This is a genomic window from Glaciihabitans arcticus, assembly GCF_004310685.1.
GTDB lineage: Bacteria > Actinomycetota > Actinomycetes > Actinomycetales > Microbacteriaceae > Conyzicola > Conyzicola arctica.
In genome coordinates this window covers 738,060-962,494 of sequence record NZ_SISG01000001.1, presented here as the reverse complement: position 1 = coordinate 962,494, position 224,435 = coordinate 738,060, and the positions used below count along the sequence as shown (strand labels likewise).

Annotated in this window: 231 protein-coding genes and 2 tRNA genes (2 of these 233 cut by a window edge); 117 read left to right on the top strand and 116 right to left on the bottom strand. The window is 66.9% G+C overall.

All coding sequences use genetic code 11. From position 1 onward, the window contains the following. The 4 genes from EYE40_RS04525 to EYE40_RS04510 form a co-directional block, all read right to left on the bottom strand. Positions 1 to 94, bottom strand: the beginning of a protein-coding gene (locus EYE40_RS04525) for a hypothetical protein (RefSeq protein ID WP_130980833.1). It extends 434 nt beyond the left edge of the window; 94 of the gene's 528 nt are visible here — the first part of the coding sequence; it begins with the start codon at positions 92 to 94; the stop codon falls past the left edge of the window. Further along, positions 91 to 648 (bottom strand): RNA polymerase sigma factor, encoded by a 558-nt coding sequence (locus EYE40_RS04520; protein WP_130980832.1) that lies wholly within the window; start codon positions 646 to 648, stop codon positions 91 to 93. The genes EYE40_RS04525 and EYE40_RS04520 overlap by 4 nt, the downstream gene beginning before the upstream one ends. Positions 649 to 697: 49 nt before the next feature. After that, positions 698 to 1,249, bottom strand: coding sequence for a hypothetical protein (locus EYE40_RS04515; RefSeq protein WP_130980831.1), 552 nt, complete (start codon positions 1,247 to 1,249; stop codon positions 698 to 700). A 228-nt stretch (positions 1,250 to 1,477) separates the two neighbouring features. Continuing rightward, positions 1,478 to 1,561 (bottom strand) — tRNA-Leu (locus EYE40_RS04510). Positions 1,562 to 1,598: 37 nt separating this feature from the next. Here EYE40_RS04510 and EYE40_RS04505 point away from each other — a divergent pair. The 3 genes from EYE40_RS04505 (at position 1,599) to EYE40_RS04500 (ending at position 3,845) form a co-directional block, all read left to right on the top strand. Continuing rightward, entirely contained in the window at positions 1,599 to 2,204 is a 606-nt protein-coding gene (locus EYE40_RS04505) for an ANTAR domain-containing response regulator (RefSeq protein WP_130980830.1), read from the top strand. A 5-nt stretch (positions 2,205 to 2,209) separates the two neighbouring features. Beyond that, positions 2,210 to 2,620 (top strand): hypothetical protein, encoded by a 411-nt coding sequence (locus EYE40_RS15430; RefSeq protein ID WP_161972349.1) that lies wholly within the window; start codon positions 2,210 to 2,212, stop codon positions 2,618 to 2,620. Between the two features lie 76 nt (positions 2,621 to 2,696). Further along, positions 2,697 to 3,845 carry an HNH endonuclease signature motif containing protein gene (locus tag EYE40_RS04500; protein WP_161972348.1) on the top strand — a complete coding sequence of 383 codons (1,149 nt, stop codon included), beginning with the start codon at positions 2,697 to 2,699 and terminating at the stop codon, positions 3,843 to 3,845. Here the strand turns inward: EYE40_RS04500 and EYE40_RS04495 are convergent. Further along, positions 3,832 to 4,548, bottom strand: coding sequence for a tyrosine-protein phosphatase (locus EYE40_RS04495; RefSeq protein ID WP_130980828.1), 717 nt, complete (start codon positions 4,546 to 4,548; stop codon positions 3,832 to 3,834). The genes EYE40_RS04500 and EYE40_RS04495 overlap by 14 nt on opposite strands. Before the next feature lie 6 nt (positions 4,549 to 4,554). Next, positions 4,555 to 4,980 carry a PaaI family thioesterase gene (locus EYE40_RS04490; protein WP_240034713.1) on the bottom strand — a complete coding sequence of 142 codons (426 nt, stop codon included), beginning with the start codon at positions 4,978 to 4,980 and terminating at the stop codon, positions 4,555 to 4,557. A gap of 73 nt (positions 4,981 to 5,053) precedes the next feature. Here EYE40_RS04490 and polA point away from each other — a divergent pair, with 73 nt between their 5' ends. The 10 genes from polA (at position 5,054) to rpsA (ending at position 16,318) form a co-directional block, all read left to right on the top strand. Then, on the top strand, positions 5,054 to 7,717 hold the full coding sequence (gene polA, locus EYE40_RS04485; protein ID WP_130980826.1) for a DNA polymerase I: 2,664 nt from the start codon (positions 5,054 to 5,056) through the stop codon (positions 7,715 to 7,717). Positions 7,718 to 7,838: 121 nt separating this feature from the next. Further along, the gene (locus tag EYE40_RS04480; RefSeq protein WP_130980825.1) at positions 7,839 to 8,600 is read left to right on the top strand and encodes a DeoR/GlpR family DNA-binding transcription regulator; all 762 of its coding nucleotides are present in this window, start codon (positions 7,839 to 7,841) and stop codon (positions 8,598 to 8,600) included. Beyond that, positions 8,597 to 9,550 carry a 1-phosphofructokinase gene (gene pfkB / locus EYE40_RS04475; protein ID WP_130980824.1) on the top strand — a complete coding sequence of 318 codons (954 nt, stop codon included), beginning with the start codon at positions 8,597 to 8,599 and terminating at the stop codon, positions 9,548 to 9,550. Before EYE40_RS04480 ends, pfkB begins: the two co-directional genes overlap by 4 nt. A 51-nt stretch (positions 9,551 to 9,601) precedes the next feature. Next, positions 9,602 to 10,819: a PTS transporter subunit EIIC gene (locus EYE40_RS04470; protein WP_130980823.1), complete on the top strand. Its 1,218-nt coding sequence runs from the start codon at positions 9,602 to 9,604 to the stop codon at positions 10,817 to 10,819. Positions 10,820 to 10,860: 41 nt separating this feature from the next. Further along, on the top strand, positions 10,861 to 11,169 hold the full coding sequence (locus tag EYE40_RS04465) for a PTS sugar transporter subunit IIBC family protein (RefSeq protein WP_130980822.1): 309 nt from the start codon (positions 10,861 to 10,863) through the stop codon (positions 11,167 to 11,169). A 5-nt stretch (positions 11,170 to 11,174) separates the two neighbouring features. After that, complete coding sequence (locus EYE40_RS04460) at positions 11,175 to 11,636, top strand: PTS mannitol transporter subunit IIA (protein ID WP_130980821.1); 462 nt, start codon at positions 11,175 to 11,177, stop codon at positions 11,634 to 11,636. Positions 11,637 to 11,643: 7 nt separating this feature from the next. Further along, positions 11,644 to 12,684: a zinc-dependent dehydrogenase gene (locus EYE40_RS04455; protein WP_130980820.1), complete on the top strand. Its 1,041-nt coding sequence runs from the start codon at positions 11,644 to 11,646 to the stop codon at positions 12,682 to 12,684. Positions 12,685 to 12,707: 23 nt separating this feature from the next. Continuing rightward, entirely contained in the window at positions 12,708 to 12,977 is a 270-nt protein-coding gene (locus EYE40_RS04450; protein ID WP_130980819.1) for an HPr family phosphocarrier protein, read from the top strand. 85 nt (positions 12,978 to 13,062) lie between these two features. Then, entirely contained in the window at positions 13,063 to 14,739 is a 1,677-nt protein-coding gene (locus EYE40_RS04445) for a DUF885 domain-containing protein (RefSeq protein WP_130980818.1), read from the top strand. A 121-nt stretch (positions 14,740 to 14,860) separates the two neighbouring features. Then, positions 14,861 to 16,318 (top strand): 30S ribosomal protein S1, encoded by a 1,458-nt coding sequence (rpsA, locus tag EYE40_RS04440; protein ID WP_130980817.1) that lies wholly within the window; start codon positions 14,861 to 14,863, stop codon positions 16,316 to 16,318. Between the two features lie 58 nt (positions 16,319 to 16,376). On the opposite strand, the gene EYE40_RS04435 is transcribed toward rpsA, so the two are convergent. Further along, the gene (locus EYE40_RS04435) at positions 16,377 to 16,991 is read right to left on the bottom strand and encodes a DUF4126 domain-containing protein (RefSeq protein ID WP_130980816.1); all 615 of its coding nucleotides are present in this window, start codon (positions 16,989 to 16,991) and stop codon (positions 16,377 to 16,379) included. A 51-nt stretch (positions 16,992 to 17,042) separates the two neighbouring features. Here EYE40_RS04435 and coaE point away from each other — a divergent pair, with 51 nt between their 5' ends. The 12 genes from coaE (at position 17,043) to EYE40_RS04375 (ending at position 31,353) form a co-directional block, all read left to right on the top strand. Further along, a complete protein-coding gene (gene coaE / locus EYE40_RS04430; protein WP_130980815.1) occupies positions 17,043 to 17,684 on the top strand; it encodes a dephospho-CoA kinase in 642 nt (213 codons plus the stop codon). Continuing rightward, positions 17,684 to 19,747, top strand: coding sequence for an excinuclease ABC subunit UvrB (gene uvrB / locus EYE40_RS04425; RefSeq protein WP_130980814.1), 2,064 nt, complete (start codon positions 17,684 to 17,686; stop codon positions 19,745 to 19,747). Before coaE ends, uvrB begins: the two co-directional genes overlap by 1 nt. Positions 19,748 to 19,804: 57 nt before the next feature. After that, positions 19,805 to 22,708 carry an excinuclease ABC subunit UvrA gene (gene uvrA / locus EYE40_RS04420; RefSeq protein ID WP_130980813.1) on the top strand — a complete coding sequence of 968 codons (2,904 nt, stop codon included), beginning with the start codon at positions 19,805 to 19,807 and terminating at the stop codon, positions 22,706 to 22,708. 9 nt (positions 22,709 to 22,717) lie between these two features. Beyond that, positions 22,718 to 24,610: an excinuclease ABC subunit UvrC gene (gene uvrC, locus EYE40_RS04415; protein ID WP_130980812.1), complete on the top strand. Its 1,893-nt coding sequence runs from the start codon at positions 22,718 to 22,720 to the stop codon at positions 24,608 to 24,610. Positions 24,611 to 24,705: 95 nt separating this feature from the next. Beyond that, positions 24,706 to 25,581 carry an RNase adapter RapZ gene (gene rapZ / locus EYE40_RS04410; protein WP_130980811.1) on the top strand — a complete coding sequence of 292 codons (876 nt, stop codon included), beginning with the start codon at positions 24,706 to 24,708 and terminating at the stop codon, positions 25,579 to 25,581. A gap of 52 nt (positions 25,582 to 25,633) precedes the next feature. Beyond that, positions 25,634 to 26,614: a DNA-binding protein WhiA gene (whiA, locus tag EYE40_RS04405; protein WP_130980810.1), complete on the top strand. Its 981-nt coding sequence runs from the start codon at positions 25,634 to 25,636 to the stop codon at positions 26,612 to 26,614. Positions 26,615 to 26,737: 123 nt separating this feature from the next. Continuing rightward, the gene (locus tag EYE40_RS04400) at positions 26,738 to 27,364 is read left to right on the top strand and encodes a superoxide dismutase (protein WP_130980809.1); all 627 of its coding nucleotides are present in this window, start codon (positions 26,738 to 26,740) and stop codon (positions 27,362 to 27,364) included. A 104-nt stretch (positions 27,365 to 27,468) separates the two neighbouring features. Further along, positions 27,469 to 28,476, top strand: coding sequence for a type I glyceraldehyde-3-phosphate dehydrogenase (gene gap, locus EYE40_RS04395; protein ID WP_130980808.1), 1,008 nt, complete (start codon positions 27,469 to 27,471; stop codon positions 28,474 to 28,476). A gap of 12 nt (positions 28,477 to 28,488) precedes the next feature. Next, entirely contained in the window at positions 28,489 to 29,703 is a 1,215-nt protein-coding gene (locus tag EYE40_RS04390) for a phosphoglycerate kinase (protein ID WP_130980807.1), read from the top strand. Further along, a complete protein-coding gene (tpiA, locus tag EYE40_RS04385; protein ID WP_130980806.1) occupies positions 29,694 to 30,485 on the top strand; it encodes a triose-phosphate isomerase in 792 nt (263 codons plus the stop codon). Before EYE40_RS04390 ends, tpiA begins: the two co-directional genes overlap by 10 nt. A gap of 79 nt (positions 30,486 to 30,564) precedes the next feature. Then, positions 30,565 to 30,816: a preprotein translocase subunit SecG gene (gene secG / locus EYE40_RS04380; RefSeq protein ID WP_130980805.1), complete on the top strand. Its 252-nt coding sequence runs from the start codon at positions 30,565 to 30,567 to the stop codon at positions 30,814 to 30,816. A 171-nt stretch (positions 30,817 to 30,987) separates the two neighbouring features. Beyond that, positions 30,988 to 31,353, top strand: coding sequence for an RNA polymerase-binding protein RbpA (locus tag EYE40_RS04375; RefSeq protein ID WP_130980804.1), 366 nt, complete (start codon positions 30,988 to 30,990; stop codon positions 31,351 to 31,353). Positions 31,354 to 31,405: 52 nt separating this feature from the next. Here the strand turns inward: EYE40_RS04375 and pgl are convergent, their stop codons facing one another. From pgl to tkt, 6 genes are read right to left on the bottom strand one after another with little or no spacing between them, the layout of a single operon-like run. Further along, the gene (gene pgl, locus EYE40_RS04370; RefSeq protein WP_130980803.1) at positions 31,406 to 32,209 is read right to left on the bottom strand and encodes a 6-phosphogluconolactonase; all 804 of its coding nucleotides are present in this window, start codon (positions 32,207 to 32,209) and stop codon (positions 31,406 to 31,408) included. Continuing rightward, on the bottom strand, positions 32,206 to 33,240 hold the full coding sequence (locus EYE40_RS04365) for a glucose-6-phosphate dehydrogenase assembly protein OpcA (RefSeq protein WP_130980802.1): 1,035 nt from the start codon (positions 33,238 to 33,240) through the stop codon (positions 32,206 to 32,208). The genes pgl and EYE40_RS04365 overlap by 4 nt, the downstream gene beginning before the upstream one ends. Further along, positions 33,237 to 34,778, bottom strand: coding sequence for a glucose-6-phosphate dehydrogenase (gene zwf, locus EYE40_RS04360; protein ID WP_130980801.1), 1,542 nt, complete (start codon positions 34,776 to 34,778; stop codon positions 33,237 to 33,239). Before zwf ends, EYE40_RS04365 begins: the two co-directional genes overlap by 4 nt. Positions 34,779 to 34,813: 35 nt before the next feature. Continuing rightward, positions 34,814 to 36,415 carry a glucose-6-phosphate isomerase gene (locus EYE40_RS04355; protein WP_130980800.1) on the bottom strand — a complete coding sequence of 534 codons (1,602 nt, stop codon included), beginning with the start codon at positions 36,413 to 36,415 and terminating at the stop codon, positions 34,814 to 34,816. After that, positions 36,412 to 37,521, bottom strand: coding sequence for a transaldolase (gene tal / locus EYE40_RS04350; RefSeq protein WP_130980799.1), 1,110 nt, complete (start codon positions 37,519 to 37,521; stop codon positions 36,412 to 36,414). Before tal ends, EYE40_RS04355 begins: the two co-directional genes overlap by 4 nt. 30 nt (positions 37,522 to 37,551) lie before the next feature. Further along, positions 37,552 to 39,645: a transketolase gene (tkt, locus tag EYE40_RS04345; RefSeq protein WP_130980798.1), complete on the bottom strand. Its 2,094-nt coding sequence runs from the start codon at positions 39,643 to 39,645 to the stop codon at positions 37,552 to 37,554. A gap of 288 nt (positions 39,646 to 39,933) precedes the next feature. On the opposite strand from tkt, the gene EYE40_RS04340 reads away from it, so the two are divergent. Continuing rightward, positions 39,934 to 40,860: a heme o synthase gene (locus EYE40_RS04340; protein ID WP_130980797.1), complete on the top strand. Its 927-nt coding sequence runs from the start codon at positions 39,934 to 39,936 to the stop codon at positions 40,858 to 40,860. Positions 40,861 to 40,932: 72 nt separating this feature from the next. On the opposite strand, the gene EYE40_RS04335 is transcribed toward EYE40_RS04340, so the two are convergent. Next, positions 40,933 to 41,883 (bottom strand): COX15/CtaA family protein, encoded by a 951-nt coding sequence (locus EYE40_RS04335; RefSeq protein ID WP_130980796.1) that lies wholly within the window; start codon positions 41,881 to 41,883, stop codon positions 40,933 to 40,935. A 286-nt stretch (positions 41,884 to 42,169) separates the two neighbouring features. Between EYE40_RS04335 and sufB the strand changes: the two genes are divergently transcribed. From sufB to EYE40_RS04305, 6 genes are all read left to right on the top strand, one after another. After that, the gene (gene sufB, locus EYE40_RS04330) at positions 42,170 to 43,588 is read left to right on the top strand and encodes a Fe-S cluster assembly protein SufB (protein WP_130980795.1); all 1,419 of its coding nucleotides are present in this window, start codon (positions 42,170 to 42,172) and stop codon (positions 43,586 to 43,588) included. Next, positions 43,589 to 44,824 carry a Fe-S cluster assembly protein SufD gene (sufD, locus tag EYE40_RS04325; protein ID WP_130980794.1) on the top strand — a complete coding sequence of 412 codons (1,236 nt, stop codon included), beginning with the start codon at positions 43,589 to 43,591 and terminating at the stop codon, positions 44,822 to 44,824. It abuts the gene before it with no gap. Beyond that, complete coding sequence (locus EYE40_RS04320; RefSeq protein WP_130980793.1) at positions 44,824 to 45,153, top strand: non-heme iron oxygenase ferredoxin subunit; 330 nt, start codon at positions 44,824 to 44,826, stop codon at positions 45,151 to 45,153. The genes sufD and EYE40_RS04320 overlap by 1 nt, the downstream gene beginning before the upstream one ends. Before the next feature lie 2 nt (positions 45,154 to 45,155). Beyond that, on the top strand, positions 45,156 to 45,935 hold the full coding sequence (sufC, locus tag EYE40_RS04315; RefSeq protein WP_130980792.1) for a Fe-S cluster assembly ATPase SufC: 780 nt from the start codon (positions 45,156 to 45,158) through the stop codon (positions 45,933 to 45,935). A 4-nt stretch (positions 45,936 to 45,939) separates the two neighbouring features. Continuing rightward, positions 45,940 to 46,269, top strand: a complete 330-nt coding sequence (locus EYE40_RS04310; RefSeq protein WP_130980791.1) for a metal-sulfur cluster assembly factor — start codon at positions 45,940 to 45,942, stop codon at positions 46,267 to 46,269. 68 nt (positions 46,270 to 46,337) lie between these two features. Further along, on the top strand, positions 46,338 to 47,936 hold the full coding sequence (locus EYE40_RS04305) for an ABC-F family ATP-binding cassette domain-containing protein (protein ID WP_130980790.1): 1,599 nt from the start codon (positions 46,338 to 46,340) through the stop codon (positions 47,934 to 47,936). On the opposite strand, the gene EYE40_RS04300 is transcribed toward EYE40_RS04305, so the two are convergent. The 3 genes from EYE40_RS04300 to EYE40_RS04290 are packed head-to-tail and all read right to left on the bottom strand — an operon-like array spanning position 47,933 to position 49,376. Next, complete coding sequence (locus tag EYE40_RS04300) at positions 47,933 to 48,814, bottom strand: SURF1 family cytochrome oxidase biogenesis protein (RefSeq protein WP_130980789.1); 882 nt, start codon at positions 48,812 to 48,814, stop codon at positions 47,933 to 47,935. The two genes, EYE40_RS04305 and EYE40_RS04300, sit on opposite strands and share 4 nt — an antisense overlap. Continuing rightward, entirely contained in the window at positions 48,811 to 49,047 is a 237-nt protein-coding gene (locus EYE40_RS04295) for a hypothetical protein (protein WP_240034711.1), read from the bottom strand. The genes EYE40_RS04300 and EYE40_RS04295 overlap by 4 nt, the downstream gene beginning before the upstream one ends. Then, positions 49,044 to 49,376, bottom strand: coding sequence for a DUF3099 domain-containing protein (locus EYE40_RS04290; protein WP_130980788.1), 333 nt, complete (start codon positions 49,374 to 49,376; stop codon positions 49,044 to 49,046). The genes EYE40_RS04295 and EYE40_RS04290 overlap by 4 nt, the downstream gene beginning before the upstream one ends. Before the next feature lie 79 nt (positions 49,377 to 49,455). On the opposite strand from EYE40_RS04290, the gene fabG reads away from it, so the two are divergent. Next, entirely contained in the window at positions 49,456 to 50,166 is a 711-nt protein-coding gene (gene fabG / locus EYE40_RS04285; protein WP_130980787.1) for a 3-oxoacyl-ACP reductase FabG, read from the top strand. Here the strand turns inward: fabG and serB are convergent. Further along, a complete protein-coding gene (serB, locus tag EYE40_RS04280) occupies positions 50,163 to 50,801 on the bottom strand; it encodes a phosphoserine phosphatase SerB (protein WP_130980786.1) in 639 nt (212 codons plus the stop codon). The genes fabG and serB overlap by 4 nt on opposite strands. A 39-nt stretch (positions 50,802 to 50,840) precedes the next feature. Then, a complete protein-coding gene (locus EYE40_RS04275; protein WP_130980785.1) occupies positions 50,841 to 52,082 on the bottom strand; it encodes a glucose-1-phosphate adenylyltransferase in 1,242 nt (413 codons plus the stop codon). Positions 52,083 to 52,127: 45 nt separating this feature from the next. Between EYE40_RS04275 and glgA the strand changes: the two genes are divergently transcribed. The 3 genes from glgA to EYE40_RS04260 all read left to right on the top strand — a co-directional run bounded on the left by glgA (position 52,128) and on the right by EYE40_RS04260 (position 54,504). Continuing rightward, positions 52,128 to 53,309, top strand: coding sequence for a glycogen synthase (gene glgA, locus EYE40_RS04270; protein ID WP_130980784.1), 1,182 nt, complete (start codon positions 52,128 to 52,130; stop codon positions 53,307 to 53,309). 32 nt (positions 53,310 to 53,341) lie between these two features. Next, positions 53,342 to 54,124 (top strand): ABC transporter ATP-binding protein, encoded by a 783-nt coding sequence (locus EYE40_RS04265; protein WP_130980783.1) that lies wholly within the window; start codon positions 53,342 to 53,344, stop codon positions 54,122 to 54,124. 131 nt (positions 54,125 to 54,255) lie between these two features. Continuing rightward, a complete protein-coding gene (locus EYE40_RS04260) occupies positions 54,256 to 54,504 on the top strand; it encodes a type B 50S ribosomal protein L31 (protein ID WP_130980782.1) in 249 nt (82 codons plus the stop codon). Positions 54,505 to 54,562: 58 nt separating this feature from the next. Here the strand turns inward: EYE40_RS04260 and EYE40_RS04255 are convergent, their stop codons facing one another. Together EYE40_RS04255 and treS are read right to left on the bottom strand one after the other, a co-directional pair. Then, complete coding sequence (locus tag EYE40_RS04255) at positions 54,563 to 55,252, bottom strand: exonuclease domain-containing protein (RefSeq protein ID WP_130980781.1); 690 nt, start codon at positions 55,250 to 55,252, stop codon at positions 54,563 to 54,565. Positions 55,253 to 55,285: 33 nt separating this feature from the next. Continuing rightward, the gene (gene treS, locus EYE40_RS04250; protein ID WP_130980780.1) at positions 55,286 to 57,010 is read right to left on the bottom strand and encodes a maltose alpha-D-glucosyltransferase; all 1,725 of its coding nucleotides are present in this window, start codon (positions 57,008 to 57,010) and stop codon (positions 55,286 to 55,288) included. A 119-nt stretch (positions 57,011 to 57,129) separates the two neighbouring features. Between treS and EYE40_RS04245 the strand changes: the two genes are divergently transcribed. Beyond that, a complete protein-coding gene (locus EYE40_RS04245) occupies positions 57,130 to 58,053 on the top strand; it encodes an alpha/beta fold hydrolase (protein ID WP_130980779.1) in 924 nt (307 codons plus the stop codon). Positions 58,054 to 58,057: 4 nt separating this feature from the next. Here EYE40_RS04245 and EYE40_RS04240 read toward each other — a convergent pair whose 3' ends face one another. Continuing rightward, complete coding sequence (locus EYE40_RS04240) at positions 58,058 to 58,696, bottom strand: histidine phosphatase family protein (RefSeq protein WP_130980778.1); 639 nt, start codon at positions 58,694 to 58,696, stop codon at positions 58,058 to 58,060. 31 nt (positions 58,697 to 58,727) lie between these two features. Beyond that, positions 58,728 to 59,576 carry a Sir2 family NAD-dependent protein deacetylase gene (locus EYE40_RS04235; RefSeq protein ID WP_130980777.1) on the bottom strand — a complete coding sequence of 283 codons (849 nt, stop codon included), beginning with the start codon at positions 59,574 to 59,576 and terminating at the stop codon, positions 58,728 to 58,730. A gap of 138 nt (positions 59,577 to 59,714) precedes the next feature. On the opposite strand from EYE40_RS04235, the gene EYE40_RS04230 reads away from it, so the two are divergent. Beyond that, positions 59,715 to 60,554, top strand: coding sequence for a TrmH family RNA methyltransferase (locus EYE40_RS04230; RefSeq protein WP_130980776.1), 840 nt, complete (start codon positions 59,715 to 59,717; stop codon positions 60,552 to 60,554). On the opposite strand, the gene EYE40_RS04225 is transcribed toward EYE40_RS04230, so the two are convergent. Further along, positions 60,534 to 61,415, bottom strand: a complete 882-nt coding sequence (locus EYE40_RS04225) for an aminoglycoside phosphotransferase family protein (RefSeq protein ID WP_161972347.1) — start codon at positions 61,413 to 61,415, stop codon at positions 60,534 to 60,536. The two genes, EYE40_RS04230 and EYE40_RS04225, sit on opposite strands and share 21 nt — an antisense overlap. Before the next feature lie 66 nt (positions 61,416 to 61,481). Between EYE40_RS04225 and EYE40_RS04220 the strand changes: the two genes are divergently transcribed. The 3 genes from EYE40_RS04220 (at position 61,482) to EYE40_RS04210 (ending at position 65,527) form a co-directional block, all read left to right on the top strand. Then, positions 61,482 to 63,035, top strand: coding sequence for an APC family permease (locus EYE40_RS04220; RefSeq protein ID WP_130980774.1), 1,554 nt, complete (start codon positions 61,482 to 61,484; stop codon positions 63,033 to 63,035). Positions 63,036 to 63,070: 35 nt separating this feature from the next. After that, the gene (locus EYE40_RS04215; protein WP_130980773.1) at positions 63,071 to 64,297 is read left to right on the top strand and encodes a D-alanyl-D-alanine carboxypeptidase family protein; all 1,227 of its coding nucleotides are present in this window, start codon (positions 63,071 to 63,073) and stop codon (positions 64,295 to 64,297) included. A gap of 102 nt (positions 64,298 to 64,399) precedes the next feature. Then, positions 64,400 to 65,527, top strand: a complete 1,128-nt coding sequence (locus EYE40_RS04210) for a fatty acid desaturase family protein (RefSeq protein WP_240034710.1) — start codon at positions 64,400 to 64,402, stop codon at positions 65,525 to 65,527. Positions 65,528 to 65,530: 3 nt separating this feature from the next. Here the strand turns inward: EYE40_RS04210 and EYE40_RS04205 are convergent, their stop codons facing one another. Continuing rightward, positions 65,531 to 66,310, bottom strand: a complete 780-nt coding sequence (locus EYE40_RS04205; RefSeq protein ID WP_130980772.1) for an SGNH/GDSL hydrolase family protein — start codon at positions 66,308 to 66,310, stop codon at positions 65,531 to 65,533. A gap of 232 nt (positions 66,311 to 66,542) precedes the next feature. Here EYE40_RS04205 and EYE40_RS04200 point away from each other — a divergent pair, with 232 nt between their 5' ends. The 3 genes from EYE40_RS04200 (at position 66,543) to EYE40_RS04190 (ending at position 70,054) form a co-directional block, all read left to right on the top strand. Continuing rightward, positions 66,543 to 66,809 (top strand): GlsB/YeaQ/YmgE family stress response membrane protein, encoded by a 267-nt coding sequence (locus EYE40_RS04200; protein ID WP_130982775.1) that lies wholly within the window; start codon positions 66,543 to 66,545, stop codon positions 66,807 to 66,809. Positions 66,810 to 66,928: 119 nt separating this feature from the next. Further along, the gene (dinB, locus tag EYE40_RS04195) at positions 66,929 to 68,209 is read left to right on the top strand and encodes a DNA polymerase IV (RefSeq protein WP_130980771.1); all 1,281 of its coding nucleotides are present in this window, start codon (positions 66,929 to 66,931) and stop codon (positions 68,207 to 68,209) included. A gap of 60 nt (positions 68,210 to 68,269) precedes the next feature. After that, entirely contained in the window at positions 68,270 to 70,054 is a 1,785-nt protein-coding gene (locus EYE40_RS04190; protein ID WP_130980770.1) for a DEAD/DEAH box helicase, read from the top strand. A gap of 179 nt (positions 70,055 to 70,233) precedes the next feature. Here EYE40_RS04190 and EYE40_RS04185 read toward each other — a convergent pair whose 3' ends face one another. The 6 genes from EYE40_RS04185 to EYE40_RS04160 form a co-directional block, all read right to left on the bottom strand. Beyond that, positions 70,234 to 70,437, bottom strand: coding sequence for a cold-shock protein (locus EYE40_RS04185; protein WP_130980769.1), 204 nt, complete (start codon positions 70,435 to 70,437; stop codon positions 70,234 to 70,236). Between the two features lie 167 nt (positions 70,438 to 70,604). Then, positions 70,605 to 74,105, bottom strand: coding sequence for an error-prone DNA polymerase (locus EYE40_RS04180; protein WP_130980768.1), 3,501 nt, complete (start codon positions 74,103 to 74,105; stop codon positions 70,605 to 70,607). A gap of 15 nt (positions 74,106 to 74,120) precedes the next feature. Next, complete coding sequence (locus EYE40_RS04175; RefSeq protein WP_130980767.1) at positions 74,121 to 75,713, bottom strand: DNA polymerase Y family protein; 1,593 nt, start codon at positions 75,711 to 75,713, stop codon at positions 74,121 to 74,123. Further along, positions 75,710 to 76,501 carry a hypothetical protein gene (locus EYE40_RS04170; protein WP_240034709.1) on the bottom strand — a complete coding sequence of 264 codons (792 nt, stop codon included), beginning with the start codon at positions 76,499 to 76,501 and terminating at the stop codon, positions 75,710 to 75,712. Before EYE40_RS04170 ends, EYE40_RS04175 begins: the two co-directional genes overlap by 4 nt. 74 nt (positions 76,502 to 76,575) lie before the next feature. Beyond that, positions 76,576 to 77,463, bottom strand: a complete 888-nt coding sequence (locus tag EYE40_RS04165; protein ID WP_193554481.1) for a Cof-type HAD-IIB family hydrolase — start codon at positions 77,461 to 77,463, stop codon at positions 76,576 to 76,578. Beyond that, on the bottom strand, positions 77,463 to 78,209 hold the full coding sequence (locus EYE40_RS04160) for a LysR substrate-binding domain-containing protein (protein ID WP_161972346.1): 747 nt from the start codon (positions 78,207 to 78,209) through the stop codon (positions 77,463 to 77,465). Before EYE40_RS04160 ends, EYE40_RS04165 begins: the two co-directional genes overlap by 1 nt. Before the next feature lie 22 nt (positions 78,210 to 78,231). On the opposite strand from EYE40_RS04160, the gene EYE40_RS04155 reads away from it, so the two are divergent. Beyond that, positions 78,232 to 78,678 (top strand): DUF5997 family protein, encoded by a 447-nt coding sequence (locus tag EYE40_RS04155; protein ID WP_130980764.1) that lies wholly within the window; start codon positions 78,232 to 78,234, stop codon positions 78,676 to 78,678. Here the strand turns inward: EYE40_RS04155 and EYE40_RS04150 are convergent. From EYE40_RS04150 to EYE40_RS04135, 4 genes are read right to left on the bottom strand one after another with little or no spacing between them, the layout of a single operon-like run. Further along, complete coding sequence (locus EYE40_RS04150; RefSeq protein ID WP_130980763.1) at positions 78,675 to 79,271, bottom strand: nucleoside deaminase; 597 nt, start codon at positions 79,269 to 79,271, stop codon at positions 78,675 to 78,677. The two genes, EYE40_RS04155 and EYE40_RS04150, sit on opposite strands and share 4 nt — an antisense overlap. A 16-nt stretch (positions 79,272 to 79,287) precedes the next feature. Next, on the bottom strand, positions 79,288 to 79,563 hold the full coding sequence (locus EYE40_RS04145; RefSeq protein WP_204742212.1) for a toxin-antitoxin system YwqK family antitoxin: 276 nt from the start codon (positions 79,561 to 79,563) through the stop codon (positions 79,288 to 79,290). A 13-nt stretch (positions 79,564 to 79,576) separates the two neighbouring features. After that, positions 79,577 to 80,011 carry a YdeI/OmpD-associated family protein gene (locus EYE40_RS04140; RefSeq protein ID WP_130980762.1) on the bottom strand — a complete coding sequence of 145 codons (435 nt, stop codon included), beginning with the start codon at positions 80,009 to 80,011 and terminating at the stop codon, positions 79,577 to 79,579. Positions 80,012 to 80,020: 9 nt separating this feature from the next. Continuing rightward, positions 80,021 to 80,338 carry a tryptophan synthase subunit alpha gene (locus EYE40_RS04135; RefSeq protein ID WP_130980761.1) on the bottom strand — a complete coding sequence of 106 codons (318 nt, stop codon included), beginning with the start codon at positions 80,336 to 80,338 and terminating at the stop codon, positions 80,021 to 80,023. A 64-nt stretch (positions 80,339 to 80,402) separates the two neighbouring features. Between EYE40_RS04135 and EYE40_RS04130 the strand changes: the two genes are divergently transcribed. The 13 genes from EYE40_RS04130 (at position 80,403) to EYE40_RS04070 (ending at position 90,144) form a co-directional block, all read left to right on the top strand. Then, a complete protein-coding gene (locus EYE40_RS04130) occupies positions 80,403 to 80,804 on the top strand; it encodes a hypothetical protein (protein WP_130980760.1) in 402 nt (133 codons plus the stop codon). A gap of 50 nt (positions 80,805 to 80,854) precedes the next feature. Beyond that, entirely contained in the window at positions 80,855 to 82,615 is a 1,761-nt protein-coding gene (locus EYE40_RS04125) for a DUF2207 domain-containing protein (RefSeq protein WP_130980759.1), read from the top strand. After that, a complete protein-coding gene (locus EYE40_RS04120; protein WP_130980758.1) occupies positions 82,612 to 83,550 on the top strand; it encodes a J domain-containing protein in 939 nt (312 codons plus the stop codon). Before EYE40_RS04125 ends, EYE40_RS04120 begins: the two co-directional genes overlap by 4 nt. Beyond that, positions 83,547 to 84,029 carry a hypothetical protein gene (locus EYE40_RS04115; RefSeq protein WP_130980757.1) on the top strand — a complete coding sequence of 161 codons (483 nt, stop codon included), beginning with the start codon at positions 83,547 to 83,549 and terminating at the stop codon, positions 84,027 to 84,029. The genes EYE40_RS04120 and EYE40_RS04115 overlap by 4 nt, the downstream gene beginning before the upstream one ends. Before the next feature lie 135 nt (positions 84,030 to 84,164). Beyond that, positions 84,165 to 84,350, top strand: a complete 186-nt coding sequence (locus tag EYE40_RS04110; protein WP_130980756.1) for a hypothetical protein — start codon at positions 84,165 to 84,167, stop codon at positions 84,348 to 84,350. Then, the gene (locus EYE40_RS04105) at positions 84,347 to 84,550 is read left to right on the top strand and encodes a hypothetical protein (RefSeq protein WP_130980755.1); all 204 of its coding nucleotides are present in this window, start codon (positions 84,347 to 84,349) and stop codon (positions 84,548 to 84,550) included. Before EYE40_RS04110 ends, EYE40_RS04105 begins: the two co-directional genes overlap by 4 nt. A gap of 7 nt (positions 84,551 to 84,557) precedes the next feature. Continuing rightward, positions 84,558 to 84,875 carry a hypothetical protein gene (locus tag EYE40_RS04100; RefSeq protein WP_130980754.1) on the top strand — a complete coding sequence of 106 codons (318 nt, stop codon included), beginning with the start codon at positions 84,558 to 84,560 and terminating at the stop codon, positions 84,873 to 84,875. Between the two features lie 26 nt (positions 84,876 to 84,901). Continuing rightward, the gene (locus EYE40_RS15385) at positions 84,902 to 86,749 is read left to right on the top strand and encodes a DUF2207 domain-containing protein (protein ID WP_154071847.1); all 1,848 of its coding nucleotides are present in this window, start codon (positions 84,902 to 84,904) and stop codon (positions 86,747 to 86,749) included. A 122-nt stretch (positions 86,750 to 86,871) separates the two neighbouring features. Further along, positions 86,872 to 87,672, top strand: a complete 801-nt coding sequence (locus EYE40_RS04090; protein ID WP_130980753.1) for a DarT ssDNA thymidine ADP-ribosyltransferase family protein — start codon at positions 86,872 to 86,874, stop codon at positions 87,670 to 87,672. A 9-nt stretch (positions 87,673 to 87,681) separates the two neighbouring features. Next, positions 87,682 to 88,092 (top strand): GNAT family N-acetyltransferase, encoded by a 411-nt coding sequence (locus EYE40_RS04085; protein WP_130980752.1) that lies wholly within the window; start codon positions 87,682 to 87,684, stop codon positions 88,090 to 88,092. Between the two features lie 9 nt (positions 88,093 to 88,101). Next, positions 88,102 to 88,671 (top strand): DUF5655 domain-containing protein, encoded by a 570-nt coding sequence (locus EYE40_RS04080; RefSeq protein WP_130980751.1) that lies wholly within the window; start codon positions 88,102 to 88,104, stop codon positions 88,669 to 88,671. A gap of 3 nt (positions 88,672 to 88,674) precedes the next feature. After that, positions 88,675 to 89,235 (top strand): GNAT family N-acetyltransferase, encoded by a 561-nt coding sequence (locus EYE40_RS04075; RefSeq protein WP_240034708.1) that lies wholly within the window; start codon positions 88,675 to 88,677, stop codon positions 89,233 to 89,235. Between the two features lie 60 nt (positions 89,236 to 89,295). Beyond that, a complete protein-coding gene (locus tag EYE40_RS04070; protein WP_130980750.1) occupies positions 89,296 to 90,144 on the top strand; it encodes an SDR family oxidoreductase in 849 nt (282 codons plus the stop codon). A gap of 76 nt (positions 90,145 to 90,220) precedes the next feature. On the opposite strand, the gene EYE40_RS04065 is transcribed toward EYE40_RS04070, so the two are convergent. Continuing rightward, positions 90,221 to 91,636 carry an HNH endonuclease signature motif containing protein gene (locus tag EYE40_RS04065; protein ID WP_130980749.1) on the bottom strand — a complete coding sequence of 472 codons (1,416 nt, stop codon included), beginning with the start codon at positions 91,634 to 91,636 and terminating at the stop codon, positions 90,221 to 90,223. Between the two features lie 59 nt (positions 91,637 to 91,695). Further along, on the bottom strand, positions 91,696 to 91,956 hold the full coding sequence (locus EYE40_RS04060) for an acylphosphatase (protein WP_130980748.1): 261 nt from the start codon (positions 91,954 to 91,956) through the stop codon (positions 91,696 to 91,698). A gap of 46 nt (positions 91,957 to 92,002) precedes the next feature. Between EYE40_RS04060 and EYE40_RS04055 the strand changes: the two genes are divergently transcribed. The 3 genes from EYE40_RS04055 (at position 92,003) to EYE40_RS04045 (ending at position 93,931) form a co-directional block, all read left to right on the top strand. Continuing rightward, positions 92,003 to 93,277, top strand: a complete 1,275-nt coding sequence (locus tag EYE40_RS04055) for a GNAT family N-acetyltransferase (RefSeq protein WP_130980747.1) — start codon at positions 92,003 to 92,005, stop codon at positions 93,275 to 93,277. Positions 93,278 to 93,349: 72 nt separating this feature from the next. Further along, positions 93,350 to 93,520, top strand: coding sequence for a CsbD family protein (locus EYE40_RS04050; RefSeq protein ID WP_130980746.1), 171 nt, complete (start codon positions 93,350 to 93,352; stop codon positions 93,518 to 93,520). Positions 93,521 to 93,589: 69 nt separating this feature from the next. Further along, on the top strand, positions 93,590 to 93,931 hold the full coding sequence (locus tag EYE40_RS04045) for an MmcQ/YjbR family DNA-binding protein (RefSeq protein ID WP_130980745.1): 342 nt from the start codon (positions 93,590 to 93,592) through the stop codon (positions 93,929 to 93,931). On the opposite strand, the gene EYE40_RS04040 is transcribed toward EYE40_RS04045, so the two are convergent. Beyond that, a complete protein-coding gene (locus tag EYE40_RS04040) occupies positions 93,928 to 94,185 on the bottom strand; it encodes a glutaredoxin family protein (RefSeq protein WP_130980744.1) in 258 nt (85 codons plus the stop codon). The genes EYE40_RS04045 and EYE40_RS04040 overlap by 4 nt on opposite strands. Positions 94,186 to 94,292: 107 nt before the next feature. Between EYE40_RS04040 and EYE40_RS04035 the strand changes: the two genes are divergently transcribed. The 6 genes from EYE40_RS04035 (at position 94,293) to EYE40_RS04010 (ending at position 103,765) form a co-directional block, all read left to right on the top strand. Then, positions 94,293 to 95,432 carry an exonuclease SbcCD subunit D gene (locus tag EYE40_RS04035; RefSeq protein WP_130980743.1) on the top strand — a complete coding sequence of 380 codons (1,140 nt, stop codon included), beginning with the start codon at positions 94,293 to 94,295 and terminating at the stop codon, positions 95,430 to 95,432. Beyond that, positions 95,429 to 98,338 (top strand): AAA family ATPase, encoded by a 2,910-nt coding sequence (locus tag EYE40_RS04030; protein WP_130980742.1) that lies wholly within the window; start codon positions 95,429 to 95,431, stop codon positions 98,336 to 98,338. Before EYE40_RS04035 ends, EYE40_RS04030 begins: the two co-directional genes overlap by 4 nt. Before the next feature lie 39 nt (positions 98,339 to 98,377). Then, on the top strand, positions 98,378 to 99,190 hold the full coding sequence (locus tag EYE40_RS04025) for an endonuclease/exonuclease/phosphatase family protein (protein WP_130980741.1): 813 nt from the start codon (positions 98,378 to 98,380) through the stop codon (positions 99,188 to 99,190). Between the two features lie 9 nt (positions 99,191 to 99,199). Then, positions 99,200 to 102,607 carry a TM0106 family RecB-like putative nuclease gene (locus tag EYE40_RS04020; RefSeq protein ID WP_130980740.1) on the top strand — a complete coding sequence of 1,136 codons (3,408 nt, stop codon included), beginning with the start codon at positions 99,200 to 99,202 and terminating at the stop codon, positions 102,605 to 102,607. A gap of 10 nt (positions 102,608 to 102,617) precedes the next feature. Continuing rightward, positions 102,618 to 103,229 carry a hypothetical protein gene (locus tag EYE40_RS04015; protein WP_130980739.1) on the top strand — a complete coding sequence of 204 codons (612 nt, stop codon included), beginning with the start codon at positions 102,618 to 102,620 and terminating at the stop codon, positions 103,227 to 103,229. A 77-nt stretch (positions 103,230 to 103,306) separates the two neighbouring features. Further along, a complete protein-coding gene (locus tag EYE40_RS04010) occupies positions 103,307 to 103,765 on the top strand; it encodes a hypothetical protein (protein WP_130980738.1) in 459 nt (152 codons plus the stop codon). Here the strand turns inward: EYE40_RS04010 and EYE40_RS04005 are convergent. Further along, positions 103,731 to 104,408, bottom strand: a complete 678-nt coding sequence (locus EYE40_RS04005; RefSeq protein WP_130980737.1) for an RNase H family protein — start codon at positions 104,406 to 104,408, stop codon at positions 103,731 to 103,733. The genes EYE40_RS04010 and EYE40_RS04005 overlap by 35 nt on opposite strands. Before the next feature lie 4 nt (positions 104,409 to 104,412). Beyond that, entirely contained in the window at positions 104,413 to 105,060 is a 648-nt protein-coding gene (locus EYE40_RS04000; RefSeq protein ID WP_240034707.1) for a M50 family metallopeptidase, read from the bottom strand. Between the two features lie 83 nt (positions 105,061 to 105,143). Between EYE40_RS04000 and EYE40_RS03995 the strand changes: the two genes are divergently transcribed. From EYE40_RS03995 to rsgA, 5 genes are all read left to right on the top strand, one after another. After that, the gene (locus EYE40_RS03995; protein ID WP_130980735.1) at positions 105,144 to 105,425 is read left to right on the top strand and encodes a hypothetical protein; all 282 of its coding nucleotides are present in this window, start codon (positions 105,144 to 105,146) and stop codon (positions 105,423 to 105,425) included. After that, positions 105,416 to 105,880: a hypothetical protein gene (locus EYE40_RS15540; RefSeq protein ID WP_204742211.1), complete on the top strand. Its 465-nt coding sequence runs from the start codon at positions 105,416 to 105,418 to the stop codon at positions 105,878 to 105,880. Before EYE40_RS03995 ends, EYE40_RS15540 begins: the two co-directional genes overlap by 10 nt. Next, positions 105,877 to 106,449, top strand: a complete 573-nt coding sequence (locus tag EYE40_RS03990) for a GNAT family N-acetyltransferase (protein WP_204742210.1) — start codon at positions 105,877 to 105,879, stop codon at positions 106,447 to 106,449. Before EYE40_RS15540 ends, EYE40_RS03990 begins: the two co-directional genes overlap by 4 nt. Positions 106,450 to 106,515: 66 nt before the next feature. Then, on the top strand, positions 106,516 to 106,926 hold the full coding sequence (locus EYE40_RS03985) for a hypothetical protein (protein ID WP_130980733.1): 411 nt from the start codon (positions 106,516 to 106,518) through the stop codon (positions 106,924 to 106,926). A 178-nt stretch (positions 106,927 to 107,104) separates the two neighbouring features. After that, positions 107,105 to 108,139 (top strand): ribosome small subunit-dependent GTPase A, encoded by a 1,035-nt coding sequence (gene rsgA, locus EYE40_RS03980; protein ID WP_161972345.1) that lies wholly within the window; start codon positions 107,105 to 107,107, stop codon positions 108,137 to 108,139. On the opposite strand, the gene EYE40_RS03975 is transcribed toward rsgA, so the two are convergent. Both EYE40_RS03975 and EYE40_RS03970 read right to left on the bottom strand, forming a co-directional pair. Further along, the gene (locus EYE40_RS03975) at positions 108,136 to 108,342 is read right to left on the bottom strand and encodes a DUF4177 domain-containing protein (protein ID WP_130980731.1); all 207 of its coding nucleotides are present in this window, start codon (positions 108,340 to 108,342) and stop codon (positions 108,136 to 108,138) included. The genes rsgA and EYE40_RS03975 overlap by 4 nt on opposite strands. Positions 108,343 to 108,433: 91 nt before the next feature. Continuing rightward, positions 108,434 to 109,054 (bottom strand): YdeI/OmpD-associated family protein, encoded by a 621-nt coding sequence (locus tag EYE40_RS03970; RefSeq protein ID WP_130980730.1) that lies wholly within the window; start codon positions 109,052 to 109,054, stop codon positions 108,434 to 108,436. 71 nt (positions 109,055 to 109,125) lie between these two features. Between EYE40_RS03970 and EYE40_RS03965 the strand changes: the two genes are divergently transcribed. Then, entirely contained in the window at positions 109,126 to 110,163 is a 1,038-nt protein-coding gene (locus EYE40_RS03965; protein ID WP_130980729.1) for an LLM class flavin-dependent oxidoreductase, read from the top strand. On the opposite strand, the gene EYE40_RS03960 is transcribed toward EYE40_RS03965, so the two are convergent. Further along, positions 110,164 to 110,649 carry a GNAT family N-acetyltransferase gene (locus EYE40_RS03960; RefSeq protein ID WP_130980728.1) on the bottom strand — a complete coding sequence of 162 codons (486 nt, stop codon included), beginning with the start codon at positions 110,647 to 110,649 and terminating at the stop codon, positions 110,164 to 110,166. It abuts the gene before it with no gap. Positions 110,650 to 110,690: 41 nt separating this feature from the next. Here EYE40_RS03960 and EYE40_RS03955 point away from each other — a divergent pair, with 41 nt between their 5' ends. Beyond that, positions 110,691 to 111,935: a hypothetical protein gene (locus EYE40_RS03955; RefSeq protein ID WP_130980727.1), complete on the top strand. Its 1,245-nt coding sequence runs from the start codon at positions 110,691 to 110,693 to the stop codon at positions 111,933 to 111,935. Here EYE40_RS03955 and EYE40_RS03950 read toward each other — a convergent pair. The 7 genes from EYE40_RS03950 to EYE40_RS03920 all read right to left on the bottom strand — a co-directional run bounded on the left by EYE40_RS03950 (position 111,886) and on the right by EYE40_RS03920 (position 118,021). Then, positions 111,886 to 112,431: a hypothetical protein gene (locus tag EYE40_RS03950; protein WP_130980726.1), complete on the bottom strand. Its 546-nt coding sequence runs from the start codon at positions 112,429 to 112,431 to the stop codon at positions 111,886 to 111,888. The two genes, EYE40_RS03955 and EYE40_RS03950, sit on opposite strands and share 50 nt — an antisense overlap. Next, on the bottom strand, positions 112,428 to 113,024 hold the full coding sequence (locus EYE40_RS03945) for a hypothetical protein (protein WP_130980725.1): 597 nt from the start codon (positions 113,022 to 113,024) through the stop codon (positions 112,428 to 112,430). Before EYE40_RS03945 ends, EYE40_RS03950 begins: the two co-directional genes overlap by 4 nt. After that, complete coding sequence (locus EYE40_RS03940; protein WP_130980724.1) at positions 113,021 to 113,650, bottom strand: hypothetical protein; 630 nt, start codon at positions 113,648 to 113,650, stop codon at positions 113,021 to 113,023. Before EYE40_RS03940 ends, EYE40_RS03945 begins: the two co-directional genes overlap by 4 nt. Positions 113,651 to 113,672: 22 nt before the next feature. After that, positions 113,673 to 113,945: a GNAT family N-acetyltransferase gene (locus EYE40_RS03935; RefSeq protein WP_240034706.1), complete on the bottom strand. Its 273-nt coding sequence runs from the start codon at positions 113,943 to 113,945 to the stop codon at positions 113,673 to 113,675. Between the two features lie 4 nt (positions 113,946 to 113,949). Continuing rightward, positions 113,950 to 114,813 carry an aldo/keto reductase gene (locus EYE40_RS03930; RefSeq protein ID WP_130980722.1) on the bottom strand — a complete coding sequence of 288 codons (864 nt, stop codon included), beginning with the start codon at positions 114,811 to 114,813 and terminating at the stop codon, positions 113,950 to 113,952. A gap of 77 nt (positions 114,814 to 114,890) precedes the next feature. Continuing rightward, positions 114,891 to 116,063 (bottom strand): RtcB family protein, encoded by a 1,173-nt coding sequence (locus tag EYE40_RS03925; RefSeq protein ID WP_130980721.1) that lies wholly within the window; start codon positions 116,061 to 116,063, stop codon positions 114,891 to 114,893. A gap of 422 nt (positions 116,064 to 116,485) precedes the next feature. Beyond that, complete coding sequence (locus tag EYE40_RS03920) at positions 116,486 to 118,021, bottom strand: DUF2510 domain-containing protein (RefSeq protein WP_161972344.1); 1,536 nt, start codon at positions 118,019 to 118,021, stop codon at positions 116,486 to 116,488. A gap of 204 nt (positions 118,022 to 118,225) precedes the next feature. Here EYE40_RS03920 and EYE40_RS03915 point away from each other — a divergent pair, with 204 nt between their 5' ends. Further along, positions 118,226 to 118,918 carry an endonuclease/exonuclease/phosphatase family protein gene (locus tag EYE40_RS03915; RefSeq protein WP_130982769.1) on the top strand — a complete coding sequence of 231 codons (693 nt, stop codon included), beginning with the start codon at positions 118,226 to 118,228 and terminating at the stop codon, positions 118,916 to 118,918. A 112-nt stretch (positions 118,919 to 119,030) separates the two neighbouring features. Here EYE40_RS03915 and EYE40_RS03910 read toward each other — a convergent pair. Continuing rightward, positions 119,031 to 119,114 (bottom strand) — tRNA-Leu (locus EYE40_RS03910). 107 nt (positions 119,115 to 119,221) lie between these two features. Between EYE40_RS03910 and EYE40_RS03905 the strand changes: the two genes are divergently transcribed. Next, the gene (locus EYE40_RS03905; RefSeq protein WP_130980719.1) at positions 119,222 to 120,526 is read left to right on the top strand and encodes a M20/M25/M40 family metallo-hydrolase; all 1,305 of its coding nucleotides are present in this window, start codon (positions 119,222 to 119,224) and stop codon (positions 120,524 to 120,526) included. A 19-nt stretch (positions 120,527 to 120,545) separates the two neighbouring features. Continuing rightward, positions 120,546 to 121,391, top strand: a complete 846-nt coding sequence (locus tag EYE40_RS03900) for an undecaprenyl-diphosphate phosphatase (protein ID WP_130980718.1) — start codon at positions 120,546 to 120,548, stop codon at positions 121,389 to 121,391. Between the two features lie 334 nt (positions 121,392 to 121,725). Here EYE40_RS03900 and EYE40_RS03895 read toward each other — a convergent pair whose 3' ends face one another. Further along, positions 121,726 to 122,652, bottom strand: coding sequence for a proteasome assembly chaperone family protein (locus tag EYE40_RS03895; RefSeq protein WP_240034705.1), 927 nt, complete (start codon positions 122,650 to 122,652; stop codon positions 121,726 to 121,728). A gap of 113 nt (positions 122,653 to 122,765) precedes the next feature. Between EYE40_RS03895 and EYE40_RS03890 the strand changes: the two genes are divergently transcribed. The 10 genes from EYE40_RS03890 to lnt all read left to right on the top strand — a co-directional run bounded on the left by EYE40_RS03890 (position 122,766) and on the right by lnt (position 132,920). Beyond that, a complete protein-coding gene (locus EYE40_RS03890) occupies positions 122,766 to 123,446 on the top strand; it encodes an HAD family hydrolase (RefSeq protein WP_240034704.1) in 681 nt (226 codons plus the stop codon). Beyond that, positions 123,443 to 124,462 (top strand): tRNA (adenine-N1)-methyltransferase, encoded by a 1,020-nt coding sequence (locus EYE40_RS03885; RefSeq protein ID WP_130980716.1) that lies wholly within the window; start codon positions 123,443 to 123,445, stop codon positions 124,460 to 124,462. The genes EYE40_RS03890 and EYE40_RS03885 overlap by 4 nt, the downstream gene beginning before the upstream one ends. Before the next feature lie 47 nt (positions 124,463 to 124,509). Next, positions 124,510 to 125,463, top strand: a complete 954-nt coding sequence (locus EYE40_RS03880; protein ID WP_130980715.1) for an FKBP-type peptidyl-prolyl cis-trans isomerase — start codon at positions 124,510 to 124,512, stop codon at positions 125,461 to 125,463. 64 nt (positions 125,464 to 125,527) lie between these two features. Further along, complete coding sequence (locus EYE40_RS03875; RefSeq protein WP_240034703.1) at positions 125,528 to 126,514, top strand: helix-turn-helix transcriptional regulator; 987 nt, start codon at positions 125,528 to 125,530, stop codon at positions 126,512 to 126,514. Next, a complete protein-coding gene (locus tag EYE40_RS03870) occupies positions 126,507 to 127,493 on the top strand; it encodes a helix-turn-helix transcriptional regulator (protein ID WP_240034702.1) in 987 nt (328 codons plus the stop codon). The genes EYE40_RS03875 and EYE40_RS03870 overlap by 8 nt, the downstream gene beginning before the upstream one ends. After that, a complete protein-coding gene (locus EYE40_RS03865; RefSeq protein ID WP_130980713.1) occupies positions 127,490 to 127,831 on the top strand; it encodes a hypothetical protein in 342 nt (113 codons plus the stop codon). Before EYE40_RS03870 ends, EYE40_RS03865 begins: the two co-directional genes overlap by 4 nt. Before the next feature lie 35 nt (positions 127,832 to 127,866). Further along, positions 127,867 to 128,088 carry a twin-arginine translocase TatA/TatE family subunit gene (gene tatA / locus EYE40_RS03860; protein ID WP_130980712.1) on the top strand — a complete coding sequence of 74 codons (222 nt, stop codon included), beginning with the start codon at positions 127,867 to 127,869 and terminating at the stop codon, positions 128,086 to 128,088. A gap of 47 nt (positions 128,089 to 128,135) precedes the next feature. Beyond that, on the top strand, positions 128,136 to 128,885 hold the full coding sequence (tatC, locus tag EYE40_RS03855) for a twin-arginine translocase subunit TatC (protein ID WP_130980711.1): 750 nt from the start codon (positions 128,136 to 128,138) through the stop codon (positions 128,883 to 128,885). After that, positions 128,882 to 131,326, top strand: a complete 2,445-nt coding sequence (locus tag EYE40_RS03850; protein WP_130980710.1) for a DEAD/DEAH box helicase — start codon at positions 128,882 to 128,884, stop codon at positions 131,324 to 131,326. Before tatC ends, EYE40_RS03850 begins: the two co-directional genes overlap by 4 nt. Positions 131,327 to 131,363: 37 nt before the next feature. Beyond that, positions 131,364 to 132,920: an apolipoprotein N-acyltransferase gene (gene lnt, locus EYE40_RS03845; protein ID WP_130980709.1), complete on the top strand. Its 1,557-nt coding sequence runs from the start codon at positions 131,364 to 131,366 to the stop codon at positions 132,918 to 132,920. A 102-nt stretch (positions 132,921 to 133,022) separates the two neighbouring features. Here lnt and EYE40_RS03840 read toward each other — a convergent pair whose 3' ends face one another. The 4 genes from EYE40_RS03840 to EYE40_RS03825 form a co-directional block, all read right to left on the bottom strand. Further along, positions 133,023 to 133,388, bottom strand: coding sequence for an RNA polymerase-binding protein RbpA (locus tag EYE40_RS03840; RefSeq protein ID WP_130980708.1), 366 nt, complete (start codon positions 133,386 to 133,388; stop codon positions 133,023 to 133,025). 144 nt (positions 133,389 to 133,532) lie between these two features. After that, entirely contained in the window at positions 133,533 to 134,291 is a 759-nt protein-coding gene (locus tag EYE40_RS03835; RefSeq protein WP_130980707.1) for a glycerophosphodiester phosphodiesterase family protein, read from the bottom strand. Further along, positions 134,292 to 135,182 carry an SPFH domain-containing protein gene (locus EYE40_RS03830; protein ID WP_420810062.1) on the bottom strand — a complete coding sequence of 297 codons (891 nt, stop codon included), beginning with the start codon at positions 135,180 to 135,182 and terminating at the stop codon, positions 134,292 to 134,294. 26 nt (positions 135,183 to 135,208) lie between these two features. Next, positions 135,209 to 135,685 carry an NfeD family protein gene (locus EYE40_RS03825; protein ID WP_130980706.1) on the bottom strand — a complete coding sequence of 159 codons (477 nt, stop codon included), beginning with the start codon at positions 135,683 to 135,685 and terminating at the stop codon, positions 135,209 to 135,211. Positions 135,686 to 135,773: 88 nt separating this feature from the next. On the opposite strand from EYE40_RS03825, the gene EYE40_RS03820 reads away from it, so the two are divergent. Genes EYE40_RS03820 through EYE40_RS03795 form a run of 6 tightly spaced genes read left to right on the top strand, consistent with a single transcriptional unit; the run spans position 135,774 to position 141,672 of the window. Next, positions 135,774 to 136,541 (top strand): SDR family oxidoreductase, encoded by a 768-nt coding sequence (locus EYE40_RS03820; RefSeq protein ID WP_130980705.1) that lies wholly within the window; start codon positions 135,774 to 135,776, stop codon positions 136,539 to 136,541. A 6-nt stretch (positions 136,542 to 136,547) separates the two neighbouring features. Beyond that, entirely contained in the window at positions 136,548 to 138,518 is a 1,971-nt protein-coding gene (locus tag EYE40_RS03815; RefSeq protein ID WP_130980704.1) for a S9 family peptidase, read from the top strand. Positions 138,519 to 138,527: 9 nt separating this feature from the next. After that, positions 138,528 to 139,511: a hypothetical protein gene (locus EYE40_RS03810; protein WP_130980703.1), complete on the top strand. Its 984-nt coding sequence runs from the start codon at positions 138,528 to 138,530 to the stop codon at positions 139,509 to 139,511. Then, complete coding sequence (locus EYE40_RS03805; RefSeq protein ID WP_130980702.1) at positions 139,508 to 140,704, top strand: hypothetical protein; 1,197 nt, start codon at positions 139,508 to 139,510, stop codon at positions 140,702 to 140,704. The genes EYE40_RS03810 and EYE40_RS03805 overlap by 4 nt, the downstream gene beginning before the upstream one ends. A gap of 41 nt (positions 140,705 to 140,745) precedes the next feature. Next, a complete protein-coding gene (locus EYE40_RS03800) occupies positions 140,746 to 141,180 on the top strand; it encodes an NUDIX hydrolase (protein WP_240034701.1) in 435 nt (144 codons plus the stop codon). Between the two features lie 18 nt (positions 141,181 to 141,198). Then, complete coding sequence (locus EYE40_RS03795) at positions 141,199 to 141,672, top strand: heme-degrading domain-containing protein (RefSeq protein WP_130980701.1); 474 nt, start codon at positions 141,199 to 141,201, stop codon at positions 141,670 to 141,672. 47 nt (positions 141,673 to 141,719) lie between these two features. On the opposite strand, the gene EYE40_RS03790 is transcribed toward EYE40_RS03795, so the two are convergent. Further along, a complete protein-coding gene (locus EYE40_RS03790) occupies positions 141,720 to 142,751 on the bottom strand; it encodes a hypothetical protein (protein ID WP_130980700.1) in 1,032 nt (343 codons plus the stop codon). 155 nt (positions 142,752 to 142,906) lie between these two features. Between EYE40_RS03790 and EYE40_RS03785 the strand changes: the two genes are divergently transcribed. After that, entirely contained in the window at positions 142,907 to 143,389 is a 483-nt protein-coding gene (locus EYE40_RS03785) for a DUF2975 domain-containing protein (protein WP_130980699.1), read from the top strand. Beyond that, entirely contained in the window at positions 143,389 to 143,595 is a 207-nt protein-coding gene (locus EYE40_RS03780; RefSeq protein WP_130980698.1) for a helix-turn-helix domain-containing protein, read from the top strand. Before EYE40_RS03785 ends, EYE40_RS03780 begins: the two co-directional genes overlap by 1 nt. Here the strand turns inward: EYE40_RS03780 and EYE40_RS03775 are convergent. Then, on the bottom strand, positions 143,592 to 144,152 hold the full coding sequence (locus EYE40_RS03775; RefSeq protein WP_130980697.1) for a dihydrofolate reductase family protein: 561 nt from the start codon (positions 144,150 to 144,152) through the stop codon (positions 143,592 to 143,594). The genes EYE40_RS03780 and EYE40_RS03775 overlap by 4 nt on opposite strands. A gap of 101 nt (positions 144,153 to 144,253) precedes the next feature. Here EYE40_RS03775 and EYE40_RS03770 point away from each other — a divergent pair, with 101 nt between their 5' ends. Then, positions 144,254 to 144,664 carry an iron chaperone gene (locus EYE40_RS03770; protein ID WP_130980696.1) on the top strand — a complete coding sequence of 137 codons (411 nt, stop codon included), beginning with the start codon at positions 144,254 to 144,256 and terminating at the stop codon, positions 144,662 to 144,664. On the opposite strand, the gene EYE40_RS03765 is transcribed toward EYE40_RS03770, so the two are convergent. Both EYE40_RS03765 and EYE40_RS03760 read right to left on the bottom strand, forming a co-directional pair. Next, positions 144,645 to 145,343 (bottom strand): alpha/beta fold hydrolase, encoded by a 699-nt coding sequence (locus tag EYE40_RS03765; protein ID WP_130980695.1) that lies wholly within the window; start codon positions 145,341 to 145,343, stop codon positions 144,645 to 144,647. The two genes, EYE40_RS03770 and EYE40_RS03765, sit on opposite strands and share 20 nt — an antisense overlap. A 33-nt stretch (positions 145,344 to 145,376) precedes the next feature. After that, positions 145,377 to 146,273, bottom strand: a complete 897-nt coding sequence (locus tag EYE40_RS03760) for an Imm61 family immunity protein (RefSeq protein WP_130980694.1) — start codon at positions 146,271 to 146,273, stop codon at positions 145,377 to 145,379. A 72-nt stretch (positions 146,274 to 146,345) separates the two neighbouring features. Between EYE40_RS03760 and EYE40_RS03755 the strand changes: the two genes are divergently transcribed. After that, a complete protein-coding gene (locus tag EYE40_RS03755) occupies positions 146,346 to 147,869 on the top strand; it encodes a glycoside hydrolase family 36 protein (protein ID WP_130980693.1) in 1,524 nt (507 codons plus the stop codon). Here the strand turns inward: EYE40_RS03755 and EYE40_RS03750 are convergent. From EYE40_RS03750 to EYE40_RS03735, 4 genes are read right to left on the bottom strand one after another with little or no spacing between them, the layout of a single operon-like run. Further along, positions 147,805 to 149,127, bottom strand: a complete 1,323-nt coding sequence (locus EYE40_RS03750; RefSeq protein WP_130980692.1) for an MFS transporter — start codon at positions 149,125 to 149,127, stop codon at positions 147,805 to 147,807. The two genes, EYE40_RS03755 and EYE40_RS03750, sit on opposite strands and share 65 nt — an antisense overlap. Further along, positions 149,127 to 152,042 (bottom strand): alpha-mannosidase, encoded by a 2,916-nt coding sequence (locus EYE40_RS03745; RefSeq protein ID WP_130980691.1) that lies wholly within the window; start codon positions 152,040 to 152,042, stop codon positions 149,127 to 149,129. The genes EYE40_RS03750 and EYE40_RS03745 overlap by 1 nt, the downstream gene beginning before the upstream one ends. A gap of 48 nt (positions 152,043 to 152,090) precedes the next feature. Further along, positions 152,091 to 152,642: a cysteine hydrolase family protein gene (locus EYE40_RS03740; protein ID WP_130980690.1), complete on the bottom strand. Its 552-nt coding sequence runs from the start codon at positions 152,640 to 152,642 to the stop codon at positions 152,091 to 152,093. Continuing rightward, a complete protein-coding gene (locus tag EYE40_RS03735) occupies positions 152,639 to 152,869 on the bottom strand; it encodes a hypothetical protein (RefSeq protein ID WP_130980689.1) in 231 nt (76 codons plus the stop codon). Before EYE40_RS03735 ends, EYE40_RS03740 begins: the two co-directional genes overlap by 4 nt. 132 nt (positions 152,870 to 153,001) lie before the next feature. Between EYE40_RS03735 and EYE40_RS03730 the strand changes: the two genes are divergently transcribed. Together EYE40_RS03730 and EYE40_RS03725 are read left to right on the top strand one after the other, a co-directional pair. Then, complete coding sequence (locus EYE40_RS03730) at positions 153,002 to 153,484, top strand: glutathione peroxidase (RefSeq protein WP_130980688.1); 483 nt, start codon at positions 153,002 to 153,004, stop codon at positions 153,482 to 153,484. Further along, the gene (locus EYE40_RS03725) at positions 153,481 to 153,870 is read left to right on the top strand and encodes a YchJ family protein (protein WP_193554480.1); all 390 of its coding nucleotides are present in this window, start codon (positions 153,481 to 153,483) and stop codon (positions 153,868 to 153,870) included. Before EYE40_RS03730 ends, EYE40_RS03725 begins: the two co-directional genes overlap by 4 nt. Here the strand turns inward: EYE40_RS03725 and trpD are convergent. Next, entirely contained in the window at positions 153,867 to 154,937 is a 1,071-nt protein-coding gene (gene trpD, locus EYE40_RS03720; RefSeq protein ID WP_130980686.1) for an anthranilate phosphoribosyltransferase, read from the bottom strand. The two genes, EYE40_RS03725 and trpD, sit on opposite strands and share 4 nt — an antisense overlap. Before the next feature lie 79 nt (positions 154,938 to 155,016). On the opposite strand from trpD, the gene ctaE reads away from it, so the two are divergent. The 5 genes from ctaE to EYE40_RS03695 are packed head-to-tail and all read left to right on the top strand — an operon-like array spanning position 155,017 to position 160,061. After that, positions 155,017 to 155,646 (top strand): aa3-type cytochrome oxidase subunit III, encoded by a 630-nt coding sequence (gene ctaE, locus EYE40_RS03715; protein WP_130980685.1) that lies wholly within the window; start codon positions 155,017 to 155,019, stop codon positions 155,644 to 155,646. A gap of 21 nt (positions 155,647 to 155,667) precedes the next feature. Continuing rightward, complete coding sequence (gene qcrC, locus EYE40_RS03710) at positions 155,668 to 156,477, top strand: cytochrome bc1 complex diheme cytochrome c subunit (RefSeq protein ID WP_130980684.1); 810 nt, start codon at positions 155,668 to 155,670, stop codon at positions 156,475 to 156,477. Positions 156,478 to 156,527: 50 nt separating this feature from the next. Further along, positions 156,528 to 157,592: a cytochrome bc1 complex Rieske iron-sulfur subunit gene (gene qcrA / locus EYE40_RS03705; protein WP_130980683.1), complete on the top strand. Its 1,065-nt coding sequence runs from the start codon at positions 156,528 to 156,530 to the stop codon at positions 157,590 to 157,592. Next, the gene (gene qcrB, locus EYE40_RS03700; RefSeq protein ID WP_130980682.1) at positions 157,589 to 159,229 is read left to right on the top strand and encodes a cytochrome bc1 complex cytochrome b subunit; all 1,641 of its coding nucleotides are present in this window, start codon (positions 157,589 to 157,591) and stop codon (positions 159,227 to 159,229) included. The genes qcrA and qcrB overlap by 4 nt, the downstream gene beginning before the upstream one ends. A 22-nt stretch (positions 159,230 to 159,251) precedes the next feature. Continuing rightward, positions 159,252 to 160,061 carry a methyltransferase domain-containing protein gene (locus EYE40_RS03695; protein ID WP_161972343.1) on the top strand — a complete coding sequence of 270 codons (810 nt, stop codon included), beginning with the start codon at positions 159,252 to 159,254 and terminating at the stop codon, positions 160,059 to 160,061. On the opposite strand, the gene EYE40_RS03690 is transcribed toward EYE40_RS03695, so the two are convergent. The 6 genes from EYE40_RS03690 to EYE40_RS03665 all read right to left on the bottom strand — a co-directional run bounded on the left by EYE40_RS03690 (position 160,058) and on the right by EYE40_RS03665 (position 165,438). Beyond that, positions 160,058 to 160,480 carry a GNAT family N-acetyltransferase gene (locus tag EYE40_RS03690; RefSeq protein ID WP_130980680.1) on the bottom strand — a complete coding sequence of 141 codons (423 nt, stop codon included), beginning with the start codon at positions 160,478 to 160,480 and terminating at the stop codon, positions 160,058 to 160,060. The genes EYE40_RS03695 and EYE40_RS03690 overlap by 4 nt on opposite strands. A gap of 3 nt (positions 160,481 to 160,483) precedes the next feature. Beyond that, positions 160,484 to 160,921: a cytochrome c oxidase subunit 4 gene (locus tag EYE40_RS03685; RefSeq protein WP_130980679.1), complete on the bottom strand. Its 438-nt coding sequence runs from the start codon at positions 160,919 to 160,921 to the stop codon at positions 160,484 to 160,486. A gap of 2 nt (positions 160,922 to 160,923) precedes the next feature. After that, positions 160,924 to 162,633 carry an aa3-type cytochrome oxidase subunit I gene (gene ctaD / locus EYE40_RS03680; RefSeq protein WP_130980678.1) on the bottom strand — a complete coding sequence of 570 codons (1,710 nt, stop codon included), beginning with the start codon at positions 162,631 to 162,633 and terminating at the stop codon, positions 160,924 to 160,926. Between the two features lie 6 nt (positions 162,634 to 162,639). Next, on the bottom strand, positions 162,640 to 163,518 hold the full coding sequence (gene ctaC, locus EYE40_RS03675) for an aa3-type cytochrome oxidase subunit II (protein WP_130980677.1): 879 nt from the start codon (positions 163,516 to 163,518) through the stop codon (positions 162,640 to 162,642). Positions 163,519 to 163,644: 126 nt separating this feature from the next. After that, on the bottom strand, positions 163,645 to 164,016 hold the full coding sequence (locus EYE40_RS03670; protein ID WP_130980676.1) for a HesB/IscA family protein: 372 nt from the start codon (positions 164,014 to 164,016) through the stop codon (positions 163,645 to 163,647). Positions 164,017 to 164,025: 9 nt separating this feature from the next. Next, positions 164,026 to 165,438, bottom strand: a complete 1,413-nt coding sequence (locus EYE40_RS03665) for a dipeptidase (RefSeq protein WP_130980675.1) — start codon at positions 165,436 to 165,438, stop codon at positions 164,026 to 164,028. A gap of 41 nt (positions 165,439 to 165,479) precedes the next feature. On the opposite strand from EYE40_RS03665, the gene EYE40_RS03660 reads away from it, so the two are divergent. Continuing rightward, complete coding sequence (locus EYE40_RS03660; protein ID WP_130980674.1) at positions 165,480 to 166,061, top strand: DUF3043 domain-containing protein; 582 nt, start codon at positions 165,480 to 165,482, stop codon at positions 166,059 to 166,061. Here EYE40_RS03660 and EYE40_RS03655 read toward each other — a convergent pair. From EYE40_RS03655 to hisD, 3 genes are read right to left on the bottom strand one after another with little or no spacing between them, the layout of a single operon-like run. Next, entirely contained in the window at positions 166,058 to 167,080 is a 1,023-nt protein-coding gene (locus EYE40_RS03655; protein ID WP_130980673.1) for a quinone-dependent dihydroorotate dehydrogenase, read from the bottom strand. The genes EYE40_RS03660 and EYE40_RS03655 overlap by 4 nt on opposite strands. A 2-nt stretch (positions 167,081 to 167,082) precedes the next feature. After that, a complete protein-coding gene (gene nrdR / locus EYE40_RS03650; protein WP_130980672.1) occupies positions 167,083 to 167,562 on the bottom strand; it encodes a transcriptional regulator NrdR in 480 nt (159 codons plus the stop codon). 26 nt (positions 167,563 to 167,588) lie between these two features. Next, complete coding sequence (gene hisD / locus EYE40_RS03645; RefSeq protein ID WP_130980671.1) at positions 167,589 to 168,899, bottom strand: histidinol dehydrogenase; 1,311 nt, start codon at positions 168,897 to 168,899, stop codon at positions 167,589 to 167,591. 86 nt (positions 168,900 to 168,985) lie between these two features. On the opposite strand from hisD, the gene EYE40_RS03640 reads away from it, so the two are divergent. Beyond that, the gene (locus EYE40_RS03640; protein WP_130980670.1) at positions 168,986 to 169,492 is read left to right on the top strand and encodes a flavin reductase family protein; all 507 of its coding nucleotides are present in this window, start codon (positions 168,986 to 168,988) and stop codon (positions 169,490 to 169,492) included. A 165-nt stretch (positions 169,493 to 169,657) separates the two neighbouring features. Here the strand turns inward: EYE40_RS03640 and dnaE are convergent, their stop codons facing one another. The 21 genes from dnaE to EYE40_RS03535 form a co-directional block, all read right to left on the bottom strand. Then, a complete protein-coding gene (dnaE, locus tag EYE40_RS03635) occupies positions 169,658 to 173,176 on the bottom strand; it encodes a DNA polymerase III subunit alpha (protein ID WP_420810035.1) in 3,519 nt (1,172 codons plus the stop codon). 93 nt (positions 173,177 to 173,269) lie between these two features. Further along, a complete protein-coding gene (locus tag EYE40_RS03630; protein WP_130980668.1) occupies positions 173,270 to 174,190 on the bottom strand; it encodes an RluA family pseudouridine synthase in 921 nt (306 codons plus the stop codon). A gap of 2 nt (positions 174,191 to 174,192) precedes the next feature. Beyond that, positions 174,193 to 174,771, bottom strand: a complete 579-nt coding sequence (lspA, locus tag EYE40_RS03625) for a signal peptidase II (protein ID WP_193554479.1) — start codon at positions 174,769 to 174,771, stop codon at positions 174,193 to 174,195. Continuing rightward, positions 174,755 to 175,537: a DivIVA domain-containing protein gene (locus EYE40_RS03620; RefSeq protein ID WP_130980667.1), complete on the bottom strand. Its 783-nt coding sequence runs from the start codon at positions 175,535 to 175,537 to the stop codon at positions 174,755 to 174,757. The genes lspA and EYE40_RS03620 overlap by 17 nt, the downstream gene beginning before the upstream one ends. 119 nt (positions 175,538 to 175,656) lie before the next feature. Then, complete coding sequence (locus tag EYE40_RS03615; RefSeq protein ID WP_130980666.1) at positions 175,657 to 175,956, bottom strand: YggT family protein; 300 nt, start codon at positions 175,954 to 175,956, stop codon at positions 175,657 to 175,659. Between the two features lie 9 nt (positions 175,957 to 175,965). Continuing rightward, positions 175,966 to 176,454 (bottom strand): cell division protein SepF, encoded by a 489-nt coding sequence (locus tag EYE40_RS03610; protein WP_130980665.1) that lies wholly within the window; start codon positions 176,452 to 176,454, stop codon positions 175,966 to 175,968. 35 nt (positions 176,455 to 176,489) lie between these two features. Continuing rightward, positions 176,490 to 177,164, bottom strand: a complete 675-nt coding sequence (locus EYE40_RS03605; RefSeq protein ID WP_240034699.1) for a YggS family pyridoxal phosphate-dependent enzyme — start codon at positions 177,162 to 177,164, stop codon at positions 176,490 to 176,492. Next, on the bottom strand, positions 177,161 to 178,315 hold the full coding sequence (ftsZ, locus tag EYE40_RS03600) for a cell division protein FtsZ (protein ID WP_130980664.1): 1,155 nt from the start codon (positions 178,313 to 178,315) through the stop codon (positions 177,161 to 177,163). Before ftsZ ends, EYE40_RS03605 begins: the two co-directional genes overlap by 4 nt. A gap of 156 nt (positions 178,316 to 178,471) precedes the next feature. Beyond that, the gene (locus tag EYE40_RS03595) at positions 178,472 to 179,491 is read right to left on the bottom strand and encodes a cell division protein FtsQ/DivIB (RefSeq protein WP_240034698.1); all 1,020 of its coding nucleotides are present in this window, start codon (positions 179,489 to 179,491) and stop codon (positions 178,472 to 178,474) included. A gap of 6 nt (positions 179,492 to 179,497) precedes the next feature. Then, entirely contained in the window at positions 179,498 to 180,901 is a 1,404-nt protein-coding gene (gene murC / locus EYE40_RS03590) for a UDP-N-acetylmuramate--L-alanine ligase (RefSeq protein ID WP_130980663.1), read from the bottom strand. A gap of 11 nt (positions 180,902 to 180,912) precedes the next feature. After that, positions 180,913 to 182,004, bottom strand: a complete 1,092-nt coding sequence (locus EYE40_RS03585) for a UDP-N-acetylglucosamine--N-acetylmuramyl-(pentapeptide) pyrophosphoryl-undecaprenol N-acetylglucosamine transferase (RefSeq protein ID WP_130980662.1) — start codon at positions 182,002 to 182,004, stop codon at positions 180,913 to 180,915. After that, positions 182,001 to 183,269, bottom strand: a complete 1,269-nt coding sequence (gene ftsW / locus EYE40_RS03580; RefSeq protein WP_204742262.1) for a putative lipid II flippase FtsW — start codon at positions 183,267 to 183,269, stop codon at positions 182,001 to 182,003. Before ftsW ends, EYE40_RS03585 begins: the two co-directional genes overlap by 4 nt. Then, positions 183,223 to 184,767 (bottom strand): UDP-N-acetylmuramoyl-L-alanine--D-glutamate ligase, encoded by a 1,545-nt coding sequence (gene murD / locus EYE40_RS03575; protein WP_130980660.1) that lies wholly within the window; start codon positions 184,765 to 184,767, stop codon positions 183,223 to 183,225. Before murD ends, ftsW begins: the two co-directional genes overlap by 47 nt. Continuing rightward, positions 184,746 to 185,849, bottom strand: coding sequence for a phospho-N-acetylmuramoyl-pentapeptide-transferase (mraY, locus tag EYE40_RS03570; RefSeq protein ID WP_130980659.1), 1,104 nt, complete (start codon positions 185,847 to 185,849; stop codon positions 184,746 to 184,748). Before mraY ends, murD begins: the two co-directional genes overlap by 22 nt. Then, positions 185,843 to 186,502 (bottom strand): glutamate ligase domain-containing protein, encoded by a 660-nt coding sequence (locus tag EYE40_RS03565; protein ID WP_130980658.1) that lies wholly within the window; start codon positions 186,500 to 186,502, stop codon positions 185,843 to 185,845. Before EYE40_RS03565 ends, mraY begins: the two co-directional genes overlap by 7 nt. Then, positions 186,499 to 188,058, bottom strand: a complete 1,560-nt coding sequence (locus EYE40_RS03560) for a Mur ligase family protein (protein WP_130980657.1) — start codon at positions 188,056 to 188,058, stop codon at positions 186,499 to 186,501. Before EYE40_RS03560 ends, EYE40_RS03565 begins: the two co-directional genes overlap by 4 nt. A gap of 27 nt (positions 188,059 to 188,085) precedes the next feature. After that, positions 188,086 to 189,858, bottom strand: coding sequence for a peptidoglycan D,D-transpeptidase FtsI family protein (locus tag EYE40_RS03555; protein ID WP_240034696.1), 1,773 nt, complete (start codon positions 189,856 to 189,858; stop codon positions 188,086 to 188,088). Positions 189,859 to 189,898: 40 nt separating this feature from the next. Next, positions 189,899 to 190,513, bottom strand: coding sequence for a cell division protein FtsL (gene ftsL, locus EYE40_RS03550; protein WP_130980656.1), 615 nt, complete (start codon positions 190,511 to 190,513; stop codon positions 189,899 to 189,901). Continuing rightward, positions 190,510 to 191,463, bottom strand: a complete 954-nt coding sequence (gene rsmH / locus EYE40_RS03545; protein WP_130980655.1) for a 16S rRNA (cytosine(1402)-N(4))-methyltransferase RsmH — start codon at positions 191,461 to 191,463, stop codon at positions 190,510 to 190,512. The genes ftsL and rsmH overlap by 4 nt, the downstream gene beginning before the upstream one ends. A gap of 105 nt (positions 191,464 to 191,568) precedes the next feature. Continuing rightward, a complete protein-coding gene (mraZ, locus tag EYE40_RS03540; RefSeq protein WP_130980654.1) occupies positions 191,569 to 192,000 on the bottom strand; it encodes a division/cell wall cluster transcriptional repressor MraZ in 432 nt (143 codons plus the stop codon). Positions 192,001 to 192,244: 244 nt separating this feature from the next. Then, complete coding sequence (locus EYE40_RS03535) at positions 192,245 to 192,634, bottom strand: DUF3040 domain-containing protein (protein WP_130980653.1); 390 nt, start codon at positions 192,632 to 192,634, stop codon at positions 192,245 to 192,247. A gap of 82 nt (positions 192,635 to 192,716) precedes the next feature. Here EYE40_RS03535 and EYE40_RS03530 point away from each other — a divergent pair, with 82 nt between their 5' ends. Further along, complete coding sequence (locus EYE40_RS03530) at positions 192,717 to 193,838, top strand: polyprenyl synthetase family protein (protein ID WP_130980652.1); 1,122 nt, start codon at positions 192,717 to 192,719, stop codon at positions 193,836 to 193,838. A 3-nt stretch (positions 193,839 to 193,841) separates the two neighbouring features. Here the strand turns inward: EYE40_RS03530 and EYE40_RS03525 are convergent, their stop codons facing one another. Next, positions 193,842 to 194,183 (bottom strand): Rv2175c family DNA-binding protein, encoded by a 342-nt coding sequence (locus EYE40_RS03525; RefSeq protein ID WP_130980651.1) that lies wholly within the window; start codon positions 194,181 to 194,183, stop codon positions 193,842 to 193,844. A gap of 186 nt (positions 194,184 to 194,369) precedes the next feature. Here EYE40_RS03525 and EYE40_RS03520 point away from each other — a divergent pair, with 186 nt between their 5' ends. Both EYE40_RS03520 and pknB read left to right on the top strand, forming a co-directional pair. After that, entirely contained in the window at positions 194,370 to 195,776 is a 1,407-nt protein-coding gene (locus EYE40_RS03520; protein ID WP_240034695.1) for a muramidase family protein, read from the top strand. Between the two features lie 83 nt (positions 195,777 to 195,859). After that, positions 195,860 to 197,824: a Stk1 family PASTA domain-containing Ser/Thr kinase gene (gene pknB, locus EYE40_RS03515; RefSeq protein ID WP_130980650.1), complete on the top strand. Its 1,965-nt coding sequence runs from the start codon at positions 195,860 to 195,862 to the stop codon at positions 197,822 to 197,824. A 19-nt stretch (positions 197,825 to 197,843) separates the two neighbouring features. Here the strand turns inward: pknB and EYE40_RS03510 are convergent, their stop codons facing one another. The 3 genes from EYE40_RS03510 to EYE40_RS03500 form a co-directional block, all read right to left on the bottom strand. After that, a complete protein-coding gene (locus EYE40_RS03510) occupies positions 197,844 to 199,214 on the bottom strand; it encodes a class II 3-deoxy-7-phosphoheptulonate synthase (RefSeq protein WP_130980649.1) in 1,371 nt (456 codons plus the stop codon). A 102-nt stretch (positions 199,215 to 199,316) separates the two neighbouring features. Next, positions 199,317 to 200,006 (bottom strand): lysophospholipid acyltransferase family protein, encoded by a 690-nt coding sequence (locus EYE40_RS03505; protein WP_130980648.1) that lies wholly within the window; start codon positions 200,004 to 200,006, stop codon positions 199,317 to 199,319. Between the two features lie 28 nt (positions 200,007 to 200,034). Beyond that, a complete protein-coding gene (locus EYE40_RS03500; RefSeq protein WP_130980647.1) occupies positions 200,035 to 200,982 on the bottom strand; it encodes an ROK family glucokinase in 948 nt (315 codons plus the stop codon). Between the two features lie 115 nt (positions 200,983 to 201,097). On the opposite strand from EYE40_RS03500, the gene EYE40_RS03495 reads away from it, so the two are divergent. Further along, positions 201,098 to 202,924: an AMP-dependent synthetase/ligase gene (locus EYE40_RS03495; protein WP_240034694.1), complete on the top strand. Its 1,827-nt coding sequence runs from the start codon at positions 201,098 to 201,100 to the stop codon at positions 202,922 to 202,924. Between the two features lie 73 nt (positions 202,925 to 202,997). Here EYE40_RS03495 and def read toward each other — a convergent pair whose 3' ends face one another. The 3 genes from def to EYE40_RS03480 all read right to left on the bottom strand — a co-directional run bounded on the left by def (position 202,998) and on the right by EYE40_RS03480 (position 208,421). Beyond that, complete coding sequence (gene def / locus EYE40_RS03490; RefSeq protein ID WP_130980645.1) at positions 202,998 to 203,498, bottom strand: peptide deformylase; 501 nt, start codon at positions 203,496 to 203,498, stop codon at positions 202,998 to 203,000. Between the two features lie 32 nt (positions 203,499 to 203,530). Beyond that, the gene (locus EYE40_RS03485) at positions 203,531 to 204,928 is read right to left on the bottom strand and encodes a MinD/ParA family ATP-binding protein (RefSeq protein WP_240034693.1); all 1,398 of its coding nucleotides are present in this window, start codon (positions 204,926 to 204,928) and stop codon (positions 203,531 to 203,533) included. Positions 204,929 to 205,016: 88 nt separating this feature from the next. Continuing rightward, the gene (locus EYE40_RS03480; protein ID WP_130980644.1) at positions 205,017 to 208,421 is read right to left on the bottom strand and encodes a pyruvate carboxylase; all 3,405 of its coding nucleotides are present in this window, start codon (positions 208,419 to 208,421) and stop codon (positions 205,017 to 205,019) included. A 120-nt stretch (positions 208,422 to 208,541) separates the two neighbouring features. On the opposite strand from EYE40_RS03480, the gene EYE40_RS03475 reads away from it, so the two are divergent. Then, positions 208,542 to 209,348, top strand: coding sequence for a ParA family protein (locus EYE40_RS03475; RefSeq protein ID WP_130980643.1), 807 nt, complete (start codon positions 208,542 to 208,544; stop codon positions 209,346 to 209,348). Positions 209,349 to 209,461: 113 nt separating this feature from the next. On the opposite strand, the gene EYE40_RS03470 is transcribed toward EYE40_RS03475, so the two are convergent. The 4 genes from EYE40_RS03470 to EYE40_RS03455 form a co-directional block, all read right to left on the bottom strand. After that, positions 209,462 to 210,010: a MerR family transcriptional regulator gene (locus tag EYE40_RS03470; protein ID WP_130980642.1), complete on the bottom strand. Its 549-nt coding sequence runs from the start codon at positions 210,008 to 210,010 to the stop codon at positions 209,462 to 209,464. A 196-nt stretch (positions 210,011 to 210,206) separates the two neighbouring features. Continuing rightward, positions 210,207 to 210,902, bottom strand: a complete 696-nt coding sequence (gene ftsR / locus EYE40_RS03465) for a transcriptional regulator FtsR (protein ID WP_130980641.1) — start codon at positions 210,900 to 210,902, stop codon at positions 210,207 to 210,209. Continuing rightward, complete coding sequence (locus tag EYE40_RS03460) at positions 210,902 to 211,378, bottom strand: FHA domain-containing protein (protein WP_130980640.1); 477 nt, start codon at positions 211,376 to 211,378, stop codon at positions 210,902 to 210,904. The genes ftsR and EYE40_RS03460 overlap by 1 nt, the downstream gene beginning before the upstream one ends. 19 nt (positions 211,379 to 211,397) lie before the next feature. Further along, the gene (locus tag EYE40_RS03455) at positions 211,398 to 212,015 is read right to left on the bottom strand and encodes a CDP-alcohol phosphatidyltransferase family protein (protein ID WP_130980639.1); all 618 of its coding nucleotides are present in this window, start codon (positions 212,013 to 212,015) and stop codon (positions 211,398 to 211,400) included. A gap of 44 nt (positions 212,016 to 212,059) precedes the next feature. Here EYE40_RS03455 and EYE40_RS03450 point away from each other — a divergent pair, with 44 nt between their 5' ends. After that, complete coding sequence (locus EYE40_RS03450) at positions 212,060 to 212,869, top strand: DUF1295 domain-containing protein (RefSeq protein WP_130980638.1); 810 nt, start codon at positions 212,060 to 212,062, stop codon at positions 212,867 to 212,869. 21 nt (positions 212,870 to 212,890) lie between these two features. Next, positions 212,891 to 213,349, top strand: a complete 459-nt coding sequence (locus EYE40_RS03445; protein WP_130980637.1) for a hypothetical protein — start codon at positions 212,891 to 212,893, stop codon at positions 213,347 to 213,349. Here the strand turns inward: EYE40_RS03445 and EYE40_RS03440 are convergent. Then, the gene (locus EYE40_RS03440; protein WP_130980636.1) at positions 213,346 to 214,182 is read right to left on the bottom strand and encodes a CPBP family intramembrane glutamic endopeptidase; all 837 of its coding nucleotides are present in this window, start codon (positions 214,180 to 214,182) and stop codon (positions 213,346 to 213,348) included. The genes EYE40_RS03445 and EYE40_RS03440 overlap by 4 nt on opposite strands. Before the next feature lie 41 nt (positions 214,183 to 214,223). Here EYE40_RS03440 and EYE40_RS03435 point away from each other — a divergent pair, with 41 nt between their 5' ends. Beyond that, complete coding sequence (locus EYE40_RS03435) at positions 214,224 to 215,000, top strand: lysophospholipid acyltransferase family protein (RefSeq protein WP_130980635.1); 777 nt, start codon at positions 214,224 to 214,226, stop codon at positions 214,998 to 215,000. Here the strand turns inward: EYE40_RS03435 and EYE40_RS03430 are convergent. Beyond that, on the bottom strand, positions 214,997 to 215,395 hold the full coding sequence (locus tag EYE40_RS03430; RefSeq protein WP_130980634.1) for a VOC family protein: 399 nt from the start codon (positions 215,393 to 215,395) through the stop codon (positions 214,997 to 214,999). The genes EYE40_RS03435 and EYE40_RS03430 overlap by 4 nt on opposite strands. A gap of 40 nt (positions 215,396 to 215,435) precedes the next feature. Beyond that, complete coding sequence (locus EYE40_RS03425; RefSeq protein WP_130980633.1) at positions 215,436 to 216,407, bottom strand: helix-turn-helix transcriptional regulator; 972 nt, start codon at positions 216,405 to 216,407, stop codon at positions 215,436 to 215,438. A 77-nt stretch (positions 216,408 to 216,484) separates the two neighbouring features. Here EYE40_RS03425 and EYE40_RS03420 point away from each other — a divergent pair, with 77 nt between their 5' ends. Both EYE40_RS03420 and EYE40_RS03415 read left to right on the top strand, forming a co-directional pair. Then, positions 216,485 to 216,895 (top strand): VOC family protein, encoded by a 411-nt coding sequence (locus EYE40_RS03420; protein ID WP_130980632.1) that lies wholly within the window; start codon positions 216,485 to 216,487, stop codon positions 216,893 to 216,895. Positions 216,896 to 216,908: 13 nt separating this feature from the next. Beyond that, positions 216,909 to 217,301, top strand: a complete 393-nt coding sequence (locus EYE40_RS03415; protein WP_130980631.1) for an RNA-binding S4 domain-containing protein — start codon at positions 216,909 to 216,911, stop codon at positions 217,299 to 217,301. Here EYE40_RS03415 and EYE40_RS03410 read toward each other — a convergent pair. Then, positions 217,285 to 218,814: an SPFH domain-containing protein gene (locus EYE40_RS03410; RefSeq protein WP_130980630.1), complete on the bottom strand. Its 1,530-nt coding sequence runs from the start codon at positions 218,812 to 218,814 to the stop codon at positions 217,285 to 217,287. The genes EYE40_RS03415 and EYE40_RS03410 overlap by 17 nt on opposite strands. A 108-nt stretch (positions 218,815 to 218,922) precedes the next feature. Between EYE40_RS03410 and EYE40_RS03405 the strand changes: the two genes are divergently transcribed. After that, the gene (locus EYE40_RS03405; RefSeq protein ID WP_130980629.1) at positions 218,923 to 219,948 is read left to right on the top strand and encodes a Rossmann-fold NAD(P)-binding domain-containing protein; all 1,026 of its coding nucleotides are present in this window, start codon (positions 218,923 to 218,925) and stop codon (positions 219,946 to 219,948) included. Here EYE40_RS03405 and EYE40_RS03400 read toward each other — a convergent pair. The 6 genes from EYE40_RS03400 to EYE40_RS03375 form a co-directional block, all read right to left on the bottom strand. Beyond that, positions 219,933 to 220,496 (bottom strand): dihydrofolate reductase family protein, encoded by a 564-nt coding sequence (locus EYE40_RS03400; RefSeq protein ID WP_130980628.1) that lies wholly within the window; start codon positions 220,494 to 220,496, stop codon positions 219,933 to 219,935. The genes EYE40_RS03405 and EYE40_RS03400 overlap by 16 nt on opposite strands. 3 nt (positions 220,497 to 220,499) lie before the next feature. Continuing rightward, positions 220,500 to 220,973 (bottom strand): VOC family protein, encoded by a 474-nt coding sequence (locus tag EYE40_RS03395; protein ID WP_130980627.1) that lies wholly within the window; start codon positions 220,971 to 220,973, stop codon positions 220,500 to 220,502. Positions 220,974 to 221,220: 247 nt separating this feature from the next. Then, entirely contained in the window at positions 221,221 to 222,909 is a 1,689-nt protein-coding gene (locus tag EYE40_RS03390; RefSeq protein WP_130980626.1) for a carbohydrate-binding domain-containing protein, read from the bottom strand. Further along, entirely contained in the window at positions 222,906 to 223,694 is a 789-nt protein-coding gene (locus EYE40_RS03385) for a polyphosphate polymerase domain-containing protein (protein ID WP_240034692.1), read from the bottom strand. Before EYE40_RS03385 ends, EYE40_RS03390 begins: the two co-directional genes overlap by 4 nt. Next, positions 223,691 to 224,266 carry a DUF4956 domain-containing protein gene (locus EYE40_RS03380; protein ID WP_130980625.1) on the bottom strand — a complete coding sequence of 192 codons (576 nt, stop codon included), beginning with the start codon at positions 224,264 to 224,266 and terminating at the stop codon, positions 223,691 to 223,693. Before EYE40_RS03380 ends, EYE40_RS03385 begins: the two co-directional genes overlap by 4 nt. Before the next feature lie 54 nt (positions 224,267 to 224,320). Continuing rightward, positions 224,321 to 224,435 carry the end of an LLM class flavin-dependent oxidoreductase gene (locus EYE40_RS03375; protein WP_130980624.1) on the bottom strand. The gene runs 2,135 nt beyond the window's last position, so 115 of the gene's 2,250 nt are visible here — the last part of the coding sequence; its start codon lies off the right edge, out of view; it ends in the stop codon at positions 224,321 to 224,323.

Here is a 224,435-nt window from a genome sequence, read left to right as displayed (position 1 = left end):
GTGGGCTGCGCACACGTTTGATCTCGGTGAGCACGTCGTGCCGCACCTCGCTCAACTGCGACTCGACGTCGCTGTTGCGGGGAAGGTAGTTCACAGCATGGCCTCGGATTCCTTGAAGCGGGAGAGCAGCACGCGCGCCCTGCCCCGGGTTCTCTCGACGATCGTGGTGAGGGTGCTCGGCACCAGCCCCAGCAGCACAGCCGCCTCGGCGTAGGAACGCCCCTCGTACAGGCAGAGCTCCACCAGACGGCGGTCGGTCTCGCCGAGACGCTCGATTGCGGCGTAGGCCCATTCGACCTCGGGGCCGCGGGCGAACTGCTCGTTGGCGAGTGGGTTGGCGAGTTCGGCGTTGATCCACTCGAGCGGCAGGCTAGACGATTCGGGAGCGGACCGCCGGAGCGCGAAAGCATGATCCCGGCAGGCGGCGATCAGCCAGGGCAGAAGGGACTCTCCGACGAGCGAGATGTCGGCGAGTCTCTTCCACGCGGTGACGAAGGTGTCGTGCACGAGCTTCTGGCTGTCCTCCGCGTCGCGGGTGAGGCGGAAGGCGTAGCGGTAGATCGCCGTCGAATGCCGGTCGAAGAGCTCGCTGAAGGCACGATCGTCCCGATCCATGCTTCGCTGGATCAGCTCGGTATCCGAGATCATCGTGCCTCCTTCCTTTCTCAGTTCGTGACAGAGCTAGCCGCAGATGGTCCTAGCCGGTGATGAAGTACGACGACGCCTTGTCACCCAGGTAGCCGAGGGTCGGGCCGAGCTTGACCGGACCGTAGGACGAGCCCGTCCAGTTGGCGTTCTCCGAAAGCTTTGTCTTGCAGGTTCCATACGACTTGAACGAGCCGATCTGGTCGTTCCAGCCGCCCACGATGTCGTCCTTGTAGGAGTAGGTCGAGCAGAGCGACGCGTATCCGGAGGTGATCACCCAGGTGGAGCCGGTGTAGTTGGCGGACCAGTAGAAGGTGGCGAGCACGTACGTCGCCGCCACTGCAGCCCGCGCGTTCGTGGTGGACTTCGCCGCCTTGTTGGTCTCGGCTCCCGACTTGAGCTCGGTGCCCGTCTGGTCCTCGATGGCGGCGTCGCGAGTCGCGTCATCCTCGAAGCACTGCTGCTCGCCGGTGTCGGCGTCTGACCAGCAGGACAGGGGAGCTGCGGACTCGGCCGCCTGGGCGGGAACCGCGAGCGAAACAGTGGCGACAAAGGCGAGAACGAGGGATGCGGCGATCCGCTTATAGGGGGTCGTGCTGGTCAATGGGTCCTCTTTCAGATGGGGGATGGGTCCCCACAGTCTCTCGTGAATCTAGGGCCCCGGAGAACACTCTGTCTATAGGTGCGCAGAACGGGTATTCACGCGTGTCATTTTTATGCGTCTGAATGGTTTGTTCTGAATGGATTCGCGCGGGGCGCAGCGGCGACGGGGAAGGAGCGCCGGGCATCCCGAAGCAGTCATCGACCGGGACTGGTCGAGAGCGAGGGGTCGTGGTGCCGGATGAGGGACTCGAACCCTCACGTCGTTAGACAAAGCATTTTGAGTGCTCCGCGTCTGCCATTCCGCCAATCCGGCGCATCACAACGTTTTGACAATACCGTAGGCTCGACGTGTGACTGATCAGGAAGCACCCTCAATAGCGCCTCGGCGTGTAGTCGTCGCTGAAGACGAATCGCTTATCCGCATGGACATCGTGGAGATCCTCCGCGATAACGGATTCGAGGTAGTCGGCGAAGCCGGTGACGGCGAGACGGCTGTCGCCCTCGCGACAGAACTGCGCCCCGACCTCGTCATCATGGACGTCAAGATGCCCCAGCTCGACGGCATCTCGGCGGCCGAACGTCTTACCAAGAACCACATTGCACCGGTCGTACTGCTGACCGCGTTCAGCCAGAAGGAACTCGTCGAGCGGGCATCCGAAGCGGGCGCCCTCGCGTACGTCGTGAAGCCGTTCACACCGAGCGACCTGCTTCCGGCGATCGAGATCGCCCTCAGCCGCTACACCCAGATCATCACGCTCGAGGCCGAGGTCGCCGACCTGGTCGAGCGCTTCGAGACGCGCAAGCTCGTCGATCGCGCTAAGGGCCTGCTCAACGAGAAGATGGGGCTCACCGAGCCCGAGGCGTTCCGCTGGATCCAGAAGGCGTCCATGGACCGCCGCCTGACCATGCACGACGTGGCGCAGGCCATCATCGAGCAGCTGTCGGCCAAGAAGTAGTCGTCATGGCGGAACTTCGCCTCGCTCTCGCGCACCCGCTCGACGCGGAGAATGCGCCACTCTTCGCTGCCGACCTCGTCGCTGAGGCGGCCCGACAGGGAATCACCATCGACTACTCCGTCGACAGCATCGGCTATTGGGACTCGGTGCTCGACAGCCTTCGAGCGTCCGGCGTGCAGGTCGAGCAGGTCGCCGAGGTCCTCTTCGGCATCGGCACCTACCTCGGCGAAGTCATCCTGCGCAGCAAGGGCGGCTCCTGGGTCTCATCGGCGGGTACGCCGCTCGCTGCCTCGGCGCCATTGCCGATCGTGGTCTCGCTGCCTTCGGGCTTCGTGGATGCCGCGTCCCAGCCGTTTGCCGCGCTCCGGGACGGCACGTCGCTCGCTGCCTTTTACGAGTCGGTCGTCGGCGCTTAGGTTCTTCTTCTCCTCCACAGGTCACCGTCACTGGCCTGCCTCTCGTGGTGTCGGCGGTGCTGTGTTCAGTGTCCGCATGGAGAACAGATTCGACGCACTCGTCGCCCTCGATCGGGAGATAGCGGGGCTGCACGCACGCCGCGCGGCGTTGATCGAGGCGGCACGCGTCGAGATACTCGAGCAGCCACGCCCGGGGTCCACGTGGGACCCGGTGGTGATCGCGCGCCGCGAGCTCAGTTCCGAGCTGGCCTGCGCGCTGCGCATCCCCGAGCGCTCGGCGGAGCGGCTCATCGCCGAGAGTCGGGCGCTCTGCACACAACTGCCGGCAACCCTCGAGGCGCTGGCCTCCGGACGCATCAGCTACCGGCATGCGCAGGTCGTGGTCGACCAGGCGTCCACCCTGCCGGCGTCAGCTCTTCCCGATTTCGAGGGCGACGTCCTTCCGCTGGCCGAGGTGCTCACCGCCGCGCAGTTCGAGCGGCGCGCCCGCGTGCGGCGGGAGCTGGTGCATCCCGAGTCGCGGCAGGTGCGCCACGAGAGGGCGGTCGGCGAGCGGTCGGTGACCATAGATCCCGGCAAGGACGGCATGTGCTGGCTCACCGCGCACCTGCCCGCCGTCGATGCCCTGGCCATCTACAACCGCATCACCGATGCCGCACGCGGCCTGCAGGGTGCCGCCGAGCCGCGCACACTCACCCAACTTCGTGCCGACGTTTTCTGTGAGCTGATGTTCGGTGGCAAAGGAATCGTGCCGAGGGTCTTCGTGACTGTGCCGGCGCTCACCCTTCTCGGTACGGACGGCGGGCCGGCCATGCTCGACGGGTTCGGCCCGATCGACGACGAGACGGCGCGCCGACTGTGCGCTCTCGCTCCCTCGTTCACGCGGCTGCTCACGCATCCCGAGACCGGTGCCGTGCTGTCCGTCGGGCGCGACCGCTACGCGGTTCCCGCCGACCTGCGCAAGTGGCTTCAGGTGCGGGATGGGACCTGCAGGTATCCCGGCTGCAGCCGCGCGGCTCCCGGCTGCGAAATCGACCACACCCTCGAGTGGGCGAACCGCGGACCCACCGACCACGACAACCTCGCCCACCTCTGCCCGATGCACCACGCCCTGCGGCACAACACCGCGTGGCGCGTGAAGCAGACAGGTGGCGGAGGGCTCGCCTGGACCTCACCGAGCGGAGCGGTCTATCGCACCAGCCCGGCGACGGTCATGAGACGGTGAGGCGGTCCTGCAGGGCGTCGAGCTCGGTGTCGTCGAGGCCGGCGGCCCGCAGGTAGGCGGTCACATCGAAATCGGCGAGCCACCGGTCGAACGCATCGCGTCGATCGGCGACCCACTCGTCGAGAGCCTCGGGGGTCTCGGCGAAGTGGCGGGCCAGGTGCGGGTGCTCGGCCAGGTGCGTGTTGGCCGCGCGGAATGCTGCCTCGTAGTCGTCGAGAATTGCTGCGCGTTCGACACCAGCGAGAATCAGGAGCAGTGCAGAAACGAGGCCGGTGCGGTCCTTCCCCCCTGAACAGTGCACGAGCACGACGCCGGGCGATCCTGCAATCGCACGGAATACAGCGGCGAACCTGGCCGGATAAAAGCGGAGGTTGTCGGCATAGGAGCGCGGGTGGTCGAGCCAGGGGCCGCACACCGCCATGAACTCGTCGTCGGCAGGGTCTTCGGTGGGAGTGCTGATCACGGTGAACGGATCCCGCGCCGACTCGGAAATCTCGGGGTGGTAGGGCCGCCGACCGACCTCGTCGGCGTTGCGCAGGTCGACGATCGTCCTGAGACCCGCAGCGGCCGCCTGCTGCCAGCCGAGCGTCGTCATCCACTCCGGCGCGCCCGAACGGAAAACCCGCCCCGGTGCCGACGCGCCGCCCGCGACCAGCGGAAGCCCGCCGAGGTCCCGCAGGTTCAGCGCGCCGTCCCAGTGCATCGGGACCTACTGGTCCCTCAGCATGTTCGTCATGCGGATGGTCGACAAGCGTCGCCCATCCTCATCGCGGACAACGATCTCGTGGGTGGCGAGCGTACGGCCGAGCACCAGCGCGGTGCAGGTCGCGGTGACGATTCCCGACGTGACCGACCGGCTGTGCGTGGCATTGATCTCGATGCCGACGGCGTAGCGTCCGGCACCGGCGTGAATCGCGGACGACACCGATCCGAGCGATTCGCCGAGCACCACATGGGCGCCACCGTGCAGCAGGCCGATGACCTGCGTGTTGCCCTCGACGGGCATCGAGGCGACCGAGTGTTCGGCCGACAGCTCGAGGAATTCGATGTTCATCTTGCGCGCCAGCTCGCCGCCGCCGCTCGTGACGAGGCGTTCGACGAGCTCGGGCGGCAGGTTCTCGGGAAAGGTCGTCATCGTATCCATTTCGAGGGGAGCCCGGAGAATTTCGGGAGGAACCGGTGTCGGCGCACGCGGCTAGGCTTGCACCGTGTCGGACTCAGAAAAGCCTACCCTTCTCGTCATCGACGGCCATTCGCTGGCCTTCAGGGCGTTCTACGCCCTGCCCGTCGACAGCTTCCAGAACCGGGAGGGCCAGCACACCAACGCCATCCACGGCTTCATCTCGATGATGCTCAACCTGCTCAAGGCAGAGAAGCCCACGCACCTCGCCGTGGCCTTCGACATCTCCCGCTACTCGTTCCGCACCCGCGAATACCCCGAGTACAAGGGCACCCGCGGCGAGACCCCGCCTGAGTTCGTCGGCCAGGTGCCGCTGCTCGAGGAGGCCCTCAAGGCGATGGGCATCACCACCATCTCCAAGGAGGACTACGAGGCCGACGACATCCTCGCCACTCTCGCCTTCCGCGGCTCCCGCGAAGGCTTCACGGTCTACGTTTGCTCGGGCGACCGCGACGCGATCCAGATGATCAACGATGACGTCACCCTGCTGTACCCGAACGCGCGCGGCGTCTCCGAGCTCAAGCGCTACGACCGCGACTCGGTCTTCGAGCGCTACGGCATCGAACCGCACCAGTATCCGGATGTTGCGGCTCTCGTCGGCGAGACGAGTGACAACCTCATCGGCATCGACAAGGTCGGCGAGAAGACCGCCGTGAAGTGGATCAACCAGTACGGCAGCCTGTCCGGCGTGCTCGAGCACGCGGACGAGATCAAGGGCGTGGTCGGCGAGAAACTGCGCGAGCAGAGTGATCGGGCCATCCGGAACCGCAAGCTCAACCACCTGCTCACCGACGTCGACCTGCCGTTCGGACCCGCCGACCTGCTGCGCCGCCCGATCGATGTGGCGGCCGTACGCGAGGTGTTCGACAAGCTGCAGTTCCGCACCCTGCTCGAGCGCGTGCTGAAGATCGCGCAGGAGGAGAGCGGCGACACCGAGACCGTCGAGGCGATCGCCGCGCCCGCCGGCCCGGTCGCGCCGCCGGTACGCACCATGGTCGACGAGGAGCTCGCCAAGTGGCTGGGCACCGTCTCCGCCAACGGCACTGCGCCGCTCGCCGTGCGTGTCGAGAGCCTGAACGGCAAGATCGAGGGCTTCGGCATCTCGAGTCTCACCGAGTCGGCCTACGTGCCGTGGGGCGCACACCGCCCCGACTATGCGGCGCTCGAGGCATGGCTGGAGAGCGACGCTCCCAAGTACCTGCACACCGCGAAGAACCAGCTGAAGCTCCTCGCGTCCGAGAACATAGCGCTCGGCGGCATCGCCTTCGACACGACCCTCGCCGCGTGGCTGCTCAAGCCCAGCAGCAAGGGCGACGACCTCGCGAGCCAGGTATACGACTTCCTCGGCGACACCCTTCCGCAGCCCGACCCCAACCAGCTGCTGCAGGAGGCCGAGGCCCTGAGCCCCGCTACCGAGGCGTGGTACATCCTGCGTGTGAGCGAGTATCTGGCCGAGAAGCTCGAGCCCGGCACGCGCAGCGTGCTCGACGACATCGAGATCCCGCTCGTCCCGGTTCTCGCGAACATGGAGCTCACCGGCACCTACATCAACCGCGACATCCTCGGCCGCCTATCAACCGAGCTGGGGGAGTCCTCCACCGACCTCGCCGCCCGCGCCTACGCCGAAATCGGCCGCGAAGTGAACCTCGGGTCACCCAAACAGCTGCAGCAGGTGCTGTTCGAAGAGCTGAACATGCCGAAGACCCGGGCCAACAAGACTGGCTATTCGACGGATGCCGCGGCTCTCGCCGACCTGCAGGAACAGGCTCCGCACCCCTTCCTCGACCTGCTGCTCAAGCACCGGGATGCCACGAAGCTCAAGCAGATCATCGACACCGTCGACAAGGCCGCCGACTCCTCGAGCCGTGTTCACACCACGTACGACCAGACCGGCAGCAGCACGGGTCGCATCTCGTCCAACGATCCGAATCTGCAGAACATCCCAATCCGCACGGAGGTAGGACGCGAGATCCGTACGGCCTTCGAGCCGAGCCCGGGCTTCGAGACCATGCTGACCGCCGACTACTCGCAGATCGAGATGCGCATCATGGCGCACCTCTCCGGCGACGAGGGCCTCATCGAGGCGTTCCACTCGGGGGAAGACCTGCACCGCTTCGTCGGCGCGCGCATCTTCCATGTGGACACCGCCGATGTCACGCCGCTGATGCGCACCAAGGTCAAGGCGATGTCCTACGGCCTGGCCTACGGCCTGAGCGCATTCGGCCTGTCCAAGCAGCTGCGCATCGACACCGCCGAGGCGAAGCAGCTGATGACCGACTACTTCGAGCGTTTTGGCGCGGTGCGCGAGTACTTGCGCAGCGTTGTCGTGCAGGCGAAGGAAGACGGCTACACGACGACCATCTTCGGCCGGCGCCGACCGTTCGGCGACTTGAACTCCTCGAACCGAGTGCTGCGCGAGAACGCCGAACGTCAGGCGCTGAACGCGCCCATCCAGGGTTCCGCAGCCGACATCCTGAAGCGCGCCATGCTCGGCGTCGCGGCGGACCTCGAACCCCTGAACTCGCGCATGTTGCTGCAGGTGCACGACGAGCTGGTGCTCGAGGTCGCGACCGGCGAACTCGATGCCGTGTCCGAGATCGTGCGAAAGAGGATGACGGGTGCCGCCGAGCTCGCGGTGCCGCTTGAGGTGCAGGTCGGCACCGGTCCCAATTGGGATGCTGCCGCCCACTAAATAGTCGTTTTCCGACACGCCGGGCTGAACGCCGCCTGTGAATTGACAAGCGGACACAAACGGACTTATATAAACCCAGAACAACATTCGGGTTGTTTGTTTGATCAGCAGGCTGAGGTCGATGTACGCACCGGAGCGTCACCAGCAGATACTGGACACTGCGCGCGCCCACGGCCGTGTTGAAGTCGCAGGACTCGCTCGCGACCTCGCCGTCACACCCGAAACGGTTCGCCGTGACCTGACCGCCCTCGAACGCCGAGGCGTCGTGCGTCGCGTGCACGGTGGAGCCATCCCGGTCGAGCGTTTCGGCATCGAGCCCGGCGTCGCCGATCGCGAAGCCAAGGCTGCCGGTCAGAAGGAGCGCATCGCGCGCGCCGCCCTCGACGAACTTCCCGACGGCGGATCGATCATCCTCGACGCCGGCACCACAACGGTGCGCCTCGCCGAGATGCTGCCGACCGACCGCGAGTTCACGGTCGTCACGCACTCCATTCCCGTCGCGAGCGTGCTCATCTCGCGCCCCAACATCACCCTTCACCTGCTCGGTGGTGTCGTTCGCGGACGCACCCTCGCCGCCGTCGGCGAGTGGACGCAGACCCAGATCGTCGACGTCTTCGCTGACATCGCCTTTATGGGCACCAACGGCCTGAGCGTCGAGCGCGGCCTGACTACTCCCGACCTCGCCGAGGCAAGCGTCAAGCGCGCCCTCATCAACGCCGCCCGCCGCACGGTCGTGCTCGCCGACCACACCAAGTTCGGCCGCGAGGACTTCGCGCGGGTCGCACCGCTGTCGGCCATCGACACGATCATCACCGACGCTGGTCTCGATTCCGAGTTCGCCGAAGACGTCGAGAACGCGGGCCCCAGGGTGGTGGTCGTGTGATCATCACTGTCACCCTCAACCCGAGCCTCGACCGCACGCTGCACGTCGAGCGTCTCGAGCGCGGCACAGTGCTGCGCACCACCGAACCCACTCTCGAGCCCGGCGGTAAGGGCGTCAACGTGACGCGCGCGCTCACGGCGAACGGCATCCCGAGCATTGCGGTACTGCCCGTGGGTGGGGGAGAGGGCGCCGAACTCAGCCGCCTGCTCGAGATCGCCGGCGTGCACTCGCACTTCGTGCCGGTCGCGGCGCGCACCCGCTCAAACATCACCGTCGCCGAGACCGACGGCACCATCACCAAACTCAACGAACCCGGATTCGCCCTTACCGACGACGATGTCGAGACCCTCACTCGCGTGCTGCGCACGATCGTCACGGCCGGCGACTGGGTCGTTCTGAGCGGAAGCGTGCCGCCCGGCTTCACCCCCAGCCAGCTGCGCTCCCTCATCGAGAGCCTCACGGCCAGCGAGGCAAGCCTCGCCATAGACACGAGCGGCGATGCGCTAGTTGCCTCGCTCGCCGCTCGTCCCCGCCTCATCAAGCCCAACCGCACCGAGCTCGCCGAGCTCGTCGGTCGCCCGCTGGACTCCATTGCGGAGGTCATCGCGGCTGCCGAGGAAGTGCGGGAGGGCGGGGTCGAGCTCGTACTCGTCAGCCTCGGCGCTGACGGCGCGGTGCTCGTGAGCCCCGGAGGCGTGCTCGTCGGCGAATCACGTGTCGACACACCCCGCAGCACCGTCGGCGCAGGAGACAGTTTCCTCGCCGGTTTCCTCGTCAGGTTCTCGCACAACGAGAATGATGTCGAGGGCGCACTCGTCGAAGCGCTCGCCTGGGGAGCGGCGGCCACATCCCTACCGGGAAGTGCCGTGCCCGGGCCAACCGAGATCGACCACACAAACGTCCAGCTGGTGTTGCGGCCAGACCTGGATCGGCCACTCGTGGCCAACTAACCATCCATCACATCCGAAAACCGTACATTCGTACAAAGGAGTACCCACCTCATGTCTGATTACACACCAGCGGCTACCGGAACAGGTATCCGCGCCCGCGTCCAGAGGGGCGGTGCATTCCTCGCCGGAATGATCATGCCGAACCTCGGAGCATTCATTGCCTGGGGCCTCATCACGGCACTCGTGATCCCGACCGGTTGGATCAACCAGATCGCCCTCGGCCCGGACCGGATCGCCGATGGCGAATCCGTACCGTTCGCCGCAGCGGTGCTGACCCTGGTCGACCCGATCATCAAGTACCTGCTGCCGATCCTCATCGGTTACACCGGTGGACGTCTCGTCCACGGCCAGCGCGGTGCTGTCGTCGGTGCCGTCGCGACGATGGGTGTCATCCTCTCGCCGTACGCGCTCAACCTCGACCTCGAGGGTGGCGCCATGGGCGTCGGCGTGTCGTTCCTCGGCGCGATGATCATCGGTCCGGTTACTGCACTCGTTCTCAAGTGGATCGACCGCGCACTCGAGGGTCGCCTCAAGTCCGGATTCGAGATGCTCGTCGACAACTTCACCGCCGGCATCATCGGCGCCGTGTTCGCCGTCGTCGGTATCTACGTTCTGGGCCCGATCGTCAACGCGATCACCAACGCCCTGGGTACCGCTGTCGGCTTCCTCGTAGAGACCGGCCTCCTGCCGCTCGCCTCGATCATCATCGAGCCCGCGAAGGTGCTGTTCCTCAACAACGCCCTCAACCACGGTGTGCTCACGCCCATCGGTGCGGACCAGGCTGCCGAGACCGGCAAGTCGATCATGTTCATGCTCGAGTCGAACCCCGGCCCCGGCCTCGGTATCCTGACTGCAATGCTTCTCTTCGGCCCGCGCGCAATCCGCCCGACGGTTCCCGCAGCGATCGTTGTGCAGTTCCTCGGTGGAATCCACGAGATCTACTTCCCCTACGTGCTCATGAAGCCGATCCTCCTCATCGCCGCCATCGCCGGTGGCGCGTCGGGTGTGCTCGTCTTCCTGCTCGCAGGCGTCGGCCTCGTTGCTCCCGCCTCACCGGGCAGCATCTTCGCGTACATCCTCGTGGCGAGCCCCGGTGATCTTCCGATGATTCTGGTCGGCATCCTGCTCTCCGCTGCTGTCGCATTCGCAGTCGGCGCGCTCCTGCTCGGCTTCGGCAAGAAGGAGACCGCGCTTGACCTCGACGAGGCCAAGGCGCAGAGTGCAAAGAACAAGAACAAGCCCGCAGCGGCAACCGCCGACGCGAGCTAAGACGCACCACCAATAAAGCACCACAACAAGGAGATAGACAGATGGCAACCATCGACGGATCGAGCGTAAAGAAGCTCATCGTTGCTTGTGACGCAGGAATGGGCAGCAGCGTTATGCTCGCCTCCCAGCTGAAGAAGCAGCTCGCCAAGAGCGGTGTGACGGTGGAACATTCCCCCGTTGCCAGCATCCCAAGCGACGCCGATGTCGTGGTCACCCAGGCTGGGCTCGCGGATCGTGCACGGGGTGTTGTACCCGGCGTCCCCGTCATCCCGTTCCAGCTCTTCCTGGGTGACCCCTCTGTCGCGGCGCTGGTCAAGGCCATCCAAAACGGCGACTCGATCGAGGTCTGATCACCATGAGCGACGAAACGATTCCCCTGACCGAGCTGCTGGCCGAGTCATCCATCAACCTGACGGCTTCGGCCACGGGCCGGGATGACGCTATCCGCCAGGCCGGCGCCGCGCTGCTCGCGACGGGGGCCATCGAGCCCGCGTACATCGACGCGATGCTCGAGCGCGAGAATTCCGTCTCCACCTTCGTCGGGGAGGGTGTCGCGATTCCTCACGGCACCCTCGCCGGCAAGGATGCGGTCAAGGGCGACGCCCTCGTACTGCTCCGCTTCCCGGATGGCGTGGACTGGGACGGCAACGACGTCTCCGTCGCCATTGGTATCGCCGCGAAGGGCAACGGCCACATCGCCCTGCTCTCGCAGCTGGCCACCATCCTTCTCGAACCGGAGAAGGCTGCCGCCCTCCGCTCGGCAACCACCAAGGAGCAGGTCTACGAGCTTCTGGCTGCTGAAGACGAGGAAGACTAAGGCCTGAGTGAAAGTCGCAAGATTCTACGCCCCGGGCGATATTCGCCTGGAGGAGTCGCCTGAACCCGAGGTGTCGTCCGGCGAGGTCAAGATCCGCGTACGCAACTGTTCGACGTGCGGCACCGACGTGAAGATCTCACGTTCGGGCCACCCGAACATGACGCCACCGCAGATCATGGGCCACGAGATCGCCGGCGAAATCACGGAGGTCGGCGACGGCGTTGACGGGTGGTCCGTGGGGGATCGTGTGCAGGTCATCGCAGCGATCCCCGACGGCACCTGCGTCGAGTGCCTTGCGGGGCATCCGGCGGTCTGCGAGAACCAGCTCTCCATGGGTTACCAGTTTCCCGGCGGGTTCGCCGAATACCTCGTAGTACCCAACGAGGTCATCCGCGTGAACGGTCTCAACCGCATTCCCGACTCGCTCGGGTTCGCGGAGGCGTCGCTCGCCGAGCCGCTCGCGTGCGTTCTCAACGGCCAGGAGCTCGCGCGGGTCGGCGAGGGCGACACGGTCGTCATCATCGGCTCGGGCCCGATCGGCTGCCTGCACGTGCGACTCGCGCGGGCGCGGGGCGCGAGCCGCGTCATCCTCATCGATACGAATGCGGAGCGCCTGGCTGCCGCGGCAGACATCGTGAAGCCGGATGTCTCGATCGCCTCGTCGGACATCGATCCGGTCGAGGCGGTACTCGCCGCGACCGGCGGCCGGGGCGCCGACGTCGTCATCACGGCGGCGGCGAGCGGTACGGCGCAGGAGCAGGGTCTTCGGATGCTGGCTCGCCGTGGCCGTCTGAGCCTTTTCGGCGGACTCGCCAAGGACGCGCCCAACATCACCGTCGACGCCAACCTCGTGCACTACCGCGAGTTGACCATCGTCGGGGTGAACGGGTCGAGCCCCGAGCACAACCGCCAGGCACTCGAGCTGATCGCCTCCGGGCGGGTTCCCGTCTCCGACCTGATCACCCACCGCCTGCCGCTCGACCAGGTTCTCGAAGCCCTCGAGATCGTGGCCCGCGGCGAGGCGATCAAAGTCACCATCGAACCGTAACCACCACACAACTAGGAGTTCCCATGCCAGAACGCACAGTCACCGTAGCCTCGAGCGTCGGCCTGCACGCACGTCCCGCCTCGCTCTTCGCGCAGGCCGCATCGAAGACCGGCGTCGCCGTCACGCTGACCTCGGCCAAGGGCAAGAGCGTCAACGCCGCCAGCATCCTCGGTGTGCTCTCCCTCGGCATCGGCCACGCCGAAGAGGTCACGCTCTCCGCCGACGGTGACGGTGCCGACGCGGCCCTCGACACCCTGAGCGAACTCCTCGCGACGGATCTCGACAAGGTGTAGGTTCTCTCGCGTCCCGCGGGGGTGGCTTTCGCTCCCTGCGGGGGTGGTCCTCGCCTCGCGTGGGGGTGTGTTCTAGGCTCGACGTATGACCAACGACGCCCAGCACACCCCCGCCGCGCGGGAAGCAACCCCCATCGATGCCATCGCCGAGGCGTGGGTCGATACGGAGCTCGACCTCTTCCCCGAGTATCGGGTCTACCTGGGTCGACCCGGGCGCGATGGCGAATACGCCGACTACTCGCCCGCGGGAGCCGAGCAGGCGCTCAGTGAGACCAAGAAGGTGCTCGCCGCTATCACCGCCGCGACACCCGTCGACTCGATCGACGAGGTCACCAAGCTCGACCTCGCCCGCGAGCTGCAGCTCGAGATCGACAAGCACGACGCGGGCTTCCAGGAGCGCGACCTCAACGTCATCGCCTCCCCACCGCAGGACCTCCGCCAGATCTTCGACCTCGTTCCGACCGAGACCGAGACGGACTGGGCGAACATCGCCAAGCGCATGCACAACCTGCCCGGCGCGATCGACGGCTACATCGAGACGCTGCGCGCCGGTGTCTCCCACGGAAACGTTCCCGCCGTGCGCCAGGTGCGCGAGGTGCTCGAGCAGGTGAAGAAGTATGCGTCCCGAGACGGCTTCTTCCACGAGTTCGCCGGATCCGCCGAGAACATCCCCGACTCACTCGCGAAAGAACTCGAGTCGGGCGCCAATGCTTCAGCCGCCGCCTATGCGGGCCTCGCCGAGTTCTTCAGCGACGAACTGCACGGGAAGGCCACCGAGAAGGACGCGGTCGGCCGCGAGATCTACTCGCTCGCCTCGCGCTACTTCCTGGGCGCGACCGTCGACCTCGACGAGACCTATGAGTGGGGCATCGAGGAACTCGCCCGCATGACTTCCGAGCAGGAGTCGATTGCGAACGAGATCAAGGCGGGTGCTTCGGTCGAGGAGGCGATTGCATTCCTCGATGGTGATGCATCGCGCAAGCTCCATGGCACGGATGCCCTCCAGAAGTGGATGCAGGAGACGAGTGACCGTGCTGTGGAGGAGTTGTCGCGCACGCATTTTGATATCCCGGACGAAGTGAAGCGCCTGGAGTGCATGATCGCTCCCACCCAGGAGGGCGGCATCTACTACACCGGCCCGACCGACGATTTCTCCCGTGCCGGCCGCATGTGGTGGAGCGTGCCCGAGGGCGTCACCGAGTTCGACACCTGGCGCGAGCTCACCACCGTGTACCACGAGGGCGTTCCCGGCCATCACCTGCAGATCGGGCAGGCCACCTACAACAAGGCGCAGCTGAACACCTGGCGTCGCAATGCCGGCACAAGCGGCCACGCCGAGGGCTGGGCGCTGTACGCGGAGCGCCTTATGGAGCAGCTCGGCTACCTCGACGACCCGGCCGACCGCCTGGGAATGCTCGACGGACAGCGCATGCGCGCGGCCCGCGTTGTGCTCGACATCGGGGTGCACCTCGAGAAGCAGCTTCCCGACGGCTCCGGTCCGTGGACGGGGGAGTACGCCTTCGGCTTCATGGGCAGGAACGTGAACATGAGCCCAGAGTTCGTTCGCTTCGAGGTCAACCGCTACCTCGGCTGGCCGGGCCAGGCACCGTCGTACAAGATCGGGCAGCGCATCTGGGAGCAGCTTCGGGATGACGCAGCCGCCCGTGCGGGCGCCGACTTCGACATCAAGGACTTCCACAAGCGCGCGCTCGACATCGGGGGAGTCGGTCTCGACACCCTGAGGACCGCGCTCGCCAACTGACAACAGCCCCTGCTAAGCTGGAACGTCGCATTCGTGACGTCCTATCCGCCTGCCATCGGCGAAACATCCAAGCAGCATCTCGCAGATGGCCCAAGTATGTCCATATCGGAGTAACAACTACATGACACTCGTAACGCCCGCTAAGGCGCCCAAGCAGGTCGCAATCAATGACATCGGATCTGCTGAAGACTTTCTCGCCGCGGTCGAAAAGACGCTGAAGTTTTTCAACGACGGAGACCTCATCGAGGGCACCGTCGTCAAGATCGATCGTGACGAGGTCCTCCTCGACGTCGGTTACAAGACCGAGGGTGTAATCCCCTCCCGCGAACTCTCCATCAAGCACGACGTGGACCCCACCGAGGTCGTCCAGGTCGGCGACACGGTCGAGGCTCTTGTTCTCCAGAAGGAGGACAAGGAAGGTCGCCTCATCCTGTCCAAGAAGCGCGCACAGTACGAGCGTGCATGGGGCGACGTCGAGAAGATCAAGGATGACGACGGAATCGTCACCGGTTCGGTCATCGAGGTCGTCAAGGGTGGACTCATCGTCGACATCGGCCTCCGTGGATTCCTCCCGGCCTCGCTCATCGAGCTGCGCCGCGTTCGCGACCTCACGCCGTACCTCGGCCAGGAGATCGAAGCGAAGATCCTCGAGCTCGACAAGAACCGCAACAACGTTGTGCTGTCGCGCCGCGCCCTCCTCGAGCAGACGCAGAGCGAGTCCCGCACCACGTTCCTCGCCAACCTCGCCAAGGGCCAGGTCCGCAAGGGTGTCGTGTCGTCGATCGTCAACTTCGGTGCGTTCGTCGACCTCGGCGGCGTCGACGGTCTCGTTCACGTTTCCGAGCTTTCCTGGAAGCACATCGAGCACGCCTCAGAGGTTGTCGAGGTTGGCCAGGAGGTCACCGTCGAGATCCTCGAGGTCGACCTCGAGCGCGAGCGCGTGTCGCTGTCCCTCAAGGCAACGCAGGAAGACCCGTGGCAGGTATTCGCCCGCACGCACGCAATCGGCCAGGTTGCACCCGGAAAGGTCACGAAGCTCGTTCCCTTCGGCGCGTTCGTTCGCGTCGCTGAGGGCATCGAGGGCCTCGTGCACATCTCCGAGCTGTCGGGCAAGCACGTCGAGCTCGCCGAGCAGGTTGTCTCGGTCGGCGACGAGGTGTTCGTCAAGGTCATCGACATCGACCTCGAGCGTCGCCGCATCTCGCTGAGCCTCAAGCAGGCCAACGAGGGCGTGGACCCCGAGGGCACCGAGTTCGACCCGGCACTCTACGGAATGCTCACCGAGTACGACGACCAGGGCAACTACAAGTACCCCGAGGGCTTCGACTCCGACACCAACGAGTGGCGCGAGGGCTTCGAGACCCAGCGCGAGAAGTGGGAGCAGGACTACGCTGCCGCCCAGGCTCGTTGGGAATCGCACAAGAAGCAGGTCGCTGCAGCAGCACTCGAGGTCGACGCACCGTCGACCGGCGTGCCCGCCGGCGCTTCGACGTTCTCGAGCGAGTCGGCTTCCGCCGGAACGCTTGCCGACGACGAGTCGCTCGCCGCGCTTCGCGAGAAGCTGAGCAACAACTCCTAATCCGAGTAAACAGAACGGCCGGTCCCTTCGGGGGCCGGCCGTTCTGTCGTTAGAACGCCTAGGGCTGCGGGATGGGCGGCGCTGTCGCCGCCGTGCGCCGCCGGCTGGCCGCCTTGCGGAAGATCGCCACGAAGAACCAGACGATTCCTACGAGGGCGAGGATGACGAACACCGGCAGCAGGATCGCGAGCACGGTGAGCGCCACGCTGCCGAAGTCCTCGACCACGCTGATCACGGGCGCCGCAACGCCGAGCGTCAGGGCGTTCGCGACGGGACGGGCGGCCATCTTGGTGAGGTGCACGGCGAGCGATATCCCGACACCGAGAAGCACGGGCACCCAGTTGTGGTCGGTGAAGAACTGGGCGGGGTCGCTGATCGCGCTCGTCTCGGTCGCCGCCCCGGTGCCGAACACGATGCCGCCGGCCGCGGGACGGATGACGGTCTGGATCCAGTCGTTGATGGAATCGACGACGGGAATCTTGTCGGCGATGAGCTCGATCACGAGCAGCACGCCAAGCCCGAGCAGCACCCACTCGTTGCTCAGCCATGACCAGCCGGCCGGCAGGGTGACGAAATCGAGGAACCGGCCCGCGAGCCCCAGGGCGATCAACGGGATGTAGGCGTTGAGCCCGGCCGCGGCGGACAACCCCAGGCCACTCAGAATCTCCAGCATCGAACCTCCAGCATCACAGTCCTGTCGTCACGCCGAGGCTAGCATTAGCCCATGTACCTGATCGGTCTCACGGGCGGCATCGCCTCGGGCAAGTCCGTCGTCGCGAGGCACCTCGTCGAGCTGGGGGCCGTGCACGTCGATGCCGACCAGTTGGCACGCGAGGTCGTCGAACCGGGAACGCCCGGCCTCGCCGCGATCGCGAGCGCGTTCGGCGACGGGGTGCTCGCCGAAGATGGCAGCCTCAACCGCCCCGCCCTCGGCGCCATCGTGTTCTCCGACCCGGAGAAGAGACTCGCGCTCAACGCGATCACCCACCCCGCCATCTGGAGCCGCGCGCGCGAATTGTTCGCCGAAGCGGAGGAGGCGCATCCCGACGCCGTCATCGTCTACGACGTGCCGCTACTCGTCGAGTCCGCCGGATCGCGCCCCATGCGATTCGACCTCGTGGTCGTCGTCAACGCGTCGAAGGCGACACGCCTGCAGCGCATGGTCGAACTGCGCGGGATGTCCCGGGAAGAAGCCACGCACCGCCTCAACTCGCAGGCGACGGACACCGAGCGGCTCGCGATCGCCGACGTCGTGATCGACAGCAACGGCACCCTCGACGAGACACTCGCGCAGGTCGATCAGCTGTGGGCGAAGGTGTCTGCGCGTGCCAGCGCCATGTCGGACGCTGTGCCTAAGCTGGAGTAATGGAACCCACCCGCTCCGTCCGGCCCTTCGAGGTCATCAGCGACTACACGCCGAGCGGCGACCAGCCCCAGGCGATCAAAGAACTGGCACAGCGGGTCAACGCGGGCGAGACCGATGTGGTGCTGCTCGGAGCGACCGGTACCGGCAAGTCGGCGACCACCGCCTGGCTCATCGAGCAGGTCCAGCGCCCGACGCTCGTGCTCGCGCACAACAAGACGCTCGCAGCCCAGCTGGCCAACGAGTTCCGCTCGCTGCTGCCCAACAACGCCGTCGAATACTTCGTCTCGTACTACGACTACTACCAGCCTGAGGCGTACGTGCCGCAGACCGACACCTTCATCGAGAAGGACAGCTCGGTCAACGCCGAGGTCGAACGGCTGCGGCACTCCACGACGAACTCGCTGCTGAGCCGTCGTGATGTGGTGGTGGTCTCCACCGTGTCGTGCATCTACGGCCTCGGCTCCTCCGAGTCGTACCTCGAAGCGATGATCGCGCTGCAGGTCGGCATGCGCATCGATCGCGAGGCACTCATCCGCCGCTTCGTCTCCATGCAGTACCAGCGCAACGACATCGACTTCTCCCGCGGCAATTTCCGGGTGCGGGGCGACACGATCGAGATCATTCCGATGTACGAAGAGCTCGCGATCCGCATCGAGATGTTCGGTGACGAGATCGAGGCGATCTACTCGTTGCACCCCCTCACCGGCGATGTCGTCAAGAAGATGGATTCCGTGTCCGTCTTCCCGGGCTCCCACTACACGGCCGGCACCGAGACGATCCACAAGGCCATCGTCACCATCAAAGAAGAGCTCGCGCTGCGCCTCGGCGAGCTCGAGCGCCAGGGCAAGCTGCTCGAGGCCCAGCGCCTGCGCATGCGAACCACCTTCGACATCGAGATGATGGAGCAGATCGGTTTCTGCAACGGCATCGAGAACTATTCGCGGCACATCGACGGCCGTCTCCCCGGCGAGGCGCCGCACTGCCTCATCGACTACTTCCCCGACGACTTCCTCGTCGTCATCGACGAATCTCACGTCACCGTGCCGCAGATCGGTGCAATGTACGAGGGAGATGCATCGCGCAAGCGCACCCTGGTCGAGCACGGGTTCCGGCTGCCGAGCGCGCTCGACAACCGCCCGCTCAAGTGGCCCGAGTTCCTCGATCGCGTCGGACAGCGGGTCTACCTGTCCGCGACACCCGGCAAGTACGAGATGGGCATCACCGACTCGGTCGTCGAACAGATCATCCGCCCGACCGGCCTGATCGACCCCGAGATCGTCGTCAAGCCCTCCAAGGGCCAGATCGACGACCTGCTCGAGCAGATCCGCATCCGCGTGGAGAAGAACGAGCGTGTGCTCGTCACGACCCTCACCAAGAAGATGTCCGAAGAGCTCACCGAGTTCCTCACCGAGTCGGGCGTGCGCGTGCGCTACCTGCACTCCGACGTCGACACCCTGCGCCGGGTCGAACTGCTGACTGAGCTGCGCCAGGGCGTCTACGACGTGCTCGTTGGCATCAATCTGCTCCGTGAGGGCCTGGATCTTCCCGAGGTCTCGCTCGTCGCCATTCTGGATGCCGACAAGGAGGGCTTCCTGCGGAGCTCGACCTCGCTCATCCAGACCATCGGTCGTGCAGCGCGAAACGTGTCCGGCGAGGTGCACATGTACGCCGACGTGCTCACCGACTCGATGAAGCGCGCTATCGACGAGACCAACCGCCGTCGCGAGAAGCAGGTGGCCTACAACCTCGAACGCGGTGTCGATCCGCAGCCCCTGCGCAAGAAGATCGCCGACATCACCGAGGGTCTCGCCCGCGAGGGCGCCGACACCGCCGCGCTCCTCGCGAGCCGTGGCGGCAAGAAGCGCTCGCCCACACCGAACCTGCGCCGCGAGGGTCGTGCGGCGACCGGCGCGAACGAACTCGAGACGATCATTGCCGATCTCAACGACCAGATGCTCTCCGCCGCGGGGGAGCTCAAGTTCGAGCTCGCCGGCCGGTTGCGCGACGAGGTCTCCGAGTTGAAGAAGGAGCTGCGGCAGATGGAAGCGGCTGGGCACATTTGACCTTATTTGCGGCCTGAAGGGGCGTGCCGCCCTGCGAGCGGCTTGCGTGTCAGCGCCATGTCGTACCCCGCCCGTACAATTGATGGAGTGTCGATTTCATCTGTAGAGAGCTCTTCGAAGCTCAGCGTCCGCGGTGCCCGAGTCCATAACCTCAAGAACGTCGATCTTGAGATCCCGCGCGATTCCCTCGTCGTTTTCACCGGTCTTTCCGGGTCCGGCAAGTCGAGCCTCGCGTTCGACACGATCTTCGCGGAGGGCCAGCGCCGCTACGTCGAGTCGCTGAGCGCCTATGCGCGCCAGTTCCTCGGGCAGGTGGACCGCCCCGATGTCGACTTCATCGAGGGCCTGAGCCCCGCCGTGTCGATCGACCAGAAGTCGACCAACCGCAACCCGCGCTCGACCGTCGGAACGATCACCGAGATCTACGACTACATGCGCCTGCTCTGGGCGCGCATCGGCATCCCGCACTGTGCCATCTGCGGCGAGATCATCCAGCGCCAGACGGTACAGCAGATCGCCGACCAGCTCATGGAACTCGAGGCCGGCACCCGGTACCAGATCCTCAGCCCGATGATCTCGCAGAAGAAGGGCGAGTTCGTCGACCTCTTCAAGGAACTCGCGGCGACCGGGTACTCCCGCGCCATGGTCGACGGCGAGATGATCCAGCTCAGCGAACCGCCGACACTCAAGAAGCAGATCAAGCACGACATCTCGGTCGTCATCGACCGTCTCGTCGCATCCGACGACCTGCTCACCCGCCTCACCGACTCGCTCGAGACCGCCCTGCGTCTCACCAGCGGCCTGGTGTCGATCAACTTCGTCGACCTGGAGGGTGACGAGGCGTGGCGCACCTTCTCCGAGAAGCTGTCCTGCCCGAACAACCACCCCGTGCAGCTCACCGAGATCGAGCCGCGCACCTTCTCCTTCAACGCGCCCTTCGGTGCCTGCCCCGAGTGCTCCGGCCTCGGCACGCGCATGTCGGTCGACACCGACCTCGTCATCGGCGACCCCGACCTGAGCCTCGCGGAAGGGGTCATCCTGCCCTGGGCGAACGCGGGCAAGGGCATCTCGAACTACTTCGAGCGACTGCTCGAGGGTCTCGCCCGTGATCTGGACTTCTCGCTCAAGACGCCGTGGGGCAAGCTGCCCGAGGCGGCGCAGGAGGCGATCCTGCGCGGCAACAACTTCGAGGTCACCGTTCGCTGGAAGAACCGCTTCGGACGCGAGATGAAGTACTCCACCGGCTTCGAGGGCGTGCTGCCCTACATTGAGCGCAAATTCCTCGAGGCGGAGAGCGACGCGAGCCGCCAGCGCTACGCGTCCTACCTGCGCGAGATCCCGTGCCCCGTCTGCGACGGCAAGCGCCTCAAGCCCGAGGTACTCGCCGTGACGGTGAACGGGATGAGCATCTCGGACGCCTGCGAGCTCAGCCTCGCCGACTCGCACACGTTCATGGCCGAGCTCACGCTCACCGATCGCGAGGCGCACATCGCCGCGGCCGTGCTGCGCGAGATCCGCCTGCGTCTCGAGTTCCTCATCGAAGTCGGGCTGACCTACCTCAACCTCGCCCGCGCGGCGGCGACGCTCTCCGGCGGTGAGGCACAGCGCATCCGCCTCGCCACCCAGATCGGCTCGGGCCTCACGGGCGTGCTCTACGTGCTCGACGAGCCCAGCATCGGCCTGCACCAGCGCGACAACCGCCGCCTCATCGAGACGCTCGTGAAGCTCAAGAACCTCGGCAACACCCTCATCGTCGTCGAGCACGACGAGGACACCATCCGCACCGCGGACTGGGTGGTCGACATCGGACCGGGCGCGGGGGAGCACGGCGGAACCGTGGTGCACTCCGGCTCCTACGAAGACCTGCTGACGAATACCGATTCCTACACCGGTGACTACCTGGCCGGCCGCCGATCGATCGAGACCCCGAAGAAGCGCCGCAAGGTCGACAAGAAGCGTCAGATCACCGTGGAGGGCGCGAAGGCGAACAACCTGCGCGACGTCACGGTCAGCTTCCCGCTCGGCACGCTGACCGCGGTCACGGGCGTGAGCGGTTCGGGCAAGTCGAGCCTGGTCAACGACATCCTCTACAAGGTGCTTGCCAACGAGTTGAATGGTGCACGCCAGATTCCCGGCAAGCACAAGCGCGTCACCGGGCTCGAGAACCTCGACAAGGTCGTGCACGTCGACCAGAACCCGATCGGCCGCACCCCGCGCTCCAACCCGGCCACCTACACGGGTGTGTTCGACAAGATCCGCACGCTGTTCTCGGAGACCGCAGACTCGAAGGCGCGCGGTTACCTGCAGGGGCGCTTCAGCTTCAACGTCAAGGGCGGCCGCTGCGAGAACTGCTCGGGCGACGGCACCATCAAGATCGAGATGAACTTCCTGCCCGACGTCTACGTCGCGTGCGAGGTGTGCCACGGCGCGCGCTACAACCGCGACACCCTGGCCGTGCGCTACAAGGGCAAGAACATCGCTGAAGTGCTGGATATGCCCATCAGCGAGGCTGCCGACTTCTTCGAGGCGATCAGCTCGATCCACCGCTTCCTCAAGACGCTCGAAGACGTCGGGCTCGGCTACGTGCGTCTCGGCCAGAGCGCCACGACGCTCTCGGGCGGCGAGGCGCAGCGCGTCAAGCTCGCCACCGAGCTGCAGAAGCGCTCCAACGGTCGCAGCATCTACGTGCTCGATGAGCCCACGACCGGCCTGCACTTCGAAGACGTGCGCAAGCTGCTGCTCGTGCTCAACGGTCTCGTCGACAAGGGCAACACCGTCATCGTGATCGAGCACAACCTCGACGTCATCAAGAGCGCCGACTGGCTCATCGATCTCGGCCCCGAGGGTGGCGCCGGCGGTGGCGAGGTGCTCGCAATCGGTACACCCGAGCAGCTCGCGAAGGTGGAGAACAGCCACACGGGGATCTTTCTGCGGGAGACCCTCGAGGGAATCCGCGCGTAGCGTCGAACCATGGCAGAGACAGTCAGCTGGCGCCCGAAGGCGGGTGAGATCCCGACCTCACCCGGGGTCTACCGTTTTCGTGACGACAAGGGGCGCGTGCTCTACGTCGGCAAGGCGAAGAACCTCCGTTCGCGGCTGAGCAACTACTTCCAGCCGCTGCGCAGCCTGCACGAGCGTACTCGGCGCATGGTCCTCAGCGGCGCCTCCGTCGAGTGGACGGTCGTCGCGACCGAGTTCGAGGCCCTGCAGCTCGAGTTCACCTGGATCAAAGAGTTCAACCCGCCGTTCAACGTGCAGTTCCGGGATGACAAGTCCTACCCGTACCTCGCGATCACACTGGGCGATCCGGTGCCGAAGGTCATGGTGACCCGCAACCGGAACATCAAGGGAGCGCGCTACTTCGGGCCGTACACGAAGGTCTGGGCAATCCGCGAGACGGTGGACCTGATGCTCAAGGCCTTCCCGATGCGCTCCTGCACGGAGGCCACCTACAAGCGTGCCGAGCAGACCGGTCGCCCCTGCCTCCTCGGCGACATCGGCAAGTGCGCGGCACCCTGCGTGGGTCGCGTGACGAAGGAGCAGCACAAGTCGATCGCCCTCGACTTCGCGTCCTTCATGGGCGGCAACGATTCGCGCTACACGGGCGAACTGGCGAAGAGGATGACGTCTGCTTCCGCCGAGATGGATTACGAATCAGCCGCGCGCTACCGCGACCAGCTCGCCGCGCTCGAGACGGCGCTGTCCAAGAGCAGCGTGGTGCTCTCCGACGGTGTGGACGCCGACTTCTTCGGAATCGCCCACGACGAACTCGCCGCGGCGGTGCAGCAGTTCATCGTGCGCGGAGGCCGCATCCGGGGCGTTCGCAGCTGGGTCGTCGACAAGGAGCTCGACGTCGAACTGCCCGAGCTCGTTGAGACCGTGGTGCAGAACGCGTACGACGACTCCGAACCGCCGCGCGAGATCTTCGTGCCGGTGCTGCCGGAGGATTCCCGCGAACTCGAGCTGTGGCTCGGGGGAGTGCGCACGGCCCCCGGCAAGGTCGCGCTGCGGGTCGCCCAACGCGGCGACAAGGCGGCCCTCGCCCTGACCGTCGAGACCAATGCCCGCAACTCGCTGATCCTCTACAAGACCCGCCGCAGCGGCGACTTCGTTGCCCGCTCTCAGGCGCTGGCGGACATCCAGGAGGCGCTCGGCATGGACGACGCGCCGCTGCGGATGGAGTGCTACGACGTCTCCCACCTCAGCGGCACCAACATCGTCGCCTCAATGGTGGTCTTCGAAGACGGCCTGCCCCGCAAAGACCAGTACCGCCGCTTCAGCATCGAGGACTCGACCGATGACACCGAGTCGATCTACCAGACGTTGATGCGCCGGCTCGCGTACCTGAAGGACGACCCGGAGCCCGGCACAGGGAATCCCGGCACAGAAGAGCCCGAGGGCAAGAAGCGCTTCGCCTACCGGCCGAACCTGCTCATCGTCGACGGCGGGCAGCCCCAGGTTGCGGCCGCGCAGCGTGCACTCGACGATTCGGGAGTCACGGGCATCCAGCTCGCAGGAATCGCGAAGCGCCTCGAGGAGATCTGGCTGCCGGATTCGGATTACCCGGTCATCCTGCCCCGCAACAGCGACGCGCTGTTCCTGTTCCAGCGCATCCGCGACGAGGCGCACCGCTTCGCGATCACCTACCAGCGCACCAAGCGGCGCCGCGACATCGGGTCGTTCCTGGCCGAGATCCCTGGCCTCGGCCCGTCGCGAGTCGCCGAGCTGCTCAAGCACTTCGGGTCGGTCGCACGCCTCAAGGCAGCGGACGCGGACGCCATCACCGAGGTCAGCGGAATCGGCCCGACGCTCGCCCGTACCATCGTTGCGGCACTGCAGAACCCGTCACCCACAGATTCCTAGGGGCGTTCCGGGATCGCCCGCGGCGCGTATCCTTGGGAAGTGCGAAGCGGACCCGACCCGACGCCAGGCAGGCGACACCCGAGATCTGAGAGATCATGACCACGCACGAAGAACGCCAGGAGATCCTCATCGTCACCGGAATGTCCGGTGCGGGCCGGTCGACGGTAGGAAACGCCCTCGAGGACCTCGGCTGGTACGTCGTCGACAACCTCCCGCCGCAGATGCTCCGGCCGCTCGCCGAGCTCGCGCAGCACGCCGGTAACGCCCTGCCCAAGATCGCGGCCGTCGTCGACGTACGTGGCGGCAAGCTGTTCGCCGACGTGCGCGAGGCCGTGAACGCGCTGCGCGAGAGCACCAACGTTCGCATGCTCTATCTCGAGGCGACGGATGCCGTTCTCGTGCGCAGGTTCGAGCAGGTGCGACGCCCGCACCCCCTGCAGGAGGACGGCACTCTCCTCGACGGCATCAACGCCGAGCGCACCCGCATGGAGGAACTGCGCGCCTCGAGCGACATCATCATCGACACCTCCGAGCTGAACATCCACCAGCTCGCTACGGCCGTGCAGGAGCGGTTCGCCCAGGCGGACGCGGCCGGGGTTCAGGTCACCGTCATGAGCTTCGGCTTCAAGTACGGACTGCCGGCCGACGCCGACTCCGTGGCCGATGCGCGGTTCATCCCGAACCCGTTCTGGATTCCCGAACTGCGCGCCCACACCGGCCTCGAAGAGGTGGTGAGCGACTATGTGCTCAGCCAGGAGGGCGTCGCCGAGTTCGTGGCCGCCTACGGCGCTGCGCTCACCCCCGTGCTGGCCGGCTATCAACGCGAGAACAAGAGACACGCTACTATCGCCATTGGCTGTACCGGCGGAAAGCACCGCTCGGTCGCCGTCGCCGAAGAGCTCTCCACGCTGTTGCGAGGACTGCCCGGCGTGGCCGTACGCGTGAAGCACCGCGACCTCGGTCGCGAGTAGCCTTCCGTACGCTCACCCATCCCACACACTGCACAACGTTAGGAACCAAACCGTGGCCCTCACCGCCGACGTCAAGGACGAACTCGCCAAACTCGAGGTCAGCAAGACGACGGTGCGGGCGGCGGAGCTCGCCACGATCCTGCGCTTCTCGGGCGGACTGCACATGATCTCCGGACGCATCGCGGTCGAGTCCGAGCTCGACTCCGTGACTCTCGCCCGACGGGTGCGCAAGGATCTGGCCGAGCTCTACGGTGTGCGCAGCGAAGCCGCCGTGCTGCCCGCATCGGGAAACCGCAAGACCGCGCAGTACCTCGTGCGCGTCGTCGACGGGGGAGAGACCCTCGCCCGCCAGACCGGCCTGCTCGACGCCCGCCGCCGCCCGATCCGCGGACTGCCTAACAAGCTGACCACCGGTTCGCGCGAAGACCTCGCCGCTGTCTGGCGCGGTGCGTTCCTCGCCGCCGGCTCACTCACCGATCCGGGACGCTCAGCAGCCCTCGAGATCACCTGCCCCGGCAATGAGGCCGCCATGGCCCTCGTGGGTGCCGCCGGACGCCTCAGCGTCTCCGCCAAGAGCAAGGAGGTGCGCGGTGTGCACCGCGTCGTCATCCGTGACGGGGAGGCCATCGGCGCCATGCTCGTGCTCATGGGTGCGAGCGAGAGCCTGGCCGCGTGGGAGGAGATGCGCCAGCGCCGCGAGGTGCGCGCGACGGCCAACCGCCTCGTGAACTTCGACGATGCCAACCTGCGCCGATCGGCCCAGGCCGCCGTCGCGGCGTGCTCGCGGGTCGAGCGCTCGCTCGAGATCCTCGCCGACACCGTGCCCGACCACCTGCGCTACGCGGGGGAGCTGCGCCTGCGCTTCCGCGACTCCAGCCTCGATGAGCTCGGTCACCACGCCGACCCGCCCATGACGAAGGATGCCGTAGCCGGGCGCATCCGTCGCCTACTGGCTATGGCCGACAAGCGCGCCCAGGACCTCGGCATCCCCGGCACCGACGCCAATCTCCCTCCCGAGTTGATCGACCTATAGCCCTGCCTTTTTCCTCAACGTGGGAAGCTTCTGGGAGCGCGCTGGGTTCAACTCGGTAGACTGAAGAAGTCGATCGGAGAGCTGCCGTATGGCGCTCCGAGACCAAAATGCTAGGAGATATCGATGGCTGACTACACCCTTCCGGAACTCGCGTACGACTATTCTGCCCTCGCGCCGAGCATCAGCGGCGCGATCATGGAGCTGCACCACAGCAAGCACCACCAGGCCTACGTCACGGGAGCGAACACCGCCCTCGCCCAGCTCGCAGAAGCGCGCGACTCCGGCGACCTGACCTACGTCAACAAGCTCGAGAAGGACCTCGCCTTCAACCTCGGCGGCCACATCAACCACTCGATCTTCTGGACCAACCTCTCCCCGGACGGCGGTGACAAGCCCACCGGTGACCTCGCGTCGGCGATCGACGACCAGTTCGGCTCCTTCGACAAGTTCACCGCACACTTCACCGCAACGGCCATGGGTGTGCAGGGTTCGGGATGGGCTGTGCTGGCCTACGACTCCATCGGACAGCGTCTGATCATCGTGCAGTTCTTCGACCAGCAGGGCAACCTCCCCGCCGGCATCGTCCCCATCCTCATGCTGGATGTCTGGGAGCACGCCTACTACCTCGACTACAAGAACGTGCGCGCCGACTACGTCAAGGCGTTCTGGAACATCGCCAACTGGGAGAACGCGCAGCAGCGCTTCACCGTGGCTCGCGAGAAGACCGAAGGCCTGCTGCTACTCTCGTAGCGGCATAGTGGCCGGGGCGCTTGCGCACCCGGCCACTGTATTGTTTAACCCGCACAACAACCACCACTAGTGCGCCGTTCGGCGCCCGAAAACCTGGAGTTCCATTGAGCGTCAAGATCGGTATCAACGGCTTCGGTCGCATTGGCCGTAACTTCTTCCGTGCCGCAGTCGCGAAGGGAAGTGACCTCGAGATCGTGGCGGTCAACGACCTCGACGACGCAGCAGCCCTCGCGCACCTCCTCAAGTACGACACCGTCAGCGGGCGCCTGGGTGCCACCGTCACCGTCGACGGCGACACGATCTATGTTGACGGCAAGCCGATCAAGGTTCTCGCCGAGCGCGACCCCTCGCTTCTTCCGTGGGGCGAGCTGGGTGTCGACATCGTCATCGAGTCCACCGGTCGCTTCACCAAGTCGGCTGATGCGCGCAAGCACATCGAGGCCGGCGCCAAGAAGGTCATCGTCTCCGCTCCCGCGACCGGCGATGACGTCGCAACGCTCGTGCTCGGTGTGAACGAAGGCACCTACGACGCAGCCATCCACGACATCATCTCGAACGCCTCCTGCACCACGAACTGCCTCGCGCCGCTCGCCAAGGTGTTCATGGACAACTTCGGCATCGAGCGTGGCCTCATGACCACGGTTCACGCCTACACCGCCGACCAGAACCTGCAGGACGGACCGCACAGCGACCTCCGCCGTGCTCGCGCTGCCGCCGGCAACATCATCCCGACGTCCACCGGTGCCGCCAAGGCACTCGGTCTCGTCATCCCCGAGCTCGTCGGCAAGCTCGACGGCTACGCGCTCCGCGTTCCCGTGATCACCGGCTCGATCACCGACCTCACGCTGACCGCTTCGCGCCCCGTCACGGTCGAAGAGATCAACGCTGTGTACAAGGCTGCGGCCGAGGGTCCCCTCAAGGGCATCCTCAGTTACACCGAAGACGAGATCGTCTCGAGCGACATCCAGGGCGACCCGCACTCCTCGATCTTCGACGCCGGCCTCACCAAGGTCATCGGCGACCAGGTCAAGGTCGCCTCGTGGTACGACAACGAGTGGGGCTACTCCAACCGCCTCGTCGACGTCACCGAGTACGTCGCCGACAAACTGTAGGCACCCGCCCTTATGACTCTGCGAACCATCGAGAGCCTGGGCGTTCTGACGGGTAAGACCGTACTCGTCCGTTGCGACCTGAACGTGCCGTTGAAAGACGGCGCGATCACCGACGACGGACGGGTGCGGGCTTCCCTGCCGACGCTCAACCTGCTCATCAACGCCGGCGCCCGCGTCGTCATCGTCTCCCACCTCGGTCGCCCCGAGGGTGCACCCGAAGCCCAGTACAGCCTCGCCCCGGTCGCCCAGCGACTCAGTGAGCTGCTCGGCAAGGGCGTCACCTTCGCGAGCGACACGGTCGGTCCTGCTGCTGAAGCAGCGGTCGCTGCCCTGAAGGATGGCGATGTCGCCCTGCTCGAGAACCTGCGTTTCAACGCGGGCGAAGCGAGCAAGGATGCGGCCGAGCGCCAGGCGTTCGCGCAGCAGCTCGCCGATCTCGGCGACGCTTTTGTGTCGGACGGTTTCGGAGTCGTTCACCGTAAGCAGGCGAGCGTGTTCGAGCTCGCCGGCCTGCTGCCCAGCGCGGCGGGCACGCTCATCGCGACCGAGCTCGAGGTTCTCGACAAGCTGACCGAGAACCCCGAGCGGCCGTACGCGGTTGTGCTCGGCGGTTCGAAGGTCAGCGACAAGCTCGGAGTCATCGGGCACCTACTGCCCAAGGTCGACACGCTGCTCATCGGCGGCGGCATGCTCTTCACCTTCCTCGCGGCCCAGGGCCACAAAGTCGGTGCGAGTCTGCTCGAGGCCGACCAGATCGACACGGTCAAGGGCTATCTCGCCAAGGCGGACGAGCTCGGGGTGCGCATCGTGCTTCCCACCGATGTCGTCGTCGCCTCGAAGTTCGGTGCGGATGCCGAGGTGGTCGTCACGGCCGCCGACAGCATCGAAGAGACCCCGTTCGGCGCCTCCGGCCTCGGACTCGACATCGGAACTGCGACCGCCGCCAACTTCGCGTCGATCATCGCCGAGTCGAAGACGGTGTTCTGGAACGGCCCCATGGGCGTATTCGAGCTCGCACCGTTTGCGGCCGGCACGAAGACCGTCGCACAGGCGCTCACCGAGGTCGACGGCCTCGGAGTAGTAGGGGGCGGTGACTCGGCCTCGGCCGTCCGCGCCCTCGGTTTCACTGATGACCAGTTCGGTCACATTTCTACGGGTGGCGGTGCGAGCCTCGAGTTCCTCGAGGGCAAGCGTCTCCCCGGACTGGAGGTCCTCGGATGGCAGTAACAACACGCACGCCCTTGCTGGCGGGCAACTGGAAGATGAACCTCGACCACCTGCAGTCGATCGCCTTCGTGCAGAAGCTGGCCTGGAGCCTTAAGGACGCGAACCACGACTTCGACGGTGCCGAGGTCGCGATCTTCCCGCCGTTCACCGACCTGCGCTCCGTGCAGACCCTGATCTCGGCCGACAAGCTCCCCATCCATTTCGGTGCTCAGGATGTCTCGGCGCACGATTCCGGTGCATACACGGGTGAGATCTCCGGAGCCTTCCTCAAGGCCCTCGACTGCCAGTACGTGATCATCGGACACTCCGAGCGTCGTACGCTGCACAACGAGACCGACGAGGTAGTGAACACGAAGGTGCTCGCCGCGCTCAAGCACGGGCTCGTTCCCGTGATCTGCGTCGGCGAGACCGCCGAGGATCTCGAGAAGCACGGCCCGAGCGCGGTTCCGGTCGCCCAGCTGAAGGCGGCACTCGCCTCGGTCACTGGCGCAGTCGACATCGTCGTCGCCTATGAGCCCGTGTGGGCCATCGGCTCCGGCCAGGCCGCAACCCCCGAGCAGGCCGAGCAGGTCGCCGCGCAGCTGCGCGTCACCCTACGCGAACTCCTCGGTGACGAGGTGGCCGAGGCCACCCGCGTGCTCTACGGCGGATCCGTCAAGTCGGGCAACATTGCCGGATTCATGCGTGAGCCCAACGTCGACGGCGCGCTCATCGGCGGTGCGAGCCTCGACCTCAACGAGTTCGCAAGCATCGTACGCTTCCAGAAGCACGTCGGGACATAAGCTCAACAATTGATTCCCGTCGCGCTACGGCGCGGTTATACTATGTGAGGCTATTCAGCCGCTTCGAAAGGTTTCGCGCGTGGAAATTGTCCAGGTCATTCTGCAGGTCATTCTCGGCATCACGAGTCTGCTCCTGACCCTGCTCATCCTGCTGCACCGCGGTCGCGGTGGCGGCCTCTCCGACATGTTCGGCGGTGGCGTCACGTCGAACCTCGGTTCCTCGGGTGTCGCAGAGCGCAACCTCAATCGTTTCACCGTCATTCTCGGCATCGTCTGGATCACGAGCATCGTGTTCCTCGGTCTCATCACCAAGTTCGACGCGGGTCTGTAGTAGTTCAACAGCGGTAGTAGTTCAACAGCGGTAGTAGTTCAACAGCGGTAGTAGTTCAACAGCGGTAGTAGTTCCATAGCGGTAGTAGTTCCACAGCGTTCCGGTGTTCCGTCGAGGTGGCGGGGCACTTCACAGCAGCCGGAGACGGCACACTTCAAGGGGATAGTTCCGATGGCTTCCGGTGGCAGTGCAATTAGGGGTTCACGCGTAGGCGCAGGGCCCATGGGCGAGCAGGACCGCGGTTACCACGCGGAGCGCATCCAGGTCTCCTACTGGGACGAGCTCGGCAACGAGACGGTGCGCAGCTTCGCGGCGAACCTGCCCGAAGACGAGATCCCCGTCACCATCGACTCCCCGCAGAGCGGTCTTCCCGCCGGTCGCGACAAGGCCAACCCGCCGTCAGTCGCGAAGCTCGAGCCGTACAAGACCCACCTCGCGTACGTGAAGGAACGACGCACCGAAGAAGAGGCCGCCGGCCTGCTCGAGGAGGCGCTTCTCGCCCTTCGCCAGCGTCGCGGCAGCGCGCCGGTCGCATAACCAGACATACAAAAAAGGGCACCCTTGCGGGTGCCCTTTTTTATGTCCGACGTCAGTAGGCGTCGGGGCTGTCCGAACCGGTCCAGAACAGCTCGGTGGCCGTGAGGCTCTCGGGAACTTCTGCCGTGGCATCCGCATCGACAAAGAACAGCGTCGAGCGACGTCCCTCGACACCGGCCGCCGGAACCTCGTTCACGCTCGCACCCGCGAGCGTCAGACCGAGTGCTGATGCCTTGTCGGCGCCCGCGAGCACGAGCCAGACCCGCTCTGAGGAGTTGATGACCGGCAGCGTGAGGCTGAGGCGCTCGGGGGGCGGCTTCGGCGAGTTGCGCACCGAGATGACCGTGAGGTCCTTCTCACGAACACCGCCGCGCTCGGGGAACAGCGAGGCCACGTGGCCATCCGGTCCGACGCCGAGGAAGGTGATGTCGAAGCGCGGGTAGAGCGCGCCGTCCGTGGCGTGGTCGGCGAGTTCCTTCGCGTAGACGGAGGCCGCGGCATCCAGTTCGATGCCCTCATCAGAGGCGGGCAGTGAGTGGATGTTACCGCTCGCGATCTCGAGGCTGTCGAGCAGCGCGGCGCGAGCCTGCGTCTCGTTGCGCTCGGCGTCACCGCGGGGGAGCCACCGCTCGTCGCCCCACCAGAAGTGCACGCGCGTCCAGTCGACGCTTGTGCTGGCCGGGTTGTTCGCGACGTGCTCGAGCACGGCGGAGCCCATCGAGCCACCGGTGAGCACCACGTGGGCGAGGGGCTGCGCGGCCAGAAGGTCGACGAGCTTGGTCACGAACCTCGACGCCACTGCGGCGCCCAGGGCGGTTTTGTCTGGATGTACCAGCACTCGTCGTTCATTCGTCACGCTTTGGCTGCCCTGGTCTTTCGGGTGGGTACGGTCTTCGGCTTCGCAGCCGGACGAGTGCGCTTCACGCTCTTGCCCAACTGTGCCACACCAGTCTGGATCACGTCGCCGAAAAGGTCGTCAGGGTCGAGTCGGCGAAGCTCCTCGGCGAGGCAGTCTCGCAGGCTCCTGCGCGGCAGCGAGATGTCGTGCGTGGGCTGGCCGGGCTGAACCAGCGTCGCGACGTTGGCGAGCGTGCGCTCGAGTTCGATGGATCCGGAGGCGCGGTGCAGCACAACGCCCTGGATACCGCTCGAGCCGTGCGACTTGGTGGTGACCTCGAGCTTGACGTCCACCTGCAGCTGGAGCTGCAGCCAGGCGGCCAGCAGGACGGTCGAGGGGGAGTTGGCCGCGCCGTGCACCTCAACGCCCGTCACGGGCTCGTACGGCGGCTGGTCGAGCACGGCGGCGAGCTGCGCGCGCCAGAGGGTGAGACGGGTCCAGGCGAAGTCTGTGTCGCCGGGCTTGTAGGTCTTCGCGAGGTTCTCGAGGGCCGCGAGCGGGTTCGAGCTCGACGCGGCATCGGTGATGCGACGCTGGGCGATACCGCCGAGGGCTGATTCGGACGCGACGGCGGGCGCTGCGCCCGGCCACCAGACGACGACCGGCGCATCCGGCAGCAGGAGACCCGTGACGAGCCCCTCGCGGTCACTAGCGGCGTCGCCGTAGGCGCGGAGCACGATGACCTCACTCGCGCCGGCGTCGCCGCCCACGCGGATCTGCGCGTCGATACGGGACTCGTCGGCCGCGGCCTTCGCGCTCTTCTTCGTCGGCTTGGCTTCTTCGGGCTCGGTCGAGATCACGAGAACGCGCATGGGGTGCTCGCGCGAGGCATCGTTGGCGGCCTCGATGGCCTCCTCCTCCTCGCCCAGCTTCGTGGCAATGACGAGGGTCAGCACGCGACCGAGCGCTACGGCGCCGCCCTCCTCGCGGATCTTGACGAGCGTCTTCGAGATCTTGCTCGTGGTGGTATCGGGCAGTTCGACGATCATGGTCGCCTCCAGGTGCGGCCGTCGCGGGCCATGAGTTCGTCAGCGGAATCGGGACCCCAGGTTCCGGGGCGGTACTGGTCGGGCGGGCCCTGGGTCTCCCAGTACTCCTCGATCGGGTCGAGGATCTTCCAGCTGAGCTCGACCTCCTCGTGGCGGGGGAACAGCGGCGGGTCGCCAAGCAGCACGTCGAGAATGAGTCGCTCGTAGGCCTCGGGGCTCGCCTCGGTGAAGGCGTGGCCGTACCCGAAGTCCATCGTGACGTCGCGCACCTGCATCCCGGCGCCGGGCACCTTGGAGCCGAAGCGGATGGTCACGCCCTCATCGGGCTGCACGCGGATCACCAGGGCGTTCTGCCCGAGGTTTCCGGTCTGGCTCTGCGCGAAGAGGGCCTGCGGTGCACGTTTGAAGACCACCGCGATCTCGGTGACGCGACGGCCGAGGCGCTTGCCGGCACGCAGGTAGAACGGCACACCGGCCCAGCGACGCGTACCGATGTCGAGGCGAATGGCCGCGAACGTCTCGGTCAGCGACTTGGGGTTCATTCCATCTTCGTCGAGGAAGCCGATGACCTTCTCTCCGCCCTGCCAGCCACCCGAGTACTGTCCGCGGGCGGTCGCGGTGCTGAGGTCCTTCGGCAGGCGCACAGCCGAGAGCACCTTCTCCTTCTCGGCACGCAGGTCTGCGGCGTCGAACGAGATGGGCTCCTCCATGGCGGTCAGGGCGAGCAGCTGCAGCAGGTGATTCTGGATGACGTCGCGCGCCGCCCCGATCCCGTCGTAGTAGCCTGCACGCCCGCCGACCCCGATGTCCTCGGCCATCGTGATCTGCACGTGGTCGACATAGTTGGAGTTCCAGATGGGTTCGTACAGCTGGTTGGCGAAGCGCAGCGCCAGGATGTTCTGCACCGTCTCCTTGCCCAGGTAGTGGTCGATGCGGAAGACGCTGTCGGGCGGGAAGACCGACTCGACGACCGCATTCAGCTCGCGCGCGGTCTTGAGGTCGCTGCCGAACGGCTTCTCGATGACCACGCGACGCCACTGGCCGTCCTTCTGCTCCGCGAGGCCGGAGCTGCGCAGGCGCTCGGTGACGAGGGGGAAGGACTTCGGCGGGATGGACAGGTAGAAGGCGTGGTTGCCCATCGTGCCGCGGTCACGGTCGAGTTCCTCGATCGTCTCCTTGAGACGGTCGAAGGCGGCCTCGTCGTCGAACTCGCCCTGCACGAAGCGGATGCCCTGCGCCAGCTGGCGCCAGACGTCCTCGTCGAACGGGGTGCGCGCGTACTGCTTCACGGCCTCGTAGACGACCTTCTCGAAGTCCTGGTCCTCCCAGTCGCGACGGGCGAACCCTACGAGGGAGAAGCCGGGCGGGAGGAGTCCACGGTTGGCCAGGTCGTACACGGCCGGCATCAGCTTCTTGCGCGACAGGTCACCCGTCACCCCGAAGATGACCAAGCCACTCGGGCCGGCGATGCGGTTGAGACGACGATCCGAGGGCAACCGCAGGGGGTTGAACTCGGGCGTGATATCCACGGGGGACATGCAGCTCCTTGGTGCTTGGTTCAGTACGTGAGGTGTTACTTGCGCAGGGCGGCGAGCAGCGTCGGGAGCTGGGACGCAGCGTCGCTGAGGGTGAGGGTCACCACGGGGCGACCGTGCTCGGCGAGAACACTCGCGTCACCCGCCGCCTGTGCCTGGATGAGCTGCCCGAAGGTGAACGGGCGATCCGGGATGGACAGGTCGGCCTCGGTGGTCTCCGTGATCTGCAGGAAGACTCCGACCGGTGCGCCACCCTTGTGGAACTGGCCGGTCGAGTGCAGGAAGCGCGGACCCCAGCCGAATGTGACGGGGCGCCCCGCGCGCTCGGCGAGAACGCTCCGCAGGCTCGCAAGCTCGGGGTGGGCGACGCGGTCGACGTAGGCCTGGATCGCGACGTAGCCGTCATCCTCAAGGTAGGAGAGCAGGCTCGAGACGGCGCCGGCCAGGTCGGACGTACCCTCGAGAACGGTGCCGGTGCCGCGCACCTCGATGCCGTTGTCGACGAACGCTGCGGCAACCGGCTCGGGGCGGGAGTCGAGCAGGCCGCGGGTGGCGATCTTGGCGGACTCGACGTCGGGCTGGTCGAAGGGGTTGATGCCCAGCAGGCGACCGGCAACGGCCGTCGCGTACTCCCAGGTCAGCATCTGGGCACCGAGGGTGCCGGTGATCTCGATGTCACCCTCGTTCACCTCGCGGGTGGCCTCGTAGTCGCCGACGAGACGCACGACCTGGAGGTCGGCGATGTTCTCGGTGAGCTCCGGTGCGTCGACGTCGAGGACCACGGGCAGCAGTCCCTTGCCGTCCTTGCCCGTCGACTCGGCGATGAGCTGCTCGACCCAGTCGCCAAAGCCCACGATGTGGGTGCCGTCAGCGACGATGGCGAGCTTGTCCTTGAGCGGCTTCGTGCCGGCGATGGCCGCGCCGAGGATGAGTCCGGGGTTGTCCTCGGAGTCGACGGCGAGTTCGATGGACATGGCTTCGGCATCGTGGAGCAGTGCCTCGATGTCCACACCGGCGAGGCCGGAGGGCACCAGGCCGAAGGCGGTCAGGGCCGAGTAGCGGCCGCCCACGTTGGGGTCGGCGTTGAAGACGCGGTAGCCGGCTTCGCGGGCAGACACGTCGAGCGGCGAGCCCGGGTCGGTCACGATGACGATGCGCTCGAGCGGGTCGATGCCGGCGGCCGTGAAGGCGTGCTCGTAGGCTCGCTTCTGGCTGTCGGTCTCGACCGTCCCACCCGACTTCGAGGAGATGACGACGGCGGTCGTCTCGAGGCGGTCGGCGAGGGCTGCGAGCACCTGACCGGGAGCCGTCGAGTCGAGCACGGTCAGCTCGACGCCGTTGGTCTTCGTGATGACCTCGGGGGCGAGCGAGGAGCCGCCCATGCCGCCGAGCACGATGTGGTTCACGCCATCGGCGCGCAGCTTGTCACGCAGGGCGAGGATGTCGGGCACGAGTGGGGAGGAGACGGCTACAGACTCGGTCCAGCCGAGACGCTTGTTCGACTCATCCTCGGCCTCGGGACCCCAGAGGGATCCGTCCTGGCCGGTGATGCGGCTCGCGACGATGTCGCTCACCAGCTGGGGCACGATGCGCTCTACAGCAGCGGCCGCCGCACCGGATACCGCGATGCGGATGCTCACTTGGCGGCCTGGAGGGCTGCGGTGACGGTGTCGAGCAGTTCGTTCCAGGAGACGATGAACTTCTCCACGCCCTCCTTCTCGAGCAGCGCGGTGACGTCATCCACATCGACACCGACCGTGGCGAGTGCGGCGATCGTCTCGCGGGCCGCGGCGTACGACGGTGTGATCGAGTCACCGGCGATGACGCCGTGGTCGAAGGTCGCCTCAAGGGTCTTCTCGGGCATCGTGTTGACGACATCAGCGGCGACAAGCTCGACCACGTAGGTGGTGTCGAGCACGGCCGGGTCCTTGACCCCGGTCGAGGCCCAGAGCGGACGCTGCTTGTTGGCGCCGCCCGCGAGCAGTGTCGCAGCACGCTCGGTAGCGAAGGCCTCGGTGAAAACCTCGTAGGCGAGCTGTGCGTTGGCGACGCCGGCCTTGCCCTTGAGCGCGAGCGCCTCGTCAGAGCCGATCGCGTCGAGGCGCTTGTCGATCTCGGTGTCGACGCGCGACACGAAGAACGAGGCGACCGAGTGCAGGGTCGAGAGGTCGTGGCCGTTGGCCTTCGCCTTCTCGAGACCCGTCAGGTACGCGTCGATGACGGCACGGTAGCGCTCGAGGCTGAAGATCAGGGTGACGTTGACGCTGATGCCCGCCGCGATGGTCTCGGTGATCGCCTCGAGGCCCTCGAGGGTCGCGGGGATCTTGATGAGGGCGTTGGGGCGGTCGACCTTGGTCCACAGCTGCTGGGCCTGCTGGATCGTCGCTGCGGCGTCGTGGGCGAAGCCGGGCTCGACCTCGATCGACACCCGGCCGTCAAAGCCGCCGGTCGCGTCGTAGATCGGGCGGAAGATGTCGCTCGCTGCGGCGACGTCGTCGGTCGTGATCTCGAAGACGGCGTCGGTGACGCTCGTGTTCGCCGCCGCGAGGACCGCGACCTGCTCGTCGTACGCCTCGCCCTTGGCGAGTGCGCCGGCGAAGATCGTCGGGTTGGTCGTGACGCCGACGACGTTGCGCTCGGCGATCAGCTTCTCGAGGCCGCCCGAGGCGATGCGCTCGCGCGACAGGTCATCCAGCCAGATGCTGACGCCGGCGGCGGAGAGTTCTGCGGTGGGGGAGTTGCTCATTGTTTTCTTCCTTCGTGAATTCTTGGGGGATCAGACGGCGGCGATGGAGTCGTGTGCCGCGGCGACCGCGGCCTCCGTCGTGATGCCGAACTCGCGGAACAGGGTCTTGTAGTCAGCGGATGCGCCGAAGTGCTCGATCGACACGCTGCGACCGGCGTCGCCGACGTACTCCCGCCAGGTGAGGGCGAGTCCGGCCTCGATCGAGACGCGGGCCTTGACGGATGCGGGCAGCACCGACTCGCGGTACTCGGCGCTCTGCTCGGCGAACCACTCGAGGCTCGGCGCCGAGACGACGCGGGCGTGGATTCCCTCGCCCTTGAGCACCTCGCGGGCCTCCACGGCGATCTGCACCTCGGAGCCCGTCGCGATGAAGATCACGTCGGGGGTTCCGTTGGAGGCCTCTGCGAGCACGTACGCACCCTTGGCCACGTTCTTCGCCGAAGCGAAGACGTCACCGGAGGCGTCGCCGTCACCACGCTCGAAGACGGGGATGTTCTGGCGGGTCAGCGCGATGCCGGCCGGACCCTCGCGACGCGAGAGGATCTCCTTCCAGGCCCAGGCGACCTCGTTGGCGTCACCGGGGCGAACGACGGCGAGGTTCGGGATGGCGCGCAGCGTCGCAAGCTGCTCGATCGGCTGGTGGGTCGGGCCGTCTTCGCCGAGCGCGACCGAGTCGTGAGTCCAGACGAAGATCGACGGCACGTTCATCAGCGCCGCAAGACGGACGGCGGGACGCATGTAGTCGCTGAAGATCAGGAAGGTTCCGCCGAAGGCGCGGGTCGGGCCGTGCAGCACGATTCCGTTGAGGATCGCGGCCATGGCGTGCTCGCGGATACCGAAGTGCAGCACACGGCCGTACTTGTCTGCGGTCCACTCGTGGGTCGACCACTCCGGCGGGCCGAAGGACTTCGCGCCGGCGATCGTGGTGTTGTTGGACTCGGCGAGGTCGGCCGAGCCTCCCCACAGCTCGGGGACGACGGCGCCGAGGGCGTCGAGCACCTTGCCGGAAGCGGCGCGGGTCGAGACCTCCTTGCCGGGCTCGAAGACGGGAAGAGCGTCATCCACACCTTCGGGCAGTTCACCCGTGAGGAGGCGGTCGAGGAGCTTCTTGTTGTCGGGGTTCGCGGTGGCCCAGGCGTCGAAGCCCTTCTGCCACTCGGCGCGATCTTCGGCACCGCGCTCGAGGGCCTTGCGCGTGTGGGTGATGACCTCATCGGAGACCTCGAAGGTCTGCTCGGGGTCGAACCCGAGCACCTCCTTGAGGCCGGCCAGCTCCTCGGTGCCGAGGGCGGAGCCGTGGATCTTTCCGGTGTTCTGCTTCTTCGGCGACGGCCATCCGATGATCGTGCGCAGGATGATGAGCGAGGGCTTGGACTGCTCGCCCTTGGCCGACTCGATTGCCGCGTGCAGTTCGGCGATGTCTTCGTGGTACTCGCCGGTCTTCTTCCAGTCGACGACCTGCACGTGCCAGCCATAGGCCTCGTAGCGAGCGTGCACGTCTTCGGTGAAGGCGATGTTGGTGTCGTCCTCGATCGAGATCTGGTTCGAGTCGTAGATCGCGATCAGGTTGCCGAGCTGCTGGTGGCCGGCCAGCGAGGATGCCTCGCTCGTGATGCCCTCCTGCAGGTCGCCGTCGCCTGCGATCACGTACACGTTGTGGTCGAACGGGCTCGTGCCTGCCTCGGCGGACGGGTCGAACAGACCGCGCTCGAAGCGCGCGGCGTAGGCGAAGCCCACGGCGGAGGCGAGACCCTGGCCGAGCGGGCCGGTCGTGATCTCCACGCCGTCGGTGTGACCGAACTCGGGGTGACCGGGGGTCAGTGAACCCCAGGTGCGCAGCGCCTTGAGGTCGTCGAGCTCGAGCCCGTAGCCGCCCAGGTAGAGCTGCACGTACTGGGTGAGCGAGGAGTGGCCGACCGAGAGAATGAAGCGGTCACGGCCGAGCCAGTGCTGGTCGGCCGGGTCGCGGCGCATGACCTTCTGGAAGAGCAGGTACGCGGCGGGCGCGAGGCTCATGGCGGTTCCGGGGTGACCGTTGCCCACCTTTTCCACGGCATCCGCGGCGAGGATGCGCGCGGTGTCTACTGCCTTGTTGTCGATGGGATCCCACTGGAGAGCTGCCACGAGATAGATGACCCTTCATTCATGCACCCTGCGCGAAAACGGCAGCGTGAGCGGAGCGATTTCGCCTGCCGTGACTACGTCGGCATACCTGCGGGCACTGCGGACTGGCTCCGGGGGAGTGAGTCGATGGGTGGCCGTCAGATGGCAAGCACACACAAGTATAGAGAAGGCTGAACGCACTCGCTGGCGTGTGACGCTCAGCTTCGGGATAGCTGGGAGCGCACAAACGTATCCACAGCGACGGGCACGTACTATTGAGAGTCACGCATCACAGTCGTAAGAGGAGTCATGGACGTTGCCGTAGAGAACCGCCAGTTGAGCGGTCGTATCGGTTTCGCCCGTAAAGCCCGGGCTTACGTCGCGCTCACCAAGCCGCGCGTCATCGAACTGCTGCTGGTGACCACTGCGCCGGTCATGATCCTCGCAGCGAACGGCATCCCGAATCTCTGGACCGTTCTCGCCACGCTCGTCGGCGGCTCGCTCAGCGCCGGCTCGGCCGGGGCCTTCAACTGCTACATCGACCGCGACATCGACCGCATCATGAAGCGCACGCAGAAGCGTCCGCTCGTGACGGGGGAGCTCACCGACCGCGAGGCGCTCGTCTTCGCCTGGATCATCGGTGTGGCCTCGATCGTCTGGCTCGCGGTCTTCACCACGGTGCTGGCCGCCGTGCTGTCGGGCGTCGCGATCCTGTTCTATGTCTTCGTCTACACGCTCTGGCTCAAGCGCCGCACCCCGCAGAACATCGTCTGGGGCGGGATAGCCGGCTGCATGCCCGTTCTCATCGGCTGGGCGGCAGTCACGGGTTCACTCGCCTGGGCTCCCGTCATCCTGTTCGGCGTCGTCTTCCTCTGGACCCCGCCGCACTACTGGCCGCTCTCCATGAAGTACCGCGCCGACTACCAGTCGGCGAGTGTGCCGATGCTCGCCGTCGTACGCGGACGCAGCCAGGTCGGCCTGCAGGTCATCCTCTACGCGTGGGCAACCGTCGCGTGCTCGCTGCTGCTCATCCCCGTCGCCGACATGGGACTCATCTACACGGCCGTCGCAGTGCTCTCGGGCGGCTGGTTCCTCTACGAGTCGCACCGTCTCTACAACGAGGCGATCCGCCACTCCGAGGTCAAGCCGATGCGGGTCTTCCACTCGTCGATCAGCTACCTCACCCTCGTCTTCATCGCGGTGGGCGTCGACCCGCTGGTGCACCTGACGCTCTAGCGCGGTGGAGCCTGGGCAATCGCGCCATCGATTGCGCGACCCCAGCGCCGAGGGAGCCTGAGGCCGGGCGGGCTACTCGGTCAGTTCCTTGCGCGACGCCCGCAGCGACAGCACCACCGCGGTCATCGCCGCGACGAGCAGGCCCGCGAGCACCATGTGCACCCCGACCAGAACCTCGGGCAGCCCGAGCCGGGCCTGCGTGATCCCGACGGCGGTCTGCACGAGCTCGATCCCGAGCAGCACGAACACCCAGCTGCGCGAGCCGCGCACGGCGACGAGCGCACCGAGAAGGAGCAGCAGGGTCAGCCCGAGCGTCACGTAGGCGGGCCACGAGTGCACGTGCTGTAGCAGCTCGGGGTCGAGCCCGTTGCGGGGAGCCGGCTTATCCGGGTTGGAGTTGTCGCCGGCGTGCGGGCCGGATCCCGTCGTCAGAATGCCAACGGTCACCGTGACGGCGACGGCAAGGGAGGTCAGATGAGCAAGAGCGAGGAACCAGGTCGGGGCAAGTCGCTCGCCGCGCCGCCCCCGATAGACACGCCAGACCAGCACGGTGGTGAGAGACACGAGCACGATCGACACCGCGAAGTGGGCTCCCACGACGTAGGGGTTGAGGCCGGTGAGCACGGTGATGCCGCCGAGAACGGCCTGGAACGGAATGCTGAGCCCCTGGAACAGGGTGAGCAGGAACAGGTCGCGACGCTCACGGCGGTACTTCGCGACGGCGAGGAACACGGCGATCGTGATGAAGGCGAGAACGAAGGTGAGCAGGCGGTTGCCGAATTCGATGACGCCGTGGATGCCCATCTCGGGTGTGTTGACGAAAGAGCCGTCCGTGCACTGGGGCCAGGTCGGGCAGCCGAGGCCGGATGCGGTGAGTCGCACGGCCCCGCCGGTTCCGATCAGCACCAGCTGGAAGGCGAAGGAGAGCCAGGCGAATACCCGCACGCGGCGGTCGACACCGTCGGGCAACCAGTTCCAGAATCGGGTGATGGTGGCGCTCAGCCGATCCCGTAGTCGCGACATGGCGGCACTCACAGCACATCCTCCTGTTTTTATCGACGACTCCCTGTAGAATCAATGGGTTCAGGAACACAGCCCAAACCGGGGAGTCGATGGAGACTACGGGGTTCTGCTGTCACAGCAACACCCTCGAGTCCTGCTTCAGTCTAGGCACGCGAAACCCGTCGTTTTACCCAGAACGGTGCGGCGCTACGCGAGTCCTCTTATCCAAGCAAAGCCCCGGTTATCACTGTGCGAGGGAATGTCGTCCGAGCCACCGAGGTTGGGACGACTAAGGAAAGAGGTAACTATGTCTGACGTGCTGATCGACCGCCCCGAGCTGAATGGTCTTGGGCAATACGAATTCGGCTGGTCTGACTCCGATGCGGCTGGAGCTTCCGCTCGCCGCGGGGTCAACGAAGAAGTAGTCCGCGACATCTCCGCGCTCAAAAACGAGCCCGAATCCATGCTTAAACTCCGCCTCAAGGGCCTCAAGCTCTTCGGGATGAAGCCCATGCCGACGTGGGGTGCCGACCTGTCGGGCATCGATTTCGACAACATCAAGTACTTCGTGCGCTCCACCGAGAAGCAGGCGCAGACCTGGGAAGACCTCCCCGACGACATCAAGGACACCTACGAGAAGCTGGGTATCCCCGAGGCCGAGCGCCAGCGCCTCGTCTCCGGCGTCGCCGCGCAGTACGAGTCCGAGGTCGTTTACCACACGATCAACGAGGAGCTCGAGGCGCAGGGCGTCATCTTCATGGACACCGACACGGCCCTGAAGGAGCACCCCGAGTTCTTCGAGGAGTACTTCGGCACCGTCATCCCCGCCGGCGACAACAAGTTCGCGGCTCTCAACACGGCCGTCTGGTCGGGCGGATCCTTCGTCTACGTGCCGCCCGGCGTGCACGTCGAGATCCCACTGCAGGCCTACTTCCGCATCAACACCGAGAACATGGGCCAGTTCGAACGCACTCTGATCATTGCGGACGAGGGCTCGTACGTGCACTACATCGAGGGCTGCACGGCCCCGATCTACAAGTCGGACTCGCTGCACTCGGCCGTCGTCGAGATCGTGGTGAAGAAGAACGCGCGCGTTCGCTACACGACGATCCAGAACTGGTCGAACAACGTCTACAACCTGGTCACCAAGCGCGCGATCGCGCACGAGGGCGCCACCATGGAGTGGATCGACGGCAACATCGGCTCCAAGGTCACCATGAAGTACCCGTCGATCTACCTCGTCGGCGAGCACGCCAAGGGTGAGACGCTCTCCGTCGCCTTCGCGGGCCCGGGCCAGCACCAGGACGCCGGCGCGAAGATGATCCACATGGCGCCGTACACGACGTCGTCCATCGTCTCGAAGTCCATCGCCCGTGGCGGCGGTCGGGCGGGCTACCGCGGTGAGGTGCGAGTGGATGCCAATGCGCACCATTCCGCGAACACCGTGCGTTGCGACGCGCTCCTGGTCGACACGATCTCGCGCTCCGACACCTACCCGGCGATCGACATCCGGGTGGATGACGTGCAGCTCGGTCACGAGGCGACCGTGTCACGCGTGAGCGCCGAGCAGCTCTTCTACCTGCAGTCCCGCGGTATGCCCGAAGACGAGGCCATGGCGATGATCGTCCGTGGCTTCATCGAGCCCATCGCCCGCGAACTCCCGATGGAGTACGCCCTCGAACTCAACAAGCTCATCGAGATGAGCATGGAAGGCAGTGTCGGCTAGATGACCGTCGCAACACCCGAAACTGAAGTACAGCACGGCGCCAAGGCGCACTCCGACGGAGGCTGGGGCAACGCAGACCGCGTTGTCCCCGTGCAGACCCGTTCGAAGCGATTCGCCTCGAACAAGCATTCCGAGTACCCGGCCGTCACCGGTCGCGAGCTCGAGTGGAAGCACAGCCCGGTCGACCTGATCCGCCCGCTCATCGACGGCGAGCTGGACGGTTCGCCGTACGAGTACCTGTCGATGGAGTCCGCCGGCGTGCGCGCCGAGTGGGTGGCTCCGGATGACGCCCGCGTCGGCTCCGCCGCGACCGCCGAGGAGAAGTCCTCGGCCAACGCGTGGGGGAGCGTTGAGAACGTTCTCGCCGTCACCGTGACCGCGAACACCGATCGCGGCGACGAGCCGGCCGAACTCACGATCACCCGCTCCGCATTCGGGCCCACGGCCCGCGCGGCGCACACCGTCATCACCGCGGAGCCCGGCAGCACCGGTCTCGTCATCCTGCAGAACACGGGCAAGGCCCTTCTCAGCGAGAACATCGAGATCGTGGTCGGTGACAACGCGAACCTGACAGTGGTCTCCGTTCAGGAGTGGGCGGATGACGCCATCCACCTCGCGACCCACGTGGCGACCGTCGGTCGTGCTGCGGTGTTCCGCCACATCATCGTCTCGACGGGTGGCAAGGTCGTGCGCATCAACCCGACCATGCACCTGAACGGCGAGGGCGCCGACGGCGAGCTGTACGGCGTCTACTTCGCCGACGCCGGACAGCACCTCGAGCAGCGCGTGTACATGCACCACTCGGGTGCGAATACCCGCGGCCGGGTCAACTACAAGGGCGCGCTCCAGGGCGAGGGCGCGCACACCGTCTGGATCGGCGACGTGCTCATCGGCCAGCAGGCTGCCGGAACCGACAGCTACGAGCAGAACCGCAACCTCGTGCTCAGCGAGGGAACGCGCGCCGACAGCATCCCGAACCTCGAGATCGAGACCGGCGACATCGCCGGTGCGGGTCACGCGAGCGCCACGGGCCGCTTCGACGACGAGCAGCTGTTCTACCTGCAGGCACGCGGTATCACCGAAGACGAGGCCCGTCGTCTTGTGGTGCTCGGGTTCCTGTCCGAAATCATCCAGAAGATCGGCAAGCCCGACCTCGAAGCGCGACTGCAGAAGTCGATCGAGACCGAACTGAGCCTGACCTCCGTTGGCCCGAGTTCGGCAGGAGTCTCCGCGTAATGTCCGCCACCCGTGTCTGTTCGCAGGCGGAGCTCACCCCGAGCGCTGCGCTGCGTGTCGTCGTCGACGGCAAACCGATCGCCGTGGTGATCGACTCGCTCGGCACCGTGCACGCGCTCGGTGACACCTGCACGCATGGCGACATCTCGCTCTCAGAGGGTTTCGTCGAAGACGACACCCTCGAATGCTGGGCGCACGGCTCGAAGTTCGAGCTGACGACCGGCAAGCCCCTCACCCTTCCCGCGTACGAGCCCGTACCGGTATACCCCGTGACCATCGTGGACGGCGACGTGTTCGTCGAAGCCACTCCGATAAGCCAGGAAGCCTAGAAATGTCAGTACTCGAAGTCAAGGATCTCCGCGTCAGCGTCGAGACCGAACAGGGCACCAAGGAGATCCTCAAGGGGGTCGACCTCGTCATCAACGAGGGCGAGATCCACGCGATCATGGGCCCGAACGGCTCCGGCAAGTCCACGCTCGCGTACACGATCGCCGGACACCCGAAGTATCACGTCGAAGGCGGCTCGGTGAAGCTCGACGGTGTCGAGATGCTCGAGCTCAGTGTCGACGAGCGCGCCCGCGCCGGACTCTTCCTCGCCATGCAGTACCCGGTCGAGATCCCCGGCGTCACCGTCTCCAACTTCCTCCGCACCGCGAAGACCGCCCTCGACGGTGAGGCGCCCGCGCTTCGCCCGTGGATCAAGGAGATCCGCGAGTCGATGGAGGCCCTGCGCATGGACAAGACGTTCGCCGAGCGCAACGTCAACGAGGGCTTCTCCGGTGGGGAGAAGAAGCGCCACGAGATACTGCAGCTCGAGCTGCTCAAGCCGAAGTTCGCGATCCTCGATGAGACCGACTCCGGTCTCGACGTCGACGCGCTCAAGATCGTCTCCGAGGGCGTCAACCGCGCCAAGGAGAACACCGGTCTCGGCCTCCTGCTCATCACGCACTACACGCGCATCCTCCGCTACATCAAGCCGGACTTCGTGCACGTGTTCGTCGACGGCAAGGTTGCAGAAGAAGGCGGCCCCGAGCTCGCCGATCGTCTTGAAGACGAGGGCTACGACCGTTTCCTGCGCTTGTCAGAAGCACCCGGCGCTGGCGTAGCCTAGAACCATGGCCACCGCTCTCGCACCGGCACTCTTCGACCAGGTCGAGGAGGCGCTCAAGGACGTTATGGACCCCGAGCTCGGGGTCAACATCGTCGACCTCGGTCTCATCTACGACCTGACCTGGGACGACGAGAACAACGCACTCATCATCAGCATGACCCTGACGAGTGCGGGATGCCCTCTCACCGACGTGCTCGAGGAGCAGACGGCTCAGGCACTCGATAATGTAGTTGACGCGTTCCGCATCAACTGGGTCTGGATGCCGCCGTGGGGCCCGGAAAAGATCACCGATGACGGACGCGACATGATGCGTGCGCTCGGCTTCTCCATGTAGCCCTGCTTTCTCGGCCCTCTTCTTTTTTCTTCGCCCGATGACCGGGCTTCAACCATTGGACTCTGCCTGTGCTCGTCGTACATGACCTCGAGATTCGAGTGGGCGCACGGATGCTGATGTCCGGTGTCTCATTCCAGGTCTCCCGAGGCGACAAGATCGGCCTCGTCGGCCGAAACGGCGCCGGCAAGACCACGCTCACCAAAACGCTCGCGGGGGAGACCCTGCCCACCGACGGCAAGATCGAGCGCACCGGCGAGATCGGCTACCTGCCGCAGGACCCGCGCTCGGGCGACCCAGAGATGCTGGCGCGCACCCGCATCCTCGACGCCCGCGGTCTCGGCTCGATCATGCTCGGCATGGAGCAGGCGATGATGGACATGGCCTCGCCCGATGCGGCGGTCAGCGCCAAGGCGATGAAGTCCTACGGCAACCTCGAGGAGCGCTTTACGACCCTCGGCGGTTATTCGGCCGAGGCGGAGGCCGCCGTCATCTCGAGCAACCTCAAGCTGCCCGACCGCATCCTCGACCAGCCGCTCAAGACGCTCTCGGGTGGCCAGCGACGGCGCATCGAACTGGCCCGCATTCTCTTCTCAGCTGCCGACACGATGATTCTGGATGAGCCCACCAACCACCTCGACGCCGACTCGGTGCTGTGGCTGCGCGAGTACCTCAAGGGCTTCCAGGGCGGTCTGATCGTGATCAGTCACGACATCGACATCGTCGAGGAGACCGTCAACAAGGTCTTCTACCTGGACGCGAACCGCCAGGTCATCGACGTCTACAACATGGGCTGGAAGAACTACCTGCGCCAGCGCGCCGACGACGAAGAGCGCCGCAAGAAGGAGCGCGTCAACGCTGAGAAGAAGGCGGGCGTGCTGCAGGCGCAGGCCGCCAAGTTCGGCGCGAAGGCGTCGAAGGCGGCATCCGCCCACCAGATGGTGGCGCGTGCCGAGAAGCTGCTCTCCGGGCTCGAAGAGGTGCGCGCGGTCGACCGCGTCGCCAAACTGCGCTTCCCGGAGCCCGCTCCCTGCGGCAAGACCCCGCTGATGGCCGAGAACCTGTCGAAGAGCTACGGCTCGCTCGAGATCTTCACCGCCGTCGACGTCGCCATCGACCGCGGCGACAAGGTGGTTGTGCTCGGCCTGAACGGTGCGGGCAAGACGACACTGCTGAGGATGCTCGCCGGCGTCGACATCCCCGATACCGGTTCCATCAAGCCGGGCCACGGCCTGCGCGTCGGGTATTACGCCCAGGAGCACGAGACGATCGACATCAAGCGATCGGTACTGCAGAACATGGTCTCCTCGTCACCCAACATCAACGAGATGGAGGCCCGTCGGGTGCTCGGATCGTTCCTGTTCACGGGTGATGACGCCGACAAGCCCGCCGGAGTGCTCTCCGGTGGTGAGAAGACCCGTCTCGCTCTCGCGATGATCGTGGTCTCCGGCGCCAACGTGCTGCTGCTCGATGAGCCCACCAACAACCTGGACCCCGCCTCGCGCGAGGAGATCCTCGGAGCCCTCGCCAACTACTCGGGCGCCGTTGTGCTCGTGTCGCACGATGAAGGTGCCGTCGAGGCGCTCAACCCCGACCGGGTGCTCATCCTGCCTGATGGCACGGAAGACCACTACAACGCGGGCTACCTCGAGCTGATCTCGCTGGCCTAGCGACCGACTTCGTCGAGACTGCGTTCTCCGTCGAGACTGCGTTCTCCATCGAGAATGGCGTCCTCGATCTCGGCGTCGGTTCGGGCACGTGCGCGGTCCTTGCGGAGACGCTCGGCAGCACGCTCGCGTTCCTCGGGATCCTCGGCGTTGACCACGCGGTACTCCTGGCGCAGGCCGTAGCCGAGCCCGAAGAATCCGAAGATCGCGAAGACGAACCACTGCAGGGCATAGGAGAGGTGCGGACCCTCATCCCGCTCCGGCTTCTGCGCGGCGAGCGGACGACCGGCGGGTGCCGGGTCTTCGTCGACAAGCAGCCCGTACGCGCCCGTGAAGGTCGGCCGGTCCAGGCGCTCCGCGACATCCTCGAGGTGAACCGTCGCGATCTGGCCCGCGGGAGCGGAACGGCCCGGGATGACCGGCTCGCCGGCCTTGACGCGCGCGGTCACCGTGACCTCGCCGGACGGTGCCGCGGGAACATTGTCGGGAGTGTCCTGCTTTTCACCGGGGGACACCCAGCCGCGGTCCACGACGAAGACGGTGCCGTCATCCAGCAGCAGGGGAGTGAGCACCTCGAAACCGGGGCTCTGGTTGTAGGGGCGGTTGCGCACCAGCAGCTGCTCGTCGAGCAGGTAACGACCGGTCACCTCGACCGGCGTCCACTTCTGCGACTCCTCGAAGGCGTCGAGGCTGCCGAGCACATCCGCGATCGGTCGCGGGTCGCTCGAGTAGTTGTTGTCGAGGCGGTTGATCTCAGCGCGGGCGTCCGCGCGACGGCTCAGTTGCCAGAAGCCGAGGAAGCAGCAGACGATGGCGAAGACGATGGCGACCGCGAGATAGCCGAACCAGCGGCGCGAGAGCGCGAAGCTCCAGCCGCTCACGAGGGTACGCTCTCGACGGTTTCGCCCAGCGGCGCGAGAAGCACGGGGAAACCCCGAGTGGAGAGGTAGTCCCTCAGGTATTCCTCGTGCTCGGGGCACGCCAGCCAGACCTTGACCCGGTCTTCGGAATGGATACGCGGGTTGCGCCAGTTGACGGTCGATGACGCGAGCTCGCGGCATCCCGCCCTCGAACAGCGCGGAGCCGCGTTCTCGTCGAAGACCTCCCCGATCACTGCTGGTCCCGATCGAACGGCGCTGGGCTTTCGAACGGCGCTGGTTTATCGAACGACGCGGGGCGTTCGATGGCGAGCGGCACGGAGACGCCCGGACGCTCGACGCGCCCGCCGCCCCGTGGCGCGATGTTGTTGGCGAGCACCACGGCGAAGTAGGGCAGGATCATCGCCGCGAGCACGAAGACGAGCAGCCACCAACCCTGCATGAAGATGCCGATGATCACGCAGATCGTGCGGATCGACATAGCGATCGAATAGTTGATCATGCGACGCCTGCGGTCCTCGGCCGGGGACGCGGGAAGCGAGGTGATCGACTGCGGGTTGTTCATGGAAGGCTGCTCACCGGGTCCGTTCGGACCGCTCTGTATCAAGCTTAAGACCTTCCGGGCTGACAGTAGGCTGGTGCACATGTCTACGCAGCGCACTGTACTAATCACCGGCGGAAACCGCGGAATCGGCAGGGCCATCGCCGAGGAATTCGTTGCCCTCGGGCACCGTGTCGCGGTCACGGCTCGCTCCGGTGAGGGACCTGAGGGCACGCTGACAGTTCACGCCGACGTGACCGACGCCGCCAGCCTCGACGCCGCCTTCACCGCCGTCGAGGAGCAGTATGGCCCGGTCGAGGTCGTGGTCGCCAATGCGGGCATCACCCGTGACCTGCTGCTGCTCCGGATGACCGAAGCCGACTTCACGGACGTCATCGACACCAACCTCACGGGGGCGTTCCGCCTCGTCAAGCGCGCCTCAAAGGGAATGATCAAGGCCCGCTTCGGTCGGATCATCCTGGTCTCGAGTGTCGTCGGCTTGCTGGGCAGCGCCGGCCAGATCAATTACTCGGCGTCCAAGAGCGGACTCATCGGACTCGCCCGCTCGGTCACCCGCGAGCTCGGATCACGCGGCATCACGGCGAACGTCATCGCCCCGGGCTTCATCGAGACCGACATGACCGCCGAACTGCCCGAGCAGACTCAGGCCGACTACAAGAAGTCGATCCCGGCCGGGCGTTTTGCCACGCCGACCGAGGTCGCGAAAGTCATCACCTGGCTCGCGAGTGACGACGCGGCGTACATCTCCGGTGCCGTCATCCCCGTGGACGGCGGACTCGGCATGGGGCACTAGCCCCGCAACCCCAACAGCGGCAGCAGCTGCGACATGTCCCGAACGTCGAGCAGCACGTGAGCCTCATCCCGAACCGGCGCCTTGGCGTCGAAGCCGACGGCCAGTCCGCAGATCGCCATCATCTCGAGGTCGTTCGCCCCGTCGCCGACGGCGATCGTCTGGCGCAGCGGAAGGCCGCACTCGGCAGCCCACTCGCGCAGGGTGTCCGCCTTCGCCGCGGCGTCGATGATCGGACCGGTGAGACCTCCGGTGAGCACCCCATCGGCCACCTCGAGCCGGTTCGCGCGCCAGAAGTTGAGGCCGAGCGCTTCCGCGACCGGGTCGAGCACCTCGTGGAAGCCGCCGGACACCACCGCGACGCGACCGTCGGCGGCCTGCACCGCGGCGACCATCTCGGGAACGCCTGGGGTGACGACGATGGCGGGCGCGACATCCTCAAAAACGGAGGCGGGAAGGCCCTCGAGCGTCGCGACCCGAGAGCGCAGCGAGGCCTCGAAATCGAGCTCGCCGTTCATCGCGTCGAGCGTGATGCGGGCCACCTCGTCGAGTGTGCCGGCGCGCTCGGCCAGCAGTTCGATCACCTCGTTCTCGATGAGTGTCGAGTCGACGTCGAGGATTACGAGAAAACGCGCCATGCGGGGGAGACCTGTCGGTGGGAGGAACAGTGACGCCGCCTACGGGGCGACGTGGACTCCCTTGCCGACAATGGTGATGCCGGATTCGGTGACGGTGAGGCCGCGCGCCCTGTCCGCATCCGGGTCGACGCCGACGGAGGCGCCCGCTTCGATCACCACGTCCTTGTCCAGAATAGCGCGACGCACCACGGCGTTCGGCCCGACCCTCGCGCGCTCGAACACGATGCAGTCGACGAGCATCGCGCCTGACTCCACGGTGGTCCACGGCCCGAGGATGCTGCGCTCGATGTGCGCGCCCGAGAGCAGCGAACCGAGGGACACGATCGAGTCGATCGTCGTTCCGAGGTAGCCACGCGCATCCCGAACGAACTTGGCGGGCGGCGAGTTGAGCTGCTGGCTGAAGATCGGCCAGTCGCGGTTGTACAGGTTGAAGATCGGCAGCGCCGAGATCAGGTCCTGGTGGGCCTCGAAGAAGGAGTCGATCGAACCGACGTCGCGCCAGTAGAACTTGTCGCGCTCGGTGGAACCGGGCACGTCGTTGTTGTTGAGGTCGTAGACGCCGGCCGCTCCACGGGATACGAAGTCGGGCACGATGTCGCCACCCATGTCGTGGTTCGAGTCGGAGCGTTCGCCATCGCGCAGCACCGCGTCGATGAGGATGTCGGCATCGAAGACGTAGTTGCCCATCGACGCGAGCACCTCGTTCGGTGAATCGGCAAGGCCAACGGCATCAGTCGGCTTCTCGCGGAACGCCTTGATCAGGCCCGGGTCCTTCTCGTCGAGTTCGATGACACCGAACTGGTCGGCGAGGGAGATCGGCTGGCGGATCGCCGCGACGGTGAGTCCGCGACCGGAGGCGATGTGGGCCTCGATCATCTGACTGAAGTCCATGCGGTAGACGTGGTCGGCACCGACCACAACAACGATGTCGGGCTTCTCGTCGCGCAGCAGGTTGAGGCTCTGCAGGATCGCATCGGCCGAACCCGAGAACCAGCGCTTGCCGAGGCGCTGTTGAGCGGGCACCGAGGCAACGTACGCGTCGAGCAGACCGGAGAGGCGCCAGGTCTGCGACACGTGTCGGTCGAGGCTGTGCGACTTGTATTGGGTCAGCACAACGATCTTCGTGAGACCGGAGTTGATGAGGTTGCTGAGCGCGAAGTCGATGAGGCGGTATCCGCCGCCGAAGGGCACTGCCGGCTTGGCGCGATCCGCGGTGAGCGGCATCAACCGCTTGCCCTCTCCACCTGCGAGAACAATTCCGAATATCTTCTTCGACGCCATGGCTACAGAGTATGCGAGCGAGCGAGGCTGTACTAGCGTCTGACTATGCGAGTCGACCTAATTACCCGAGAGTATCCACCCGAGGTCTACGGGGGAGCCGGAGTGCACGTTGCCGAGCTCGTCCGCGCGTTGCGCGATGACGTCGACGTGCGCGTGCGCGCGTTCGGTTTGCAACGGGATGAGGAGAACGTCACCTCGTATCTCGTACCCCCGAGCCTCACGGCGGCGAACCCCGCACTCGCCACCCTCGGCGTAGACCTCGAGATCGCGCAGGACACCGTGGGTGCCGACCTCGTGCACTCGCACACCTGGTACGCCAACGCCGCCGGCCACCTGGCCTCACTCCTGCACGGAATTCCGCACGTTGTCACGGCGCACAGCCTCGAACCTCTGCGCCCGTGGAAGGCCGAGCAGTTGGGCGGCGGCTATCGCGTCTCCAGCTGGATCGAGGCCTCGGCGTTTGCCGGAGCCGCTGCTGTCATCGCGGTGAGCCACGGCATGCGCCGCGACATCCTCCGCTCGTATCCTTTCCTCGACGAACAGCGCGTTGTGGTTGTGCACAACGGCATCGACCTCGAGCGCTGGAAGCCGGTCGACGATGCCGACCTCGTGCGGGAACTGGGAATCGACCCAGAACGTCCGTCCGTTGTGTTCGTCGGGCGTATCACGCGGCAGAAGGGGCTCGTCTACCTGCTTGAGGCAGCCAAACTGTTGCCGCCCGAGGTGCAGCTGATTCTGTGCGCCGGCGCCCCCGACACCCCCGAGATCCTCGCCGAGGTACAGGCCGGAGTCGAGGCCCTGCAGCAGGAGCGCACCGGAGTCGTCTGGATCGACCGCCTGCTCAGCCAGCACGAGCTCTCCGCCGTGCTCACCCAGGCGACCACGTTCGTGTGCCCGAGTGTCTACGAGCCGCTCGGCATCGTGAACCTCGAAGCCATGGCGTGCGGCGCCCCGGTCGTCGGTACGGCTACGGGGGGCATCCCGGAGGTCGTCGACGACGGCGTGACCGGACGACTGGTTCCGATCGAGCAGCTCGAGGACGGCACCGGCACCCCGGTCGACCCGAAGAAATTCATCAAGGACCTCGCCGATACCCTCACTGAGGTCGTCTCCGACCCCGAGAACGCGAAGCGCATGGGCGAGGCGGGCCGCAAGCGCGCCGAGGCCGAGTTCGGCTGGGACCGTATCGCGAAGCGCACCCGGGAGATCTACGCGTCGCTCCTGTGAAACGCGTAACCCGCAACTAAGCTGGACTCATCATGGCAAGTGTTTTAGAGCTCAACGATGTCTCGGTCGTGCGCGACGGCAACAGGATTCTCGACTCCATCACCTGGACCGTCGACAGCGATGAACGCTGGGTGATCCTCGGGCCGAACGGTGCGGGCAAGACCACGCTGCTCTCGATCGCGTCGGCGTCGATTCACCCGAGCTCGGGCACTGCCCTGGTGTTGGGGGAGAAGCTCGGCAAGGTAGACGTCTTCGAACTGCGCCCGCGCATCGGCTTCGCCTCGACCGCCCTCGCCAAGCGCATCCCCGCAGACGAGCGCGTCGTGAACGTTGTGCTGACCGCCGCCTATTCGGTCACCGGCCGTTGGAACGAGACCTACGAAGAGCTCGACGTGAAGCGCGCCCGCCGCGTTCTCGCCGAGTGGAAGCTCGCCCACCTCGAGAACCGTCGTTTCGGCGACCTGAGCGACGGTGAGCAGAAGCGGGTGCAGATCGCGCGTGCCGTGATGACCGACCCCGAGATGCTACTGCTGGATGAACCGGCCGCAAGTCTTGACCTCGGCGCCCGTGAGGAGCTCCTGCAGCTGCTGAGCGGATACGCGAGTGCCCCGTCGGCGCCCGGCATGGTCATGGTTACCCACCATGTCGAGGAGATCCCCTCGGCGTTCACCCATGCGCTGCTGCTGGCGAACGGCCGGGTGACCGCATCCGGTCGCATCTCCGACGTCATCACGGCGGAGAACCTGGGTTCGACGTTCGGCCTCGACCTCGAGGTCACGGAGAATGACGGCCGCTACACGGCGCGCGCACGGTAACACCCGCGTGTAGATACCGGCACAGCCTCCGATTCTGGTAGGCTTGACCCTTGGCTTCCCGCTTCTGCGCGCGCAGGCCTCCTGATTTTCTAGAAGTCCCCTCCATTTCCGTAAGAAGCCAAGGAATCACCATGAAGACCGACATCCACCCCGAGTACACCGCGGTTGTCTTCCGCGATCTCGCATCGGGCGAAACCTTCCTGACCCGTTCGACGGTCAAGAGCGACAAGACGATCGACCTCGACGGCGTGACCTACCCGGTCATCGACGTGGAGATCTCCTCTGCATCGCACCCGTTCTACACGGGCAAGCAGCGCATCATGGACTCCGCGGGACGCGTCGAGAAGTTCAACTCGCGCTACAAGGGCTTCGGACAGTAGTAGTTCTCTAAAAAAGGCGCCCGGCGAAAGCCGGGCGCCTTTTTTGTTGAAAACGTACCTATCTGACCGGCCAGCCGCCGTGGGCGGTGAAGGACGGATCCTTCACACGGCGCATGTACTCCTGGAAGCTCCCGGACTGGTCGGCGCACCAGCCCACCTGCAGTCCGTGCAGGTCGGCCACGTCGATATCGAGCTGCTCGGGGTAGCGACGCACGAGCGCCTGCGCGAGGCGGCCGGCCGCGAGGGCATCGGCCCCGGCGTCGTGCGCCTCGGTGAGCGTCACGCCGTAGAACTCGGCGGCAGCCTCGAGGGTGCGCTTGCCCTTGCGGAAGCGGTCCACGGCCTTGTCGAGCACCAGCGGGTCGATGACCGGCAGCGGACCGTCGAGCGGCGTTATGCCGTACCGAAGGGCTTCACGGTGCAGCAGGGTCAGGTCGTAGGGCGCGTTGTAGATGGTGACCGGGATGCCCCGCGCGAACAGCTCCCGCAGCGACTCGACGATCTCGGCCACGACCTCCGCCGCCGCACGCCCCTCTGCCCTCGCGCGCTCCGTGGTGATGCCGTGCACAGCGCTCGCCTGGAAGGGGATCTCGATGCCGGGATCGGCGAGCCAATCGGTCTGCTCGACGACCTCGCCAAGTCCGTTGATCACGCCGACATGGGCCGAGACGATGCGACTCGTCTCCACATCGATTCCCGTCGTCTCGAGATCGAAAACGCCAAGACTCTCAAACCACGGGGTGCTCATGAGGCAACCCTAGAGTGCACTACGGACACCCGGTCACACACGTCCACCGGCGAAGTGTGCCTCGCCGACGTGCAGCCAGTAGAAGCTCTGCGTTCCGAGGGTCAGGGTGATCGTGCCGTCCTCAGCCACATCAGGGAACTGCCCGCCGCCGAAGAGGTCGTACAGCGCCTGGCCCGTGTACTCGGACGCATCGATCGTGACCGAGACCGGGTTGTGGGCGAAGCTGAATACACACAGCACGCGCTCGGGCATGTCGCCGAACTGGCTACCCGAACCCTCGTACTCGCGCACGAAGGCGAGCACCGACTCGTGATTGGTCTTCAGTACCCGCAGCGACCCGAGTCCGAAGGTTGGGTGCCCCTTGCGCACGTGGATGACATTGCGGATCCAGTGCAGCAGCGAACGGGACTGCGCGAGCTGCGATTCCACGTTGATGTGCTGGTAGTTGTAGACGAGCGACTGCACAACCGGCAGGTAGAGCTTGCCCGGGTCAGCGGTCGAGAACCCGGCGTTGCGGTCGGGCGTCCACTGCATGGGCGTACGGGACGAGTCGCGGTCGGGCAGCCAGATGTTGTCGCCCATGCCGATCTCGTCGCCGTAGTAGAGGAACGGCGAACCCTGCAGCGAGAACAGCAGCGCGTGGGCGAGTTCGAGCTCGGCGCGCGAGTTGTCGAGCAGGGGAGCGAGGCGCCTGCGGATACCGATGTTGGCGCGCATACGCGGGTCATAGGCGTACCAGCCGTACATCGCCTGCCGGTACTCCTCGTTGACCATCTCGAGGGTCAGCTCGTCGTGGTTGCGCAGGAACACTCCCCAGCCCGCCCCCTCGGGGATGTGGGTGTGCTCGGAGAGCACCCGCTCGAGCTCGCCGGCCTGCTGCGAACGGAGCGAGTAGAAGATGCGCGGCATGGTCGGGAAGTCAAAGGCCATATGGCACTCCGGCTCCTCGTCGGTGCCGTAGAACTGGGCGACCTCGGCCGGCCACTGGTTGGCCTCGGCGATGAGCACCTTGCCCGGGTACTCGGTATCGACCATCTTGCGCAGGCGCTTGATGAATTCGTGGGTCTTGGGCTCACCCTCGCCGTTGCCCTCCTCCGATTCGAACAGGTACGGGATGGCGTCGAGGCGAAGACCGTCGACCCCCATGTCGAACCAGTACCGAACGGTATCGAAGACCTCCTGCTGCACGGCGGGGTTCTCGAAGTTGAGGTCGGGCTGGTGCGAGAAGAAGCGGTGGAAGAAGAACTGGCGGCGCTCGGTGTCGAAGGTCCAGTTGGATTCCTCGGTGTCGACGAAGATGACACGGATGTCCTTGTACATCTCGTCGGTGTCGCTCCAGACGTAATAGTCGCCGTAGGGACCCTCCGGATCGCTGCGGGACTGCTGGAACCAGTCATGCGCGTCTGAGGTGTGGTTGAGCGGATAGTCCATCACGATGCGCATATTGCGCTCGTGCGCCTTGGTCACGAGGTCGCGGAACTCGTCGAGGGTTCCGAACTCGGGCAGGATCGTCTTGAAGTCGGAGACGTCGTAGCCACCGTCACGCAGCGGCGAGTTGAAGAACGGCGGCAGCCAGAGCGCGTCGATACCGAGCCACTGCAGGTAGTCGAGCTTGGAGACCAGGCCCTGCAGGTCTCCCGCGCCGTCGCCGTTGCTGTCGACGAACGACCGCACCATGACCTCGTAGAACACCGCACGTCGATACCACTGGGGATCGAGGGCCAATCCGGGGAGTTGGATGGGGGCGGTGAAGGTCACGGTGCTCCTTTCGGTGAGCGACTCGCTGCCGGGAGGGGCGCCAGTCGAGTCTGCTTATTCGAGCTTAGGGGCGACTGTGCAAACGCTTGTAGCGCAACGCGAGCCTAGACTTGCAAACGATGACTGTTCACTCGCCTTTTGCCTCCCTGCTCGACGAACTCGAGATCACCACCGACGTCGTTACTGTGCTCGGCAGCGAGACCCACTACTGGGTCTACGGGCCCGAAGACGCCGAGGTCACCATCGTCGTCGCGCACGGCTACCGCGGCGAACACCACGGCCTCGAGCCGGTCATCGCGCAGTTCCGGGGCGTGCGGATCATCGGTCCCGACATGCCGGGCTTCGGGGATTCGACGCCGCTCACCGAGGTGGGCCACGACATCCCGGGCTATGCGGCCTGGCTCGGCCAGTTCATCGAGGCACTCGGCCTGACCGGAAGGTCGATCATTCTCGGGCACTCCTTCGGCTCGATCATCTCGACCTGGGGCGTCGCGAACGGACTGCTCTCGACCGAGAAGCTCGTGCTGGTCAACCCGATCGCGGCCTCCGCGCTCGAGGGCCCGAACGCCTTCCTCACCCGTCTGACCATGGCTTTCTACGCGTTCTCGATGAAACTGCCCCGTCGCACGGGGGAGTGGATGCTGCGCCACTGGGTGATCGTGCAGTTCATGAGCTCGGCGCTCACCCGCACGCGCGACCGCGAGCTGCGCCGCTGGATCCACGACCAGCACCACACCTACTTCGGCAACTTCGCCGACCGCGAGACCGTCGTGGACGCCTTCAACGCCTCGGTCAGCATGGACATCAGCACCGTCGGCGCGAACATCGATGTGCCCACCCTGCTCATTGGCGCGGAGCACGACTCGATCACGTCGGTCGCCCAGCTCGAGGAACTGCAGGCAATGATGCCGAACGCGACACTGCACGTGATTCCGGATGTCGGTCACCTCATCCACTACGAAAAGGCACACGTCGCCGCGCGCTACATCGTCGACTTCCTCGGCCAGGGAAGCGTCGTCGACGAGCCCCCAATCAAAGCCTGAGGATCTACCGAGCCTCGCGCGATTCGAGCGCGTTCTGGTCGACGAGATCGTCGGTCGCGCAGTCGAGGGACTCGATCTCGATCGGGTCATCGAACATGATCAGGTCGAGGGTGCCGTCGGTGTGCGCGAAGCTGTGGATCGAACCGTTGCGGATGCGGCCGTCGCGCGCCTGGTAGTCGTCGGGGGCGATCTCGGACAGAACCGAACGGATCACTCCGCCGTGGCTCACCACGATGATGGCCTTGTCCGGGTGCGCTTCGGCGAGGGCGACGATCGCGGGCAGCACCCGGTCGGTGACCTCCTCGCGCGTCTCCCGCCCGGGCACCTCGGTGTCGCCCGGGAACAGCGCGTCGATCTGCGTGTAGTCGAGCCCTTCCGCGGCGCCGTACTGGCGCTCGGCGAGAGCAGGCACCAGTTCCGGCTCACCGAGCCCGACCTCGGCGGCGATGATCTGCGCGGTCTCCCGGGCGCGGGAGAGCGGGCTCGAGACGATGGCGTCCCAGTCGCGGCGGGCGAGCAGGCGCCCCGTGGCGAGGGCCTGCGCGCGACCGGTGTCGTTCAGGTCGATGTCGGTCGAGCCCTGGATGCGACGCGCGAGATTCCAGTCGGTCTCGCCGTGGCGCACGAGGTAGATCAGGGTCATCGTGTTCCTCCGGTAGGGGAACGCGGCGGTGCTAGTGGACCAGTCGCTCCACAAAGGCGGCGAGGGTCTCCGACGTTCCGGCTTCGATCTTAACGGCAGCGCGGCTGTCGCCCTTGGTGATGCCGCGGTTGATGATGATGACCGGAACCTTGCGACGGGTGGCCTTCTCGAGCAGGCGGATGCCCGAGTTCACGACGAGCGAGGAACCGGCGATCACGAGCGCCTCGGCGCGCTGCACGAGAGCCGTGGCCTCACTGAAGCGTTCGAGCGGCACGAACTCGCCGAAGAACACGACATCGGGCTTGAGCACCCCGCCGCACACGCTGCAGTCCGGCACCACGAAATCGTCGTAGCTCTCGATCTGCACGTCGCCGTCGGGATTGAGGGCGAGATCGTCACCGCGCTCGAGCCACGGGTTGGCCGCGGTCAGTCGAGCCGCGATGTCGGCGCGCGCGTACATCTGGCTGCACTGCAGGCAGGTGACGCGATCCATCGAGCCGTGCAGGTCGACAACACGCTGGGATCCGGCGCGCAGGTGCAGGCCGTCCACGTTCTGGGTGATGACGCCGTTGATCACGCCGCCGTTCTCCAGCTCGGCGAGGGCGAGGTGGCCGGCGTTCGGGGCGGAGCCCGCGAAACGCTTCCAGCCCAGATGGCTGCCCGCCCAGTATCGCTTGCGGTACTCGACGTCGGAAAGGTACTGCGAGAAGGTCATCGGGTTGCGCACGGGCGCACCCTCGCCGCGATAGTCGGGGATTCCCGAATCCGTGCTGAGGCCCGCCCCGGTGAGAACCGCGACCTCACGCCCGTCCAGGAGTTCGATGGCGGCATCGAGAGCCGCAGTGTGCGGGGTTGCTGCGGGAATGGTCTGCTGCGTCATCCCGTTCCCCCGTTTCTGACCACGAATTCTGGTCAAGCCTGTGTCTCTAGACTAAACACCAGAGTTTTCCAGTTTGTTTCCGATTGCTGGCAGTGCGCGCGGCTTTCCCCTTTTCTTTTCCAGCCGAACGGACCCCGCATGAGAATCCAGCGCATCGAGAGCCTCGACGAGTCGCCCTCCGAAGGCCCCGGACTTGAGGACTACCGCTCCCTCACCGATGTCGCGCTGCGCCGGGTCAGCGAGCCGGCCGGCGGGCTGTACATCGCCGAGTCGACCAAGGTCATCGCGCGCGCCCTCGCCGCCGGTCACGTCCCCCGCTCGGCCTTGATTCTTGAGCAGTGGCTGCCCGAGGTCGAGACGCTTCTGCGCGACTTCGACGTGCCGGTGTTCGTGGGCAGTTCCGCACTGCTCGAAAAGCTCACCGGCTTCGAGATGCACCGTGGCGCGATCGCGTCGATGCACCGACCGCCACTCGCCCCCGTTGCAGAGCTGCTCGCGAACGCGCGGCGCGTGGTGATCCTCGAGGACATCGTCGACCACACCAACGTGGGCGCGATCTTCCGGTCGGTCGCGGGGCTCGGCGCCGACGCCGTGCTCATCACGCCGCGCTGCGCCGACCCGCTGTACCGCCGCTCGGTGCGCGTGAGCATGGGCACGGTGCTGCAGGTGCCGTGGACGCGGCTGCCGGAGTGGCCGGAGGCGTCAGCCCTGTTTCGGGATGCCGGATTCCACGTGGCGGCGCTCGCCCTCGCCGACGACGCGGTCTCGCTCGATGTGTTCGAGCACACTGTGCGTGAACAGGACGGCCCGGAGAAGATCGCCATCCTGATGGGCTCGGAGGGTGACGGCCTGAGCCGCGCCGCCCTCGACCACGCCGACATGGTCGTCACCATCCCGATGCTGCACGGGGTGGATTCGCTGAACGTCGCTTCGGCGAGCGCGGTGGCTTTGTATGCCCTACGATTGCGTCAGGGCTGACCACTCGCGCAGCGACGCGGCCTGCGCCTCGGCGTCGAGGCCGTCCTCGAGCGCCCAGGACACGTCGAGCGCCGTACGGACGAGTCCCCAGGCCACGATGCGCTCGGCAGACAGCCCGGTCAGTTCCGCCATGCGGCCGACGCGGTAGCGGAGCGTCTCTCCCGGCAACTGCGCGACGAGCGGCCACAGGTCGTACGCGGGATCGCCGACCAGCGGCTTCGGGTCGATGACCCGCCAGCCGTCTCCCGAGCGCAGCACGTTGTTCGGGTTGAAGTCGCCGTGCAGCAGCACGGGCGGCACGTCGTCCGCGGCGAGGCTGCCGAGCTGCGCGATGCCCGCGCGCACGAGCTCGGCGACTCCGAGGGACTCGAGCGCAGGCAGCTGTGCGGGGAGCCTGCTCACCGCTCCACGCGAGTAGTGGGACATCGCGCTCGCGAGCGTCGGGATGCCGCCAGGCGCGCGGCGCGCTGTGAGACGCGTGTGCAGGGCGGCCGCTGCGGCGAGCGCGTCATCCATAGCCAGCTCGGGATCGAGCAGCGATGTTCCCGGCATGACCGATTCGAGCAGCAACGCCCAGGTCCAGGCGTCCTGACGCAGCACCCGGGGCGCCAGCTCCGGGCCGAAGGCCTCGAGGCCCAGCGCCTCGCCGATCGCCTCGACGTGCGGGAAGCCGAGCTTGAGCACGGCGGGGGAGCCGTTGGCCTGCGTGACCTCGAGCACCAACGCCGAGACCCCGCCGGTGAGCGTCTGGCCCGGGGTGAGCTGCCACCGCTCGAGCGTGGTGGCCAGCAGTTCGAGACTCGTCGCGTCCCAGTCTGTTCGGGATGCCCCGCTCCCCATCTCGAAACTCACCGCAGCCATCCCCATAGCCTGTCACGCGCGGGCCGCACAGTTGTAGGCTGCGAAGGTAACCCGAGGAGGACAACGATGTCTGAGCCAAATCGCACCAGCCCCGCATCCGCAGCCCCCACCGGCAAGGGGCTGGCCACGGGCACCCTGGGCCTGGTCGGCTCCACGGTCATCGGTCTCGCCTCGACGGCTCCCGTCTACTCGCTGGCCGCTACCCTCGGCTTCGTGGTGCTCGCAGTAGGAGCGCAGGCGCCCATCGCGTTCATCATCGCCTTCATCCCGATGTTCCTCATCGCTTTCGCCTATCGCGAGCTCAACCGGGCCATTCCGGACTGCGGCACTACCTTCACCTGGGCGACGAAGGCCTTCGGGCCCTGGGTGGGCTGGATGGGCGGCTGGGGTGTCGCCGTCGCCGGCATGGTCGTGCTCGCGAACCTCGCCCAGATCGGCGGCAAGTACTTCTGGCTGCTCGTGAACCCCGAGATCGCGAAGAACGACGTCATCGTCACCGCGACCGGTGTGGTCTTCATCGCGCTGATGACGTACATCAGCTACCGCGGCACCGAGATCGGCGAGAAGCTGCAGAACGTGCTGCTCGGCATCCAGTACCTCGCGCTCCTGATCTTCGTGGTCGCCGCGATCGTCGCGGTCGCGACCGGCACTGCGCCGGAAGGTGCGACCATGCCGGACGCGAGTTGGTTCAACCCGTTCGCGTTCGAGTCATTCTCTGGGTTCATCGAGGCGATCCTGCTCGCCCTCTTCATCTACTGGGGCTGGGACACCTGTCTCGCGCTCAACGAGGAGACCAAGGACCCGGAGCGCACCCCCGGCCGGGCCGCGATCCTCTCCACGGTCATCCTGCTCGTGACCTACGTCGGGGTGACCGTCGCCGCGATGGCCTACGCGGGACTCGGCTCGGGCGCGCTGGGCCTCGGCAACGAGGACAACGCCGAAGACGTCTTCTTCGCTCTCAAGGACGTGCTGTTCGGCCCGTGGGCATGGCTGCTGGTCGTCGCGGTCATGGTCTCGGCAATCTCCTCCACCCAGACGACGATCCTGCCCACCGCGCGCGGCACGCTCGCCATGGCGGCCTACAAGGCGCTGCCCGCACGATTCGGCAAGGTGCACCCGAAGTACCGCACTCCGGCCTTCTCCACGTTCGTGATGGGCGTCGTCTCCACGGTCTTCTATGTCGGGATGACGATCATCAGCGAGGACTTCCTCTCCGACACGATCCTCTCGCTCGGCCTCGCCATCGCCTTCTACTACGCGATCACCGGGTTCGCGTGCGTCTGGTACTTTCGGCGCGAGCTCTTCGACAACGCCCACAACGTCGTCTTCACATTCCTCTTCCCGCTCGTCGGAGCGCTGATGCTCACGGCCGCGTTCGTGTTCTCGGCGATCGACATGTTCGACCCGGACTACGGCTACACGGTGCTGTTCGGCGTCGGGGGAGTGTTCGTCGTCGGCATCGGATCCCTCGCCATCGGCATTGTGCTCATGGTCATCTGGTTCTTCTTCGCGGGTTCGAAGCCCTTCTTCCGAGGAGAGAGCCTCAATCGCGATACCGAGGTGCTTGTGCCCGAGAGTGATCATCCCGTGCTGCGTTCCGTCGACGGCGGTCGCGCCTAGGTCGTCACCCAGCCCACTGCACTTAAGCTGGGGTAATGCCCCTCTCGCGTCGCCAGATCCTACGACGGCGCCGAATCACCGTATTCGGCGGGCTCGCCGCACTTCTGGTCGGCACCATCTACCTGCCGCTCACGCTGCTTGCACCCGTCTCGCCGGTCGCCGCCGAGGTCGCCCCGTACACCTCACCCACCCAGGCCGCGAGCGAACTGCCGTTCCCCGATTACGGTGCAACCGGAGTCGGCGCCATCGGCTTTCCGGGAACCCTCGCGACCAGCGGCAACTCCAAGCCGGTCTCGATCGCGTCGATCACCAAGGTGATCACCGTGCTCGTGGTGCTCGAGAAGAAGCCTCTGAAACTCGGCGACGCAGGCCCCAACATCACCACCACGTCCGCGGACGTCGCGCTCTGGAACAAGCAGGTAGCGCAGAACGGCAGCGTCGCGCCCGTGCGCTCCGGCATCTCGCTCACCGAGCGCGAGGTCATCGACCTGATCCTCGTGAAGTCGGCCAACAACTACGCGGAGACCCTCGTCAACTGGGCTTTCGGCTCCGAGGCCGCGTACCTCGTCGTCGCCCGCGAATGGCTCAGTACGCACCGGCTCACCAGCACAACACTCGCCGACTCAACCGGCTTCGCGCCCGGTAATCGCAGCACCACCACGGACCTGGTCGAACTCGGCAAACTCGCGTTGTCGCATCCTCTCCTCTCATCCATCGTGGGCACGAAGACCGAGTCGATCTCGCACATCGGTCCGATCAAGAACACCAACGAACTGCTCGGTGTCGACGGGGTGCGCGGCATCAAGACCGGAACGACGGATGACGCTGGCGCGTGCCTGCTGTTCGCCGCCGACTACACGATCGGCGGGCAGACCGTCACCGTGGTCGGGGTCATGCTCGGCGGCAAGACGCATCCGCGCCTCAACGAGAGCATCCGTGCGCTGTTGGGCGGGGTGGTGAAGTCCTTCCACGAGGTGCCCCTCGTGGGCAAGGGCGACAGTTTTGCCAGCTACTCGACGGCGTGGGGGGACACGACCGACCTCGTCGCCACCGAGGACAGCTCCGTTCTGGTCTGGGCCGACACTCCGATCACGCTGCTCGTACAGACCGAGAAACTCGGCGTGGCGGCGGCGGGCTCGGATGCCGGCGAACTCATCTTCGCGGTCGGAAACACGCGGATAACGGTGCCCCTCGAGACGAAGAAGGCCCTCGAGGATCCGGGCGCGTGGTGGCGGCTCACGCATCCCGCAGAATTGTTCTGACGACCTGCATCGGATTCTCAGCCCGTCCATTTAGACTGAGGTTCATCTAGAGCACCCGCTCACTTATCGCGACTGAGAAGTCAGCCCCACCTTCGAGGTAACGTGACGAGCTCTTCTTCCGCCACACCCACTTCCGACTCTGCAGCTGTTGCCTCACCGCGCATCGTGCGAACCGGCCAGCGCGGCCTCACGAACCCGGTCTCCGAGTTCGCCGCCCTCATGGCCACCATCCGCGAGGCAGGCCTCCTGCGCCGTCGCCGCGGCTTCTACATCGTGACCTTCGCCGTCATCACGCTCGTGATGGCCGCCGCCTGGGTCGGGGTCGTTATGCTCGCCGGTACCTGGTACACCCTGATCCTCGCCGCGGCGATGGGCATCCTCTTCACGCAGTACGCCTTCCTGGCCCACGAAGCCTCGCACCGCCAGGTCTTCGAGTCGGGCAAGGCCAACGACCTCGCCGGTCGCGTACTCGCCGACCTCTTTGTCGGCATCAGCTACTCGTGGTGGATGAACAAGCACTCCAAGCACCACGCGAACCCCAACACCCAGGGCAAGGACCCCGACATCGAGCCCGACTTCATCGTGTTCCAGAAGGAGCACGCGGCAGAGGTCACCGGGCGTTTCGGCAAGTTCTTCACCCGTCGCCAGGGCTGGCTGTTCTTCCCCGCGCTCCTGCTCGAGGGACTCAACCTGCACGCCCAGGCGTTCAAGACGGTCTTCTCGCCCGGCAAGGTCGACAAGCGCGCGCTCGAGATCGTGCTGCTGCTCGTGCGCAACATCGGCTACCTCGTCGCCGTGTTCTCGATCATGCCCCTCGGCATCGCCTTCGCGTTCCTCGGAGTGCAGCTCGGCGTCTTCGGCCTCTACATGGGCGCCTCCTTCGCCCCCAACCACAAGGGGATGCCGATCCTCCCGAAGGACTCGCGCGTCGACTTTTTGCGCCGCCAGGTGCTGACGAGCCGCAACATCCGCCACACCTGGTACATGAACACCTTTATGGGTGGACTGAACTTCCAGGTCGAGCACCACCTCTTCCCGAGCATGCCGCGCCCGAGCCTCAAGCGCGCGCAGGAGATCGTCAAGGAGTACTGCGCGGCACGGGACATCCAGTACACCGAGGTGCGTCTCACTGAGTCGTACCGCATCGTCGTGGCGTACCTGAACCGCGTTGGGCTCAGTGCCGGCGGGGATCCGTTCGATTGCCCTGCCGCCATGCGTTACGGCCGCTAAGAGCTAGTTCTTTTCTTCCGACAGCCAGTTCGGGCGCTTCGCCGTCACGTTGTCACCTGACGACTGGTGGCGGATGCGCCTCAACACCCACGGCACAAAGTGCTCGCGCGCCCAGCCGACATCCTCGGCGCGAGCCTGGCGCCAGGTCACGGCGGGCAGGGGCTCGGGAGAGTACGGCTCGAGGTCGTTGTCCACGTTGAGCGCGTCGAGCACCATACGCGCGATCGTGTGATGGCCCACCGCTGAGAAGTGCAGCCGGTCGGGCGCCCACATGCGCGGATCCTTGAGTTCCGTCATAGGCCACATGTCAGCGACGATCGCATCGTGGCGGTGGGCGACGGTGCGCAGGTTCTCGTTGTAGATCGCGACCTTTCCGCGGGCTCGGCCCAACACCGGCGTCATTCCGATATCGGGGCCATTGAACATGACGACCGTCGCACCATCGGCGCGGAGGCGACCGATCGCCGAGTCGAAGCGGGCGGCGATCTCGTCGGGGTCGGAGCCGGGGCGCAGGATGTCGTTGCCGCCGCCGGAGATCGTGATGAGGTCGGGGCGCAGCTGGAGAGCGGGCTCGATTTGCTCGTCCGTGATCTGCTGCAGGAGCTTTCCGCGGATGGCGAGGTTGGCGTAGGCGAAGTCGTCCGTGCCGGCAGCGAGTACTTCAGCGACGCGATCCGCCCAGCCGCGGTAACCTCCGGGACTCTCCGGCTCGGGGTCGCCGATCCCCTCTGTAAAAGAGTCACCGATCGCTACGTACCGCGTCCAGGGGTGTTGCTGGTCCATACAGACAAGGATGCCTCAACGAACGCGGCGCTGTCATGAGACCACGGTATGACTTTGCGTAGTGTGCGGCAGACAAGTCGATTCAGCCGCCATTCTGCGGGGGAATTGCGCCCTGTTCCCAGCTTTGTCCCAGATAACACGCAGACAACTTGACACCCCGATGGGGGTCAGGCTTAGCTGTTTATCGGTTCCGAGACCCGGAACTGGAAGTGTGATCGACTGGGAGGTCGTCATGAGCTGGTTGTCATTCATCATTCTTGGCCTGATTGCGGGAGCTATTGCAAAGCTGATTCTGCCCGGGCGCCAGGGCGGTGGCTGGATCGCAACTCTCATCATCGGAGTCATCGGTGCGCTGCTCGGCGGATGGCTGGGAGGCTTGCTGTTCGGTATCGGATACGAGGAGTTCTGGTCGATCCAGTCCTGGCTCATCGCGATCATCGGAGCTCTTCTCGCGCTGGTCATCTGGGGTTTCGTTACCCGTCGCAGCGCACGGGCGTAATACAGCCCTACTAGACACAGGAGCCCGGCTTCCTCCTCGGAGGGAGCCGGGCTCTTCTGCATTCATCAGACCACTAGAAGCTGCGTCCGGGTGTCATCCGTCGATGACATCATGGGGGGATGAGCAAGCAGGACGGCAGCGGTCGCCAGACCACCGCCAGCGGGGTGGACGATTCCACCGCCACGATCCTGCATGTCGACATGGACGCCTTCTTCGCGTCCGTCGAGCTGCTCGAGAGGCCCGACCTGCGCGGGCGTCCCGTCATCGTCGCGCACGACTCGCCGAGATCCGTGGTCACGGCCGCCACCTACGAGGCCCGCAGGTTCGGCGTCAACTCGGCCATGCCGCTTGCGATCGCGAAGCGGCGGTGTCCGCAGGCCGTCATCCTCGAACCGCATTTCGACCGGTACGTGCACTACTCGCGCATCGTGATGGGCCTGTGCGACGGTGTGACACCAACGGTCGAGCGGCTCGGCATAGATGAGGCGTTCCTCGACGTCTCCGGGGCGGGCAAGCTCATCGGCGGGCCGGTCGCCGTTGCGACCCTGCTGCGGGAGCGGGTGCTCGCCGAGACGGGGCTGGTCTGCAGCGTGGGCGCCGCCTCCACCAAGTTCGTCGCCAAGCTCGCGTCGAGCCGGGCCAAGCCCGACGGGCTGCTCGTGATCCCCGCCGAAGGCACCCTCGACTTCCTGCACCCGCTTCCGATCGGGCAGCTCTGGGGAGTGGGTGGCAAGACCGAGGAGTCGCTGGTCAACCGCGGTATCCGTACGATCGGCGACCTCGCGCAGACGCCCGTGGACACGCTCGAGCAGTTTCTCGGCCCGGCCGCCGCGACTCGCATGCACGACCTGTCCTGGGGCATCGACCCGCGCACCGTGCAGACCCGCGCCGAGGAGAAGAGCGTCGGCCACGAATTGACTTTCGAAGTGGATGTCACGGACCCCGCCGTCATCCGCCGCGAGCTGCTGCGGCTCTCCGGCATGGTCGCCGCGCGCCTGCGCCGCGCGGGGCTGCTCGGCCGCACGGTTGTACTCAAGCTCCGCTTCGGCGACTTCACCACCATCACCCGGTCCCGCACGCTGAACGAGCCCACTGACCTCGGGCGGCGCATCTTCGAGGAGGTCAGTGCGATCCACGCCGCCCTCGGGCGTGACACCGCCGCGATCCGGCTCGTCGGTGTGCGCGCCGAGCAGCTCGTCGACGAGGCGAGCGCCCAGCTCGGGCTCTGGGACACCGACGAGTCCTGGCGCGAAGCCGAAGACGTGATGGACTCGGTGAGCGCGCGGTTCGGATCAGGCAGCGTGACACCCGCGGCGCTCATCGGCAAGCACCGTGGGCGCGAGAGCGCACCCCGTGGCGAGAGCCCCAAGCGGGACCCGCGCCAGCTGCCGATCGATTGATGTTCAGGCGACTGGCGGGCGACCGATCGACGTCGGCCGCTTCGGGTAGTGTCTTCTGAAGTGAGCACCCCATCGTTTCCGACCCCCACCGTCGGCACGTTTGCGGCTGAACACCTCTCACCGGCCTATCCCGAGCGCGCCGCGCGCGGAACCGCCGACAAGCTCCGTGCCTGGCAGGCCGAGGCCCTCGACCTCTACTTCGAGAAGGAACCGCGCGACTTCCTCGCCGCCGCAACTCCCGGCGCCGGCAAGACGACGTTCGCACTGCGGCTCGCGACCGAGCTCATCGCGCGCCGGGTCGTCGACCGCATCACGGTCGTCGCCCCCACCGAGCACCTCAAGCGCCAGTGGGCCGAGGCGGCGCACCGGGTCGGTATTCGCCTCAACCCGGGGTATCGCAACGGCGATGCCTTCGGGGGCCGACGTTTTCACGGGATCGCCGTCACCTACGCGCAGGTCGCGGTACGGGCGTCCCTGCACCGTGAGATCACCGAGTCGGCGCGCACGCTCGTCATCCTCGACGAGGTGCACCACGGCGGCGACGCGCTCAGCTGGGGCGACGCCATCCGCGACGCGTTCGAGCCCGCCACGCGCAGGCTCTCGCTCACCGGAACGCCATTCCGCAGCGACACAGCGCCGATCCCGTTCGTGAGCTACGCGCCCGATGCGACCGGCATCCGCACCTCGATCACCGACTATAGCTACGGCTATGGCCGCGCCCTCGCCGACGGCGTCGTTCGCCCCGTGATCTTTATGGCCTACTCCGGCAAGATGCGCTGGCGCACGCGCATTGGCGACGAGATGGAGGCGCGGCTCGGAGCAGGAGACACGAAGGATGTCACGGCGCAGGCCTGGCGCACCGCCCTCGACCCCGGCGGCGAGTGGATCCCCGCTGTGTTGCGTGCGGCGAACGTACGCCTCACCGAGGTGCGGCACCTCGTGCCCGATGCCGGCGGACTCGTCATCGCGACCGACCAGGACTCCGCGCGCGCGTACGCCGCCGTGCTCAAGGGCATCACGGGGGAGTCCCCGACGCTCGTGCTCTCTGACGAGAAGGCATCGAGCGAGCGCATCGAGCAGTTCTCGCAGGGATCCGATCGCTGGATCGTGGCCGTGCGCATGGTGTCGGAGGGCGTGGACGTTCCCCGCCTCGCCGTCGGCGTGTACGCGACATCCGCTTCGACCGCGCTGTATTTCGCCCAGGCCGTCGGCCGCTTCGTGCGCACCCGCCGCCGTGGCGAGGTCGCCTCGATCTTCCTGCCCAGTGTGCCCAGCCTGATGAACCTCGCCAAGTCGCTCGAGGTGGAGCGCGACCACGCCCTCGACCGCGACATCGAGCCGCAACTGCTCGAGGATGCGCTTCTCGCTGCCGAGGAGAAGGGCGAGTCGGCCTCGGACGGGCTCATGGACGAGTTCGAGTGGAAGGCCATCGAGTCCGACGCGAACTTCGACAAGGCACTCTTTGCCGACGGTGAATTCGGCTTCGCTGCCGAGGTCGGCAGCGATGAAGAGATGGAGTTCATCGGCCTGCCCGGCATCCTCGAGCCCGAACAGGTGCGCGAACTGCTGCAGCAGCGGCAGATGCGTCAGTCCCGCAGGTCGGCAGAGCGCCAGCGGCGCCTACCGCCCGAGGAGCGCGACGCTCCCGCCCTGTACCGCACGCTCAAGGAACAGCGCACGCTCTTGAACAGCCTCGTGGGCATGCGCTCGAAGCTGTCGGGGGAGCCGCACGGCATCATCCACGCAGAATTGCGTCGGGTCTGCGGCGGGCCAGCCGTCGCGCAGGCGAGTGTGCACCAACTGCAGTCGCGCATCGACCTGCTGCGCAAGCGGCTGCACGCCTGAGTTACCCGGTCGGTTGACCCAAAAAGGCCGGTTGCATGTGTCAGGCCAGGCCTGTCAACCAAGAAAGGCCCCTGTTAACCAAGAAAGGCCCCGGCCGAAGCCGGGACCTTCCTGTTACCAGTTTTGCTGTATTCAGCGCGGCTGGCTAAGCAGTCTTGCTGTATTCAGTAATGCAAAGACTAGAGGGGACGGATGTTCTCCGCCTGGGGACCCTTGGGGCCCTGTGTGATCTCGAATTCAACCTTCTGGTTCTCATCGAGTGAGCGGTATCCACCGCTCGCGATTGCTGAGTAGTGTGCGAACACGTCCGGGCTGCCATCCTCCGGTGCGATGAAGCCGAAGCCCTTTTCCGCGTTGAACCACTTAACGGTACCAATTGCCATGTAAAACTCCTCCAGGAGCGTTCTTCTTGGTCCCGACAGTCGGGACCCTACCGAACAGGCTCATAGAGCCCATCCAGTTCACGCTAAGGCTATAGCACTAACCGCATGAATTCGCTATTTGTCTCTAAAACGAAATGAAAAAGACATTTACTCGTAATCAATGGTCATCACTGGAAGTCGCGGGATGTCACCTTCGGGGCGATAAAAAGTGCCTCCAGCCGGTCAGCGACAAGGTTGATGACGCCTTCGGGCGACCGCTCGAGCACCCCGCGGACGATCATCGCCGGGGCCTCCCGCGCGACACGCCGGTAGCGGTTCCAGACACCGACCGAGCAGATCACGTTGACGAGACCGGTCTCATCCTCGAGGTTCACGAAGGTGATGCCGCTCGCCGTCGCCGGACGTTGGCGGTGGGTGACGACTCCGCCGACCTCGACACGGCGTCCGGACTCCGCCGAAGCCAGGTCCGTCGCGGAGAGCACACCCCGGCTGCGCAGCGCTGGCCGCACGTGACGGATCGCGTGGTCGGCGGGGGAGATGCCCGTCGCCCACAGGTCGGACACCAGCTGTTCCTGCTCCGACGGCATCGAGAACAGCGGAGGCTGCACGGCCACCATCGAGTGCGGCAGGAACTCTGCACGGTCCTGGGCGGCGCTGCCGGCGTTCCAGAGCGCCTCCCGCCGGGTGAGGCCGAGCGAGTCGAAGGCACCCGCGGCCGCGAGCACCTCGAGCTGGGCGGTCGTGAGCCCCACCCGGCGCACGAGGTCGCCCATGTCGACGAAGTCGCCGGCCGCCTCCCGTTCGAGCACGATGCGCTCGGCGAGGTCCTCGCCGATGCCGTTCACCTCGGCGAGCCCGAGGCGCACCGCGTGGTTGCCGTCGCGGCGGTGGGCGCGATCGGAGGCCGGGATGCTGCGGTCGAAGAGGGGGACCGGGGGCTGCTCGCGGTGGAGGCACTGGTCGAGGCCGGTGGGCGCGGTGGAGCTATGAGGATCGCGCCAGCGATCCCGCGACCCCAGCGCCGACTGAGCCTGCGAGGGAGGATCAGAAGTCAGATCACCGAGCGCCTCCAACCCCGAAGCCACACCGGAGCGCAGGATGTCGGGCTGGAGCACCTCAACCCCGTGGCGCCGGGCGTCCGCGACGAGGGACTGCCGGGAGTAGAACCCCATGGGCTGGGCTCGGAGCAGCGCGGCGAGGAAGGCTGCGGGGTAGTGGAGGCGCATCCACGCACTGGCATAAACAAGCAGGGCGAAGCTGAGGCTGTGGCTCTCGGCGAAACCGAAGTTCGCGAAGGCCTGGATCTTGGAGTAGATCTCGTCGGCGACATCGGGCTCGATGCCGTTCGCCGCCATGCCCTCATAGAGGGTCTCGCGTAGCGACTCGATGCGCTCGATGCCCCGTTTGGAGCCCATGGCGCGGCGGAGCAGGTCGGCATCCTCACCGGTGCAGCCACCGACCGCCATCGCGACCTGCATCAGCTGCTCCTGGAACACCGGGATGCCGAGGGTGCGCTCAAGCGGCTCCACCACCTTGGGGTGCAGGTAGGTGATCGGCTCCTGCCCGAGCTTGCGGCGCACAAACGGGTGCACCGCCCCGCCCTGGATCGGCCCCGGCCGCACGAGCGCGATCTCGACGACGAGGTCGTAGAACTTGCGGGGCTGCAGCCGGGGCAGCAAGCCCATCTGCGCGCGGCTCTCGACCTGGAACACGCCCACCGAATCGGCCCGGCAGAGCTGGTCGTAGACGCCGGCCTCCTCGCGCGGAAGGGTGCCGAGATCCCAGTCCTCGCCGAGGTGGTCGCGCACGAGGTCGAACGAGTACTGCAGCGCCGAGAGCATGCCGAGGCCCAGCAGGTCGAACTTGACGAGGCCCATCCAGGCGCAGTCGTCTTTATCCCACTGCACAACCGTGCGGCCGTCCTTGCGTCCGTGCTCGATCGGCACCACCTCGCCGACGGGGCGATCGGTGAGCACCATGCCGCCCGAGTGGATGCCGAGGTGTCGCGGGAACTTCATGACCTCGAGCGCGAGATCGACCACCGGGGCCGGGATGTCGTGGTCCTCACTCGAGAGCAGCGCACCGTGGCGCTCCACCTGCTTCGACCACGCGTCCTGCTGGCCGGGACTGTGCCCCATCGCCTTGGCCATGTCGCGCACCGCGAACTTGGGGCGATAGCTGATCACGTTCGCGACCTGCGCGGCGTTCAGCCTGCCGTACTTGTTGTAGACGTACTGGATGACCTCCTCGCGCCGATCGGAGTCGAAATCGACATCGATGTCGGGCTCCTCGTCGCGCATGCTGGAGAGGAACCGCTCGAAGGGCAGCTTGTAGAAGATCGGGTCGACGGCCGTGATCATCAGCAGGTAGCAGACCGCAGAGTTCGCGGCGGAACCCCGACCCTGGCAGAGGATGCGCCGCTCCCGCGCGAAGCGCACGATGTCGTGCACGATGAGGAAGTAGCCCGGGAAATCCTTCTGCTCGATCACGGCCAGCTCGCGCTCGATGCGCTCCCTGTTGGCGTCGTTCAGCTCGAGCCCGCGCTCGGCCACCCCGCGCCAGACCAGTTCGCGCAGCCAGCTCATCGGGGTGTGCCCCTCCGGCACCTCCTGCTTCGGGAGCCCGGGCTTGGCGCGCCGCAGCTCGAACGCGAGGTCGGCGGCCACCTCGACGGTGCGCTCGACGGCTCCGGGGTAGCGCGCGAAGCGCGCAGTCATCTCGGCCCCGCTGCGCAGGTGTGCCTGCCCCGCGGCCGGAAGCCAGCCGTCGAGCTCATCCAGGCTGCGCCGGGCCCGCACGGCGGCGAGAGCCGTCGCGAGGTGATGCTGCTTCGGGGTCGCGTAGTGCACGTTGCCGGTCGCCACGACACCGAGCCCCTGCCGCTCGGCGAGGCCCGCGAGCAGGTCGTTGGTGCTGCTGTCGAGGGGGTTGCCGTGGTCGTAGAGCTCGACGAGCACGTTGCTCCGGCCGAACAGAGCCACGAGGCGGTCGAGCTCTCGCGCTGCCGCGGCCTCGGCGACGGAACGCGAGGATCCCGACGCGAGGGCTGCGCGCACCGTGCCCTTGCGACATCCCGTGAGAATCTGCCACTCGCCGCCGGACTGCTCGGCCAGCTGCTCGAGGTCGTACACGGGACGTCCCTTCTCGCCACCCGCGAGCTGCCCGCCAGTGAGTGCGCCGGCGAGCCGGTGGTAGCCGCCCTGACCACGAGCGAGCACAAGCAGGTGCTCGCCCTCGGGGTCGGCCTCGCCGTTCTGCGGCTTGCGCAGCCCCAGGGACAGCTCCGCCCCGAACACCGTTGCCACGGGGTCGGGGCCGCGCTGGGCTGCTGCGGCCTCCGCGAGCCGCACCACGCCGTAGAAGCCGTCGTGGTCGGTAAGGGCGAGGCCGGTGAGCCCGAGGCGTGCGGCCTCCTCGATGAGGTCTTCGGGGCGGGAGGCGCCGTCGAGGAAACTGAAGTTCGAGTGCGCGTGCAGCTCCGCGTACGGCACGGTCGCACCGGTGCGCTTCGGGATGGCGTCCGGCGGCAACTGATACGGGTTGCGCTTCGCCGACCACGCGGGGCTGTCACCGCCATCGGCGCCGACCGGGGGCGCGCCTGGGCGCCGGGAGTCCGACAGCTTGCGCTCGAACTCCGACCAGGGGATGGGCGGGTTGTTCCAGCCCATGTTTATTCACTGCTCCTAGTCATACCGGGCCTCCGCGACCCAGTGCTCGCCGTCGAGCACGAGCAGCCAGGCCGAGCCCTCGGAGTCGACCACCTGGAAACGGTGGGCACGCCGGGCGGTCGCGGGATCCCACCAGCGCTCGTCGAGCGACCACGGACCCGCCCAGGCCGTGACCTCGCGCCACTGCGCACCGGCGCCCGTGGCCGAGAACCGCGTCGGGGGAGTCGAGAGCGTGCCGCGGTCGTCGAGGAACACGGGTTCGCCGCCGGATCCCAGAACGTGTACAGGGTGCGCGACGGCGAACACCGTGGCCGGGGCCGGGGTGGGGAGCTGCCCGGGCCAGGGCTGGCGGGCGACGACGGCCGTTGCATCCGCCGCACGATCACCCCACGCAACAAGATTCTGCCGGTCGGCGAGGGTGCGACCGCCGCCGATGACCGCCGTGAGCACCCCCTCGTGCCCGAGCATGCTCTGCACGCGGCTGAGGGCGTGGTGGATGCGCTCGTCGGGTCCGCCACCCCACAGCCCCTGCTCGTGGTTGCCGATCGCGTCGAGGGACTCCGGGGTGATGCGCACACGCGTGATGCCGCTCGAGAGCCCCGAATCGGTGGTGCCGCCCTGCAGCTGCCAGCGCACCCGGTCGACGACCTCGCTCGCGGTGAACGACCGCGGGTGCAGCCAGCTGCGGCCGGAGACCTCGCCCGAGTCCGACTCGACCTCGATGCGGATCGCCGTGCAGACCAGCCGCTCGGCGGTGAGCCCCGCGAGAAACTCCTCCGAGGCGGCGAGCACCCCGAAGGTGACCTGGTCGACCCGGTCGAGCGCTGGCTCGAAATCGACGACCCTCTCCAGCTCTTTGGGCGGGATGCGCGAGAACACGGGCCGCCCGTCGAGACCGCGCGCCAGGAAGTGCAGGCGCGCACCGATCTCGCCGAACCGCTCGCGCACGTCGGTGACCTCGAGCGCGGCGAACTCGCCGAGGGTACGGATGCCCAGCCGCCGTAGCAGCGTCGCGAGGGAGTCGTCGCCGAGCAGGCTCACCGGCAGGGGATCCAGGAACTCGGGGGAGCGCCCGGCGGGAACCAGCCGCACCGAGGGCGTGTGCCGCGCGGCCTGCTCCGCCGTGAACGGGCCGTCGGCGACCCCGACGCGACCACCCGGGATACCGAGGTCGGCGAGCCCGCCGATCACGGCGAGGGCGGCGGGCTTCTCGCCGCCGTAGTAGCGGGCGGGGCCGCGCGAGCGGATCGCAAGGGTTCCGGGGCGCAGCACCTGCACGCCCGCGGTCATGCCCTCGATCGCCTGCACGACCGGGTCGAAGGCGCGGTTGTCGGTGATCAGCTCGTAGGGCAGCACGATCAGCCCCGGGCAGCGGGACTGGGCCTCGCGCACCCGCAGTCCACGCTTGACGCCCTCGGCGCGTGCCTCGACCGAGCAGGCGAAGACGAGTCCCTTGTGCAGCAGCGCGACGGGTGCGCCGGCGGGCAGACTGTGCTCGCGGCGCACCGCGGTGATCGGCCAGTCGGGGCTCCAGAGCACCATGGTGCGCATCGGCTCGCGAGCGACGGTTGCTGCAGCGTGGGCTGCGCTGGGCGTGCGCCGGGTCATCCCGCAGCCACGATTCTGTCGGGCATGATTCTGTCGGGCGCAGCGGGCGCGGTCCGTGCTGGTGTTGCGATGCCGGGCGTCGCGATGCCGGGCGTCACACGGCGGAACTCCTCGGCCCGGTCGGGCAGCCACAGCCGCGCACTGCGGGGTCGCCCACCGAGCCGCGAGGTCACCGTGACGGTCGCCTGCCGTGACTCGAGGTGCCCGTGGCCCTCGCCGATGCCGCTCCAGTCGCTCTCGCTGAGGGTGAGCATCGCCTCGCTCTGCGGCCAGGTGCCGAGCACGATGAGGGTCGACCCGCGCTGCCGCAGCCGGGCCGCCAGCCGGGTGATCGCGCCGTCACTCGCCCGCTTCGGCGGACGCATCACGACGACGCTGAGCGCGTCGGCGACGGCTGCGGTGACGGCGATCCACTGGTCTCCGGGATGCGGCACCAGTACGAGCCGCTCGAGTTCGATGCCGAAGCGCTGGGCGGCTTCGAGGCCGAACTCGGGCACCCCCACCACACCGCACCAGGATCCCGCGGCGGAGGGTGCGGCGAGCAGCGCCATGAGCAGGGTGCCCGAGCCCGCGACCGAGTACACCGACCCCTGCTGCAGGCCGCCACCGGGCAGCAGCGCGGCGATCGCGGGGTGGGTGGGGATGGTGCGGGCGTCGAGCTTGGTCGCCTGCATCTGGCGGATGCGGGACTGGAGGTGCGCAACGGTATCGCCTGCTGCACGATCGGACGCCGCGGAAACGGGCGCGCCGACGACCTCTACGGGGGAGGCTGACGCAACCGAAGGCATCTCCTCATATTCGAACATACGTTCGAATATGTCAATTGCCGCCGACATTGAGCGGCGTGTCGGCTGGGAGTGCTCTACAGCTCCAGCTTCTCCACCCAGTACGAGAGGAACGCGGCACCCGCGAAGTCATGGATCAGGTCGCCTTCGACAATGATCTTGTACGGCCGTTCGAGCACACCGTCGGAGGGCCGCACGTCCACGTGGGCGACGTCGTAGCCGGCCGCGTGCAGGTGATCGGCCATGAGGTAGTCGCTGCGCGAGTCACCCACCGTGCGCCACAGCGTCGGCACCTCGCCGAGCCCCGCGAAGTACTCGATGGCGCGCTCTGCGCCGCGATCCTTGTCGAGCAGAACCGACTCGATGTCGGTGGAGATGATGGTCGGGTCGAGCCGGAACGGCACCTCACCCAAGGCGTCCGGCACCTCACGGTCGCGGTAGCGCACGCCGAGGCCGAGCGAGACGAGCGCTGCAAAGGCGTCATCCTCGAATCGCGGCTGCGCCTCCTGGTACACGCCGTGCGGCACATCGGTGCGCTGCTCGACCGAGATCATGGCGCGCTTCGTCTCGTCGAAGAACATCGAGTCGCTGAAACGGGATGCCACGATGCCACGAATCGCGTCGATTGCGGGCTGCGGCAGCGCAACCTTCTCGTCCACCGTGAGCGGGCCGAGGCCGGAGCCGTCGATCACCGACCAGGCGGCGCCCTTCTCGAAGACCCCGAACATGCGAGCCTTGCCCGCGACGAACGCGTTGGCGAGACCGTTCGCGAGCAGCGGCTTCACCACCTCGTCCGCGATGAACGCGTCGGAGCGACCGGTGATGAACGCGATCGGTACACCCGCGCGGGCCAGCTTCACGAGGTCGGTGAGGATGCTCGGGATCGCGACCGAACGCGAGACGGGGGAGGCGAGTGGGCCGTCCACGTCGAACAGGAGGCCGAGGTTCGGGTCGATCGGTGCCACTAGCGTCCTTTGCGTTTTCGGGCGTTGCGCGCCTTGGGGGAGTTCGGCGAGCCGGAGCGGTTCTTCGCGTCGGCACCGCCTGAGGTCGCGTACGGCTTGCGCTTCGCGACGGCCTTGCCGCCCGCGTTCGCCTTGCCCGAGGCCGTCTGCTTGCCGCCGGGCGCGGCAGCCTTGCCCGGAGCCCGCTTCTCGGTCGGCGGGGTCGGCACGAGCCGCGAGCTGTTCGCGGAACGGCCGCGCACGATGCCTACGAATTCCTCGATGTCGCTCGTAGTCTGCTCGGCGAGCCAGGCGATCGCGATCTCCGTCTCGGGCGCATCCGTCACCGGGCGCGCCACGAGGTCCTTGCGGGAGTGCGCACGGGCGATGGCATGCGGCAGGATCACGCCGCCCACGCCGGCCGCGATCAGGGCGATGGTGTCGGCAACGGGAGCGCTCGGGTCGTGGAGGGTGAGGGTCGCGAGTTCGGCCAGGGTGAGCGTTTCGCTGTCGGCGAGGGGATCATCCACAGAGAGGACGACGACGGCGACCTCGCCGTACAGGCGGATGACGCTCAACCCCTCGCTGTCGACCGGCAGGCGCACGAAGCTGACGTCTGCGGTGTCTGCGTGGAGCACGGCGGACTGCTCGTCCACCTCGACCGGCACGAAGGACAGGGCAGTGTCGCGGCGCCTCTCCTCCCAGGTGCGGCTCCACTTGGTGATCGTCACACCGGGGACGAAGGCTATGCGGAGGGAAGGGCTCACGGTCAAAGGCTACGCTGTAGGCATGAGTACGGAGCACACACCCCAGTCCATGAAGCCCGCAACGGCGGCGCAGAAGCTTGGTGTGTACCTGCCAGCCACGCCCGAAGACTTCCAGTCGAAGCCGCACACGCGCGCCGAACTGGACGAACTGAACGCCAACCCGCCCGAGTGGCTCGTCGAGCTGCGCAAGAACGGACCGCACCCGCGCGGGGTCATCGCCGGCAAGCTCGGTGTCTCGATCGCCGGCCTCGCCCGCGGTGGAGCGGACGACCCGCTCACGAGCGCCGAGATCCTCGCGCTGCTGCAGGCACCGCCGCAGTGGCTCGTGCAGGAGCGTGCAACGCAGGCCGAGGTGCGCGACGAGAAGCAGCGCGTCAAGGAGCGCGACGCCTGGCGTCGTGAGCAGGCCGCGCTGGCCGAGAAGACCGGTCGCGACCCCAGCAACGGCGGCGGAGCCCGCGGGCGCTAGTCGTTCCGTGAACCCGTTCCGCGCGCGTTGTACACAACAGCGCCGGACCGGCCGTACTCGGCGAACACCGCAACCGCTTCGTCGCGCTGCACCCCGATCGTCACGCTGATGCCGCGAGTCTCGAGTTCGCCGACCCAGTCGGGGGGCATCGGACCCTCGTCGAATCCGGTGAGCTCCTCGCACTCCGGGCCGTCGCCCGCGATCACGAGGTGCTTCACACCCGACCAGACGAGCGCGCCGTAACACATCGTGCACGGTCGCCAGTTGACGACCAGTTCGAGATACTGCTCGGGGGATGCGCCGAGATCCCAGCTGCCGGACGCCTCCTGGGCGAGCGAGAGAGCCATCACCTCGGCGTGCACGCTCGACTTGTTGGTCGAGAGCACCACGTTCACCCCGACGGAGACCAGCTCGCCGGTCGTTCGATCGACGACGATCGCAGCGAACGGCCCGCCGTTGCCCTCGCGATGGTTGCGGGCGGCCAGCTCGTTGGTGAGCGCGACACGGTCGTCGTGCGTGGCGAGGGTGCTGGGGAAGTCGCGCTCGACGACCCAGGCGGGCAGCGAGGCGGTGAAGGACGTGGAGAGAGTCATGAGTCGAACGTAGCGGCTAGAACGTAGTGGTCTTGTAGGGGGCACCCGTGCGGTCGTACGTTATCCAGTCGCCGGTCTGCGCACCCTTGTCGAAGGAACCGGAGCGCATGCGCGAGCCGTCCTCGCGGAACCACTCCCACGGCCCGTCCTGCACGCCGTCGACGAACGTACCAATGCCCTTGACCGAGCCGCTGCGGTAGAAGAATTGCCAGCGGCCCTGGCGCACACCGTCGACGCTCGGTCCGACTCCGGAGAGGGTGCCGTCGCTGAACGCCTCCGCGTTCATGCTCATCAGAAACTACCCATCATGCGAGGCTCGCGAGCAGCTTGGCGACGCGCTTGTCGCGGGTCTCATCGGTCTTCGCGGCCGCGACGAGGTCGGCTTCGGCGCGCTGCTTGCTGTTCGACAGCTTGGTGAACGCCGCTGCGGCTTCGGGGTTCTCGTTGAAGGCCTGTTGCAGCGCGGCCGGGATGACGACCTCGCGCGGCTCGGTGTCCAGCTCGAGGCTGATCTCGACCTCGTCGCCCCCGGAATACCCCGACGCGGCGCGGCGCGCGGCGCTCAGACTGAGCAGGGACTTACCTCCCATGATGCCGACCGTGTTGCGGTAGGTGTAGTCGCCGTTGATCGTGACGATGACAGCGGGCTTCTTGCCCGAACCGAGTTCTTCGATCACGGACTGCGGCACCTCGATGCCGACGTTGTTGCCGAGCTGCAGGAGAGTCGTCTGGAACTTCATGCTGCGATTCTAAGCAGCCCGAAGCCGATCCGAGCCGAGCAGTCGCCAGACGGTTGTGGTCAGGGCCGGGTGCTCGAGTGCGATCTGCCGCAGCACGCGGTACTCGCGCGTCGGCGACGGCGCCTGTCCGCCGTTGGCGGCGATCGCGTCGGCCCGCAACAGGTAGACGACGAGCTCGTCGACGCTGAGCAGTTCGTCCATGAACTCCAACGGGTCTTCCCCGGCCAGGCAGCGCTCGTGGATCACCGTATCGAGCTCATCGCGAGCCTCTGCCCGCAGCACCTCGAGACTCGCCCGGCCGCGCGTGATGTGGTCGTGCGACGTCATCCTTCGACCCTATAACGCACGCCCGACTCAGCCTGTGTGGATGCACAGGCCGCATACTTCCCCCATGATCTCGAGAGAACTCGCCCGCAACCTCGCCAGCGCCGGAGTGCGCTGGACGCCCGCCTCCGGTGACGCCTTCTGCATCGACGGCCCCGAATTCGACGGTGACGTGTTCACCCTGAGCGACATGACGATCGAGGCGCACGAGTTCGATACCGGCACGATCCTCGGCTTCAACGGCACCACCGAGTGGGCGCTCGACTCGGTCGCGCTCGAGGCGGCGCTCTGGCTGCCGCGCGAGGACCAGCTGCGGGAGCTGCTCGGCGGCACCTTCCGATCGCTGACTCTCACCGATGGCGTGTACCAGGTCGACATTGTGCTTCCGGATGCCACGAGCTCGAGCCTCGCCGCCGACGCCGCCGAGGCGTACGGGCTCGCGCTGCTGCGCCTCGTTCGGGGCGACTGACTCACGAGCCGCACTCAGGTGGCGTGCCGGCGAATCGGTAGGCTGACCGCGTGAAGAAATCCCTCGCGATAGTCGCGCTCGCCCTCGCCGGTGTCTTCGCCGCAGCCGCTCCCGCGAGCGCGGACGTGCAGGACTTCGAGTTCGCGAGCTTCGACGCGACCTACACGCTGAGCCTCGATGAGGACGGCCGCTCGCAGCTGACGACCGTCGAGACGATCGTCGCCGTGTTCCCCGACTTCGACCAGAACCACGGAATCGCGCGCGCCCTCGTGGACAACTACGACGGGCATCCCGTCGACATCGAGATCGACTCGGTCACCGACGGCGATGGCGAGCCGCTCGACTACGAGACCGATTCAGAGGATGAGTTCACCATCGTCACCGTCGCCGACGAGGACTTCGTTTACGGCGAGCAGACCTATGTGCTCACCTACACGCAGCACAACGTCACCCGGTTCTTCGCGGACACGGGCGCGGACGAGTTCTACTGGGACACCAACGGCACCGGTTCCGCGCAGCCCTTCGGCAGCGTCACGGCGACCGTGGTGCTCGAGGACGGCCTGGCCGACCGGGTCACCGAGTTCGCCGCCTACTCCGGCGCCGAGAACTCGGACACGCCGGCCGACGGCACGTACAACGGCGACGGGTCGTACACCTTCACGGCCACCGACCTCGGTCCGGGCGAGAACCTGAGCTTCGCGATCGGCTTCGAGCCGGACACCTTCATTCCGCGGGACAGTTCCTTCCTCGGAGCGCCCTGGCCGTTCCTGTCCCTGCTCGGCGGACTCGGCTCGCTCATCGTCGCCGGCGTCGCCGCCGTGCTGCGCCGCACGAGACTTGCAGACGCTCCCGGTCGCGGCACCATCATCGCCGAATACATGCCGCCGAAGGGGGCGAGCCTGCCGCTTTCCGCGCTCATCTCGGGCACCGTGAGCAAGTCGACCCCCGCGCACATCGTGAAGCTCGCCGTCGCGGGCAACCTGCGCATTCTCGAGCTGCCCGGCAAGAAGGCCAGCTACCAGCTCGAGTTCCTCGGCACCGACGGCGCCGACGCCGACGACCTCGAGTTCCTGCACGCGCTGTTCGGCAAGGAGCTCACGCCCGGTGAGGATCGCAGCCTCGAGAAGGTCGACGACAGGGCCGCCAAGCGCATCACCGCGTTGCGCACCCGTGTCGCGAAGGACTCGGTCGCTTCCGGTCACCGCCGCACGCTCCCTGCCGGGCTGCTCGGCTGGCTGTTCGCCGCCTCGTTCGTGACCGCCGCCGCGGGCGTCATCTTCGCGCTGGTCTCCCTCGCCACGGCGTTCGGCGGTGCCGTGCCGATCGCATTCCTCGGCGTGGCGGTCGCCGGACTCATTGCGACCATCGCCCTCGCGGCCCGCTCGCCGCTCGACCCCGCGGGCGTTGAACTGCGCGACTACCTCAAGGGACTGAAGCTCTACATCACCCTCGCCGAGGCCGACCGCCTGCGCTACCTGCAGTCGCCCGAGGGCGCAGAGAAGACACCCATTGCGGCGGATGACACGGCGCAGCTCGTGAAGCTGAACGAGCGCCTGCTGCCGTACGCCATCCTCTTCGGCGAAGAGAAGGAGTGGACGAAGCAACTCGGCCGCTACTACGAGGACCTGGGCGAGGAACCCGGCTGGTACTCGGGCACCACCGCGTTCAACGCCGGCGTCTTCGTCGGCAGCATCAGCGCGCTCTCCACGAGCGCAGCGACCGCGTACACCGGCAGCAGCTCGTCGGGAGGGTCCTCCGGCGGAGGCTTCTCCGGCGGCGGCGGTGGCGGCGGCGGAATCGGCGGGGTGTGATGGCGTCACCGCTCTCCGCGTCGCCCTACGAGATCCTCGGGGTGACGCCCTCAGCCACGAACGACGAGCTGCGTCGTGCTTATCGCGCGCGCCTGCGTGCCTCGCACCCCGATACCGGGGGAGAGGCGAGCGAGTTCCACGCCGTACAGGCCGCGTGGGAACTCGTCGGCACGCCCGAGGCTCGCGCGTCCTACGACCGCCAGGGCGGCACGTCGCCCGGTGAGACATTCGCTGCCCGACCCGCGCGGGCATCAACCACCTCGCGGCCGCAGGCGCGGTCATACGGTCATCCCGGAGGCTGGCGGCGCGAGAAGTACCTCGGCCTGATGCGGGAGTGGGTGGGCCGAGGTGTCGACCTGCCCGACCCCTACGACCCGTCGCTCGTGCGGTCGGCACCGCGGGACATCCGCCACGTGCTGTCCGACGCCCTCGCAGAAGAGGCCACGGCCCGCTCGCTCTCCGATCTCGGCATCGCGTATACGATCTGGCACGACGTCGCCACGGCGGAGGGCAGTACGAGCTACGCACCCGGCGACGACGCCAGCAAGCTCGACCACATCGTGCTCGGCCCGACCGGCCTGTTCGGGGTGCTCTCCGAGGACTGGGCCGCTCCGGTGCGCATCAAGCGCGGCGAGCTGATCGGTGAAGGTCTGCTCGACGGCGAGCGCCCATTCCACTCGCTAGCCACCCGCGCCAAGGTGATCGCGCGGGCCGCGAAGGTGCGGTTCACCGCGCTGGTCATCGTGATTCCGGATGACGCGTTCCCCGATTCCCTCACCGAGGTGGGCAAGGTCCGCGGCTATCCGGCTGTTCTCGTGCACCGCTCCCGGCTCGCGGGGCTGATGCGCTCCGGAATCGACAACGACGACCCTGTCGGCGGCAACGAGCTGTTCGACGCCCGCACGCGGCTGCAGTCGACCGTTCGGTTCGTATGACTGACGCACTGCCGAACTGGATCCAGGCCGCAGCGACCATCCTCGCTCTCGTGGTCGCGGCGATCGCCGTGTTCCCCGCGTGGAAGGCGTACCTGAACGACCGGCACCGCGACGAGCGCGCCCACGCGATCGGTGTCTCGGCGTGGTGGGGCAAGTACGACGACAAGGTCGGCGTGATGATCTCCAACAGCCAGGCGTCCCTCATCCGTCGCGTCGTGATGAAGGTGGTCGCCAACGACTACACCACCACCCACGAGCTCGCCTTCCTGCCCCAGGGCGATTTCTTCCTCGAGTCCCGCCGCGGCACCTCGCGACCCACGTGGGAGTTCCCCGAGCGGGTGAGCTCGGGCGACCCGCTGCCGACCCCACTGTCGAAGTCCAAGCATCGGCACCGCATCATCTCCCTCCACTTCGTCGACGCCGACAATGCGACCTGGAACTGGAGCCCCGAAGACGGGCTCGTCCGCGAGAAGCCCTAGTACCTTTTTACGCTGCCCGCTTCTGCGTGCCGCCTGAGAGTGCTGGGCGAGTGGCGACATCCCGAGCTGCGGTTCGTAGGGTTGAAACACGGTCGAGGCCGATCGACGGCTTTGGCGTGACGAAGGAGAACAGCCATGAGCGAGACCCACAACAACCCCGACGCAGGCGCCTACACCGACGAGCACGGTAGCGAAGAGCAGGCCTCACACGAGACCACCACCAGCCACATGCACGAGACCAAGGTCGAGGGCGAGTACACGGACGAGCACGGCCCCGAGGTCACCACCGAGCACACCGAGACCGAGAACGGCCACGCGTGAGCGACCCCGCTCAGAACACCGAGAACACCGAGATGCCCGCGAGCGAGCGGGACACCGAGGCGCTCCAGCTCAATGACGTGAGCGAGAGCGCCGCTGTCGAGGATGACATCGACGAGGACGCCATCAACAACCTCCCCGGAACCGGTGGACCGGATGACGGCGGCGACGTCGAGGTCGACCCCGGCGAGCTCAATCTCTAGTAGTCCCATGACCGATCCGACGAAGATCCGCAACCAGCCGGCCCTCACGAGTTCTTCGGGGGCCGTCTGGTTGATCGTCGGCGGACTGTTCGCGGTCATCAGCATCGTCGTGCTGATCCCCTTGGTGATGCGCCAGCCGGCAGGGCTCGCGATGGGCGGTATCGTCGCCGTGGTCGTGCTCTACCTGGCGATGGTCGTCATCCGCCTGCGCGTGCGGCCCCTGCGCCGCCGGCTCGGCCTGCTCGCCATCTGCATGCTGACGATGGCCGCGATCGGGCTGGCCTGCACCCTGATCGTCAGTGCCGTCGAGTGGAACCTGGTCTAGGCGGCGCCTGCCCGTAGGCTCGGGGCATGCGCCTACTCCTCGCGGTCCTTGTCGGTGTCGGTCTCGCGGTCCTTCCGCTGGGAGCGGCCCACGCCGACACCTCCGACTTCGAGTTCGAGTCGTACCACGCCGATTACACGCTCACCCGCGCGGAGGACGGCACCTCCCGGCTCGCGGTCGTCGAGACTCTTGTCGCGCTCTTCCCGAACTTCGACCAGAACCGGGGCATCATCCGGGCGATCCCGCAGTACTCGCAAGGCATGGACCTCGAGACCTCGGTGTCGTCGGTTCAGGATGAAACGGGCACGGCGGTCCCGTTCGAGGCGAACGACACGGGGGAGTTCCTCGAACTTGCCCTCGGCGACGACGACTTCGTGCAGGGCCGCACCACCTATGTCATCAGTTACACGCAGAGCAACGTCGTGAGCTTCTTCGAGAACACCAACGACGACGAGTTCTACTGGGACCTCAACGGCACGGGCAGCGACCAGCCCTACGACACTGTCTCGGCCGACCTGCACGTCGATCCCGCGCTCGTCGACGCGCTCACCGGGGAGAGTGCCTGCTATTACGGGGCATTCGAGTCGGATGCCACCTGCACCGTATCCTCGGCCGCGCCGGGTGAGTTCTCCGTCTCGCAGTCGGATCTCGGACCGCGCGAGAACGTCTCCATCGTTATCGTGTTCCAGCCGCGGACCTTCGTGATGGTGGAGAAGACCGCCCCCGACTTCGACGCCGGCCCGGCGCCCGTGGTGTTCACCGATCCGCCGTGGTGGTCGAACCTGTTCTCGGGCGGCGGGATCCTCGGCGCCATCGCCCTCGCGGCGGGCGCGATCGTGTCGCGGGTGCGCGGCGGCCGCGATGCCGCGAGCAGGTTCACCGTCATCCCGCAGTATTCGGTGCCGAAGGGGCTCAACGTCATGATGGCGGCGCACCTCGTGGGCAAGCCGGAGACGGCGATACCCGCGCAACTGATCAGTCTGGCGGTGCGCAAGAAGATCCGGATCCTCGACTATGCCGTGACGGACAGCGCCGCCGAGTACACGCTGCAGTTCCTCGACTCGTCGGACGTCGACGCCCTCGAGGCCGAGCTTCTCGACGCCCTGTTCGGTGCCGAGCACACCCCCGGCGAGACCCGCGAGTTGGCGCCCGCCGATGCCGCGCTCGGAGCCGCGGTGAACGCCGTCTCGGCCTCGGCGAAGAGCCAGGTCAGCTCGAGCGGGCTGCGCGGCCCGCTGCCGAAGGCGCCGATCCTGTTCATCGGGCTCGGTTTCCTGCTGTTCTTCGGTGCGGTGGGCAACATCATCCTCACCATCGGCAGCAACGCGATCTCGGTCTGGCCGTTCGTCGCGGCCGGCGTGAGCTTCGTGTCGATCTTCATCGGCTTCCTCGCGATTCGCCCGGTCGGCCCGCTCACCGCGCAGGGTGCCGAGCTGAACAACTACCTGCTCGGCATGAAGATGTATCTCGAGCTCGCCGAGAAGGACCGCTTCCGCATGCTGCAAAGCCCCGACGGTGCAGAGCGCGTGGACGTGGGCGACACGAAGCAGGTCATCAAGCTGTACGAGAAGCTGCTGCCGTTCGCGGTCATCTGGAATGTCGAAGACCAGTGGATGCACGAACTCGCCGTCCACACCGCAGCCGAGGGCACCGAACCCGACTGGCTGGTCAGCAGCAACGGGTTCGACGGATTTGTGCTGTCCAACGCACTGCGATCGGTGACGACCGCGGCCACCTACACCCCGCCCGCATCGACGAGCTCCTGGTCGGGAAGCGGCTCCGGAAGCAGCTCTTTCGGCAGCTCCTTCGGCGGCTCAGGCGGAGGCGGATTCTCGGGCGGCGGGGGCGGCGGAGGCGGCGCGGGCGGAAGATAACCGGCACGCGTCGCACGCATTACCCCTCCGAAGCGCGTAACGTTGGAACGCGGCATCCACTTTCACACGCTCCCGATCTCTGTCCGGGCGTTGGATGGTCCGCCGCTACGAAAGGTTTTCGCTTGAGCGACGAATGCATCCACGGTTTTGAGGCGGGCATGTGCGCCTCGTGCAACCCGAAGCCGGTGGCCGAGATCGACAAGCCCGTTCGCGTGACACGCACCCGCGAGGCAGCCCGCCCGCCGCTGCGTTCCTCGCCGAACCGGTCGGCGCCCGCCACCGCCAAGCAGAAGTCGGTGGATGTCGGCGAGCTCCGCATCTATCACGTGACCCACCTGAGCAACCTTCCCGCGATCCTCGCGAGCGGTGTGCTGCTCGCGGACTCCAGTTCCTCGTGGACCGAGCGCCCGGCCGTCGACATCTCGACGCCCGAACTGCGCGAGGCCCGTCGAGCCGCGTCCGCTTCTGCCACAGGAGTTGTCGCCGACTACGTGCCCTTCTTTGTGAGCCCCAACTCGACGCTGTGGACGTCGATGCGCTCCGACTCGGCGGATCCTCGCCTGGCTTCAGCCGCACGCGACCTTCCGGCAACGGAGTTCGTGGTGCTCGTGAGCACCGTCAACACCGCCGGCCGCGACAAGGTCGTTGTGACCAACGGCGACGCGACCGGTGTCGTCACGCGTTTCACCGCGACGCCGGAGGGCGCCGAGGCCCAGCTGCGCAAGCTGCAGGGCGACGACGAGGCGCTGGCCGAGGCGGAGTTGCTCGTGCACGAGTCGTTCCCGTTCGAGTCGGTCACCCTGATCGGTGTCGGCAACGACAAGGCCCGCAACGAGGTGCGCGACCTGCTCGCCGCCACACCGCACAGCCCGAAGCTGTCGATCTACCCGCCCTGGTTCACACGCCCGGTGGTCGCGGAGTAGTTTCGCTGGATGGAACCCATCCACGCGCTCAGCCATCGTCTTCCCACCGCTGCGGAGCACCTGGCGCTGGCGGCGTCGGTGGGCTGGTTGGATCACTTCGACGCCCCCACCCTCGCCGATTCGCTCGCGGGATCGCTGCACGGGGTGGTGATCGAGTCGTCGGGCTCTGTCGTTGCGATGGGCAGGGTCGTCGGCGACGGTTCGCATTATTTCTACCTGCAGGATGTGATCGTGCACCCGGCGCACTCGGATGACGGTCTGGGCTCCCGGGTGGTGTCCGAGTTGCTCGACTGGATCCGCTCGGCCGCCGCACCACGCGCGTTCGTCGGGCTCTTCTCGAGTCCGGAGGCGACCGACCTCTACTCCGAGTTCGGCTTCGAGGAGCCTTCGGATATGACGGGCATGCGCCTGCGGGACTAGATTCTCTCCATGAGCTTCCAGGCGTACATCGACACCATCAAGGCGAAGACGGGTCTCGACCCCGCTGACTTTCGGAAGCTGGCGATCTCGCGCGGCCTGATCGACGAGGCCGGGCTTGTGAGGGGTGTCACCACCACGGATGTCGTGAATTGGCTCGCCGCCGACTTCGACCTCGGGCGCGGCCACGCGATGGCGCTCATCACGACGTTCAAGCCGACGGCCGGCGCGCAGTTCCCGATCGAGGACATGCTCGGCAAGCACTTCGGCGGCGCGAAGGAGCACTGGCGGGCCACCTTCGACGGGCTGCTGTCGACCCTGTCGGAGCACGGGCCGGTGTCGGTGGCTGCGACCCAGTCGTACGTCAGCCTGCTGAAGGGCAAGGCAAAGTTCGCGATCGTCGCCGCGACCGCCGACCGGCTGGATGTCGGCATCAAGCTCCGCAGCGAGGCCCCCACCAATCGCTTTGAGGCTTCCGGCAGCTGGAATTCCATGGTCACTCACCGGGTGCGCGTGACGGATGCCGCGCAGCTGGATGCCGAGCTGCTCGACTGGCTCCGCCGAGCCTACGACGCCGCCTGAGCCGTGGCTCTCACCCCGTTCGACTTCTCCGCGCCGATCCGCACCGAGCGGCTCGTGCTGCGGCCGATGACCCTCGAGGATGTCGACGCCGTGCACTCGTACCAGTCCCTGCCCGAGGTGGCCGAGTACCAGCTGTTCGAGCCGCGTTCGCGGGAGGCGGTGCTCGAGAAGGTCACCGGGTTCGCGAGCGCCCTGCGGCTGGAGTCGGACGGGGACTACCTGCAGGTCGCCGTCGAGGAGTCGGGGCGGCTCATCGGGGACGTGTACTTCGCGATCAAGAGCGTGGACAATCTCTGCGGGGAGATCGGCTGGACCTTCCACCCGGACGCGCAGGGCCGCGGGTTCGCGACCGAGGCCGCCCGTGCGATGCTCGAGCTCGGGTTCGGCCTGGGCCTGCATCGGGTCGTCGCCGAGTTGGACCCGCGGAACGCGGCATCCGTCGCCCTCTGCCTGCGACTCGGGATGCGTCACGAGGCGCACTTCGTCGAGGACATGATGTTCAAGGGCTCCTGGGCCGACACGGGTGTGTACGCGCTGCTCGCCCGAGAGTGGGCCGCCCGGTAGTCAGGTGTGAATCGCGCAGGGCCGACGATGCGGAGGCGGTCGCTGCCTAGCGTGGAAGTCATGACGGATTACAGCAGCGACGATTACAGCAGCACCGATTACATCAGCACCAAGGACTTCGCCCCGAGATTTGCGATCGTGACCGGCTCGGACTCGGGCATCGGCCGGGCGACGGCCGTGGCTCTCGCCGAGGCCGGCATGGATGTGGGCATCACGTGGCACTCGGATGAAGCCGGCGCCGAACAGACGGCTACCCTCGTGCGTGAGGCCGGGCAGCGCGCGCTGGTCGCGCAACTGGACACCACGGTCATCCCGGACTGCGGGGACGTGATCGACACCCTGGCCGAGCAGCTCGGAGGTCTGGATGTTTTTGTGAACAATGCGGGAGCGGGCACCGCTCGACCGTTTCTCGAGACCAGCTGGGATGACTGGAACGGCATCATCCTCGCGGATCTCAGCGGCGCATTCGTCTGCATCCAGCGCGCCGCCCAGCGGATGGTGCAGCAACGACGGGGCGGCAGACTCATCGCGGTGTCGAGTGTGCACGAGCACCAGCCGCGGGTCGGTTCGGCGTCCTACGATGCGGCCAAGCACGGTCTCGGTGGGCTGATGAAGTCCATCGCCCTTGAACTCGGTCATCTCGCGATCACCTCGAATACCGTCGCCCCGGGGGAGATCGCGACTCCGATGAACGACGCCGAGGGTGTCGACCCGCATTCGGTCGCTCGTCCGGGCATCCCGATCGGACGTCCGGGTGGGCCGGAGGAGATCGCGTCCGTGATCGCTTTTCTGGCCTCGCCTGCGTCCAGCTACGTCACGGGTGCTTCCTTCGTCGCGGATGGCGGCATGCTGCAGATGGGGCCGCAGGCCGGATCCCATCTCAGCTCCGATGACTGGCGCACGGTATGAGCCGCACAAGTGTGGTGGTGATCGGCGGAGGGATTCTGCTCGCGCGCGCGGCGCGCAAGAGTTCATCGTAGATCCGTCACAGGCCGACACCTGCGCGCATGAGCGACAGGTACGCCCGACTACGGCTCGGCATGTTGCGCGGCTGGCGATCCGGGTCGACGGTGGTCGGCGGAATGAGCCAGTAGCGTGAGCCGCTGCGCCGGATCTCCCAGCCGAAGTTGTGCAGGAGTAGGTGATGATGTCGGCAGAAGAGTATTCCGTCGGCGATGTCGGTGGAACCGTTATCCCGTTTCCAGAATTGCACGTGGTGGGCTTCGGTCCAGGACGCCGGTCTGTCGCAGCCCGGCCAGCGGCATCCGCCGTCCCGGGCGGCGAGAGCCCGCCGCTGCGCCCGGTTGAAGAGCCGTTTCTCGCGGCCCAGGTCGAGTGGGTGGCCTTCGGGGGAGAACACGAGCTCGGAGCTGGCACCCGAGCAGGCGAGACGCTCGGCGGTGGCGACGGACACGGCCTCGGACTGGCCATCCAGAAAGGCGCGACCGCGACGGTTGCGGGCATCTGCTTCACTGACCAGCACGCGCACCACGGCGCCACCTGACCCGAGGAGCTGGCCGTCGTCGACGGTGGAGCCGGCCTGCAGCAGCTGCGCGAAGGTGTCGGATGCGATCTGCTCGGTGCTGCGCTCGTCCGCTTCGATCCGGCGCGCAAGCTCGGCGTTACGGCCGGCCCTTCCTGGGGCTGAGACGAACCGCGGTCCGCCTCGGCGCGGCGAGTTCGCCCGGTCGAGCAGGTCGCAGACCACGGCCGCGGTCTCGGTGTCCATGAGCCAAACCAGTCGCACCATGCCGTCTGGCTGCCGATACACGGTGAGTGAGCGACGTTGCCGCCGTTGCTCCTCTCGCTCGGCGACGCCTTCGTCGTCGAGTTCGTCGCGGGCATCGCGAGCAAGGCGCCACAGCCGGTCGGGCTCGAGGTCGGCCGCGGCCTCGACGAGACGCGCGACGATCGCACCCAGTGCCTCAGCGGAGACCACCTCGCTGGGGGAGCCGACACCGCTGCTGACGGCCTCCGCGGCCTGGACCGAGAGACGCCCTGCGGCAACGGCGAGTCCGATGGCGGCGAGCCAGGGACGCGGGTCGGGCGGGACCACGCCGCTCGCGAGATCCGCAATCTTCGCCGCATCGTGCACCGTGCGACCGACCCGCACTGCGGTGCTCGCGTCGCGAGCGGTCAGACCCGACGCCCGGATCATCGCCTCGGGTGTGCGGTGCCCGGCCTGCTGCGCGAGACCCGCACTGCCGAGTTCGGGCCGGGATCGCCACGCGACCTCGCCCGCCACCACGGCATGGCGGGTCTGCGCGGCCCGCACGATGCGCCCGGACAGCGCCACAACTCGTTCGAACGAAGCCGGATCGAGAGCCCGCAGTGCACGCGGATCGCTCGGCACCGACTCGAGCGAGGCGAGTGCCGCAGCGAGGGCGGGTTCGAGATCCATGCATCAATTCTCGACCTTCGAACATATGTTCGGTTCACGAAAGCTGAATCTGTGGATAACTAACCGACCCGGAAACCGTCCTCACCCAAAGCCGGCAGCGCCGACACAGCGACCGATGAGACCCACGCATACGCCGGCCCGTCATGCAACCAGGCGAGCAGCTCGTCGGCACGAACTCCCTCGATCTCGACGCGCACTGTGCCGTCGGGTTCGTTGCGCACGCTTCCGCTCAGCCCGAGAGCTTCGGCCTTCTCGAGGGTAGCCCAGCGGAAGCCGACGCCCTGGACGCGGCCGCTGACGATAGCGAGGATGCGTTCCATCCCTCCACCATGCCGGAGCGACGCCGCCGAGCGCTACCGTTGGAGTATGGAAATCGACGCAACGTCAGCAGCCAACATCGCCGAGAAGGGTCTCCGTTTCGAACTCGTCGACACCGCAGACACCGAGAAGTTCGGCCTCTGGCTGCAGGCCGACGGGCGTGGCTTCCACTCGCCCCGCTTCACTCCGGAGACCGCGGCTGAGTACCTCGCGGGCACGGCCGATCGCCGCACCAGTGCGGTCTATGACGATTCATCCGCAGAACCCGGTATGCCCGTGGCCACCGTCAATTCATGGGCGACTCCGTTGACCGTGCCGGGGGAGCACACGATCGAGGGCTGGGCGATCAGCTCGGTGACCGTGGCATCCACTCATCGCAGGAAGGGCATAGCCCGCAACCTGCTGGAGGCGGAGCTGCGCGCGGCCAAGGCGCAGAACCTGCCGCTCGCGATGCTCACGGTCTCGGAGAGCACCATTTATGGACGTTTCGGATTCGCTCCTTCCACTCTGACTGCCGACTACGACATTGATACCCGAAAGGCGAAGTGGACCGGGCCGACTCCGGGCGGACGTGTGCACTTCGTGCCCGTCGAGCAGCTTCGGGAGGAGGCGCCGGCGATCATCGAGCGCGCGCGGCTGAAGACGCCCGGTGAGATCCTGACCTGGCCGCACCTGTGGGATCGCACGTTCGGCATCTCCACCGACGACAAGGATTTCGTGAAGAAGGTGCGCGCCGTGCGCTACGACGATGCCGACGGCACTCCCCAGGGCTTCGCGCTGTACACGTTCATGGAGAATGACCACGACTTCGGCAAGCACACCGCGGAGGTGCGCTCGCTCGTCACCGCGACCGACGACGCCTACGCGGGCCTCTGGAGCTACCTGCTCGAACTGGACCTGACGACGAAGCTGCGCGTGCCGCTGCGGTCGGTCGACGAGCCGATCCGCTGGCAGGTGTCCGACTTCCGCGCCGTGCGCAGCACCGATGTGCGCGACCACCTTTGGCTGCGGATCCTCGACGTGGAGGCGGCTCTCGAGGGGCGCGAATACAGCGCACCGCTGGACGTGGTCATCGAGGTGACCGACGAGCTGGGGTTCGCCGCGGGCCGGTACCGGGTCACGCACGAGGGGGTGCACGGGACATCCGACTCGCCCGACCTCGAGCTCTCGGTGAACGAGCTGGGCGCGATTTACCTGGGCGGGGTATCTGCACTGACCCTGGCGCGAGCGGGGCGCATCCAGCAGCACACGGCGGGAAGTGTAGACGCCCTGGAGCGCGCTTTTCACTCGCCAATCGCACCCAGCCTGAGTGTCTGGTTCTAAACCGCTGGGAGCGGGTGCACCGGGCGCCATGCGGCGTAGCGTCGGTTCCATCAACACGGAAAGGTGCAGATCATGGGTGACGGAGACAAGGTTCAGAACACCGGCGAGAAGCTCGCGGGCAAGGCCAAGGAGGCCTTCGGCGACGCGACCGACAACGAGCAGTTGCAGGCCGAGGGCAAGGCCGACCAGACGAAGGCGAGCCTGAAGCAGGCCGGCGAGAACGTGAAGGACGCGTTCAAGTAGATTCTCCCGAACGCCGAGAGCCTCGCCAAGCTGGACGGGCGGGGCTTTCGTGCGTCTACGGTGGGTGATATGACCCCTGATGAACTGCTCGAGTTCTGCCTCGCGCTACCCCAGGCCGTCGAGACGTATCCCTTCGGGGAGGAGACGACGGTCTTCAAGACGGAGGGCAACGGCAAGATCTTCGCCCTGACCTCGCTTGCGGCATCGCCGCTCAGCGTCTCGCTCAAGATCGACCCGGCCGACAGCCTCGCGCTGCAGGCCGACTACCCGGCCATCACGCCCGGCTACCACCTCAACAAGAAGCACTGGGTCTCGGTAGTGCTCGACGGTTCGGTGCCGACCCAGCTTGTGGAGGAGATGATCCGGGGGAGTCACGCGCTGGTACGGCCGCGCATCCCCAAGGCACGTTAGGCGAGTACGCCGAGTTCCCGCAGCTTGCCCTCGAGCTCGGCATTGCTGGGCTCGACCTGGTGCGTGCCGTCCGCGAATGCGATGACCGGGATGCTCGTGCGCCCGCTGATCGCAAACGCACGGTCGGCGCCCTCCGTGACGGCCTCGAGGTCGACGTACTCGTAGGCCACGCCTCTCGCGTCCAGCAGCGCCTTGGAGCGGCGGCAGTCGGAGCACCACTCGGCGCCGTACATCGTGATCGGGGAAGAAGTCATACTTTCAGCCTAGGTTGCGGGGGAGGGTCGGCGCTGGGCGCTGCATCCCCCGCACCGCGGTGGACAGCCGCACACCCCTGTCACCCCCACCCGATACCCTCGACCCCATGCGCATTCTTCACACCTCCGACTGGCATATCGGGCGAACGTTCCACGGCAACTCGACGCTCGAGCACCTCGAGAGCGTGCTCGAAGCCATGGTCGAGGTGGTGAAGGCCGAACGCGTCGACGTGGTCGTGGTGGCGGGGGACATATTCGATTCCGCGACTCCGGCGGCCGAGAACTACGAGGTGCTGACCCGCATCCTGCGGGGGCTGCGGGGCGCCGGGGCGCAGGTGATCCTGACCAGCGGCAATCACGACTCGGCCACGCGACTCGGCTTCAATGCGGGGTTCACGGGGCTCGCGGGCATCCACATCATCACGAGGCAGGAACTGCACGACCAGCCGATTGTCATCGACGACGAGCACGGGCAGGTGTGGTTCTACGGCATCCCGTACCTGGAGCCGGCGCTGCTCAGGCACCACTATCCCGACGAGACCCTCAAGACCCACGAGCAGGTGCTCGGCTTCGTGATGGGGCGTATCCGGGCGAGCGCGGCAGAAACGCGGTCCGTGGTCATCAGCCACGCCTTCATCTCCGACGTGCAGGCCAGCGACGTCGAGCGCGACATCAGCTCCGGCGGTCTCGACCTGGTGCCACTCAGCGTCTTCGACGGGCCCGACTATGTGGCGCTCGGGCACATCCACGGGCGGGCGCAGCTCAGCCCCCGTGCGCACTACTCGGGCGCGCCGCTGCACTACTCGTTCGGCGAGGGCGACAAGCCGCGGGGCGCGTGGATCGTCGACCTCGACGCGAGCGGCCTGCAGGGCACGCGCTGGGTCGACCTGCCCATCCCGCGCCGACTGACCGTGTTGACCGGCACCCTCGACGACCTGCTTCGGGATGACGCGCACGCCCCCTTCACGAACGACTGGGTCTCTGCGGTGCTCACCGACACCGTGCGCCCACTCGACGCCATGCGCAGGCTGCGCGACCGCTTCCCGCACGCCGCCGCCGTGGAATACCGTCCCGCGGTGACCTCCGAGCGCACCACCTCGTACGGGGAACGCACGCGGGCGCAGACCGACAACGAGGTGGTGGCCGGATTCCTCGAGCTCGTGCGCAACGGAGTCGGACCGAGCGAAGCCGAGCGCGCCCTCATCGCCGAAGTGATCACCGAAGCCAGCGGCGAGGCCACCGCGTGAGGATCACCTCCCTGCGGCTCGCCGGATTCGGGCCGTACCTCGAGGAGCAGTCCGTCGACTTCGAGCGGTTCGCCGACGACGGTATCTTCCTGATCACGGGCAAGACGGGTGCCGGCAAGTCGAGCATCCTCGACGCGATCTGCTTCGCGCTCTACGCGACTGTGCCCCGGTACGACGGCAGCCAGCAGCGCCTGCGCAGCGACCACGCCGGCCCCGACGACGCCAGCTGGGTCGAACTTGAATTCACCGTCTCCGACATCGCCTACCGGGTTCGCCGCAGTCCGTCGTGGGAGAAGCCCGGCCGCGCTACCCCGGTCGCGGCGACCGCGGAGCTGTTCCGCAAGAACGGAAAGACCTGGGAGGGCATCGCCGCCCGGCCCGTCGACGTCGGACACGAGATTCACCAGATCGTGCAGCTCAGCAAAGACCAATTCCTGCAGGTGATCCTGCTCGCGCAGAACCGTTTCCAGCAGTTCCTGCGCGCGAACAACGACGAACGCCAGTCCGTGCTGCGCACCCTGTTCGCGACCGACCGCTTCGCCGACATCGAAACTGCCTTCACCGAACGCCGCAAGGCCCTCGAGGCGACGATGAGCGGTGACCTCGAGCTGCTCCAGCAACTGGGCCGCCAGTTCGCCGAGCTGTTGTCCATAGAGGAGGGCGAGGGGGAGTCCTGGTTCGACGAGGGACTCGCGGCACTCGAGACCCTGCACACCGAAGCCGTGGCCGCCGCCGAACGGGCGGACGCCGAGCACACCGCGCTGGACGCGGCGCAGCGCCTCCGCTCGGACACGCGCGCCCTGCAGCTGCGCCGCGACACGGCAACAGCCCGGGCGACCGAGCTTCGGCAGAACACGGAGACCATCGAGCGGGACCGGGAGGGGCTCGGGGCGGCGCGCCGGGCATCCATCGTCTGGCAGGTCGTCACGACGCAGCGATCCGCGGATGTCGCGGCCGCCGCAGCGCGCGCCGCCGAGAACACGGCGCGCACAGCCTGGAATGCCCACGGCCTTACGAGCGAGGATCTCGGCGAGACGGTGCGCGAGCTGGACGGACAGTTGGGCTCCCTCGCCGACGCCCGCGCCGAGGAGCGCACCCTGCCGAAACTCGAGCGGGCCGTCGATAATGCCGAAGACCGGGTGACTGCACGGGATGACGCGCTCACCGCCCTGCAGGACTCCCTCGAGGGGTTGCCCGCGCGCATCGACGCCAACGCCGAGGCCCTCGCCGTCGCACAGGTGCAGGCCGCGGGAGAACCCGCCGCCCGCGCTACGGTCGAGAGACTGGAGACCGCACTCGAGCACGCTCGCGTCGCCGCATCCCTCGCGAGCAACCTCGAAGTGGCCCGCGCCGACGAGAATGCAGCCAGCGCACGTCACCTCGCCGCCGCCACCCGCCACCACGGCCTGCTCGAACAACGTCTCGCGGGTCACGCCGCCGAGCTCGCGGGCGAGCTGGTCGCGGGGGAGCCCTGTGCGGTCTGCGGCTCCACCAGCCACCCGGCACCGGCCACGCCCAGCGGAAATCCGGTCACCCAGGAGGACATCGACGCGGCGCTCGAAGTGGTCGAGGAGGCTAAGCGCCAGCTCGACAACGCAGTGGCACTGCGCGCCGCCGTGGATATCTCCCTCGCAGAGACGATCGGCCGCACCGACGGACGCGACGCGGAGAGCATCACCGCAGAAAAGCTCACCGCCGAGGAGGCCCTCGCCGTGATCGCCCTCGCCACGCGACACCAGCAGACGCTCGAATCCTTTGCGGCGACCCTGCGCGCCGAAGCCGATCGCGGAGCCGCGCAGCTCGACGAGCTGCGCACCGACCGGGAGAGCGACCTCGCGGCGCTCACTGTGGCGCGTACGACCCGCGACGCGGTCGCCGCGCGCGTCACCGAACAACGTGGTGATCACCCCAGCGTTGCGGACCGCTTCGACGAGCTACGCGCCACGCGCGACGCGGCCGCAGCCCTCGAGGAGGCCATCGCCCAGGCCACAACCCGCGCGGAGACACTCACTGACGCGACCGACGCCCTCGAGGTCGCCCTCGCCGAGCAGAAATTCGACAGCGCGGACGCGGTCGAGGCCGCACGCGTCGCCGACCTCGGGCCACTTGAGGCGCGGATACGGGCGCACGACGAGGCACTCGCCACCGCGGAGTCGACCCTCGCCGAACTCGCGCACGTCGAGGCCGAGCCGATCGACCTCGCGGCGGGGGAATCCGCTGCTGTCGCCGCCCGTGCCGTTCGGGATGACGCCCTCGCCACGCGGAGCTCGCTCGCCGAGAGACGCACCTCGGCCACGCGGATCGCGGAGCAGGCGCGGGTGCGGCTCGTGGCATCCGCCGGCAGACAGGCAGATTTCGACCAGCTGCGCGAACTCGCGCAGGCGGTTGCCGGAAAGGAACCGAACACCCGACGGATGCGCCTCGAGACCTACGTGCTCGCCGCCCAGCTCGAGGAGATCGTCGCTGCAGCGAATTCCCGGCTGCGCGCGATGACGAGCGGACGGTTCAGCCTCGAGCACGACGACACCGTGCAATACCGCAATACGTCATCCGGTCTCGGGCTCGCGATTCTCGACGAGCACACCGGGCGCGCTCGAGCAACCCATTCCCTCTCCGGGGGCGAGACCTTCCTCGCCTCACTGGCCCTCGCGCTCGGGCTCGCCGAGGTTGTCACCAACCAGTCCGGTGGCATCACCCTCGACACGCTGTTCATCGACGAGGGATTCGGGTCGCTGGACAACGACACCCTCGAGATCGCCATGAGCACCCTCGACGGCTTGCGGGCCGGCGGACGCACCATCGGTCTGATTAGCCACGTCGACTCGATGAAGGAGCAGATCCTCGCCAAGCTACGCGTGAGCGTGGACGGCCGGGGTCGCAGCATCATCGAGACCGAGGGCGTGTGACTGCCGAGCTTCATCCGCGATGACCCCTAGCATTCAGACATGACTGCACTGGTCGGTCCCCGCGAGGCACCCGACGTGCACGTGATGACCTTCAATATCCGCCGCCGTATGCCGCGCATCTCCCGCCGCAGCCCCGACGTCTGGGTGCGGCGTGCGCCCGCACTGCGCCACCTGCTGCGGGCGGAGCGCCCCGCGCTGCTCGGTGTGCAGGAGGCGCTGCCCGACCAGAGCCGCTACGTACGCTCGAGTCTCGGCGACCACTACGCGCGGCTCGGGCACGGGCGCAACGCGAACCTCGGCGGTGAGGGCTGCCCGATCTATGTCGACCTCATCCGCTTCGAGATCGTGCACTGGGAGCAGCTCTGGCTCTCCGATACCCCGACGGTTCCGGGTTCGCGGAGCTGGGGCAACCAGATCCCTCGGGTGCTCGTCTCGGCCCGCCTCCGCGACAAGGAGACCTCCGAGGAACTGCACTTCGTCAACACCCACTTCGATCACCGCTCCCGCCGCTCCCGCGTGATGGCCGCGACGCTCGTCGCGAGCATCAGCGACGAGAGAACGATCATCACGGGTGACTTCAACTCGGCCGTCGACACCCTGCCCTTCGCCGAATTCTCCGCGGCGGGCTTTCCCGACACGTGGGACACAGCCGAGGAGCGACTCACCGCCGAGTGGGGCACCTACCCGAACTACCGGGCTCCGAAGCTCGACCGCAAGCGCATCGACTGGATCCTCGGGGGCGCCGCGATCCAGCCGAGCGTCGTCGGCATCAACACGGCACGCTTCGGAGGCACCTTCGCCTCCGACCACCTGCCGGTGCAGGCCGTCGTGCGGGTCGGTAGCTCGCGCTAGCCTTCGAGGATGTTCCTGCTCGACCGCGACGACCCGACCAGCACCGTGGTGTACAGCGCCAGCGACCTCAGCGCTGCCGCAAGCTGCGAATGGGGTCTGATGCGACGCCTCGACGACAAGCTCGGTCGCATCACCGCCGAGCCGCAGCCCGAAGATGACATGCTGGTGCGCGCCGGCCTGCTGGGCACGATCCACGAGCGGGAGACACTCGAGCGCCTGCGCGACACGAGACGCGTCGTCGAGTTCGCTCCGACCTTTGAATCGCGGGATGCGGATGCCGCTGCATCCCTCGCCGCATTGAAGGACGGCGCTGACGTGCTGTTCCAGGCGACGTTCTTCGACGGCCGCCTGCTCGGCTACGCGGACTTCATCATGCAGAACACCGCGGGGGAGTACGAGGTCTACGACACCAAGCTCGCCCGCAAGGCCAAGATCACGGCGCTGCTGCAGCTCGCCGCCTACAGCGACCAGCTCGTTCGTCTCGGTATCCCGATCGGCCCCGACGTGCACCTGATCCTCGGGGACGGCACGACCAGCACGCATGCGATCCGGGATGTGCTGCCGGTCTTCCGCAAACGCCGCGCCCGCCTGCAGCGCATCCTCGACGAGAAGCAGGCAGACCCGGTCCCGACGCCTTGGGGCGACCCGCGGTACACCGCCTGCGGACGATGTGCCCAGTGCGCCGCGCAGGTCGAACTGCATCGCGACGTGCTGCTCGTGTCGGGCATCCAGCTCACGCAGCGCCACCGGCTCGCGGCGGCCGGCATCCACACCATCGACGAGCTCGCCCAGGCACCCTCGGTCGTCGACGGCATCGCCGCCTCGACCCTGGCCGGACTGCGCGCCCAGGCCCGGGTGCAATTGCGCACCACCGGCGAGGTGCCCGCGTTCGAGGTATTCGCGCCCGAAACCCTCTCCGCCCTGCCGCACCCCGACGCGGGCGACATCTTCTTCGACTTCGAGGGTGACCCGCTGTACAGCGAGAATGCGGTTGACGGCAAGGAGTGGGGCCTCGACTACCTGTTCGGCCTGGTCGAAGCGGATGCAACGTTCCGCACCTTCTGGGCGCACGACTATGTTCAGGAGCGCGACGCCCTCATCGCGTTCCTCGCCTACGTGGCCGAGCGGCGCGCGCGTTTCCCCAACCTGCACATCTACCACTACGCCGCCTACGAGCGCACCCACCTTCTGTCTCTCTCCGCCCGGCACGGCGTCGGCGAGGAACAGGTAGACGACCTGCTGCGCCAGGGCGTGCTGGTCGACCTGTACCCGGCCGTCAAAAAGGCGATTCGCATAGGCTCGCACAGCTACTCGATAAAGAAACTCGAGCCGCTGTACATGCCGACCCATCGCTCCGGGGTCGACAACGCCGCCGATTCGGTGCAGCAGTACGCGGACGCGCGGGTGCTCATCGAGTCCGGTTCGGTCGAGGAGGGCCAGGCCAAACTCGACGCCATCGCCTCCTACAACGAGTACGACTGCGTCTCGACGCTGCGCCTGCGCGACTGGCTGCTCGAGCAGGCGCGTGCGCTGGGCGTTGAGCCGACGCCCGCCCGCGAACTCGAACTCGAGCTGCCGGTTGCGCGGGACCCCAGTCCGGTCTACGTCGAGCTTGCGGCCCACGTCGCCGACGTGCCGCTCGCGGATCGCACGGCCGACGACACGGCGATCGCGCTGGCCTCGGCTACGATCGACTACCACCGCCGCGAGGCGAAGAAATTCTGGCAGGATCACTTCGACCGGCTGCAGCGCCCGATCGACGAGTGGGCCGACGTGCGTGACGTGCTCGCCATCGACCGGGTCGAGGTGCTCGCCGACTGGTCGCTCACGGGCCGCCAGACCAAGGCGCGTCGCACCCTGCTCGTCTCCGGCCGACTCGCTCCCGGCAGCTCGCTCAAGGAGGGCTCCAAACCGTTCCTCGTCTACAACGACCCCGCGCCACTCATCTCGCTCACCCGCAACCCGGGCTCGAAGGCATCGAGCGACGGCGAGGTGCTCGAGGTGACCGACGATGGCTGGGTGGTGCTCGAGTTGCTCGAGGCGGGTGCCGAGCGCCACGATGCCGTTCCCGCAGCCCTGTCACCCGGCAAACCGCCGCCCGCGCGTCCGCAGCCCGAGGCGATCGAGTCCTGGGGCCAGCGTGTGCTGCGGGCTATTCCACAGATGCTTCCGGATGCGGCCCTCGACATCCTGCGCAAGGCACCCCCGCGGGGCGGCATCGTGCCGGTGACCGGCACAACTATCGAGGCCATCCGCGACACGCTTCTCGGCCTCGACCACTCGTACCTCGCGGTGCAGGGGCCGCCCGGCACCGGCAAGACCTACACCGGCGCCCGGGTCATCCGGAACCTCGTCGAGAACCACGGCTGGAAGGTCGGCATCGTCGCGCAGTCGCACGAGACGGTCAAGAACATGCTGTTCGGCATCGTCGCCGCGGGTCTCGACCCGAAACTCATCGGCAAGAAGGCGAAAGACGGCGACACGGACATTGTGCCCTGGCAGTCGATCAGCACACCCGCCTCGTTCGTGAACCGGGATGACGGCTGGGTGCTCGGCGGCACCGCGTGGACCTTCGCCAATGCGGGAGCGATCCCGCCCGGCACCCTCGACCTGCTCGTCGTCGACGAGGCAGGCCAGTTCTCCCTCGCTAGCACCATTGCCTCGGCGGGATCGGCGAAACGCCTGCTGCTTCTCGGGGACCCGCAGCAGCTGCCGCAGGTGAGCCAGGGGTCGCATCCCGAACCGGTGGATGTCTCTGCTCTCGGCTGGCTGAGCGAGGGACACGACGTGCTGCCGCCCGAATTCGGCTACTTCCTCGAACGCTCGTGGCGCATGCATCCCGCGGTGTGTGAGCCGGTCTCGCGGCTGTCGTATGACGGCAAGCTCCGCTCGCAGGCGGGGGAGCGCCTGTTGGCCGGCGTCGATCCCGGCCTGCACCCGCTGCCCGTCGCTCACGAGCAGAACGCGACGTCGTCGCCGGAGGAGGCCACGCGCGCTCTCGGTCTCGTGCGCGACCTGCTCGGAACGCCGTGGACAGTGGCCGGCGAGACTCGGCCGCTCGATCAACGCGACATCATCGTCGTCGCGCCCTACAACGCTCAGGTGGAGCTGCTGCGGTCGGTGCTCTCGTCAGCGGGATTCGACGAGGTGCCCGTCGGCACCGTGGACAAGTTCCAGGGCAAGGAGGCCGCGATCGCGATCGTCTCGCTGGCCGCATCGAGCGCTGCGGAGGTGCCGCGCGGGCTGGAGTTCCTGCTCCTCGCGAACCGGCTGAACGTCGCGATCTCCCGAGCGCAATGGGCCGCCTACCTGCTCTATTCGCCGGCTCTGCTCGACTATCTGCCGTCCAACGCGGCAACGCTGGCGCAACTGAGCGCGTTCATCGAGCTGGTCGAAGGGGAGTCGGTGTCGAGCTAGGCTCGGAAACGTGAACCCCGCCGCGCCGCCCACCCCTCTCGCGGCCTCCGGCAGTTACTTCGGCCGCCCGATCGCGGCGTTCGACCCGGCATCGCGGTGGAGCTACCGCCACTACAACACGGTCGCGATCATCCTCATCATCGTCGCGGCCATCGCGTTCGTGGTATTCACCGTGATCGCCATCACCGGACCGGATCTCGCCTCTGGCATCTACTTCCCGGTCTTTAGCCTCGGCCTCGTGCTGTTCTTCTTTCGCCTGAGCTACAACGTCTACGAGATCGACGAGCGCGGCTTCACCACCCGCGGTCCGTTCTGGTGGCGCGTGGTCACGATTGCTCCTCGGGACGTCGCTCGTGTCGGCGTATCCTCGACCGGACCCTCGCTCATCGGCGACTTCGCTTCTCTGGATGAGACCGGTCGAGCCAAGCGCGAGCAGGTTATGGCCGCCGTGGCGAAGTCGTACAAGACCGACCTCTTCGCGGATTCCGCCATCGGCTTCGTGCTGGTCGTCGAGACTCGCGCGGTGAACGTCACGGGCGTGTATATCAAGCAAACGGATGCCGCGGCCCTTCTCGCCGCAGCCTCCACCCTCGAGCCGCGCACGCCGCGTCTCCCCGTCTGACGCGCCGCCTCTCCTCCACAGGCGATCGCCTGAGGCCTCTTTGTCGGGATGTCTGTGCCTCCCTGCACCCTTCCGGCATGACGAATACACCTCCCACCATCACCACCATCCTCACCACCTTCACCGACGAGCAGGCCGGGCTCAGCACGGGTCTCGCGCGCCACCGGATTCTCGCTGTCGCCGAGTCTCTGCGCCGTTGCGTCGAGGCGCACGGCGACCAGATCCTCGTCGATCGCGATCGCACTCTCGTAGCCGCAGAGCGCGCGTTCGACCCTCGAGATCCGGTCGCTCGGGTCGCCCACGCCGACGACCTCATCTACCTGCTCGCGATCTTCGTCGAGCCGGAGTGGCTGCCTGGCGATTCGCCGTCGCTACGCGTGCACCTGCGTGTCGTGGAGCGGCTCAGCCAGTGGGTCATCGAGCACGGGCTCGTGCACCCCGACGAGGTCTGCTGCCCACTGCTCGACATCGAGGCACGGGTCCGTCGGGCCAGACGCGCGCTTAGATCAGCCGCGCAAGCAGCTCCGAAACGCTGATGCCCTCGGCGCGCGCACGCTCGGCCAGGCGCAACTTCTGGGCGGGGGTCAGCGCGATGTCGGACTCGGGTTCCGCTGCCGGCTCTGCCTCAGGCTGTGTCTCCGGTTCGTCCAGGAAGTCGAAGGAGAGCTGGGCGACCTGCGGCTCGGCTTCCGCCTGCGCCGTGATCGCGGGGGCGGCTCCGGGGAAGCCGGGCCCCGTGGGGATCGCGGCACCTCGGGCGAAGGCTTCCGAAACGGCTCGAGCGCGGGCATCCGCCGCCTCATTGAGCACGTGGCCGACATGACCGCGTACCCACTCGAAGCGGTAGCGTCGCCCGGCGATGGCCTCGTCGATCTCCTTGAGCAGCTCGAGGTTCATTACGGGCTTGCCGTCGCCCTTGCGCCAGCCCTTCTTCTTCCAGCCCGGCATCCACTTGGTCACCGAGTTGATGACGTACTGGCTGTCGCACAGGATGTGCAGGTCGTCGTCGACGTGCGCCGTCGCGCGGAACAGTTCGAGCACCGCCTTGAGTTCGCCCTGGTTGTTGGTGGCGTGCTTCCAGCCGCCGGCGTCCCACGTGTTGTCGTCGATGTACCAGGCCCAGCCTGCGGGGCCGGGGTTTCCGAGGGCGGAGCCGTCAGCGGAGGCGGTGATAGTCATGGTCTCAAGCGTATTCGGCTGCATAGGCCGTCACGGCGAACACCACGCACGCGCCGATCACCACAGCGAAGAGCAGCAGCCACACGGGCGAGGGCACCCCCGTGCGCCGGAAGAGCAGGTATGCGTCCGAGGTCTGCAGCTGGTCCCGGCGGCGAGTGTGCACTCCCACGACCGTGAGCAGACCACGAACCGAGCCCACGAGCAGGGCCGTGCCAATCACGAGCAGCGCATACCCCTGAACCTCGGGGGAGGCGTAGAACCAGAGCAGTGCGCTCGCGCCCGCGGAGGCCGCGACGACGAGCACGCCGAACAGGTTGCGGATGACGAGCAGCGTCACCGCGAGGATCACGCCGCCGACGAACAGCGCGATCGCCGTGTAGCCGTTGAACACACTCCAGAGCTGTGCCGCTCCCACGACCGCGGGAGCGGGGTAGCCGAAGAAGCCGCTCACCACCGGGCCGAACCCGCCGCGACCGCTGCTGACCGCCTCACCCGAATGGTTGCGGCGAATGCGGATGCCGTGGATGACGCGACCCGTGAGCAGGGCAGCGACAGCGTGCCCGAGCTCGTGCACCAGAGTCGTGAACAGGCCGAACCAGGCCCAGGTGAAACGCGGGATGCTGAGCGCCGCCGCGGCGACCAAGAGGATCACGAGGAGGGTCGGCGAGAACTCGAGCGGGGCCGTGGGTGCGAAGAGAGTATCGATGGGACAAGTGTGGCAGTTAGCGTTGTCCCATGCCGTCCTACCGCGTCACCCTCGTCGTCGGCGCCCTCGCCCCCGGCGTCGCGCCCGCGAGCGTGCTGCCTGCGGCGCGCGACGCCGCGCTCGAGCTTGCGGTGGTGGAGGCGTCCGACGTGCAGGTCGTCTCCGGCCAGGCGCGCCTCGTGGTGCGTTTCGCCGCCGAGTCCCGCGAGCTCGCGAGACAGATCGGCGGGCACGTCGCGTCCACGGTGGGCACCATCGCCGAGGTCGAGTCCTGGCGGATCACCGAGCGGGTGAAATCCGCATGGCTGTAGAGGACTACCTCTCGAGCGAGAGCGCCGCGCTTGTCGGCGAGCTGGGGGCGCTGAGGGATCCGCTGGACAGGCTCAGGGGCATCCGGAGCCTGATTGCGGCGCTCGAAGCGGACGCCGCAAGCCTCACCGCCGTGCGCGCCGCCCTCGACGGGGGTGCGACATGGGACCACGTCGCTTCGGCCGCGAACCTCAGCGCCACGGCTGCCAAATGGCGCTGGCAGGGGAGCGACGCGGAGATCGCCGCCCGTCTGGATGCGGGGCGCAAGCGTGCCGCCCGCCCCTCGAGCAAGCCGACCGACCTGCCGGGGCTGTCGGTCGCGGAGGCAGCCAAACAGCTCGGGGTGTCCGTGCAGGCCGTCTACCTGCGTGTATCCCGCGGCACCCTGCGCGCCGAGACCGTCACGCTCGACGACGGCCGCAGCTTCAAGCGCGTGTTCGTGGGGGAGGCAGAGTGATCTCGGCCGAGCCCTTTGACACGCCGATCGTCACCGACCGTCTCGAGCTTCGCCTGCTCGCCTCGTCCGACGTGCCGGCATTCCACTCCTACTACTCCCGCCCCGATGTCTGCCGCTACCTGCTGTTCGAACCGCGCGATCTCGACACCATCACCGAGAAGGTGGCGGCGCACGCGGCGCACGTCTCGCTGCGGGAGGACGGCGACTACCTCGACCTCGCCGTGGTCCGCCGCTCTGACGATCGGCTCGTGGGCGACGTGATCCTCAAGCTCGCGCACTCCGACCAGCTCACCGGCGAGATCGGCTGGGGGTTCCACCCCGAGTTCCAGGGCAACGGTTATGCCACGGAGGCGGCGACCGCGATGCTCCGCCACGCCTTCGGCACCCTGGGCTTCCGGCGCATTGTGGCCGAGCTCGACCCGCACAACGCGGCCTCCGCCGCGCTCTGCCGCCGTCTCGGCATGCGGCAGGAAGCTCATCTCGTCGACAACCTGTTCTCCAAGGGCGAGTGGGTCGACACCGTCGTATTCGCGCTGCTCGCCCGCGAGTTCTCCACAGGCCTCGCCTAGACAGCTCTCTCCACAGATGTCGGGATGACCGGCCGCGAGCCCCCACCGCCGCACAAGACTTACCCCATGCCCACCTACGACGACCTCCGCGACCGCATCCTGACAACCGACTCCGACGTGCTCGACCGCGTCACCGAACTGCTCGAACACGGCATCCGCCGCCAGCTCTGGCTGATGTTCCTCGACGCCGACGGGCGACAGCTGCCCCTCCTGATGCCGTCGAACGTTCCTCCCACACCAGGTGCCAAAGACGTGCAGAAGCTCGGCGGGTTCATCCGGGAGCTCATGGACCAGGTCGAGGCCGTGACCATCGTGGTCACCCTCGAGCGCTCGGGCAGCGAGGAGATCACCAACGCCGACCGCGCGTGGTTCCGGCTCGTGATCGATGCATGCGCCGTCGCGAAGGCGCCCCTGCGCGGCCCCCTGCTCTGCCATCGGCGAGGAGTTCGCTGGGTTGGGGAGGCGGATATGCGCTAGCCTGTTGCCGCATCGCATCGAACTACGAGAGAAACCGGAGGGCCAGTCCATGATTACCACTGACGCACGCGCCCTCCGCTCCATCTGCCTGTAGAGCGCCCAGCCCCTTTCGCGGGCTCGCGCACCTGTCGGCCCCGGCTTTGCGCCACGGCCGACACTCATCGATGAGGTATCACTCGTGACTTTCCGAACTTTCCCGACCCTCGAGCCGTACGGCTGGAGGGACCGACCCGTCTCCGACGGGACTCAACCGGCGCGCGTTCTCCGCCATGACGGCTCGACCCTGACCGCGGTATGCGCTGACGGCGTCCAGACGCTGCGCAGCGTTCCGACTCTCGAACCGCAGCCCACGGTCGGCGACTGGCTCGACATCGAGCAGGGCACGGGGCGCATCCGTGCCGTGCTCGAACGTTCCGGGCTGCTCACCCGGGAGGCCGCGCACAAGCAGGGCAGCCAGGTGCTCGCGGCGAACGTCGACGTGGTGCTCATCACCTGCGGCGTCGACCGGCCGATCAAGGCCGGCCGCATCCAGCGTGTCGCCACCATGGCCTGGGATGCCGGTGCCGTGCCCGTGATCGTCGTCACCAAGGCCGGCACGGGCGAGCTCGACCTTCCGCGGCTCGAGCTGGAGCATCCGGGGGTGCTGGTGCTCGTGACATCCGCCCTCGAAGGAAGCGGGCTCGACGCCGTGCGCGACCTTGTCGCCGGCCGGACCGCCGTGCTCATCGGCGAGTCCGGTGCGGGCAAGTCCACGCTGACGAACGCCCTGCTCGGACGGGAGGATGCGGAGACCGGACGGGTGCGCGCGAGCGACAACAAGGGGCGCCACACGACGACCTCGCGTCAACTGCACCTGCTGCCCGACCTGCCGGACGGCAGAGGAGGCGGACTCATCATCGATACTCCGGGCATCCGCTCGGTCGGGCTCGTCGCCGACGCGGAGTCGGTCACCGCATCCTTTGCGGAGATCGGCGAGCTGGCATCGTCGTGCAGGTTCCACGACTGCCGGCACGCGGGAGAGCCGGGATGCGCTGTCGCTGCAGCGCTCGACGACGGATCACTCGATGCCGATCGCTACCGCGACTGGCAGCGGCTGCAACGCGAGGCGCTGTCCGCTGCCAGGCGCGCGGACGTGCACGCCTACCGCTCCCACGTGAAGCAGTTCTCCCGAGCTGCGAAGGAGGGGCAGACGCGCAAGCGCGGCGGGCGCTAGACCAGCTTCTCGAATACCAGCGTCGCCTGGATGCGGTCGCCGCCGCCGAGTCCCTTGCTTCCGGAGGAGGCGGTGGTGATCGTGTGCAGGCGGTAGCCCTTCGCGGCCTGGGCGTTGATCGCGTTCTCGAGTTCTGTGAGGTTGCCGGAACCGGTGCCGAGGAACTTCTCCTTGAGGATGATCTGGAGGACGACGTAGTTCATTTCTACTGCTTTCTTCGGGTGGGGTGTGCTTCTGCCGCAACGCTATCGACGCGGCTCGGCACTCGGCGAGCCCCCGTTGGGGGAACGGTAGTCAGCCGTTCGCACGGCGTCCGAGAGCCGCTTCCGAAACGATTCGGGCGATGCGCGCAGCGCGTGTTTCGGCTCGCGCGGCACTGACAATCGTCCACAGCATTTGTTTGCGGGCGCTCGGCGGGAAAGCGTCCCAGTTGCTCCGTGCGAGTGGTTCCCGGTCCAGCGCCGCGGCAAGGTCGGCTGGATCCTCAAGATCCTCGACCGAGTCCAGGATCGTCCAGTATCCGTTGATCTGTGCGGCGGCAATCGCCTGCCGCCCGGGCTCGGTCATCAGTCCGCGCTCCTCCATGTCCGCGGCGCGCTGGCGGTTGAGGCGGGTCCACGAGCTTTTGCCCCGGCGCGGAGTGTAGAGCTGGAAGCCGCGCTCCTCGTCGAAGATGGTATTGGTCGAGTCGACCCACCCGAAGCAGATTGCCTCCTCGACGGCGTCGGGGTAGGGGCAGCGCGGCTTGCCGGTTGCGGTGCGCCACGAGCACAGCCACACGCCCCGAGCGGATGCCGCATTGGCAGACAGCCAGGCTCGCCACTGGTCCCGGGTCTCGGCATGGATGACCGGGTAGTCGAACTTCCACGTCGCGGGATGCTCGGAGATGGGCGGCACAGCGGCATCGTTCGTCACCGAACCATCGAAGCACACACCAGCGACGCTCCCCACGGAATACCGGCGCGCCCTGTGACCTTGTACCCGCTATGAAGCGCATCGGATTCCTCTCCTTCGGTCACTACCAGTCGGTTCCGGGCTCCCTGGTTCACACGGCCGGCGACGCGCTGAACCAGACGATCGAGTTGGCCGTAGCTGCAGAAGAATTAGGGGTGGATGGCGCCTACGTTCGCGTGCACCACTTTGCGCCGCAATTCGCGTCCCCGTTCCCGCTCCTCGCCGCTATGGCCGCGCGCACAAAGACCATCGAGCTCGGCACCGGCGTGATCGACATGAGGTACGAGAACCCGCTCTACATGGCCGAGGAGGCCGCCGCCACCGACCTGATCAGTGGTGCATCCGGTGCCGGTGGGCGCCTGCAGCTCGGGCTCAGCCGCGGCTCACCCGAGACGGCCCTGAACGGCTCAGAGACGTTCGGCTACGTGCCGGCCGACGACGAGACGGACGCCGATCTCGCCCGGCAGCACACCGAGTTGTTCCGCGCGGCCATCGACGGCGCCGGGATCGCAGAGGCGAACCCCAAGATGACCGGCGGCATGCGCGGTGCGCTCGGCATCGAGCCGCAGAGCCCCGGCCTCGGCGATCGCGTCTGGTGGGGCTCCGGCACGCGCGCGACGGCGAAGTGGACGGCGGAGCAGGGGATGAACCTCATGAGCTCGACACTGCTCACCGAAGACACCGGTGTGCCCTTCGACGAGCTGCAGCGCGAGCAGATCGAGATCTACCGCGAGGCGTGGGCGGCCGCGGGACACACCCGTACTCCGCGGGTCTCGGTCAGCCGCAGCATCATCCCGATCGTCAGCGACGCCGACCGCAACTACTTCGGCCTGCGCGCGCAGGTGGAGGGCAAGGACCAGGTCGGTCACCTCGATGGCGGCCTCGCTCGTTTCGGCCGCAGCTACATCGGCGAACCGGATGTCATTGCGGCGGAACTCGCGCAGGACGTCGCCGTCCAGGCTGCCGACACCGTTCTCGTCACCGTGCCGAACCAGTTGGGTGTGGAATACAACGCAGCGCTGCTCGAGAGCATCGTCAAGCTCGTGGCCCCTGCGGCGGGATGGCGCTAGCTACAGTTCGAGAACGGTGAGCAGCGAATTCCCGTGGACGGCGTCGGGCTCTACCTGACCGGTCTCCACGAAGCCGAGTTTCGCGAGCACACGACGTGAGGCGGTGTTCCAGTCGCGCACCGACGCCCACAACCGTTGATGGTCCCTGACGGAACCGATAACCGCGCGCGTTGCCTCGGTCGCGTAGCCCTGACCCCAGAATCGCTGCAGCAGCTCGTAGGCGAGCTCGGGTTCGTCAGAGCCGTCACGGGGAATGACCCCGCAGTAGCCGATCACCTCGCCGGTGGAGCGTAACTCGACAGCAAGCAGTCCGGGCTGGGAGCCAGTCCGTATCCTCTCCTTGAGGTCCGTGACAGAGGGGTGACCGTCAGCCGAGAGCCGCCGGTGCGGCGGCACACGCGGGTCGCGTTCCGTCCAGAGCTCGTGCTGGATGACGGCATCCGACACCCGCCAGGGGCGAAGAATCAGTCGGTCGGTTTCACGCACGGTTCGAACGTAGCAGCGCCACCGCCCCGTACGATGGCAGCATGCTGCGCAGCCTGAGGGCGATCCCTCGCATCCTGGCGCTTTGCTGGCCCGCCCTGTTCGCCTGGTATCTCGGCGGCTCGCTCGTGCGCGCGGTGGTGCTCGCTATCGCGGCACCAATCGGCCCGGAGAGTGCACTCGCCGCACTGTTGCTCGTCCCGCTCGCCGCCCTGGCCCGCCTGATCTCCTATGTCGGGATGTTCCTGGCCGTCCGACGAGGAATGCGCGCCTACCGGGACATCTCCGGCGGAGACGTCGAGTTCGAGTCGCTGAGGGACGCCGCGAGCGAGTTCCTGAACGTGCTGCTCGCGAGCATCATCCCCTTCTTCTTCCTGTACGCCGTGCTCGGACTGCTCGCGGAAGACCTGAGCGACTATGCGCAGAGCGCCTTCAAGTACGCGTTCGGCACGGACGGCAGCGTGCTGCAGGTCGGTGACGGCCCGCTCGTGCTGGTCGTCATCCTCGTGGCGCTGGCCGCGCGGATCCTGCTCAAGATCTACGGCAGCAAGTTGCCGCGCGGCTTTGGCGTGCTCGAGGTCTACTTCGAGGCGACCTGGGTGTTCGTTGCCCTCACCGGACTCGGCGCCGTGTTCGGTCAGGCGATCGCCTGGATCGAGGGGCGGCAGGTGGTGCGCTGGGTCGAAGACATCCGCGACTTCATCCTGGGACTCGGTGATGGCGTGCGCTGGCTGCTGGCCCAGTTCGACTGGCTCGGCCCGGTGGTCGCGCAGCTCATCCTGCTGCCGCTCGCCTGGCTGCTCATCGCCGGCATCATCTACACCCGCGCGCTGGCCAACATCGAGCCTGCAAACATCACTGACACCGTGCCCGAGCGCCTGACCGCAGTCGTCCGACCGCGCTTCGAGAAGCTTCCCGCCATCATCCGCCGCCAGGCCTACCTCGTGACCGACGAGTGGGACGACCTCGGCGGCCCCTTCAGCCAGTCCGGCAAACTCATCGCGGGGGCCGGCATCCGCTCGCTGGCGATCTTCGCGGCCGCTTACGCCCTGCTCTACGCCGCATCTCAGTGGCTGCTGTTCGGCGCCTACCGCCTCTTCGGACCGCACGACCGGTACTTCTGGAACGTGATCGATCCGGTCATGGATGTCGCGGTCTCGATCATCACCGAGCCGCTGCGGGTTGTGCTGCTCGCCGCCGCGTTCGATTACTGCCTGCGCAAGTGGCAGGAGAAGCAGGTCACTGCTCCAGCTGGAGCCGATGGATCGTCCGTTCCCCGTCCAGCGTGAGGTCGATCGAGGCCACGTCGTAGGTCCCGGTGGGAGCGAGGAACACCAGCTCGTACTCGAAGGCCGTACCGTCGAGCACGCAGGCACTCTTGGTGTCGTCGGCGAGGCGGTACAGGTAGTCGCCGGGGGAGCCGAGGCGCTCCCACGTGCGCCGCAGCCGCTCCGGGCCGGGAGCGGTCAGCGTCGCCGTGCAGGACGCGTCCTCCTGCGCTTCGCCCGCGATCGGCTCGACGCTGAGGATGGCGGCGACCAGTTCCGCACCGACCGGTCGTGTCTCGCCCTCGGGGTCGCGCGGGTCGAAAGTGTCACTCGCCGTGAGCGTGAAGCGGTAGCCGGCGAGTTGCGTGCTGTCGCCGGCGTCCACGAGAGTGACCGCGGGCTCGTTCGCGAGCCGCTCGGTGAGGATCACACCTCCGAGCAGCCAGATGAGGCCGGGCACACTGACGGTGATCACGGCAACGGCCACACCATTGCGCCGCCACCACCCCCGCCTCATCGGATGTCCTCCGGGATCTCCGCCGGCTCGAGCACGCGCACGCGCTCCACGTCGAGGCCGGTGAGGTCGATGGTGAACACCGGCACGCTCTCCAACTGCGGTGTCAGCTGGGACTTGATGTGCAGGCGGGCGTGCGCCGCGGCATCCGATTCGACAACGCTCGAGGGCACCTCGAAGACGAGTGTTCCCTCGACGGGGATGCCGGGGCCACCGGGCGGGCTCAGCATCGTCCGTCCCGGCAGGAACGGCGCCGCGCGATACTCGACGCCGTCGATGACGAGCTGCGAGTAGCCGAGCAGCACGCGATCGAACTCGGTGGTGACACGCAGGTCGACGACCACGAACACTTCCTTGCTCGAGACCTCCGACGGTGTGTAGCTGAAGCCGCCGTCCGCGTAGCCGAGGTCGAGTTTTTTGGCCAAACCGACCTCGTTCAGCGTCGCGCTGTACAGCCGGGCGGAGATTGTGTCGCCCACCGCGCCGTCGAGTTCGAACGGTCCGACCACACGATCGAGGCTCGGCGCACTCGCCACCGCGATGCCCGCCACCAGCAAGCCTCCGATGATCGCCAGAGACCGGATGCCCCGCCTCACGGCGCCGCCCCCTCGAGCTGCTCGTAGCTCGCGACACTCGTGATCACGCGGGCCACCGGTGTCGGTCGTCCGAACGAGTCGTCTCCCCAGATGGGGTGGTCGTAGACCGCGAACTGATCGAAGATACCGACGAACACGTCGTCGCCTACGTCGAGGCTGCCCGCGTCGACCGGCCAGATCCAGGCCAGGTCGACGGCGACCCCGGGCTGCAGGAACTCGGACACGTCGCCCGAGCGCAGTTCGATCACGTTGGAGGGTTCGTCGACGGGTGAGATCTCGTCGCCCGCGAACACGCGGATGAGGTCGCTGTCGAGAAGGCTCGGGGTTGTGCCGACGTTCTCGGCGGAGGCCTCCACCACGAGGTACACCGAGCCCGCATCCGCCTCGCGGCCGGTGGTCGGCTGCGTATCGCTCAGGTAGGCGCGGGATACGACGGTGCGCACCTCGGAGCCGATATGAGCCTCGCCGAGTTCGACGCGGGGGAGCGCGGTGATCGGCACATCCCGAAACCCGCCGATGGCAGCCACCAGCCCGACGACAGCGGCGATGGCGATCAGAGTCCACACCCACCACGGCACACGACGGCGCCGGGAGGCGACCGGCGGGTCGATCGGGCTGTCGGTCACTGTCTCACAGTAACCGCACGACTCAGCGCGTCAGCAGACCGGCGCGCTCGGGGTGCTTGTCGAACCATTCGGCGACGTACCAGCACATCGGAACGACGTGGCGGTCCGACGTCGCTTCGACGTCGTTCATCGCAAACTCGACGATGTCCGCCGCGTAGCCGTGACCGCGCAGGGGCGGGGCGGTGTAGGTGTGGTTGAACGATATGCCGGAGCCGTTGACGCGGTAGTCGGCGACGGCCGCTATCTGGTTGTCAATGCGAAGGACGTAGCGCTGGGCATCCGGTTCATGAAGCATCTCTTTAGACATGCGCGGCGTCCAGGGTGGCGAACTCCTCGTCGGAAAGCTGCACGGACGCACCGGCCACATTGTCTTCGAGGTGCTCGACGCTCGACGTGCCAGGGATCGGCAGCATCACGGGCGAGCGCTTGAGGAGCCAGGCGAGAGCGAGCTGCGCGGGGGAGACACCGTGGGTACCGGCCAGCTCGACCAGCGGCGACCGGGATCCGGTGAGCTTGCCGGTGTTGAGCGGGAACCACGGGATGAAGGCGATGCCCTCTGCCTCGACGTGGTCGAGCAGCGCCTCGGACTGGCGGTTGCCGAAGTTGAAGAGGTTCTGCACCGAGACGATGGTTGCGAACTCCTGGGCGGCCTGCAACTGCTCGACGCTGACCTCGCTGAGGCCGAGGTGGCGAATCTTGCCTTCCTTCTGCAGGGCGACGAGCTCACCGAGCTGGTCGGCGAGCGGCACCGCACCGTCGATGCGGTGCAGCTGCAGCAGGTCGATGCGCTCGAGTCCGAGGTGGCGCAGGTTCAGCTCGACCTGCTGGCGCAGGTACTCGGGCCTGCCGACGGGCGTCCACTGATTCGGTCCCTGGCGGGTGAAGCCGACCTTGGTGGCGATCACGAGATCGTCGGTGTAGGGGTGCAGCGCCTCGCGCAGCAGGTGATCGGCGATGAAGGGGCCGTATGAGTCGGCCGTGTCGATGAAGTTCACGCCGAGCTCGATCGCGCGACGCAGCACGCGGATGGCTCCGTCGTGATCCTTGGACGGACCCCACACTCCGGGGCCGGGCAGCTGCATCGTGCCGTAGCCGAGGCGGTTGACCGTGAGGTCGCCGCCGATCGTGAAGGTGCCGGAGGACTGGGCGGGGAGATCGGTCATTCTCCGAGCCTAGACCGCGGACAGGGCGGCCGCCGGGGTGCGAACGCACCTCCCAGCGGCCGCCAAGCCAGCAGGGTTTAGTCGCCCTTCACGTTGAGCACCTGGCGTAGGGTGTGCCGGATCTCGACGAGGTCGGTGGCGTCAGCCATGACCTGGTCGATGTCCTTGTACGCCTGGGGGATCTCGTCGATGAACGCCGCCGTGTCGCGGTACTCGATGCCGACCATCGCCTCCCGAAGCTGTTCGTGGGTGAACTGCTTGCGCGCGGCCGTCCGTGAGAACTGCCGCCCGGCACCGTGCGGTGACGACTCGAGCGCGACCTTGTTGCCGAGACCGCTCACCACGTACGACGCCGTGCCCATCGAACCCGGGATGAGGCCGGGCTGCCCGAGCTTCGCCGAGATCGCTCCCTTGCGGGAGAGCCACACCCTCTTGCCGAAGTGGGTCTCCTCTTCGGTGAAGTTGTGGTGACAGTTGATCCGCTCGCTCTCGATGACCGCTTCGCCGAAGTGGTCGGAGACCTGCCGGATCACGCGGTCCATCATCTCCTCCCGGTTGAGCAGGGCGAAGTGCTGTGCCCAGCGCAGGTCGGCGATGTACCGCTCGAACTCCACGGTTCCCTCGACCAGGTAGGCGAGGTCCCGATCGGGCAGGCTGATGAAGTACTTCTCCATCAGCTTCTGCGCGACACCGATGTGGTGACCCGCGATGCGGTTGCCCACACCCCTGCTGCCCGAGTGCAGGAACAGCCATACGGCGCCCTCCTCGTCGAGGCTGACCTCGATGAAGTGATTTCCGCTGCCGAGCGAGCCGAGCTGGGTCGCCCACTTCGACGCGTGATCGCCGGGCTCGAGACCGATGGCCTCGGCCATGGCGGTGAGTTCGGCGACTCGCGGTTCCGCGGTTGCCACGATGCTGCGGTTATAGCCACCGGCCGACAGCGGTATGGCGCGCTCGATCTGCTCACGCAGTGCCCTGAGCGAACCCGCTGAGGCGAGGTCGTCTGTGGTGAACTGCGTGCGCACGGCGATCATGCCGCAGCCGATGTCGACTCCGACGGCTGCAGGCATGATCGCCTCGAGCGTCGGGATGACGGACCCGACCGTTGCGCCGCGCCCGAGGTGGGCATCGGGCATCAGGGCCAGGTGCGGGTAGATGAACGGCATCGTCGTTGCTGTGCGGGCCTGCTCGAGCGTGTTCGGCTCGAGGATGCTCGCCCAGCTGATGAGGCGTTCTGAGATCTTTTCCATTGCCTTTCGATTCTGTTTCAGATGGTGCTGGATGACGTTCCCGCACTGATCAGGTGGGGTCGGTCGGAGGGGCGTCCGGGTGCGGGCTGCAGCTCGCGGGCATAAAAATAGCCCCGGACCTCGACGGGCACGGGGCAGACGACACTGTGTGTCGTGTCTAGATGCTCCGTGGGTACACGAGTGGCTCGAAGGTGCGCTCATAGCGCGACAGCTGCTTGAGGTGTTTACGCACGAGCTGTTCCTTTCGAGTGTCAGCGGGGCGTGCCGGACGGCACGGACTTGCTACCTTAGCGGGCGACCACGTGCTGAGCGCAACTCGGTTATCGGAACGTTATCCACGCAGGGTGGGGGTCACCACGCGGCAGCGGCGTGGGGTGCGCTACCGCGTGGTGAGTCCGGGAGCCGTTTTCGGGTAACGGAGATCAGGGAACGACGGTGACGTTCCCTATGGGGAACTCGCCCTCGAGGATGGTGTCGTCGACCGTGAATGAGCACAGGGTCATCGAAGCTGGCTCGAGCACCGTGAATGCCGCACAGCTGACGTCGGTGTGAGGGACGGGTTCGTCGGCGAGGTAGGAAGCCACGTGAGCCGTAGCACCCTCGGGAGTGAGGAGGGCGTTGTACTCAACCTGCGTCATGGTCGGCGCATCCGGAACGACGGGCGCGTCGACTGCCATGGGGGAGGATCCCATCAGCGCGAGAATGATCGGCATCGCAAGCAGCAATGCGAGAGCGACGATCGCGACCTGAGTGAGGAGCCAGATGAGAAGCGGACCGACCGAGCGTCGGCCGGTTCGCACCACGCGCATGATCAGGTACAACAGCGGCACAATGGCCCACAACATACTGGGCACCTTGGGGTGGCCAAGGCTCTTGAGGGACTTGCCGTCGATTCCGGCGAGGACGACGTAAAGCAGCACCTCGACGGCCAGGAAACCGAGCAGGGTCAACCCGCCGGCCGCGAGACCGAGGTAGTCGAATGCGAGCCAGGCCATGCCGATCTGGAGCACGGGCATGATCACGAAGATCCAGATCGCGCCGGTGTTGGCGGAGAGCGTGGAGCGCTTCTCCGTCGGCGGCTCGATCTGGGCGGGAGCCGCGAAGCCGAACGGCGAGTCCTCCTGCGCGAAGCTCGCGGCGTAGTCGAACTGCGCGACAGCGGTCTTCGACTTGTCGTTCTCCCACTGCGGCTCGGGGCTCTGGTGGTCGACCGAACCGAAGAGTGCGGCAAGCGCGGCGTAGTTGCTGAGCGGTTCGGCGGGAACGGTGTCGCCCACGGTGGCCACGGCGGTGCTGACGGCCGGGGTTACGACGGGGGCCGCGACCGGTGCGACGGGAGCCGCGACCGGCTCGGGCACTACTGCGGCGACGGGTGCGACGAACTCGGCGACGGGCGCCGGCGCTTCTACTCGGGCGGGCATAACCGCGTTCGGCGACCAATCGAAGGGCACGGACTCCGCGGGAGCCGCGACGGGCTCGGGGCTGGCAATGGCTGCTGCGACGAGGGCGGCGGCCGCGGCATCCGCTGCAGTCGTGTCAACGGGAGTCGGCTCGACCGGCGCTTCGACGACGGGGGTCGCGACCAGTTCGGCGGGTGCGGGCACCTGCGGCATGGGCTCGGCGGCGTGCGCGCTGCGGGCGATGACGCCCGTGTCGGCCGGTTGTGCACTGGATGCACCGAGCGCAAGCTGCTCGGACTGCGCACGCAGCTGGCGGCGGGTCAGGGCGAGGCCCGATCCGGCGGCGACGGGTACGGCGGGCGTGAACGGCTGCTGCACGTACTGCTGCGGTGCGGTCTGCTGCGGTTCGACGAAGGTCGTAGGTGCCGGTGCGGGGGGCTGCGGATCGGAAACCGACGCGGTCCATCGCGACCCGTCCCACCAGCGAGAACGGCTGCCGTCCTGCGGGTCCGGGTACCAGCCTGCCGGGATCGTTGAGACGTCCCCAATTGTCGACACGGTATTTCCCCCACTCATACGCCCCCCACGGACGTGAGCCTCAGTTTACCGCCCCACTCCCGGGGGCGCGCGACTCCCCTAAGAGGGGTCAAACGCACAGGATTCGCGGCCGCCGTTTGGCTTCCTGACACATTCGAGGCGTAATCTCCTCCTGTGACCGACGCCTTAGAGACCCACCCCGTACACACGACAGCGGTGGACACCATCCGAATCGCCAGCTACAACCTGCGCAAGAACCACGCGAGTTCCGAACTGGTCGCCCTCGTGAGCGACCACGACCTCGACATCCTCTGCCTGCAGGAGTGCGATACCGAGGACCTGCCGCCTCAGATCGGGGAGTTGAGGCTCGCCGACGCGACCAAGCTCAACCGCCTGGGCCTTGCCATCTACTACCGCTCCACGCGCTTCACCGCGCACGAGACGAAGACATTCGCGCTGAAGAAGTCGCTGCACGACCGCGTGCTCACGCCGGCGCACGAACGTGTCATCGCGACCCGCATGTTCGACGCCGACAGCGGCAAAGAGATCGTGGTGGCCTCGTTCCACGCGGCGCCGCTCACGGCGTCCAACTCACTGCGTCGCAACCAGATCCGCGCGGCTCACGAGGCGCTTCGCGGGCTCGGGGAGGGGCTGCCGAGCATCATGGTCGGCGACTTCAACTACCCCCTGTTCAAGGACAACCTGACCGAGCACATGTCGAAGTCCGGATACCTGCTCACCCTCAGCGACCAGCCGACCTACACGCGTTACAAGATCTTCAAGGGCCACTTCGACTTCGCGACCTCGGTCGGCATCACGATCGACAAGGTCTCGACCCTGCCGCGCGGAAAGTCCGACCACCTGCCGATCCTGGTGACCGCGAGCGTCACGGTCGAACCGACCGCATCAGCCGGTTAAAGACGGAAACCCCCGGTGATCTCTCACCGGGGGCCATTCCGTTCCGCAGAACAGAATTCACTGTCTCAACAGCATTTCGGATGCACATCCCGGTTTCCCGGGAGACTTCCTGTGCGCGAAGGGGGACTTGAACCCCCACGCCCGTTAGGGCACTAGCACCTCAAGCTAGCGCGTCTGCCATTTCCGCCATCCGCGCGCATGGTTGTTCTTTTCAGAACCACCGAGGTACGAGAATAGCACGCCAAATGACCCCCGATTAACGCACCCGGCTTCCGGGCTGAAACGGCGGGGTAGCGTGGACGCATGAGCCCCGACATCCCCCTCGAAGACACAGCGCGCATCGCCCAGCAGCTCATCCGGTTCGATACCTCGAACTTCGGCGAGGGCAGGTCGAACGGCGAGACGGAAGCCGCCGAGTACCTGGGCTCGCTGCTCGAGGGCCTCGGGCTCGCCCCGCAGTACTTCGATTCAGACCCGGGCCGCACGAGCGTCGTGGCCCGCGTTGAAGGCTCGGACTCGAGCAAACCCGCCCTCGTGGTGCACGGCCACACCGATGTGGTCCCAGCCGACGCGGCAAACTGGAGTGTCGACCCGTTCGGCGGTGTCATCAAGGACGGCATGCTGTGGGGACGCGGCGCGGTCGACATGAAGAACATGGACGCGATGATGATCACCGCGCTCCAGGACATCCTCGGCGCCGGCAAGCAGCCCTCCCGCGACCTCGTCATCGCGTTCTTCGCCGATGAGGAAGCGGGGGGAGTGCGCGGCGCCCACCACCTCGTCGACAACCACCCCGAGCTATTCGCCGGGGCCACCGAGGCGATCAGCGAGGTCGGCGGCTACTCGGTCACGCTCGGCGGCGAGCGCGCGTATCTCCTCCAGACGGGGGAGAAGGCCCTGGTTTGGATCAAGCTCGTGGCACGCGGCACGGCGGCCCACGGGAGCCGCATCATCCACGACAATGCGATCACCAAGCTCGCCGAGGCCGTCGCGAAGGTCGGCCGCCGGGAGTGGCCGCTGCGCCTGACCGATACCACCGAGCAGCTCGTGGCGGAGCTCGCCCGCATCCTCGAGGTCGACCCGCAGCGCATGACGCCTGACGAGATCGTGCTCGCGACCGGCAACGCTGCCGGGTTCATCCAGGCGACGCTGCGCACCACCTCGAACCCGACGCTTCTCAAGGCCGGCTACAAGCACAACGTCATTCCGGACATGGCAGAGGCCCTGATCGACATCCGTCCGCTTCCGGGCGAAGAGGATGCCGTTCTCGCCGAAATACAGCAGATCGTCGGCCCCGACATCGAGGTCGTGGTCATGACGCGCGACGTCGGGCTCGAGAACCCCTTCTCGGGCGGGCTCGTCGACGCCATGGTCGGAGCCCTGAAGACGGCCGATCCCGGAGCCCCCGTGCTGCCGTACCTACTGAGTGGCGGCACCGACAACAAGTCCCTCAGCAAGCTCGGCATCGCCGGCTACGGTTTCGCGCCGCTCAAGCTGCCCGCCGAGCTCGACTTTCCCGGCATGTTCCACGGTGTCGACGAACGCGTTCCACTCGACGCACTAGTCTTTGGCAGGCAGGTTTTGGGTGACCTCCTGCTGAACTACTGACACCGGAGGCGCGCATCCCATGAGTTTCATCGAGGCGATCATCCTCGGCCTGGTCCAGGGCCTGACCGAGTTCCTGCCCATCTCCTCGAGCGCCCACCTGCTGATCATCGGCCAGGTCATGGGCAAGGATCCGGGCGCGACCTTCACCGCGATCAGCCAGCTCGGCACCGAGCTCGCCGTCATCATCTACTTCCGCAAGGACATCGCCCGCATCATCGGCAAGTGGTTCGCCTCGTTCCGCTCCCGCGGGGGCGCGCACTCCGACGGCATCTCGAAGGATGACCCCGATGTGCGCCTGGGTTGGCTCATCATCATCGGCACCATCCCTATCGTGATCGTGGGTTACCTCGCCCAGGACGCGATCGACACGACCCTGCGGTCGTTGTGGATCACCGCCGTTGTGCTCATCGTCTTCGGCATCATCCTCGGACTCGCCGACCTGCTCGGCAAGAAGGTGCGGCCGCTCGAGTCGATGACCTATCGCGACGGTGTGCTGATCGGCATCGCGCAGATGCTCGCCCTGATACCGGGCGTCTCGCGCTCCGGCGCCACGCTCACGATGGGACGCGCGCTCGGCTACGACCGCCCGGCCGCCGCCCGCTACGGCTTCCTCCTCGCCATCCCCGCGGTCTTCGGCAGCGGGCTGTACAAGCTCGCCAAGAGCTTCAGCGAACCGGGCGGCGCGTACGGCTACCCCGAGACGATCGTCGCTACTGTCGTGGCGTTCTTCGTCGGCTTCGCCGTCATCGCCTTCCTGCTGCGCTATATCTCGAAGCACTCGTTCCTGCCGTTCGTGATCTATCGCGTGGTGCTCGGCGGTGCGTTGCTCGTGCTGCTCTCGACGGGCGTGCTCGACCCGCTGTGAGCGCATCCATTCATTGAGAACGCGCACGTATGTTCGTTTTTCGAACACCGGACGATTAACCGGCGCGCTGGCTGTGTATCAGTCGAGATGGGCGGCGTACATTCGGTCTTGTAACTAGGCCCAACCGATACTCTGTGCGGGCCGCACCAGGGGGGTGCTGACATGGTCTCTACGAAGACTCTCAAAACAATTCGGCCGGGGGCGCAAGGCAACGTGTTGTACGTACCCCTGCGGCGGGTCGAGATAGTGCGTGTTCACAACTTCAGCGAGCGCGAGTCGCGCGAGATCGGCGAGAGATTTATCGACCTCGATCTCGAGGCCGACCAATACTGATCTAGCGGGGCGGGTCGCCCGCCTTGCCACCCTCGGGCTTGCCGTCTTCACGACGCAGGTAACGCTCGAACTCCTGCGCGATGGCCTCGCCGCTCGCCTCGGGGGAGTCGACCGTGTCGCGCGCCTGCTCGAGCTGCTCGATGTACGACGACATGTCATCGTCATCCGAAGCCAGCGCATCGATGCCGGTCTCCCAGGCAGACGCCTCGTCCACGAGGTCGCCTCGGGGGATCACGACGTCGACGATCTCCTCGAGCTTGTCGATGAGGGCCAGCGTTGCTTTGGGCGACGGCGCGTTGTGCACGTAGTGCGGCACCGAGGCCCAGATCGACAGGGTCGGGATGCCCGCACTCTCGGCCGCGTCGGCGAGAACCGACAGGATGCCGACCGGCCCCTCGTAGCTGCTGCGCTCAATACCGAGTTCCTCACGAACGGCGGGGTTCTCGCTGCTCGTGAAGATCGAGATCGGGCGGGTGTGCGGAACGTCGGCGAGCATCGCGCCAAGGAACACCATCGCCGTGATCTCGTTCGCGTCGACCGCCTCGAGGATCTCGGCGGTGAAAGTCTTCCAGCCGCGGCTGGGCTCGGTGCCGACCAGCAGGTACACGTTGGAGCCGTTGTCGCCGGTGACGTCGATATCTGCGTCGAGACCCAGGCCCGTGACATCGTCTCCCAAGGGCGTGACGGGCCCATAGAGCGTGACCGTCGGCCAGACGAGGGAGCGGGTGCCGTCCTCGTCCTGCGCGACGGTCGGCCGGTTGAATTGGTAGTCGAAGTAGTCCTCGGGATCGACCTCGCTGAGTTGCACGAGATCGAGCTGTTCCTTGAGCGTGCGCACCGCGCCGCTCGCCGCCTCTCCCGCGTCGTTCCAGCCCTCGAAAGCGACGACGAGAAGCCGTCCGCCCGCGAATTCCGTGTTCTCGGTCACCGATGATCCTTTGCTTGCGCCGCCCCGTGTAGGCCCGCGCATCTCCTTCAAGAATAGAACCGCGCGCGGCCTCGCGTGGCCCGGTCGCGCCAAGCTCGGTAGACTCGCCGCTTGTGACTACCCGCCTGCCCGCCGCCGTTCTCTGGGACATGGACGGCACAATCGTCGACACCGAGCCCTATTGGATGGACGCAGAAATTGCGCTCGTCGAGTCGTTCGGCGGCACCTGGACGCACGAGGATGCCCTCACCGTCGTCGGGCAGGGACTCTGGCACACGGCTCGCGTGATGCGCTCCCGCGGAGTCGTGCTCACCGACGACGAGATCATCGAGGCACTGACCGCGCGCGTGATGGAGCAGGTGCGCGAGCACGTGCCGTGGCGACCGGGTGCCCGCGACCTGCTCGACGCCCTCAAGCACGCGGGGGTGAAAACTGCGCTCGTGACCATGTCGATGCGCAGCCTCGCCGAGCTCGTCGTCGAGGCCATCCGAGCGGACGGACTCGACACCCCGTTCGAGGTCGTCGTATCGGGCGATGACGTCGAGCACGCGAAACCGCATCCCGAACCGTATCTGACGGCCGCCGCCTTGCTCGGCGTCGACATCGCCGACTGCATCGCGATCGAGGATTCCGAACCCGGACTCGCCTCTGCGATCGCCTCCGGCGCCGTGTCCATCGGTGTGCCGCACATGGTGCCGCTGTCCAGCGCACCCACCCACCACCTCTGGCCGTCGCTCGACGGCCGCACCGTCGCCGACCTCGCGACCGCCTTCGAATCGGAGCTCACTCGATGACCCAGACCTACCGCCGCCAGAACGGCCCGTTCCGCGCGGGTGACCGTGTGCAGCTCACCGGCCCGAAAGGCCGCATGAACACCGTCACCCTCGAGGTCGGTGGAGAGTTCCACACCCACCGCGGTGTGCTGCTGCACGACGCGATCATCGGCCAGCCCGACGCCTCCGTTGTGGTCAGCAACAACGAGATCGAGTACCTGGCTCTCCGCCCCCTGCTCACCGACTTCGTCATGTCGATGCCGCGAGGCGCCGCCATCATCTACCCCAAGGATGCGGCGCAGATCATCGGTTCGGCCGACATCTTCCCGGGTGCCCGGGTCGTCGAGGCGGGCGTCGGATCCGGCGCTCTCTCACTCTGGCTGCTGCGCGCCATCGGCGACGAGGGTCACCTGCACTCTTTCGAGCGTCGCGAGGAGTTCTCCACGGTGGCCCGCGGCAACGTCGTCGGCTTCCTCGGTGCCGAGCCCACGAACTGGGACATCACCATCGGCGACCTCACCCACACGCTCGGCGAGGTCGTCGAGCCGGGCACCGCCGACCGCGTGGTCCTCGACATGCTCGCCCCCTGGGAGTGCCTCGACGCCGTGTCGACCGCACTCACCCCCGGCGGCGTGCTGCTCTGCTACATCGCGACCGTCACGCAGCTCTCCCGCGTGGCCGAGGCAATCCGCGGCACCGGCAACTTCACCGAGCCCGACTCGAGCGAGACCATCATCCGCGGCTGGCACGTAGAAGGCCTCGCGGTTCGTCCGGACCACCGGATGATCGGCCACACCGGCTTCCTGCTGACGGCCCGGCGGCTCGCCCCGGGCGCCGTGCTGCCCGAGCTCAAGCGCCGCGCCTCGAAGAGCGACTTCTCCGACGCCGACGTGGAGGCGTGGACTCCCGGTGCGCTCGGCGAGCGTGCCACGAGCGACAAGCGCCTGAGGAAGACCGGCCGGATCGCCACCGCCGTTGCCGACGCAGCGACGAGCGCCGCGGCATCCGAAACCAGCGCCGAAGAGAGCGCCGAATGAGCCGCGTAGACTTGATGCATTCTTCACGCACTCCAGAAAGAGGCACCGTGCGCGCCATTTCCGCCCTTGTTGTAGCTTCGGCACTCGTGCTGTCGCTCGCCGCCTGCTCGACCCCGAGCCCCGCCGATCGACTGGCCGGCGACCTCGCGTCGTGCGACTCCTCCGTCAATCCGGGAACGTCCTCCGACCTGGTCAGGGCGACCGGCAAGGGCGAGCCGAAGGTCGACTACCCGGCGCCGCTCGTGACCAAGCGCGTCGAGCGCTCCGTGATCACGCAGGGCGAGGGGCGGGTGCTGCGCTCCGGCGACATCGCCGAGTTCCAGCTCGTGCAGTACGACGGCACCACCGCCGACACGTTCATCGGCTCCTCGTGGGAGGAAGCACCCTCAATGATCACCGTGGGCACCGGTGAGAGCCTGCTCGCACCGCTCTTCGAGTGCGTGCCCGTAGGCTCGCGCATCGCCGGGGTCATCCCCGCGAGCCTGATCAGCGCCGAGGCGCCCAAGGGTGCAACCGCGGTCGTCGTCGTGGACGTCGTCGAGGGCTTCGCGAGCAAGTCGGAAGGGTCCCCGCAGCTGCCCGACAATGGCATGCCGAACGTCGTTCTCTCCGAGAGCGGACAGCCCGGCGTCGTCATCCCTAAGTCCGACCCGCCCACCGACCTGCGCATCTCGACGCTCAAGGCCGGCAGCGGCGCGAAGATCAAGAAGGGCGACACGGTCGTCGTCAACTACACCGGCCTGCTCTGGAAAGAGCGCACCATCTTCGACTCCAGCTGGGACAAGGGCACGCCCGCCAGGTTCGTCGCGCAGAGCAGCGCCGATGCGGCCGGCGGACTCGTTCCCGGCTTCGCGAAGGCCCTCATCGGCGCGAAGGTCGGCGACCAGATCCTCGTGGTCATCCCGCCGAAGTTCGGCTACGAGAGCGGAACCGCTCCCGAGACGATCCCCGACGGCTCTACCATGGTGTTCGTTATAGATATCCTGCACATCGCCGACTAACGTCGGTCGCAGCCACATAGTTCCTGACACTGGCCGGGTGTCCACACCCTGAGGAATGGTTCTCGTGCCACCAGAGATCAAGATCCCCGTCGAGGAGAGGCTGTTCAGCCTCGTTCTCGCCCTGCTCGCGACAGAGAACGGTCTGACGAAGACCGAGATCCTGTCGACCGTGCAGGGCTACCGCCAGGCCTTCAACCGCTCGGGCGAGAATGCGAACCTCGAGCGCAAGTTCGAGCGTGACAAAGACGACATCCGCGAGCTGGGTGTTCCGCTCGAGACAGTGCAGGCACCCGGTGACCCCGGCAACAACCAGAACCTGCGCTACCGCATCCCGCGCGGCGCGTACGAGCTGCCCGCCGAGATCAGCTTCTCCGCCGAGGAGACCACGCTACTCAACCTGGCTGCGATGGTCTGGCGGGAGGGCTCGCTCTCCGCCGAGTCCCGGCGCGCGATGCTCAAGCTCAGCTCGCTCGGTGTCGCCGCGGACGAACCGGTCATCGGCTACGCCCCGCGTCTTCGGGTGCGGGATGCCGCGTTCGATCCGTTGAACGCAGCGCTCGGCCGTCACGAGCGCGTGCGCTTCGCCTATCTCAAGCCAGGGGAGGCCGAGTCGCGCGTGCGCGAAGTGGACCCCCACGCTCTCGTCCAGCACCAGGGCCGCTGGCACCTCTATGCGGCCGAGGCGGGCACGGGCATCCTCAAGACCTACCTGCTGCGCCGCATCGTCGGCAAGGTCGCCACCACCGGCACGATCTTCGACGCACCGGAGGGAGACCCCTCCGCGCGGGCCCTGCTCGAGCTTGAGGACGTCTGGAATGACAACACGGCGATCGTCGAGGCCGAACCCGGCTCCGACGCGGCCACGCGGCTCGCGAAGCGGCGCGGAACAGTGGTCATCGACCCGGGCACGCTCGAGCTGCACTACTCCGACGCCAACATCTTCGCGGACGAGCTCGCGGGCTTCGGCCCCGAGGTGCTCGTGATCTCACCTCCAAACCTGCGTGACGCCGTGCGCTCACGCCTCGAGACGACGGCGGCCGACCATGGCTAGGGCAACGACGAAGAAGACCCCACCGATGCAGGCGGGCGACAAGCTCACCTTCCTGCTCTCGCTCGTGCCGTACCTGATCGAGCGCGACCGGGTCAGCGTGACCGAGGTCGCCGAGCACTTCAAGGTCGCTCCGCAGCAGATCCGGGATGCCGTCAGCCTCATCGCGGTCAGCGGTGTGCCGGGGGAGACCACCACGTACCAGTCGGAGGATCTCTTCGACATCGCCTGGGACGACTTCCTCGATAACGACCAGATCGTGCTCACCAACCAGGTGGCGATCGACGACTCGCCGCGGTTCTCCGCGCGCGAGGCCTCTGCCCTCATCGCGGGACTGCAGTACCTGTCGGCCCTTCCCGAGAACGCCGACCGCTCGGCGATCGCCTCGCTGACCTCGAAGCTCTCGCGGGGAGCGTCGGCAGTTCCGAGCCAGGTCGCCGTCGAGGGCAGCGAGACGGACGCCACTCTCGCCCTGATCCGCGAATCCGTCGCCGCCGGTGTGCAGCTGCGCTTCGACTACCTCGGATCCCGCGGTCAGTCGGAGAGCCGCAACGTCGACCCGCTGCGCGTGGAATCGATCGACGCGGACTGGTACCTGCGCGGCTGGTGCCACCTGCGCGAGGCCGTGCGCACCTTCCGCCTCGACCGCATCTCGAACCCGGTCGTGACGAGCGAGCCGATGAGCCACAACCCGGCCGACGTTCCGCTACCCGACACGCTGTTCGAGCCCTCGCCCGACGACCTCGTGGTAACGATCGACGTCGCGAGCGCCGCCGAGCCCCTGCTCGCCGACTACATCCCCGACGGCGCCCAGCGCAGCGAGCGGGATGGTCGAGTACGCACCAGCGTGCGGGTCTCGCACTATCACGGGCTCAAGCGCTTGATCGCAAGCATGCCGGGCGTCGCGACGGTGATCGAGCCGGCTGAGGCACGCGAGGCAGTCGCACGCTGGGCGGCCGAAGGGGCCGCGCGCTACCGATGACCGCCTGGATCTGGATCGTGGCCTCGGCGGCGCTCATCGCGCTGCTCGGGTACACGGCGTTCCGGGCGGTGCGCGGCGTCATCCGGATTCTGCTGGATCTGAGCGATCTGGCCACGACCACCGCGAAACTCGACAACGTGCAGCCGACGCGGGAGCTCGAGCGCCCCGCGACCGTCGTGCTCGCGGGGCGGAAAGTTATTTCCGAGCGCGTTCAGGCCAATCGGGATCGCACCCGGGAGCTCCGTCACACCCGGCGAACAGCTCGGCTCGACCGTGCGCGCAGGCTCACGCGTGCCGGTGCGGCCGATCTGCCCACGATTCCCGTTCGCAGAAGGTAAACTGGCAACTCCGGCACCTACCCAAGGGATACGCAATGCTCGGCAACACTTTCGGACTGCCCCACCTGATCATCATCCTGGTCATCATCCTGCTGCTGTTCGGTGCACCCAAGCTCCCCGGCCTCGCCCGCAGCGTCGGCCAGTCGATGAAGATCTTCCGCAACGAGGTCAAGACCGAGAAGAAGCCCGACGCCGATGACTCGACCGACGCCACGCCCGACGGTGCCGCGGCCAAGCAGTCGAAGACCGAGCTCTAGAAAACGTGGCACGACGCCCGAAACGGGGCGGCAATCCTGAGCGTCGGATGTCGCTCGGTGAACATCTCGTAGAACTCCGCAAGCGGCTGACCATCGCCGGAATTGCCATTCTGGTCGGCGCGGTGGGCGGCTGGTTCCTGTCCGAGCGGCTGCTCGTCGCCATCACGCAACCGCTGCTAGAGATCCCGGCCGCCCGGCAGGCGGTGCTCAACTTCGGCACCATCACGAGCTCCTTCGACCTGCGCCTGCAGATCTCGCTGCTCGTGGGCATCGTCATTACGAGCCCGGTCTGGCTGTTCCAGATCCTCGCGTTCCTCGTGCCCGGGCTCAGCCAGAAGGAACGCCGGTACATTCTCGGCTTCTTCTTCTCGGCCATCCCGCTCTTCATCGGCGGTGTCGTGGCCGGCTGGTTCATCTTCCCGCACATGGTGATCCTGCTGAACTCGTTCGCGATCGAGGGGTCGACGACGATCCTCGACGCCAAGTATTACTACGACTTCTTCATCAAGCTCGTACTCGTCATCGGCATCGGCTTTGTGCTGCCGGTGTTCGTGGTCCTGCTCAACTTCCTCGGAGTTCTGAGCGCGAGGAGCATCCTCAAGGGCTGGCGGGTGGCGGTGCTCGTGATCGCGCTGTTCTGTGCGACGGCGACGCCCGCAGCCGACCCGTGGTCGATGCTGCTGCTCGGGGCGCCCATGGTCGCGCTCTACTTCCTCTCCGGCGGTGTCGCGTGGCTGCACGACCGACGGATCGCCAAGCGCGACGCCGCCCTCGCGGCGGAAGCCGAGGCGCTATGAGCGACCTGAGCCCGGCCGAGCGGTTCGCCGCGGCCAAGGTGCGCTCCGGCCTGCCGATCCTCGAGTCGTTTCGCGCGCAGCAGCAGTTCGACCTCGACGCCTTCCAGCAGGAGGCCTGCGCCGTGCTCGAACGCGGTCGCAGTGTGCTCGTCGCAGCTCCCACCGGCGCCGGCAAGACGATCATCGCCGAGTTCGCGATCTTCATGGCCATGCAGCTGCCCCGCGCGAAGGTGTTCTACACGGCCCCGATGAAGGCGCTCAGCAACCAGAAGTTCCAGGAGCTCACCGCCGAGTACGGCGCGGCCAACGTCGGCCTGCTGACCGGCGATACGAACATCAACTCGGGCGCCCGCATCGTCGTGATGACCACCGAGGTGCTGCGCAACATGCTGTACGCCGACAGCGACCTCCTGCGCGACCTCTCCTGGGTGGTGATGGATGAGGTCCACTTCCTCGCCGATCGCTTCCGCGGCGCCGTCTGGGAGGAGGTCATCATCCACCTCCCGCAGAACGTGAAGATGGTGTCGCTCTCCGCGACCGTCTCGAACGCCGAGGAGTTCGGCGACTGGCTGCAGGCCGTGCGCGGCGACACCGAAGTGATCGTCTCCGAGGATCGACCCGTTCCCCTCGAGCAACACGTGCTCGTGCGATCCAAGCTGATGGACCTCTTCGACTCATCCGGCCTGGCTGCGACGAACCGCGTGAACCCCGAACTCGTGCGGCTTGCCGCCAGTGGCGGGCGGAACGAGCGGGGGAGGGCCGCGCTCGACAACAAGCGGCGGCATCCCGGGCGTAATCCCGGAGGCAACCGCCACTTCGACGGCGGCAAGATGGAGCGATCGGAGCTCGTCGCCCTTCTGGACTCGAAGAACATGCTGCCCGCCGTGTTCTTCATCTTCAGCCGTGTTGGCTGCGACTCGGCCGTGCGGCAGGTGCTCAAGGCGGGAGTGCGACTCACGCAGGCGCACGAGCGCGACGAGATCCGCCAGATCGTGGAGGACCGCTGCCGCACGCTCGCGGATGAAGACCTCGGGGTGCTCGGCTACTGGGAGTGGCTCGACGGACTCGAGCGCGGCGTCGCGGCGCACCACGCCGGCATGCTGCCCGCCTTCAAGGAGGTGGTCGAGGAGCTGTTCCAGAAGAAGCTCGTCAAGGCCGTATTCGCCACCGAAACTCTCGCGCTCGGCATCAACATGCCCGCGCGCACGGTTGTGCTCGAAAAGCTCGAGAAGTTCAACGGCGAGGCCCGCGTGCCGATCACGCCGGGGGAGTACACGCAGCTCACCGGCCGGGCCGGTCGTCGCGGCATCGACGTCGAGGGGCACTCCGTCATCCAGTGGGTGGACGGGCTCGACCCTCAGGCCGTCGCATCGCTCGCCTCGCGCCGCACCTACCCGCTCAACTCGAGCTTCAAGCCGACCTACAACATGGCCGTCAACCTGATCGACCAGTTTGGCCGGGACCGCACGCGCGAGATCCTCGAGTCGAGCTTCGCGCAGTTCCAGGCCGATCGCGCCGTCGTCGATCTCGCGCAGAAGGTGCGCCAGCAGCAGAGCTCGCTCGACGGCTACGCGAAGTCGATGGAGTGCCACCTCGGCGACTTCGTCGAGTACTCGTCGATCCGTCGCGAGCTGAGCGATCTAGAGCGCAAGGGCGCCGGTCGGGCCGAGGTGGAGAGCCGCGGCTCGCGCGAGCGCCGCCAGCACCAGCTCACCGCGTTACGCAAGCGGATGAAGCAGCACCCCTGCAACAACTGCCCCGACCGCGAACAGCACGCCCGCTGGGCCGAGCGCTGGTGGAAACTCAAGCGCCAGACCGACCAGCTGACAGCCGAGATCCGTGGCCGCACGGGTGCCGTGGCGAAGATCTTCGACCGGGTGACCGTTGTGCTGATGCAGCTCGGCTACCTCGAGCAGAAGGACGGCGTCGTCTCCCTCGCCCCATCCGGCAGGATGCTGCGGCGCATCTACGGCGAACGCGACCTGCTCGTCGCCGAATCGCTGCGCCTCGGCGTCTGGAACACCCTCGACCCCGCGTCTCTCGCTGCCATGGCGGCGAGTCTCGTGTACGAGCCGCGACGGGACGAGGGCCAGCTCGGCGACGCCTACCTGCCGCGCGGCAACTTCCGGGCCGCGTTCGACGAGACCGGCGACCTGTGGTCCCGCCTCGACGACCTGGAGCGCGACAACAAGCTGCCCGGCACCCAGCCGCTCTCGACCGGCCTCTGCCTCGCGATGTACCGCTGGGCGCAGGGCGCGCGCCTCGAGTCGGTGCTGTCCGACGCGGACATGGCCGCCGGCGACTTCGTGCGAGTGACCAAGCAGACCATCGACCTGCTCGACCAGCTCTCGGTCGTGGCCGACGCTCCGGTCGGCGTGACGGCCCGTAGGGCCCTCGACCAGATCCGCCGGGGCATCGTTGCCTACAGCTCTGTCAACTGAGCGCTCGGGCCCGGGCCGGTCGCTTAGGCTCGACTCCGTGCCCGACGCAGTAACCCTCCCGAAGCCTCTTCTGCCGCTGTGGGGCGCGATCCTCGTCGCCCTGGGCGCCGGTCCCGTGCTCGACGACGGCTTCCCGGACGGCAACCTCTGGCCGCTCACCCTCGTCGGCATCGCACTGGTGCTCGTCACCCTCGTGGGCCGCTCGGCGTGGGGGAGCCTGCTGGTCGGGCTCGTCGGCGGCCTCTCGTTCTATCTTGTGCATATCGAGTGGGCGGCGCTCTTCCTCGGCCTCGTGCCCATGACGGCCCTCGCCACCCTCGAGTCTCTGTTCTTCTCGGTGGGTGCGCTGCTCATCACCCTCGCGTACCGCTGGCTGCCCCTGCTCTGGTCCGGCGCCGCGGGCCGGCTCGGGATGCTCCCACTCGCCATCGCCGGACTCTGGACGGCTCGCGAGGCGATCGCGAGCGTCTGGCCCTACGGCGGATTCGCCTGGGGACGGGTGTCCCTCTCCCAGTCGCAGAGCCCGCTCGCCGACCTGTTCTCCTGGGTCGGCGTCTCGGGCGTGAGCTTCCTGATGGTCTGGGTGGTCGCCCTCGCGGTCGAGGCCGTGCGCTTCGGCGACGCGCCCCGCCTGCTGCGGTGTACGCTCGCGGTGGGTGCGGCATCCCTCGTGCTCATTGTGCCCGTGCTGCCGCCGGCGACCGACGGCACGCTGCGGGTGCTGGCCGTGCAGGGCAACGGCAAGGCCGGCTACTTCGACGAGCGGCAGCAGGGCGACCTGCTGCAGGCCCAGCTCGACGCCACGGCGCCGTTCATCGGCGAGGACGTCGATGTGGTCGTCTGGCCCGAGTCCGGCACCGACATCGATCCGTTGCGCTCGGCGGCCGTGGCAAGAGCGCTCGACCAGGTGAGCGAGTCGTTCGACGCGCCGCTCGTGACCGGGGTCATCCAGGCGCGCGGCGAGCAGATCTTCAACAGCTCGGTGGTGTGGAACGCCGGCGAGGGCATCGGCGACACCTACGACAAACGTCATCCCGTGCCGTTCGGTGAATACGTGCCGGACCGTGCTTTCTGGCGACCGTTCGCGCCCGACCTGATCGACCTCATCGGTCGGGATTACACGCCCGGCACCTCGGACGCCGTCGTCGACCTCGGCGGAGTGATCGCCGGCCTCAACATCTGCTTCGACATCGTCGACGACCAGCTCATGACCGAAACCGTTCGGGATGGCGCCCAACTCGTCTTCGCCCAGTCGAACAACGCCGACTTCGGCGCGGTACGCGCGGGCGTGCAGTACTTCACCGACGAGAGCGTGCAGCAGCTCGCCATCGCGCGCATCCGCGCCCTCGAACTGGGACGCAGCGTCGTGGTGATCTCCACGGTCGGCACGAGCGAGATCATCGGGCCGGACGGCGTGACGCTCGACTCACTGCCGATCTACACACCGGGCGGCATGGTCACGGAGGTGCCGCTCAGCAGCGCTGTGACGCCCGCTGTGGCCCTCGGACGCGGTATCGAGTGGCTGGTGTCGGGATTCGGCCTGGCCGCCCTGCTCGTCGCAGGGGCCGCCTCACGTCGCCGTCGAGCGGCCTGATCGCGCTTCTTTTCCCGGGCACAACAAAGCGGCGGTTTGGTATCCGAGCGGTAGCTATCGCTGCCGCACGGTCACCAAACCGCCGCACTGTTGCAGAAAGGCTCAGGCGCCGATTTTCTGCTGTCCGCGCCTCGCGCGCAGGAAGTCCAGTCGCTCCTGAAGAAGCTCTTCGAGTTCCGCACGGGTGCGACGCTCGAGAAGCATGTCCCAGTGACTACGCGGGATCTTGGTCTCCACCTCTTCCGACTCGACGGCTACGCCGTCGCTGTCGAGGAGGACACCCTCCTGGCCGCTCTTCGCAGACTCCCACACTCCCGGAACTTCGGCGTCGGCTGCGAAGACGACATCGAATGTCTCGCCTCCGGCCGTGCGGTAGGTGCTCTTCTTTCGCGGGGAAAACTCGACGCCAACTTCGCTCTGTAAGCTCTGGGTTCCGAGTCTCATGCCGCGCAAACTACGGTCCGCCATCGTGTGGCCTCCTTATAACTCGCGATTCATACGAATTTATAAACCTTCCACCTGTACGAATCCTTTCAACCGCGCCATAATCAGCACTTTTTCACAGCACACGCACAGCTTGAGACCGTCTCGGGTTAGCCGTTTCGAACGTGTTCAGCCGCGGCGTTCCGAGAGTACGGCGAGGGCGAGGTCGGCTCGGTCCGTCACGATCCCGTCAACGCCGAGATCGAGCAGACGGTGCATCGCGAGCGGGTCGTTGATCGTCCAGATGTGCACCTCGACGCCGGCGGAATGGAAGAGCCGGATCATCCTCTCGGTCGTCACGGCGAGACCCAGGGCACGCTCAGGCACCTGCAGGGCGTCGATGTCGCGCAGGATGCGCCGCAGCAGGGGAGTGGCACCTGCCTTGGCCGCGAGGAGTGCTGAAGCGAAGATCGGGGCGGATGCCGAAGTCGCGACGCCGGGAAGCAGCCGCACGGTCTCGCGGCGACGCCGCTCATTGAACGAGGTGATGAGCACCCTGCCGATGGCATTCGCCTCGCGGACGGCCCGCGCAGTCGGCTCGATCGCGTCCGCCGACTTCACGTCGATGTTGAACCGGGTCTCGGGAAAGGTGTCGAGGGCCTCGGCGAGCGAGCAGAAGCCCTGGGACTCGCCGAGGTCCACCTTGCGCAGCTGCGCCATCGGGAAGTCGGCGACGACGCCCGCACGGTCCGCAACACGGCGCAACTCGCTATCGTGACTGACCACGGCGAACCCGTCACTGCTCGCGTGCACGTCCGTCTCGATGAATTCGATGCCGAGCCCGAGGGCGGCGGCAAAGCTCAGGAGAGTGTTCTCGGGAGCCTCGAGCGCCAACCCCCTATGGGCGAGCACCCGAGGCGTCGCGAGGTCGAAGTAGCGCTGCGGCACTTAGGAGACGGCGCCGGGTCCCTTCGGCCCGGACATAAAGCCGGCGGTGATGCCCTTGAGTGCTTCGGTGAGTTCGGTCGGGATGATCCAGAGCTTGTTGGACTCGCCCTCGGCGATCTTCGGGAGCATCTGCAGGTACTGGTATGCAAGCAGTTTGCTGTCGGGGTCACCGGCGTGGATGGCACCGAATACCGTCGCGATGGCCTGGGCCTCACCGTTTGCGCGCAGAACGGCGGCCTGCGCCTCACCCTCGGCCTCGAGGATCGACGCCTGTCGGGATCCCTCGGCCTGCAGGATGGCGGCCTGCTTGGTGCCCTCCGCGGTCAGGATCTGGGCGCGACGGTCACGCTCGGCGCGCATCTGCTTCTCCATCGAGTCCTGGATGGAGAGGGGCGGATCGATCGCCTTGAGCTCGACACGTCCGACGCGAACACCCCACTTGCCGGTCGCCTCATCGAGAACGATGCGCAGCTGGCCGTTGATGTTGTCGCGGCTCGTCAGGGCCTCCTCGAGGTTGAGGCTACCGACGACGTTACGGAGAGTGGTCGTGGTCAGCTGCTCGACCGCGCCGAGGTAGTTGGCGATCTCGTAGGTGGCGGCACGCGCATCCGTCACCTGGAAGTAGACGACCGTGTCGATCGAGACGACCAGGTTGTCTTCGGTGATGACGGGCTGCGGCGGGAAGGAGACGACCTGCTCGCGCATGTCGATGAGCGGCCGCAGGCGATCGATGAACGGAATCAGGATGTTCAGGCCCGGCATGAGTGTCTTGTGGTACCTGCCGAGGCGCTCGACCACGCCGGCGCTGGCCTGCGGGATGATGCGGATCGACTTGAACAGAATCGACAGCACGAAGATCGCGACGACGACCAGGAACAGCAGCAGGACTATCGAACCGAAGTCCAGGTTGGAGTCGTTCACAGGGCGATCCTTTCTACGGGAGCGACAACGGCTGTCGCCCCATCGATGGAGATGACGGAGACTTTGTGGCCGGACTCGAGGGTCGCGCCCTCGGAGATCGGGGAGAGGCGGGAGGTCCAAGTCTCGCCGTTGGCGAGCTTGACGTAGCCGGATCCATCGACGAAATCGGTGGCGACCGTGCCGCCCATGCCGATGAGGGCGTCGAGGTTGCTGAGCGTCGGGTCCTCACCGTGCCGCAAACGGCGCAGAAGCGGGGGTCGCACCGCGAAGATGAGGAGCACGGCGAGCACCGCGACGATGATCACCTGCAGCCAGAACGGGATCGGCAGGAAGCTCGCGACAAGGCCGCCGGCGCTTCCGACGGCGAGCATCAGGAAGGTGAAGTCGAGGGTGAAGATCTCGATGACCAGGAACACGAGGATCAGAGCCAACCAGATCACCCACGCGTAATTCACCAGGAAGTCAATGGGCATCGATCGGCACCTCTCGCGTGTCGGCTGTGCTTCGAAACTAGCACCTCGCTTCGTGCGCCGGCTGGGGGACTTGGTAGTGTCGTGTGCTGTGAGCACCCCCATCGAGACCGGATCCCTCTCCGGCATACGCGCCCTTGTCACTGGTTCTTCGAGGGGCATCGGTGCCGACACCGTGCGCTACCTCGCCGCCGCCGGAGCCCGGGTCGTGGTGAACTTCCGCAACAAGGAGGCGCGCGCGCTCAAGCTCGTCGCAGAGATCGAGGCCGAGGGCGGCGAGGCCATCGCGGTCGGCGCAGACCTCACGGATCCGTCATCCGTCACCACCCTCTTCGACGCGGTCGAGAAGCAGTACGGCGGCCTCGACATTCTCGTGCTGAACGCCTCGGGCGGCATGGAGAGCGGCATGGCGGCCGACTACGCCATGACCCTCAACCGCGACGCCCAGGTCAACGTGCTGACTGCGGCGCTGCCGCTTCTCGCCCCCGGTTCACGCGTGGTATTCGTGACGAGCCACCAGGCGCACTTCATCAAGACCGTCGAGACCATGCCCGAGTACGTGCCGGTCGCCCTGAGCAAGCGTGCGGGTGAGGATGCCCTGCGCGCCCTTATCCCCGAACTCACCGAGAAGGGCATCGGCTTCGTCGTCGTCTCCGGCGACATGATCGAGGGAACCATCACGGCAACCCTGCTCGAGCGCGCCAACCCGGGAGCCATCGGCGCCCGCAAGGAGGCCGCCGGTCGCCTGTACAACGTCGGCGAGTTCGCGGCCGAGGTCACCCTCGCTGCGGTCGAACCGGTGCCCGAGAACAACACCCGATACGTCGGGGACGTCACGGACTTCCTCGGCTCCAAGTAGGCGCTCGTGAAAGCGATCGAACTGCCCCTGCTGGTCTCGGTCTCGGCACCGAGCCTCGATCCCACCGGCACAACGGTCGTCTTCTCGACCACGCGTCCCGACCTCGGGGCCGACGCCACGGTCGGCCAGCTCTGGGTCGCCTCGACAGATGGCTCGGCCCTGCCACGACGCTTGACCCGCGGCTTCCGCGATACGGCGCCCGCCTTCTCGCCCGATGGTGCGCTTATCGCCTTCCTGCGAGCGTCGTCTGGCGGCGCCGCCCAGCTGCACCTCGTGGCAGCGACCGGGGGAGAACCCCTGCGCCTCACCGACCGCGCCCTCGGTGTCTCCGCCTTCCGCTGGTCTCGGGATGGCACTGCCCTCGCCTTCACCAGTCGTGACCCGCAGCACGGGCGCTACGGCACGGTCGACGGTCTCGACGCGGGAGCCGAGTCGCCGCGGCGCATCACCACCCTGCGCTACAAGTCCAACGGCACGGGCTACACCCGGGATCGCCGCGTACAGCTCTTTGTGCTCGACGTGCCCCCGATCGACGGCGAGCCCGACTACCCGGCCGCGCCGAGCGTGCTCGGGGCCGCTGCGCCTTCCGTGACGTCCGCCGTCCAACTGACGTCCGCCGACGCGGACGTCGGATCCTTCGACTGGCGGGGTAACGACCTCATCTATGTGAGCGCCCTGCACGACGAGCGCGACGTCGACCTGCGGTCGCAGCTCTGGCAGGTGCCGAGGTCCGGGGGAGCGGCACGCCAGCTCAGCGATCCCGGCTCGCCCCTTTCGTTCGGCGCCGTCGCGGTCACCGCTGACGACACGATCTTCGTCACCGCGCAGAACATGGGCGCATCCGGTCGCGACTTCGTGGGCCGGAGCGCCGGGGTCTACTCTCTCGACGGGTCAAGGGCGGCGTTGCTCAGCCCGGTCGACGAGGATTTCGGCGAGGCTGGCACCACGCTCACCCCGCACGGCGAAGCGAGCGTTATCGCCGCACGCCGCACCCGGGGACGCGCTCAGCTGCACGAGATCTCGGCCACGGGCTCGCGAGCGCTCACCACGGGCGACGTGCTCGTCTCTGGCGAGGACTCGAGCGGCGGCACCATCGCCGTGAGCTTCGCGACGCCGCAGTCCAGCGGTGAGATCGCCGTGCTCGCGGGCGATGACCTGCGCATGCTGACCGACTTCGGCGCCGCGGCGCGCGAGGCGGGAATCCTGCCGTCCCGGGAACTCGAGATCGAGGCCGCAGACGGATCACTCGTACACGGCTGGGTCACGGCGCCGGCGGGCGAGGGGCCGCATCCCGTGCTGCTCATGATTCACGGCGGGCCGTTCTCGTCGTACGGAGTGGGACTGTTCGACGAGACCCAGGTCTATGCTGACGCCGGTTACGCGGTCGTCTACTGCAACCCGCGTGGAGCCGCCGGCTACGGCGAGGCGCACGGCCGGGCCACGCTGAAGCGCATGGGCACCCTCGACTACACCGACGTGATCGACTTCCTCGATGGGGCGATCGCGGCAGAACCCAGCCTCGACGGAAAGCGCGTCGGAATTCTGGGCGGCTCTTACGGCGGCTACCTGACCGCGTGGACCATCGCGCACGACGACCGGTTCGCGGCGGCGATCGTCGAGCGCGGCTTCCTCGATCCCGAGGTGTTTCCCGGAACGAGCGACATCGGCGACTTTTTCGGCCAGGAGTACCTCGGCACCGACCCCGAGGCGATCCGCGCGCAGAGCCCCCAGGCCGTCGCGCACCTCGTCACGACCCCGACCTTTGTCATCCATTCGAGTGATGACCTGCGCTGCCCGCTCGGGCAGGCTGAGAGGTACTACGCAACGCTCAAGGGGCGAGGCGTGGAATCCGAACTGCTCATCTTCCCGGGGGAGAACCATGAACTCACGCGCAGCGGTCGCCCGCGCCACCGCGTCGAGCGCTTCGACGCGATCCTCGAGTGGTGGTCGCGCTACCTGCCCGTCGAGCGCGGCTAGGGTGAGCGCATGAGACGCCGCTTTCTGACGCGAGCCCTGGCCACCGCGGTGGCCGTCGTCGCGTTCGGGGTGACGGCTGGCGCGTCGTCGGCAGCCGCATCCGGAGACTTCGACCTCGCATTCGGCGGCCAGACCTCGCTCACCATCGAGTACGGCGAGTCGTGGTTCTTCGAGCTGCGAGGCGACGTCACCGAGCCCTGCGAGTGCGAATCCAAGGTCACCCTGCTGAACGGTGCAACCGGCAAGGTGATCGGGGCGATGCCCACGTCAGTGGACGACGTGCCCATCGTGATTCCTCTCTACTCGCAGGTGTTCAACCTGGCCCCGATGCCCGCGGGCAAGCACAGTTTCACCGCGCGAATCGAACGTCTGGGTGCGGTGAGCGGCGGCACCGCGCAGACGGATGTCCCGGCGCAACTGACAGTGACCCCCGCGAAACTCGGCTCGATCCTGACCGTCACACCGGATCCCGCGAACCCGTCGAACGTCATCCTGAGCGCTGCCCTTACGGGCCGGTTCGTCGCCGAGCTCGACTACTTTCAGGACCCGGTCTCGGCGCCGATGCCCGCAGGCACCTGGACGTTCACCGGAACCGACGACACCGGCAAAGTCGTCTACGAGTCACGACTCGTGCAGGATGCGGGGGTGCGTTCCTCCGCCTCGAAGTATTGGCTCACTCCGCCGCCCGGCACCGAGTTCGTGGTCGAGGCGAGCTTCGTGCCCGACACCGCTGCGGCCGGAAACTTCGCGATCACACAGCCCGAAACCACGACCTTCACCATCCCCGCACCCGATGAGGAAGCGGCTCCAGCGGTTCCCACGCCCGGCGATGGCGTCGACCAGGAGGAAGGCGGGCCGACCGGACCCAGCCTTCCCGCTTGGGCGGTCTGGCTGTACTCGATCGCGCTGCTCACTCTCATCGCGGCGACGGCGTTCATTATCGTGCGCTCGCGCCGCGCTTCGCCGGCGACCCGGGAGACGGTGAGCGCATGAAGAAGCTGACCAGGCTTTTCGCCGCCGCCGCGATCTCCGTCCTGGCCCTGGGCGCAACCGCGACGCCCGCCTTCGCCGAGGACGCGAGCACACGCACCGTATTCGACGGGACCACGGCCGACGCGGAGTTCGGCGCGCCGTGGCTGCTCGAGATCCGAGTTTCGAACGCCGAGTTCCCCACGCCGGTTGAGGCCTCCAACGGAACCGTCTCGATCTTCCTCGACGGCTCGACCGAGCCGTATGTCGAGGACCTGCCCATCGCGCTCGGTGGGTACGCCTACTTCGCCCAGCCCGCCGACCAGCCCACCCTCGTCGCGGGCGAGCACACCGTCACCGCCACCTTCGTGCCGGCCGGCGGCTCCGAGCTCGCTGCAAGCACAACCCGCAACGCCGCCACCATCACGATCACCCCGCTCGGCGTGACGAGCAGCATCGCGGTAGTGGCCGACCCGGCGCGCTACCCCGTTCCGACCATCGAAGCCACCCTCGGTGGTGCCTACACGAAGCTGTATGACCGCGCACCCGCGGGGGAGTGGACGGCGGTTGTGACGGCTGAGGACGGCAGCGAGGTCTTCACCGCGACCGCAGCGCAGGCTGGCAGCCTCGAAGAACCGACGGCCCTGCCGATCACCTCCGGACTCGAGCCCGGCAAGAACTACACGGTCTCCGCGACCTTCGTGCCCGACGAGGCGATCGCCGGGGGAGTCTCCGTCGGCGAGGCGGCGCCGGCGACCTTCGAATCCGCCCCGGCCGGAGCCTTCGACGGAGCCGTGCAGCCCGTGTTCCTGCCGGTCTGGGCGCTCATCCTTGCGGGACTATTGTTCCTCGCGGCGGCAGCGGCCTTCGTCTTCGTGCTGCTGCGCACCCGCGCACCGGCCCGCGCGCCCGGCAAACGCGTCGCCGTCGCCACACCCGTCGCTCCTGCGGCACCCGCGGAGGACTTCGGCGACCTCGACAGCATCGACGACATGTTCACGCCTACCCAGCACTTCGAGGCAATCCGCCTAACCGAGATGCCCACGGCCGACGCTCCGACCGAGCTTCTCAGGACCTCGGCGGCCGACGTTCCGACCCAGCTCATCGGGACCTCGGACTCCGCGGACCAGCCGACCGAGCTCATCGACACGACGGACGAGGACGAGACGCCCCGCAGCGACGGCGGCTCCAGCTGGTCGATTAACGGGGGCTCGTGATGGGGGAGCTTCGCGGGGCCGCGGCTGCGGGCATCCACCGATTGACATCACGCATTCTGCTGTTCGACCGCGACGATCGTGTGCTGCTTTTTCTGACAAAAGCTCCGGATACCAGTGGCAGCGCGCGCTGGCTCACGCCCGGCGGGGGAGTGGATCCCGGAGAGGACCACCTCGCCGGCGCGATCCGCGAGCTGTACGAGGAGACCGGGCTCGAGAACGTGCCGCTGGGGGAGCCGGTCTGGGCGCACGATTTTGTCGTGAAGTGGGATGACGCCGACCATGCCACGGGTCATGCGGAGTTCTACACGGCCGTCGTCGATGCGTTCGAACCGTCGAGCGCGCACTGGACACCCGAGGAGCACGTCGATGTGCTCGAGAGTCGTTGGTGGACGCTCAGTGAGCTGCTGAGCACCACCGATCCCTACGAGCCCGCCGAACTGATCGACCTGGTGCGGCGCCAGCTTCCGTCCTGTTGACCCGAAAGAAATTACATTATGTCAAGTGAAGTCGCAGACCTGATCGCCCGTATCGAGGAGCAGCAGGAGCGCCTGCAGTTCATCACGTTCACGCACGATGACGCCTGGCGGCTCGGCAGCCTGATCGTCGGGCTCGGGCAGGAGCGTTCGCTCGGCATCACCATCGACATCACCAAGGGCGACCAGCAGGTGTTCCATGCGGCAATGCCCGGAACCACGGCAGACAACGACGACTGGATCGCTCGCAAGATCCGCACCGTGAGGCGCTACGCCGCCAGCTCGTTCCTCGTGGGACGTCGCCACGTGCTCGCCGGCACGAATTTCAATGAGGTCACCGGACTGCCGCTGTCGCTGTACGCCGCGCACGGCGGCTCTTTTCCCATCGTGATTCGTGATGCCGGTCTCGTCGGAACAGTCACCGTGTCCGGTCTGCCGCAAGCCGACGATCACGCGCTGGTGGTTGAGGCGTTGGAGACGTTCCTCGGGCTATAGCCGCTCCTGGACTGTGCGCTGATAATGTACATTATGTCAAGTAAAGGTTATAGGTCCTCCCAGGTGGTGAGCTCGACCGTCACATCGTCGCCGGTGACCGTGTACTTGCCGATCAGATCAGTCGTGTAGACCGTCGCGCCGCCCCCGGACGATCTTGCCCCCTCCGGCCCATACCAGAACTTGACATTGACCATAAATCGGTGGTCGGTCCGAAAAGACAGGTTGTACGGCGCCCGGATGACCCCGGTGGTCGACGGATCCTGTTGCCTCAGGAACACAGGACAGGCGGCATCCGTGGAGGTTCCGGGTTCGACACAGGCGTTGGCTTGCACGTTCGCCGCATCCAGCAGGGCCGTCTGCAGCTCCCCCGTTGCCGCCACCGCGAGTGCGGCCGTCGCCGTCGGCGGCAGGGCCACCAGTTCAGTGCTCTCGACCGAGAAGTACGTGCCGAGCTCCGGTCCGGTCAGGTCGTAGACGGCGGGATACACCTGCACCGACTCCGACTCGGAGTCCGCAGACACCCCGGGAATATCGCTCACTGCGAGCTCGAGCTGGTTCCCGGCGAAATTGACCTGCTTCATGCCGGTGAGGGAAATCCTGTCGAGTGCGGTCACAGTGGCGCTGACCGTCAGCGGCGCGTCCGGGTGCCATCCCGGCCGCAGCAGCCAGTACGAACCCGCATCGCGCGTCACGGTGAACGTGTGGTTGAAGGTCTTCGAGGCAAGCTTCATCACAGCCGTCACCTCCGCGGTGTCACCCTCACGCCTGGTCGTGATGACAGACACCACCTCGATACGCTCGGTGGCGGCACCAAGGACGTCATCGGTTAAGTACGCCGCATCGTTTCCGGACGCGCCAGGGTCGACAATGTGCGCGGCGGTGGAAGCATCACCGTCGGCGATCGCCGCGAGGTACGAGCTCACCTCGTCCGACGGATCACTGGAGTTGGATATCAGCGCTGCCGCGATCAGATAACCACCGACCGCAAGCGCGACTGCAACCGAAGTGATCCACACGGGTCGCTCGCGCCGTGCCGCAGGCGCCGCCGGTGAACTGCCAGTCGTCGAAGATGTCGTCACTGGCGGATCCCTGTCCCTAAGGCGTTCATCGAGCTGTACTCCTCAGACTACGGCGATCAGAACGTCGACGCGTCACGCCTGGTCTCGACGGCGATGCGTCTTGTGGCGCTCGACCACCTATTGACATTCGATAGCTTACTATCGATGATCGATAGATGGACCTCCTCCAGTATCGCCCCTCCCCCGTCACCGCCGTGCTGACCTGGATCGCACTCGGCGCCCTGGCAATCGGTGTCATCCTCGCTGAGGTCGTCGTGGTAACCACGGCGCAGTCCATGGCCCAGCTGTACCCCGAGTTCGCTCACCTCGAAGCGCCGCTCGTCGCCGCCGCGCTCGTGTTCGGCTTCTGCGTCGAAGCCGTGCTGCTCATCACTGCACTCCTGGTCTCGTCCATTGACCGCGGCCGCATCTTCGACCGGTCGGCGCTGCGACTCGTCAACGCGCTCGCGATCTCGCTCATCCTCGCGACGCTCACGATCGTCGTGGTGATTCCCCTGCTGCCCGGGCCACCCGCTCTCGTACTCGCTGCGCTCGGCGGCATCATCGCCGGAGCTGCCGTCACGCTCGTCGTCCTCGTGCTGCGCTCCCTGCTGCGCCAGGCGGCATTCATGCGACTCGAGCTCGACGAGGTCGTCTAGTGGCCGTGCGCATCCTCATCGACCAGCTTCTCGTCGAGCGGCGGATGTCGGTCGGCGATTTCGCGACCGCCATCGGCATCACGCCCGCCAACGTGGCCGTGCTCAAGAACGGTCGGGCGCGCGCCATCCGCTTCTCCACCCTCGACGCGATCTGTCGCGTGCTCGAGTGCCAGCCGGGCGACATCCTGCGCTGGGATGACGACTAGCGAACCGGCACCACGTCGTACACGAGCCGCGCGAACTGTCCGACCTTGTCGGCGGAGACAAGAGTCAGCCGATCGGACTCCACCCGCCGCGGCAACAGCGGCGCCCCGCCGTCGAGCGCCACGGGCGCGACCGAGAGCGCGATGCGGTCGAGCGCGCCGGCGTCGAGGAACTGGCCCGCCAGGTCGCCACCCCCGACAACCCAGATGTCGCCGTCGCCGGCCGCCGCACGAATGGCGGGCAACGCATCGGCGACCGAGCCACGAAGAAAACGAATGTCAGCGCCCTCAGGCACCGGCAGTTCGCGAGTGGTGAAGACGAACACCGGCTTGTCGCCGTGGAACTCAGTCCACTTCTCGGGGTGGTTCAGGATCTCGGACTCGGCCAGCACCCACTCGTAGGTGGTGGAGCCCTCGACCATCACCGTCGCCCCGCTCGGAAAGAGACCATCGTCCGGATGGTCTCCCCCATCGACGGTGAACAGCCAGGCGAGAGAGTTGTCGGTGTCGGCGATCCACCCGTTGATCGTGGTCGCGGTGTCGAAGAGTATGCGTCCCATGAACCAGAAAGTAGAAGACGCCACCGACATCGAGCAGTTCCGGAGAAGTGCAATCTTGCGGCGATGAATAAAGTTGAGCCAACAACACGAAAGGCAGGATCATGGCAGACACTTTCTCCGCCGAGGAGCGCGCCGCGATGAAGGATCGCGCCAAGGAGCTCAAGGCGCAGGCCAAGCAGGCCGACTTCACGCAGGACGTGCTCGACCGCATCAACGAGATGCCCGACGATGAGCGCGCGATCGCCGAGAAGATCCATGAGTTGGTCACGAAGCACGCACCGAACCTCAGCCCGAAGACCTGGTACGGCATGCCCGGGTGGGCTCTCGACGGCGCGATCGTGATCTTCTTCCAGGCCGCCACAAAGTTCAAGGCCCGCTATTCGACCCTCGGCTTCAACGACACGGCGAAGCTCGACGACGGCAGCTTCTGGCCGACCGCCTACGCTCTCACGAAGATCACGAAGGTCGACGAGAAGGCGATCATCGACCTCATCACGAAGGCCGCAGGCTAGTCGCGTAGCCGGCGAGCAGTTCGACCAACTTCTCCGGCTGGGACAGCGCCGCGAGATGGCCGCTGTCAATGACATCCGTCGCGACGCCGAGACGCTCGTGATTGACGCGGGTCATCATGTCGATCGGAAAGAGCCGGTCGTGCGCCCCCGCAACGGCTCGCACGGGAACGGTGCGCCAGGTGTCGTCATCCACCGTTGATGCGAACGGCGTCATCGACTGCGGCAGGTCTCCCTCGGCCAGTACCTCCTCGAGTACGTCGGCGGACAGGTCGTGGTAGAAGATCTCGGCGTCGTCCCACTCGGCGTCGGGGTCGCGTCCTTCGCGCACCGCCTGGGTGCGCGCTGCGTCAGCCTGGCCGGTGGCGGCCCACCACTCCCCCGCGGTCTCGCCGGAAACCGGCACCATCGCGGAGACGAACACGATCAGCCTCACCGGCGCGCGGTTGGCGACGGCCGCCGCGGTGAACCCACCGAGTGACTGCGCGACGAGGATGACGTCGTCCCGCTCCCCTATCGCGTCGATCACGGCGTCCGCGTACTGGTCGACCCCGGCCGCCTCATCCCCCGACGGCAGCTGCGGCGTGAGCACCTCGAAGCCGCGCTCGCGCAGCAGAGGAGCGAGCCGGTACCAGAACGAGGCGTTGCCGCCGCCGCCCGGGATGAGCACCATCGTCATCATGTGGACAGTGTACACATTCTGGTTTTGAGTGTCTCAGGCGAGCCAGTCGCGGAAGAACCTCACCTGCTCGGCGATGCTGCCCACCTCGTCCCGCCCGACCGCGCCGAAAGTGTCGCGCACGTCGCGCTGGGTGGGCTTGGCGCCCGGCTCCATCCGGTAGACGACGAGACCGCTGCCCTGATCGCGCTGCATGCCACTCGGGTAGCTCCCGACCCGAGCGCCCTCGACGAGCAACGATATGCCGAGTGGTTCGAGCTGCTCGCGCACACCGTCGAGCGCAGCGAAGGCATCGGGGCCGTCGGACGTCCACGAGTCCCTGCCGATCGTGACGGTGACACGATGCGTCGTGTAGTCCGGTTGTGTATAGACGATGACCGCCGGCACTTCCGCCGTGCCGTTCCACGCGAGACGCTTTACGGCGATACGGGGAATCGGTCGCTGCACCCAGGCCGCGAGCAGCGGCTCCCCCGCCGCATCGAGCAGTGAACGGAGCAGGTCGGCGACATCTGCGCGAGCCAGCCACGAGAAGGTTGTCGCCTCGTAGAGGCCGGGGTTACCGGGTCGGAAGCACTCGGCCACGCCGTCGGGACCGTGCAGGAGCTGCCCTTCGTCGGTCGACTCGATGGTGAAGCCCGGAGCGATCTCGCGCTGCTCAGGGTGCAGCCACGGCAGGTCGTGTCCCAGGCGGACGTCGGCGGCAAAGCGGAGCAACAGGTACCGCTGCACAGCCGCTCCGCCCGACGCCGAGAACACATCGATGAACGGCCCGGAGCGCTCCGAGCGGGACACCCGCCAGCCCGGACGAACCTTGTAGCGAATGTCCCCGCGCGCGTCCGACAGGTCGAATCCGTCGTCGACGGGCGTGACCGTGTACGTGCTGGGCGCGGAGATCAGCTCGAGATCCTCGCGGGTGAGCTGAGAGGCTGTCATGGACCCACGTTAGCCGAGCACTCCGACTGCACGATTCTCGCGGCCGCAGCCCCCTCTCCCTAGACTTCCGAGGTGCTTGAGGATCTGATCGACTCCAACGCCATCGTTCCCGTCGATGGCGGCTGGATCGCTCCCGCCGGTCCGGTAGAGATCAAGCATCCCGGCGCCCTCACCTTCTACCGGCACGGCTGGAACTCCTGGTCACCCACCGGCTGGTCGCCACTCGCCGAGAGCCCCATGCGGATCTACGGCGACCCGGGCCGCACCCTCACCGCTGACGACGCGGCCCACGATGACCCCACCCGGCACGAGGGCAGCGCCGTAGGCGCGCTCGACCTGGCCGACGGACGGGTGCTACTGCTCGGCGCTCTCGGCCTCGGCTCACCGCGCGTCGGCGCGTCCGTCGATACGTTGTGGGGCTACTCCGAGGAGCCGGTCGAGTGGTTCGTCGGCCTCGGCGACGAAGTGACGGTGTTCGCCCGCTACGCCGAACTACTGACCGACCGGCTGGGGACGCCGCTCGCACGTCCCATCGAGACGCTGTGGTGCAGCTGGTACTCGTTCTTCGAGGACATCGACGAGACGACCCTGCGCGACACGATCGACGAGCTGGGGTCGCTTCCGCTCGACGTCATCCAGATCGATGACGGCTGGGAGACTGTGGTCGGCGACTGGACGCCGAACGAGAGGTTCCCTACCGGGATGTCCGGGCTGGCAGACCAGATTCGGGATCGCGGCTCCCTCCCCGGCCTCTGGCTTGCGCCGCTGATCGCGTTGCCCGGATCGACGCTGGCCACGGAACATCCCGACTGGCTGGTGCACAACGAGAGCGGCCAACCGCTCGTCGCCGGCTTCAACTGGGAGTCGCACTACTTCGCCCTCGACACCACGCACCCCGAGGTGCAGCAGCACCTGCGCGCCGTGTTCGCCGAGGTGACGGGTTGGGGGTTCCAGTACCTCAAACTCGACTTCCTCTACGCGGGCGCCCTGGTCGGCGTGCGTCACGAGAACATTCCGCGCGAGCGGGTCTACCGCGAGGCGCTCGAACTCATTCGCGAGGTCGTCGGGCCCGATGTCTACCTGCTCGGCTGTGGCGCGCCGCTCATCCCCTCGATCGGTGTTCTCGACGGTGCCCGGGTCGGCCCCGACACCGGCTCCGACTGGGCGAAGCCGGCCACGATCTCCGACCCGAGCCACGAGGGCGGCTTGAACGGTTTCGCAGCCTCGGTCGAACGGCTCTGGATGCGCGACCTCTTCCAGGTCGATCCCGACGTCGCCTTCTTCCGCAGCACCGGCACGACTCTGACCGAGCCCCAGAAGCAGGTGATTGTGGATGCCGCCCGCGTCGCAGGCTTCCGCTCGACCTCCGATCCGCTCGCCTGGCTGAGCGACTCGGAGCGCGCTGAGCTCGGAGAATTCTTCGAGACCTCGCCCGGAGTCACGCGGCTGGCCCGCTACCGCTACTCGGTCGACGGCCGTGAGGTCGACTTCGGGCCTGCAATCGCCGAGTCCCGCTCGGGGCGCGAGAGCCTCAGCGAGTCCGTGGCCCGCCGAGCCGGTAGAACAGGAACGGCAGGGCCGAGATCAGGCAGCTGATCGCCGGCACGAGCGTGATCGACGCGAAGATCGTGTCCTGCATGCCGCTCGTGATCGTGACGCCGTTCTCGTAGCCGGTCGCGACGATGAAGATGCCGAAGACGAGCACGGCCAGTGCATTCATGATCTTCGAGACGAAGGTCAGCGTGGCGAAGGAGATGCCGTCATTGCGCACCCCGAGCCGGCGCTCCACGTCATCCACCGAATCGGCGATCATCGTCGCCTGCACGACCAGGAAGATGCCGAGGGTCAAGCCGGTGAGGAAGATGAAGACGAGGATGACGACCAGATTCTCAAAGCCCGCGAAGTACATGCCGAGGTATAGGCCCGCCGCGACGACCGAGCTGCCGACGACGAGGTTCTTCGCCGAGACGAGCTTCAGCAGCAGCGGTGTCGCGAAGGAGGACAGCACCATGCCCGCGATGATGGCCGCGCCGACGAGGGTGAAGGTGCCTTCGTCGCCGTACGCGATCACGACGAAGACCGCGCCGCCAGCCTGCACGATGAAGCGACCGAAGCCGAGCACGGAGCCGAGCAGCACCATGAGCAGCGGGGTGTTCTTGACCAGGGTCGAGAACAGCTGGCGCATCGAGAGTCCCGTGCTGACCGCCTCGGTCTGACGCTCGCGGGTGTTGAAGAAGGCGAGGAGGAATAGCGTCATCCCGAACAGGGAGGTGACGAAGGCGGCGATCGACCAGCCCTGGCTGGTGGTCTCTTCGCCGAAGCTGAAGAAGCGCGCGATCCACGGCATGCCGAGCGTGGAGACGCCGAGCGCGATGGCGCCGAAGGCACGCACGTTGCCGATGACCTTCGTGCGTGCGGTCGGGTCGGTGAAGGCGGAACCGATGAGGCCCCAGAACGGCACGTCGCAGACCGTATAGGCGAGGCCCCAGAGCACGTAGCAGATGCCGAAGTAGAGCAGCTTGAGCGGCTCCTCCGTATCGGGCACCGAGAACAGCAGCCCCGACAGCACGGCGACCGGCAGCGCCGAGAACAGGATGTACGGGCGCAGCTTTCCCCAGCGGGTGCGCGTCATATCGATGATGCCGCCCATGACCGGGTCGAGGATCGCGTCGGTGATCTTCGCCGCCGTGATGATGAGGGTGACGACCGCCATGCCCGCGGTCGAAATGCCCGCGTACTGCAGCAGGTAGACCAGCATGAAGGTCGACACTGTCGTGAGCACGAAGTTCTGGCCGAAACCGGCCGTGACGATCGACAGGCTCTGCTTCCGAGTCGACAGCGCTGCAATGCTCATCAGTCCCCCAGCAGGATCGTCTTGATTTCGAACGGACGGAACTCCAGCCGCTCGAGGTCGGCCGCGCCGATCGGTGCCTCGATCAGGTTGGTCAGGGTGGCTGTCGTGTAAGCGCGGTCCAGCCGTAGCGCCGTGATTGTGGGATGCCCCAGGCTCTCGTACAACCGCAGCACAACACCGCCGCCGCTCTCGGCGACCTTGATCGTCTCGATGATCACGCCGGGGTCATCGACCCGGGCGAAGCTGTCGAGGATGCTGCCCTCGGTCACCCGCAGCGGGTAGTTCAGACGGTAGCCCTCGCGCACGACTTTGGCCAGGTCCCCGGTCTCGAACGGGGTGAAGGCGTAGGTGAAGTGATGCAGACCGCGGTCCGCGGTCTTGTCGGGATAGGTGGGGGCGCGCAGCAGATTGAGGCTGATCAGGCCTTTCTTCGCCCGGTGCCCGTACTTGCTGTCGTTGAGAAGCGCGAAACCGCCGCTCGTGTTCTCGGTGGCGATCCACTTGTGAGCACAGGTCTCGAACTGCGCTCGCTCGACCGAGTCGTTCTCGGTGGTAACCCGGTCGATGTGTCCAAACTGGATCTCGCTCTTAGCCGTGGCGCCGTAGTGCGTGGGGCGAAACTCGGCCCGCAGCATGTGGTGTTTCTCGTGCCAGTCGACTGTTGTCGAGAAGCGCACCACGTCGTCGCCCGCCTCGAGCTTGACGCGCTGCTCGACGGTGACTTTGCGGCCGCGGTAGGTCTGGTGCCGCACGACGGTGGCGCCATCCACGAAGCTGCTCGACGCGGTGAGCGGCAGGGTGCGCGGGGCCTTCTCAAAGTAGTCGACCTTGATGTCCCAGGCGTTGAACGGCCAGACGTACGGGTCTTTGTGCACCACGAGCCGGTTGAGACCGTCGCCCGCATGCTCAACTCCCGACGCGTCGACGCAGGACACGATCTCTCCGCTCGCCCCGAAGCGCAGGGTCAACAGGCCGTTGCTGAGTGTGTCAGCCGTGAAGGCGAGCTCGGGGTGCGGGGCGTCGGGGGTAATCGACGCGGTCGCGTACGGTTCAACCTCGGCCCGGAACCACTCCTCACCGACCTTGATCGCCTCGGACCGCGGGAAGCTCGTGAGGTTGAGCGCCGTCTGCCCCGCGCCGGTGGGCAGCTTCGCGACGAGTGTGTCGGCATACGCGTCGAGCTCCCCCTCGATGCGCTCGTAGGTCTCGATCGCCTCGCGGTTCACCCGCGCGATCGAGGAACCCGGGATGATGTCGTGGAACTGGTTCAGCAGCACCTCGCGCCAGTGCTCCTCGAGCACGGGCCGACTGTCGTCGCCCGTGATCACCGCAAGCGCCTCCACGTTGTGCAGTTTGCGCTCGACGAGCCGGTTGTGCCGCTTGATCTGGCCCTGGGTCGTGTACGTGCCCTGGTGGGTCTCGAGGTACAGCTCGCCCGCGTGGGTGTGGGTCACGTCGAGCTTCTCAAGCCGGCGGAAGAAGTCGCTCGCGGTGGACTGCACCACCTTCGGCAGGCCGCGCAGGCTGCGCTCGCGCGTAGTGACCTCGTGGTGGATCTCGTTCGGGCCGCCGCCTCCATCGCCCGAGCCGTAGACGAGCAGCGCGGTACCCAGCGCCTTCTCGGGGTACTTCGCGAGCCCTGTGAGCAGGTTGTCCGCGGCTCCGCGGCTGTTGTAGTCGCCCTCGGGCGGCATGTGCACCAGCACGCTCGAGCCGTCGATGCCCTGCCAGTGGAAGCTGCGGTGCGGGAAGTCGTTGACCTTGTTCCAGGCGAGTTTGATCGTCTGGAACCAGTCCATCCCGCTCCCCTTCAGGATCTGCGGCAGGTTGCCGTTGTAGCCGAAGGTATCGGGCAGCCAGCACAGCCGCAGCTGCTCATCGGTGAGGCCGAACTCTTGCCTGAGGAACCGCCGGCCGACGATCGCCTGCCGCACGAGCGACTCCCCCGAGGGCAGGTTGGTGTCGGGTTCCACCCAGAACGAGCCCTGGATCTCGACCCGGCCGTCGGCCACAGCCTTCTTCAACCGTTCGAAGAGTGCGGGATGACGCTGCTTCATCCACAGCATCTGCTGCGGCTGGCTCGTGCCGTAGATGTACTCCGCCCGGCGCTCGATCGTGTTGAGCGCTCGCACGTAGGTGCGAGCGGCCTTGCGCCGGGTCTCCCGCAGCGGCCACAGCCAGGCCATGTCGAGGTGACCGTGGCCGATGGCGCTGTACTCGAACACGCTCTCGGACTCGGCGGCGAGGCTGGGTGCCAGCGAGCGCCGGGCGCCGGCGACGTCATCCCGCGCGAAGTTCGTGAACGAGTCGCGCAGCGCTCGCCGCAGCTCGGCCTCGAGCACGGAATCATCGGTCGCATTGGCGAGCCCGAGCAGGGTCAGGTAGTCGTAGTACAGCGCGTAGGTGTCGTCGTCCCGGCTCGCGACGAAAGCGCCGTGATACGCGGTGCGGCCGACCTCGTAGAGGATGAAGCCGTTGTAGGTGACATCGGCGAACAGCTCGATGCTCCCCGTCGTGTCGACCTGAATCGGTCGGAACCTGCCGCCGCTGTGCGGAAGGTCCCCCTGCTGGAAGACGGTGCTCACCGAGTCGAGCAGCTCGCCCGTGTTCGAGTGCACCAGTCCCTCGCCGCGGATGCCGAGCATCACCACGGGGTCCGTGACACCGGCTGGTACCTCGCCCGTGATGCGCAGCCAGGCGCAATCGAAGGTCGAGCCCCAAGCGGCACCGGCACGCAGCGGTCGGAACGCGGAGCGATCGAGCTCGTCGAACGGGATCGGCTCGGAGGAGCGCACGATCTCCGCTCGCAGCGGAGCGAGCCGGGTGAAGATCCGGCCGCGGATGCGCATCAGGCGGCGGTATTCACGCGGTTCCTTGACGGAGAGTCCGAACAGAAACTCTGCGAATTCTCGCACCGCATCCCCCTCGTAGCTGGCCTGCCCGTCAGTCTAGGGGTGCCCGAATCAGGCGAAAGCCACCTCCGCGGCCGGTGTCACGGCGGCCGTGCGGCCCGGCGCCGTCTGGTAGCTCCAGTAGAGGTTGGTGTGCGCGATCACCTTGTCGGGGGTTGGAGCTCCCCACTCGGTGAGGTCCTCGGCGGTGTGGGCGTCGGCGACGAGCGTGACGTCGTAGCCGCGCGTGAACCCGCCATGTATTGTCGAGCGGATGCACTCGTCGCTCTGCGCACCGGCGACGACGAGAGAACCGACGCCGGCGTCCTCCAGCACATCCTCAAGGTCCGTGCCCTCGAACGCGTCCCCGTAGTGCTTGTGCACAACCGCCTCCGAGTCGAGCGGGGCGAGCTCAGGAACCAGCTGCCAGTCTTGGCTGCCTGACTCGAGCTGGTCGTCCTCGTGTTGCACCCAGACGACGGGCGCCTTGCTCGCCCGAGCCTTCTCGAGAACAGCGAGCATGTTCGCGACGGCCTCGTCGCGGTGCCACGCTTTCGCGAGCACCCGGCGCTGGGCATCGATGATGATGAGTGCCGTTCGAGGTCGGTCGGTCAGGGTGGTCATCGTCTTCTCTTATCGGCAACACTGCCGTCGAATACGTTGTATCGCAGCTCGGGGTGGCGGATGTAGAACACGATCGATGCGAGACCGCAGACGACCAGCCCGATCAGACCGACGAGATAGGCGACGTCCCAGCCGTTCAGATCCTCCGCCAACCGAACGGCGGTCCTCCAGAGCATAAATCCGAAGAAGACCGTGGCGATGGGCGCGGTGACGAGATCGGTTCCCAATACCCACCATCGTCTGCGAGTGTGTGACTTCGTTGTTTCACTCATGTTCTCCACGTTAAACCCGTTGTCTGGGTGGTTTTCAGGTTCAGGCGCCACCCAGCGAGCACGCCGACGCGGGGATAGGCTCGCCTCATGACCCTCTCCGACATCCCGATCTCCACCATCGACGGCGAAACCCAGACCTTCGGCGACTACGCCGACAAGGTGGTGCTTGTGGTCAACGTCGCATCCCGCTGCGGCCTCGCACCCCAGTACGAGAAGCTCGAAGCCATGCAGAAGCAGTACGGCGACCGCGGCTTCACGGTCCTCGGTTTCCCGAGCAACCAGTTCCTGCAGGAGCTCGGCAGCGATGAGGCCATCAAGGAATACTGTTCCACCACCTGGGGCGTCACCTTCCCGATCTTCGAGAAGATCAAGGTGAACGGCAAGAGCGCCCACCCGCTCTACCAGGAGCTCAAGAAGACCGCCGACGAGGCGGGCAAGGCCGGCCGCGTGAGCTGGAACTTCGAGAAGTTCGTGGTGCTGCCCGACGGCAGCGTCAGCCGTTTCCGCCCCACCGTCGAGCCCGACGCTCCGCAGATCGTCGAGCTGATCGAGTCGCACCTACCCCGGTGAGCGAGGTCGCCTCGGCCGATCGGTGCCCGTGTCTCAGCGGAGAGACGTTCGGCGAATGCTGCGAGCCCTTCCACCTGGGTACGCGAGCTGTGCCCACCGCCGAGAGGCTCATGCGGTCGAGGTACTCGGCGTACGCGACGGGCCGGGCGGACTACGTGATCTCGACGTGGCATCCCACGACAGTGCCGAGTGATCTGGTTCTTGATGACGACACCCGCTGGTACCGCCTCGACATCCTCGCGAAGGAGTCGGGCGGCCCCTTCGATACCGAGGGAAGCGTGCTGTTCGAGGCGTTCTGGCGCCGCGGCGACGAGCGCGGCAGCCAGCTCGAGAAGAGCAGGTTCGTGCGCGAGGACGGCCGCTGGCTGTACGTCGACGGACTCTAGGCCGCCGGCACAGGGCGGTTCGTAGCCTCGACCCAGGCATCCAGCTTTGCCGCGGCGGCTCCCGAGTCGACGACGTCGGCGGCCACTACGAGTTGCTCGGCGAGGCGTTCGAGGATCGGGACGCGCAGCTGCTCGGGATTCCGGGCCAGATCGAAGGCCACGAGTCCCGCCGCCGCGTTCAGCAGCACGACGTCGCGCACCGGACCGCGCTCGCCGGCCAGCACCGAACGGATGACGCCCGCGTTGTGAGCGGGGTCCTTGCCGAGCAGCGCCTCGATCGGAGCGCGCGCGATGCCGAGGTCGAGCGGGTCGATGTCGTGCTCGGTCACCGAGCCGCGTGACACCTCCCAGATGTGACTGTGACCGGTCGTGGTGAGCTTGTCGATGCCGTCGTCGCCGCGGTAGACGAGGGCCGTCGCACCGCGGGTCTGGAACACGCCGACCACAAGCGGAACCCGCTCGAGCGACGCCACTCCGACGGCACTCGCCTCGGGCCGGGCCGGGTTGCACAGCGGCCCCAGGATGTTGAACAGAGTCGACACTCCGAGCTCCGAGCGGGTGGGACCCGCGTGACGGAATCCGGGGTGGAACTTCGCGGCAAACGCGAAGGTGATGCCGACCTCGTCGAGCACCTCGGCGACGCGGCGCGGCTCGATGGTGATGTCGAGACCGAGTTGAGTCAGCACATCCGACGCGCCCGAAGAGGATGACGCTCCACGATTACCGTGCTTCACCACGGGAACGCCGCTCGCGGCGGCGATCACCGACGCGACCGAGGAGATGTTGAGCACGGCACCGTAGGGGTCTCCGCCGGTGCCGACGATGTCCAGCACCATGGAATCCACGGCGAGGGGCTGCGCGTTCGCGAGCACCGCATCCCGGAAACCGACGATCTCATCGACCGTCTCGCCCTTGATCCGCAGGGCGACCAGCAGGCCCGCCAGTTGGGCGGAGGTCGCCTCGCCCGCCATCACACCCTGCATCGCCCAGGTGGCGTCGGCGATCGACAGGTCGTCCCCGTCGATGAGGGTTGCGAGCAGGCCGGGCCAGGTCGGGGAGGTAGGCATGGCTCAAATCCTAACGATTGGAGAGCGACTGGCCCCCGGATAGCAAAACGTGTCAGTGGTTATCGGACATAATGGAGAGGTGACTACGACCTCACTCTCTCCCTCGATCGGTGCCCCCGCGGTCAACCGTCCCAACACTGTTGCCGTTGGCACGATTGTCTGGCTCGGGAGCGAGGTTATGTTCTTCGCCGGGCTCTTCGCGATCTACTTCACGCTGCGCTCCACATCCCCCGAGATGTGGGAGTCAGAGACCGCACTGCTGAACGTGCCGTTCTCCGCGACCAACACGATCGTGCTCGTACTCTCATCGTTCACGTGCCAGTTCGGTGTGTTCGCGGCCGAGCGACTGCAGCACCGCCGCAAGAGCTGGAAGATCACCGAATGGGGCATGGTCGAGTGGTTCTTCGTGACCTACGTCATGGGCGCCGTCTTCGTCATCGGCCAGATCTACGAGTACGCGCTGCTCGTGAGCGAGGGTGTTCGCCTCGACTCCAACTCCTATGGCTCCGCCTTCTACATGACGACCGGATTCCACGGACTCCACGTCATCGGCGGTCTCCTCGCCTTCCTGCTTGTGATCGGCCGCGCCTACGCGGTCAACAACTTCGGCCATAAGGAAGCGACGAGCGCAATCGTCGTCTCGTACTACTGGCACTTCGTCGATGTTGTGTGGATCGGCCTCTTCTTCATCATTTACGTCCTCCAGTAAGAATCGGAACCCCCAAGCACCATGGCGAAAAAGTCCCAGACTCAGGCACGCACTGCTCCCAAGGCAGGTCGTCGCCATCCCCTCGCGACAGTTGCTCTGCTGCTGATCGGTCTCATGGGTACCGGCGGCGCATACGCGCTGTTCACGACCACGGCTTCCGCGGAGACGACCGCAGCCGACGAGCAGCTCGTCGAGGAGGGGGCAAAGCTCTTCGCAGCCAACTGCGCCACCTGTCATGGCAAGGCCCTCGAGGGCACGACCGAAGGTCCGACCCTGCTGGGTGTCGGCGAGGCCGCCGTTCACTTCCAGGTCGACACAGGACGCATGCCCCTCGCCGCCAGCGGCCCGCAGGCCGAAGAGAAGCCCGTTCAGTTCACAGACGAGCAGATCAAGGCGCTGTACACCTACGTGGGCTCCAAAGCTCCCGGCCCCGGTATCCCCGAAGAGGAGTACCTGGACGGCGAGGGTGACGCGGCCCTTGGTGCCGAGCTCTTCCGCATCAACTGCGCCATGTGCCACAACGTCGCCGGAGCCGGTGGCGCGCTGACCCAGGGCAAGTTCGCCCCGTCGCTCGCCGGCGTCGAATCGGTGCACGTCTACGAGGCCATGGTCACCGGCCCGCAGAACATGCCCGTCTTCAACGACGCGAACATTTCGCCCGAAGACAAGGCGAACATCATCTCCTACCTGACGTTCCTCAACGAGAACCCGTCTCCCGGCGGATTCGACCTGGGCAACCTCGGTCCGGTCTCAGAAGGCCTCTTCATCTGGATATTCGGTCTTGGCGCCATCGTCGCCATCACCGTCTGGCTCACCGCCAAGTCCAACTAGCTCATGAACGTGACGAATTACCGCGCTTCCGGCGCAGTGAAGGGAAAATAATGGCAGACGACCACGGTGCAGGCACCGCTGTCGAGAAGTCCGTGCCTCGCACCGACTCTTCAGGCACAGCGGTTGTGGTTGCAGAGTCCGACGCGATCCAGAACCCCGGATTCCCGCCCCACCGTCTTCGCGTCACCGACACCGACCCGAAGAAGGAGAAGCTGGCCGAGCGCCGAGTCTCCGGATTCTTCTTCCTGTCGATCATCGGCAGCATCGCTGCCGTCGTCGTTTATATCGTCTTCCCGATCGTCCCGGGCGACCTCGGCTCGATCCGCGTCAACACGCTGAGCCTCGGTGTCGCGATCGCTCTGGGCCTTCTCGGTATCGGAATCGGCGCGGTCCACTGGGCCAAGTCGCTGATGTCTGACGCCGAGATCGTCGAAATGCGCCACGGTACCCGCGGCACCGATGCGACCCGCGCCAAGGCTGTCGAGGTCTTCACTCTCGGCAACAAGGAGTCCGGCTTCGGCCGACGTACGCTCATTCGCAACAGCCTGATCGGCGCGATCGCGCTCACGCCGATCCCCGCCGTTGTACTGTTCCGCGATCTGGCTCCCGCCGAGGACCCGGTGCCGCTGCTCAAGCACACGCTGTGGGAGAAGGGCACACGCCTCACCCGCGATCCCTCCGGCGAGGCCATCAAGGCTTCGGATGTGACCCTCGGCTCGGCGTTCCACGTCATCCCGGAAGGCCTGAACGACGAGCACGACCGCCTCGAGCAGAAGGCGAAGGCCTCCGTGCTGCTCATGCGTCTCGAGCCGCAGGATCTCAACGAACTTCCCGAGCGCAAGACGTGGTCTTATGACGGCATCGTCGCGTACTCCAAGATCTGCACGCACGTCGGCTGCCCCGTCGCGCTGTACGAACAGCAGACGCATAACCTGCTCTGCCCGTGTCACCAGTCGCAGTTCGATGTTGCGAACCACGCCAAGGTGATCTTCGGCCCGGCCAGCCGACCCCTGCCGCAACTACCTATCACGATCGACGAAGAGGGCTACCTGGTCGCCCAGAGCGACTTCCTCGAGCCGGTCGGACCGAGCTTCTGGGAGCGTGAACTCAAGTGAGTACCGCAACTGACACCCCCGCCACATCGACTACACCCGCAGCCGTCGCGCCGTCGCGCGGCTCGCGCTTCACGTCGGCCGCCGCGAACTACATCGACGAGCGCACCAGCATCTCCGGCCTGGTCAAGGAGGTTGGTCGCAAGATCTTCCCCGACCACTGGTCGTTTATGCTCGGCGAGGTCGCGCTGTACAGCTTCGTGGCGATCCTGCTCTCGGGAACATTCCTGACGTTCTTCTTCCACCCCTCCATGGTCGAGGTCGAGTACGAGGGATCGTGGATCCCGCTCAAGGGCATCGAGATGTCCGCGGCGTACGCGTCATCCCTCGATATCAGCTTTGAGGTTCGCGGCGGTCTGCTCATGCGCCAGGTGCACCACTGGGCGGCCCTGCTGTTCGTGGCCTCCATCGGCCTGCACATGCTGCGCATCTTCTTCACGGGTGCCTACCGCAAGCCGCGTGAGCTCAACTGGTTCATCGGTTTTGTGCTCTTCGTGCTCGCGATGGCAGAGGGCTTCACCGGCTACTCGCTCCCCGACGACCTGCTCTCGGGCAACGGCCTCCGCATCATCGACGGCATGGTCAAGGCCATCCCCGTCGCCGGAGTCTGGGTCTCCTACCTGCTGTTCGGTGGTGAGTTCCCGGGTACCGAGATCGTCGGCCGCCTGTACTCGCTGCACATCCTGCTGCTTCCCGCGATCCTGATCGCCCTGCTCGGTGTTCACCTGCTGCTGCTTGTGATCAACAAGCACACGCAATTCGCCGGCCCGGGCAAGACCAACGACAACGTGGTGGGCGTGCCGGTCATGCCGGTGTTCGCCGCCAAGGCCGGTGGATTCTTCTTCATCGTGTTCGGCGTGATCATGCTGATCGCAGCGACGTTCACGATCAACCCGATCTGGAACTACGGACCGTACGACCCCTCCCCCGTCTCCGCTGGTACCCAGCCCGACTGGTACATCGGATTCGCGGACGGTGCCCTGCGCCTGCTTCCGCCGGGACTCGACCTGCACCTCGGCGACTTCACTGTGCCGATGGGCATCCTGATCCCGCTGCTTGTGCTGCCACTGTTCCTCGGCGCCGTCGCGTTCTACCCGTTCATCGAGGCGTGGGTCACGGGCGACAAGCGCGAGCACCACATCCTCGACCGCCCGCGCAACACTCCCGTCCGTACCGCAATCGGTGCAGCCGGTGTCACGTTCTACGCGGTCCTCTGGGCCGCCGCGAGCTCGGACCTCATCGCGACCCACTTCAAGCTGACCATCGAGGGCGTCATCCACGCCCTGCAGGCCCTGGTCTTCATCGGCCCGGTCATCGCCTACTTCGTCACGAAGGCCCTCTGCATCGGCCTGATGAAGAAGGACCGCGAGATCGCGCTGCACGGCTACGAGTCGGGTCGCATTGTGCGCTTGCCCGGTGGCGAGTACATCGAGGTTCACCAGCCGGTCGACGAGTACGAGCGCTGGAGGCTCACCAGCTTCAACGAGTACCAGCCGCTGATGATCCGCCCAAACGCCAATGGACGCATCACCACGAACCAGCGCGTGCGCGCCGTGTTCTCCCGCTGGTTCTTCGAAGACCGCATCGTTCCCGTCACGCAGGCGGAGATCGAGCAGGCACACCACGGCGAAAGCCACTGATAGTTTCACCACCGGCAGCGCAGTGAGCTCCGCGATTCTCGCGGGCTGGCTGCGCTGTCCGCGTTGTGGGCAGGATCTCGAGCAGCACAACAATCTCGACCTGGCCTGCTCCGAGGGGCACCACTACGACGCGAACCGCCGCGGCTACCTCAACACACTCGACGGCTCGCGCGGCATCCACGGCGATACCCGTGGGATCCTGCTGGCTCGGGAGGCCTTTCTCGCACGGGGGCACTATCAGCCGATAGCGGATGCGCTCAGCTCAGCCCTCCCCTCCCGACGCGACCTCCAGATCCTGGACTCAGGCTGCGGCACGGGCTACTACCTGAAACGCGGGCTCGCCGCTCGACCCGGCGCCGAGGGCCTCGCTCTCGACGCCTCTGCGGCCGCCGTGACGATCGCCGTTGCCGCAACGGGCGCGGCTGGACTGGTGGCCGACGTGTGGCGCGAGCTGGGCATCCGGAGCTCGCGTGCCGACGTGGTGCTGTGTGTCTTCGCACCTCGCAACGCCTCCGAGTTCGCTCGTGTGCTGCGTCCGGATGGCTCGCTCATCGTGGTGACACCCCAGCCGGAACACCTGGCAGAACTGCGCGCGGAGGGCCGCCTGCTGGGCATGCAGGACGACAAGCTGGGCCAGCTCGACGCGACCCTCGGGGAATTGTTCGAGCTCGAGAGCCGCGAGTCTCTCGACTACCGGGTGGACCTCTCCCCCGCCGAGGCGGACCTCGTGGCGGCGATGGGGCCGAGCGGGCATCACGAGTTGGCCGAGACTGCGGTCGACCACAGGGACGTCACCGTGGCGGTCGACGTGTCCGTGTTCGTGAAACTCTAGAAAACGCGCTTCAGGAAGTCGGCGGTCGAGAGGTAGCCGAGCCCCTCGTAGAAGCCGGCCCCGCGACGGCTGGCGACGGTCAACTGGCGCACGCCCCGCGAACGGCACTCGTCCTCTGTGGCCGTGACGAGGCTCGCGCCGATGCGCTGGCCGCGAGCCGACTCCTCGACGACGAGTTCCTGCAGCTGCGCGCCGGGTCCGTTGGTGTGCAGAAGGCGCGAGACGGTCGTAAGCGTGTACCCGCGCACCACACCCTCGTCACTCTCCTCCACAAGGATGAAGCCGTTCGAACCCTCCGCTATGAAGCTCGCGAAGGTTTCGTCGAAGGCAGCGCGGTCGGGAAGGTAGCTCTCAGCGAGCTGCTGGAGCAGGGCGAACACGGCATCCGCGTCGCCCGGTCGTGCCGAACGGATAGTCACGGTCTAGTGGGCGTGGTAGCCGCGGTAGAACTCGTACTGCCAGCCGACGAGGCTGACGATGACGACGGCACCGCCGATGAGGCTCACCCAGATGCCCACGGCCATGCCGAGGAACACGAGCGCGGCACTCGCACCGATCATGACCGGCCACCAGCTCCACGGGGCGAAGAAGCCCTGCTCGGCTTCGCCGTCATCGATGTTGGCGTCGAGGCGGTCCTCGGGCAATTCGCCGCCCTGGGCCGCGTGGACGCGCCCCACGTAGAAGGCGATGAATGCGGAGAGGATGGCACTCAGTCCGATCGCGACCGAACCGACCCAGTCGATCGAGCCGTGGTTCGAGGCGAGGAAGCCCTCGTCGAGCAGCGACCAGACGATGTAGGTGATGTCAGCGGCGATGAGGAACGCGGCAAGGATCCAGAAGATATTCGCATTGGCCTTCATGGCTACTTCACCTTCTCATCGGCTTTGTCGTACACGGGAGCGTCGGGGGCATCCTTGGCCGGCCCGATGCCGACGGGGATGCCTGCCTCCGGGTGGTTGAGGTCGAAGGCCGGGGCCTCCGAGCGGATGCGCGGGATCGACGTGAAGTTGTGACGCGGCGGCGGGCACGAGGTCGCCCACTCGAGCGAGCGGGAGAAGCCCCACGGGTCGTTGACGGTGACCTTGGGTGCGGTGCGCGCCGTGATGTACACGTTGAACAGGAAGGGCAGCATGCTCGTCGCGAGGATCATCGCGCCGATAGTGGAGAGCTGGTTCATCCAGGTCAGGTCGTCTTCGGGCAGGTAGGTCGCGTAGCGACGCACACCGCCCTTGACGCCGATCCAGTGCTGCACGAGGAACGTCGTGTGGAAGCCGATGAACAGCAGCCAGAAGTGGATCTTGCCGAGACGCTCGTTGAGCATCTTGCCGGTCCACTTGGGCCACCAGAAATAGAAGCCCGAGAACATGGCGAACACCACGGTTCCGAAGACCACGTAGTGGAAGTGGGCAACGACGAAGTAGGTGTCCGAGACGTGGAAGTCGAGAGGCGGGCTGGCCAGGATCACACCGGTGAGACCACCGAACGTGAACGTGATCAGGAAGCCGATCGCCCAGAGCATGGGTGTCTCGAACGTCACCGAACCGCGCCACATCGTGCCGATCCAGTTGAAGATCTTCACACCCGTGGGCACCGCGATGAGCATCGTCATCAGCGAGAAGAACGGGAGCAGCACCGAGCCGGTCACGTACATGTGGTGAGCCCACACGGTGATCGACAGGGCCGCGATCGCGATCGTCGCGTAGACGAGGGTCTTGTAGCCGAAGATCGGCTTGCGGCTGAACACGGGCAGCACCTCGGAGATGATTCCGAAGAACGGCAGCGCGATGATGTAGACCTCGGGGTGCCCGAAGAACCAGAACAGGTGCTGCCAGAGGATGACGCCACCGTTGGCCGGGTCATAGATATGCGCGTTGAACACGCGGTCGGCGCCGAGTCCGAACAGCGCAGCCGCCAGCACCGGGAAGGCCATCAGCACGAGGATCGAGGTGACGAGCGTGTTCCAGGTGAAGATCGGCATGCGGAACATCGTCATGCCGGGCGCGCGCATCGTGATGATCGTTGTGATGAAGTTGACGGCACCGAGGATTGTTCCGAAACCGCTGAGGGCAAGGCCGAATACCCAGAGATTTCCACCGACACCGGGCGAGAAGGTTGTGCTCGAGAGCGGCGCATACGCGAACCAGCCGAACGATGCAGCACCCTGCGGGGTCAGGAACCCGGCCACGGCGATGAGCGAACCGAACGAGTAGAGCCAGTAGGCGAACGCGTTCAAACGGGGGAACGCGACATCCGGAGCACCGATTTGAAGCGGCATCAAAACGTTGGCGAACCCGGCGAACAGGGGCGTCGCGAACATCAGCAGCATGATCGTGCCGTGCATCGTGAAGAGCTGGTTGTACTGCTCCTTGGTGGCGACGATCTCGAGGCCCGGCGCAAAGAGCTGCGCACGGATCACGAGGGCCATGATGCCGCCGATGCAGAAGTAGATGAACGACGAGATCAGGTACATGTACCCGATGGTCTTGTGGTCCGTTGAGGTGATCCAGTTCACGAGAACGTTGCCCGTGCGGGCGACGCGTGCCGTGCTGTAGCCCGGTGCTGCTGTAGTCATTCGGGCTTACTCCTCGTGTTCGACTTCACGGCCGCCGGTGCCCGGCAGGTTCGTGTTCGTGTTGTAGCTGGCGTCGAGGCGACCGGTCTGGCCGGCATCCTTCAGAGACTCGATGTACTCGTCGTACTCCGCCTGCGAGACGACGCGCACCTGGAAGAGCATGAGCGAGTGGTACTCGCCGCACAGCTCGGCACACTTGCCCTGGTAGACGCCCTCCTTGGTGGGGACGAAGTACCAGTGGTTCGTCTTGCCGGGAACCATGTCCTTCTTGTAGAGGAAGTCGATGATCCAGAACGAGTGCAGCACGTCGCGTGACTCGATGTCGATCTGCACCTTGGCGTTGACCGGGAGAACCAGCTCGGGAAGGGAATCGAGGTCGACGCTGTCACCGTTTGGGCCCTCGTCGAGCTCCTGGGCCTGGATGCCTGCGCTGTAGACGTTCTCGTTGAGATAGTTGAAGTCCCACGCCCAGCGCTTGCCGAAGACCTCGATCTTGACGTCGGGGTTACCCGGGTCCGCCTCGATTGATGCCTGGTCACGCGCGGTGAAGGCGAAGAAGCCCAGCACGAGAATGAGCGGCACGATCGTGTAGAAGATCTCGATCGGCAGGTTGTAGCGCATCTGCACGGGGAAGCCCGTGTGGCCCTTGCGACGTCGGTAGACGACCGCTGCCCAGATGACGAGACCCCACGTGATGAGACCCACGATGAGGAGCACGATCCACGAGGTGACCCAGAGGCCGATGACCTCGGAAGTGTGGTTGGTGACGTCGGGGCCACCGGGCAAAAAGCCTCGCTGCTGTTCGGCTGTACAGCCGGCGAGTATGCCAGAGAGGGAGAGCGCAACCGGAATTGCTACCCATCGTAAACGGCGGTTCGAGCGCACCTGTGACCTCTCGGATGACGCGGACTAAATACCTCGCCAGTCTATAACGACGAAAGAGGCGCCGACCTCCCGGTCGGCGCCTCAGCGATCGTGTCTCCCGCTTTTCCCGGGAGAAAGTGACCTGATCTAGTGGAACGAGTCCCCACATGCGCAGCTGCCCGCGGCGTTCGGGTTGTCGATCGTGAAGCCCTGCTTCTGGATGGTGTCCTCGAAGTCGATCGAGGCACCGTCGAGATACGGCACGCTCATCTTGTCGACGACGACCTCGACACCGTCGGCGAACTCGACGGTGGCGTCACCGTCGAGCATGCGCTCGTCGAAGTAGAGCTGGTAGATGAGACCCGAGCAGCCCCCGGGCTGAACGGCGACGCGCAGGCGGAGGTCGTCGCGACCCTCCTGCACGAGCAGGCTGCGCACCTTGTCGGCTGCCGCATCGCTGAGACCGACGCCGTGGGCGGCAGTGGAGGGCGCGGGGCTGGTGAGTGTCGTGTCGGTCATGGCTTAATCCTACGCGCGGTCGTTGAGCTTTGCCAGCAGCACGGCCTCGGTGAGGATGGCGCGTTGGAAAACGCCCAGGTGCAGCGACTCGTTCGGGCTGTGGGCGCGGGAATCGGGGTCCTCTACACCGGTCACCAAAATCTGCGCGTCCTCGAACAGCTCGACCAGGTCGGCGATGAACGGGATGGACCCGCCCACACCCATTTCGACCGGCTCGACACCCCAGGCCTCATGCATCGCTGCCTTGGCATCGGTGGCGGCCCACCCGGTGGTGTCCACGAGGAAGGGATTGCCGCGGTCGACGTCCGAAATCTCGACGTGTGCGCCGAAGGGGGCGTGCTCCCGCACGTGCTTTTCGAGCGCGACGTAGGCGTCTGCGGCGGTCTGGCCGGGGGCGATGCGCGCGCTGAGCTTCACCGTCACGCTCGGCGTGAGCGTGTTGGAGGCGTTCTGCACGGTCGGTGCATCGATTCCGGTGATGGTGATGGCCGGCTGGGACCAGATGCGGCTGAGGATCGACCCGCGGCCGACGGAGCTCACGCCATCCAGCAGGCCGGCCTCTTCGCGCAACTGCTCTTCGCTGTACGCGGGGGTCTCGCCGTTGTACGAGGTCAGTCCCTCGACAGCGACCGCGCCATCCTCATCATGCAGCGTGGCGAGGAGCTTGATCGTGGCGAGCATCGCGTCGGGCACGGCTCCGCCGAACATGCCGGAGTGCGAGGCATGCGCAAGAGTCGATACCTCGAGCTTGAAGGTGACGTTGCCGCGCAGCCCCACGGTGAGGGCGGGGGTCTCGGTGTTCCAGTTGTCCGAGTCGGCGACGACGATCACGTTGGCCCGCAACTGGTCCTGGTGCTGCACGAGGAAGTTCTTGAACGAGCGGGAGCCGAACTCCTCCTCGCCCTCGATGAAGACGGCGAGCCCGAGGTCGAAGTCACTTCCCGCAACCTCGACGAGGGCGCGGATCGACGCGATGTGCGCCATCACTCCAGCCTTGTCGTCGGCGGCGCCACGGCCGTACAGGCGGTCGCCGCGCACGGTCGGCTCGAACGGCAGCGAGTCCCACTGCTCGTCCTTTCCGGGGGGCTGCACGTCGTGGTGCGCGTAGAGCAGGATCGTCGGTCGACCGTTGCGGGCCGCGCGGGTCGCGAGCACAGCCGGCTGGCCGAGGGTGCCGGTGTCGCCGATCTCGGCGCGCGAGACCTCGACGGAGTCGAAGACGCCGAGACCCTCGACGAGAGCCTTGACCGCGTCGGCGCTGGCTGCGACGTGGGCGGGGTCGAAGCCGTCCCACGAGACGGAGGGGATGCGCACGAGGTTGGAGAGGTCGGCGATCGCCGACGGCAGGCCCAACTGCACCGCCTCCTTGAGGTTCTCGAGGGCGGGATGCGCGGACGCGGGTGTCTGGTCGGAAACTGTCATGGAGGTAATCTTAAGTCGACCCCGATCGCAAGGACTTCACCGTGGCAAAGAACACGCAGGGCACGTCGAACGACGAGCCCTCCCCCGACCTCACCCCCGACACCCTCGCCGGCAAGGGTCGGCCCACGCCGACGCGCAAGGAGGTCGAGGCCGCGCGCAAGCGTCCGCTCGTCACCAACGACCGCGCCGAGGGCCGCAAGGTCGCCAAGGCGGCCATGCAGATTGAGCGTGAGAAGCAGCGCATCGGGTACTCGAACGGCGTCGAGAAGTACATGCCGCTGCGTGACCGCGGCGCCCAGAAGCGCTTCATTCGGGATTACGTCGATGCACGCACGAGCGTCGGCGAGTTTATGTTGCCCATCCTCGTGGTCATCATCATCCTCTCGGTCTTCCCGCAGCCCGAGATCGCCCTCATCACCATCGTGCTGCTCTGGCTGTTCCTGCTCGTCGCCGCGGTCGACATCTTCTTCCTGGGCCGCTCGATCCGCAAGCGCCTCGGCGAGAAGTTCGGTGTCTCCAAGGTCGAGTCGGGTGTTCGCTGGTACGCGGGCGTGCGCGCCATGCAGCTGCGCCAGATGCGCCTGCCGAAGCCGCAGCAGAAGCGCGGCGACTGGCCCTCTTAGGACTTCAGTTTCGCGAGTCCCCGGTTGATCTGCCGTGCCCAGAGCGGGCCGCGGTAGAGGAAACCGGTGTAGCCCTGAACGAGCGTTGCTCCCGCTTCGAGGCGAGTCGCGACATCCGCCGCCGTCTCGATGCCTCCTGCGGAGATGACACAGAAGTCCGTGGGAACAAGCGACCGCACGAGGCGCAGCACCTCGAGCGAGCGAGCGGCGAGAGGTGCGCCGGAGAGGCCGCCGGCGCCGGCCGCTTCGACGACACCCGCGTCGGTGAGCAGGTTCGCGCGGGAGAGCGTCGTGTTCGTGGCGATGATTCCCGAGAGTCCGGTGTCGATCGCGAGCTGGGCGATGCGTTCGACCTCGGCGTCAGCGAGATCCGGTGCGATCTTGACGAGTACGGGAACCGCGCCCGCCTCGGCCTGCACGGCCTTCAGCAGTGGTGCGAGCTTGTCGAGTTCCTGGAGGCCGCGAAGCCCCGGGGTGTTCGGCGAGCTCACATTCACGACGAGGTAGTCGGCATGCGGGGCGAGCTCGCGTGTGCTCTCGAGATAGTCGTCGATCGCGTCGTCCACCTCGACGACACGCGACTTGCCGATGTTGATTCCGATGATAGGGCGGATGTGCCGTGCCGCCTCGACGGCGATGCGCGGAGCCGCCGCGGACGCGCCCTCGTTGTTGAAGCCCATGCGGTTGATGACGGCGCGGTCGGCGATCAGCCGGAACAGGCGCGGCGAGGGGTTGCCCTGCTGGGCGACGGCGGTGAGCGTGCCGACCTCGACGTGTCCGAAGCCGAGCTGGCCGAGGCCGCGAATACCCTTGCCGTCCTTGTCGAAGCCCGCCGCGAGGCCGAACGGCGACGGGAAGTCGAGACCGAGGGTGTGCACCGCGAGGGACGGCGCTGGACGCGTGAAGGCGCGCACCGCGGCACCGACCACGGGAACCGCGCGAATCACCACAAAGGCGAGGTGGTGGGCTCGCTCCGCGTCGAGGCGCGCGAGAAAGTGCGTGAAGAGGAACGGGTACACGGTTACAGGTCTTGTGTCGGCGCGTCGACACGGGTGTCGTGGTCCGTGCGCAGCAGCGTGATGGCCGACTCGAAGTCCTCGAGGGAGTCGAAGGCCTGGTAGACGCTCGCGAAGCGCAGGTAGGCGACTTCGTCGAGTTCCTTGAGCGGCGGGAGGATCGACAGGCCGATGTCGTTCGCCTCGATCTGGGCGGCACCTGTTGCGCGGATCGCCTCCTCGACCTTTTGGGCGAGCACGGCGAGGTCGGTGTCGGTGACCGGGCGGCCCTGGCACGCCTTGCGTACTCCGCTCACGATCTTCTCGCGGCTGAACGGCTCGACGACGCCGTTGCGTTTGATGACGCTGAGGCTCGCGGTCTCATTCGTGCTGAACCGCCTGCCGCAGTCGGGGCACTGGCGGCGGCGGCGGATCGACAGGCCGTCATCGCTCGTCCTCGAGTCGATGACGCGGCTATCGGGATAACGGCAGAAGGGGCAGAACATGGTGGGTCAAGCGTAGCGCTGTGACCCTATCGCTGCTCGAACCGCGCCGTGACGGCCGCGCCGTGAGCCGGAAGGTCCTCCGCGCCGCTCAGCGCCACGATGCGGGCTTCGACCTCGGCGAGGGCTGCCCTGTCGTAGTTGATGACCTGCTGTGGGCGCAGGAACGTGTACGCGCCGAGCCCGGAGGAGAAGCGCGACTGCCCACCGGTCGGCAGAACGTGGTTGGATCCTGCGAGGTAGTCGCCGAGGCTCACCGGCGAGAACTCGCCGAGGAATATCGCCCCCGCGTTGTCGATCAGGTCGAGCACCGAGCCCGGCTGTTCGGTCTGGATCTCGAGGTGCTCGGGCCCGTAGGCGTTGCTGAACGCCGCCGCGTCGCCGAGGGAGTCGACGAGCACGATCGCTGACTGCACGCCGTCGAGGGCCTCGCGCACGCGCACCGCGTGGTGGGTGGCGATCGCGAGCGTCTCGAGCTCCGCGCGCACGGACTCCGCCAGCTGCTCCGAGTCGGTCACGAGAACCGCGGCCGCGAGCTCGTCGTGTTCGGCCTGGCTGATGAGGTCGGCGGCGACGAGGTAGGGGTTCGCCGTGGCATCCGCAATGATCAGAATCTCGGTCGGGCCGGCCTCGGAGTCGATGCCCGCGACCCCGCGCACAAGACGCTTGGCCGCCGCGACGTAGACGTTCCCGGGACCGGTGATGACCTGCACGGGGTCGAGGCCCAGGTCGGGCACACCCCAGGCGAGGGCGCCGATCGCGCCGGCGCCGCCCATGGCGTAGACCTCGTCCACGCCGAGCAGGCCGGCGGCGGCGAGGATGGTGGGGTGCACGGACCCCTCGAAGGCACGCTGCGGCGGAGAGGCCAGGGCGATCGATGCGACACCGGCGACCTGCGCGGGAACCACGTTCATCACCACGCTCGACGGGTAGACGGCCTTGCCGCCCGGCACGTAAAGTCCCACGCGGGACACCGGCTGCCAGCGCTGCACAACCTGCGCACCGTCGCCGAGCATCGTCACGGTGGCCTGGGGCAGCTGCGCCTTCGATGCAGCGGTCACCCGTTCGATCGCGCCCTCGAGGGCGTCGCGCACGGCCGGGTCGAGGGCCGCAACGGCCTTCGTAATCTGTTCGGCGTGGATGCGCACCTGGAGGGGCCGCACACCGTCGAGGCGCTCCGCCTGTTCGAGCAGGGCCAGGCTCCCCCGCTCGCGAACGTCGGAGATGAGCACCTCGGCGACCGCGGTGGCCGCGGCGACGTCGAGCTGGGCGCGCGGCACAACGGAGGCAAGGTTGGTGTGGACCGGGTTCGTTCCCCGGAGATCGATTGTCTGGATCATCGCCTGACCATGTTAGTTTGTGCGCCGCGGACACAATCGCTCCCTCCCGGGAATACCGCGTAACCCCAGCAGATTGATACCCGAGTATGAACGATCCACTGTTCGCGGACAACGACGCAGCCACCGATGCGTTCAAGCAGGCCTTCCGACGGCACGCGGCCGGCGTCGCCGCGGTGACGTCGCTCGCGCCTGACGGTCGTCCGGTCGGATTCACCGCGACCTCCGTCGCCTCCCTCGCGGCCGCTCCCCCGCTCGTCACCTTCAACATGGCCCGCGTCTCGAGCGCCTGGCCCGCCATGACTGTGGGCAACCGGGTCGCGATCCACACGCTCGGCCCGCGCTCGCGGCACCTCGCCGTGAAGCTCGCCGCCGACAACTCCGTGCGCTTCGAAGGCGACCACTGGAAGCCCGGTCCGCACGGGGTGCCGATACTCGAGGGCGTGACGTCGTGGATGCTCGGGAGCATCGTCGAGGTGCATCCTGTTGCAAGCAACGCCGTGATCGTGGTCCAGATCGAGGTCGGCGAACTCGGTGATGAGGATGACGCGCTCCTGTACCACGAGCGCGAGTATCACCGACCGCTCAAGCTCTAGGGCTCGCCGACTCGCGCGTTCTGGTCCTCTGCGCACTGGCTCATTGGACAGTGACGGGCGTCGAGTTGCCCTGCTCTGCTGCCTGATCGGGCTGCCGGGGGACGTCTTCGGGCAACTCGACCGGTCAGTCGCGAGTTCGGAGGCGTCGCGGGCCCGAGCGAGGCGCTAGCCGAGGCAATTTGGGCCTAGAAGCGTCTTCAGCTCCCCGTAGAGGTCCGCGGACACCTTCACCGGGAACGGGATCTCGAACGTGCGCGCGGTATTGCCCTTGATGAGCTTGAGGCGCACCTCGTTGTCACCCGCGTGCCGGATGAGCACGTCGTTGAGCGCCGAGACGACGTCGGTCGTGGCGCGGTTCTCCTGCATCGAGAGCAGGAGTGGTCCGGAACCGAGACTCTGGCCGAGATCGGGGACTGTCAGGCTGGAGGCGTGCAGGTTCATCCCGTCATCGCGCATGCTGACCCGACCACGCACGACGACGATCGAGTCGTTGGAGAGGGCGGGCGAGAACTCCTGGTAGGTCTTGCCCAGGAACATCACGCTGATCTCGGCGCCGAAGTCTTCGATGGTGACGATGCCGTACTGGTTGCCCGAGTTGCGGGCCACGCGGTGCTGCACGCTCGTGACGAGGCCTGCGACAGTGACGTGCTCGCCGTCGCCCGCGATGTTGCCGTCGAGTACCTCGATAATCGACGCGTCTGCGAGCTTCGCGAGCTGGATCTCGAGCCCCGCGAGCGGGTGGTCGGAGACGTAGAGCCCGAGCATCTCGCGCTCGAAGGCGAGCTTGTCGCGCTTGGCCCACTCGGGTCGGTCGGGCACGTTGTGTTCGGGCTGCGGTTCATCCCACAGGCTGTCGAAGTCGAAACCGACCTGTCCGTTCGCCTCGTTGCGCTTGCGGCTCACCGAGCTGTCGACGGCATCCTCGTGGATCTCGAGCAGGCCGCGGCGGGTGTTGCCGAGCGAGTCGAATGCGCCGGCCTTGATCAGGGATTCGACGGTTCGCTTGTTGGTGACCGGCAGCGGCACCTTGGAGAGGAAGTCGTGGAACGACTCGAAGCGCCCCTTCTCCTGGCGCGCGACACGAATGCCCTCGACCACGTTCGCGCCGACGTTTCGCACGGCACCGAGGCCGAAGCGGATGTCGCCGACGGGCGACCCCTCGGCGGCGGGCACGGCGGTGAAGTCGACGAACGACTCATTGACGTCAGGTGCGAGCACCTTGATGCCCATGCGGCGACACTCGTTCAGGTACATGCCGAGCTTGTCCTTGGAGTCGCCGACGCTCGTGAGCAGGGCGGCCATGTACTCGGCCGGGAAGTTCGCCTTGAGGTACGCGGTCCAGTAGCTGAGCACGCCGTAGCCGGCCGAGTGCGCCTTATTGAAGGCGTAGTCGGCGAAGGGCATCAGGGTGTCCCAGAGCACCTTGACGGCCTGCGCGCTGTAGCCATTGCCGAGCATTCCGCTCTCGAAGTCCGCGAACTGCTTGTCGAGCTCAGACTTCTTCTTCTTGCCCATCGCGCGGCGCAGCACGTCGGCCTGCCCGAGCGAGAATCCCGCCACCTTCTGTGCGACGAACATCACCTGCTCCTGGTAGACGATGAGGCCGTGGGTGATGCCGAGACTCTCGCGCAGCGGCTCCTCGAGCTCCGGGTGGATGGGGATGATCTCCTGCAGGCCGTTCTTGCGCAGCGCGTAGTTGGTGTGCGAGTTCATGCCCATGGGGCCGGGCCGGTACAGCGCGATGACCGCCGAGATGTCTTCGAAGCTCGTGGGCTTGAGCTGCTTGAGCAGCGAGCGCATGGGCCCGCCATCCAGCTGGAACACCCCGAGGGTGTCACCGCGCGCGAGCAGGTCGTAGGTCTTCGGGTCGGCGTCGAGGTCGAGGTCTTCGATCACGAGCTTCGAGCCCGTGTTCTTCTCGATCATGCGCAACGCGTCTTCGATGATGGTGAGGTTGCGCAGCCCCAGGAAGTCCATCTTGATCAGGCCGAGCGATTCGAGCGGCGGCTGGTCGAACTGGGTGATGATCGCGCCGTCGTCCTCGCGCTTCATGATCGGCAGCACGTCGAGAAGCGGCTCCGCAGAGAGGATGACGCCTGCCGCGTGCACTCCCCACTGGCGCTTGAGGTTCTCGATGCCGAGTGCCGTCTCGAAGACCTTCGCGGCCTCCGCGTCGGTCTCGATCACAGCTCGGATGTCGGACGCCTCTTTGTAGCGCTCGGCGTCCTTGTTCATGATGTCGCCGAGAGAGATGTCCTTGCCCATGATGGCGGGCGGCATCGCCTTCGTGAGCTTCTCACCGACGGAGTACGGCATCCCGAGCACGCGGGAAGAGTCTTTGAGTGCCTGCTTCGCCTTGATCGTGCCGTAGGTGACGATCTGCGCGACGCGATCGTCACCGTACTTGTCGGTCACGTAGCGGATGACCTCGGGGCGGCGGCGGTCGTCGAAGTCGACGTCGACGTCGGGCATGGAGACGCGCTCGGGGTTGAGGAAGCGCTCGAAGATGAGGCCGTGGTGGATGGGGTCGAGCTCGGTGATGCCCATCGCGTAGGAGGCCATCGATCCCGCGGCCGAACCACGACCGGGGCCGACGCGGATGCCCTGACTCTTCGCCCAGGCGATGAAGTCGGCGACGACGAGAAAGTAACCCGGGAAGCCCATCTGCTTGATGACGTCGACCTCGTACTGGGCCTGCGCGAGGTGCTTCTCGGAGGGGTTGTCCTTGAAGCGGCGCATCATTCCGACGGCGACCTCCTTCTCGAACCAGCTCGCCTCGGTCTCGCCCTCGGGCACCGGGAAACGCGGCATGAGGTCGCGGTGCTCGAAGTTGACCTCGCAGCGCTCGGCGATGAGCAGCGTGTTGTCGCAGGCCTCGGGGTGGTCGCGGAACAGGTGCCGCATCTGGGCGGCGCTCTTGAGGTAGAACTCGTCGGAGTCGAACTTGAACCGGTTCGGGTCGTCGAGGGTCGAGGCGGACTGCACGCAGAGCAGCGCGGCATGGGCCGTCGAGTCGTGAGCGTGGGTGTAGTGCAGGTCGTTTGTGGCGACGAGCGGCATGTTCATCTCTGTGGCGAGCTTCAGCAGGTCTTGCATGGTGCGTCGCTCGATGTCGATGCCGTGGTCCATGATCTCGGCGAAGAAGTTCTCCTTGCCGAAGATGTCCTGGAAGTCGCCCGCGGCTTTCTTCGCCTCGTCGTACTGGCCGAGGCGAAGGCGCGTCTGCACCTCACCGCCAACGCAGCCCGTGGTCGCGATGATGCCCTTCGAGTACTTCGACAGCAACTCGCGGTCCATGCGCGGCTTGAAGTAGAAGCCCTCGATCGAGGCGAGCGACGAGAGCCGGAAGAGGTTGTGCATCCCCTCGTTGTTCTCGGAGAGGAGGGTCATGTGCGTGTACGAGCCCGCGCCACCGACGTCATCCTGGTTCTGGTGGTTCTGGCCCCAGCGCACGCGGGTGCGATCCTGTCGTGCGGTGCCGGGCGTGATGTACGCCTCGGTGCCGATGATCGGCTTGATGCCGTTGGCCGTCGCCGTCTTCCAGAAGTCGTACGCACCGAACATGTTGCCGTGGTCGGTGACGGCGATGGCGGGCATCTTCTGCTCCGCTGCTGCCTGGATCAGCGGGCCGACGCGGGCTGCTCCGTCGAGCATCGAGTACTCGGAATGCACGTGCAGATGCACAAAGGAATCGTCGCTGGATGGCAAAAACGTCTCCGACTAGCCGTGGGTGGGTTTCAAGCTTAAGCCCCGACGGGGCCACGCGCTGGCGACGCGCTACACGTCGCGAAGAACGTCGAGCGCGTGCTGCAGGTCGGCCGGATACGTCGTCTCGAACTCGACCCACTGGCCGCTCGACGGGTGGGTCAGGCCGAGCTTCTTGGCGTGCAGCCACTGGCGGCCGAGGCCGAGGCGCGCGCTGATCGTCGGGTCGGCGCCGTACATGGCGTCTCCGACACAGGGATGACGCTGCGCGGCCATGTGCACCCGAATCTGGTGCGTGCGACCGGTCTCGAGGTGGATCTCGAGAAGGGACGCCGATGGGAATGCCTCGAGCGTCTCGTAGTGCGTGACGCTCGCCTTGCCGTCGGCGGTGATCGCGAACTTCCACGAGCTGCCGGGATGGCGGCCGATCGGTGCATCGATCGTGCCTGCGAGCGGGTCAGGATGCCCCTGCACGACCGCGTGATAGATCTTGGTGACCTCGCGGTCATGGAACTGGCGTTTGAGCTCGGTGTACGCGCGCTCGGACTTGGCGACGACCATCAGGCCGCTTGTGCCGACGTCGAGGCGGTGCACGATGCCCGCGCGTTCCGAGGCACCCGAGGTGGAGATACGGAATCCTGCACCCGCCAGGGCGCCGAGGACCGTCGGTCCCTCCCAACCCACGGAGGGGTGCGCTGCCACACCCACGGGCTTGTCGATGACCACGAGGTCGTCGTCGTCGTACACGATCGTCAGGTCGGAGACGATCACGGGAACGACGGCCGGAGCCTGCTTCGACTCCCACGTCACCTCGAGGAACTGGTCGGCGCGCAGGCGATCGCCCTTGCCGAGAACGATGCCGTCGGCGGTCACTCCCCCGGCCTCCGCCACCTCGGCGGCAAAGGTGCGGGAGAAGCCGAGCAGGCGCGCAAGGGCGCTGTCGACGCGCTCACCGACGAGACCGTCGGGAACGGGAAGGCTGCGGGTCTCCATGGCTATGCGGGGTCGACGGGTTCGACCGCGTCGTCGTGCTTCTTGTCGCGCACGGCGCGGGTGCCGTCGAGCTGCACGCCGCGAATGGTGAGGATGATGAACAGGCCCATGCTCGAGACGATCGCGATGTCGGCGATGTTGAAGATCGCCGGGAACAGGTAGACCTGGATGAAGTCGATGACGTGCCCGGTCCCGAAGCCCGGCTCGCGCAGCAGGCGGTCTGTCAGGTTGCCCAGGTTGCCACCGAGCAGCAGGCCGAACAGGCCGGCCCACGCGAGCGAACGGATGCGCCGCGCGAACACAAGGATGAAGACTGCGACGGCCGAGGCGAGGATCGCGAAGATCCAGGTGGAGCCGGTACCGATCGAGAACGCCGCGCCGGGATTGCGCACGAACGTGAAGCGCAGGAACTCGCCGATCACGTCGACGGTCACTCCCTCGGTGAGATTCTCAATGACGAGGAACTTGCTCACCTGGTCGAGCAGGTACACGCACACAGCAACAACGGCCAGTATCGCAAGAGCCCTGTAGCTGACTCGCGCTTTACCGGCCGTTGTTACGGTGTCAGTTGGCTCCGGCAAAGCCCGTGTAGTTCGCGGCCGGAGCGGGCGTCTGCTCCGGGGCGGCTGCGGGAGCCGCGGCGAACGCGGGTGCCGGCGCGGGAGTTCCGCCACCGGTCAGCACGGGGCTGTCGTCCAGTTCGCGGAGCTGGCCCTCGATATAGCCCTTGAGCTTCTGGCGGTAGTCGCGTTCGAAGGTTCGCAGTTCTTCGACGCGTGCCTCGAGCTGCTGGCGTTCCTGGTCGAGCTGCTGCAACTTGCCCTGGGCACCGGCTTCGGCCTCCTGCACAACGCGTGCGGCCGCAGCCTGTCCTTCGGCGATCAGAGCGTCGCGCTTCTCGACGCCCTCACGAACGTGCTCCTCGTGCAGGCGGCGGGCCAGCTGAAGGAGGTTGTTGGTGTTGTTGGGGTCGGAGTTCGGGTCGACGGCCGGCGCTGCGGGGGGAACCGCTGCTGCGGCTGCGGCGGCGGTTGCTGCTGCTGCCGCAGCAGCTGCCTGCTGCTCGGCGTAAGGGTCGGCGGGTGCGGGCGCGGCTGCCGGGGTCGGGAAGACCTGCGCGGGTGCTTGCTGGGCCTGGGGCGCCTCGCTCGCCGAACGCTGGAGTTCGGTGATGCGCGACTCGCTCGCGACGAGACGCTGGCGCAGCTCCTCGTTCTCCTGGTTCAGGCGGCGGAGCTCGACGACAACCTCATCGAGGAAGTCATCCACCTCGTCCTGGTCGTAACCTTCACGGAATTTGGTCGGTTGGAACCGCTTGTTGACTACATCTTCAGGAGTCAAAGCCATTGCCATCACCTCTAAAACTTTCTTGGAACGGATGCGTTGTACCGGCTAGCGCCAGTCACATTTTCTTCTGACGACCGGATCGGTCGCCGCAGACTTCTGTCCAGAGTACATCGGCTTGGCTAATTCATGAATCCGAAAACGATGTAGCTGAGGATAATCGCGAGCAGAAGCACGATGCTCCACGAGAAGTCGATCGAGACTCCACCGAGTCGAACCGGTGGCACAACGCGCCGCACGGCCTTCACGGGTGGATCGGTGACCGCATACACGGTCTCCGCGATCACGAGCACGGCGCCCTTCGGACGCCACTGCCGCGCGTAGTTCGCGGCGAGGTCGAAGCCGAATCTCACCCACATGAACACGATGAAGATCGTGATCGCGAAGTAGATGATCGAAGCGACGAGGGCTACGGGCTGCACAGCCCCGGCCTACTGCTGCGAGAAGAAGGAAGCGTCGACGTCCGACTCGACCTCGGCCTGGTCACCGCTCACCGCGACGTGCGCGGGCGAGAGGAGGAACACCTTGCTGGTGACGCGCTCGATGCGACCGTAGAGACCCTGCGACAGTCCGCTCGCGAAGTCGACGAGGCGACGTGCGTCGGGCTCGCTCATCTGCGAAAGGTTGATGATCACGGGGATTCCCTCGCGGAAGTTCTCGGCAATCACCTGTGCATCCTTGTAGGCGCGGGGGTGCACGGTGAGGATCTCGTTCATCTCGGCGGGCGCGGCGGTCGCCGCACGCGTTGCAGCCGGACGGCGCAGCGGAGTGACCGGCGCGCGGCCGGCGGTTGCCGCGACGGCGGGAGCCGGGTGCGCGACGGGAGCGGCAGGAGCGCTGGGCTGCTGCGCGGGCTCGTAGTCGTATTCTTCGTCAGCCAGGCCAAGGTAAACCATGGTCTTGCGCAGTGGGTTGGCCATTGTGATCCTCCGTACGGTGTAGCAGTCCTCTGAGATTAACCGGCGGCCGGCCGGTTTCCCGTGATTGCCGTGCCAATGCGTAGGTGTGTCGCGCCTTCGAGCACCGCCTCACGGAAGTCGCCCGACATGCCCATCGAGAGGCACGTGGCCTCCGGCGCCGACTTCTGCAGTCGCTCGGACGCCGCACGCACGCGGGCGAAGGCCGCCCGGGGCTCCTCACCGAGCGGGGCGACGGCCATGAGCCCGAGCAGGCGAAGTCCGGATGCCCCCAGCACAGCATCGACGAGGACGTCGAGCTCATTTTCCGCGACTCCCCCGCGCCCGGGGTCGTCGGTCAGGTTCAGCTGGAGGAACACGTCGACGGGATCGGGGCGCTCGCCCGCGAGCGCCGTCACGAGTGAGGCGCGGTCGAGCGAGTGGATGACGCTCGCGTACTCGAGCACGGGGCGCGCCTTCTTGCTCTGCAGCTGTCCGACGAAGTGCCAGGTGAGGGCGAGGTCGGCCAGCTCCGCAGCCTTGGGCCCGGCGTCCTGGTGCCGGTTCTCACCAACATCGGTGACGCCGAGTTGTGCTAGCTCGCGTACGAGGCTCGCCGGATGGAACTTGGTGACGACGATGGTGGTGATGTCGGCCGGGCTCCGGCCGGCGGCGCGCGCGGCGTCGGCGACCTCAGCGGTCACCCGCTCCAGTCGCTCGGCGAGCGGGGTCACTTGAGAAAGTCGGGGATGTCCAGGTCGTCGCTGTCGTTGTCGTCGAACGTGCGGTCGATCGGCGCGGTGGCCGGCGGCTCGTTCGGCGTCCACGCGGCGGCCGGGGCCTCTTCGGTGGGAACGACGGGTGCGACGGTGGGCTGCGCGCCGCTCTCGGCGCCCACGAAGTTGCTGCGGCGCGGGTCGGCGTGCTTGACGGCAGGCTCGCCGCCGTCGAAGCCTGCGGCGATGACCGTGACGCGCACCTCGTCACCGAGGGTGTCGTCGATGACGGCACCGAAGATGATGTTGGCCTCGGGGTGAACGGCTTCCTGAACGAGACGGGCGGCGTCGTTGATCTCGAAGATGCCGAGGTTGGATCCACCCTGCACACTGAGCAGCACTCCGTGTGCTCCGTCGATGGAGGCCTCGAGCAGCGGCGACGCGACGGCAAGCTCTGCGGCCTTAATGGCGCGGTCGGCTCCCCTCGCGGATCCGATGCCCATCAGCGCGGAACCGGCACCCTGCATAACCGACTTGACGTCGGCGAAGTCGAGGTTGATGAGTCCGGGGGTCGTGATCAAGTCGGTGATGCCCTGGACTCCGGCAAGGAGCACCTGGTCGGCGGTGGCGAATGCCTCGAGCATGCTGATGCCGCGGTCGCTGATCTCGAGCAGGCGGTCGTTGGGCACGACGATGAGGGTATCGACCTCGTTCTTGAGGTTCGAGACACCGATGTCAGCCTGGCTCGATCGGCGCTTGCCCTCGAAGCCGAAGGGCTTGGTGACGACACCGATCGTGAGTGCGCCGATCGATTTGGCGATGCGGGCGACGACGGGGGCTCCACCGGTTCCGGTTCCGCCACCCTCTCCCGCGGTGACGAAGACCATGTCGGCTCCGGCGAGGGCTTCTTCGATCTCCTCGGCGTGGTCCTCGGCGGCGCGACGGCCGACCTCGGGGTCAGCGCCGGCTCCGAGGCCGCGGGTGAGTTCGCGACCGACGTCGAGCTTGACGTCGGCATCGCTCATGAGCAGCGCCTGGGCGTCGGTGTTGATGGCGATGAACTCCACGCCGCGCAGGCCGAGTTCGATCATGCGGTTCACTGCGTTGACGCCGCCGCCGCCTATGCCGACGACCTTGATGACGGCTAGGTAGTTCTGGTTCGATGTCACGTTTCTCGGCCTCCGCTGCCATTTTCTACCGGAGAGCTAACGTTCAACCTCTACTTGAGGTATAATGTTATGCCCGGTATGCATTTCCTGCTCTGAGAGTAGGTTGCCGACGACGAACGAGGATGCAGCGGCTGCCGCGTGTCGCAAAGTCGCCGCTCAGCGGCGCGTGATCACGGCGCTCTCGGGGGCCGAGACGTCGTACTCGTACTTCACGCTCTGCTTCGTCTTGGCGAACAGCGCGGTCAGCACCCGCGCCTTGTACGCCGAGCGATCGGCACTCCCCCAGATCACGCTCTGCCCGACACCGCGGATCACGAAGCGCACGTCGTCCTGCGTGCTCGCGGTGATCGTGTCGACCTGGGCGAGCATCGCGGGCGGCAGGGCGAGCAGCACCTCGACGGCGGAGTCGAAGGCGGCCCCCTCGGTCTCCGCGCCATCCACCACTATGAGAGGCACATCGGCCGGTCGTTCGGCGGTGGTCTGCACGGGCACGCCCGCCGGGTCGACGAGGTCGAATTCCTCGCCGCGCTGGATGACGCCCACCGGCTCGCGTTCCTCGATGTTGATGATGAGCGTGTTGGGCGGCACCGTCTCGGTGACGTAGCTGCGGATGAGCGGGAACGCGCTCAGGGCCCGCTCGAGCTGCGCCTCGTCGACGAGCGCGAGCGGTGTGCCGAGCTGGCCGTTGACGGCGGCGAGCACATCCTTCTTGTCGATGCGCGAGGTGCCCTGGATGGTGATCTCGCGCAGTGCGAGAATCGGCGAGAACACGGCGATCGCGAGCACGAGCACGAGGGTCGCGGCGATGCCGCCCGTGGTCAGCCAGAACGCCCGGCGGGAGCGAAGCCGGCGGGTGAAGCGTCGCACCTCGCCACGTTCGAAGCGCTTGCGCTCCCGGGCGGCTCGGCGCAGCTCCGCCTTCACGTTGGGCAGTCTCTGCGCCTTCGGCTGAGCGGGCGCGAGAGTCGGAGCGACCGTCGCGGGCTGACGGATCGTGGGTCGCGTGACACCGGGGCGTCCGGCCGGGGTGGCGCGCGACGACGGGGGCAAAGCCGTCGGCGCGGCAGGCTGCTTCTTCGCCTGGGGTGCCTGCTTCCTCGCTTTTGGCGCGGGGGCCTGCACCACGGGCTGCTGGGGCTTCCGCGCGGCGGGGTCGAAGCCTTCCGGTCTCTTCACGGGCCGTTACGCGCTCGGCGTCGCCTGCAGGGAGGCGAGCAGCTGGGGAACGATGCGGTACACGTCGCCACAGCTCAGGGTCATGATGATGTCGCCCTCGCGCGCGATGGACGCGGCGTGGTCGGCGGCCTGCTGCCAGTCGGGGAGGTAGGAGACGTGGGCGGGGTCGGCGAACCGCTCAGAGACGAGAGCGCCGGTGACTCCGGGGATGGGGTCTTCGCGGGCGCCGTACACATCCAGAACAATCGTCTCGTCGGCGAGCTGCTCGTAGACGGCCGCGAAGTCGCCGGCCATGAGCTGGGTGCGGCTGTAGAGATGCGGCTGGTGCACGGCGATAATGCGACCGGCGCCGACCACGGTGCGTGCGGCGGAGAGCGCTGCGGCGACCTCGGTCGGGTGGTGGGCGTAATCGTCGTAGACGCTGACGCCGCGAACGACGCCGTGCAGCTCGAAGCGGCGCTCGGTGCCGCCGAAGAGTTCGATGCCGGCGAGGGCAGCGGCGGGCTCGAAGCCGAGGCCGACAAGCACCGCGAAGGCGCCGACGGCGTTGAGCGCGTTGTGCTTGCCAGGGACCCGCAGCTGGGCGGGATAGTCGGCGCCCTGCCACGACACGGTGAAGGCGACGGGGCCTTCGCTCGTGATCGAGTGGACGCGGGCGTGCGCCGCGGCATCCTCACCGAATGTGATGACGCGCTTGTGGTCGAGGGCCTTCGTGACGCGCACGGCGCCCGGGTCGTCACTCGAAACGACAACGAGCTCGCTCGCGCGGCTCGCGAACGTCACGAATGCCTCGTCGAATGCCTCGTGCGAGCCGTAGTGGTCAAGGTGGTCGGCGTCGACGTTGGTGATCAGGGCGACGGCGGTGTCGTAGAGCAGGAAGGATCCGTCGGACTCATCGGCCTCGACGACGAACAGCTCGCCCTCGCCGCGTGCGCTCGACACTCCGAGCGACTGGATGACGCCACCGTTCACGAAGCTGGGGTCTGCACCGAGTTGAAGCAGTGCCGTGATGATCATGCCGGTCGACGTGGTCTTGCCGTGCGCTCCCGCGACGGCGATCAGGCGCTGGTCGCTGATCAGCCAGGCGAGCGCCTGTGAGCGGTGCAGCACCGGGATACCGCGTTCGACGGCCGCGAGGTACTCGGGGTTGTCGGGCCAGAGGGCACCGGTGAAGACGAGGGCGTCGACGTCGGGCGAGAGATTCGCGGCGTCGTGGCCGATCGAGACGGTGGCGCCGAGCTCGCGCAGGGCCTCCGTGTTGTGGTTCTCGCTGCGGTCGGAACCGGTCACGGTGTGACCCGCGCCGAGGAACAGGCGGGCGATGCCGCTCATTCCCGAACCGCCGATGCCCACGAAGTGGACGGAACCAAGCTCAGCGGGGAGCTCCTGGGTGAAGTCTGGGCTAATCATCGGAATCGATTTTACGCGCTCGCGGGTGTCGCCGAGGCGAGGGCGCGCGCGACGAGGTCTGCCATGCGGTCTGCACCATCGGAAACACCGGTCGTCGCCGCGAGGGTTGCCATCTCGGCGAGCAGGGCGCGATCGCGCAGCAGCGGCACAAGAGTGCTGGCGACCCAGGCGGGGGTGAACTGCGCGTCCGCGACGATCATCGCGCCACCGGCCGCAACGACATCCGCCGCATTGAAGCGTTGTTCGCCATTGCCGACCGGGTAGGGCACGTAGACGGCGGCGAGGCCGACGGCCGAGAATTCGCTCACCGTGGCGGAGCCGGAACGGGCGACGGCAAGCTCGGCGACAGCGATTGCGAGGTCCATGCGGTCGCAGTAGCGCAGCAGGGTGTAGCCGTCGAGCCGGGGATCCTCGAGCTCGGACTTCTCCCCCACGATGTGCAGCACCTGCCAGCCCGCACCGAGCAGCAGTGGAGCCGACTCGGCGATCGTCGCATTGATCGAACGGGCGCCGGTCGAGCCGCCGGTGACGAGCAGCACGGGGCGCTCGTTGTCGAATCCGAACAGTCGGATGCCCTCCGCACGGGCCGCGTGACGGTCGAGCTGCTCGATCTCGCGACGCAGGGGCATCCCGACGAAGGTCGCATTCCTGATGCGGGTCGAGGCGAAGGCCACGCCCACGAATCGCGTGATCCAGCTGCCCAGTCGGTTGGCGATTCCCGGGCGCGCGTTGGCCTCGTGCACAACAAGAGGGGTCCTGGTGCGGCGCGCGGCAAGGTAGGCGGGCGCTGAGGCGTAACCACCGAAGCCGACGATCACGTCGACGCCACGGTCGGCGATGATCGCCACGACCTCGTCGACGGCAGACCGCAGGCGCTTCGGGAAAGACAGGGCGGCACGGTTCGGCCGACGCGGGAACGGCAGGCGGGCCACCGTGATGAGCTCGTAGCCGCGGGCCGGCACAAGGCGGGCCTCCAGGCCTTCGGCCGTTCCGATCACGAGGATCTCGGCATCGGGGTCACGATCGCGCAGGCGGTCCGCGGTTGCGAGCAGGGGGTTCACATGGCCGGCAGTACCGCCGCCGGCGAGAAGATACGTCGTCACGAGCGCGGGCGGGCTCTCTGCGTGGCGGCGAGGCGCGAGCGCTCGGCAGGGGTCTGCTCGACGATCTCTTCCGCGAGGCGCGGTTCTGCCGTTCGGGCGAAGGACAACACAACACCGATCGCGAGGAGGGTCGATATCAGGGCCGAACCACCCGCGGAGATGAGGGGCAACGGCACCCCGAGCACCGGGAGAAGCTTCAGCACCACCGCGATGTTCACGAGCGCCTGGCCGACGATCCAGATGAGCACGCCGCCGGTGACGATGCGGGCGAATGGGTCGCGCGTGCCCCGGATGATGCGCACGAGAGCGATCGCGAGCACAATGAAGAGCACAAGCACGACGATCGCACCGATGAGTCCGAGCTCCTCGCCGATGATCGCGAAGATGTAGTCGTTCTGGGCCTCGGGCAGCCACGACCACTTGGCCTTCGAGTTGCCGAGCCCCACACCGAATACCCCGCCGGAGGCGAGCGCCCAGGTGCCGTGGGTGGGCTGCCAGCAGCCGTTGATGTAGTCGGCGGGTGTGCAGCCGTACAGCCAGGCGTTGATGCGCGCGGTGCGCGAGGAACTGCCGAACGCGAAGACGACGCCGAACATGGCGATGAGGGCGATGGCCGTGCCGAGCAGCTTGAGGCGGATGCCGGCGAAGAACATGGTTCCGAGCACGATCGACAGGATGATGATCGCTGTTCCGAGGTCGTTACCCAGGAGCACGAGTCCGATGGCAAGCAGGGCGACCGGGCCGATGGGCAGCAGCACGTGCCGCCAGTTGTGCAGCAGGCCGGACTTGGCGGTGAGCACGAGCGCGATCCAAAGGATCAACGCGAGCTTCACAAGTTCGGACGGCTGAACGCTGAACACCCCGAAGTCGAGCCAGTTGCGGTTTCCGCCATAGCCATAGCCGAGCGGAGTGAAGACCAGGATCTGCAGCACCATTCCGACACCGAGCGCGAGCCAGGCCCACTTCTTCCAGAACGTCACGGGAATGCGCGACACGATGAGCATCAGCGGGATTCCGATCGCGGCGTACAGGCCCTGGCGCGAGAACTCCTCGAACGCCGAGCCGGTCTTGAGCTTCGACTCGATCGACGAGGAGGACAGCACCATCACGAGGCCGAACACCACGAGGAAGAGCACCGTGCCGAGCAGCAGGAAGTAGTTGGACGACTCCGCAGCGAACAGCTTGCGCACGCCGACGAGGGCGGCGGGGGCCGAGGGGTCAGATGCCGGTCTCGGGGCCTTCGGGCGCTGCGGGCGTTCCGTCATCATCCGCCGCCCCTCTTACGTGCTCTCGAACCGCCGCGGCGAATCGTCGTCCGCGGTCGGAGTAGTCGGTGAACTGGTCCATCGATGCGGCGGCCGGAGCCAGGAGGACAACGTCCCCCGGCAGTGCTGCAGCAGCCGACAGACGCACGGCCTCCGACATTACGTCTTCAGTCTCGGTCGGCTCGGCCTCGAACACCGGCAGCGCGGGCGCGTGTCGCGCGAATGCCGCGAGAACAGCCGCGCGATCCACCCCGATCACGATTGCGGCGCGCAGTCTTGGAGCGTGCTTCGCGACGAGGTCGCCGACGTCGACGCCCTTGAGCAGCCCGCCGACGATCCAGACGACCGAGGGGAACGCCGAGAGCGAGGCGTTGGCCGCGTGCGGGTTGGTCGCCTTCGAGTCGTCTACCCAGTTCACTCCCCCGTGCTCGAGCACGGGCTCCGTGCGGTGCGAATCCATCCGGAAGGTGGCGATACCCGAACGGATGACCGCAGGCTCGACCCCGTACGCCCGGGCCAGGGCGGCCGCCGCAAGAACGTTGGCGACCGAGTGCGGTGCCGCAAGGCCGGACGAAGCGAGCTCACCGTGCGTCGTCAGCTCGAGGGCGGCGTTGTGGCGGTCATCGAGGAACGCGCGATCCACGATCAGGTCGTCGACCATGCCGAGCTCGCTGAGTCCCGGCAGGTCGAGGCCGAACCCGATGGCGCGGCATCCCTCGATCACATCGGCCTCTTCGACCATGCGACGCGTCGCGAGGTCGGCCTTGTTGTAGACGCAGGCGACCCGGGTGTTCTCATAGACCTTCGCCTTCGCGGCGGCGTAGGCCTCGGCGGAACCGTGCCAGTCGAGGTGGTCGTCGGCGAGGTTGAGGCAGACGCTCGCGAGCGGCGAGATGGCGCCCTCGGCGTTGCGGTTGATCCAGTGCAGCTGGTAGCTCGAGAGCTCGACGACGAGGGCGTCGAAGCCGATCGGGTCGCGCACGGCGTCGAGCACGGGCACGCCGATGTTGCCGGCCGCGAGCACGCGAGCACCCGACTCGACGAGCAGGTGGGTGGTGAGCTGCACGGTCGTGGTCTTGCCGTTGGTACCGGTCACGCAGATCCACTCGGCGGCGCGCACCTTGTCGCGCACGCGCCAGGCGAGCTCGATGTCGCCCCAGATCGGGATGCCCTGCTGCTCGGCCCAGAGCAGCAGGGGGTGGTCGGGGTGGAAGCCGGGCGAGACGATCAACACGTCGGCGCCGAAGTCGGCCAGTCCGGCCGGAACCGCACTGAGGTCGGCCTCGATGAGCGCCGCGCCGATCACGTCGAGCAGGTCGGCCTGCTCGGCCGGAGCCTTCGAGGCGACGACGAGAACGTCCGCGCCGAGCTCCACGAGAGTGTCGGCGACGGAGAAGCCGGTCACGCCGAGCCCGAGCACTGCGGCCCGCACGCCCTTCCAGTCGGCATGCCAGCTCGTCAGGGTACTGAGGTCTGTCACGGCTGGCTGGTCGTCCATTCGATGTAGAAGATTCCGATGCCGGCGGCGACGAAGAGTCCGGCGATGATCCAGAACCGCACGACGACGGTGATCTCGGCCCAGCCCTTGAGCTCGAAGTGGTGGTGCAGCGGGCTCATGAGGAAGATGCGCTTGCCCTTGGTGAGCTTGAAGTACACGCGCTGCAGGATCACGGATCCCGTGACGATGAGGAACAGTCCACCGGTGAAGACGAGCAGCAACTCGGTGCGGCTGAGGATGGCGAGGGCGGCGAGTGCGCCACCGAGGCCGAGCGAGCCGGTGTCGCCCATGAAGATCTGGGCGGGTGAGGTGTTCCACCAGAGGAAGCCGATGAGGCTGCCCGTGATGGCGGCAGCGATGATCGCGAGGTCGAGCGGTTCCTGCACGTTGTAGCAGCGGTACAGGTCTTCATCGACCGCACCCCCGACACCGAAGCAGCTCTGGTTCTTCTGCCAGAAGCCGATGAAGACGTAGGCCGACATCGCGAGGATCGAGGCACCGGTCGCGAGGCCGTCGAGTCCGTCGGCGACATTCACGCCGTTGGACGCGCTCACCGAGATCACTACGACCCACAGGCCGAACAGCACGAGGCCGAGGATCGGCCCGAAAACCATGAGATCGAGCCACTCGATATCGCGAACGCCCGAGATGGCGGTGGATGCCGCAGCACGACCGTCCCCGTCGGGAATCAGGGCGAGCACTGCAAAGATCGCGGCGACGACGACCTGGCCGGCGATCTTTGCCCAGCCCCCGAGGCCGAGGCTGCGCTGGTTGCGGGTCTTGAGGAAGTCGTCGATGAAGCCGACGAATCCGAGACCGACCATCATGAAGATGACGAGCAGGGCCGGCCGCGAGATGGGCTCGCTCGCGATCAGGTGGCCGACGAAGTAACCCGTGACTGCGCCGAGAATGAAGACGATGCCGCCCATCGTGGGCGTGCCGCGCTTGGCGTGGTGAGTCTGCGGACCGTCATCCCGAATGAACTGGCCCCAGCCGATGCGGTTGAAGAGTCGGATGAACAGGGGCGTCAGGAACAGCGTGAACGCCATGGCGATTGCCGCAGAGATAAGAAGGGCTACCACGAGTCAGCTCCTCCCAGCCGGTCTCCGAGAGACCCCAGCCCGGCCGATGCCGATGACTTCACGAGCACAACGTCTCCGTCACGCAGGTCTACTCCCAGAAGATCGTATGCCTCTTCTGCAGTGCCAACGAGCACCGACTCCCCATCCCACGAACCTTCGAGGCCCGCCGCGTTGTGAATGTGACGTGCTCCGTCGCCCACGACGACGAGCTTCGAGATGTTCAAACGCACGACGATGCGGCCGATGCGATCGTGCTCCTCTCGCCACTCGGTGGGGTCGTCGACGTCCACCTCGCCGAGCACGGCGATCGAGCGACTGCCATCGAGGGCGAGCTCGGCGAGCGTCTTGAGGGCGGCGATCGTGGTCGACGGCGTCGCCTCGGAAGCATCATTGAGAACGAGGATGCCCGGGCTCGGGTACAGCGCCTGCATGTCCCAGCGCTCGCCGCGCGAGGAGCTCGTAGCTGCCGTGAGCGCGAGCTCGAGCGGAAGGCCCTCCTCGAGTGAGGCCTCGAGGCTCGCGAGGGCGGGTTCGACGTACCGCTCCCCCGCGCGCTGCAGGGTCACGATGGCGCCGGTCCAGGGGTTGTCCCCGGAGACGGTGAAGCTGGTACCCGCGCGCGTGATGCGCACGTTGGCCGCGTCGAAGGTCACGCCCAGCCTGCCTCGAGCAGGGCGGCACGCGCCTCGTCACGCGCGGAATAGGGCGTGCGCACGCCCTCGATATCGCGGTAGTCCTGGTGGCCGGGTCCGGCCCAGAGGATCGAGTCTCCCTCTTTCGCAAGCTGCACGGCCGCGCGGATCGCCTGCTCGGGCGGGCTGACCTCGTGCACGTCGGACGGGCTCGCGGCGAGGGCCGCTCCCTCGACGAGGGTGGCGCGGATGGAGGTCGGGTCCTCGTAGCGCGGGTGATGGTCGGTGATGACCAGCACGTCGGAGTACTCGGCGGCGACGCGGCCCATCTCGTGGCGCTTGGTGGCGTCGCGGTCGCCGTCGGCACCGAAGACCATGATGACTCGGCCGGAAGTGACCTTGCGCACGGCCTGCAGCGTCTGCTCGAAAGCGTCGGGGCTGTGGCCGAAGTCGACGTACACGGTCGGCCCGTGGTCGCCCGAGATGCGCTCGGTGCGACCGGGCAGGTAGGCGTCGATGCCGCCGCCCGGGTTGTCCTCGGAGGGCTCGAGTGCCTGGCCGATCGCCTCGAGCTCGAAACCTGCCTCAACGAGCATCACGATCGCGAGCGCACCGTTAGCCGCCATGTGCCAGCCGATGAGCGGCACACGGGTCGTGAGGGTGCGGTCCTCGGGCCCGGTGAGGGTGAACTCGGTGTAGGCAGCCGTCTCCTCGACGATCTCGACCATCCACTCGGCCTCGACACCCGGCGTGGCCGAGATCGTGGTGATCGGGATGCGCGACTCCTCGACGACCCGCTGACCGTAGGGCGAGTCCAGGGAGATCACACCGCGCTTGCCGCGATCTGGCTGGAACAGGGCGAGCTTCGCCTGGAAGTACTCCTCCATGTCGGCGTAGTCGTCGAGGTGGTCGTGGCTGAGGTTCGTGAACGCGACGACGTCGAACAGCAAGCCGTCTACGCGATTGCGGCTGAGCGCCTGCGCGCTCACCTCGATGACGACCGCACGCACCTCGCTCTCGCGCATACGGGCGAGCAGGGCGTGCATCTCGCTGGCCTCCGGGGTGGTCAGGCGGCTCACCACGGTCAGGTCGCCGATGTGGCGCTCGGCCGTCGAGCTGAGTCCGCTGACAAGCCCGAGCTGGCGCAGGATGCCCTCGAGCAGGTACGACACACTGGTCTTGCCGTTGGTACCGGTGGTGCCGAAGAGCAGGGGTGGGTGCTCCATGGTGCGGTACACCCACGCCGAGATGGCACCGAGAGCCGTGCGCGGGGCCTCGACGAGCAGCATGGGCAGCCCTGAGCTGTCTGCGAGGGTTGCGCCCGCGGCATCCGTCAAAATCGCGACAGCACCGCCTTTGCGCGCTTTCTCCGCGTACTTCGCACCGTGGCTGACCGCGCCGGGCATGCCGACGTAGAGGTCACCGGGGTGCAGGTCGTCGGTGCTGAGGGTCACACCGGTGATCTCGATGCCGTCGAGCGATCCCCGGTAGTCGAGGCCAAACTCTTCGACGAGCCCCGACAGGGCCCTGGCCGAGGGATGCTCCGGTCGAAGAACCGTGGGAATCCGAGCGGTCACGCGGTACTCATTTCTGCACAGCCGGTGTTACCAGGATTGGGGAATCTCCGGGGCCGGCTTGGTCGAGGGGGTCACCCTGAACGTCTTGATGACCTGGGTCATGATCTTCTTGAAGGTGGGTGCTGCTGCACCCGACGTCTTCATCGTATCGGGGTTGCCGAAGGTGACCACAACCGCGTACTCGGGCGCCTCGGCCGGAATGAGGCCCGCGACGGAGACCGTGTAGTTGTTGCCGTAGCGTCCGTTCTCGGCGACCTGGGCGGTTCCGGTCTTCGCCGCGATGCGGTATCCCGGAATCTGCAGGGTGCTGCTCAGCCAGCCCTGGGTGACGACGTTCTCCATCATCTGCACCGTCTGCGTTGCCGCCTTGTCGGAGACGACCCGAATGCCCTCCGTGGACGGGAGGTCGGTGACGGTGCCGTCCGCCTGCTCACAGCCCTCGACGAGCGTGAGCGGCATGCGCACACCCTTGTTGCCGAGGGTCTGGTACGCGGAGGCGACCTGCGCGGTCGTAGTCTGCATGGCCTGTCCGAACGAGAGCGCGTAGGTCGTGATCGCGTCGCCCCACTTGCCGTTCGCATTCAGCTTCGGGATGAGGCCGGTCGACTCGCCTCCGAACCCAACGGCGGTCTTCTGGCTCAGCCCGAACTTCAGGAAGTACTCGCGCCGCTCCTTGGGGCTCATCTTCTCGGAGAGGATCGAGATGCCGATGTTGGAGGAGTTCGTGATGATGCCGGCAGTTGTGTAGTGCAGGTCGCCGTGCGAGAAGGAGTCCTTGATGCGGCCGCCGCCCTCGGTGTACAGGGCACCGGGCACGTTCACGTTGGTCGTCTGGGTGATGAGGCCCGCGTCGAGCAGCATGGCGGCGGTGAGCGGCTTCATGGTCGAGCCGGGCTCATATGGCGTGGAGAACGCGACCGAGCCGAGTTCCGTCTTCTTCGAAGCGCTCACGTTGTTCGGGTCGACCGAGGGGTAGTCGGTCATCGCCATCACGTGGCCATCGCTCACGCGCACCACTGCGGCGGTCGCCCAGTCCGCACCGAGCTCTTCGGCACGAGCGGCCATCGTCTGCTGCACGTAGAAGGTGAAGTCGCTGTCGATGGTGAGCTTGAGCGTGCCGCCATCCTTCTTCTCCTTGGTCGTCACGGTGCTACCCGGAAGACGCACGCCGTCGGAGCTGCGTTCGTAGGTCGAGGTGCCGTTCACGTTGTCGAGGCACGAGCGGTACTGCTTCTCGAGGCCGGCCTGCGGTCCATCGGTGCCCATAAAACCCACGAGGTTGCCGGCGACGGCACCGCTCGGGTAGGTGCGACTCGGGCGCACCTGGTTGAAGACGAAGGGGATCTTGAGTGCCTTGACCAGGCCGAGGGTGTCGAGGGTCTCCGCCTTCGACAGCAGTACGTAGTCGGAGGTCGGGTCGGTGGTGAGCTTGCTGATCAACTCGGCGGCGTCCTCGCCGGTCGCCTCGGCGAGCTCGGTGACGGCCTGCATAAACGTGACCTTGGTCTTGACACCCTTGTCGTCCTTGCGCGTGAAGGACTCCTTGACGAGCTTCGGCGAGGCGATGATGTCGAACCGGTCGACGCTGTTCGCGAGGATCACGCCGTTCGAGTCGACGATGTCGCCGCGCGCCGCGTATTCGACGAGGTTGATCGAGCGCTTGCCGAGCGACTCCTTGTTGAGCTCGTCGGCGCTGACCACCTGGATGTCGACGAGCCGACCGACAAAGAGTCCGACGACACACATGATCGCCAGCACCGTGGCGGTGAGGCGTCGCCTCGTGCTGCGGGGGTTGTTCACGGGTGTCCTTTTGATCTCAGGGGCAGATGCAGTGTCGCATCTACCTCGTCACGGGTGAGGGAAGCGCGCCCGGCGTGGCCGTCTTCGGTGGGGTGACAGTGGTCGTTGTGGTTCCGGATGCCCCGCTCGCGCTGAGCGCGGGCGAGCCATCGGTGGACTCCCCGCCCTCGGTGCTCCCCGCGATGGGGATGTCACCGAGGAGCGAGTTCGCGACGAGCGATCCGTCGGGACCGAGGAGCGTTCCGCTCGTTCCCGTCCCGTTCGCCGCACCGAAGATCGCACCGTCGGAGAGACGGAGGAACATCGGGGTCGAGGTGTTGGTGACCATGCCGAGACCCTCGGCCTGGGTTGCAAGGTTCTGCTGCGAGGCGAGCAGGTCGAGCTTCTCGCCCAGGTCCTGCTCGGTGCGCACGAGGTTGCGCTGCTCGACGCGCAGGTCGGAGATCTCGTAGGCGCCGTCGGAAATGACGATGCTCAGCAGCAGCTGCGCGATGAAGAGGGCGAACAGGCCGCCGACCGTCGCCACGGCGTACACGACGCGCGGGCGTGCGCGTCGCTGTGCGCGGGTCGAGACGATCTCGATCTGGCGCGGGTGCTGCTCCTGCTCGGGGCGAGCCGCGCGCTGCGGGGTCGCGTAGGCAAGGTTCGTGCTCATGCGATCCTCCTGAGTCGTTCGGCGGCGCGCAGTCGGACTGACGTCGCGCGGGGGTTGTCTGCTCGCTCGCTCTCGGACGCCTGTTCGGCGCCGCGCACGAGGAGTGCGAATTCCGGCTTGTGCTCCGGCAGTTCGACCGGGAGGCCCGCAGGAGCCGTTGAGGTCGATCGGGAGGCGAACACACGCTTGACGATCCGGTCCTCGAGGGACTGGAACGACAGCACAACGATGCGGCCGCCGACCGCGAGCGAGTCGAGTGCAGCAGGCACGGCCTTCTCGATCACCGAGAGTTCCTGGTTGACCTCGATGCGCAGCGCCTGGAAGACGCGCTTGGCGGGATGTCCCGTGCGCTGCACTGCCGCGGGCGTCGCTGCCACGATCACTTCGTTGAGCTGCGACGATCGCGTGAGGGGTTCCACTTCGCGACGCTGCACGATCTTCGAGGCGTACCGCGGCGCGAGCTTCTCCTCGCCGTAGTCGTAGAAGATGCGACGCAGTTCGAATTCGCTGTACTCGGCGAGGATCTTCTCCGCCGTGAGGGTGGACGTCGGATCCATGCGCATGTCGAGCGGGGCATCCTTCGAATAGGAGAAGCCGCGATCGACGTCGTCGAGCTGCAGCGAAGAGACACCGAGGTCGAACAGGATGCCCTGTACCTCCGCGATGCCGAGCTTCTTCAGCACCTCAGCGATGCGGTCGTTGGTGGAGTGCACGAAGTGGGTGCGATCGGCGAAGCGCGCGAGGCGCTCCCCCGCTATCGCGAGAGCGTTGGTGTCGCGGTCGATGCCGACCAGGGTCAATTCGGGAAAGCGCTCGAGGAATGCCTCGGCGTGGCCGCCCATGCCGAGCGTGCCGTCCACGAGCACGGCGCCGGGAGCGCCGACCGAAGGGGCGAGGAGCTCGAGTGTGCGCTCGAGGTTCACGGAGATGTGGATGTCGTCGTGTGCCATAAGAAGCGGGTTCTCGATCCTTAGCGCTGATCCCCATCCGGTCCGACCTGTCACCGGGGAAGGTGAGACAGGGCGATTGATCGGCTGGGAGTCAGCGCCAAGGTTCTAGAAGAGTCCCGGGATCACCTCCTCAGCGGTGTCGGAGAAGCCTGCTTCGTTTGTGGCGTAGTAGTCGTTCCAGGCCGCGGTGTCCCAGATCTCGGCGCGGCTTCCCGCACCGATCACGGTGAGCTCACGGCCGAGCCCGGCGTACTCGCGCAGGTTCGCGGGGATCGTGATGCGGTGCTGCGTATCGGGTCGCTCCTGGCTGGCACCGGAGAGGAAGAGGCGCAGGAAGTCGCGACCCTCCTTGCTCGTGATGGGTGCCTGGCGGATCTTCTCGTGCACGTTCTCGAACTCGCGCTCGCTGAACACGTAGAGGCAGCGTTCCTGGCCGCGGGTGATGACGAGGCCGGATGACAGTTCGTCCCAGAACTTGGCCGGAAGGATGACGCGTCCCTTGTCATCGAGCTTGGGTGCGTGGGTGCCCAGAAACATGGCTTCACTCCCCTCACTACCGGCCCAGGTTTAGGTAGCCTCCACTTTACTCCACTTTCCACCACCAATCCTAGGAAAATGGGAATATCCGCGGCTATCAACAAATACTGCCCAGTGATCGCCTGAGAAAACGGGGTGGAGGGAAATGGAGCAATTTGGCTCAATAATGCGGCGCCGGGACATCCCGAAGGCACAAAAAAGGGCCGACCCGAAGGTCGGCCCTGAAAAGGGAGAGAAGTGGAGGCTACTGGCCCCGGTCGTCCTGTCGCTTGTCCCAGCGGTCGTTCAGGCCGTCCATAAAGCTCGAGGACTTCTTCTGCTTGGCGCGGGCTCCGCCGAATTCCTGCGGTGCGGGACTTGCGGCACCTGCTGAGCGGCGAGGAGGCGCGAGGGCGACGAGCACACCGGCGAACATGACCAGGAAGCCGAGCACACCGACGATGGCCAGTTGCAGGATCACTCCCGTTACGAGAGTTGCGACGCCGGCGATGCCGATGAGCACACCCACGAGGATGACCGTGTAGTTCGGCCTACCGCGACGCGCGCTGACGGTGGCAACGAAATCGGCGTCGTTTTGGTAGAGATTGCGTTCCATCTCTTCGAGGAGACGCTGCTCCTGCTCGGAAAGTGGCATTTCGTGCTCCTCAGCCCTCGGGATAAATGGCCCGGTTGTAGCTCTCCATAATACGCCCCGCGAGGATGGCTAGGCTAGGCGCGTGGCTGAGAGTACGCGGTTAGTCGATCTGGTTCAGATCCGCATCGACGAGTTCCTTGAGCGGCGGGCTCCCGAGCTGTCCGCCATCGCTCCCGAACTCGACCCCTTTATCGACTTCTCGCGGGAGTTCCTCTCCGGCGGCAAGCGATTCCGGGCCCTGTTCTGCTACTGGGGCTGGGAGGCGGTGAGCGGCGATCCCGACGGCTTCGACCTGGCCCCTGATCCCGTTCGAGAGACCGACTTCGCCGCGGTCGTGCAGGCCGCCTCCGCGCTCGAGCTGTTCCACGCCGCCGCGCTCGTGCACGACGACATCATGGACAACTCCGACACGCGTCGCGCGAAGCCCTCCGCCCACAAGCGCTTCGAGGCCCTGCACCGTGACGGCGCGTGGCTCGGCAACCCCCTCGGTTTCGGGCAGTCGGCCGCGCTCCTGCTCGGGGACCTCATCCTCAGCTGGAGCGACGAGCTCTTCGCCGACGCCCTCACGCAGCTCGCGACGCCTGCCTCGGCCGCCGCCGCGCGGGCCGAGTTCAACCTCATGCGCACGGAGGTGACGGTCGGCCAGTATCTCGACATCCTCGAGGAGAACGCGTGGCTGCGTCATCCCGAAGCAGAATTGCTGCCGCGCGCGCATCGCGTCGTTGTCTACAAGTCGGCCAAGTACAGCGTGGAGGCCCCGCTCGCCATCGGCGCCTCACTCGGCGGCGGAACCGCGGCCCAGAAGGCCGCCCTGCGCGAATTCGGCCTGCCCCTGGGCATCGCCTACCAGTTGCGTGACGACATGCTCGGGGTATTCGGTGACCCTGCGGTCACCGGGAAGCCCGCGGGCGACGACCTGCGCGAGGGCAAGCGCACCGTGCTCATCGCGCTCGCCCGTGCGACCATGCCGGGCAGTTCGCGGCGCGTGCTCGACGATTTGCTGGGTGACCCGGATCTCGACGCGGAACAGATCGCGATGCTGCAGTCCGCGATCGTCGACAGCGGTGCCATCGACCAGGTCGAGCGCATCATCGACCGCAACGTGGGCATCGCCAAGAGTGCTGTGGCGGATGCCCCGCTCTCGGCCTCAGCGCGGGAACAGCTGCTGCAGCTCGCCGATACGGTTATCCGCCGCGCGCGGTAGCCGCTAGAAGCCGAGCGCCTGCGCAACCCTGCGCACCTCGGCCTTGCGGCCGGCGCGGAGGGCGTCGATCGGGCTCACGCCGAGGCTGTCCTCGTCGCTGAGCAGCCAGTCCATCGCCTCGTCCTCGCTGAATCCGCTGTCACCCAGCACCACGAGGGTGCCGCGCAGCTGGGGCAGGGGCTCGCCGTCCTGGATGAAGGAGGCGGGTACCTTCCAGACGCCGTCGATCTTGCGGGCGAGGAGGGCGCGGTCCTCGATGAGGCGTCGAACCTGGCTGACCTTGAGGCCGAGCACCTCGGTGAGGTCGGGAACTGTGAGCCAGTCGGTGGGGGTTGAATCAGTCACGCTCCCAGCCTGCCACGCACCGTGGTGAACGCGCCGACACCACTCGGTACACCAAAATGTTTCCATCGTGTTAACTCAAACCACATGCGCCCCACTAATTGACTCTGGGCTCCATCTGTGCCAGCTTGGACTGATCGGCGCGGCCCACCACGTCGAACCTGGCCGGGGAAGCAAGACGGGGACATCATGACCGACATCACGGGGCACGACCTTCACGCGAACGCACGAGCGGTCCTTCACGGCCTCGTGCCGACGATCGCAGCGACACAGGCGGCCATGCGCGCCCGCAGCGCTGAAGCCAAGCCGCAGTCGGCTCTCGCGCGCAACCTGTTCACCACCGTCCCCATCGTGCTGGTCGGCTCGATGGCGATGATGAACCTCACCGGACCGGCGAGCCCGGTCGAGGCGAGCCCCGCCCCGGGGCCCAAGACCGAGACATCCAACCTCGGTGCACTGCGTTCGATGGTGGCAGCCGCCACCACCGCGGCACCCACGGTCGTAGCCGCTCCCGCGGCGGCGGTCGCGGCCATCGCCGCCGCCCCACGCACCTACAAGGTCGGCCCGGGTGACACGGTCAGCAGCATCGCGGTCAAGTACGGACTGTCGACCGCCTCGGTGCTCGCCCTCAACGGCCTCGGCTGGAAGTCGCTGATCTTCCCCGGGCAGGTCCTGCAGCTCACCAAAACGAGCGCGGCCGCTCCCGTCGTGAAGCCCGTCACCGCCCCCGTGGCCACCACCACGACCAAGTACACGATCGTCAAGGGTGACACCATCTCGAAGGTCGCGGCGCGCTTCAAGATCACCACCGCCGCCGTGCTCAAGGCCAACGGCCTCGGCTGGTCGAGCATCATCCACCCCGGACAGAAGATCACGATCCCCAAGGCCGCGACGGTGAAGCCCGTCGTGACGCCGCCCGTGGTCACCCCGCCGGTTGTCACCCCGCCCGTCGTCGTCACTCCCCCGGTCGTCGTGACACCTCCCGTCGTCGTCACCCCGCCCGCCGCGGGTGCGAGCTACGTCATCAAGTCGGGCGACACCATCTCCAAGATCGCCAAGCAGTTCAACGTGACCGTCGCGGCCATCCTCAGCGCCAACAAGCTGACCGCCTCGAGCATCATCTACGCGGGACGCACCCTCGTCATCCCCGGAGCGTCCACCGCTCCCGCGGGCAACACCGGCGTCACGCTGCTCTCGGGCGAGCAGGAGACCAACGCCCGCACGATCATCCGCGTCGGCCGCGAGCTCGGTGTCAGCGACTACGGGATCGTCATCGCCCTCTCCGCAGCAATGCAGGAGTCGACCATGCGCAACATCAGCTACGGCCACCTCGACTCGGTCGGCCTGTTCCAGCAGCGACCCAGCTCCGGCTGGGGAACCATCGCCCAGCTCACCACCCCGAGCCACGCCGCGCGCCTGTTCTATGGCGGCCTGTCGAACCCCAACAAGGGCAAGACCCGCGGCCTGCTCGACTACGCCGGATGGCAGCTGCTCACCGTGACCCAGGCCGCCCAGAAGGTACAGGTCTCTGCCTACCCCGACGCGTACGCGAAGTGGGAGAAGTCGGCCCGGTTCTGGCTCGGCGAGATGGGTTGAGCGGGTCGAACCAGCGGCGGGCAATACCGCACCGAGCCGTGTCCGAGCCGCGCCTCCCAGCTTCCGATCTTTAGAATCGTGTGGTGAACACCAACAGCACAGACCCTACGATCGGACGTCTCATCGACGGCCGATACCAGGTCCGTTCACGCATCGCCCGCGGTGGCATGGCCACCGTCTACCTGGCCACCGACCTGCGCCTCGAGCGTCGCGTCGCGATCAAGATCATGCACCCCCATCTCGCCGACGATGTGGAGTTCCGCGAGAAGTTCATCCAGGAGGCCCGTTCGGCCGCCCGCCTCGCCCACCCCAACGTGGTCAACGTCTACGACCAGGGCCAGGACAGCGAGACCGCCTACCTGGTCATGGAGTACCTGCCCGGCATCACCCTGCGCGACCTGCTCTCCGAGCACCGCACGCTGACCTCCGAGCAGACCCTCGACATTCTCGAAGCCGTGCTCTCCGGCCTCGCGGCCGCACACAAGTCCGGCATCGTGCACCGTGACCTCAAGCCCGAGAACGTGCTGCTGGCCGACGACGGCCGCATCAAGCTGAGTGACTTCGGGCTTGCGCGCGCGGCATCCGCAAACACAGCGACGGGGGCGGCACTGCTCGGCACGATCGCCTACCTCTCCCCCGAGCTCGTTACCCGCGGCGTTGCCGACACCCGCAGCGACATCTACGCGGTCGGCATCATGATGTACGAGATGCTCGCCGGCGAGCAGCCCTTCAAGGGCGAGCAGCCGATGCAGATCGCCTACCAGCACGCCAACGACTCCGTGCCCACGCCGTCGACCAAGAACCCGAGGGTGCCCGCCGAACTCGACGAGCTTGTGCTGTGGGCGACGGCGCGTGACCCCGAGGAGCGCCCGCGCGACGCCCGCGCCATGCTCGAGCAGCTGCTTGAGACCCAGAGCCAGCTGCAGACCGCGCTGCCCGCAAACGCGACAGCAGTGCAGCGCACCGTTGTGCTGCCGAGCGCGCAGAACGCCAACTCCGATGCCGAGACCCAGGTTCTGGGCGGCGCTCGCGCCCTTGTGCCGGTGGGCGCTGCCCTTGCTGTGGATGACGCCCCTTCCGCTCTCGCCGCCTCGGCCGACAAGCGTCGCTCTCGCGGCTGGTGGCTGTTCGGCCTCGTGCTGCTGATCGCCGGTCTCGCTGGCGGCACCGGCTGGTACTTCGGCGCCGGACCTGGCTCCACCGTGACGATCCCGTCCTCCGTCGTCGGCATGACGCCCGAGGCGGCTACAGCCGTGATCACCGAGCTCGGGCTCACCGTCGAAGCGGAGATCGTCGAAGAGCACGATCCCATCGTCGAGAACGGCAAGGTCTCCTCGACCGACCCCGCCGTCGACACGGCGATCGGCCGAGACGCCGTCGTCACCATCCGGGTCTCCATCGGGCCGAAGCCGGTGATCATGCCCGATTTCATCGGCCTCACCGAGGAAGCCGCAACGGTCGTCCTCACCGATGCGGGCCTTATCGTTCAAACGGACGAACGCATCGAACAGTTCAACGCGGACGTGCCCGTTGGATCCATCGTCGGCGCCTACGGCATCAACAGCGACGAGAAGCTCATCGGCCTGAAGAACGAGACCGAGTACTTCGACCAGCGCCCCGTCACCCTCATCGTGTCGGCCGGTGCGCTGCCGTCGGTCAAGGGCAAGAGCTTCGACGAGGCTGTAGCGATCCTCGACGGCGTCGGCCTCGTCGGCGAGGCCGGCAAAGAGACTTTCGATGACGACGTGCCGAAGGGCGCGGTCATCAGCATCGCGCCGAAACCCGAGGGCGCCGCGATCCGAAAGGGTGATTCCGTCTTCGTCATCGTCTCCCGCGGACCGGACCTCGTCGAGATTCCCAACGTCGTCGGCGAAACCATCGCCGACGCCATCGAGCAGCTCGAGGGCGCCGGCTTCACGGTGGACGTGCGCACGCTCATCCCCAGGGACCGCTGGGACGACGAGTTCGCGGTCGTCGCCAACATGGAGCCCGGGTCAGACGAGAAGGTCAAGCGCGGTTCGACCGTCATCATCCGCGGTGACTTCTAGCCGTTCCGGCGAACGCGTTCTAGAAGGCTGCGAGCTCCTCGGCTACGAGGAACGCGAGCTCGAGCGACTGCATGTGGTTGAGGCGCGGGTCGCAGAGCGACTCGTACTTTGTCGCGAGTGTCGCCTCATCGATCTGCTCCGAGCCGCCCAGGCACTCGGTGACGTCGTCGCCCGTGAGCTCGATGTGCACACCGCCCGGGTACGTTCCCACCGCGTGATGCGCCTCGAAGAACCCCCGCACCTCGTCGACGATGTCGTCGAAGCGACGCGTCTTGTAGCCGTTCGGCGTGGTGAGGCCGTTGCCGTGCATCGGGTCGGACACCCACAGCGGAGTCGCCTCGTGCTCCTTGATGGCTTCGAGCAGCGGCGGCAGGGCGTCGCGGATCTTGCCCGCACCCATGCGCGTGATGAAGGTCAGGCGGCCGGGCTCGCGGTTCGGGTCGAGCTTATCGATGAGGCGGCGCATGTCGTCGGGGCTCGTCGTCGGACCGAGCTTCACACCGATCGGATTGCGCACCCGCGAGAAGTAGTCGATGTGGGCGCCGTCGAGGTCGCGTGTGCGCTCACCGATCCAGAGGAAGTGCGCGCTCGTGTTGTAAGGCGTGCCCGTGCGGGAGTCGATGCGGGTCATGGGGCGCTCGTAGTCCATAAGCAGGCCCTCGTGGCCGGTGTAGAAGTCGACGCGTCGCAGCTCGTCGAAGTCAGCGCCCGCAGCCTCCATGAACTTGATGGCGCGATCGATATCCCGAGCCAGCAGCTCGTACCGCGCGTTGGCGGGGTTGCGAGCGAAGCCCTGGTTCCAGCGGTGCACCTCGCGCAGGTCGGCGAAGCCACCCTGGGTGAATGCGCGCACGAGGTTGAGCGTGGAGACGGCCGTGTGGTAGCCCTGCACGAGACGCTGCGGGTCGGCCTCGCGCGATTCGGGAGTGAAGTCGTAGCCGTTCACGATGTCGCCGCGGTAGGCGGGCAGCGTGACGTCGCCTCGGGTCTCCATGTCGCTCGAACGCGGCTTCGCGAACTGGCCGGCCATACGGCCCATCTTCACGATCGGCTTCGACGCTCCGTAGGTGAGCACAACAGCCATCTGCAGGATCGTCTTGATGCGGTTCTTGATCTGCTCGGCGGTGGCCCCGGCGAAGGTCTCGGCACAGTCGCCGCCCTGCAGCAGGAACGCCTGGCCGGAGGCCGCCTTCGCGAGCTTGTCGCGCAGGTCATCCACCTCACCAGCGAAGACGAGCGGCGGGAAACTGGCGATCTGGCGGGATGCCGCGGCCACGGCCTCGGCGTCGGGCCAGGTCGGCTGCTGCTTGATGGGCAGCTCGCGCCAATAGTCGAGGCCTGCGATCACAGCGGGATCTGCGAGGACAACGGGCTCTGACGGGTCTACCACGGGGTTTCCTTTGTAACGAGGGATGCGTGCGCAGCAGCGCCGACGCACAGTATTCGAGCTTATTGCACCGGCCGGTCGTGTGACGTGTGCGTCACACGAGAACTAGCGGCTCTGCGAGCCGACGCGCTCCTTGACCGACGATGCATAGCTGTCCACATACTCCTGGCCGCTCAGGCGGTTCAGTTCGTACATGATCTCGTCGGTGATCGAACGCAGGATGAACCTGTCGCTCTCGAGGCCCTCGAAGCGGCTGAAGTCGATCGGCTTGCCGATCACGACGCCGATGCGGCGCACCTTCGGGATGCGGGTTCCGATGGGCATGACCTTCTCGGTGTCGATCATCGCGACCGGGACGACGGGAACGCGTCCCTCGAGGATCATGCGCGCGACACCCGTGCGTCCGCGGTACATCTTGCCGTCGGGGCTGCGGGTGCCCTCCGGGTAGATGCCGAGGACCTCGCCCTCGTGCAGCACGCGAAGGCCGGTGTTGAGCGAGGCTTCGGAGGCTTTTCCGCCGGACCTGTCGATAGGCAGCATCCCGGTGCCGTTCATAAAGGCCTTGGTGGCCCAGCCCTTGAGGCCCTTGCCACGGAAGTAGTCGCTCTTGGCGAGGAAGAAGATGCGGCGATCGATCACGAGCGGCAGGAACACCGAGTCGATGAAGGAGAGGTGATTGCTCGCCAGGATGACGCCGCCCTTGGCCGGGATGTTCTCGAGCCCCGTCACCCAGGGTCGGAAGACCGTCTTGAGAATCGGACCTGCGATCAGATTCTTCATAAACCAGTAGAACATCGAGTTACCTCCGCCTGAACTGCCCAGTCTAATGCTGAGCAGCGTGGATGCGCGCCAGGTCGGCCGCGCCCACAACACCCGCGTCATTCACGAGTTCCGCGATGAGGAACTCGGGCTCCGGGTGATAGCCGCGCGCCGGCAGGTGCTGGAGGTAGGCCTCGCGAATCGGATCGATGAGCAGGTAGCCGGCAGCGGCCACCCCGCCCCCGATGACGAAGCGCTGCGGGTCGAGCACCGCGCCGAGCGAGGCACAGGCCTGGCCGATCCAGCGTCCGAGGTCCTGGAGGGCGTGCAGGGCACCCGCGTCACCCGCGGCGATGAACTCGCCCACGATCGCGCCGTCGAGCACGCCGTGCTCGGTGCGCGCCGCGGCGAGCGGAAGGCCGATGCCGCCGACGTCGGCGATGTCGTTGGCGAGGCGCAGGAGGGCCCGACCGGATCCGTACTGCTCGATGCAGCCGCGGGCCCCGCAGCCGCAGGGCAGACCGTCGGGCACAACGCGCAGGTGGCCGAGCTCGGCGCCGGCACCGAACCCGCCACGGAACAGGCGTCCGCCCGAGACGATCGCGCCGCCGACGCCCGTGCCGATCGTGAGCATGGTCATGTCGGTCGAGCCGCGACCGGCGCCGTAGCGGAACTCGGCCCAGCCGGCGGCGTTCGCGTCGTTGTCGATCGTGACGGGGATGTCTAGGCGCTCGCTCAGCCGCTGCTGGAACGGCTCGTTGCGCCAGTTGATGTTGGGGGCGTAGTAGACGGTCGACTGCGCGGCGTCGATGAAGCCGGCTGCGGCGACGCCCGCGGCGATCACCTCGTGGCCGGCGGAGAGCCGCTCGATCATGGCGACGACGATCTCGACGATCGCCGTCGGGTCACCCGCCGGGGTGGGGCGGCGGTCCTCCGCGAGGATCTCGCCGTCCTCGGTCACGAGGGCTCCGGCGATCTTGGTTCCGCCGATGTCTATTCCGATCGCATGCACGAGTGTCGAGTTTAGTGACAGCACGGCCCGATCACCCCTCATTGGGCGGTGTTACACCCGTATCTTCGCGGATAGAATAGGAAAACTCATCCGCCCCGGTGCCAAAGGAGTTACCGTGACCGAAGTATTCACACCCGCCGCAGTTGCAGCCGACCCGCAGGCCAACGCGACAGACCTTCTGGTCGACCGCGTCGCCATCGACCCGTCCGCCGCACTCTTCGCACTGCCCACCGCGGACGGCGGCTGGTCGGATCTCTCGGCCGGTGACTTCCTCGCTCAGGTCGTGGCACTCGCCAAGGGCTTCACCGCCGCCGGCATCGAGCCCGGCCAGAAGGTCGCCTTCCAGTGCAAGACCCGCTACGAGTGGACACTCGTCGACTTCGCGCTGTGGTTCGCCGGCGCGATCATGGTCCCGATCTACGAAACCTCCTCTCCCTCACAGGTGCAGTGGAACATCACCGACTCCGGCGCGACGGCGATGATCGTCGAGACCGCCGACCACTTCGCTCGCTTCGACGAGATCCGCGGCGATCTCCCCCAGGTCACCCAGCTCTGGCAGGTCGACCTCGGTGACCTCGACAAGCTGGTCGCCGGCGGCACCGAGATCCCCGACGCGGAGATCGAGCGTCGTCGCAACCTCGCCGTCGGTTCCGACATCGCGACCCTCATCTACACGTCCGGCTCGACCGGTCGCCCCAAGGGCGTGGTTCTCACCCACTCGAACTTCGTCGAACTGGTGCGCAACTCGGCGATCGGCATGGCCGACGTCGTCAACCCGCAGTCCTCGACCCTGCTGTTCATCACGACGGCGCACATCTTCGCGCGCTTCATCTCGGTGCTCAGCATCCACGGCGGCGTGAAGGTCGGCCACCAGCCCGACACGAAGCTCCTGCTGCCCTCGATGGCGTCCTTCAAGCCGACCTTCCTCCTCGCCGTCCCGCGCGTCTTCGAGAAGGTCTACAACTCCTCCGAGCAGAAGGCCGAGTCCGGCGGCAAGGGCAAGATCTTCCGCAAGGCCGCCGATGTCGCGATCGCGCACTCGAAGGCCCTCGATACCGGCTCCGTGCCGCTCGGCCTCAAGCTGCAGTTCGCACTGTACGACCGGCTCGTGCTGTCCAAGATCCGCACGGCTCTCGGCGGTCGCGTCAAGTACGCGGTCTCCGGCTCCGCGCCGCTCGGTTCGCGCCTCGGTCACTTCTACCGCAGTCTCGGCCTGCAGATCCTCGAGGGCTACGGCCTCACCGAGACCACCGCTCCCGCCACGGTGAACCTCACGACCCGCTTCAAGATCGGCACGACCGGTCCGGCGATCCCCGGTGTCGGCATCCGCATCTCCGACGACGGCGAGATCAGCGTCAAGGGCGTCAACGTCTTCGGCGGCTACTGGAACAATGAGGCCGCGACCGCCGAGGTCATGGACGGCGAGTGGTTCAAGACGGGCGACCTCGGCTCGCTCGACTCCGACGGCTATTTGTCGATCACCGGACGCAAAAAGGAGATCATCGTCACCGCCGGTGGCAAGAACGTCTCCCCCGCCGCTCTCGAGGATCCCATCCGCGCCAACCCGCTCATCGGCCAGGTCGTCGTCGTCGGTGACCAGAAGCCGTTCATCTCGGCCCTCGTCACTCTCGACGCCGAGATGCTGCCCACCTGGCTGAAGAACAACGGTGAGGATGCATCGCTCACCCTCGCCCAGGCGTCGGTGAACCCCACCGTCGTGGCCGAGGTGCAGAAGGCGATCGACCACGCCAACGCTCTCGTCTCGCGTGCCGAGTCGATCCGCAAGTTCCAGATCCTCGCGACGGAGCTCACGGAGGCCAGCGGCCACCTCACGCCCAAGATGTCAATCAAGCGCAACATCATCGTCGAGGACTTCGCCGACGTGATCGAAGGCATCTACGGCGGCGCTCCCGCCACCGAGGGCATCTCGCTCGCCGGCTAGTTCCAGATGTCACAACAGGCTCGGCCCTTCGGGGTCGGGCCTGTTTTCGTCCCGGGCGTCATCCCGAACCGGGCTAGACCGTGCCCCACCAAGGTGAGGTGCGGATGGCGCGCATGGCCTCCTTTTTTACCTCGGGTTCGAGCCCCTCGATGAACAGGTGTCCGTCGAGGTGGTCGGTCTCGTGCTGCAGCGCCTGCGCCATCAGTCCGTCTCCGCTCAGCTCGACGGGGTTGCCGTCGAGGTCGATGCCTTCGACGCGTGCGAAGGGATGACGGAGCCGCGGGAAATAGAACCCGGGAACGGACAGGCAGCCCTCGTCCACGAGCTCCGCCTCGCCCGACACCTCGACCAGCACCGGGTTGATGATGTAGCCGACGTCGCCGTCGATGTTGTAGCTGAATGCACGCTGGCCGACACCGATCTGGTTGGCGGCGACGCCCGCGCGCCCGGGCACCTTTACCGTCTCGAGGAGGTCCTCGATGAGTCCGGCGACGCGCTTGTCACCGGGGGTGATCGGGTCGCAGACGGACCGGAGGACGGGATCGCCGAACAGGCGTATCTGGCGGATGGTCATGCGGGTGTTCCTTGGTCTGTCTCTCGGCCGGCTCAGCCGACGCGGTTGGCGGGAAGGCCGTCGGCGACGAGAGCGGCGAGCTCACGAGCCGAGTTGCGGGTAAGGGGGCGCAGGCTCTTGAAATCGACGACCGAGCCCGCGGCGAGCTGCACGTCGTAGGGGATGCGCACGATGTCGCGTACGCGCGAGCGGAAGTGGGCCTCGATCTCTTCGAGCTTGACCAGATTGGTGCCGTGAGTGGCCGTATTGAGTGCCACGATCGCGTTGCGGGCCAGCGCCCCGTAGCCGTTCGCCTCGAGCCAGGTGAGCGTCTCGGAGGCGAGTCGTGCCTCATCGACGCTTCCACCGGAGACGATCACCACGGCGTCGGCGCGCTGCAGGGTCGCGCGCATGACCGAGTGCACGATTCCGGTGCCGCAGTCGGTGAGGATCACGGAATAGTACTTCGAGGCGAGGTCGGCGACGACGTTGTAGTCGTTCTCGTTGAAGGCCTCGGACAGCATCGGGTCGGTGTCGGAGGCGAGCACGTCGAGACGCGTCTCGTCACGCGAGACCAGGGCCGAGAACGCATCGAAGTCCGTGATGTCGGGAGCACGCAGAACGGCATCCCGAACCGTGAAGCGGTTCTGCTTGGAGACGCGCTCGGCAAGGGTGCCACGGTCGGGGTTGGCGTCGATCGCGAGTACGCGGTCGCGTCGCACGTCGGCCATGGCCATGCCCATGATGGTGGTGACGGTCGTCTTGCCGACGCCACCCTTGCGCGTGAGTACCGGAATGAACCGGGGTCCGCCGTCGAAGTGCCGCGCAATGCGCGCCTCGAGTTGCTTGCGCTCCCGCACCCGTCGCGAATCACCGATGTTGACAGCGGTGAGGGTCGCGCCGTAGACGATCGCGGGCCAGCGACCTTCGGGGCGTGGGCGGCGCGCCCGCTTGCCGGTCGGCTTCTCGGTCACGGGGCGGGCGACGATGGGCTCGGGCTCCCCCGGCGCGATGGGCACGGGGCGGTGGTCGCGGGCAGCCTGGCGAGTCTTGCGGGTGGTCACGGTGTCGACCGAGGGCAGGGGTGGGATGGGGGCGGGAGCCGGGACATCCGGAGCCGCGGGGATGATGAGGTGCTCGCCGGTGGCGACCTTGATGGACGTGGTGCCGACCGTCTCGACCGAGAGCAGCTCCCGCGGGTCGATGGCGGAGTGCTCGATCGCGAGGGCAGTCTCGTGGTCGGGCACTGTGTGCACGGTCGCGGGCAGGTCGATGGTGACCGTGGGCGGTGCGATCACCGGTTCGTCCGGGATGAGGGACTCGGGCAGCGCTGCCGCAAGATCTGCCCCGGACTCGACGAGCAGCTCACTGTGCAGTTCCCCCGGGGCGATGGGGTCGACCGACGCCGGCTCCGGGCCGGTGCCCTCATTCTGCGATTCTTTGATTGCCACGAGGGCACTCCCTTTCGGTGCGGCAGACCTGCAAGTTTACCGCCGTTTCTCTGGGCGGCATCTGGATGCCTGCTGTGACCCGCGGGGGCTACGCGGGTTCAATCTCCACGAGGAGATCGCCGGCGTCGACCTGTTGAGTTTTGGGTATCGCGAGGCGTTTGACAACCCCTGCCACGGTGGCGGTGATCGCGGCTTCCATCTTCATGGCCTCGATCGACGCGACACTCTGGCCGACAGCGACGGTAGCGCCCTCCTCCACCTGCAGCGTCACAACACCCGAGAACGGGGCAGCGACCTGGCCGGGTTTGGACGGGTCTGCTTTCTCGACGGCCGTCGACTCCACGGAGATGCTCGTGTCGCGCACGAACACCGGGCGCAGCTGGCCGTTGAGCGTAGCCATGACCGTGCGGAAACCCTTGTCGTCCGCCTCGCCGATCGCCTCGAGACCGATGTGCAGGCTCACGCCCTTGCTGATCTCGATGACATGCTCGGTGCCCTGTTGCAGGCCGTAGAGGTAGTCGGTGGTGTCGACCTTGGAGAGGTCGCCGTAGTTCTCACGCACTTGCTCGAACAGCCTGGTCGGGCCGGCGAAGAGCAGGCGGTTGAGGGCGGCGCGACGCTCGAGCGATTCGCCGTCGAGCGCTGCCTGGTCCTCCGCCGTGATCTCCTCGACGCCGATCTTCACTGTGCGACCCGCGAGAACCTTGGTGCGGAACGGCTCAGGCCAGCCGCCCGGCAGTTCGCCGAGTTCCCCGGCCATAAAGCCGATGACCGAATCCGGGATGTCGTACTTCTCCGGGTTCGCCTCGAAGTCTGCAGGGTCGGCGTCCACTGCCGCGAGGGCGAGCGCGAGGTCACCGACGACCTTCGACGACGGGGTCACCTTGGGCGGGCGTCCGAGCATCTCGCTCGCGGCCGCGTACAGGTCCTCGATCTTCTCGAAATGGTCTGCGAGGCCGAGCGCGATGGCCTGCTGGCGCAGGTTCGACAGCTGGCCTCCCGGGATCTCGTGCTTGTATACGCGACCGGTCGGTCCGGCGAGGCCCGACTCGAAGGGCTTGTAGACGTGGCGCACGGCCTCCCAGTAGGGCTCGAGGTCGGAGACCGCCTGCAGCGAGAGACCGGTGTCGCGCTCGGTGTGCGCGAGGGCGGCGACCAGGGCGGATGCGCTGGGCTGGCTTGTTGTTCCGGCCATCGGTGCGGACGCGACATCCACGGCATCTGCACCGGCACGGGCAGCGGCAAGCAGCGTCGCGAGCTGGCCACCTGCCGTGTCGTGCGTGTGAACGTGCACCGGAAGGTCGAAGCGGTCGCGCAGGGCCGTGACGAGCTTCTCGGCGGCTCCCGCACGCAAGAGGCCTGCCATGTCCTTGATGGCGAGCACGTGGGCTCCCGCATCGACGATCTGCTCGGCGAGACGCAGGTAGTAGTCGAGCGTGTACAGGTCTTCGGCGGGGTCGAGCAGGTCGCCCGTGTAGCAGACGGCGACCTCGGCGATCGAGGTTCCTGTCGCGAGCACGGCGTCGATTGCGGGGCGCATCTGCGACACATCGTTCAGCGCGTCGAAGATGCGGAAGATGTCGACACCCGTAGAGGCCGCCTCCCGCACGAACGCGTCGGTCACCTCGGTCGGGTACGGCGTGTAGCCGACGGTGTTGCGACCGCGCAGCAGCATCTGGATGTTCACGTTGGGCAGGGCGTCACGCATTGTGCCGAGACGCTCCCACGGGTCCTCGCCGAGGAAGCGCAGCGCCACGTCGTAGGTGGCACCGCCCCAGGCCTCGACGCTCAGCAGCTGCGGTGTGAGGCGCGCGACGTGTGGCAGCACGGCCACGAGGTCGCGGGTGCGCACGCGGGTGGCGAGCAGCGACTGGTGGGCGTCGCGGAAGGTCGTGTCGGTAACCGCGAGGGCGGTCTGCGCGCGCAGGGCCTCGGCGAACTTCTGCGGGCCGAGCTCCTGCAGCTTCTGGCGGGATCCGGCAGGCGCGGGAGCGTCGAGGTCGACGACGGGCAGCTTGATGGCCGGGTTGATGAGGCCGGCGCCCGAGCCGTTCGGCTGGTTGACCGTCACGTCGGCGAGCCAGCTGAGCACCTTGGTGCCGCGGTCCTTGGACTGGTGGCTCTTCACGAGACCGGGCCGCTCGTCGATGAACGACGTGCTCAGGTCGCCTGCGATGAAGTCGGGGTCATCGAGAACAGCCTGCAGGAACGGGATGTTCGTGGTCACGCCGCGCAGGCGGAACTCGGCGAGTCCGCGGCGGGCGCGCACGACGGCGGCGGCGAAGTCGCGGCCGCGGCAGGTCATCTTGACCAGCATGGAGTCGAAGTGGGGCGAGATCTGGGCGCCCGCGGCCACCGTGCCGCCGTCGAGGCGGATTCCCGCGCCACCGGGCGAGCGGTAGGTCGTGATCTTGCCGGTGTCGGGGCGGAACCCGGCCGCCGGGTCCTCTGTCGTGATGCGGCACTGGAGGGCCGCGCCGCGCAGGTGCAGGTCCTTCTGCTGCAGGCCGAGTTCCTCGAGCGACTGGCCGGCGGCGATGCGCATCTGCGACTGCACGAGGTCGACGTCGGTGACCTCCTCGGTCACGGTGTGCTCGACCTGGATGCGCGGGTTCATCTCGATGAAGAAGTGCTGTCCCTTGCGCTCCCCCGCCGTGTCGAGCAAAAACTCGACGGTTCCGGCGTTCTGGTAGCCGATCGACTTCGCGAAGGCGATCGCGTGGGCGTACATGGCCTGGCGGGTGGTCTCGTCGAGGTTCGGCGCGGGCGCGATCTCGATGACCTTCTGGTGGCGGCGCTGCACGGAGCAGTCGCGCTCGAACAGGTGCACGGTCTCGCCGTGCGCATCCGCCAGAATCTGCACCTCGATGTGGCGCGGGCGAACCACGGCCTGTTCGAGGAACATTGTCGGGTCACCGAAGGCGCTGTCGGCCTCGCGCATGGCCTCTTCGAGGGCGCCGCGCAGGTCTTCCTTCTTCTCGACCCGGCGCATTCCGCGACCGCCACCGCCCGCGACGGCCTTGGCGAAGATCGGGAAGCCGATCGCGTCGGCACCGGCGAGCAGCTCGTCGAGGTCGCGGGAGGCGGGGGTGGAACCCAGCACGGGAACGTTGGCGGCGATCGCGTGCTCCTTGGCGGTGACCTTGTTGCCGGCCATCTGCAGCACCTTGGTGGGCGGGCCGATGAAAGTGATGCCCGCGTCGGTGGCGGCCTGGGCGAGGTCGGGGTTCTCGGAGAGGAAGCCGTAGCCGGGGTAGATCGCGTCGGCGCCGCACTCCTTCGCCACGCGGATGATCTCCGCCACGTCGAGGTAGGCGCGCACGGGGTGGCCCTTCTCCCCGATCTGGTACGCCTCGTCGGCCTTCAGGCGGTGCATGGAGTTGCGGTCTTCCCACGGGAACACGGCAACGGTCTTCGCACCGAGCTCGTAGGCAGCGCGCATGGCGCGAATGGCGATCTCGCCTCGGTTAGCAACAAGAATCTTCTTAAACATGCAGTCCCTCCGACAAGCCAAGCCTATGGGAGGACAGGCCCCCGTTTTCGCGCATCGAATGTGCGACACGATGTGCCCTGTTTAGGTGTCCGACAGGTTGGGCGGGTATCGTTCCTTCTCGTGCATGTATTGAGCGTCAGCTCCCTCAAGGGGGGCGTGGGAAAGACCACTGTGACGCTCGGGCTGGCCTCGGCCGCTTTCGCCAAGGGACTCCGCACCCTTGTGGTCGATCTCGACCCACAGGCCGACGTCTCGACCGGCATGGACATCAACCCCGCCGGTCATCTCAATATTGCGGATGTCCTCGCTTCCCCCAAAGAGAAGGTCGTCCGCGCGGCGATTACTTCGTCGGGCTGGACTCGCGGTCGACCCGGCAAGATCGACGTGCTCATCGGATCCCCGAGCGCCATCAACTTCGACGGCCCGCACCCGAGCATCCGCGACATCTGGAAGCTCGAGGAGGCCCTCGCTAACGTCGAGAAGGACTACGACCTCGTTCTGATCGACTGCGCGCCCTCGCTCAACGCCCTCACCCGCACCGCCTGGGCAGCGTCCGACCGTGTCACGGTCGTGACCGAGCCCGGCCTGTTCTCGGTGGCCGCCGCCGACCGCGCCCTGCGCGCGATCGAGGAGATCCGCCGCGGACTCTCCCCGCGCCTGCAGCCGCTCGGCATCATCGTCAACCGCGCCCGTGTTCAGTCGCTCGAGCACCAGTTCCGCATCAAGGAACTGCGCGACATGTTCGGGCCGCTTGTGCTCTCGCCCCAGCTGCCCGAGCGCACGTCGCTCCAGCAGGCCCAGGGTGCCGCCAAACCGCTGCACGTCTGGCCCGGCGAGAGCGCACAGGAGATGGCGCACAACTTCGACCAGCTGCTCGACCGCGTGATGCGTACCGCCAAAATGGGCGAGTACGCGCTTCCGCAGTAATCTCCTCGAGCTGATCGAGTAGGCCCGCCAGGGCCGTATCGAGATCCTGGCGCGCGATCCTGTCAGCGTGGTTTCGATACGGCCGCGGGCGGCCTACTCAACCAGCGAAAAAGCTAGGAAGCGCGGGTCGCGCGGCGCTGGGCGAGTTCGTCGGCGGGGTCTTCCGCGGCGACCGAGTCGAGTTCGACGAGCGAGTGCTCGACCTCACGCAGCACCTTGCCGACGGCGATGCCGAAGACACCCTGGCCGCGGCTGACGAGGTCGATGACCTCGTCGTTTGACGTGCAGAGGTAGACGCTCGCGCCATCGCTCATGAGCGTGGTCTGGGCGAGGTCGCTGATGCCTGACTCGCGCAGCTGGTTGACAGCGATACGGATCTGCTGGAGCGAGATGCCGGTGTCGAGGAGGCGCTTGACGAGCTTGAGCACGAGGATGTCGCGGAAGCCGTAGAGGCGCTGCGAGCCGCTTCCGGCCGCGCCGCGCACGGTGGGCTCGACGAGCTCCGTGCGGGCCCAGTAGTCGAGCTGACGATAGCTGATGCCGGCGGCGCGGGCGGCTACGGCGCCGCGGTAGCCGGATGCGTCATCCAGGTCGACCATGCCGTCGGTGAAGAGCAGGCCGAGGTCGTAGCGGGATTCTTCGCTACGGCTGAGATCGCTCATGGCTCTGTCCTTTGGTTCTGGGGGTGTCGCGGTATGTCGTATTCACTTCGGTCGGCAGCACTGCAAACCTTGAATCTGAACTTGACGGTTAACCTTGTAACCACCACGCTACCGATGGTCCGAGCCGCCGCCGGGCACATCCGCCGAAACTGCCCCGGCGTGTCGTGACCGGCCCGGTGGGCCACCTTCGACGGTACTACGAATCGAGGCGACCGAGGGCGGTTCTGATCAGACTGCTGCGCACAATCTCGAGCTGGTCGGCGATCTCGCGGGCCATCTCCATGGCGCGGGCGCGGCTCGCCGCATCCTTGCGACGCGAGACCGGCATCAGGGCATTCTCGATGAGCCCGAGTTCACGCTCTGCCGCGGCGCGGAAGCCGCGCAGGTGCCGGGGCTCGATACCCGAACGCTGCAGCTCGACGAGGGACTTGAGCATCGTGAGGGCGTCCTCGCCGAACACGTCGGAAGCGACAACAAGCGACGCCGATACGGCATCCTGCAGCAGGCCTGCAGTTGCTCCGGCCTCCCGAACCAGCTCATCGCGGGAGAACTTGCGCTCGGAGGGCAGGATCGACGGGGCGGTGACGGCTCCGGGCAGCTCGGGCTGGCGACCGGCATCCATCTCATCGAGATAACCCCGAATGACCTTGAGCGGCAGGTAGTGGTCGCGCTGCAGGCCGAGCACGAAGCGCAGGCGGTCCATGTCGGAGGCGGAGAACTTGCGGTAGCCCGACTCGGTGCGGGCCGGCGTGATGAGCTGGCGCTCCTCGAGGAAGCGCAGCTTCGACGGGGTCAGGTCCGGAAACTCCGGGCCCATGCGCGCGAGCACCTGCCCGATGCTGAGCAGGGTGGGAGCAGCAGTAGCCCGGGTCTGGGCTGCCGTGCGGGCCACTACGAGCCGGCCGGGGCGACGAGGTCGACGCGTGAGGCGTAGAAGGTGAGGCGGAACTTGCCGACCTGCACCTCGGCGCGGTCGCTGAGCGGCGCCGTGTCGATGCGTTCGCCGTTGAGGTAGGTGCCGTTGAGTGAGCCCAGGTCCTTGACCTGGAAGCTGCGGCCCGAGCGCAGGAACTCCGCGTGACGGCGCGAGACGGTTACGTCGTCGAGGAAGATATCGGCGTCGGGATGACGTCCGACGGTCGTCACGTCAGCGTCGAGAAGGAAGCGCGCGCCCGAAGTAGGGCCGCGACGAACGATGAGCAGTGCGGAGCCGGAGGGCAGCGCGGCAATCGCATCCTGCTCCTCGACTGAAACGCCACCTTCGAGAGCGGCCAGCTGCGCGCCGAACTCGTCGCCGAACGTCAGCGTCGTGTCGTTCTCGCCGGGCCGGTTCTCGTCGGCCTGACCCAGATTCTCGGAATCAACCATCGTGGACCTCCCTCTCCTGCTAGCTGTCCAGCGTATCGGATCGGGAGCCACCCAAAAGGCGTGGAATGGCGATTACCCGACGAGTTTCCACGATATAGATCACACCGGCCCACCAATAGAGGAAAGCTCCCCACAGTGCGAAAGCCCAGCCAATCGGAGCCGTGAACCACGCGATTGCAGGGAACGCCTGCCCGATCATCAGAATCGGAAGGGCGTAGAACAGGCAGAACGTGGCAACCTTGCCGAGGTGGTGAACGGGAAGCGGCCCGTAACCGAAATTGGCAAGAACTATTCCGAGCACCAGCAGAACCGCATCGCGGCCGACGATGACGGCGACGAGCCACCACGGCACGACGTCGCGGAACGCCAACCCGATGAAGGTCGCGAAGATGAACAGCCGGTCGGCGGCGGGGTCGAGCAGCTGGCCGAGGCGCGTGATCTGCTGGAAGCGGCGCGCGATGACACCGTCGAGGTAGTCGGTGAGGCTCGAGAAGACCAGCACAATGAGGGCCCAGAGGTCTTCGCCGGTGATGATGAGCACGAGGAACACCGGCACCAGCACCAGCCGCAGGAAGCTGAGGATGTTGGGGACCGTCCAGATGCGGTCGCTGATCTCGGGTGCCGCGGCTTCACTCACGCGTTGCAGTCTATCGACAGCGAACCCGCCGATAGTATGGCGAAATGGACCCCGTTGCCGTTGTTCTATGGATCGCCTTTGGCGTCTGCGCCGCCACGTGGATCGCCTCGCTCATCACCGGCGAGCACTCGTGGGTGGACAGGCTGTGGTCCATCGTGCCCGTGGTCTACGTCTGGGTTTTCGCCGCCGCTTCGGGCTTCGCCGACACCCGTCTCACCGTCATGGGCGTGCTGGTGACGCTGTGGGGCGCGCGCCTGACGTTCAACTTCGCGCGTAAGGGCGGCTACACGGGCACCGAGGACTACCGCTGGGCCGTGCTCCGCGGGCGCATGAAGCGCTGGCAGTTCGAACTGTTCAACCTGTTCTTCATCGTGCTCTACCAGAACGCGATCCTGCTGCTCATCACACTGCCGGCTCTCACCGTGTGGCTGAACCCCCGACCGTTCGGCGCGTGGGACGTCGCGGTCGCCGTGCTGTTCCTGGCGCTGCTCGCGGGCGAGACGGTCGCCGATCAGCAGCAGTGGAACTCCCACGCTGCCAAGCACACGGCCGGCTATGCCGGGCCCAGGTTCGCGCAGCGCGGCCTGTGGTCAGTGAGTCGTCATCCCAATTTCTTCTTCGAGCAGGCGCAGTGGTGGGCGCTGTTCCTGTTCGGTGCCATCGCCGCCGGCTCCCTCGCCCAGTGGACGGTGCTCGGTGCGGTGCTACTGACCCTGCTATTCGTGGGCTCGACGATCTTCACCGAATCGATCACGCGGTCGAAGTACCCTGAGTACGCCGAGTACCAGCTGCGGGTGTCGCCGATCGTGCCGTGGTTCCCGAGGCACGCCGGTCGCAAGGCCGCGACGATATGACGGCGGGAGTAGCGTTGCAGCATGTCGTGCATCCGCTTCAACACCCCCGCCCAGCGCCAGGCCATGCGAGACCACGCGCCGGTCATGCTCACGCCCGAGCAGGCGGCCGCGCTGCACCCCGCTCCGCCGGTCACTGACTCGAAGATCGCGCGCCTGCGAACCCTCGCCGCGAGCCCGAACCCGAAGATCCGCGAGAGCGTCGCTTCGAGCTACCACGCTCCCGAAGACCTGTTCGAGAAGCTCGCGAAGGACAGCGACGAGGGTGTGCGGTCGTGGCTCGCCCGCAACGAGAACGTGTCGTGCGACATCCTGCGCTCACTCGCCGATGACGAGTCGGAGAAGGTTCGCGGCTGGCTCGCCCTGAATTTTTTTGTTCCGGATGACGTGATGGCCCGCCTCGCCGACGACCCCGACGACACCGTGCGCGCGCTTGTGCGCTGGAAGGCGGCGCTCGCCTCCGACGAGCTGACCAACGCCTAATTCGCGCTGAACAGAAAGATCCGCACCCACTGCGGATTGTGCGCGTGCACCAGCACGAGGTAGACCACCAGGTCGAACAGCAGGTGTACACACACCACGTAGGTCAGTGATTTGGTCTTCGAGAACGTGTAGCCCTGCAGCAACGCGAACGGGAACGTCATCAGCGGCCCAACTCCGCGGTAGCCGAGCTCCCACAGGAACGACACGAAGATCACGGCCTGCAGCAGGTTCGCCTGCCACATCGGGAAGTGCCGGCGCAGCAGCGCGAAGACGGTGCAGATGAAGAACAGTTCATCCCAGATGCCGACCGCGTTGACGCCGACGAAGAGCCGCGCGAGTTCGTCGGGTGCCTGGATCGCCGGCCAGTTGAGGTAGGCGCCGGTGCCGATGAAGTAGAGCGGCAGGATGAAGTAGCCCAGCGCCACGACGATCACGAGGTACCACTTCTCGAGCGGCGTCCACTTCTGGCCGGTGCGGATCGGGAAGCGGATCACGTGCTCCCGGAACAGGAACCGCGAGCCGACGTACGGCACGACGACCGCGAGCGTCAGCACAATGCCCATCACCACGATGTTGCCGTAACTGATGTCGGCGGCGAGCGAGATGGTGCTGATGATGAGCAGGCCGGCGGCGATGAGAGCGAGGTCGCGCCCGAGGGCGCTGTTGACGAGGAAACCGGCCGCCACGGCGACGAGCAGCACAACGTAGCCGCCCGGCTTCCACTCGAGCGCGAAGAGCAGAACCGCGGAGATCGCGAGCAGTGACGCGGGGAGCAGCGCAAGTCGTGGACGGGGCTGGACGAAGACCCGGGCATCCGCTGTGGCTTCGTGCATTGTCACAGCTTAGGAAACATCCGCTGGATAAACTGACAGGCATGAGTGAACGACGCGGCGACCCCATCTACGGAGCTGCGATCGGGGCCGGCCGCAGCCTGTTCGGCTTCCTCCGGGTGAAGCCCACGGTGGTGGGAGCTGCGAACCTCCCCGACACCGGCGGTGCCGTGTTCGCCCTCACCCACTTCGGCTACATGGACTTCGCCCTCGCCGAGTGGATGACCTGGAAGAAGAACCGTCGCCACGTGCGCTTCCTCGCCACCAAGAACGCTTTCGACAAGCCGGTCGTTGGCTTCCTGCTGCGCGGCATGCGGCACATCTCGGTCGACATGACAGCGGGTGCCGAGGCCTACCGCCAGGCCGTCGCGGCGCTGCGCTCCGGCGAGGCGCTCGGTGTTTTCCCCGAGGGCGGGGTGAGCGCGTCGTACACCGTGCGGGAGCTCAAGACCGGTGCCGTGCGCATGGCCGCCGAGGCCGGTGTTCCGGTGATTCCGATCGCGATCTGGGGCGGGCACCGCCTGCTCACCAAGACCGCCAAGTCGTCGTTCGGCGAGAAGTTCGGCATTCCGGTCAGCTTCGCGATTGGCGAGCCCATCCATGTGACTGCCGAGGATGACTCGGCCGCCGTCACCCTGTCGCTCCGCTCCACCCTGCAGTCGCTGCTCGACCCGCTGCAGCGCGACTACCCCGTCGACGGCACGGGCCAGCCCTGGCAGCCCGCCCACCTCGGCGGAAGCGCGCCGACCCCCGAGGTCGCTGCCGTCGCCGAGGCGGCGCGCAAGGAGCGCAAGGCTGCGGAGCGCGCCGCTCGGCGTTAGCCGCAGATCACGCTCAGGATGTTGCCACTCGGGTCCTTGAACCACGCGATGTCCGGTCCACTGTTGTTCGCCTTGCCACGGCCGATGCCCTTTTCGTCGGTCCACGGCACCTCGGAGTCCTCGTCGTAGATCTTGGTGACGATGCCCCGTTCGTTGAGGGCATCGACCGCCTCGTCGATGTCGGCCACCTCGAAATTCAGGATCGTGAAGCTCGCCGGCACATGGTCGTCGCCCTTGGGATAGGCGATCACCACTCCCCCGCCCGGCAGGCTTATGTCCAGGATTCCCATGTCGTTCTTGTCGACCGTCAGGCCGAGTTTCTCGGTGTAGAACGCGTAGGCCTCATCGACGTCCCGCACGCTGAAGCCGCCGAATGAACCGGTTGGTGTGAACATGTCTGCTCCTCTGCTCTGAATGTGTACGGTGTCCACAATGTCACTGTGTTCGGGATGCGTCCACCGCGCGCAGCATGTTTCCAGCCGCCGACCGCGCCAGCGCGAGGAACTCCGGGCTGCCCCGCAGCTCGTATTCAATGTCGACGGGCACCCAGGCGAGCGAAGAGAGCAGTCCCTCGAGCGTCGCGGCGCGGATCGGCCACACGGTTGTCTCTCCTTCCGCCCAGGCTTCCGCCCCGTACTGTCCGAAGCGTCGCGTCATGGCGTCGTGGGTCATCTTCAGCACGACTTCGCCCGAGTGCAGCTCGCGCAGGGTGCTGATCGTCCGCGCAACAAAGGCCGCGGCGTCGTCTGCGGGCAGCTCGCGGGGCGCGAAGTGCACACGCGTGCCGAAGAAGTCGCTCATCCTGTCGACACGGAAGGTGCGCCAGTCGGAGCGCTCGCGGTCCCACGCGACGAGCAGCCAGCGGCGTTGTGCGGAGACGAGGGAGTGCGGCTCGACCGAGCGCCGCGTCTCATCACCAGAGCCGGACGTGTAGGCGAAGCGGAGGCGCTCGCGGTCGCGGCAGGCGAGCGCGACCTGGCCGAGCAGCCCGGTCGCGACCGCCGCGGAGCCAGGGGCTGCAAGCTCCACGACCGAGGCGAGGGCGTTGACGCGCTCGCGTAGGGCGGCGGGAAGCACCTGCTCGAACTTCGCGAGGGCGCTCAGGCTGGTCTGCTCGCCGTCGACGAGCCCCTGGCTCGCCGTGACCCGCAGGCCGATCGCCATGGCGACGGCCTCCTCGTCGCTCAGCAGCAGCGGAGGCAGCTGCGTTCCCGCCTCCAGACGATAGCCGCCGGATGACCCTCGCTCGGCCTCGACGCGGTAGCCGAGGTCGCGCAGCCGCTCAATGTCGCGGCGCAGCGTGCGCTCGGTCACCCCGAGTCGCTCCGCCAGTTCCGGTCCGGACCATTGCCGGTGCACCTGCAGCAGGCCGAGCAGCGCGAGGATGCGTGAGGTGGTTTCCGCCATTGCCCAAGTCTGCTCGCCATCAGGACAGAAAGCGACCTGATGCGAATTTAGATTGGGGTCAACGGAAAGGAAACACCATGGACATGAAGATCGAACTCATCGCGGTACCCGTCACCGACATCGACCGAGCCAAGGAGTTCTACACCCGCATCGGCTTCAACGCCGACCACGACCAGCGAGTCAACGAGAGCCTGCGCTTCGTGCAGCTCACCCCTCCCGGATCCGCCTGCTCGATCTGCATCGGCGAGGGCATCACCGAGATGGTGCCGGGCACGCAGAACGCCATCCAGATGGTGGTGTCGAATGCGCAGGAGGCGCTCGACCACCTGACCTCGGTCGGCGCCGCGGCCCAGGGTGTCGACAACCAGCCCTGGGGGCTCTTCGTCTACTTCGCCGATCCCGACGGCAACCAGTGGGCGCTGCAGGAACTGCCCGATTATGCGCGACTCGACGCGTGGCGCGAAGAGCACGGTGTCAACAACTTCTAACTAGAGTCGGGATATGACTTCCGGCTCCAGTGTGCGCGTCGACAGCTGGATCTGGGCGGTGCGGGTCGTCAAGACCCGTTCCGCCGCGACCGCGGCCACGAAGGCCGGTCACGTGCGTGTCAACGAGGAACGCGCGAAGCCGTCCCAGCCGGTGCGCCTCGGAGACGAGGTCCGGGTGCGGCTCGAGGGGATTGAACGCATCCTCATCGTTCGTGGTCTCGCCGTGAAGCGGGTCGGAGCGCCCGCCGCCGCACTGCTCTTCGACGACCTCACTCCCCCGCCACCGCCGCGCGAAGAACGCCCGGTCACCGTGGTGCGAGACCGCGGAGCCGGGCGTCCGACGAAACGCGACCGACGCGAGCTCGATAAGCTGCGCGGCCGCGACGAAATTACACAGCCGGAGTAGCGGCCTTCGTCTCCTTGGGCTTGCGCGGCGGGTTGATCGCCTCACCCGCGGCGCGACCCGCTGCGGTTCCGGTGATGATGTCCGCGATGTCGATTCCGACCAGGTCCTTGATGATCTGGGTGGATGTCGCGAGCTGGCCGGCCACGCCCTGGCCGAGTGCGTTCGTTCCGCTCGTTCCGTCGCTCGACAGGATCGTGAGGTTCGAGATCGCCGACAGCGGCTCGGACGCTGCCCGGATGATCTCGGGCAGCAGGGTGATGATCTGCTGGCGCAGGAGATCCTGCGACCGCTCGTCGAGGGCCTCGGCGCGGGCACGCGCGGAGTCTGCCTCGGCGTTACCCTTTGCGCGAATGGCCTCTGCCTCTGCCTCACCCTCGGCGCGGAGTGCCTCGGCAGCCGCGATACGACGGTTCTTGTCGGCGAGACCCTCGGCCTCGACGGCCTCGGCCGCGCTGCGACGACGGTTGCGCTCGGCGATACCCTCTGCCTCGATGGCCTCGGCCGACGAGCGACGGGCATCACGGTCTGCGTTTGCGGCGGCGACCGCAGCACCCGCGGTTGCCTCTGCGCTCTTCTGGATCGAGTAGGCACCGGCGTCTGCGACTGCACGAACCTCGGCGTCGAGCTCCTGCTTGCGCAGTCCCACGCGCTTGCCTGCCGTGATCTCCTGCTGGGCCACGACCTCCTGCTGGGCGATCGCCTCGGCGAGCGGAGCAGCGGCGGCGGCTTCGGCGCGAGCCTTGTCCGTCTCCTTCTGGATCTCCGCGTTGCGCAGGTCGAGCTTGCGCTGCGACTCGGCGACGGCCTGGTCGGCACCGATGCGGGCTTCTTCCGATGCCTGGCGGGACACGGACTCAGCGATCTCGGCGACCTGCTTCACGCGCGCAGCCTCACCACGACCAAGGTCGCGGATGTAGCCGTTGTCGTCGTCGATCTCCTTGATCTGGAGCGTGTCGATCTGCAGGCCCTGAATATCGAGGGAATCGCGAACGGCCTCGAGCACCTGGCCCTGCAGGGCGGAGCGGTTGGTGATGATCTCGGTGACCGTGAGCTGGCCGACTATGGAGCGAACGGAACCGCTCAGCACCTCTTCGGTCGACGTCTCGATCTGGTCCTGCTGGTTGAGGAATCGCTGGGCGGCTGCGCGCACCATCGACTCCGAACCGCCGACCTTGACGACGGCGACGGCGTTCACCTTGATGGTGATCGCGTCGCGGGTCTGGGCTGTCGCCTGCACGTTGAGCTGCCTGCTGCGCAGGCTCAGCTTGAAGTGGGCCTCGACGATCGGCTTGACGAAGACACGGGATCCGAAGACGACGCGCTGTCCGGCATTCTCGCCGGCCTCGACGCCCGGCTTGGTGACCTTCTGGCGCGACGTGACGATGATCGCCTCGTCGGGCTTGGCGACCTTGATGCCGCCGATGAGGATGAAGAATGCGATGAGGAGAACGACGATGACGGCGGCAACGATGCCGACCACCACGAACTCGTTGGGGACCTGTGAGGTGTCCATGCGGGCCTTTCGGGCAGGTGATTTACGAGGATCAGTCCAGTATGTCGCACAGAAACCCCGACCGGTCTACGGGTGGTCTCGGGAAGTCATTCGGCGCAGGATGGTTTTATGCGACTCCTTGTTCTCGGTGGTACGGATTTTGTCGGACGGGCCTTTGTAGATGACGCCCTCGAACGCGGCTGGCACGTGACAACGCTGAATCGGCAGACGCGCGCACCCGAGCTCGGCGTGGAGTCGCTGCGCGGAAACCGGTGGGAGTCCGACGGCCTCGCCGAGTTGAAGGGCGGACGCTGGGACATCGTCGTCGACACCTGGTCGTGGGCTCCGGTGGCCGTGCGGGATGCCGCCGCGCAGCTCGCCGACTCCGTTGATCGCTACGTGTACGTGTCGAGCCGCTCGGTGTACGAGTCCCCGTTGCCGGCCGGCGCGACCGAGAGCGCACCCCTCGTCGAGTCCTCCCCCGACCTGACCGAGGCCGAGTATCCCCAGGCGAAGCGCGGGGGCGAGATCGCCGCGATGGAGCACTTCGGCGATCGCGCGCTGCTGTTGCGAGCTGGGCTCATCCTGGGGCCCAATGAGAACATCGGCCGCCTGCCGTGGTGGCTGGGCCGCGCGGCCCGCGGCGGGGACATACTCGCACCGGGGCCGGCGGACTTGGGGATCCAGTACGTCGACGCCCGCGACCTCGCCGCTTTTGGGCTGGATGCCGCGGCTGCCGGCCTCGGAGGACCCTTCGACATCGTCTCGCCGCCCACCGCCACAACCATGAGCGACCTGCTCGGCGCGTGTCTCGCGGCCACGGGTTCGGACGCGCGGCTGCACTGGGTCGATCCGGCGGTCATCCTCGATGCGGGCGTGGAGCCGTGGACACAGCTTCCGGCCTGGCTCCCGCCCGGCGAGCTGCACGACACGCTGCACGGCAGTGATCCGTCAAAGGCGCTCGCCGCGGGCCTGCGGATCCGTCCGTTGCGGGAGACGGTCGACGACACGTGGAGCTGGTTGCAGTCGCTCGGCGGCGATGCGCCGCAGCGCGAGGATCGGCCACGGCTCGGACTCGACCCCGAGGTCGAAGCGCGCGTGCTGGCCGACCAGGGCTTCGCGGACCGCGTCAGCGACCTTCAGCGCAACGAGTAGACGAGGTTCAGGATGCCGCTGCTGTAGGACTCGCAGCGGAGGAGGGTGAGCCGGTGCATCCCGAAATCACTCGGAAGGTAGCCGATGCCGTCGCCCAGGGTGACGGGCAGCACGGTCAGGTGCAGTTCGTCGACCATCTCGCCGGCGAACAGCGCTCGGGAGAGTTCGATGCTGCCCCACACCATCACATTGCCCTCGCCCGAGGCGAGATCGCGCGCGACGATGACCGGGTCGCGCCGCTCGACGGTCACCGGCGCGAAGTCGCCCCACGGTGCCGTGCCGAGCGAGCGCGAGACCACGGTTTTCGGCAGTGAGTTCAGCCGGTCGGCGACGGGTTCGTCCGCCGCGGTCGGCGTGGGCCAGAAGTCCACGAAGAGGCGATAAGTTCCGGCGCCCAGGAGCACGTGGCCCACCGTTTCCAGCAGTGCGAGCTGGCTCGCATCGGACTCGGAGAAGTCGTCCACCTCGCTGTGAAACGAGATGCCGCCGTTCTCATCGGCCATAAATCCGTCGAGCGTCACCAGTTGCTGCACGATCACCTTGCCCACGTTTCAGCCCGCTGCCGCAGCTTCGATCGCCGCCAGGTCGATCTTCTTCATCTGCATCATGGAGTTCATCGCGCGGCTCGCGCGGCCCGGGTCTGGGTCGTTCAGAAGCTTGCCCATGCCCTTCGGCACGATCTGCCACCACAGCCCGAAGCGGTCCTTCGCCCAGCCGCACGGACCCTCCTCACCGCCGCTGCCGGTGATCGCCTGCCACAGGCGGTCGACCTCGGCCTGGCCATCGACCTCGGTCGACAGCGAGATGGCATCGGTGAAGGGATGTCCCGGTCCGCCGTTCAACGCCTGCACCCGCAGCCCGTTCAGCTCGAAGTCGATCGTGAGCCAGGTGCCGGCCGGAAGCGGCGCGCTCTCCGGGTAGACGCTCGTCGCCAACACCCGCGAGTTGGGGAAAGTCTCGACGTAGAAGTCGACGGCCTCCTTACCTTCGAGGTCGAACCAGAGGACCGGAGTGATGGGGGCCATGATGAAACTCCTTCGGTGACGGGTTCCTCAGTGTAAACACCGTTCACATGCCGTGTCACATCTGCCAGTCGGGCACTCGCAACTGGATCGATTCACCCGGCTCGAACGGCCAGAGAACGTGGTTCGGGTCGCTCGGAGGGTCAATCTCTGGCCGTTGGACCGTTCCACGGCCGCAGCCCCGCCGCCGAACAGCGAAAAGTGCTCCAACCGGGGCGGGTTGGAGCACTTTTCGACGATTCGGCGAGGGTCAGCGGTCCCCGTCTCCGCCAGGGCCGCCGCCGGGGCCGCCACCGCCGGGCATCCCGCCCACGCCGCCGGCCAGGGCAACGCCGCCGGTCGCGGTCGCCGCCGAGGTGCCGTCGACGACGAACGAGTACTCGGCCCCATCCTCGACGTCGGCCGAGGAGTAGACGATCGACGAGAAGTCCTTCGTCGCCTCGAAGGTCGCGAGCACGGTGCCGTCGGCAGCGGTGATCTCGACGAGCGTTCCCGCAGCGAGGGTCTGGTCGAAGGTTGCCGCAACCGTGACCTGCTCGGAGTCCTCGCCGGGGGTGACGGCCATGCCCGAGCTGCCCGCCGCGAGCAGCTCGCCACCGGAGATGGTGAAGCTGCCGTTGACGTCGAGCGCTCCGTTGCCGTCGTTCGTCGGACCGTAGACCGTGACCGAGCCGCCGGTGATCTGAGCCGTGCCGTTCGAGTCGAGGCCGTCGCCATCCGAGTCGAGCACAACCGTGCCGCCGCTGATGAGCACCGAAACGCCCGCCGCCGTGTCTCCCATGCCGGCCCCCTCGGTCGCACCCGACCCGTCGGACGCGTTGATCGCGTCGTCGGTCGAGCGCACGGTGACCTCGCCGTCGGCGATGAGGATGGAAGCGCTCTCGAGCCCCTCCACCGAGTCGGTCACGTCGACCGCCGCTCCGTCGAGCAGCAGTTCGGACTCCGCGTGGACCGCGTCGTCGCCGGACGCGAGGGACAGCGAGCCGCCGGACAGGTGCACCGCGCCATTCACGTTGATCGCGTCATCCGCCGCGTCAGCTTCGATCGTGCCGCCTTCGACGACCAGGAAGACCGACGACTTGAGCGCCTTGGCCGAGTCGTCGGCACCGAGGGTCGCGCCGGCACCGCCGCCGGACTCGAGCGAGAGCGAGCCACCGGTCACCACGAGGTCGGTCTCGGCCTGAAGGGCGTCGCCGCCCGAGGTCACCGAGACGGTTCCGGCCGAGATCGCGATGTAGCCGCGGTCCGCGTCGGTGTCGTTGTCGGCCTTGAGTCCGTCACCCCCGGCGTCGACCTCGATCGTGCCGCCGCTCACCACGAGCGAGTCTTTGCCGCGGATGCCGTCATCCACCGCCGTCACCGAGATGGTGCCGGAGGTGATGGCGAGGCCGTCCTTCGAGGCGATGCCATCATTGCCGTTACCCGTCACTTCGAGTGCGCCGTCGCCGCTGATCATCAGGTCACCCGCGGAGTACAGCGCGGCGTTCACGTCGGCGTCCGAAGCGTAGCTCGACGTGTCGCTGAGCGTGTTGGTCGACCCGTCGGCGAGGATCAGGGAGAGGTTCTCGACGGCGGTCGCCGCGATGGCCGCGCTCGTCGAGCTCGACACAGTGGCCCCGTCGAGCACGAGTGTCACGTCCGCGCCCTCCGCGTTCACGACGACCTGGCCGTCGAGCGATCCGCTCAGCACATAGGTGCCCGCCGCGGTGATCTCGTAGGTGTCGCCCTCGATCGACGACAGGTCGACTGCGGTGGCGGATGACGTGTTGTACGAGCTCTCGCCCACGAATGCCTCCTCGTTGTCAGCGAGTACCTCGGCGGCCGTGACTCCGGCGCTGACCGCCGCGATGGGCGAACCCGAGTCGGTGGTGACCGCTGAGCACCCGGCGAGGATGCCGAGGCTCGCGACGAGCGGAAGGGCGACGAACAGACGTTTCATGATGAGCTCCTGGGGGTTGAGAGGGTGGAGGCGACGGCCGGCAGCAGTTGCCGGTCGAGTACGCGTCGCCATTTGTTCTGCGGGAGTTCGGGCCGCATGGCCGCCATTCCCGTGCCGTATTTGGAGATGTTCGCCGGGCGGTGGCCGTGCGCCCACAGCACCCGGTCGACCGGTGAGGCGGTGGATCCCGACTTGGTCTCCACGACCGCGAGGCCGGGCGTCGCTATCGTGTGCCCGGTGTTGTCGATCCAGCTGAGGGCGGTGTCGATGGTCGCGCGGCTGCTCCCCTCCGGCACGAACAGCGTCGTGCGCTGGTAACGGGTGACCAGGGTCGGCTGCAGCGCCGAAGTGGGCACCGAGTCGATGCCGGCCTCGTGCAGCGCGAACTGCACGTAACCGTCATCGCCCTCGAGCGAATCGTTCGCCGCCACCGGGTGCTCGACCCGCTCCTTCACTGTCAGACTGCGCCCGCCGCGGGTCTTCACCTCGAGGTAGCACTGCGCCGACTCCAGGTACGTGCGGGTGCGCACTTTGAAACGACGCCGCCGACGACGAGCTGCGGCCAGATAGCTGTCGAGCCCCGCCGTGTCGAAATACACCGAGCGGTATTCGGATGCCCGCAGCCCCTCGATCTCGAGAACACGGGTCGCACCACCCAGGTCGCCGAGCAGCGCGTCGAGCCCTGAAACCGGGACGAGGTACTTGCGGTCCACTCGCGTCAGCAGGGATGCCCGTTCCGTGAGTTCCTCGAGGGAGATGGGTTCGAGCATCTCGAGGCGGCTCACGCGACACGCTCCCGGGTCACGGCGGCGCTCGCGCCGAGCTCGTACTTCACGTCGACTGTGGTGGTGTCATCCACCAGATCGAGTTGCTGCACCGTCACGCCGTGCACGCGGGCACCGAGCAGGCCTTCGAGGTGGGCGATGAGCGCCGTCTCGTCCGCGATGGCCCGATCGAGCACCACGACCTGGTGACGGTAGTGCTTGAGAAGGTGGTTGGAGTCGCCCACGAACATGACGAGCAGGATGAGCGCCATGAGCGCGAGCGGCACCACATCGAGGGTCGACGTCATGCCGGCGATGAGGCCGAGCGCGAGCGAGGCGAAGTAGTAGGCCACCTCGTGCTGCGCGATCTCGGAGGAGCGCAGGCGGATGATCGACAGCACCCCGAAGAGACCGAGACCGAGTCCGACGCCGACGGTGCTCGTGGCGAGCACCTCGGTCACGGCGAGCACTCCGACGTTCACTACGAGGTACGCGACAACGAGATCGCGTCGGCGGTGGCGCCGGAAATACAGGCCGAAGGTCAGCACGGCGACGGCGACGAGGTCGATCGCGATGATGGCGAGGGTGTCCATGGGAACTCCTTGGGTTGGTATTCCCCCACCCAAGCCGGTATCCCTATGTCATTCCTATGAGCCGTCTGTGTGGCTCATCGCAATCGGGAAGTTGTCGCGGAACAGGTTGGCCGGGTCGTATCGCTCTTTGAGCGAGCGCAACCGCGCGAGGGTCGCGGGCGGGAAGGCG

Excerpts from the sequence above, each read along its gene's own strand:
- EYE40_RS04520 (WP_130980832.1), bottom strand. The coding sequence starts at position 648 with ATGATCTCGGATACCGAGCTGATCCAGCGAAGCATGGATCGGGACGAT.
- EYE40_RS15430 (WP_161972349.1), top strand. The coding sequence starts at position 2,210 with ATGGCGGAACTTCGCCTCGCTCTCGCGCACCCGCTCGACGCGGAGAAT.
- EYE40_RS04500 (WP_161972348.1), top strand. The coding sequence starts at position 2,697 with ATGGAGAACAGATTCGACGCACTCGTCGCCCTCGATCGGGAGATAGCG.
- EYE40_RS04495 (WP_130980828.1), bottom strand. The coding sequence starts at position 4,548 with ATGCACTGGGACGGCGCGCTGAACCTGCGGGACCTCGGCGGGCTTCCG.
- EYE40_RS04490 (WP_240034713.1), bottom strand. The coding sequence starts at position 4,980 with ATGACGACCTTTCCCGAGAACCTGCCGCCCGAGCTCGTCGAACGCCTC.
- EYE40_RS04480 (WP_130980825.1), top strand. The coding sequence starts at position 7,839 with ATGTACGCACCGGAGCGTCACCAGCAGATACTGGACACTGCGCGCGCC.
- EYE40_RS04470 (WP_130980823.1), top strand. The coding sequence starts at position 9,602 with ATGTCTGATTACACACCAGCGGCTACCGGAACAGGTATCCGCGCCCGC.
- EYE40_RS04465 (WP_130980822.1), top strand. The coding sequence starts at position 10,861 with ATGGCAACCATCGACGGATCGAGCGTAAAGAAGCTCATCGTTGCTTGT.
- EYE40_RS04460 (WP_130980821.1), top strand. The coding sequence starts at position 11,175 with ATGAGCGACGAAACGATTCCCCTGACCGAGCTGCTGGCCGAGTCATCC.
- EYE40_RS04450 (WP_130980819.1), top strand. The coding sequence starts at position 12,708 with ATGCCAGAACGCACAGTCACCGTAGCCTCGAGCGTCGGCCTGCACGCA.
- EYE40_RS04445 (WP_130980818.1), top strand. The coding sequence starts at position 13,063 with ATGACCAACGACGCCCAGCACACCCCCGCCGCGCGGGAAGCAACCCCC.
- rpsA (WP_130980817.1), top strand. The coding sequence starts at position 14,861 with ATGACACTCGTAACGCCCGCTAAGGCGCCCAAGCAGGTCGCAATCAAT.
- EYE40_RS04435 (WP_130980816.1), bottom strand. The coding sequence starts at position 16,991 with ATGCTGGAGATTCTGAGTGGCCTGGGGTTGTCCGCCGCGGCCGGGCTC.
- coaE (WP_130980815.1), top strand. The coding sequence starts at position 17,043 with ATGTACCTGATCGGTCTCACGGGCGGCATCGCCTCGGGCAAGTCCGTC.
- uvrB (WP_130980814.1), top strand. The coding sequence starts at position 17,684 with ATGGAACCCACCCGCTCCGTCCGGCCCTTCGAGGTCATCAGCGACTAC.
- uvrA (WP_130980813.1), top strand. The coding sequence starts at position 19,805 with ATGTCGTACCCCGCCCGTACAATTGATGGAGTGTCGATTTCATCTGTA.
- uvrC (WP_130980812.1), top strand. The coding sequence starts at position 22,718 with ATGGCAGAGACAGTCAGCTGGCGCCCGAAGGCGGGTGAGATCCCGACC.
- rapZ (WP_130980811.1), top strand. The coding sequence starts at position 24,706 with ATGACCACGCACGAAGAACGCCAGGAGATCCTCATCGTCACCGGAATG.
- EYE40_RS04400 (WP_130980809.1), top strand. The coding sequence starts at position 26,738 with ATGGCTGACTACACCCTTCCGGAACTCGCGTACGACTATTCTGCCCTC.
- EYE40_RS04390 (WP_130980807.1), top strand. The coding sequence starts at position 28,489 with ATGACTCTGCGAACCATCGAGAGCCTGGGCGTTCTGACGGGTAAGACC.
- tpiA (WP_130980806.1), top strand. The coding sequence starts at position 29,694 with ATGGCAGTAACAACACGCACGCCCTTGCTGGCGGGCAACTGGAAGATG.
- EYE40_RS04375 (WP_130980804.1), top strand. The coding sequence starts at position 30,988 with ATGGCTTCCGGTGGCAGTGCAATTAGGGGTTCACGCGTAGGCGCAGGG.
- EYE40_RS04365 (WP_130980802.1), bottom strand. The coding sequence starts at position 33,240 with ATGATCGTCGAACTGCCCGATACCACCACGAGCAAGATCTCGAAGACG.
- zwf (WP_130980801.1), bottom strand. The coding sequence starts at position 34,778 with ATGTCCCCCGTGGATATCACGCCCGAGTTCAACCCCCTGCGGTTGCCC.
- tal (WP_130980799.1), bottom strand. The coding sequence starts at position 37,521 with ATGAGCAACTCCCCCACCGCAGAACTCTCCGCCGCCGGCGTCAGCATC.
- EYE40_RS04340 (WP_130980797.1), top strand. The coding sequence starts at position 39,934 with ATGGACGTTGCCGTAGAGAACCGCCAGTTGAGCGGTCGTATCGGTTTC.
- EYE40_RS04335 (WP_130980796.1), bottom strand. The coding sequence starts at position 41,883 with ATGTCGCGACTACGGGATCGGCTGAGCGCCACCATCACCCGATTCTGG.
- sufB (WP_130980795.1), top strand. The coding sequence starts at position 42,170 with ATGTCTGACGTGCTGATCGACCGCCCCGAGCTGAATGGTCTTGGGCAA.
- sufD (WP_130980794.1), top strand. The coding sequence starts at position 43,589 with ATGACCGTCGCAACACCCGAAACTGAAGTACAGCACGGCGCCAAGGCG.
- EYE40_RS04320 (WP_130980793.1), top strand. The coding sequence starts at position 44,824 with ATGTCCGCCACCCGTGTCTGTTCGCAGGCGGAGCTCACCCCGAGCGCT.
- sufC (WP_130980792.1), top strand. The coding sequence starts at position 45,156 with ATGTCAGTACTCGAAGTCAAGGATCTCCGCGTCAGCGTCGAGACCGAA.
- EYE40_RS04310 (WP_130980791.1), top strand. The coding sequence starts at position 45,940 with ATGGCCACCGCTCTCGCACCGGCACTCTTCGACCAGGTCGAGGAGGCG.
- EYE40_RS04290 (WP_130980788.1), bottom strand. The coding sequence starts at position 49,376 with ATGAACAACCCGCAGTCGATCACCTCGCTTCCCGCGTCCCCGGCCGAG.
- fabG (WP_130980787.1), top strand. The coding sequence starts at position 49,456 with ATGTCTACGCAGCGCACTGTACTAATCACCGGCGGAAACCGCGGAATC.
- serB (WP_130980786.1), bottom strand. The coding sequence starts at position 50,801 with ATGGCGCGTTTTCTCGTAATCCTCGACGTCGACTCGACACTCATCGAG.
- EYE40_RS04275 (WP_130980785.1), bottom strand. The coding sequence starts at position 52,082 with ATGGCGTCGAAGAAGATATTCGGAATTGTTCTCGCAGGTGGAGAGGGC.
- glgA (WP_130980784.1), top strand. The coding sequence starts at position 52,128 with ATGCGAGTCGACCTAATTACCCGAGAGTATCCACCCGAGGTCTACGGG.
- EYE40_RS04265 (WP_130980783.1), top strand. The coding sequence starts at position 53,342 with ATGGCAAGTGTTTTAGAGCTCAACGATGTCTCGGTCGTGCGCGACGGC.
- EYE40_RS04260 (WP_130980782.1), top strand. The coding sequence starts at position 54,256 with ATGAAGACCGACATCCACCCCGAGTACACCGCGGTTGTCTTCCGCGAT.
- EYE40_RS04255 (WP_130980781.1), bottom strand. The coding sequence starts at position 55,252 with ATGAGCACCCCGTGGTTTGAGAGTCTTGGCGTTTTCGATCTCGAGACG.
- EYE40_RS04245 (WP_130980779.1), top strand. The coding sequence starts at position 57,130 with ATGACTGTTCACTCGCCTTTTGCCTCCCTGCTCGACGAACTCGAGATC.
- EYE40_RS04240 (WP_130980778.1), bottom strand. The coding sequence starts at position 58,696 with ATGACCCTGATCTACCTCGTGCGCCACGGCGAGACCGACTGGAATCTC.
- EYE40_RS04235 (WP_130980777.1), bottom strand. The coding sequence starts at position 59,576 with ATGACGCAGCAGACCATTCCCGCAGCAACCCCGCACACTGCGGCTCTC.
- EYE40_RS04230 (WP_130980776.1), top strand. The coding sequence starts at position 59,715 with ATGAGAATCCAGCGCATCGAGAGCCTCGACGAGTCGCCCTCCGAAGGC.
- EYE40_RS04225 (WP_161972347.1), bottom strand. The coding sequence starts at position 61,415 with ATGGCTGCGGTGAGTTTCGAGATGGGGAGCGGGGCATCCCGAACAGAC.
- EYE40_RS04220 (WP_130980774.1), top strand. The coding sequence starts at position 61,482 with ATGTCTGAGCCAAATCGCACCAGCCCCGCATCCGCAGCCCCCACCGGC.
- EYE40_RS04215 (WP_130980773.1), top strand. The coding sequence starts at position 63,071 with ATGCCCCTCTCGCGTCGCCAGATCCTACGACGGCGCCGAATCACCGTA.
- EYE40_RS04205 (WP_130980772.1), bottom strand. The coding sequence starts at position 66,310 with ATGGACCAGCAACACCCCTGGACGCGGTACGTAGCGATCGGTGACTCT.
- EYE40_RS04200 (WP_130982775.1), top strand. The coding sequence starts at position 66,543 with ATGAGCTGGTTGTCATTCATCATTCTTGGCCTGATTGCGGGAGCTATT.
- dinB (WP_130980771.1), top strand. The coding sequence starts at position 66,929 with ATGAGCAAGCAGGACGGCAGCGGTCGCCAGACCACCGCCAGCGGGGTG.
- EYE40_RS04185 (WP_130980769.1), bottom strand. The coding sequence starts at position 70,437 with ATGGCAATTGGTACCGTTAAGTGGTTCAACGCGGAAAAGGGCTTCGGC.
- EYE40_RS04180 (WP_130980768.1), bottom strand. The coding sequence starts at position 74,105 with ATGGGCTGGAACAACCCGCCCATCCCCTGGTCGGAGTTCGAGCGCAAG.
- EYE40_RS04175 (WP_130980767.1), bottom strand. The coding sequence starts at position 75,713 with ATGACCCGGCGCACGCCCAGCGCAGCCCACGCTGCAGCAACCGTCGCT.
- EYE40_RS04170 (WP_240034709.1), bottom strand. The coding sequence starts at position 76,501 with ATGCCTTCGGTTGCGTCAGCCTCCCCCGTAGAGGTCGTCGGCGCGCCC.
- EYE40_RS04155 (WP_130980764.1), top strand. The coding sequence starts at position 78,232 with ATGAGTACGGAGCACACACCCCAGTCCATGAAGCCCGCAACGGCGGCG.
- EYE40_RS04150 (WP_130980763.1), bottom strand. The coding sequence starts at position 79,271 with ATGACTCTCTCCACGTCCTTCACCGCCTCGCTGCCCGCCTGGGTCGTC.
- EYE40_RS04145 (WP_204742212.1), bottom strand. The coding sequence starts at position 79,563 with ATGAGCATGAACGCGGAGGCGTTCAGCGACGGCACCCTCTCCGGAGTC.
- EYE40_RS04140 (WP_130980762.1), bottom strand. The coding sequence starts at position 80,011 with ATGAAGTTCCAGACGACTCTCCTGCAGCTCGGCAACAACGTCGGCATC.
- EYE40_RS04135 (WP_130980761.1), bottom strand. The coding sequence starts at position 80,338 with ATGACGTCGCACGACCACATCACGCGCGGCCGGGCGAGTCTCGAGGTG.
- EYE40_RS04130 (WP_130980760.1), top strand. The coding sequence starts at position 80,403 with ATGATCTCGAGAGAACTCGCCCGCAACCTCGCCAGCGCCGGAGTGCGC.
- EYE40_RS04115 (WP_130980757.1), top strand. The coding sequence starts at position 83,547 with ATGACTGACGCACTGCCGAACTGGATCCAGGCCGCAGCGACCATCCTC.
- EYE40_RS04110 (WP_130980756.1), top strand. The coding sequence starts at position 84,165 with ATGAGCGAGACCCACAACAACCCCGACGCAGGCGCCTACACCGACGAG.
- EYE40_RS04100 (WP_130980754.1), top strand. The coding sequence starts at position 84,558 with ATGACCGATCCGACGAAGATCCGCAACCAGCCGGCCCTCACGAGTTCT.
- EYE40_RS15385 (WP_154071847.1), top strand. The coding sequence starts at position 84,902 with ATGCGCCTACTCCTCGCGGTCCTTGTCGGTGTCGGTCTCGCGGTCCTT.
- EYE40_RS04085 (WP_130980752.1), top strand. The coding sequence starts at position 87,682 with ATGGAACCCATCCACGCGCTCAGCCATCGTCTTCCCACCGCTGCGGAG.
- EYE40_RS04080 (WP_130980751.1), top strand. The coding sequence starts at position 88,102 with ATGAGCTTCCAGGCGTACATCGACACCATCAAGGCGAAGACGGGTCTC.
- EYE40_RS04070 (WP_130980750.1), top strand. The coding sequence starts at position 89,296 with ATGACGGATTACAGCAGCGACGATTACAGCAGCACCGATTACATCAGC.
- EYE40_RS04065 (WP_130980749.1), bottom strand. The coding sequence starts at position 91,636 with ATGGATCTCGAACCCGCCCTCGCTGCGGCACTCGCCTCGCTCGAGTCG.
- EYE40_RS04060 (WP_130980748.1), bottom strand. The coding sequence starts at position 91,956 with ATGGAACGCATCCTCGCTATCGTCAGCGGCCGCGTCCAGGGCGTCGGC.
- EYE40_RS04055 (WP_130980747.1), top strand. The coding sequence starts at position 92,003 with ATGGAAATCGACGCAACGTCAGCAGCCAACATCGCCGAGAAGGGTCTC.
- EYE40_RS04050 (WP_130980746.1), top strand. The coding sequence starts at position 93,350 with ATGGGTGACGGAGACAAGGTTCAGAACACCGGCGAGAAGCTCGCGGGC.
- EYE40_RS04045 (WP_130980745.1), top strand. The coding sequence starts at position 93,590 with ATGACCCCTGATGAACTGCTCGAGTTCTGCCTCGCGCTACCCCAGGCC.
- EYE40_RS04040 (WP_130980744.1), bottom strand. The coding sequence starts at position 94,185 with ATGACTTCTTCCCCGATCACGATGTACGGCGCCGAGTGGTGCTCCGAC.
- EYE40_RS04035 (WP_130980743.1), top strand. The coding sequence starts at position 94,293 with ATGCGCATTCTTCACACCTCCGACTGGCATATCGGGCGAACGTTCCAC.
- EYE40_RS04025 (WP_130980741.1), top strand. The coding sequence starts at position 98,378 with ATGACTGCACTGGTCGGTCCCCGCGAGGCACCCGACGTGCACGTGATG.
- EYE40_RS04020 (WP_130980740.1), top strand. The coding sequence starts at position 99,200 with ATGTTCCTGCTCGACCGCGACGACCCGACCAGCACCGTGGTGTACAGC.
- EYE40_RS04010 (WP_130980738.1), top strand. The coding sequence starts at position 103,307 with ATGACGAATACACCTCCCACCATCACCACCATCCTCACCACCTTCACC.
- EYE40_RS04005 (WP_130980737.1), bottom strand. The coding sequence starts at position 104,408 with ATGACTATCACCGCCTCCGCTGACGGCTCCGCCCTCGGAAACCCCGGC.
- EYE40_RS03995 (WP_130980735.1), top strand. The coding sequence starts at position 105,144 with ATGCCGTCCTACCGCGTCACCCTCGTCGTCGGCGCCCTCGCCCCCGGC.
- EYE40_RS15540 (WP_204742211.1), top strand. The coding sequence starts at position 105,416 with ATGGCTGTAGAGGACTACCTCTCGAGCGAGAGCGCCGCGCTTGTCGGC.
- EYE40_RS03985 (WP_130980733.1), top strand. The coding sequence starts at position 106,516 with ATGCCCACCTACGACGACCTCCGCGACCGCATCCTGACAACCGACTCC.
- EYE40_RS03975 (WP_130980731.1), bottom strand. The coding sequence starts at position 108,342 with ATGAACTACGTCGTCCTCCAGATCATCCTCAAGGAGAAGTTCCTCGGC.
- EYE40_RS03965 (WP_130980729.1), top strand. The coding sequence starts at position 109,126 with ATGAAGCGCATCGGATTCCTCTCCTTCGGTCACTACCAGTCGGTTCCG.
- EYE40_RS03955 (WP_130980727.1), top strand. The coding sequence starts at position 110,691 with ATGCTGCGCAGCCTGAGGGCGATCCCTCGCATCCTGGCGCTTTGCTGG.
- EYE40_RS03950 (WP_130980726.1), bottom strand. The coding sequence starts at position 112,431 with ATGAGGCGGGGGTGGTGGCGGCGCAATGGTGTGGCCGTTGCCGTGATC.
- EYE40_RS03935 (WP_240034706.1), bottom strand. The coding sequence starts at position 113,945 with ATGCTTCATGAACCGGATGCCCAGCGCTACGTCCTTCGCATTGACAAC.
- EYE40_RS03930 (WP_130980722.1), bottom strand. The coding sequence starts at position 114,813 with ATGACCGATCTCCCCGCCCAGTCCTCCGGCACCTTCACGATCGGCGGC.
- EYE40_RS03925 (WP_130980721.1), bottom strand. The coding sequence starts at position 116,063 with ATGGAAAAGATCTCAGAACGCCTCATCAGCTGGGCGAGCATCCTCGAG.
- EYE40_RS03905 (WP_130980719.1), top strand. The coding sequence starts at position 119,222 with ATGAGCCCCGACATCCCCCTCGAAGACACAGCGCGCATCGCCCAGCAG.
- EYE40_RS03900 (WP_130980718.1), top strand. The coding sequence starts at position 120,546 with ATGAGTTTCATCGAGGCGATCATCCTCGGCCTGGTCCAGGGCCTGACC.
- EYE40_RS03885 (WP_130980716.1), top strand. The coding sequence starts at position 123,443 with ATGACCCAGACCTACCGCCGCCAGAACGGCCCGTTCCGCGCGGGTGAC.
- EYE40_RS03870 (WP_240034702.1), top strand. The coding sequence starts at position 126,507 with ATGGCTAGGGCAACGACGAAGAAGACCCCACCGATGCAGGCGGGCGAC.
- EYE40_RS03865 (WP_130980713.1), top strand. The coding sequence starts at position 127,490 with ATGACCGCCTGGATCTGGATCGTGGCCTCGGCGGCGCTCATCGCGCTG.
- tatA (WP_130980712.1), top strand. The coding sequence starts at position 127,867 with ATGCTCGGCAACACTTTCGGACTGCCCCACCTGATCATCATCCTGGTC.
- tatC (WP_130980711.1), top strand. The coding sequence starts at position 128,136 with ATGTCGCTCGGTGAACATCTCGTAGAACTCCGCAAGCGGCTGACCATC.
- EYE40_RS03850 (WP_130980710.1), top strand. The coding sequence starts at position 128,882 with ATGAGCGACCTGAGCCCGGCCGAGCGGTTCGCCGCGGCCAAGGTGCGC.
- EYE40_RS03840 (WP_130980708.1), bottom strand. The coding sequence starts at position 133,388 with ATGGCGGACCGTAGTTTGCGCGGCATGAGACTCGGAACCCAGAGCTTA.
- EYE40_RS03825 (WP_130980706.1), bottom strand. The coding sequence starts at position 135,685 with ATGCCCATTGACTTCCTGGTGAATTACGCGTGGGTGATCTGGTTGGCT.
- EYE40_RS03810 (WP_130980703.1), top strand. The coding sequence starts at position 138,528 with ATGAGACGCCGCTTTCTGACGCGAGCCCTGGCCACCGCGGTGGCCGTC.
- EYE40_RS03805 (WP_130980702.1), top strand. The coding sequence starts at position 139,508 with ATGAAGAAGCTGACCAGGCTTTTCGCCGCCGCCGCGATCTCCGTCCTG.
- EYE40_RS03795 (WP_130980701.1), top strand. The coding sequence starts at position 141,199 with ATGTCAAGTGAAGTCGCAGACCTGATCGCCCGTATCGAGGAGCAGCAG.
- EYE40_RS03785 (WP_130980699.1), top strand. The coding sequence starts at position 142,907 with ATGGACCTCCTCCAGTATCGCCCCTCCCCCGTCACCGCCGTGCTGACC.
- EYE40_RS03775 (WP_130980697.1), bottom strand. The coding sequence starts at position 144,152 with ATGGGACGCATACTCTTCGACACCGCGACCACGATCAACGGGTGGATC.
- EYE40_RS03770 (WP_130980696.1), top strand. The coding sequence starts at position 144,254 with ATGGCAGACACTTTCTCCGCCGAGGAGCGCGCCGCGATGAAGGATCGC.
- EYE40_RS03765 (WP_130980695.1), bottom strand. The coding sequence starts at position 145,343 with ATGATGACGATGGTGCTCATCCCGGGCGGCGGCGGCAACGCCTCGTTC.
- EYE40_RS03760 (WP_130980694.1), bottom strand. The coding sequence starts at position 146,273 with ATGACAGCCTCTCAGCTCACCCGCGAGGATCTCGAGCTGATCTCCGCG.
- EYE40_RS03750 (WP_130980692.1), bottom strand. The coding sequence starts at position 149,127 with ATGAGCATTGCAGCGCTGTCGACTCGGAAGCAGAGCCTGTCGATCGTC.
- EYE40_RS03740 (WP_130980690.1), bottom strand. The coding sequence starts at position 152,642 with ATGACCACCCTGACCGACCGACCTCGAACGGCACTCATCATCATCGAT.
- EYE40_RS03730 (WP_130980688.1), top strand. The coding sequence starts at position 153,002 with ATGACCCTCTCCGACATCCCGATCTCCACCATCGACGGCGAAACCCAG.
- trpD (WP_130980686.1), bottom strand. The coding sequence starts at position 154,937 with ATGCCTACCTCCCCGACCTGGCCCGGCCTGCTCGCAACCCTCATCGAC.
- qcrC (WP_130980684.1), top strand. The coding sequence starts at position 155,668 with ATGGCGAAAAAGTCCCAGACTCAGGCACGCACTGCTCCCAAGGCAGGT.
- qcrA (WP_130980683.1), top strand. The coding sequence starts at position 156,528 with ATGGCAGACGACCACGGTGCAGGCACCGCTGTCGAGAAGTCCGTGCCT.
- EYE40_RS03685 (WP_130980679.1), bottom strand. The coding sequence starts at position 160,921 with ATGAAGGCCAATGCGAATATCTTCTGGATCCTTGCCGCGTTCCTCATC.
- ctaD (WP_130980678.1), bottom strand. The coding sequence starts at position 162,633 with ATGACTACAGCAGCACCGGGCTACAGCACGGCACGCGTCGCCCGCACG.
- EYE40_RS03670 (WP_130980676.1), bottom strand. The coding sequence starts at position 164,016 with ATGACCGACACGACACTCACCAGCCCCGCGCCCTCCACTGCCGCCCAC.
- EYE40_RS03665 (WP_130980675.1), bottom strand. The coding sequence starts at position 165,438 with ATGACAGTTTCCGACCAGACACCCGCGTCCGCGCATCCCGCCCTCGAG.
- nrdR (WP_130980672.1), bottom strand. The coding sequence starts at position 167,562 with ATGTTCTGCCCCTTCTGCCGTTATCCCGATAGCCGCGTCATCGACTCG.
- hisD (WP_130980671.1), bottom strand. The coding sequence starts at position 168,899 with ATGATCCAGACAATCGATCTCCGGGGAACGAACCCGGTCCACACCAAC.
- EYE40_RS03640 (WP_130980670.1), top strand. The coding sequence starts at position 168,986 with ATGAACGATCCACTGTTCGCGGACAACGACGCAGCCACCGATGCGTTC.
- EYE40_RS03630 (WP_130980668.1), bottom strand. The coding sequence starts at position 174,190 with ATGGAGACCCGCAGCCTTCCCGTTCCCGACGGTCTCGTCGGTGAGCGC.
- EYE40_RS03620 (WP_130980667.1), bottom strand. The coding sequence starts at position 175,537 with ATGGCTTTGACTCCTGAAGATGTAGTCAACAAGCGGTTCCAACCGACC.
- EYE40_RS03610 (WP_130980665.1), bottom strand. The coding sequence starts at position 176,454 with ATGGCCAACCCACTGCGCAAGACCATGGTTTACCTTGGCCTGGCTGAC.
- murC (WP_130980663.1), bottom strand. The coding sequence starts at position 180,901 with ATGATTAGCCCAGACTTCACCCAGGAGCTCCCCGCTGAGCTTGGTTCC.
- ftsW (WP_204742262.1), bottom strand. The coding sequence starts at position 183,269 with ATGACGGAACGCCCGCAGCGCCCGAAGGCCCCGAGACCGGCATCTGAC.
- murD (WP_130980660.1), bottom strand. The coding sequence starts at position 184,767 with ATGGACGACCAGCCAGCCGTGACAGACCTCAGTACCCTGACGAGCTGG.
- ftsL (WP_130980656.1), bottom strand. The coding sequence starts at position 190,513 with ATGAGCACGAACCTTGCCTACGCGACCCCGCAGCGCGCGGCTCGCCCC.
- rsmH (WP_130980655.1), bottom strand. The coding sequence starts at position 191,463 with ATGGCACACGACGACATCCACATCTCCGTGAACCTCGAGCGCACACTC.
- mraZ (WP_130980654.1), bottom strand. The coding sequence starts at position 192,000 with ATGTTTCTGGGCACCCACGCACCCAAGCTCGATGACAAGGGACGCGTC.
- EYE40_RS03535 (WP_130980653.1), bottom strand. The coding sequence starts at position 192,634 with ATGCCACTTTCCGAGCAGGAGCAGCGTCTCCTCGAAGAGATGGAACGC.
- EYE40_RS03520 (WP_240034695.1), top strand. The coding sequence starts at position 194,370 with ATGACCGACATCACGGGGCACGACCTTCACGCGAACGCACGAGCGGTC.
- EYE40_RS03505 (WP_130980648.1), bottom strand. The coding sequence starts at position 200,006 with ATGTTCTACTGGTTTATGAAGAATCTGATCGCAGGTCCGATTCTCAAG.
- def (WP_130980645.1), bottom strand. The coding sequence starts at position 203,498 with ATGACCATCCGCCAGATACGCCTGTTCGGCGATCCCGTCCTCCGGTCC.
- EYE40_RS03480 (WP_130980644.1), bottom strand. The coding sequence starts at position 208,421 with ATGTTTAAGAAGATTCTTGTTGCTAACCGAGGCGAGATCGCCATTCGC.
- EYE40_RS03470 (WP_130980642.1), bottom strand. The coding sequence starts at position 210,010 with ATGAGCGATCTCAGCCGTAGCGAAGAATCCCGCTACGACCTCGGCCTG.
- EYE40_RS03460 (WP_130980640.1), bottom strand. The coding sequence starts at position 211,378 with ATGGTTGATTCCGAGAATCTGGGTCAGGCCGACGAGAACCGGCCCGGC.
- EYE40_RS03450 (WP_130980638.1), top strand. The coding sequence starts at position 212,060 with ATGGACCCCGTTGCCGTTGTTCTATGGATCGCCTTTGGCGTCTGCGCC.
- EYE40_RS03445 (WP_130980637.1), top strand. The coding sequence starts at position 212,891 with ATGTCGTGCATCCGCTTCAACACCCCCGCCCAGCGCCAGGCCATGCGA.
- EYE40_RS03440 (WP_130980636.1), bottom strand. The coding sequence starts at position 214,182 with ATGCACGAAGCCACAGCGGATGCCCGGGTCTTCGTCCAGCCCCGTCCA.
- EYE40_RS03435 (WP_130980635.1), top strand. The coding sequence starts at position 214,224 with ATGAGTGAACGACGCGGCGACCCCATCTACGGAGCTGCGATCGGGGCC.
- EYE40_RS03430 (WP_130980634.1), bottom strand. The coding sequence starts at position 215,395 with ATGTTCACACCAACCGGTTCATTCGGCGGCTTCAGCGTGCGGGACGTC.
- EYE40_RS03425 (WP_130980633.1), bottom strand. The coding sequence starts at position 216,407 with ATGGCGGAAACCACCTCACGCATCCTCGCGCTGCTCGGCCTGCTGCAG.
- EYE40_RS03420 (WP_130980632.1), top strand. The coding sequence starts at position 216,485 with ATGGACATGAAGATCGAACTCATCGCGGTACCCGTCACCGACATCGAC.
- EYE40_RS03415 (WP_130980631.1), top strand. The coding sequence starts at position 216,909 with ATGACTTCCGGCTCCAGTGTGCGCGTCGACAGCTGGATCTGGGCGGTG.
- EYE40_RS03410 (WP_130980630.1), bottom strand. The coding sequence starts at position 218,814 with ATGGACACCTCACAGGTCCCCAACGAGTTCGTGGTGGTCGGCATCGTT.
- EYE40_RS03405 (WP_130980629.1), top strand. The coding sequence starts at position 218,923 with ATGCGACTCCTTGTTCTCGGTGGTACGGATTTTGTCGGACGGGCCTTT.
- EYE40_RS03395 (WP_130980627.1), bottom strand. The coding sequence starts at position 220,973 with ATGGCCCCCATCACTCCGGTCCTCTGGTTCGACCTCGAAGGTAAGGAG.
- EYE40_RS03390 (WP_130980626.1), bottom strand. The coding sequence starts at position 222,909 with ATGAAACGTCTGTTCGTCGCCCTTCCGCTCGTCGCGAGCCTCGGCATC.
- EYE40_RS03380 (WP_130980625.1), bottom strand. The coding sequence starts at position 224,266 with ATGGACACCCTCGCCATCATCGCGATCGACCTCGTCGCCGTCGCCGTG.